The 216278-nt window shown below is 46.8% G+C and carries 154 protein-coding genes and 1 pseudogene (1 of these 155 cut by a window edge); 53 read left to right on the top strand and 102 right to left on the bottom strand.

Features of this window, described 5'->3' with window-relative positions:
* Positions 1-268: 268 nt before the first annotated feature.
* A complete protein-coding gene (locus C943_RS06730) occupies positions 269-1192 on the bottom strand; it encodes an aspartate carbamoyltransferase catalytic subunit (protein WP_008625720.1) in 924 nt (307 codons plus the stop codon).
* Positions 1193-1197: 5 nt separating this feature from the next.
* Positions 1198-1743, bottom strand: coding sequence for a bifunctional pyr operon transcriptional regulator/uracil phosphoribosyltransferase PyrR (pyrR, locus tag C943_RS06725; RefSeq protein WP_040479419.1), 546 nt, complete (start codon positions 1741-1743; stop codon positions 1198-1200).
* A 220-nt stretch (positions 1744-1963) separates the two neighbouring features.
* Between pyrR and C943_RS06720 the strand changes: the two genes are divergently transcribed.
* The gene (locus C943_RS06720) at positions 1964-3373 is read left to right on the top strand and encodes a sugar porter family MFS transporter (RefSeq protein WP_008625717.1); all 1410 of its coding nucleotides are present in this window, start codon (positions 1964-1966) and stop codon (positions 3371-3373) included.
* A 559-nt stretch (positions 3374-3932) separates the two neighbouring features.
* Here C943_RS06720 and C943_RS06710 read toward each other — a convergent pair.
* Genes C943_RS06710 through C943_RS06700 form a run of 3 tightly spaced genes read right to left on the bottom strand, consistent with a single transcriptional unit; the run spans position 3933 to position 6600 of the window.
* A complete protein-coding gene (locus C943_RS06710) occupies positions 3933-4493 on the bottom strand; it encodes a LutC/YkgG family protein (protein WP_008625710.1) in 561 nt (186 codons plus the stop codon).
* Entirely contained in the window at positions 4490-5848 is a 1359-nt protein-coding gene (locus C943_RS06705) for a lactate utilization protein B (protein WP_008625709.1), read from the bottom strand. The genes C943_RS06710 and C943_RS06705 overlap by 4 nt, the downstream gene beginning before the upstream one ends.
* A complete protein-coding gene (locus tag C943_RS06700; protein ID WP_040479350.1) occupies positions 5845-6600 on the bottom strand; it encodes a (Fe-S)-binding protein in 756 nt (251 codons plus the stop codon). The genes C943_RS06705 and C943_RS06700 overlap by 4 nt, the downstream gene beginning before the upstream one ends.
* A 443-nt stretch (positions 6601-7043) precedes the next feature.
* Between C943_RS06700 and C943_RS06690 the strand changes: the two genes are divergently transcribed.
* From C943_RS06690 to C943_RS06680, 6 genes are all read left to right on the top strand, one after another.
* Complete coding sequence (locus C943_RS06690) at positions 7044-8609, top strand: cysteine peptidase family C39 domain-containing protein (protein ID WP_081610454.1); 1566 nt, start codon at positions 7044-7046, stop codon at positions 8607-8609.
* A gap of 107 nt (positions 8610-8716) precedes the next feature.
* Positions 8717-8974, top strand: coding sequence for a hypothetical protein (locus C943_RS21690; RefSeq protein ID WP_081610453.1), 258 nt, complete (start codon positions 8717-8719; stop codon positions 8972-8974).
* 87 nt (positions 8975-9061) lie between these two features.
* Entirely contained in the window at positions 9062-10237 is a 1176-nt protein-coding gene (locus C943_RS06685) for a hypothetical protein (protein WP_008625699.1), read from the top strand.
* 64 nt (positions 10238-10301) lie between these two features.
* A complete protein-coding gene (locus tag C943_RS21980) occupies positions 10302-10475 on the top strand; it encodes a hypothetical protein (RefSeq protein WP_008625693.1) in 174 nt (57 codons plus the stop codon).
* Positions 10472-10696, top strand: a complete 225-nt coding sequence (locus C943_RS21685) for a TIGR04149 family rSAM-modified RiPP (protein WP_008625691.1) — start codon at positions 10472-10474, stop codon at positions 10694-10696. The genes C943_RS21980 and C943_RS21685 overlap by 4 nt, the downstream gene beginning before the upstream one ends.
* Positions 10697-10772: 76 nt before the next feature.
* Entirely contained in the window at positions 10773-11837 is a 1065-nt protein-coding gene (locus C943_RS06680) for a 6-bladed beta-propeller (protein ID WP_157198455.1), read from the top strand.
* Between the two features lie 440 nt (positions 11838-12277).
* Here the strand turns inward: C943_RS06680 and C943_RS06675 are convergent, their stop codons facing one another.
* The 3 genes from C943_RS06675 to C943_RS06665 form a co-directional block, all read right to left on the bottom strand.
* On the bottom strand, positions 12278-13606 hold the full coding sequence (locus tag C943_RS06675; protein WP_008625685.1) for an FGGY-family carbohydrate kinase: 1329 nt from the start codon (positions 13604-13606) through the stop codon (positions 12278-12280).
* 1 nt (position 13607) lies between these two features.
* Positions 13608-14885, bottom strand: coding sequence for a sugar isomerase (locus tag C943_RS06670; RefSeq protein ID WP_008625684.1), 1278 nt, complete (start codon positions 14883-14885; stop codon positions 13608-13610).
* A 472-nt stretch (positions 14886-15357) separates the two neighbouring features.
* Positions 15358-17457 (bottom strand): bifunctional rhamnulose-1-phosphate aldolase/short-chain dehydrogenase, encoded by a 2100-nt coding sequence (locus tag C943_RS06665; protein WP_008625682.1) that lies wholly within the window; start codon positions 17455-17457, stop codon positions 15358-15360.
* A 163-nt stretch (positions 17458-17620) separates the two neighbouring features.
* Here C943_RS06665 and C943_RS06660 point away from each other — a divergent pair, with 163 nt between their 5' ends.
* Positions 17621-18652, top strand: coding sequence for a GntR family transcriptional regulator (locus tag C943_RS06660; RefSeq protein ID WP_008625675.1), 1032 nt, complete (start codon positions 17621-17623; stop codon positions 18650-18652).
* A gap of 143 nt (positions 18653-18795) precedes the next feature.
* On the opposite strand, the gene C943_RS06655 is transcribed toward C943_RS06660, so the two are convergent.
* The gene (locus tag C943_RS06655) at positions 18796-19938 is read right to left on the bottom strand and encodes an ATP-binding protein (RefSeq protein ID WP_008625673.1); all 1143 of its coding nucleotides are present in this window, start codon (positions 19936-19938) and stop codon (positions 18796-18798) included.
* A 235-nt stretch (positions 19939-20173) separates the two neighbouring features.
* Here C943_RS06655 and C943_RS06650 point away from each other — a divergent pair, with 235 nt between their 5' ends.
* Both C943_RS06650 and C943_RS21975 read left to right on the top strand, forming a co-directional pair.
* The gene (locus C943_RS06650; RefSeq protein WP_008625670.1) at positions 20174-21574 is read left to right on the top strand and encodes a purine-cytosine permease family protein; all 1401 of its coding nucleotides are present in this window, start codon (positions 20174-20176) and stop codon (positions 21572-21574) included.
* On the top strand, positions 21571-21741 hold the full coding sequence (locus C943_RS21975; RefSeq protein WP_008625669.1) for a hypothetical protein: 171 nt from the start codon (positions 21571-21573) through the stop codon (positions 21739-21741). The genes C943_RS06650 and C943_RS21975 overlap by 4 nt, the downstream gene beginning before the upstream one ends.
* A gap of 115 nt (positions 21742-21856) precedes the next feature.
* On the opposite strand, the gene C943_RS21300 is transcribed toward C943_RS21975, so the two are convergent.
* On the bottom strand, positions 21857-22588 hold the full coding sequence (locus C943_RS21300; RefSeq protein WP_008625668.1) for a 4'-phosphopantetheinyl transferase family protein: 732 nt from the start codon (positions 22586-22588) through the stop codon (positions 21857-21859).
* On the bottom strand, positions 22585-36834 hold the full coding sequence (locus C943_RS06640) for a non-ribosomal peptide synthetase (protein WP_008625666.1): 14250 nt from the start codon (positions 36832-36834) through the stop codon (positions 22585-22587). Before C943_RS06640 ends, C943_RS21300 begins: the two co-directional genes overlap by 4 nt.
* 193 nt (positions 36835-37027) lie before the next feature.
* Here C943_RS06640 and C943_RS06635 point away from each other — a divergent pair, with 193 nt between their 5' ends.
* Positions 37028-37633, top strand: a complete 606-nt coding sequence (locus tag C943_RS06635; protein WP_008625664.1) for a DUF2911 domain-containing protein — start codon at positions 37028-37030, stop codon at positions 37631-37633.
* Between the two features lie 86 nt (positions 37634-37719).
* On the opposite strand, the gene C943_RS06630 is transcribed toward C943_RS06635, so the two are convergent.
* The 8 genes from C943_RS06630 to C943_RS06595 form a co-directional block, all read right to left on the bottom strand.
* Positions 37720-38880, bottom strand: coding sequence for a Gfo/Idh/MocA family protein (locus C943_RS06630; protein WP_008625662.1), 1161 nt, complete (start codon positions 38878-38880; stop codon positions 37720-37722).
* 129 nt (positions 38881-39009) lie between these two features.
* Positions 39010-40035: a sugar phosphate isomerase/epimerase family protein gene (locus tag C943_RS06625; protein ID WP_008625660.1), complete on the bottom strand. Its 1026-nt coding sequence runs from the start codon at positions 40033-40035 to the stop codon at positions 39010-39012.
* A gap of 265 nt (positions 40036-40300) precedes the next feature.
* Entirely contained in the window at positions 40301-41506 is a 1206-nt protein-coding gene (locus C943_RS06620; RefSeq protein WP_040479344.1) for a cupin domain-containing protein, read from the bottom strand.
* 69 nt (positions 41507-41575) lie between these two features.
* Positions 41576-42640 carry an aldose 1-epimerase family protein gene (locus C943_RS06615; RefSeq protein ID WP_008625656.1) on the bottom strand — a complete coding sequence of 355 codons (1065 nt, stop codon included), beginning with the start codon at positions 42638-42640 and terminating at the stop codon, positions 41576-41578.
* Between the two features lie 3 nt (positions 42641-42643).
* Entirely contained in the window at positions 42644-43429 is a 786-nt protein-coding gene (locus C943_RS06610) for a 3-keto-disaccharide hydrolase (RefSeq protein WP_008625654.1), read from the bottom strand.
* Positions 43430-43434: 5 nt separating this feature from the next.
* Positions 43435-46089 (bottom strand): c-type cytochrome, encoded by a 2655-nt coding sequence (locus tag C943_RS06605; protein ID WP_008625652.1) that lies wholly within the window; start codon positions 46087-46089, stop codon positions 43435-43437.
* A gap of 137 nt (positions 46090-46226) precedes the next feature.
* The gene (locus tag C943_RS06600) at positions 46227-47657 is read right to left on the bottom strand and encodes a DUF1501 domain-containing protein (RefSeq protein ID WP_008625650.1); all 1431 of its coding nucleotides are present in this window, start codon (positions 47655-47657) and stop codon (positions 46227-46229) included.
* 18 nt (positions 47658-47675) lie between these two features.
* A complete protein-coding gene (locus C943_RS06595; protein WP_008625648.1) occupies positions 47676-50045 on the bottom strand; it encodes a DUF1549 domain-containing protein in 2370 nt (789 codons plus the stop codon).
* A 316-nt stretch (positions 50046-50361) separates the two neighbouring features.
* Here C943_RS06595 and C943_RS06585 point away from each other — a divergent pair, with 316 nt between their 5' ends.
* Positions 50362-53529 (top strand): PVC-type heme-binding CxxCH protein, encoded by a 3168-nt coding sequence (locus tag C943_RS06585; protein ID WP_008625644.1) that lies wholly within the window; start codon positions 50362-50364, stop codon positions 53527-53529.
* Between the two features lie 1290 nt (positions 53530-54819).
* On the opposite strand, the gene C943_RS06570 is transcribed toward C943_RS06585, so the two are convergent.
* The 7 genes from C943_RS06570 to C943_RS06540 all read right to left on the bottom strand — a co-directional run bounded on the left by C943_RS06570 (position 54820) and on the right by C943_RS06540 (position 61225).
* On the bottom strand, positions 54820-55497 hold the full coding sequence (locus C943_RS06570) for a hypothetical protein (RefSeq protein ID WP_040479326.1): 678 nt from the start codon (positions 55495-55497) through the stop codon (positions 54820-54822).
* A gap of 588 nt (positions 55498-56085) precedes the next feature.
* Positions 56086-56448, bottom strand: coding sequence for a type II toxin-antitoxin system VapC family toxin (locus C943_RS06565; protein WP_040479323.1), 363 nt, complete (start codon positions 56446-56448; stop codon positions 56086-56088).
* Positions 56448-56681, bottom strand: coding sequence for a hypothetical protein (locus tag C943_RS06560; RefSeq protein ID WP_008625634.1), 234 nt, complete (start codon positions 56679-56681; stop codon positions 56448-56450). Before C943_RS06560 ends, C943_RS06565 begins: the two co-directional genes overlap by 1 nt.
* A gap of 130 nt (positions 56682-56811) precedes the next feature.
* Positions 56812-58218, bottom strand: coding sequence for an HMG-box domain-containing protein (locus tag C943_RS06555; protein WP_169334605.1), 1407 nt, complete (start codon positions 58216-58218; stop codon positions 56812-56814).
* A gap of 142 nt (positions 58219-58360) precedes the next feature.
* On the bottom strand, positions 58361-59212 hold the full coding sequence (locus C943_RS06550; protein ID WP_008625632.1) for a sugar phosphate isomerase/epimerase family protein: 852 nt from the start codon (positions 59210-59212) through the stop codon (positions 58361-58363).
* 392 nt (positions 59213-59604) lie between these two features.
* Positions 59605-59904, bottom strand: a complete 300-nt coding sequence (locus tag C943_RS06545; RefSeq protein ID WP_008625630.1) for a GIY-YIG nuclease family protein — start codon at positions 59902-59904, stop codon at positions 59605-59607.
* A 283-nt stretch (positions 59905-60187) separates the two neighbouring features.
* On the bottom strand, positions 60188-61225 hold the full coding sequence (locus C943_RS06540; protein WP_008625629.1) for a ThuA domain-containing protein: 1038 nt from the start codon (positions 61223-61225) through the stop codon (positions 60188-60190).
* Positions 61226-61380: 155 nt separating this feature from the next.
* Between C943_RS06540 and C943_RS06535 the strand changes: the two genes are divergently transcribed.
* Positions 61381-62793 (top strand): nucleoside hydrolase-like domain-containing protein, encoded by a 1413-nt coding sequence (locus C943_RS06535; RefSeq protein WP_008625628.1) that lies wholly within the window; start codon positions 61381-61383, stop codon positions 62791-62793.
* Here C943_RS06535 and C943_RS22615 read toward each other — a convergent pair.
* Positions 62790-63188 carry a PIN domain-containing protein gene (locus tag C943_RS22615; protein WP_040479320.1) on the bottom strand — a complete coding sequence of 133 codons (399 nt, stop codon included), beginning with the start codon at positions 63186-63188 and terminating at the stop codon, positions 62790-62792. The two genes, C943_RS06535 and C943_RS22615, sit on opposite strands and share 4 nt — an antisense overlap.
* Entirely contained in the window at positions 63188-63382 is a 195-nt protein-coding gene (locus tag C943_RS06525; RefSeq protein WP_008625624.1) for a type II toxin-antitoxin system VapB family antitoxin, read from the bottom strand. Before C943_RS06525 ends, C943_RS22615 begins: the two co-directional genes overlap by 1 nt.
* Positions 63383-63738: 356 nt before the next feature.
* Between C943_RS06525 and C943_RS06520 the strand changes: the two genes are divergently transcribed.
* From C943_RS06520 to C943_RS06495, 5 genes are all read left to right on the top strand, one after another.
* Positions 63739-64632: an alpha/beta hydrolase gene (locus C943_RS06520; protein WP_008625622.1), complete on the top strand. Its 894-nt coding sequence runs from the start codon at positions 63739-63741 to the stop codon at positions 64630-64632.
* 110 nt (positions 64633-64742) lie between these two features.
* Positions 64743-67997, top strand: coding sequence for a S41 family peptidase (locus C943_RS06515; protein ID WP_008625616.1), 3255 nt, complete (start codon positions 64743-64745; stop codon positions 67995-67997).
* 137 nt (positions 67998-68134) lie between these two features.
* A complete protein-coding gene (locus C943_RS06510) occupies positions 68135-68749 on the top strand; it encodes a DUF4230 domain-containing protein (protein ID WP_040479412.1) in 615 nt (204 codons plus the stop codon).
* A 376-nt stretch (positions 68750-69125) separates the two neighbouring features.
* Positions 69126-70331 (top strand): heparan-alpha-glucosaminide N-acetyltransferase domain-containing protein, encoded by a 1206-nt coding sequence (locus tag C943_RS06500; protein ID WP_008625609.1) that lies wholly within the window; start codon positions 69126-69128, stop codon positions 70329-70331.
* A 16-nt stretch (positions 70332-70347) separates the two neighbouring features.
* The gene (locus C943_RS06495) at positions 70348-71484 is read left to right on the top strand and encodes a family 20 glycosylhydrolase (RefSeq protein WP_008625608.1); all 1137 of its coding nucleotides are present in this window, start codon (positions 70348-70350) and stop codon (positions 71482-71484) included.
* Between the two features lie 338 nt (positions 71485-71822).
* On the opposite strand, the gene C943_RS06490 is transcribed toward C943_RS06495, so the two are convergent.
* A complete protein-coding gene (locus tag C943_RS06490; RefSeq protein WP_157198454.1) occupies positions 71823-78011 on the bottom strand; it encodes a S8 family serine peptidase in 6189 nt (2062 codons plus the stop codon).
* Between the two features lie 409 nt (positions 78012-78420).
* On the opposite strand from C943_RS06490, the gene C943_RS06485 reads away from it, so the two are divergent.
* Positions 78421-79875, top strand: coding sequence for an arylsulfatase (locus tag C943_RS06485; RefSeq protein ID WP_008625604.1), 1455 nt, complete (start codon positions 78421-78423; stop codon positions 79873-79875).
* Between the two features lie 99 nt (positions 79876-79974).
* Here C943_RS06485 and tsf read toward each other — a convergent pair whose 3' ends face one another.
* From tsf to C943_RS06445, 8 genes are all read right to left on the bottom strand, one after another.
* The gene (gene tsf / locus C943_RS06480) at positions 79975-80805 is read right to left on the bottom strand and encodes a translation elongation factor Ts (RefSeq protein ID WP_008625602.1); all 831 of its coding nucleotides are present in this window, start codon (positions 80803-80805) and stop codon (positions 79975-79977) included.
* A 192-nt stretch (positions 80806-80997) separates the two neighbouring features.
* On the bottom strand, positions 80998-81759 hold the full coding sequence (rpsB, locus tag C943_RS06475) for a 30S ribosomal protein S2 (protein ID WP_008625601.1): 762 nt from the start codon (positions 81757-81759) through the stop codon (positions 80998-81000).
* Between the two features lie 41 nt (positions 81760-81800).
* Positions 81801-82187 carry a 30S ribosomal protein S9 gene (gene rpsI / locus C943_RS06470; RefSeq protein ID WP_040479313.1) on the bottom strand — a complete coding sequence of 129 codons (387 nt, stop codon included), beginning with the start codon at positions 82185-82187 and terminating at the stop codon, positions 81801-81803.
* 11 nt (positions 82188-82198) lie between these two features.
* Positions 82199-82642 (bottom strand): 50S ribosomal protein L13, encoded by a 444-nt coding sequence (rplM, locus tag C943_RS06465; protein WP_008625597.1) that lies wholly within the window; start codon positions 82640-82642, stop codon positions 82199-82201.
* Between the two features lie 121 nt (positions 82643-82763).
* Entirely contained in the window at positions 82764-83474 is a 711-nt protein-coding gene (locus tag C943_RS06460) for an RluA family pseudouridine synthase (protein ID WP_008625596.1), read from the bottom strand.
* A gap of 166 nt (positions 83475-83640) precedes the next feature.
* Entirely contained in the window at positions 83641-84717 is a 1077-nt protein-coding gene (locus C943_RS06455; protein WP_008625578.1) for a sensor histidine kinase, read from the bottom strand.
* Between the two features lie 4 nt (positions 84718-84721).
* Positions 84722-85411, bottom strand: a complete 690-nt coding sequence (locus C943_RS06450; protein WP_008625577.1) for a response regulator transcription factor — start codon at positions 85409-85411, stop codon at positions 84722-84724.
* A gap of 150 nt (positions 85412-85561) precedes the next feature.
* On the bottom strand, positions 85562-86350 hold the full coding sequence (locus C943_RS06445) for a DUF3108 domain-containing protein (protein ID WP_008625571.1): 789 nt from the start codon (positions 86348-86350) through the stop codon (positions 85562-85564).
* 178 nt (positions 86351-86528) lie between these two features.
* On the opposite strand from C943_RS06445, the gene recA reads away from it, so the two are divergent.
* Positions 86529-87557, top strand: a complete 1029-nt coding sequence (recA, locus tag C943_RS06440; RefSeq protein ID WP_008625559.1) for a recombinase RecA — start codon at positions 86529-86531, stop codon at positions 87555-87557.
* 56 nt (positions 87558-87613) lie between these two features.
* Here the strand turns inward: recA and C943_RS06435 are convergent, their stop codons facing one another.
* Complete coding sequence (locus C943_RS06435; protein ID WP_008625557.1) at positions 87614-88858, bottom strand: ABC transporter permease; 1245 nt, start codon at positions 88856-88858, stop codon at positions 87614-87616.
* Between the two features lie 125 nt (positions 88859-88983).
* Here C943_RS06435 and queA point away from each other — a divergent pair, with 125 nt between their 5' ends.
* The 5 genes from queA (at position 88984) to C943_RS06410 (ending at position 93513) form a co-directional block, all read left to right on the top strand.
* Positions 88984-90033 carry a tRNA preQ1(34) S-adenosylmethionine ribosyltransferase-isomerase QueA gene (gene queA / locus C943_RS06430; protein ID WP_040479309.1) on the top strand — a complete coding sequence of 350 codons (1050 nt, stop codon included), beginning with the start codon at positions 88984-88986 and terminating at the stop codon, positions 90031-90033.
* A 107-nt stretch (positions 90034-90140) separates the two neighbouring features.
* Positions 90141-90821: a 2-C-methyl-D-erythritol 4-phosphate cytidylyltransferase gene (locus tag C943_RS06425; protein WP_008625544.1), complete on the top strand. Its 681-nt coding sequence runs from the start codon at positions 90141-90143 to the stop codon at positions 90819-90821.
* Between the two features lie 129 nt (positions 90822-90950).
* Positions 90951-91736, top strand: a complete 786-nt coding sequence (locus C943_RS06420; RefSeq protein WP_008625543.1) for a LiaF transmembrane domain-containing protein — start codon at positions 90951-90953, stop codon at positions 91734-91736.
* 3 nt (positions 91737-91739) lie between these two features.
* Complete coding sequence (locus C943_RS06415) at positions 91740-92804, top strand: sensor histidine kinase (protein ID WP_008625542.1); 1065 nt, start codon at positions 91740-91742, stop codon at positions 92802-92804.
* Positions 92779-93513: a LytR/AlgR family response regulator transcription factor gene (locus tag C943_RS06410; RefSeq protein ID WP_008625541.1), complete on the top strand. Its 735-nt coding sequence runs from the start codon at positions 92779-92781 to the stop codon at positions 93511-93513. The genes C943_RS06415 and C943_RS06410 overlap by 26 nt, the downstream gene beginning before the upstream one ends.
* A 38-nt stretch (positions 93514-93551) precedes the next feature.
* On the opposite strand, the gene C943_RS06405 is transcribed toward C943_RS06410, so the two are convergent.
* Positions 93552-93773 carry a DUF2795 domain-containing protein gene (locus tag C943_RS06405; RefSeq protein WP_008625540.1) on the bottom strand — a complete coding sequence of 74 codons (222 nt, stop codon included), beginning with the start codon at positions 93771-93773 and terminating at the stop codon, positions 93552-93554.
* Between the two features lie 73 nt (positions 93774-93846).
* The gene (locus C943_RS06400; RefSeq protein ID WP_008625539.1) at positions 93847-95097 is read right to left on the bottom strand and encodes a DUF349 domain-containing protein; all 1251 of its coding nucleotides are present in this window, start codon (positions 95095-95097) and stop codon (positions 93847-93849) included.
* Between the two features lie 132 nt (positions 95098-95229).
* On the opposite strand from C943_RS06400, the gene ettA reads away from it, so the two are divergent.
* The 5 genes from ettA to C943_RS06375 all read left to right on the top strand — a co-directional run bounded on the left by ettA (position 95230) and on the right by C943_RS06375 (position 105358).
* Positions 95230-96909 (top strand): energy-dependent translational throttle protein EttA, encoded by a 1680-nt coding sequence (ettA, locus tag C943_RS06395; RefSeq protein ID WP_008625537.1) that lies wholly within the window; start codon positions 95230-95232, stop codon positions 96907-96909.
* 198 nt (positions 96910-97107) lie between these two features.
* Positions 97108-98775, top strand: a complete 1668-nt coding sequence (locus C943_RS06390; protein ID WP_008625536.1) for a carboxylesterase/lipase family protein — start codon at positions 97108-97110, stop codon at positions 98773-98775.
* Positions 98776-99173: 398 nt separating this feature from the next.
* Positions 99174-101528 carry an ABC transporter permease gene (locus tag C943_RS06385; protein ID WP_008625534.1) on the top strand — a complete coding sequence of 785 codons (2355 nt, stop codon included), beginning with the start codon at positions 99174-99176 and terminating at the stop codon, positions 101526-101528.
* 157 nt (positions 101529-101685) lie between these two features.
* The gene (locus C943_RS06380; protein WP_008625532.1) at positions 101686-104097 is read left to right on the top strand and encodes an ABC transporter permease; all 2412 of its coding nucleotides are present in this window, start codon (positions 101686-101688) and stop codon (positions 104095-104097) included.
* Between the two features lie 124 nt (positions 104098-104221).
* Positions 104222-105358: an amidohydrolase family protein gene (locus C943_RS06375; protein WP_211208867.1), complete on the top strand. Its 1137-nt coding sequence runs from the start codon at positions 104222-104224 to the stop codon at positions 105356-105358.
* An 89-nt stretch (positions 105359-105447) separates the two neighbouring features.
* On the opposite strand, the gene C943_RS06370 is transcribed toward C943_RS06375, so the two are convergent.
* From C943_RS06370 to C943_RS06295, 16 genes and pseudogenes are all read right to left on the bottom strand, one after another.
* On the bottom strand, positions 105448-106116 hold the full coding sequence (locus C943_RS06370; RefSeq protein WP_008625526.1) for an energy transducer TonB: 669 nt from the start codon (positions 106114-106116) through the stop codon (positions 105448-105450).
* A 120-nt stretch (positions 106117-106236) separates the two neighbouring features.
* Positions 106237-106911 carry an energy transducer TonB gene (locus tag C943_RS06365; RefSeq protein WP_040479306.1) on the bottom strand — a complete coding sequence of 225 codons (675 nt, stop codon included), beginning with the start codon at positions 106909-106911 and terminating at the stop codon, positions 106237-106239.
* 226 nt (positions 106912-107137) lie between these two features.
* Positions 107138-107515, bottom strand: coding sequence for a glycine cleavage system protein GcvH (gene gcvH / locus C943_RS06360; protein WP_008625506.1), 378 nt, complete (start codon positions 107513-107515; stop codon positions 107138-107140).
* 55 nt (positions 107516-107570) lie between these two features.
* Positions 107571-114716, bottom strand: a complete 7146-nt coding sequence (gene sov / locus C943_RS06355) for a T9SS outer membrane translocon Sov/SprA (RefSeq protein ID WP_040479400.1) — start codon at positions 114714-114716, stop codon at positions 107571-107573.
* A gap of 52 nt (positions 114717-114768) precedes the next feature.
* A complete protein-coding gene (gene ruvA / locus C943_RS06350) occupies positions 114769-115368 on the bottom strand; it encodes a Holliday junction branch migration protein RuvA (protein WP_008625487.1) in 600 nt (199 codons plus the stop codon).
* Positions 115365-117634, bottom strand: a pseudogene (locus C943_RS06345) (NADP-dependent malic enzyme). The gene ruvA and the pseudogene C943_RS06345 overlap by 4 nt, the downstream one beginning before the upstream one ends.
* A gap of 26 nt (positions 117635-117660) precedes the next feature.
* The gene (locus C943_RS06340) at positions 117661-118770 is read right to left on the bottom strand and encodes a DUF4837 family protein (RefSeq protein ID WP_008625486.1); all 1110 of its coding nucleotides are present in this window, start codon (positions 118768-118770) and stop codon (positions 117661-117663) included.
* A 67-nt stretch (positions 118771-118837) separates the two neighbouring features.
* Positions 118838-120268 (bottom strand): lytic transglycosylase domain-containing protein, encoded by a 1431-nt coding sequence (locus C943_RS06335; protein WP_008625485.1) that lies wholly within the window; start codon positions 120266-120268, stop codon positions 118838-118840.
* A 16-nt stretch (positions 120269-120284) separates the two neighbouring features.
* Positions 120285-121715, bottom strand: coding sequence for an Asp-tRNA(Asn)/Glu-tRNA(Gln) amidotransferase subunit GatA (gene gatA / locus C943_RS06330; protein ID WP_008625484.1), 1431 nt, complete (start codon positions 121713-121715; stop codon positions 120285-120287).
* Between the two features lie 22 nt (positions 121716-121737).
* Positions 121738-121941, bottom strand: a complete 204-nt coding sequence (gene tatA, locus C943_RS06325) for a twin-arginine translocase TatA/TatE family subunit (protein WP_008625483.1) — start codon at positions 121939-121941, stop codon at positions 121738-121740.
* Between the two features lie 111 nt (positions 121942-122052).
* Positions 122053-123297, bottom strand: coding sequence for a murein hydrolase activator EnvC family protein (locus C943_RS06320; protein WP_040479303.1), 1245 nt, complete (start codon positions 123295-123297; stop codon positions 122053-122055).
* Position 123298: 1 nt separating this feature from the next.
* A complete protein-coding gene (gene lolB1, locus C943_RS06315; RefSeq protein ID WP_008625481.1) occupies positions 123299-124033 on the bottom strand; it encodes a lipoprotein insertase outer membrane protein LolB1 in 735 nt (244 codons plus the stop codon).
* Positions 124026-125753 (bottom strand): tetratricopeptide repeat protein, encoded by a 1728-nt coding sequence (locus C943_RS06310; RefSeq protein ID WP_008625480.1) that lies wholly within the window; start codon positions 125751-125753, stop codon positions 124026-124028. The genes lolB1 and C943_RS06310 overlap by 8 nt, the downstream gene beginning before the upstream one ends.
* Before the next feature lie 125 nt (positions 125754-125878).
* Positions 125879-126313, bottom strand: a complete 435-nt coding sequence (gene dut, locus C943_RS06305; protein WP_008625479.1) for a dUTP diphosphatase — start codon at positions 126311-126313, stop codon at positions 125879-125881.
* Positions 126310-127833, bottom strand: coding sequence for a lipopolysaccharide biosynthesis protein (locus C943_RS06300; protein WP_008625478.1), 1524 nt, complete (start codon positions 127831-127833; stop codon positions 126310-126312). The genes dut and C943_RS06300 overlap by 4 nt, the downstream gene beginning before the upstream one ends.
* A 24-nt stretch (positions 127834-127857) precedes the next feature.
* Complete coding sequence (locus C943_RS06295) at positions 127858-128643, bottom strand: enoyl-CoA hydratase/isomerase family protein (RefSeq protein WP_008625477.1); 786 nt, start codon at positions 128641-128643, stop codon at positions 127858-127860.
* 213 nt (positions 128644-128856) lie between these two features.
* On the opposite strand from C943_RS06295, the gene C943_RS06290 reads away from it, so the two are divergent.
* Both C943_RS06290 and C943_RS06285 read left to right on the top strand, forming a co-directional pair.
* Entirely contained in the window at positions 128857-130311 is a 1455-nt protein-coding gene (locus C943_RS06290; protein WP_008625476.1) for an NADP-dependent isocitrate dehydrogenase, read from the top strand.
* A 287-nt stretch (positions 130312-130598) separates the two neighbouring features.
* Positions 130599-131807, top strand: a complete 1209-nt coding sequence (locus C943_RS06285) for an ATP-binding protein (RefSeq protein WP_008625475.1) — start codon at positions 130599-130601, stop codon at positions 131805-131807.
* 140 nt (positions 131808-131947) lie between these two features.
* Here C943_RS06285 and typA read toward each other — a convergent pair whose 3' ends face one another.
* Entirely contained in the window at positions 131948-133753 is a 1806-nt protein-coding gene (typA, locus tag C943_RS06280; RefSeq protein WP_008625474.1) for a translational GTPase TypA, read from the bottom strand.
* A gap of 294 nt (positions 133754-134047) precedes the next feature.
* Between typA and C943_RS06275 the strand changes: the two genes are divergently transcribed.
* Positions 134048-135085 carry a hypothetical protein gene (locus tag C943_RS06275; RefSeq protein ID WP_008625470.1) on the top strand — a complete coding sequence of 346 codons (1038 nt, stop codon included), beginning with the start codon at positions 134048-134050 and terminating at the stop codon, positions 135083-135085.
* Between the two features lie 39 nt (positions 135086-135124).
* Here the strand turns inward: C943_RS06275 and C943_RS06270 are convergent, their stop codons facing one another.
* The 10 genes from C943_RS06270 to C943_RS06220 all read right to left on the bottom strand — a co-directional run bounded on the left by C943_RS06270 (position 135125) and on the right by C943_RS06220 (position 145654).
* Entirely contained in the window at positions 135125-135742 is a 618-nt protein-coding gene (locus tag C943_RS06270; protein ID WP_051069519.1) for a response regulator, read from the bottom strand.
* Positions 135743-135893: 151 nt separating this feature from the next.
* Positions 135894-137816, bottom strand: a complete 1923-nt coding sequence (locus C943_RS06265; RefSeq protein WP_008625464.1) for an ATP-binding protein — start codon at positions 137814-137816, stop codon at positions 135894-135896.
* A gap of 268 nt (positions 137817-138084) precedes the next feature.
* On the bottom strand, positions 138085-138789 hold the full coding sequence (locus C943_RS06260; protein WP_008625459.1) for a hypothetical protein: 705 nt from the start codon (positions 138787-138789) through the stop codon (positions 138085-138087).
* Positions 138786-139409, bottom strand: a complete 624-nt coding sequence (locus C943_RS06255; protein WP_008625457.1) for an HAD family hydrolase — start codon at positions 139407-139409, stop codon at positions 138786-138788. The genes C943_RS06260 and C943_RS06255 overlap by 4 nt, the downstream gene beginning before the upstream one ends.
* Entirely contained in the window at positions 139406-140092 is a 687-nt protein-coding gene (locus tag C943_RS06250; protein WP_008625451.1) for a hypothetical protein, read from the bottom strand. The genes C943_RS06255 and C943_RS06250 overlap by 4 nt, the downstream gene beginning before the upstream one ends.
* 52 nt (positions 140093-140144) lie before the next feature.
* Positions 140145-140489 carry a PadR family transcriptional regulator gene (locus C943_RS06245; protein WP_040479298.1) on the bottom strand — a complete coding sequence of 115 codons (345 nt, stop codon included), beginning with the start codon at positions 140487-140489 and terminating at the stop codon, positions 140145-140147.
* A 387-nt stretch (positions 140490-140876) separates the two neighbouring features.
* A complete protein-coding gene (locus C943_RS06235; protein WP_008625448.1) occupies positions 140877-143267 on the bottom strand; it encodes an OmpA family protein in 2391 nt (796 codons plus the stop codon).
* A 3-nt stretch (positions 143268-143270) separates the two neighbouring features.
* Positions 143271-144440, bottom strand: a complete 1170-nt coding sequence (locus tag C943_RS06230; RefSeq protein WP_008625447.1) for a hypothetical protein — start codon at positions 144438-144440, stop codon at positions 143271-143273.
* A gap of 150 nt (positions 144441-144590) precedes the next feature.
* A complete protein-coding gene (locus tag C943_RS06225) occupies positions 144591-144878 on the bottom strand; it encodes a thiamine-binding protein (protein WP_008625446.1) in 288 nt (95 codons plus the stop codon).
* A gap of 95 nt (positions 144879-144973) precedes the next feature.
* Positions 144974-145654, bottom strand: a complete 681-nt coding sequence (locus C943_RS06220; RefSeq protein ID WP_008625445.1) for a GDSL-type esterase/lipase family protein — start codon at positions 145652-145654, stop codon at positions 144974-144976.
* 242 nt (positions 145655-145896) lie between these two features.
* Here C943_RS06220 and C943_RS06210 point away from each other — a divergent pair, with 242 nt between their 5' ends.
* Positions 145897-146937 carry a DUF4407 domain-containing protein gene (locus C943_RS06210; RefSeq protein ID WP_008625441.1) on the top strand — a complete coding sequence of 347 codons (1041 nt, stop codon included), beginning with the start codon at positions 145897-145899 and terminating at the stop codon, positions 146935-146937.
* On the opposite strand, the gene C943_RS06205 is transcribed toward C943_RS06210, so the two are convergent.
* The 3 genes from C943_RS06205 to C943_RS06195 are packed head-to-tail and all read right to left on the bottom strand — an operon-like array spanning position 146918 to position 149575.
* Positions 146918-147688, bottom strand: coding sequence for a DUF5995 family protein (locus C943_RS06205; RefSeq protein WP_008625439.1), 771 nt, complete (start codon positions 147686-147688; stop codon positions 146918-146920). The two genes, C943_RS06210 and C943_RS06205, sit on opposite strands and share 20 nt — an antisense overlap.
* A complete protein-coding gene (locus tag C943_RS06200; RefSeq protein WP_008625436.1) occupies positions 147688-148413 on the bottom strand; it encodes a VIT1/CCC1 transporter family protein in 726 nt (241 codons plus the stop codon). The genes C943_RS06205 and C943_RS06200 overlap by 1 nt, the downstream gene beginning before the upstream one ends.
* 1 nt (position 148414) lies before the next feature.
* Entirely contained in the window at positions 148415-149575 is a 1161-nt protein-coding gene (locus C943_RS06195) for a dipeptidase (RefSeq protein WP_008625435.1), read from the bottom strand.
* A gap of 217 nt (positions 149576-149792) precedes the next feature.
* Between C943_RS06195 and C943_RS06190 the strand changes: the two genes are divergently transcribed.
* A complete protein-coding gene (locus C943_RS06190; protein ID WP_008625434.1) occupies positions 149793-150446 on the top strand; it encodes an MCP four helix bundle domain-containing protein in 654 nt (217 codons plus the stop codon).
* A 57-nt stretch (positions 150447-150503) separates the two neighbouring features.
* On the opposite strand, the gene C943_RS06185 is transcribed toward C943_RS06190, so the two are convergent.
* The 5 genes from C943_RS06185 to C943_RS06165 all read right to left on the bottom strand — a co-directional run bounded on the left by C943_RS06185 (position 150504) and on the right by C943_RS06165 (position 155925).
* Positions 150504-151403: a sugar phosphate isomerase/epimerase family protein gene (locus tag C943_RS06185; RefSeq protein ID WP_040479291.1), complete on the bottom strand. Its 900-nt coding sequence runs from the start codon at positions 151401-151403 to the stop codon at positions 150504-150506.
* Between the two features lie 114 nt (positions 151404-151517).
* Positions 151518-152075, bottom strand: coding sequence for a gluconate 2-dehydrogenase subunit 3 family protein (locus C943_RS06180; RefSeq protein WP_008625432.1), 558 nt, complete (start codon positions 152073-152075; stop codon positions 151518-151520).
* A gap of 18 nt (positions 152076-152093) precedes the next feature.
* Complete coding sequence (locus C943_RS06175; RefSeq protein WP_008625431.1) at positions 152094-153773, bottom strand: GMC oxidoreductase; 1680 nt, start codon at positions 153771-153773, stop codon at positions 152094-152096.
* 26 nt (positions 153774-153799) lie between these two features.
* The gene (locus tag C943_RS06170; RefSeq protein WP_008625430.1) at positions 153800-154678 is read right to left on the bottom strand and encodes a hydroxypyruvate isomerase family protein; all 879 of its coding nucleotides are present in this window, start codon (positions 154676-154678) and stop codon (positions 153800-153802) included.
* Positions 154679-154692: 14 nt separating this feature from the next.
* Positions 154693-155925, bottom strand: a complete 1233-nt coding sequence (locus tag C943_RS06165) for a nucleoside permease (protein ID WP_040479288.1) — start codon at positions 155923-155925, stop codon at positions 154693-154695.
* A 268-nt stretch (positions 155926-156193) separates the two neighbouring features.
* Here C943_RS06165 and C943_RS06160 point away from each other — a divergent pair, with 268 nt between their 5' ends.
* The 9 genes from C943_RS06160 to C943_RS06115 all read left to right on the top strand — a co-directional run bounded on the left by C943_RS06160 (position 156194) and on the right by C943_RS06115 (position 164782).
* Complete coding sequence (locus tag C943_RS06160) at positions 156194-157363, top strand: Gfo/Idh/MocA family protein (RefSeq protein ID WP_040479285.1); 1170 nt, start codon at positions 156194-156196, stop codon at positions 157361-157363.
* 180 nt (positions 157364-157543) lie between these two features.
* A complete protein-coding gene (locus tag C943_RS06155) occupies positions 157544-158596 on the top strand; it encodes a sugar phosphate isomerase/epimerase family protein (RefSeq protein ID WP_008625424.1) in 1053 nt (350 codons plus the stop codon).
* 21 nt (positions 158597-158617) lie between these two features.
* Entirely contained in the window at positions 158618-159043 is a 426-nt protein-coding gene (locus C943_RS06150; protein WP_008625423.1) for a c-type cytochrome, read from the top strand.
* Positions 159043-159777 carry a 3-keto-disaccharide hydrolase gene (locus C943_RS06145; RefSeq protein WP_008625422.1) on the top strand — a complete coding sequence of 245 codons (735 nt, stop codon included), beginning with the start codon at positions 159043-159045 and terminating at the stop codon, positions 159775-159777. Before C943_RS06150 ends, C943_RS06145 begins: the two co-directional genes overlap by 1 nt.
* 143 nt (positions 159778-159920) lie before the next feature.
* Positions 159921-160769, top strand: a complete 849-nt coding sequence (locus C943_RS06140; RefSeq protein ID WP_008625421.1) for a hypothetical protein — start codon at positions 159921-159923, stop codon at positions 160767-160769.
* Positions 160766-161170, top strand: a complete 405-nt coding sequence (locus C943_RS06135) for a hypothetical protein (RefSeq protein ID WP_008625419.1) — start codon at positions 160766-160768, stop codon at positions 161168-161170. The genes C943_RS06140 and C943_RS06135 overlap by 4 nt, the downstream gene beginning before the upstream one ends.
* A gap of 201 nt (positions 161171-161371) precedes the next feature.
* Entirely contained in the window at positions 161372-161923 is a 552-nt protein-coding gene (locus C943_RS06125; protein WP_008625415.1) for a gluconate 2-dehydrogenase subunit 3 family protein, read from the top strand.
* Between the two features lie 11 nt (positions 161924-161934).
* The gene (locus C943_RS06120; RefSeq protein WP_008625413.1) at positions 161935-163629 is read left to right on the top strand and encodes a GMC oxidoreductase; all 1695 of its coding nucleotides are present in this window, start codon (positions 161935-161937) and stop codon (positions 163627-163629) included.
* 145 nt (positions 163630-163774) lie between these two features.
* Positions 163775-164782 carry a hypothetical protein gene (locus C943_RS06115; protein WP_008625411.1) on the top strand — a complete coding sequence of 336 codons (1008 nt, stop codon included), beginning with the start codon at positions 163775-163777 and terminating at the stop codon, positions 164780-164782.
* A gap of 485 nt (positions 164783-165267) precedes the next feature.
* On the opposite strand, the gene C943_RS06110 is transcribed toward C943_RS06115, so the two are convergent.
* Together C943_RS06110 and C943_RS06105 are read right to left on the bottom strand one after the other, a co-directional pair.
* Positions 165268-165675 carry a hypothetical protein gene (locus C943_RS06110; protein ID WP_008625409.1) on the bottom strand — a complete coding sequence of 136 codons (408 nt, stop codon included), beginning with the start codon at positions 165673-165675 and terminating at the stop codon, positions 165268-165270.
* A gap of 200 nt (positions 165676-165875) precedes the next feature.
* Entirely contained in the window at positions 165876-166295 is a 420-nt protein-coding gene (locus tag C943_RS06105) for a rhodanese-like domain-containing protein (RefSeq protein ID WP_040479278.1), read from the bottom strand.
* A gap of 172 nt (positions 166296-166467) precedes the next feature.
* Between C943_RS06105 and C943_RS06100 the strand changes: the two genes are divergently transcribed.
* On the top strand, positions 166468-167838 hold the full coding sequence (locus tag C943_RS06100; protein ID WP_157198453.1) for a transglutaminase-like domain-containing protein: 1371 nt from the start codon (positions 166468-166470) through the stop codon (positions 167836-167838).
* A gap of 48 nt (positions 167839-167886) precedes the next feature.
* Here C943_RS06100 and C943_RS06095 read toward each other — a convergent pair whose 3' ends face one another.
* The 4 genes from C943_RS06095 to C943_RS06080 form a co-directional block, all read right to left on the bottom strand.
* Positions 167887-168111 (bottom strand): hypothetical protein, encoded by a 225-nt coding sequence (locus C943_RS06095; protein ID WP_008625406.1) that lies wholly within the window; start codon positions 168109-168111, stop codon positions 167887-167889.
* A 73-nt stretch (positions 168112-168184) separates the two neighbouring features.
* A complete protein-coding gene (locus tag C943_RS06090) occupies positions 168185-169048 on the bottom strand; it encodes a phytanoyl-CoA dioxygenase family protein (protein ID WP_008625405.1) in 864 nt (287 codons plus the stop codon).
* 102 nt (positions 169049-169150) lie between these two features.
* Positions 169151-170386: a M48 family metallopeptidase gene (locus C943_RS06085; protein WP_008625401.1), complete on the bottom strand. Its 1236-nt coding sequence runs from the start codon at positions 170384-170386 to the stop codon at positions 169151-169153.
* A 2-nt stretch (positions 170387-170388) separates the two neighbouring features.
* Positions 170389-171435 (bottom strand): PorP/SprF family type IX secretion system membrane protein, encoded by a 1047-nt coding sequence (locus C943_RS06080; protein WP_008625399.1) that lies wholly within the window; start codon positions 171433-171435, stop codon positions 170389-170391.
* A gap of 151 nt (positions 171436-171586) precedes the next feature.
* On the opposite strand from C943_RS06080, the gene C943_RS06075 reads away from it, so the two are divergent.
* From C943_RS06075 to C943_RS06050, 6 genes are all read left to right on the top strand, one after another.
* Positions 171587-177013 (top strand): T9SS type B sorting domain-containing protein, encoded by a 5427-nt coding sequence (locus tag C943_RS06075; protein ID WP_008625398.1) that lies wholly within the window; start codon positions 171587-171589, stop codon positions 177011-177013.
* A 3-nt stretch (positions 177014-177016) separates the two neighbouring features.
* The gene (gene yaaA / locus C943_RS06070; protein ID WP_040479274.1) at positions 177017-177766 is read left to right on the top strand and encodes a peroxide stress protein YaaA; all 750 of its coding nucleotides are present in this window, start codon (positions 177017-177019) and stop codon (positions 177764-177766) included.
* Positions 177767-178068: 302 nt separating this feature from the next.
* On the top strand, positions 178069-181539 hold the full coding sequence (locus C943_RS06065; protein WP_008625395.1) for a T9SS type B sorting domain-containing protein: 3471 nt from the start codon (positions 178069-178071) through the stop codon (positions 181537-181539).
* Between the two features lie 335 nt (positions 181540-181874).
* Entirely contained in the window at positions 181875-184481 is a 2607-nt protein-coding gene (locus C943_RS06060; protein ID WP_008625393.1) for a hypothetical protein, read from the top strand.
* Positions 184482-184627: 146 nt separating this feature from the next.
* The gene (locus C943_RS06055) at positions 184628-185851 is read left to right on the top strand and encodes an MFS transporter (protein WP_008625392.1); all 1224 of its coding nucleotides are present in this window, start codon (positions 184628-184630) and stop codon (positions 185849-185851) included.
* Between the two features lie 60 nt (positions 185852-185911).
* Positions 185912-187276, top strand: a complete 1365-nt coding sequence (locus C943_RS06050) for a glycoside hydrolase family 140 protein (RefSeq protein ID WP_040479391.1) — start codon at positions 185912-185914, stop codon at positions 187274-187276.
* Positions 187277-187302: 26 nt separating this feature from the next.
* Here the strand turns inward: C943_RS06050 and C943_RS06045 are convergent, their stop codons facing one another.
* From C943_RS06045 to rocF, 9 genes are all read right to left on the bottom strand, one after another.
* A complete protein-coding gene (locus C943_RS06045) occupies positions 187303-187881 on the bottom strand; it encodes a hypothetical protein (RefSeq protein ID WP_008625390.1) in 579 nt (192 codons plus the stop codon).
* Positions 187878-188276, bottom strand: coding sequence for a VOC family protein (locus C943_RS06040; protein WP_008625388.1), 399 nt, complete (start codon positions 188274-188276; stop codon positions 187878-187880). The genes C943_RS06045 and C943_RS06040 overlap by 4 nt, the downstream gene beginning before the upstream one ends.
* 159 nt (positions 188277-188435) lie before the next feature.
* Positions 188436-189161: an SGNH/GDSL hydrolase family protein gene (locus C943_RS06035; protein WP_008625387.1), complete on the bottom strand. Its 726-nt coding sequence runs from the start codon at positions 189159-189161 to the stop codon at positions 188436-188438.
* A gap of 75 nt (positions 189162-189236) precedes the next feature.
* Positions 189237-189593, bottom strand: a complete 357-nt coding sequence (locus tag C943_RS06030) for a translation initiation factor (RefSeq protein WP_008625386.1) — start codon at positions 189591-189593, stop codon at positions 189237-189239.
* Position 189594: 1 nt separating this feature from the next.
* Positions 189595-190446, bottom strand: a complete 852-nt coding sequence (locus C943_RS06025) for a universal stress protein (RefSeq protein ID WP_008625385.1) — start codon at positions 190444-190446, stop codon at positions 189595-189597.
* Positions 190447-190518: 72 nt separating this feature from the next.
* Complete coding sequence (locus C943_RS06020) at positions 190519-191430, bottom strand: 1,4-dihydroxy-2-naphthoate polyprenyltransferase (protein ID WP_040479269.1); 912 nt, start codon at positions 191428-191430, stop codon at positions 190519-190521.
* Between the two features lie 77 nt (positions 191431-191507).
* Positions 191508-192089: a glutathione peroxidase gene (locus C943_RS06015; RefSeq protein WP_008625381.1), complete on the bottom strand. Its 582-nt coding sequence runs from the start codon at positions 192087-192089 to the stop codon at positions 191508-191510.
* A 2-nt stretch (positions 192090-192091) separates the two neighbouring features.
* Positions 192092-193882: an arginine--tRNA ligase gene (gene argS, locus C943_RS06010; RefSeq protein WP_008625380.1), complete on the bottom strand. Its 1791-nt coding sequence runs from the start codon at positions 193880-193882 to the stop codon at positions 192092-192094.
* Between the two features lie 134 nt (positions 193883-194016).
* Entirely contained in the window at positions 194017-194967 is a 951-nt protein-coding gene (gene rocF, locus C943_RS06005; RefSeq protein WP_008625379.1) for an arginase, read from the bottom strand.
* A gap of 370 nt (positions 194968-195337) precedes the next feature.
* Here rocF and C943_RS06000 point away from each other — a divergent pair, with 370 nt between their 5' ends.
* Positions 195338-196621, top strand: a complete 1284-nt coding sequence (locus tag C943_RS06000) for an APC family permease (RefSeq protein ID WP_008625377.1) — start codon at positions 195338-195340, stop codon at positions 196619-196621.
* Between the two features lie 3 nt (positions 196622-196624).
* A complete protein-coding gene (locus C943_RS05995) occupies positions 196625-197782 on the top strand; it encodes a methionine aminotransferase (protein ID WP_008625367.1) in 1158 nt (385 codons plus the stop codon).
* Positions 197783-197839: 57 nt separating this feature from the next.
* Here C943_RS05995 and C943_RS05990 read toward each other — a convergent pair whose 3' ends face one another.
* From C943_RS05990 to C943_RS05935, 12 genes are all read right to left on the bottom strand, one after another.
* Positions 197840-198640, bottom strand: coding sequence for a sterol desaturase family protein (locus C943_RS05990; protein WP_008625366.1), 801 nt, complete (start codon positions 198638-198640; stop codon positions 197840-197842).
* A 190-nt stretch (positions 198641-198830) separates the two neighbouring features.
* The gene (locus tag C943_RS05985) at positions 198831-206270 is read right to left on the bottom strand and encodes a S8 family serine peptidase (protein ID WP_081610451.1); all 7440 of its coding nucleotides are present in this window, start codon (positions 206268-206270) and stop codon (positions 198831-198833) included.
* 80 nt (positions 206271-206350) lie between these two features.
* Positions 206351-206506 carry a hypothetical protein gene (locus C943_RS05980; protein WP_008625361.1) on the bottom strand — a complete coding sequence of 52 codons (156 nt, stop codon included), beginning with the start codon at positions 206504-206506 and terminating at the stop codon, positions 206351-206353.
* Positions 206507-206736: 230 nt separating this feature from the next.
* Positions 206737-208353, bottom strand: coding sequence for a tetratricopeptide repeat protein (locus tag C943_RS05975; protein WP_040479260.1), 1617 nt, complete (start codon positions 208351-208353; stop codon positions 206737-206739).
* Between the two features lie 170 nt (positions 208354-208523).
* Positions 208524-209213 (bottom strand): protein-L-isoaspartate(D-aspartate) O-methyltransferase, encoded by a 690-nt coding sequence (locus C943_RS05970; protein ID WP_008625356.1) that lies wholly within the window; start codon positions 209211-209213, stop codon positions 208524-208526.
* 201 nt (positions 209214-209414) lie between these two features.
* A complete protein-coding gene (locus C943_RS05965) occupies positions 209415-210182 on the bottom strand; it encodes an ABC transporter permease subunit (RefSeq protein ID WP_008625351.1) in 768 nt (255 codons plus the stop codon).
* Positions 210175-210918 (bottom strand): ABC transporter ATP-binding protein, encoded by a 744-nt coding sequence (locus C943_RS05960; protein ID WP_008625349.1) that lies wholly within the window; start codon positions 210916-210918, stop codon positions 210175-210177. The genes C943_RS05965 and C943_RS05960 overlap by 8 nt, the downstream gene beginning before the upstream one ends.
* Complete coding sequence (locus tag C943_RS05955) at positions 210893-212140, bottom strand: nitrous oxide reductase family maturation protein NosD (RefSeq protein ID WP_008625347.1); 1248 nt, start codon at positions 212138-212140, stop codon at positions 210893-210895. Before C943_RS05955 ends, C943_RS05960 begins: the two co-directional genes overlap by 26 nt.
* A gap of 8 nt (positions 212141-212148) precedes the next feature.
* On the bottom strand, positions 212149-212583 hold the full coding sequence (locus C943_RS05950) for a nitrous oxide reductase accessory protein NosL (RefSeq protein WP_040479257.1): 435 nt from the start codon (positions 212581-212583) through the stop codon (positions 212149-212151).
* 45 nt (positions 212584-212628) lie between these two features.
* Complete coding sequence (locus C943_RS05945) at positions 212629-213198, bottom strand: hypothetical protein (RefSeq protein ID WP_040479254.1); 570 nt, start codon at positions 213196-213198, stop codon at positions 212629-212631.
* 60 nt (positions 213199-213258) lie between these two features.
* Positions 213259-215223: a Sec-dependent nitrous-oxide reductase gene (gene nosZ, locus C943_RS05940; protein WP_008625345.1), complete on the bottom strand. Its 1965-nt coding sequence runs from the start codon at positions 215221-215223 to the stop codon at positions 213259-213261.
* 24 nt (positions 215224-215247) lie between these two features.
* A protein-coding gene (locus C943_RS05935) for a c-type cytochrome (RefSeq protein WP_008625343.1) crosses the window boundary here: on the bottom strand, positions 215248-216278 show its 3' portion. Its footprint extends 781 nt past the window's final position; 1031 of the gene's 1812 nt are visible here — the last part of the coding sequence; the start codon falls outside the window, past its right edge; it ends in the stop codon at positions 215248-215250.

Below are 216278 nucleotides of genomic sequence, written 5' to 3'. Positions count from 1 at the left end.
CGCACCCGGGAGAGTAGGCCGCCGCCACACCATCCAAAGCCAGCAATCTCTGCTGGCTTTTTTATTTTTTAGCATTTTGGTATCAGGCCAAGAAATGAAATCCCTGCAAAAAACAGCAAATGCGAAAAAGCTTTGTCTCTGGAGGGCTTGGACATGAAGCCTGTTTTTAATAATTATCTAAAGAAAAAAATTCCCCTTATCCATCCGGGTTAGACTTTTTTGTTTGTCAAAAAGAATGTTCCTATTGAAATTCGAAAAGTTTCAATTATTATTTCACCCCAGCCAAGAGATAGAGAACCGCCATTCTTATAGCTACCCCATTCTCAACTTGTTGCAGAATAATGGAATGCTCACTGTCTGCAACGTCAGAATTCAATTCGACTCCTCTGTTAATCGGGCCGGGATGCATGATGACAATTTCTTTGTCAAGTTTATTCAATTTCTCTCGGTTGATACCAAAATATAGTGAATACTCCCTCAGTGATGGAAAATATTTGATTTGTTGCCTTTCCAGTTGGATTCGAAGCACGTTGGCCACATCACACCATTGCAGGGCCTTTTCTACGTCATGCTCGATCTTCACGCCCAACTGCCCGATATATCTTGGCAATAGGGTGGTAGGCCCACAGACCATCACTTCTGCCCCAAGTTTTTGGAGACAAAAGATATTTGATAGTGCTACCCGAGAATGTAGAATGTCTCCAATGATGGCAACTTTTTTTCCAGCGACATCTCCCAATTTTTCACGAATTGAAAAGGCATCCAAAAGTGCCTGTGTGGGGTGTTCATGTGTTCCATCCCCTGCATTGACTATATTGGCTTTGATGTTTTTCGACAAAAAATGAGGTGCGCCGGGACTGCTGTGCCGCATCACGACCATGTCCACCTTCATCGACAAGATGTTGTTCACCGTGTCGATGAGGGTCTCTCCCTTTTTTACCGAACTATTGCTCGAAGAGAAATTAAGTACATCTGCCGACAAACGCTTTTCCGCCAACTCAAAAGAAAGCCGTGTTCTTGTAGAGTTTTCGAAGAAAATATTGGCGATAGTAATGTCACGCAGCGACGGAACTTTTTTAATCGGCCGATTGAGCACTTCTTTGAAATTGTCAGCAGTCTCGAAAATCAACTGGATATCGTCGGCATTGATGTCCTTGATTCCCAATAAATGACGCGTGCTGAGTTGTGACATATCGTTTAGGCTGATTTTTCTGTTATCCAAATGGCATCTTGTTCAAATCCTTTCTCGGCCCACTCCACCGACACATACTGGCTTTCGAGGGTATTGACCTTCACGCCACAGTAATCTGGCATAATCGGATAGTCACGGGTGTATTTTCGGTCAACAAGGATCATCAATTCCACTTTTTGGGGCCGTCCAAAGGCAATCATGGCATCCAATGCCGCCCTCACTGACCTTCCTTTATAGAGCACATCATCGATTAGGACAACCTTTTTTCCTTCAATCAAAAAATCGATTTTCGTCTCGTTTGCTTTGAGAGGGAAATCCCTCCTGCGAAAATCATCCCGATGAAATGTCGCGTCTAGATATCCGAACGGTACCTTGACACCGGAGATGTCCTCCAAAAGCTTAACCAATTTTCCCAAAACAATCGGACCTCTGGGCTGCAAACCCAACAGGACGGTATTTTCAAAATTATCGTGGTTTTCAATCAGCTGATGGCAGAATCTCTTCAGGATGATGCTGATCTGATTTTGGTCCAAAACGAGTCGTTTCTGCATGGCGAAGCTTTGGCTGCAAATATAGGAAGAAAAGGGAAAGTTGAGTTGTTGAGCGATTCCAGAAATTGATGGATACAACACAGATTTCGAAATGATTTGGAAATTGTTTTTTGGTATATTGAAAATGGTAACACAGCCTGTTCATTGGATTGCTACATCGCTTGTTTCTTCCGAAACAGGCAGTCGTTTATGATTCCGTTCTTTTCAATTTTCCCATTATATGGAACAAATGATTCAATTTGACAAAAAATACATTTGGATGATTAGCCTGACGGCCGCTTTGGGTGGATTTCTCTTTGGATACGATTGGGTGGTTGTTGGTGGGGCGAAGCCTTTTTATGAGCCGTTTTTTAATCTGACATCACCGAGCGAACAAGGGTGGGGCACAAGTTCCGCCTTGGTCGGATGCATGGTAGGCGCTATTGCTTGTATCTTCTTAAGTGATCAGTTTGGAAGGAAAAAACTTTTGATCATTGCTGGGCTTCTGTTTTCGATTTCCGCCATTGGAACTGCTTTGGCTCCAACATTTTGGTGGTTTAATTTTTACAGGATCGTCGGTGGCATCGCAATGGGCATCGCACTGAACCTTTCACCACTTTACATAGCCGAAATTTCCCCTGCGCACAAGCGGGGAACTTTGGTGACGATCAATCAACTTTTGATCATGATTGGTGTTCTGTTAGCCCAGCTCATCAATTGGAGGATTTCTTTGCTCGACATTGAATTGCCGGAGGATGCTGGCTTTCAAATGATCGCAGCAAGTTGGTCAGGTACCTTTGGTTGGAGATGGATGTTCGGGGTTGAGGCTATTCCGGCGTTTGTGTTCTTCCTATCCATGTTTTGGGTACCGGAAAGTCCACGTTGGTTAGTCAAGGCCGATAGAATGGATGAAGCAAAAAAAATCTTGGGAAAAATCGGAGGTCCGCAATATACCGAATCTGCCCTGGCGGAAATTCAGCAAAATCTGACCCTAGAAGATCCAAACAATTCGGGGATTGGAGTATGGTTAAAGGCGCCGATATTGAAGGTTGTCGCGATTGGTATTTTTCTGTCATTTCTGCAGCAATGGAGCGGCGTGAATGTCATTATCTACTACGCTGCCGATATTTTCCAAGCCGCGGGTTTCAATCTGAAGCAGATGATGCTCAATATAGTGGTTATTGGGGGGGTGATGGTGCTTTCAGTTTTTATCACGATTTATACGGTTGATAGATTTGGGAGAAAGGTTCTTCTGTTGATCGGCACATCGTCCATGGCTATTCTATACCTGTTGATCGGCTATTCTTTTTTTGCCGAGCAGGACGGTGCGAGCTTAGTTGTTCTCGTTCTCGTCAATGTAGGCGTGTATTCATTCACCTTGGCACCCTTGCTGTGGGTGGTTTTGTCGGAGATTTTTCCGATCAAGATCCGGGGCGCGGCCATGTCCATCGCTGCCTTGGCACATTGGGTGGGAAATTTTACCCTGACATATTTTTTTCCTGTAATCAAGGAAAACCTCGGTTGGGCCAATAATTTCTGGCTTTATGGAGCTATTTGCGCATTTGGATTCTTTGTGATTTTATTTGTCCTGCCGGAAACCAAGGGGAAGAGTTTGGAGCAGATAGAGCTTGATTTTGCGAGGAAAAAGTAGAATCGTTGTCGTTTTAGCTGTCTCGCTATTCCCGCCGTTTTTGTCAACCGAATCGAATCGATGGTTTTTTTGACTTCCTGATGAAAGCTTATTCCCAATCCCGGCAATTTGGAATTATACCATTTGATGCCGTCCTGAATATCGATTTTGGCGGCGGAATTGATCTTTACCTTGAATTCATTCATTTGAAATCAAAGTCATCTTTAACTTCATCCCAATCAAGAAGGTCCTCGGGATGAAGGTCTGCTTCCTTGACACGTTCTATCACGATTGCTTTGTATTCCTCTGGAATCTCGAATTCGAGATTCGTTTCAATTCCCAATTGCTCGAAGAGCTAAATGAAAAGCTCGAATCTTTCCTCGGGTATCTTAACGGTGACTTCTCTCATGACATTGATCGTTAATCGAAACCAAGTTGAGGGAAAATCGGGATTTTTGGGGTTTGGTTAAACATTCAATTATCGATCATGTGGAAAAAGTCCAAGTCTTACGGATTCAGACATTGGATTGAACGATTGGTTAAACAGATTCTCTTGATTATTGCATATTGACTGTTTTGTCTAATCCAACACCACCCGCAAACTCTTCGCCCCATGCGCGCCGATCACTAGCGACTGCTCGATATCGGCCGTCTTGGATGGGCCGGCGATGAAAAGTCCGAATCCTGAATGCTGCTCTCCAATCCTCTTGTAGGCCTCGTGCATATTTGAAACCAAGGAGGCCTCAGACAGCACGATCACAAGATGCTCGGTGATAAACGGCAATGCACGCAAGCCCAAATCTGCATCTGTCAGCCAAATGGATCCGTTTTCGGCAACGCCAAATTGACCTTGGATGATCGCTACCTCCAAGTCCGCCAATTCGTGGGGATTTTCCGGCAAAGTCCTCGTAGAGAGCTGCTCAAGTCCCTTGGCCAAGCTGATGATTTTGGAAAAGCCATTGGATTTCAAAAAGACTTCCAAACCCGCCACATCGATGACCTCTCCTTTGTTACCTTGAATGGACTTCACGAAACGCTCTTTGATTTCCCCGGAAAATTCGAAATCTGGAATATCCGGAAGCGGGCTATCCGCCTTTGCAACGCGCTTTATTTTCCCTAATATCTGCTCCCGACTGCTCATTTTCTGTTTTTCTTGTACCAATCCTTAAAACTCTCTTTCGGCACTTCGGGCAAATCCCGCTGCTTTCCCCATGTATTCAAGCCGGAATAGGTGATGGCTTCCGGCAGGATTTTCAATGCGCCGCGCAGCATTTCACCGCTGATTTTGTAGGCAAAAGGCGTGGAAAAAATGCCATTGGCAATTTTCATGGAAATGCTCTTTGCATTTGAACCTTGCGCTTTGGTGATTTCCTGCCTCCATTCGTAGAGTTGCTCGTGGATGTTGATTTTCACGGGACACACATCCGAACAGGAGCCACACAGCGTCGATGCGAAGGGTAGGGAGCTGTATTTTTTCAGATCGAGCCCGGGTGAAAGGATCGAGCCAATCGGCCCCGGCACTACGCTACCATAACTAAAGCCCCCACTGCGTCGATAGATCGGACAGGTATTCATGCAGGCCCCGCAGCGGATGCATTTCAATGAGTTTTTGAATTTTTCGCGGGCAAGCTGGTCCGTACGGCCGTTGTCCACAAGGATAATGTGTATCTCCTTACCGGGTGCGGGAGAGCGGAAATGTGAATTGTAATTGGTCACGGGCTGACCCGTAGCCGAGCGGGCAAGGATACGGAGGAAAACTCCCAAATTCTTACGGCGCGGGATGATCTTTTCGATACCCATACAGGCAATGTGCACATCTGCCAGGTGCACACCCATATCGGCATTTCCTTCATTGGTACACACGACAAACTCACCCGTCTCAGCAATGCCAAAGTTGACGCCGGTAATGGCGACTTTTGCAGAGAGAAATTTCTCGCGCAGGTGAACCCTCGCTGCCTGGGTCAGGTAGGTTGGATCTTCGTTTCCTTTTTCAGTTTGGAGTTTTTCGTGGAAAATTTCAGAAATGTCCCGTTTTTTCAAATGGATCGCGGGCAAGACGATATGGCTGGGTGGCTGATTGAGGAACTGCACGATGCGCTCGCCCAAATCAGTATCGACTACCTCGACCCCGTTTTTTTCCAAAAAGGGATTCAAGTGGCATTCCTCTGTGAGGATGGATTTGCTTTTGACAATGGCCTTGCAGTCATGCTGCCGAAGAATGCCGAGGACGATTTGGTTGTGTTCTTCGGAATCGACAGCCCAATGAACGTGGATATTGTTTGCCTTGGCTTTTTGCTCAAATTCTACCAGGTAGCTATCCAGATTGGCCAAGACATTGTCCTTGATTTGGGAAGCCAAGTCCCGCAATTGCTCCCACTCGGGGATGGTCTTGGTGATGGCATCCCGCTTGTCCCGCACAAACCACAAGGTCTCATCATGCCATTTGGCTTTGGCAGGATCGCTCAAAAATTCCTGGGCTTTGATGGGATGGCTCATCGGATGGCTTCGTTGAGGATTTGGGCAATGTGTTTGAACTGGACTGGCTGTTGGCTGCGGCGGGCAATTCCTTCCAGGTGCATCAGGCAGGACATATCGCCTCCGGTAATGATCTCTACGCCCTGATTAATATGGTCCGCCAACCGGTCTTGACCCATTTGGATGGAGAGTGCCTCTTCCGTGACGGCAAAGGTCCCACCAAATCCGCAGCATTCGTCCTTTCTGCCCAATTCAACCCATTCGAGTCCCCTGATGTTTTGGAGCAGATATTTGGCCTTGTTGAAGGGAGCATCATGGCGCTCCGAACTCGTGCCCAGTCGAAGCCCGCGCAATCCATGGCAGGAGGCGTGGAAGCCTACCCGATGGGGATATTCCCCCTCAGGCTGCTGGATTTTCAAGATGTCCGTCAGGAATTCAGTCAATTCAAAAACTCTCCCGTGCATTTGTTCTTGCTCCGACTCCATGCCGGGGATGCGCGGCATGTGCTCTTTCACATGCAGCACGCAACTTCCTGAAGGTGCCACGATATAGTCATATCCAGCGAAAGTTCGGAGAAAATGCCTACCAGTTTCCACCGTATCCCGTTCATAACCCGCATTGGCCATGGGCTGTCCGCAACAAGTCTGCGCCATGGGATAGCTGACCTGACAGCCCAGCTTTTCCAGTAGTTCCAGGCTTGCGATCCCCACCTGGGGATAAAACTGATCGACATAGCAGGGGATAAACAGGGCTATATGGGGAGGATTTGGCATGGGATGAAAATACGTCAATTTGGGGATATTTCTGCTTTTTTTGGATGAACTGGGGCGCAATTAACTCAAATTCATTTCTAACCAAGATCAATAATTGTCAGTTTTCCAGCATCCTGTCGCATGGGTTTGGGATGGGAGTATTTTTGGAAAGCAACAATCACCTATATCTTCAATTGTACTGCAAAAATTTTCCCGATAGCGAGAAAAAAGTTTTTAATTCTGCGAAAGCTATATTCTACTTACATAATAGTTTAAAGGGGGGGTGTATGAGAAGGACTTAGAAGATTGTTTGGTTTTTCGGTCTTAGAAAAGTTATATTTTTAGTTTTATCATAAATGGATGCAGGTGCCAGATTTGGACGGAATCGCTTAAGTTCATAGATTCACAGAGGATGTTTTCTTCATAGTTCGATTCTTTTTTCGGTTGACTCATTGAATTTTGGTATGACTGACTCATTTTCAAGCACTAAGCGGATACTAAAGCTACTAGGGATACCCCATTCAAAGGGCTTCCTTAAGAATGAGATCGGCAGTCATCCCGAACCTGAGAGCCTATTGGCGATTGCTGATACGCTGGCCAAATACAGGGTCGAGACCGTGGCGGTGCGTATCGGTGAAGACAGATTGTCCCAAATTCCCCTGCCCTGCATCGTCCAATTGACTGAAAACGGGGTACCCTACTTCGGTGCCTTGGAAGCTGTCGCGGACGATAGGATGACGCATTCTGACCTGAACGGAAGGATACAGCATACGCCCAAGAAAGATTTTTTTGCCAAGTGGACAGGAATCACCTTGCTGCTTGAAAGTAGTCCCGAGTCTGCCGAGCCAGGATACAAAGCGCGAAAGACCGAAAAAAACATCTTCCTAATTCTTGGCATTTTGCTAGTCCTGCTTGCAACCGCTTTGGTGTTGGATGCTGCTTTCAGGTACGATTGGTCTTCGCCCTTGCGCCTTGGAGCATTGCTTATTGCAATTTTGAAGCTGATGGGATTGACTGTTTCGGCAGTTTTGCTTTGGGCGGAAGTGAACAAAGGGAATACTGCGATCAAAGAGTTTTGTGGTGGTGGCAAGAACCTTGATTGTGATACAGTAACCAATGCCTTTTCACTGGGGGGAGTCCTCAGTCTGGCCAATCTGTCATTCGCCTATTTTCTGGCTGGATTGATCCTAACCTTTTTGTCGACTTCTTCTGGTATGCACTTGCTGCATTACCTTGCCTTTTGCACACTTTTGATTGTGCCGACATCGCTCTATTTCCAAGGCATCAGACTCAAAAGCTGGTGCAAGCTTTGCCTTCTTGTGCTGCTTGTACTCACGCTGGAACTCATTGTATTTCGTATATTTTTTCCGCTGACCGATCTTCCCGCACTATCGGAAATCAGTCTATTCGGGTTGATTTTCCTGGGCAGCATCTTGGCCTGGCTGGGTCTGAAGCCCTACCTGTTGACCGCACAGGAACTGCCTAAAGCCAAAAGTAAACTCGCCCGCATCTTGTCGAATCAGGAAATATTCGACAGTCTGCTTTCCGGTTCCCGCACCATAAAGAACAGTCCCGAAGGACTGGGTATCTTCCTTCAGGGAAAACAAGCACAATACCACATCCTTAAAGTCTGCAACCCATATTGCGGGCCATGTGCCAAGACGCATCCTATCTTGGAACAGCTTTTTGACACCGGGAAAATCGACCTACAGATCATATTCCTTTCCGGTGGGAATGAGGAAACAAGGCTGGATACGGTCAGACACCTGATGGCGCTGGCAGCACAGGGAGATATGACGCAGACCAGGCAGGCACTGGATACCTGGTATGGACAGGAACAAAAGGACTATGCAGCCTTTGCTGCAAGGTACCCCCTGAATGGGGAACTGAAGCAGCAGGAACAAAAAATCCAATCCATGCGGTCTTGGTGTGAACTGGAGAACATCAGCTATACTCCTACCCTCTTTGTCAACGGGTACGAACTACCCAAAGCCTATACTGTAGATGACCTTAAATACCTGCTGGTATAGAAAAACACGATCCAGCAGGTTAAAAATATTCTTCGCGACGAATGGCCACATTTCCCGGGTGGTCCAAATGACCGGGACATTCCATCAAATCAAAATCCAAAAAAACAATGAAAAAGATCAGTTTGGAAATGCTCAGACTCAGTTCCGATGAGGTATTGGAAAGAAGTCAGATGAAGAAGATTACGGGAGGGTATGGGGGTGGAATCCTAATCGGCCCTGGCACCTGCGGGTGGAGAGATCGTGACGGCTACCCTGTATGTAATATTTCAAGTGGTTCGGCACAAATGTTAAACAGATTGTATCCAGGTGGAAATTGGTGTTGTGAAAGCTGTCAAAGTAGGGGTGGCTCAGCAGGCTACTGTTGAAGCTCGTTAAAAGGGGGGAAGGCCCCCTTTTTGGTCCCATCATTCAAATTAAACAAGCGAAGAAATCCATTAACCTACGAAATAACCATGTATACCAATCCGTCGCAGGTATTTGCCTTCTTTTTGCTCGTCGTCACCGCCTGCCGATCGGGGGAGCAAAAAGACTTGATTGTAGGTGGTGCTAGTTCCAAAGAGACAACCGTACTCGAGAAACTCGATAGCATCCGCATCGACTATTTGGGAAACCCTACGGTCCACGACCTCGATCCGGTCAATCGGAGGATTATCTTTATGGATCACCGGGAGTTCTCGGAAGATATCCACATTGCGGACTTCGACGGAAATATCCTCCAATCATTTTCAAAGTTTGGGGACAAACCCGATTCCTACGGAGGCCTTATGGGAACCCTGAAACTGACCGATCCCAATCGATTTTTGGTGTATGGATACCGCGGATTCCTCACCTTCGACATGGAAGGAACGCTTGAATCACTGGTCAAATACAATGACTTTCATGTCCCCAGCCAAAGCAGACGAGGAATGGGATATGGTATGGAAAATCTGGGGCAGCAATATCTGTTTATTCATCAGGGACCGCCTCCGCAAGACTTGAAGGAGTATCACGCCTTCAGGCTATTCACCTTGCTTGACCCACAGCAAGGTACCCGTGAGCCCATCATTGGATTTCCTGAGGAAAGTAGATTCCTGAACGGAAACCATTTTTTCTTCCCCTGTTGGTTCCCTGTATTCACTGTTGATCAAGGAAGAATCTATGCCGCGTTTGGAGTAGAGCCTGTGATCTACGTCTACGAGACTTCCTATCCTTTTGCCTTGGTGGATCGCATTCCGCTGGATTTACCCAACTACAGTGGATACAAAGGCTCGGAGGATCCGAGCGACATCAGGGTATTGGGAATGTGCTTTATATCCGGGAAGATTGAAAACATCAAAAAAATGGGGAACATGTTGTTGATAGGATATTTTCCCGGCTACGACGAAAAGGATATTGCAACAAACTTCGAAAACAAAACACAGGAAGAAACCGAATACTTTCAGGCAAGTATGCGGAGGAAATACCTTTCGAGAATTGCGGTGGTCGACTCATTGGGCAATGTGCTGAATGACTTTGTACCTGATGGCCTAGATCCAAGTAGTATGCTGCTGAGGGATGGTCAGCTTTGGATGATGGAAAAACGCAAAGAAGACCAGGAGCAGGATTATTTCCGCTTGTTTCGGGTGGGGCTAAAGGTCGAAAAGAATTAGGAACCACATTCGATACTCCGCGTGACAGCATCCATCCCTTTTCGTGCTAGTGTCTCCCAAAACCATGAAAACCACCTTCCCCTACTACACACAACCCAATGCCAAGGACTACGGACCGACCTGTCTGCCGATTGTCAATAGGCAACAAAATGATATTCTTCGCGACGAATGGCCACATTTTCCGGGTGGTCCAAATGACCGGAAAATTCTTTCAAATACAAAATTCAAAAAACAATGAAAAAGATCAGCTTGGAAATGCTCAGACTTACTCCCGATGAGGTATTGGAAAGGAGTCAGATGAAACAAATTACCGGCGGACGGGCATGGAGATGCACATGCGGAAACAATCCCCCAATAACTGTTTGGGATGAAGACCTTTCTGGATCTGGGGAAGGCCCAACCCAGATTTGTAGGGAAGTTTATGGTACCGGGGGGCATTGTACAGCAGCGACCCCCTAAGCTTATTCTTTTTAAAATGGAGCTTCATTTGAAGCTCCATTCATCTCTTTGTTGTTCAGGTTTCCGACACAAAAATATGACAAAAACATTTGGAATTTGGTTTTTATTAATTGTTTTCCTTCAGGGCTGCAAGCAAAAACCACTGGGTGACCTATCTGTTATCTCCGTACCAAGGGAAGCCAATGATGCTATTCCATTGTCTATAATCGGAAGTGTTGAGCAGGAAATCCAATTGGAAACCAAAGAAGATGCATTTCTTCGTTTCATATTCGATGTTAAATCTTACCGAGATAGGGTATTTGTTTCCGACGGTAGGAAGATTTCTATTTTTGACCTTAATGGAAACTATGTCCAAAATCTAGGAAATCACGGAGATGGGCCAGGTGAGTTTAGGAGTGTTTCCTCGATGGATATCGACGAAGCAACAGGAAAAATCTACGTTTCGGCGGGGTACAAGTTGATGGTCTATGATTCGGCATTTCAACTTATCGACGAAAGGAAGTTGGACTATCGCCTCAATTTTCTAAAGGTGATTGAAGGAAAGCTTTGGATAGTTTCCGAGGAAATTGCCGTAAAACTGGGTGATGGTGGGATTGCCAATCAGACCAATATATATAGACTGGATAAGGATTATGAGAATCCTGATACTGTACCTTTTAGGGCTATAAATATGGATCAAGAACGTGTAGGAGGGTATCCATTTAGGCATTGGATATCTGATTTAGATGGGGAAAATTTCATGTTCATGCCAGTCCTAACACCTGAAAACCTACTACGCGATACCTTGTATCGTATCGAGGGTAATACCATCAAACCTGCGGTGAGGTTTCAATTTGAAAGGCCTCAGTCTCTCGACGAAAATGACTATCAAACGCTGCTGCTCTATAACATCGTCAACAGTAAGTCTTACTATCTACTTGAATATGATCAAGACTGGAAGAGATTCATGTTTTTGTATGATAAAAAAGCGCAAAAAGGCTACAACCTCTCTGAAGGATTGATAGATCAGGCCGGCGACGCGGTATTCTTGAGGCCACTTGACCTAAATCAAGACCTGTTTTATTATATCAAAAAGGTGGAATTTGAAGATAAATCAATAGAGGAACAGAATCCGCTGATCGGAATCGTGAAGTTGAAATAGGAAAAATACCGAAATGGCGAAAACGACGCTGAATAATCTATGGAACCCAGAAAACTCCTTTAATCTTGAAGCCTTTCCCTTTCTACACGCAACCCGATGCCAAGGACTGCGGACCGAGCTGTCTGCGGATCGTTAATGGGCAACAAAAAGATATTCTTCGCAACCAATGGCCACATTTTCCGGGTGGTCCAAATGACCGGGAAATTCGATCAAATCAAAATCCAAAAAAAATGAAAAAGATCAGCTTGGAAATGCTCAGACTCAGTTCCGATGAGGTATTGGAAAGGAGTCAGATGAAACAAATTGAGAACCGGGGAAATCTTATTCAAGTCTCCCTTCTTTTTTTGGCCAGTCTTCCTTGTATATTAGCTTTTTCCAACATCAAATTGGATTTCCGCCATCCTGCGACGTTGGATGCGAAAATTGGTGGAGCTGTGATTTCAAAAATATTTCGTTCTAGCCATCGCCGCCCCCATGGCGGTACCGAGCGCGTAGTCTTTTGTCTCAATGGCGATCCCGGGAAGTTTGCTGCGGAGCATCTCCACGAATATCGGATTGGTGCTAAAGCCACCGTCGATATAGAGTTTGTTGATTGTGGTTTCATTCAGCACAAGGCTCAGCGATAGGATTTGGACCTCTGTCAGCTCGTGGATAAGGCAATGGTAGGCTTCGGCGAAGTTTTGAAAATTGTTCTTGTCTGTTTCCAAAGCTGCCTCCGCACCGAATACGGCTGGATTCAGAAATTCAAATTTGAAGCGTTTGCTTCGGTTTGACTTCAGCTTTTCGAAAAGTGCCGGATCAAATGCCAGTTGCTTATAGGCCTCCTGTGAAACATCGAAATGGGTTTGCAGAAGTTCGGCCTGTACCCGGTGCTCCTCCCCGACAAAAAGGCGGCTGATTTTGATCGGTCTGCCGTCCCGGCTGAGAAAATGCAGGCAATCCTGCCGCAGCTCTTCCGTGGTTAGCGGCTGGGCATTGAAGGGATTGATGCTGATAGACCAAGTCCCGGTGGAGAGCAGGGCAAATGGCTCTGCGTTGCTCTGAAGGTAAGGCAAAAGTGCTGCGGAAGAATCATGGATGCCCACACCGATTTCGAGCGACTGATCCCCGATTTTTCCTTCAAACGAAGTATGTGTAGGCACGATTGGGGGCAGGAGAGGGGCGATACCTTCCCTGTACACCCACGCATGGTAATCGGCTTTCCCAAAATCCCAAAGTCCCGTATGGCATCCGATGCTGGTATACTCGCTGACGGCCTTTCCTGTAAAAAGGAAGGAAAGGTATTGGGGAAGGTGTAGGCTTTGGTGGATTTTTTGGAAGATGGCCGGCTTGGCATATTTGAGCCAATAGAGCTGAAGGCCGGAATTCAGCATGCCCAAAGCGGGAGACGACGTCTGTTGGCTGAATTTTTCCACCGGGCCGTACTGCGCATAAAACTCCCCCAAAACATCCTCGGGATACTTTTTCAAATAATTGTACAAGGGTGCGATGGGGCGTCCGTCGGCACCGATATGGACAAATGAAGCCCCGTAGCTGGTAAAGTTGAGCCGCGTGATGCGAAACTGCGACATGGCCATTGCCTCATCCAGCGTTGCCTTCATCCATTCGGTCAAGGCCTCCAAGGATTCGCAGGGCTCGCCGTCTTCATCGGGGATGGTGGCCAAGGTTTGATTGGTTTGGAAAACTGGATGGAGATTTTGGTCAAACAAGAAGAATTTCTTGTTGGTCTTTCCGATGTCAAAAATTGCAGTGACGGCTATTGCTTCCATATTACAAGCCGCTGGATTTGCTGTCTTTTCCCCGTTCGCGGATCAAGGTTTCCCGCACCTTCAGTTCACGGTAGGTTCCTATAGGCGAAATTGCTCCACCGCTTTGCCGTAAAGATTCCTGCAGGAGTGGACGCAAGTCAGTTCTGAATGCGTCCTGAAGCAGGCCCTGTGCCATGGCCAGGTCTTGGGTTTCCTGGGCGTAAGCCAAGGCCTTTCTGTCCACAATCAAGGCTTGCGCATACGCCAATTTGATGGCTTCCACCGATTGGAGCAAGTCTTCCAATGGATCCTTCAGGTTGTGGCTGGCATCGATCATCCAGGCAGGTTTTGGATTTTTTGTTTCCGAAAATCCTGCCACCAATTCGTTGAAAATCAAGAACAATTGGTAGGGTTTGATACTGCCGACGGTCAGGTCGTCGTCTCCGTATTTGGAATCATTGAAATGAAATCCGCCGAGCTTGCCCTCCGTCATCAGCGTCGCGACGATCTGCTCGATATTGGTATTGGGCAGGTGATGACCGAGGTCCACGAGTGTACGTGCTTTTTCCCCCAACTTATTGGCCAAAAGGAACGAAGTCCCCCAATCAGGAATGACCGTGCTGTAGAAGTACGGCTCGTAAGGTTTGTATTCGATCAGCATTTGCCAGTCCGAGGGAAGCCGCTGATAGATTTTTTGGAGGGATTCAAAGGTATGCTGCAGGGATTTCCTGAAACTCTGTTGGCCGGGGAAGGAACTCCCGTCCGCAAGCCACACGGTGAGGGCTTTGGAACCCAGTTTTTTCCCAATCTCGATGACTTCGATATTGTGGGCGATTGCCAATTCCCGTGCACCTTCGTCCGAGTTTGCCAACGAGCCGAATTTGTACGAGTGCTTTTGCTGGGCTTGGTCCTGAAAGGTATTGGAATTGACTGCGTCGAAGCCGATTTCAACGGCTGCGGCAGCTTGGCCGATTTGATCGTAGTCCTCGGGAATATCCCAAGGTATGTGCAAGGAAATGGCGTTGCTGGAGCGGTTGAGGGCATGGAGTAGGCCTACGTCCTGGATCTTTTGGATCAAGGTCGCAGGTTCACCGCCGCCGGAAAACCTTCCAAACCTAGTTCCCCCTGTTCCCAATGCCCAGGAAGGAATGGCAATTTGCAGTTCTTGCAGCTGTCGGATAAGTAAATCGACATTCAGTCCCTTTTTGTCCAAGTCTTCCGCAAGGAAATTGAATGCCCGGGCATGGGCGATTTCCTGGGGTTTATTGCTGGATTGGATATGTTCGGCATTGATGATCATGATTTCTTTCGTAATAAATGCGCGCAAAGACGGCGAAGACGCCAAGAACAGTTAGCAGTGGGAGTTGGCAGTGGTATATCCGTGCGCTTTTAGTTAGAGGACCTCTCGCAAAGACGGCGAAGACGCCAAGAACGCCAAGTGTCTGTAAATGTCGCCATTCTTCCTCTACTTTGGGCTCCTAAGGGAAGCCTACGAGCCAGTTTATCTTTCCTAATTCAGCGATTGCCTTTACCAAATTATCCAATCTCCTTGTTCTTGTATTTTTTTGGCGTCTCAGCGTCTTCGCGTGGAATTTCCAATAATCACACGCTACGCAGATACCCCAAATATGTTGAATAGACCCCTACTCCGTCGTGGTGACAAAGGAAAGTTTTTGGTGAAAGCCAACCTACACTTCCCATCCTGTGTGTCTTGGTAATTTCGTTGGTGTCACTCTTTGCGTCTCAGCGTCTTTGCGTGAAACCATTCTAGTTTACCTTACAAAAGCAGCAGCTACGCCACCATCGACGTTTAGGATATTGCCGGTGGATTTTCCTAGGAGGCCGCCCACGAAAGCAAACACCCCGTTGGCAATATCCTTGGTGGAGATGATTTCATTCAAAAGCGTCCGCTTGGCATAGTAGGCCGGAAGTTCCTCTACAGTCACGCCATAAGCTTTTGCCCGGCCCTCTGCCCATTTGCCTTCCCAAATCTTGGAACCTTCGATCACGGCATCAGGATTGACGACGTTGACGCGGATTTTGTCGGGGCCGAGTTCGGCAGCAAGCAAGCGGGACATATGGATTTGGGCAGCTTTGGCCGTACCGTACCCCACATTGTTGGGACCGGAAACCAGTGCATTTTTCGAAACAATATTTACAATATCGCCCCCCAATCCCTGTGTACGGAGGATCGAGACTCCGGCTTGGCTGACCTTGAACTGTCCCTTGACCAGTACATCGTTGAGCAAATCCCAATCGGCCTCCGTGGTTTCCGACAAAGGTTTGCTGATCGCCAATCCAGCACAGTTGACAATGATGTCTACCCCGCCAAAGGCCAGACAGGCAGCTTTGTAGGCTTGCCCAATCGTGTCGTTGTCGAGCACGTCCAGCTTCACTGCGATGGCAGCATCTTTGCCAAAATCCTTCCTTGCATTTGCCAAGCGCTCTCCATCAATATCCGTCAGCACCACGCAGGCACCTTCTTCGGCCAATTTGTCGGCAATTGCTTTTCCAATCCCTCCTGCGCTTCCCGTGATCAAAGCCACTTTTCTCGAAAGCGGTTTTTCCTTGGGCATACGCTGCAGCTTGGCTTCCTCAAGGAGCCAATACTCGATATCAAATGCTTCCTGCAAAGGCAGCGAAACGTACTCCGAAACGGCTTCTGCACCGCGCATCACGTTGATGGCGTTGATGTAGAATTCGGAGGCGACGCGGGAAGTCTGTTTGTCCTTGGCATAGGAAAACATCCCGACGCCTGGCCACAGGATCACAACCGGGTTCGGGTCACGCATGGCAGGGCTGTTGTGGCGCTTGTGCGTTTCGTAATATTTTTTGTAGCCGTCCCGGTAGTCCGCGAAAAGCTTCTCAATATGGCTTTTCACCGCACCAAGGTCGCTGAGGTCTTGGCTTGCCGGAATGTCCAACACCAATGGGGCGATTTTGGTCCTCAGGAAGTGGTCCGGGCAGGAAGTACCCATTGGCGCCAGTTTGGACAGGTCATGGGAATTGATGAACTGCAAAACGGTATCGGAATCGTTGAACGTCCCAACCATTCTGGAATAACTCGAGGCGAGTCCGCGCAAGAGCGGGGCGATTTGGGCAGCCTGTTCCTTGCGTTGGGATCCATCCAAGGATTTTATTTTTTCTCCCCCGAAGATTGGTCTTTTCTTTCCATAGTTGTCGGCGAGAAATGCGGAAGCTTTTTCGATCACTTCGAGGCTGTTGATGTAGCATTCGTAGGCCGTATCTCCCCAGGTAAAGAGGCCATGGCCTCCCAGCATGATGCCGCGGATGCCCGGATTTGCATCCAAGGCATTTCTCAATTGCAGTCCCAAATCGAATCCAGGCCGCTGCCAAGGAACCCAAGCAATCTGGCCCTCAAATAGCTCAGCGGTGATTTTTTCTCCATCCTTAGATGCCGCGATTGCTATTGCCGCATCCGGATGCAGGTGGTCGATGTGCTTGAATGGCAAAAAGGAATGCAGCGGTGTATCGATCGATGGTGCCTTGGAATCCAAGTCGTAAATACAGTGGTTGAATAATCCCACCATTTCATCCTCGTGCGCTATCCCGCGGTAAATGCCCTCCAAGGCACGAAGTTTGTCGACATAGAGTGCCGCGAGGCCCGATTTGGTCAATGTGCCGATGTCACCCCCAGAACCTTTGACCCACATGACTTCTACTTCCTTGCCTGTCAGCGGGTCCTTTTCTATTGTCTTGCAGGAAGTATTGCCGCCTCCGTAGTTGGTGATGCGGAGGTCGGCACCAAGGATATTGGATCGGTATATCAGCAGCGCGACTTGGTCATCGCCCAGGGATTTTGCTTTTTGCTCGTCCCAAAGGTAGGAGACGTATTGGAAGGTCTTATTCATCGTTTTGAATGTTTCGCTTGATGGAAAAATTTTGTACGAAAATAATTCCCAAAGCCAGTCGTTGTGTCCTGTACTATACTGAAATCAGGGATTTGGCCCTTGTGAAAAGAGTTGTATTTAAAACCATTTTGCAGTAACCTTGCGCCGCACGAGCCCAATAGCCATGAGTTTGGATCTTAAGATCGACCAACAATCCAGAGTCCCGAAATACATCCAGGTGGTCAAGTCCATCAAATCGCTCATCCATACCGGTGAGCTGCGATTTGGGGATAAGATTCCTTCGATCAACAGCCTAAGCGAGGATTATTACCTGTCCAGGGATACGGTGGAAAAGGCATACACGCTGCTTCGCCAACAAGGGATTATCGAGTCGGTGCGTGGCAAGGGCTTTTACATCTCCCACCATTCGGAGTTGCGGAAGTACAGGATTCTGCTACTTTTTAACAAACTAAGTGCTTATAAAAAGGAGATTTACAATGCGCTGGTGCTAGGGCTGGAAGACCGGGCGGAGGTGGCGTTTCATGTATACCACTGTGAAGTATCACTTTTCAAAAAGCTGCTCGAACAGCAGAAGGGTGATTTTGACTTCTACATCGTGATGCCGCATTTCAAAAAGGAGGGGGAAAATGCAGCCTGGAAATTGATCCAAGGTATCCCCAACAAGAAGCTGATCTTGCTGGATAAGCTCGTGCCTGGTGTGGAGTCAGCATTTGGGGCGGTCTATCAGGATTTCAAGGAAGACATCTATGGGGCGCTGTCAATGCTGCTGCCTCGCTTGCAGAAGTACCGTAAGTTAAGGCTGGTGTTCCCCTTAGATTCGGCATATCCTTATCCAAGTGGGATTGTAGAGGGTTTTCGGAAATTTGCGGTAGAGCAAGGTTTTGATTTTGATATCCTTTCTGAGGTTCATGGCGAATTGTCACTCTCTGCTGGAGAGGCGTATATTGTCATTGAAGAAAACGACTTGGTCCGCTTGATCAAAATGGCCCGGGAAAACTCCGACCTTGAAATAGGGAAGAATTTTGGAATCCTATCTTACAACGAAACGCCGCTGAAGGAAGTCTTGCAGCGAGGGATTACGGTCATGACCACCGATTTTGCCAAGATGGGTGAAATCGCAGCCGAAATGGTCCTGAACAACCAAGGCCGCTGGGTTAAGAATGAGTTTCGGGTGATTGTGCGGGAGTCGCTGTAGACAGAGTGAGAGTGGAATAGGGAAATGTCTTTTGAACTAGATGCAAGACCCAAGACTCATGATATAAGATTCGAGACGCTATTGTGTATTTATGAACGGGAATCTATTTTGATCCGGTATAGAGATTTTTGAGAATGGGCATCTCAGCGATTTAGGGTGAACTCCTCGAAGTTTCCTGAATTCACAACCTTTAAAGCAGCATATGGATAGGCATCCCTAAATGTGGAGGGAAAAAAGGTCTTCGTTTTTGGATTCCATTTGCATTCAAATGCTTTGATATTGCCCTCTGATTCTTCTATGAAATCTATCTCCTGTTGGGCGGTTGTTCTCCAAAAATAGAACTCTGCGTCTTGGTTGTTTGCGGCAAGGAACTTCATTCGCTCGACAAGGAAGAAGTTTTCCCAAAGGGCTCCTACATCCAGTCTAGAACTCAATGGATTGAAATTTTTCAAAATGGCGTTTCTGATGCCACAATCGTAGAAGTAGATTTTTTTTCCTTTTTTCAGTTCGCTGCGTACGTTTCTGTTGAAGGCAGGTACACGAAAGATGACAAACGCTTTTTCCAGTAAGTCGATGTATTTCTCTACTGTATTTTTATCTGCACCAACGATCTGACCAAGTTCATTGTAGTTTACTTCACTCCCAAGTTGCATCGCAAGGGCTTTTAACAGTTTTTCCAAAATCAAGGGTTTTTTGATTCCTTCCAGCATCAGTAGGTCTTTGTAGAGATAGCTGCCAGCGAGTAAATTCAGCAATTCTTTTTCCTGGTTTGCATGCGTGACGATTTCGGGGTAGTAACCATAGAGCATTCTGTGTTCCAAATGGCGTTTTTCTTCCAAAAATCCATGATGTTTGACCATTTCGCTGAAGCTGAGTGGATAAAGAAAAAACTCGTACTTCCGTCCTGTCAGCGGCTCGTTGGATAAGTTGGCGAGGTCAAAGGAAGAGGAGCCGGTGGCGATTACTTGGACGTCCGGCAATTGGTCAACAATTATTTTCAAACAGAGGCCAATATTCGGAATTCTTTGGGCTTCATCGATCAGAATGATTTTTTGGTCTCCAATCAGGTTTCGCAGCATTGTGCCATTTGCCTGCGCGAATGCCTCTCTGATGTCAGCGTCGTCACCATAGAAAATGGTGTATGGTAGATCAGTCTTTCTGAGGATTTCCATACACAGGGTAGTTTTTCCGACCTGTCTTGGGCCAAAAACCAGAATAGCTTTTTTTCCAAAAAGTCGACCTTGGATTTTTGCTTCCAATAATCGCGGGATCGGTTGTCTTTCCATTACGTGTGTTTTCGACTTATTTCACAAAAATAGTATTAAAAAAGTGAATTGATTCACAAAAATAATATTAAAAAAGTGAATCAATTCACAAAAGTTGGCATTTTGACCACTTGCGGTGATTGAAAAGATGCGGGGCAGACTGCCGTGAATCGGTTGCAATCATCCAACAGGACAATGCAGGACAGGAAATACCCTGGCTTTTTTGTATTTTCAATCCTCAACCCAAAATCAACCTATGGAGGAAGTTACTGCTCAGGAGTCGATTCAAACAAGTGGTGAATTTGAACGGCAGCCTGTTCCGACCTCGCAGCTAAAGGACTGGAGGAAGTTTCTTGGCATGTATGCGGGCGAGCATGCGGCTGGGACGGAGTTTGTGATTGGGCCACTTTTTTTGACTGCTGGCGTGTCGGCTTTTGATTTGATCGTGGGGCTTTTGGTGGGCAATTTTTTGGCGGTATTGACTTGGCGCTACATCACGACGCCTATCGCCACCTCCGAAAGGCTGACGCTTTACTACAAGCTCGAGAAAATCTCAGGACGGAAGCTTGTAACCGGCTATAACTTGGCCAATGGCTTGCTTTTCTGCTTTTTGGCAGGGGCGATGATCACCGTTTCGGCGACGGCTGTTGGGATTCCTTTTGATATGCCGATGCCTGCCTTGACGGATAGGATGCCTACGAGCATTTCCTGGGTTTTGGTAGTCCTGGGCGTCGGAGCGGTGATTTCGATTGTCGCTGCCAAGGGCTATGATGCGGTTTCCAAGTTTTCCAACATCGCGGCACCCTGGATGGTACTGGTATTTTTGATTGCGGGAATCGTCGCTGCCAAGCGTCTCGGCGTGAGCAGTTTGGATGATCTTTGGGCGGTTTGGGGCTCAGGTTCGGAGCCTTTTCCCGGTCAGATCAAGTTTACGTTTTGGCATGTGACGGCATTTGCATGGTTTTGCAATGCGGCGATGCATTTGGGTATGTCGGATCTATCGGTGTTGCGCTATGCTGATCGTAATTCTGTGGGTTGGACAAGTGCGGCGGGCATGTATGTCGGCCACTATATGGCTTGGATATCCGCCTGCCTGATGTTTGCGCTGTATTTGAAAAGTCCTGAGGCAGAGGCCATCTTGGCAGGTGGGGGCGTGCCGCCTGTGGCACCGGGGCCTTTGTCCTATGAAGTCGTTGGGATATCAGGACTGGTCTGCGTCTTGGTAGCTGGCTGGACGACTGCCAATCCTACGATTTATCGGGCTGGGCTGGCTTTTCAGGCCATTTTTCCAAAAAGCTTCACGACCAAAGTTACTTTGGCAACAGGTGCAATTGCGACGATAGCAGGGCTGTTTCCGGCGTTTGCGATGAAGTTGCTGGACTTTGTGGCAGTGTATGGCTTTATCTTGGCGCCGATTGGGGCGGTGATATTCTTTGAGCATTACTTTGCCGAGCGGCTTGGTATGGTCAGGAATTATGCAGCAGCCAAAGGTATCGGGTTCAATATGGCCGTATTGGCGGCTTGGTTGATTAGCATGGGTGTGTTTTATACGATTTCGGTCCAGCAGGGAGTTTTCCTTTCCTTTTTCACGTTGCCCGCCTGGATCGCATGCGGTGTTTTGTATTTGGTATTTAGCAAAATCCTCCAGAAAAAATGAGCAAGTTTTGGTTTCCCGTGTTGATCCTGTCAGCCATGCTGTTGATTACGGTTTTGTTTTATGCTGATATGCTGGGACAAAAAGATTTGAACAACGGGCTATTTGCCTGCACGGTAGTATGGTTTGGGGGATTGGCGGCGGTGGATTATTGGAAAAAGAAAGCCTGAAAACAGTTTCATTTGATCGGTCCCAAGAATCGGTGACCTGCGCAATGATCATCGGTTGGCATCGAATTGTTTCTTTTTACACTTTTAAAATGAAGAAACGAAAACCGCCACACTTTTATGAAGGAAAGTCAAAGCTGCCAGCAAATTCGAAGTACTTGAATTCCTTAGGATGGTCCTTAACACAGGTGCTCAAATAGTAATCATCTCCGACCGAAAAAGTCTGCACATGCCAGTCAGGGTCAGACATTTTTTGTGTTGATGTCAAGTCCCATTGATTGAGGTCATCGATAAGGCCGGTGCCTTGGGCCTTGAGCAGGGATTCCTTAATGGTCCACAGCTTGAAAAATGCCCTGTTCCTGTCAGGTTGCCCATTGATCCAATCGATCTCCCTTGGATGGAATACAGATGGCATCATTCCTTCGAAATCAAAGTCCGGCTTGATCTTTTCGATATCAATGCCACAAGGCGATGAGGAGAAAAGAAAAACCACCCAATCTCCGGAATGGCTGATGTTGAAGTGGAAGTTGGGATCACCTGAGACATACGGTTTTTTATGTTCAGTGAATAAAAAGTTGGTTTCTGCAGGTGAAATTTTCAGATAAAGTCCGCACAAAACCCTTTTCATAACTTGACTGGTCAGAAAAATATTCTTGTCGCTTTGCTTGAAAATTCTGGCATGCTTATCTATTTCTTCATTTTTGAGCAGTCTAAGTTGTGCTTCTATCTCATGTATATTTCTTGAAACGCATACCCTGATAACATGGGATTTACCGTAAAGTGGCTCAAAATGGAAATTTTCCCAGGTTGGGGAAGTATCGAAAAGGGCGATGGACAGGTTTTGGGTCATTTTCCGGGACGTTCATCAAGGACCATTTGGATCTTAGAGGCCATTTCTTTGAGGATTTCTGGCTTCTTGAAAATATTGTCATGATGGCCGGATACATTCACTATATGGACCCTTTCTACCAAAGGACCCCAACCGTAATACTTGGTGTCCTCTACATAGAAAGGCCTGTGTCTGGCCTTAAATAAATATAGGTCACCGGCGTAATTTTCCAACTTGTAATTTCTTAGAATTCTCACATTGTTACTTGCAAGGACCTTTATGATACTTCCTAGGTCTTTCAGGGTTTCCGGCCTGGCCTTTAGATTTAATTTGATCAAAACTTGGTCCTTCTTTCTTTCAAAAGACCTTCTTTTTTGTTCGTAGAATCCTTCTGGTTCCTGAAATGCGAAACCCAGATTTACTATCCTTTTACCCAGTTGGAGTTTTAATTTTTTCAACCAAGAGAGTTTTGCTTCATCTTCATACGCAGATGTGTCAAAGAGAATTAGCTTGAATACTTCTCTGCCCATTGCTTTAAGTTGACGAGCCATTTCGTAGGCTACATATCCTCCAAATGAATAACCGGCAATACAATACGGGCCAGAAGGATATTGTTTGATCATGAGAGAAATATAATACGCAGCCATCTCTTCAACAGAATTGTTTGGCACTTCAATTCCGTCCAAACCTTTTGGTTGAAAGCCAAATATCGGTTGGTCGTTATCAATGTATTTCGCCAACGTGTAATAAATGGAAACCGTCGAGCCGACACCGTGAATAATGAAAAGTGGTGGCTTAGTTCCGGATGGTTTTATCGGAACTAAGGAGTTCCAACTTTTCTGATTCTCATGTCTGTTTTCGATAGCTTTTGCTAATGAAGAAATGCTTGGATATTTGAATATCAGGTTTATGGAAAGCTTTAATCCTAATTCTTTTTCCATTGCGGAAATTACCTTTACAGCAAGAATCGAATGTCCGCCAATTTCAAAGAAATCATCTTCAATACTTACCCTGTCCAAACCAAGGATTCTTTGCCAAAGTGCGGCAATTTGTTTCTCCAGACCCTTTCTTGGTTCGACATAACTTGAGGTAACTATTTCTTTATTTTCCACGTTTGGCAGAGCCTTCCTGTCAATTTTTCCATTGCTGGTCAACGGGATACTAGACAACCTCACAAAATAGTTGGGAACCATGTAGCTGGGAAGCAAATCCTTAACGTGATTTTTAAGATCTTTGGCTGTAGCGTCGCCAGTTGTATAGGCGATCAGTTCCTTGTCTTTGGTATTTCTTAATGCTCTTGCTATTACTACACATTGTCCAGATTTTGGGTGCCTTGCCAACGCTTTCTCGATCTCGCCTAGCTCTATCCGATGCCCTCTGATTTTGATTTGATCATCAATTCTGCCCAAATACTCTAGATCCCCATCTTCTCTCAATCTGCCCAAATCGCCGGTTCGATATATGCGTTCTCCTGCCTTAAAAGGATTCTCAATGAATTTTTCTCTGGTCAGGTCGGGTCGATTTAAGTAACCCCTGGCAAGACCTACGCCACCAATGCATATTTCACCTATGCTTCCAATTGGCACCAAATTTAGGTCATGGTTTAGGATGTAAATCGATTCATTGCCGAGCGGTTTTCCCAACAATACTTTTTTTGCGCCTGTTAATAGAAAAGCCGTACTCCAAATGGTAGCTTCGGTAGGCCCATAGACATTAAACACGGTGTTTTGAGGCAGATAATCTTTGATAAATGAAAAGACCTTTTCACCCATCGCTTCTCCCCCTATTAGCAATACACCCAATGACGGTAATATGGTCTTGGCTTTTTCGTCCAAAATAAGTTCCTCAAAATAGGAGGGCGTAATTTGCAGGACTCCATGGGGATTGGCGGCAATAGAGCTGAGAAGATATTCTGTGTTTCCAATAGGATTGAGATTTATTGTGAAGCCCATAGCTAGTGAGCCCAGAATTTCGAAAACGGAAATATCGAAGGTGTAATTTGTTACAGCATACCAATTTGTATGCATTGAGTTCTCAATACTTTTGAAAAAGTATTCTTTGTTGAACATAACATATGATGATAACTGCTTATGCTCAATAGTTACGGCTTTGGGGTTGCCCGTTGAACCGGAGGTGTAAATGCAATAGACTAAATTGTCTGCAGTGATCGGAGCGGGGAGATTGCTTTTAACACAGTCTTTCCACTCTTTTTTGAAATCAAGGAGAGTGTCAATGTTGAGGCAAAATAAAATACCGCTGTCTTGTTTTATAAACTCTTTTCGTGCTAAAGGATAATTTGGGTCGATTGGAACATAGGCGCCTCCCGCTTTTATAATAGCTAAAATACTTATCACCATCCATTCATTGCGTTCCAACTCAATACCCACTAAAACATCAGGCTCTATATCATAACGGCTAAGGAGGTAGTGAGCAAGTTGATTGGATGTCTCGTTAAGTTCCCTGTAGGTGAGAGCAGTTCCATCATACTTTAAGGCTATATCTTCAGGGGTTTTATCGACTTGTTCTTGTATTAATTCAACAATTGTTTTTTCCAAAGGTGACAAAACTCTTGAACCATTCAGTGATTCAAACAGATGGGTCTTTTCTTCTTCGGGCAGAATTTCCAAATGGTTAACCGGGATAGTTGCATCATTTGTTATTTCCATTAGCAATTGCTTCCACTGTCTCTCTAATCGCTTAATTGATCCCTCACTGTATCTTGCCCTATTAAATTTCATTCGAAAGAACAACCTATCCTCCAAAGCCGCCATCAAAGTGAAATCATAGGTCATCTGCTCAAACAATTCTACAGTCTCACTAATAATTTTAACCTCTTCTTTATTTTTTGATTGTGAAGGCGCGATAGCATCCTCTGGCTGACCGGATATTGGATAATTCTCAAAAATCAAAAGCTGATCAATCAAATTTGACCCCAAGTCACTTTGACGCTGAATTTCCGCTAAACTCAAATAATGGTGGGGTTCACCTGCGATAAAGGATTGATGTATTGATTGTAATAGATCTTTGAAAGTGGTTTGTCCAGAGTAACTCACCCGCTGAGGTACAGTGTTGATGAAAATCCCAATCATCTCCTGAATGTCCTTGAGCTGCGATGGACGCCCTGAAACTACAGAGCCAAAGACTACATCTTGGGTATTGTTATATCTGCTAAGTAATACCCCCCAGGCACTCTGGATAATCGTATTTAATGTCGTTTTTTCTTTTGAAGCAAGGTCGGTTAATTTTTCTGTGAGCTCCTTGTCCAGCCAAAATTCATAATCACTTGCTAAATACGTTGTATCGGTCGACATCCCGTCACTGTCAAAGGGCAGAAAGGCTTTGGTTTCATATCCGCTCAAGTAGTTCTTCCAGTAGGAAATACTGGTTTCACGATCCACCTGGTCCAACCACGCTATGTAATGACTAAAAGGCTCAGGTGTATTTAGTATGGTTTGATTATTCCCTATGAGAGATTTGTAATATTGATCAAACTCATATAGTACTCGATTGGTACTCCAGCCATCGATAATCAAATGATGGGTGCTCCATATTTGAAAAAAGGTGTCTTCGGATAGTTGAAGAACAGTCAACCTCACCAAGGGACCTACACTCAAATCAAAACCCTCGGCGATATCTGCCTCTTTTGCCTGTTTGAGATAGTCTTTTTGTGCTGTTTTTTCCTTTTCTCTGATATCTTCATACCTAAAGTCTATATTATTATCCTTTAATACTACCTGCAACGGATCATCTCCCAAATCTCTTCTGAAAATGGTCCGTAACACAGCGTGCCTTTTTATTGTCTTACTAAACGCATCCTTTAGCTTATCTATATCCAAAAATCCACTAAGGCCATAAGCTAGTTGAATAAAGTATGCGTGACTTTCAGGTTCTGACAAGGCGTGGAAATATATGCCTTGCTGCATTGGGCTCAATTGGTAAACGTCCTCAATGGTCCCATATTCCTGCGTTAGCTTTTCTACCTGTTGCATGGTTAAGCCCTTATAGGTAAAGCTGCTTGGTAATTGGACCGGTTTTTCGTAGGTGCTTAAGCTTTCACTGATTTTGAGCAAATGTGTTTTATAACTCACAGCGAGTAGTTGCATCAACTCTTCGCCCATACGCTCGGAACTGTACTGAATACTCATTTCCAAGCAGCCATCTTGACTTTGTCCACTTACCTCTAATTCAGTCTCACGTTCTATGTCTGGGTGGACATCAGCACCGTGTCCATATTTAGAGTAATTGAGAATCGCCTTAGCACTATTTCTACGGTTCGAGGAGGGTGATGCTAACGTTGGGTTCTCTTCTTTTCCCGCTAGCTTGCTAAAATCCCCAAAGAAATTAAAACTCACGTCGGCGTCTTCCAGCTCGGGCAGTCGGTGCTTGTGCAGGTAACGCAATATACCATAACCTACTCCTTTATCAGGAACGTTATTTAGCGTGTCTTGGAGCATTAAAACTGACTCCACACTTTCATCCCCGGTGATCAAAACAAACGGGTATATACTTGTAAACCAACCTACGGTTCGGCTTATGTCAGTTTTCTCCAGATATCCCTCTCTTCCATGGCCCTCGAGTAATACCCTTACTACATTTGTGCCAAACACATCCTTCAATGCTCTTGATAATGCCGCCAACAATAAGGTATTGATCTCCACCTTGTTCAGGCCATTCATCCCTTGATAGACTTGCGCCGTTTGTTCCCTACTTAAAGTAAAACCAACACGCTTACTTACACCAAATAGATTTCTTCCTTCTGGGTTTTCGGCAGCAATTTTGTCAACTTTCCTTTTAATTTGCTGGTCCCAGAACGGTCGCTGGCGCTCGACCAGGTGTCCATTCGCATAGTCTGCGTTACGTTCCATCCAATAGCGATAACTATCGGTTTTTTCAGGCAACGCTAAGTCTTCTCCGTTTCGGTATTGATTCAGTAGAATATCAATATCTTCAAACAAAATACGCCATGATACCAGATCTATCACCATATGATGTATGCAGAGCAGCAAGTGGCTTTCATTGTTTTCAACATCGTGGTATAATCCGACGCCAATAAGAGGGCCTTTTCTAAAGCTAACACGCTGCTTTAGGCGAGTACCATGCTCCTCAAAGAATCGGCTTTGACTACTTTTGAAATCGTCTCTGTCGTTAGGTAGTGTTGTTTCTTCAAGTATATAATAGTCCCCTATAAGCCCTTCGTTGTATTGTTTCCACACACCTTCTTCCGACTTCTGGTATCGCATACGTAATGCGTCGTGGTGTGCGACTATCTTTTCCATAACAGCCCTAACTTCTAGTTCAGTTACACCACCTGGTAAACAAAACATGAAGCTTTGATGAAAAAGGTCTTTGATTTCTTCGGTTCCCTTTGCAAAACTATTTTCCAGAAAACCACACTGTATCGGACTCAACATAACCTCACCTTCTACAGGTGCTTGATCTATCACTCTTGTCAAAGTACGCAGTTTGGAGGCCATGTCTACCAACCTGCTACTACTCATCACATCCGATATCTTTAACTCATATCCTCCGGTTCGTAGCCTGGCTACAATCTGTATTGCCTTTATACTATCTCCGCCTAAAGCGAAGAAGTCAGTCGCCAATCCGATCCCCGATTCTTTCACCCGCAATACTTCTGACCATTTTTTTGCTAGAAATCTCTCTTCGTCTGTTATTGGAGCTATATATTCTACACCCTGCATCCCTGTGTCGTCAGGGTCGGGAAGACTTTTTCTATTTACCTTCCCATTACTTGTCAAGGGTAAACTGGCCAATTTCACAAAGTGGCCGGGGACCATATAGTTTGGCAGCTTTTCTTTCAGATACGATCTTAGTTCTTCTGCGGTGGCTTCGCCTGTCGTATAAGCTATTAGTGCAATGTCTTTTCTTTTGCCCAATGATCTTGCAATCACTATACATTGCTCGACCTTTCCATGGCTGTACAATGCTTGTTCGACTTCTCCTAATTCTATCCTGTATCCCCTGATTTTCACTTGGTCATCAATTCTACCCAAATACTCGATGTTGCCATCGGGAAGCCAACTCGCGAGGTCGCCAGTCCTGTACATCTTTTCATCACCAGATAAGCTAAATGGATTTTTGACAAACTTTTCCATCGTAAGTTCAGGGTTGTTCAAGTAGCCTCTTGCCACACCTTTTCCTGAAATACATAACTCCCCGGGGACATTGACTGGGTTGAGCTGATTGTCTTTGTTGACAATGAATATTTTCGTGTGATCTATCGGTTTTCCGATTGTGACTTTTTCTTCTGGCGAATGAATCTGGGCCACAGAAGCCCAAACGGTTCCTTCAGTTGGACCATATTCATTGAATAAATTCACATTTTTGGTTTTGTCGAAATGCAGCTTCACAAGAGATTGGTCCAGATTTTCCCCGGCAAGAATGACATTCACCAATTTGGAATCTGAAAGCAATTCCTCTTCCTGCAAGAACCTGTAGTAAGATGGGACACAAAGTAGAGTTTCAGTGTCCTTCAGCAATTTTTGGATATGATGGGGGCTTTTAATGAATTCACTTTTGCAAAGGATCAGTTGGCTGCCGGTGGTCAAAGCTCCAAAAATCACTGCAACAGATGAATCAAATGCGAATGATGGTATCAACAAGACTGAACCCGTATTGCCATAATAAGAATGCCTTGCCAGAGTAGACGCAACTAATCCCCCGTGCTCAATTTGGACACCTTTTGGTTTTCCGGTTGACCCTGAGGTATAAATCACATATGCAAGGTTGTTTTTACTAATTTCCCTATCATTCAGATGATTTGATTCAAATTCTAATTCGCTGTCAAACTTGTCGAGACAAATGATTTCAAAGGGACCAGGAATTTTTTCAGTCCGGTCGGAGGTGGTCAAAACAACTTTGGCACCTGAGTCATTGAGCATAAAACTGATCCTGTCTTCTGGGTAGGTTGGATCTATTGGTACGTATGCTCCGCCTGCCTTTAAAACACCCAAAATCCCGATGATCATTTCGAACGATCTGTCAAGGCAAATAGGAACCAGCTCTTCATTCTTAATTCCTTTGGTGATCAAATAACTGGCCAGCTGATTTGACTTCTTGTCAAGATCGAAGTAGCTAAGTTTCGTGCCTTCAAAAGCAACCGCTACCGCTTCAGGGTTTTTCTTGACTTCACTTTCGAAGAGGTCAAGAATCGTGATATTTTCCTGAATTGGGTTGTGGGTTTTGTTAAAGGATTCAAGAATTTGTCTCTCTTCATGATCTTGCAGGATCTTCAATGATCCGATATTTTCGGTCGGATTATCACATATTGACCGTAAGAGCTTCATGTAGTGAGACACAAAGCTGGTGATGGTTTCTTTTTTAAAAAGATCGGTGCAAAATTCCAGCGCCCCCCGGATTCCATCTTTGGTCTCAGTAAGTTCAAAAGTCATATCGAACTTAGAAGTGAAGTGCTCAAACCCTTTCTCGGACACTTCTGCCCCAGCTATTTCGAATTTGGAATCCGGGACGTTTTGCAAAACAAAAAGAACCTGGAAAATCGGGTTTCTACTCAGGTCTCGCTCCTGGCCTAATTCGCCAACAATCATCTCAAAAGGAACTTCCTGGGCTTCAAAAGCTTCCATAGTAGATGTTTTGACTTGGGTTAAAAAATCAGCGAATCTCAAGGAGTTTTTCACTTCCGTTCGAAGAGCAAGTGTATTCACAAAGAAGCCTATCAAATCTTCAGTTTCCTTGTTTTCTCTTCCTGCAATGGGTGTACCGACACATATATCTTCTTGACCGCTATACCGATAAAGCAGGACTTTATATGCTGCTAACAGGGTCATGAATAGCGTTGATTTCTGATTTTTTGCTAAATTTTTGAGTTGCAGGACTAACTCAGAATCAATTGAAAATCGATGAACATCGCCCTTAGTGCTAAGAACCGAAGGCCTGGTGAAGTCGGTAGGAAGTTGGAGTGGGGTAGTATCCCGAAGTCTTTTTTTCCAATAGTCTAATTTTGATTTGAAAGCATCCTTGGCAATAATATTTCTCTGCCATAATGCATAATCTGAGTATTGGTGGGGGAGCTCGGGTAAATCTGGTCTAAATCCATTTGAAAAAGCTCGGTATAGTTCCTTAAGCTCCCTTTTTAGGATAGAAGACGACCATCCATCCGAGGCGATATGGTGCATGGTAATGACCAAACAGTATTCGTCCGTTCCCAATGTAATTAGACATGCCCTGACCATATGGTCTTTTTCCAGATGAAATGGCATTCTGATCAGCTTGGTTATTTCCTGATCTAGTTCTTTCCTATTTGCTGCTTTTTTATCAAGTTGAAATTGATTCTTTTTCAGGATTCTTTGATAGGCAATGCCATCCCTTTCCGAGATTACTGTACGTAATATTTCATGTCTGTTTACGATTTCCACTAGGGCATTGTCTAATGACCTGGTGTCAATTTTACCTCTGATATCGAAGATGATAGGTATGTGGTACTGGATACTCCCTTCTAATTGATGAATAAACCAAATACTCAACTGATTGTGGGAAAGTGGAAGTATTTCAGGTCTTTCGTCAGGAACCATAACCCTAAAATTTCCGTCACCGATTTCCTTTGCAGCGAGGATATCTGTCAGCATTTTCAGAGTGGGATTGGCAAAAAGATCACTGATAGAGAGCAAAAGTCCAGTTTCCTGTCTTAGAGCTGCTACTGCCCTCATTGCCATAAGGGAGTGGCCCCCAAGTTCGAAAAAATCATCATTGAGCCCCACTTTCTCCACACCCAATATTCGTCTCCAAATTCCAGATACCTTTTTTTGTAGTTCTGTTTTGGGTGCTTCGTATTTTGTGGTTTCGATGAATTCCGTTGCAGGCTCCGGAAGTGCTTTCCTATTAATTTTACCGTTGAAAGTTAAAGGGAAAGCATCCAGTTCCATCCAAATATTGGGGACCATGTAATCGGGTAATTTTCCTTTGAGGAAAGAGATCACCCCATCCTTATCAAAAGGATGTCTGCAGATTACATATCCGATTAGTCTATTAATACCAAAGTTGTCTTGCTTCACCGCGACAACAGCCTGTTTGATCCCCTCGTGCTGCTGAAGTACCGTTTCGATTTCACCAAGTTCAATTCGGTGACCTCTGATTTTGATCTGATCATCTATTCTTCCGAGGTATTCTATGTTGCCATCAGGGAGCCATTTGGCTAAGTCTCCTGTTCGGTAGAATCTTGCATTTTTATTTCCACTAAAAGGATCGGGGACAAACTTTTCGGATGTAAGCTCAGGTCTGTTGAGGTAACCCCTACCCACACCATCCCCGCCAATACAGAGTTCTCCAGGAATCCCTATCGGATTGGGCTGGTCTCCCGAACCAAGTATATAAATTGAAGTATTTGCAATAGGCTTTCCAATATTTACCTTTTTGGAGGATTCCATTTTGTTGAATGTCGACCAAATGGTAGTTTCAGTTGGGCCATATAAATTCCAGAGCGTACCCAGCGACGACAAAGCATTTTTCGTTTCCTCTTTCAGCGCTTCTCCACCTACAAGCATTTTCAAGCCCGTTGGATTATTCCAACCACTTTCGAGAAGTACTTGCCAACCTGATGGGGTAGCCTGCATGTGGCTAGGGGCTTTTTCTTCAATTTCCTTCGCAAGCCGATAACCGTCAAGCGAAGTTTCTTTATCTGCTAAAAAAACACAACCTCCCTGATACAGAGGAAGAAATAATTCGAGATAGAAGATATCAAAACTATAAGTGGTAACTGATAAAACACTTGATGAAGGATTAAAGTCAACATCTTTGGTCATACTAAAAAGAAAATTGACCAGGTTTCTGTGTTCGACCATCACACCTTTAGGCTTACCTGTGGAACCAGAGGTATAGATGATATCAAAGAGATTTTCAGGATTGGGTGATGTAAGTGGATTGATGGAGGACATTGAGTTAATTTCCTCACTTTCTTGGTCAAAAATCAGTTTTTTATGATTTGCGACTTTATGGGAAGTGCTGGAATTGCAGATAACAAAATCCGCCCCAGTGTCTTCCAACATGTAGTCAATCCTTTCAACAGGCAGCGAAGGGTCAACCGGCACTAATGCTCCTCCCGCCTTTAGAATTCCCAGAATTCCTATGACCATATCGATGGACCGGTCTACACAAAGAGGTACTGGATTTTCTGATTTTACTCCCTTTAAAATCAGGTAGTTGGCAAATTTATTGGCTCTTTGGTCAAGTTCATTATAGTTTATACTTTGACCACCAGCAACGACCGCAAGGTTATTTGGAAATTGTTTTGCGGTTTTCTCAAATAGACTAACGACTGTTTCGTTTTTTGGATAATCGGATTTTGTGTTGTTGAATTGTTTTAAAATCAGGATTTCTTCCTCACTACCCATCATTTTCAATTTGTCAATCCTCTCCGTCGGATTTTCAGTAATTGAAACCAACAGGGTTTTGTAATGGTCAACCATCCTCTCTATTGTCTCCTTTGCAAAGAGATCAGTGCTGAATTCTACCATTCCGCCAAGCCCTTTTCTTGTTTCTGTCAATTCAAAAGCAAAGTCAAATCTTGACGTGGATTGATTGTAGTTGATCGCGGTCCATTTGGTGTTTTCAGTTTGAAAACTATTTTCGGATTCACTGTGGAGTACAAACAGCACCTGAAACAAAGGATTTCTGCTAAGATCTCTTTTGATCTCAAGTGATTCAACAATCAGTTCGAAGGGGATCTGTCCATTGTCGAATGCATCGATGGTTTTCGAGCGCACCTTATTCAAGAGATCGTTGAAGCTAACGTTGCCGGCCAATTTAGTCCTTATCGGAATGCTGTTTACGAAAAACCCAATCATTTCCTCAAATTCCTGCATCTCTCTCCCTGACACCGGCGTACCGACACAAATATCCTCTTGTTGGGAATGCCTGTGGAGCAATACCTTGAACGCGGTCAAAAGCGTCATGAAGAGGGTTGCATTTTGCCGCTGACCGATGGCATATACGTTGTTAATTATTTCTTGACCAATCGTAAAGCGGACTATATCTCCTTTTGAGGAAATTACCGCAGGCCTGATGAAATCCGTTGGCACCTGGATTGGGGTGGTTCCTTGTAGACTATACTTCCAGTGCTCTAATTTTGACTGATAGGAGCTACTGCCGATGATTTTTCTCTGCCAGACAGCGTAGTCTACGTATTGATGCTTTGGAGATGGTAGGTTTGGGGAACTACCTTTTGAAAAGGCTTTATAATTCTCCCATAATTCTGTTTTGAAAATGCTTGTCGATGTCCCATCAAATGCGATATGGTGTAAAATAATAACCAAGATCTGCGTCTCATCTCCATGACTCAGCAGCCAAGCGCGGATCATATGGTCACAAGTCAGATCAAAAGGGGATTTGACAATTTCCGCAATTTCTTTTGCCAATTCCTCCTTGGGGACTTCTTTGGACTTAAGTTCAAAGAGATTTTTTTCCAATATTTTTTGAAATACATCGCCGTCCTTTTCCGAGACTACCGTGCGAAGGATTTCATGTCTGTTTACGATTTCAACAAGGGCTTTTTGCAGGGCCTTTTTGCTCAAATCTCCTTCAATTCTAAAAACAATTGGAATATGGTATTGAATACTACCTGATAATTGATCAATAAACCACAGACTTTGCTGGTTATAGGACAGTGGGATTAACTCGTGTCTTTCTGTAGTTTCAAGTTGGATTATTCCATATTTGCCAATATTTCTTGGCTCCAGGATATCAATCTGTTGTGAAATTGTTGGATAGTTAAACATCTCCCCGATAGAAAGTTCTAATCCTATCTCATGCCGGATTGTTGCAATCACCTTCATCGCGAGCAGGGAGTGTCCCCCGAGGGCAAAGAAATCGTCTCGGATGCCTACCCTTTCCAATCCTAAGACGCTTTTCCAGATATTGGCCAGTTTGTTTTCTAAGTCAGTTTTTGGAGGTGAATAATCGGAGTTTTGAATATCAGGACCAGTTACATCGGGCAGTGCTTTTTTGTCGATTTTTCCGCTAAAGTTGATAGGGAGTTTCTCTAGCTGAAGCCAAAGTGTGGGCACCATGTATTCAGGAAGTTTTGACTTGAGGAAGGTAATTGCGGATTCTTTTTCGAAATCACCTTCGCAGACCACATATCCGATGAGCTTTTTGTCACCATGTCCGTTTTCCCTTGCCAAGACTACTGACTGCTTCACTCCAGGGTATAAAAGAACGACGGATTCAATTTCACCAAGCTCAATGCGGTATCCCCTGATCTTGACCTGGTCATCCATTCTCCCCAAGTATTCGATATTTCCGTCGGGAAGCCACCTCGCAAGGTCACCTGTGCGATACATTTTGTCTCCCCGGATATTGCCGAAAGGATTTGGGACGAATTTTTGGGAGGTTAGTTCAGGTCTGTTGAGGTAGCCTCTCCCGACGCCATCCCCTCCAATACACAGTTCTCCAGGAATACCGATAGGGTTTAGGCTTCCGCCTGCTGAAAGGATATACACGGAGGTATTGTCAATGGGCTTACCGATGGTTACCTTGTCACCCACCTCCATTTTTTTGAATGTTGAGGTTATCGTTGTCTCGGTTGGTCCATAGAGGTTCCAAAGGGTTCCAGTCTGGGCTAGAAGATTTTTAGTTTCTTCCATAAGAGCCTCTCCGCCTGTGGTCATTATAATTCCCTCCTTATTTTTCCAACCGGAACCGAGGAGTACTTGCCAGCCGGACGGGGTGGCCTGCATGTGTGTAGGTCGCACTTCTGCAATTTTTCGGGCCAGACTAAACCCGTCCATGGCGATTTCTTTTTTTACCAAAAAAACAGCTCCTCCGTTTATTAGGGGTACAAACAGTTCCAAACAAAATGCGTCAAATATGAAAGTAGTGACCGATAATTGACGTGTAGAAGAATCATACCCAACAATTTTCGTTAAGCTAATCGAAAAGTTTATGAGGTTGCGATGGTCTACTATCGCACCTTTTGGTTTTCCTGTGGAACCTGAGGTATAGATTATGTAAGCCAAATTTTCAGGCGAGAGCAAAAATGAAGGTTTTGTTGAAGGAATTTTGAGAAAAGCTCCCATTTCCTTATCCATGATGACTAGTTTTGCCTTACCTGTGAAATTGGGTGCCGTTTCTGATGAACAAATGACAAAATTGGCTTTTATGTCTTCAATCATATAATCGATCCTATCTTTTGGAAAAGAAGGGTCTATGGGGACATATGCCCCACCAGATTTGAGGATGCCGAAAATCCCAATAATCATCTCCAACGAGCGATCAATACAAATCGGAACAGGCCTTTCAGGTTTGAGCCCGTTGTTGATTAAAAAATTTGCTAGCTGGTTTGATTTGGCATCCAATTGCCGGTAAGAAAGCTGATTTCCTTCAAATTCAACCGCCAGCGCATCTGGGTTCGTACCGACCTGTTGTTCAAATAAATCCAAAATAGTTTTTCCGTCTGGTAATGGAGATTCAGTATCGTTGAAGGACTTCATTAGTAAATCCTTCTCTTCTAGAGGGATAATATTTAGAAGACCTAAGCTTACCCTCGGATTGGATTGAACAGATTCGAGAAGCGTTAAAAAATGGGAGGACATCCTCTTTATCGATTCCAGGCAATAAAATTCAGTGTCAAACGTGATTGTGGCTTCAATTTTATCTGCATGTTCCGCAAAGCCGAACCACAAAACAGAATTGAATTTTTCAAGGTCGATTTTTGATAATTGGCTTGACACATCCAGTTCAACATTCTCCTGATAATCGAAGACGACCGGAAAAAGAATTCGTAAATCTTTTTCGTTTTTCTTACCTAAATAAGAAATCAAATGATCAACAGAGATTTGACTGTGGGATTTGGCTTCCTCCAAATCTTCCCCTATTGTTTGTATAAACTCGCCAAATTGTCCGTTGCCATCTAATTTGGCGCGAATTGGCAGGATATTCAAATAATCGTTATTTATTCTCTCTCCATTTGAATGGAAAAAATTTGACCTTTTGATTGTGGTACCGATACAAAAATCATCTTGGCCACTGTATCGATTAAGCAAAATTCTCAATGCTCCGAAAAGGATTATTACCGGGGACTTAGTATTGTGGTTGAAGTTGTCTGAAATAGCTTCGAGCAAATCCTTTTTCAGAAAAAAACTCAGTACGTTTTCATCTTTTCTTTCTGTTGAAGACTTTAAAGGATCCTTTGGGAGCTGTAATTCTTCAATTCCTGTGAACTTGTTGACCCAATAATCATTGACTAATTGCGAAAATGCTGTCGCTGATTGGTTATTTGGCGATTTGGAGAATGCCATACCTAAGTTATTTTGGGGTTAAAAAATCGTTTTTCGACTTTCTGAAAAGCGGTTATTTGAGAGTTAAGTTAATAACCTTTTTTTGAGATCAAATAATTGAACATGAAAAATTGATAGATATTTAGAAACCATTCAGTTAACTTCAAAGCCGATTTTACCTTCCAAATTCTAATTTAAAAAACCCAATAAAAAAATGAAAACCATTAAAAATCTCCTCATTGCCAGCACCATTTTGTTGATGGCTGCATTGCCGCTTACTTCTTTTGCCCAAATGCAGACACCGGCAGCCAGCCCGGCAGCTTCTGTTTCACAAAATGTCGGTTTTACAAAAATCAGCATTGACTATTCCTCTCCTGCGGTGAAAGGGAGAAAGATCTTTGGCGAGATCGAAAAATACGGCGTCACTTGGAGGGCAGGTGCCAATGCTGCAACAATCATCGAATTCAGCACGGGCGTAAGCGTGGGTGGCAAAAACCTCCGTCCCGGCAAATACTCCATTTTCATCACGCCACAGGCATCAGGTGAGTGGACCGTGCATTTGAACAGCAAAGCCAGTTCTGTTTTTGCTTACATGAAAGACGGAAAAATCGATGAAGAAGCGCTCGCAAAAGACGATGCAGTCGCTATCAAAGTTGCTCCTGTCATGTCCAACGAAGTGCAAGAGAGACTTCAGTACAGCATTTCCGCAGGCAACAACAAGGTGGCGAAAGTAACCATGTCATTCGAAAAAGTGAAGATATCCTTCGATGTAGATACCCAAGTAGACCAAAAAATGGAAGGTTTCAAAGCAGCATTCTAATTTCAAAGTTTAAAAAATAAACCTGCCGGGTTTGACCTTCGTGTCCGAATAAAGGATTAGAGGTCAGTCACCCGGCAGGTTTTTTTTTACCCTTCCCACTTCACCCCAGTGTCCTTCCAGCTGCGGTCATGGGCCGAATCCAACACGGCCTGACATACCTTTTGGGTTTCCAAGGCATCTTGGAAGGTCGGATGGCAAGGTTTTCCGGTTTGCAGGGAATGGAAGAAATCAGCGGCTTGGTGGATAAATGAATGCTCATAGCCAATCGAAGTGCCCGGAATCCACCAACGCTTCATATACGGCTGCTCGCCTTCCGTAATGTGAATTCTTCTCCAGCCCCTTACTTGGGACTCATCTTTGTGGTCGAAGTATTCCAGCCAGTTCATATCATGGAGGTCCCAGCGAATCGATGCATGCTCCCCGTTGATTTCGAAGGTGTAGAGCGCTTTGTGGCCGCGTGCATAGCGGGTCGCCTCAAATAGCCCAAGCGAGCCATTGGCAAAATGGCAGTGGAAGATACATGCGTCATCGATTCCTACTTTTTGAACTTTGCCGGAACCTTGGTGTACACGTTCCTTGACAAATGTCTCAGTCATGGCTGACACATCGACGATGCCGCCATTGATCCACATCGCAGTATCGATGCAGTGGGCGAGTAGGTCACCTGTCACACCGGAACCAGCGGCGTCCACGTCGAGGCGCCAGAGCGCATCACCTCCTTGTGGCAAGTCGGGATTGATGGTCCAATCTTGTAGGAAGTTGGCGCGGTAATGGAATATCTTGCCAAGTTTCCCGGAGTCGACAATTTGCTTTGCCAAGGTCACGGCGGGAATTCGACGGTAATTGTACCAAACGGTATTTTTCACACCGGCCTTTTCGACTGCCTCGACCATGGCTTGGCCTTGCTCCACCGTTTTCGCAAGTGGTTTTTCGCAGAGGATCATTTTCCCGGCCTTTGCCGCAGCAATGGCAATTTCGGCATGGGAGTCGTTGGGCGTACAGATGTCCACGGCATCGATGTCCTCGCGTGCGATGAGTTTACGCCAGTCTGTTTCGTAGGATGCATAGCCCCATTGGGCCGCAAAAGCCTTCACTTTTTCCTCCCGACGGGCGCAGGCGGCTTGGAGTACAGGTTGGTATTCAAACTCTGAAAAGAAATCAGGAATTCTTTTATAGGCATTGGTGTGGATTCTTCCCATCAGGCCGGTGCCTATCAGGCCGATGCGGATTTGTTTTTTATTGCTCATTTTTAAAGATTTTAGACGTGAGACATGAGAAGCGAGATGTGAGACGAAAGGATTCTTGGTTCTAAGATCTCAATTCTCGTCACTGGCTTCTCGCTTCTACCTTCATACTTCTGATTTCGTACTTCCAACTTATCCCTTCCATCCGTGGGCTTCACGGACTTTGATCAGGGCGGCAAGGATATCGTTCCAGGTTTGTTGTTTTTCCATTACGGCGTTGGGGAACATGCATCCGTCCCAGCAGATATGTTGGAAGGCTTTTGTCAGGTTTCCCTTTTCGTCCCGCAGCCAATAGCCAGCGTCGTTGGCGATGTCCAAAAGTCCGTTAGGGTCCGTGGCTTGGCAGTGGCGACCGGTCTTGTCATGCGATCCAGACCCGAATACGGTGCCATCGTTTTGGGCCACGTGAAAGTCGATTGTCCATGGTCGCAGCGCGGCGGTTACAGTCTTCAGAGCAGATTTGATCGCCTCTCGGTCGGATTTATCAAAATCCACGGGAAGGATTCTATGCTCGGGTGCGTTGTAACCCATCGTGTAAAGGAAAGTATGGGACATATCGGCCTGGAAACCGATGTTCTTACGATCTACCATCTGCAGCAGCTCGACCATGTGCTTCCAACTGTGCATCCCACCCCAGCAGATTTCTCCCTCGGCAGCGAGTTTTTCACCAAAGTCAGCCGCGACATCGCAGGCTTCGCGAAATGTCTGTGCAATCAGCTTGGTGTTTCCCGCTGGATCCTTTGCCCAATCGGAAACGCCTGCGGCTGAATCGATGCGAACAATGCCATAGTGTCGCACGCCGAGTTCCTTCAGGCGCTTGCCAATGGCGCAGGATTTCTTGACCATTTCCACGAAGGTTTTACGCTGATCCGGGGTGCCCATAGCTGAACCCGCCCAAATCGGTGCGACGAGCGAGCCAATGTTGAGGTGATATCCGGAAACCTTGTCCGCTAGGCGCTTGATATCGTCGTCGGACATGTCGATGTTAAGGTGTGGATCGAGGAGGCCGAGGTCCACTCCGTCAAACTTGACCCCGTTGACTTCCGCCGCCGCGGTCATTTCCAAGAGTTTGTCGAATGGGATCACAGGCTCAGAATCAGGGCCTTTTCCCACGATTCCCGGCCAGGTGGCATTGTGTAGTTTTGGATAATTGTTCATGGTTATTGAGTTAATGGTTAATAGACCATAGTCGATAGATTGAGGTCTTGTGTTTTGTTGCTTGGTATTGAGTTATTGGTTATTAAGTTAATTGTTGATAGACCATAGATTACTCGTTGTCTTTGGTATTGGTTATTGAGTTATTTGTTAATGGTCGATATGTCATGGACCATAGATTGTTCCATGTCTTGCTTTTTGCATCTTATGTCTTGAGTCTTAAGTCTTGTGTCTTGAGTCTTAAGTCTCACATCTCCTATCTCCAAGTTCAAATCTTCAAATCCGGATTGTCCGGTCCGAAGTGCTTGAGCATGACCAAAGGATCGGTTTTGGAGAGGTTGGTGATTTTGACACCTTCGTTGGCTGCTTTTTCCGACACGAAATATTCATCATGCGTCAATTGCCCAAACCTGATCAGCGCTGGAGTCTCCACGTCCCAAACGCCCATTTTTCCGTGCCCTTGCATCATGATCAGACCGTAGGCAGCAGAATCCTTGATGGTGACTGTTTGTCCGGGGAAAACGGTAAGTTCCTTGGCGCTGAAGTCTCTGGACAGATAGCAGATCCAGTTTTCCTCAAATCCATGCGCATGCATCCAGTGCCGTTCGTAGACGTTTTTGGGAAGCATCTGCCTTGTTTCCAAAATGTTGGGGTTGATGTTGAGTTCCCAGTCAAGGCTTTCGACCAAAAAGTCAAAATCCCCGATTCTATCTTTAGGTGTACCGTTCCACAGCAATTCGTCAGGGATAATTGCTTCGTTCACCAATGATTGGTACATCGCGAATATATCTGAGGCCTTTTGCGGCTCGTAGGTACACATGCTGCCCGGCGCGTGCAGCATCCCCGGAGGTACGTCCCAGCCTGTCCCGGGCTCCAACCTGAACGCTTGGGAATAATTGGTAATCTTGTTATCCCCTTTGTTGAAATTCATCAGACAAGTTTTGATTTGGTCCTTTGTCGTACCTGGCGAGATACCAAAGAAGGTGTAGGGAAAATCCCCGCCATGGTTGTTCAATTGGGGAGGGAAATAGTAGGCCTCTGGTTTGCCGACCTGTCCAGTCAATGCTGATATCTTATCATCATAATGGACGTGGTGGGGAAGTGGGCCCATATTGTCAAAAAACTTGGAGTACATGGGCCAGCTCTTGTACTTGTCCCAAATGCGGCTGCCGATGATTTCCCCTTTCAGTTCATCAATGACATCTTTCAGCAAAAAAAGCTTCAGTTCCTGCCCATCATGGAAGACAACGTGGCTGAGTCCTTCATTCTTGCTGGTCAATGGCCCATTTTGGGCTGGTGTAGTCGATGAAAGCCATCGCTCGTCGATGCCGCCTCGTGCGCCTCCCAGCATGTAGTAATCGTCAGGATGCAATTTGATTCTCCGTCCCGGAACACAAAATGAACGTGGTACCCAAGTAGGACTTAGCCTGAGGATGCCTTCTCCTTGTTCCAATGCTTTTTCTGCCAAGCTCATAATTTGATGGTTATAGGTTTATTGTGAATTGGTTATGTATGTAATGGTTATTCGGTTACTGATTATTGGTTATTTGTTATTGATTGCAAGGAGGTTGGAAATGGATTTGGGAGTATTGAGCACCTTGAATTCAAGATCGTACCCTCGTTTTTCTCCAGGTTCCAGGAAAATCAGGCTCCCATCCTTTCTCGCTTTGGCTTGGCCGATCGGCGGGTGCGTCGCAGGTTCCAAAGCGGTTACATATTCCCCTTTTCCCCAATGCTGCCAATTGATCAACCAAGGGAGTTGGTGTTTGGAAAATTTGATCTCCAATCCAATCCCCAAGTTCTGATTGACAAAACCGCATCGGACCATGCCATTTTCCTCTTCGTAAGGGCGGATAAATGCGACGGACTCGCCGAATCCTGCATGGCTGTCCAATGGAGCGGGACATTTTTTGAAATCATTGTTGGGGGTGAAAATCGGGTTTCCTGTATGCTTGTCGAAAGTTTCAAAGCTACCGTTCCATACGATATCAGTTCCGGCATCGATCAGCGGCCAGCCACAATTGATATGGTAAAGCAGCATATGCGGGGCGGGGGTATTTCCTAGATTTTGAACCTCGTCCCGAATCCGAATGCTGTTTTCCCCCAATTTGCAGGAAATGGTTCGTTTCCATTCGAGCGTCGGGCCAAAGACGCTTGTCTCTATCATCGTCCCCGAGATGCTCATTTCCAGATCGCCGGTCCGGAAATCAGGTTGCTTGATCGATGATATCGTGGCCGGGATGTTGGAGATATTCCCATGAAGTCCCCTTTGCCCAAATTCGTCAGTATCCGGTACGCCCGCGTGGGAAAGCCCACAAGTTGTCAGCAATCCTCCCCCAAATGTCCGCAGCCAATCGATGCCTTGGTTGGAAAATGGTTGGGGTGCCGCGGTACCGAGGTGGCTGATCCAAGCAAGGCTGTGCTCTTGGAAAAAGGCATCCATGATGTCCATTCCTCGATCCAATACGACCTTGAATCGCAACTTCCCGGTATTGAACCATGCGATCCGCACACCCTTCCCGGCACCGTTGTCAAGTACGGAAGTTTCTATCCCGCCGAGTTGGGAATGGTGGGAGATTTTGTCTTGCCAAGTGGGATTTGGGGCCATGGGCTACAGGCGTTTCAGATATATATTGCGGTATTGGACTTTCATGGGCGGACCAACGTGCACTTGGAAGCCAAGGTGACCCTTTGCCACGTAGTTCACAGCATCCATGTCGGTGACATCACTCATCAAAGTTCCATTTACAAAATGCTGAAGCCTGTTCCCTTTGACCACCAAGTGGATTTCGTTCCAGTCCTCATGTTTGATCAATGCCTTTAAGGCATCACGGTTCCCGATTTCTTCCTTGAGCAAGAGTCCTTTCCAGGCGTTTCTTTCCACATAGTCCCCGATTTGTCCGGGGGGATTTTGGCTTTGTATTTCGGTTTTTTGGCCTCTATAGGCCAAAGTCGTCCTTTTCCTTTCCTCGTAATTTTGGCCCGTATAGGTGTTTTTTCCGTCAATATCCGCTTGGTAGCCACGCATCGCAAATGCAGGTTCTTGGAGCATCTCACTGCGGTAATTGATCCCGGAGTTTCCCGAATCGGTGATCTTGAACGCCGCCTTTAACTCAAAATCGCCCAGTTCCCCGCCTTCCCAAATCAGGAAGGTGTTGGATTGGATTTGTTTGTCGCGGACGAGTTCACCGACAATGCTGCCATCCTCGACCCGCCATACGGATGGGTCACCTTTCCAGCCGGCCAAGGTTTTGCCATCGAAAATCGCCTCAAAATCTGCAGAAGATGAGGTCTCCGGTCTCTCGGTTTTGGATACTTCCCCCTTCTTTTGGCAAGAAAGTAAAACCGCCCCCAGGCAAACGAGGCCAGTCAGTACTAATCGAAACCTGTTTTTCATCGCCTTCATTTTTTAAATACTTCATGCTCAGGATTGCCGCCAGCCATCAGATAGGCCATCAGATCCTTCAATTCTTCCTCATTGAGCCGATTGATCATGCCGGGCATCATGATGGAGATTTCGGATAACTTTTTGCTTTTGACGTCTTTTTTGGGGATTTCCCGAAGGGTGTTTGGATCGAACGGATTCTGGGAGACGATGTACTTGTCAGATTCCTCATTGGCCAATTTGCCCATGATCGAGCTGCCGTCATGGAGGTAGAAAATGGTCGCTGCGTATTGGTCACTGATGACGGCGTTGGGGTTGATGGTCGCATCGAGTATATCCTTGGCCGAGAACCTGGTTCCCAATTGGGTCAAATCAGGCCCCACGGCTCCACCTTCTCCCCGCATCGTGTGGCAGGAAAGACAGAGGGAAGCGGCATACATGGCCTTTCCTTTGACAAAGTCCCGTCCCGCAAGGTTTTCCATCATTGGCAAGGCCTCCTCGACGGTCCACCTTCTTCCTGGACCCTCGGGCTGGATATCAGAAACGCGCAAGTCATTGCCGCTGCCAGTCAGCAGAGATGCACCCGACAGTTCATTGTATTTGTCAAAATCACTTTTTGGCACATGGCTGAGGGCCATTTTTCTGGCCCGGTCGATAAAGCCGACGTAGCTTCGACCGCCTTTGTATTCGAATGCTTTTCTGATCCAAGTGAAATATTCATCACGCAGTTCTGGTGTCCAACCAGCCTTTGCCCCTCCCAAAACTGTCGCGAAATAGGATTGTTGTGCCGGAGGTACGCTGGAAAGCATTTCGGCGATATCCAATCCATACTGTGAATTTCGGAAAACCAAATCCGACGATGCAGTAAAGGTCTTTTGGTAATCGGGATCGTCTTGTGCAGTCTGAAGAAGTGCAATCATTTTTTGGGTCGCGGAAGGATCTTCGAGGCTTGCCAAAACCTTGCTCAGACTGCGGTCCAGCAGGTTATCCTTGGAGGGGAATTGTGGCCCCAGGTATTGGGTTAACTGGGTTTTGAGCTCCGCGGCTGGATTTCCAAATCTGAAAAGATTGATTTCAACCGCCCTCGTCAGGTTTCTTTTTTGCGTGATATCCAATCCTGCAAAATCCAAAGCCATCAATGCCCGCAGGATCTGGGGTTGTAATTTAGCGTCACCTTGTCGGGTGAGGGCGATCATGGCCTGGATCAAGACAGTTGGGTCTTTTTCGGCAAAGGCCTTTTCTTGCCATTGCGCCATCGGTTGGTGCTCTATCGCAATTCGTGCCGCATATTGGATAAACCGGTCCGGGTGGTTGAGGTAAGGCCAAGCTGTTTCAATCGCTGCCGGATTCGGGCCTCCTGTGTGGAAAGCTTCCAGTTTTTTCCTGGTTTGGCTTTCTTCAGACGCTGTCATGCTTGAGATTTGATCTGTTTTTTCATCACCCTGGTAGTAGACACGGTACAGGTCAGATTCCAAACGCCTTCCGCCGGTCATAAAATAAATTGCACCATCAGGGCCAATAATGCCGTCCGTGAGTGGAAGTGGTGAGCCTGAAATAAATTCCTCGGCAGTCGCTGAATACGTTGCGCCCTGCTGCTGCAAATGAATCGCATAGATAATCCCAAAGCTCCAGTCGAAAGCAAAAAGCGCTTTCTGGTATTTCCCAGGAAACTTTGCCCCGGTACCAAACATGACATTGGTCGGTGAACCTTGACCGATATTGAGGGTGGCAGGCAGGTTGTCGGGGTATTCCGGTGACCATTTCTGGTTGCCGGTGCGCCAGCCAAATTCACTCCCGCTCGTCACGTGGCAGATACGGGTCGGACGGTACCAAGGCATCCCAAAGTCCCATTCCATGTCCGAATCGTAGGTAAAAAGATCGCCCGCCTCGTTGAATGCGATGTCATAGGCGTTTCTGTAGCCTGCGCTGTACAATTCCCAATTGCTGCCATCAGGATCAAATGAAGCAACCCATCCTCCCGGCGCTGTCCTATCAGTCGCATGTCCTCTTGGGTCTTTGATGACAGGGAAAAGGTTGTCCTCCTGCCACACTTTTGGCAATCGGTAAGCATCCAAATCGGGCAGATCCACGTGATTGCCAGCCATAAAGAATATGGATTTTTTGTCGGGAGAAAGAATCATGCTGTGCGGTCCATGTTCTCCGGGGTGCCCCGTCAATGCCTTGATCAACGTGATGCTTTCATACTGGTCGTCCCCATCCAAATCCTGTAAGCGATAAACACCCATTCCCTTGTCGAATTCCTCGTTGGCATTGTGGTTTACAGTGACATACAGACTGTTGAAGGCGAAAAGCACCCCTTGGCAAAAGCCCATACCTATCTTTTCGTCAGGGCCCGTTCCAAACTTCAGTTTTTCAACTTTTGGCGCAAGTGAATCCGAACCGATGGCGGGGATTTCAAGCCGGTAAATGGCTCCGTATTGATCCGTTGCGATCAGTCTCCCTTTGTCATCAAAGGTCATTCCGACCCAAGAACCCTGCTCGTGTTCACCTGGGCTGTAGATATGCTCCGCGACAAATCCATCTGGAAGTTTGAGTTTTGCGACCTTTGGATGGAGGGGTTTGCTTTCTTCGGCTTTTTTGCCGCAGGAAAACAAAATCCCGACGCAAAGCAAGATGCTGAAGGACTTAAAAGTAAGATTGGAGTATGACATGGTTTTTGGGTTTTTGATCGTGTTGTTGGGGTACTTTTTTGAAAATTTAAATTTGGCTCAATTCCTTTTCAATTTAGTAGATATTGTCTTTTTAGGAAAACCGTTCATGGATATCGTTTTCAGTTTCCTTAATCGTTTTAGCCCTTTAGCAAATCCATTTCTACTTTGCCATGTCCGTCGGGTGTGGTGTAGAAGGGTCTTTGCTCAATGACATAATTTGTGTCGGGCGCAATACCCAAAGCATGGTAAATGGTTTGGTGGATACTGTCGATTTTGATGGGCTTTTCGATGGTCTTGCAGGGCCGTTCGTCCGCGGTTTTTCCAAAGACGTGGCCGCGTTTGATGCCTCCGCCAAACATCAAAATCGAACAGCCATCCGTGAAATGCCGATGCATGCCGTAGTTTTTCATGTCTTCAATGATCTCCGGAACCTCCACTTGGTCCAAGACCTTCAAGTCCGGCCTTCCCTCAGTCAGCATATCCCTACTGAATTCACTCGCTACAATCACCATCGTGCGTTCCAACCGGCCGCTTTCATCCAAGTCCCGGATCAATTGGGCAATCGGTGCATCGATCAGTTTCTTCATATCCTTTAATCGGGTATGGCCATTGTCATGGGTATCCCAACCGAAGAAAGGCTCATATTCCGTGGTGACGCTGATAAACCGCGCCCCTTGGTCTACCAACCTTTTTGCCATCAGGCATCCCAAACCAAATTTTCCGGTATTGTACCGATCATAGCTTTCTTTGGGTTCCTGACTGAGATCGAAAGCCTTCGCTTCCGGGGAGTTCAGCAACATGTAGGCTTGCTCCATGGACCTTTTCAGCGATTCTTTTTGATAGTCGCTGCCAAATTCGCCCATGGCCCTTTCCTGCACCAGTTTTTCGTAGAGTTGGTTTCTCGCTTCAAAGCGTTTTGTGGACATGCCAACGGGGGGCCGTACCGCATCCAAACCCGAAGTCGGGTCCGTTATTAGGAAAGGCCCAAACTCACTTCCCAAAAACCCTGCGCTGTGAAAGGCTTTCAATTCCTCGCCTTCCCCAACTGTAAAGCGTTGTCCGATATTGATAAAGGCGGGGATGACGGGATTGAGTGGCCCGAGTTCCTTGGCAATCCAGGAACCGATATGCGGCACGACCACCGATTGCGGCGGTTCGTAGCAGGTATGCCAGTGGTATTGGTGTCGGGTGTGGAGGATATGCCCCAGGTCCGCAGCGACATAGGACCGGATCAAAGTCCCCTTGTCCATGATTTTTCCGATGGATTCCAGTCCTTCGGAAAAATGAATCCCATCCAAGGCAGTCGGTACTGAAGGAAAGGTACTCAGCACCTCGCTGGAATGCATTCCTTTTCGGAAAGCCGTGTGCTTCTTCGGATCAAAAGTCTCCGTATGGGCCATCCCTCCCGCCATGAAAAGCAAAATGACCGAATCGGCGCTTGCGGGTATGGATTTTCTTGAATTGCAGGAAGAAATCAAGCTGGTAAAAGGAGTACCCATCGCCATCGTGGCAATGGCCGCCGCGCTGGTTTTCTTCAAAAAATCCCTTCTGTGCAGGTAATACTTCATGATATCCTTTTTCCTTTTCTAATAGACAAATTGAAACTCCGGCAACAGTACGACTGCCCAAAAGAAATCCTGCAATTGCGCTGTGTCGGGATCTTTCCCTAAAGCAGCCAATGCGATTTCACTTTCCTTTTTGCTGGGCTTGCGAAGCAGTGCTTTGGAATAGACTTCGGCAATGATGGCGGGGCCTTCCCGGTAATTCTCCTTCCATTTTTCAGCTGCTTTTTGCAAAACAGAATTCAACTTCTCCCCATTTGTCAACTCCAATGCCTGTAAAAGACTCGCCTGCGAATCCCGGCTCGTGGAAACGATTTCCCGATTTGGACGGCCAAGTGCGGTGAGGAAAGCATTATTCGCCACCAGGGAAGCCCGTGCATAAGGTATCCTGTTCTTTTGCTCAGGAATAAGTTGGTTGGGATTGTACTTTAAATCTTTTCCCTCAAAAACAGGATTGAAAACCTGGCTGACCGCGTCTGAAAACTGCTCAGCAGTCATCCTGCGCCTGACCATTCCTTCAAAAACAAAATCATCGGCCAAGAGAAGATCCTGACTTTTATAGCCTACCGCCGGAGATTGGTAAATCTTGGAGGTTCCGATCAGAAAGATCAATTCCTTGAGATCGTAGCCTTTTTCCACAAAATCGACCGCCAGCCAGTCCAACAAATCTTGGCTCCAAGGTTCATTGTCCATTTCATCGACCGGCTCGACAATCCCGCGGCCCATCATTTGCTTCCATACTCTGTTGACGACCGTACGGTACATCCGACCATTTGCAGGCTGGACGAGGTATTCCGAGAGCTGGCGGAGTTTTTCCGTGCGCGCAGCTGTACTGTCGATTGCCCCCAATTCCTCCCAAAGGATTTTGGTGCTTGCGAGTTTCCCGATCGGTTTCTCACAGCGGCTGACTTCCAGCGTGGTATCCGCAAAAATATTGGCAAAGGCATAAGCCTGCTCCAATTTCCAATCGCTGATAAAGCTGTCGTGACAGGAGGCGCATTTGAGATTCAGGCCCAAAATCACCTGCCCCACGTTTTGGGCGGCCTGCATTTCGGTGCGTTGGCTGGCATTGACGGTGCCCCGCCAGCGGATACCCTCGATAAATCCCTTGGAGGCATCATTCGGATTGAGGAGCTCCTTCACAAAAGCATCATAGGGCTTATTGGATTGCAGGGATTTGTACAGCCAATCGGTGATATTGTAGCGGCCGTTGGTGATGTAGCCGGTCCCTGTGTAGTCATTGCGCAGCGCGTCATTCCAAAACGTGAGCCAGTGCGTGGCGTAATCGGCGTTTCGATCCAGTAGTCTTCGCAGCCAAATGGCTCTCTTATCCGGATCGGGATCATTGGCAAAAGCCTCCAAATCTTCGGGACTTGGAATCAGCCCAACTACATCCAAATAGATCCGGCGGAGAAAGGTACGGTCATCGACTACGGGCTGCCAGGAAATACCGTTTTCTTCGAAATAGCTATTGACCCAAAGATCCACGGGATTTTCAAGCCCTGGGATGGATTGCGGCAAAGCGGGCTTTCTGGGCGCCAGTTCTGCTACCCGGTACACACTTTTTTGCGCCGCTCCGTCTGGCCATGGTGCACCCTTTGCGATCCAAAAGCCGATCAGATCGATTTCTTCCTGACTTAGGTGCTTGCCTTTGGAAGGCATGACATCCTTGTGGTTTTTGGGGAGGCTGATCCGGCGGATGATTTCGCTTGCGTCGGGATTTCCGGGGACAAGAATCGCTCCTGATTCACCCCCTTTGAAGACAAATTCCTTTTCGTCCAGGCGAAGTTCCCCTTCGATTTTCGCGCCGCTGTGGCATTTGTAGCAGTTGTGGGCGAGTACCGTCCGCACTTCCCCGATCAGTTGCATTTCCTGCTCGGGGTTCAGTTCTGCGCTTCCATAGGAAGCGAGGTTGAAGTTGTTTTCAGTCTTGCCAAGGTTGTCGCTCCAGGGGAAGGTCTCACTCAGGAAGTTTTCCCCATGTGTCATCGAAGCCCCAAAGTGGCCCGAAACCCCAACGCCAATTGCAGTCAAAAAGAGTGCTGCGCGGTAGGCTTTGATGCTTTTGGTTTGGTTTTTCTTCCAGACTTGGTTCAACAAAAAAAGTACCGCCAAACTCAGGACAGCGGCCGTAATCCCGGAAATTCTGTGCAAATCCAATAATTCCCCTTCCACCCCTTCATGGGCAGCCAGCAAAAAGCCGAACGCTGCGGATATCAGCACCGAAACAGCTCCGGCCAAAACCAGCAGGTTGATGCCGGGGCGGAGCTTAGAATGGAATTTGCCGATGGTAGCCAGTTCGAGGAAGGCCCCAAAAATCAGCAAGGCGATCGGGAAATGCACCACCATTGGGTGCAGCCTACCCATCAACTGCCAAAGCCAAAATCCTTCCATAACCATTTGAAAATTTACCTGAATTGGGTGAATAAAGAAACCCAGCCTTTAAATTTCCTTTCTTTTGCGATGGATGCATCCTGTACTTTCAGGCTCATTGCTGAGGGTATTTGCCCAAATCACCTTTTTTCCGTCTGGCCTTACTTGCTTGATGTTTGAATTGTCTGTGGCTACCTTAAGATCGGTTCACTGGCTGTATCAACAAACCACAGGACAAGACAGGACAGAAAACCATGGAATAACAAAGATTTTGTTCTTCAAATATTGACCCCTTACGAAAATTACCTTTCGCAATCCTATTAAAGGAAAAGAAGCTATGATAAACCCATTCAAAAACCGCGGTAACAGCATTCCGGGAATGATCCTGATGCTGCTTGTTCCGATCCTTTTTTTCCAATGCAGCAAGTCCCCTTCACTCGAGTTCCAACGCGGGTCCCACATCATGCTCATTGGCGGCAACCTCGCCTCGAGGATGATGGAGTACGGCACCTTTGAAACCGAGCTTCATGTGAGGTATCCTGATAGTATGCTGTACATCAGAAATATGGCTGACGGTGGGGATACGCCGGGATTCAGGCCCCATCCGGGCAGGAATACCCCTTGGGCTTTTCCGGGTGCGGAGGCATTCCAAACGGAATACGCCAATCCTTCAGGTCCGGAGGGATTTTTTGAGTACCCCGACCAGTGGCTGACCCGGCATCAAGCGGATGTCATTCTGGCTTTTTTTGGTTTCAGTGAATCCTTTCAGGGAGAGGCTGGCTTGCAGAATTTCAAGGATGAATTGGATGCATTTGTCGTCCATACACTTGCACAGAAATACAACGGCAAGACCGCGCCCATGCTGGTCCTCGTTTCGCCCATTGCCATGGAGGATTTGTCGGACATCAAGGATTTGCCCGATGGCAAAACTGAAAACCAAAACCTGGAGATGTACACGGCCGCAATCTCGGAAGTAGCCAAAAAGCGTCAAGTACTGTTTTTGGATGCCTTTCATCCATCCTTGGAATGGTATGCTGCTTCCGAAGAGCCTTTGACCATCGACGGGTCCCAACTCAATGCCTCGGGCTATGCGAAGTTTGCGGGACTACTGGCAGATGGGATTTTCGGAAAAGCGAAGCCGCAGGCTGAGGCCAACAGGGAATTGATCCATGAGATGGTGATGGAAAAAAACTGGATGTGGCAAAACGACTACAAAATCCCCAACGGTGTCCACGTCTTCGGCCGTCGCTACAATCCTTTTGGTACAGACAATTATCCGATGGAACTGGAGAAAATCCGGCAAATGACCGCCATCAGGGATACAGCCATTTGGGAAGCAGCCAAGGGAATCCGGAAGGATTTGTCTGCAGCCGACAAGAATACCCGCTCACTGCCGCCCGTAGAGACCAATTTCAATCCAGAGCAAAACGGCAGCCTTGAATACCTGTATGGTGAAGATGCGCTGAAGTCCCTTGCCGTTCCCCAAGGATACAAAATCGACCTTTTTGCCTCAGAAGTAGAGTTTCCCGATTTGGCCAATCCGGTGCAGATGAGTTTCGACAACAAGGGTAGGCTATGGGTGGCCACTTGTCCTTCCTATCCGCACTACCGTCCCGGTGACGCCAAACCCAACGATAAGATCATCATTCTCGAAGATACCGACAACGACGGCAAGGCCGACAAGCAGATCCTATTTGCCGACAAGCTGCACCTGCCGATGGGGTTTGAAATAGCCCCCGAGGGCGTGTATGTATCGCAGGGTACACACCTGAAAATCCTGATCGATGAAAACGGCGACGATCGCGCCGACAGGGTGGAGGTTTTGCTGAGTGGCTTTGACGACCATGATACCCACCATGTGATTTCGGCTTTTGCCGCAGATCCTTCCGGAGCGATTTATATGGCCGAGGGTGTTTTTCTCCATACCAATGTGGAGACTTCCTACGGCACCGTGCGCGGTACGAATGGTGGATTTTACCGCTACAATCCCAGCCGCCACCATTTGGAGCGGACGGCGCAGTTGTCCATTCCCAACCCTTGGGGCATCGCATTCGATGACTGGGGGCAAAACTTCTTTGCCGAAACCTCCGGCCCGGATGTGATGTGGATGATGCCGGGAAGTGTCTTGCCCCGTTACGGTGAGGCGACCCACAAGTCCTTCAACCTGATCGAGGACGCCCATCGGGTCCGGCCGACTTCAGGTTTGGAGTTTGTATCCAGCAGGCATTTTCCGGACGAGGTACAGGGAGATTTGCTGATCAACAATACGATCGGTTTTCTCGGCATGAAACAGCATCGCGTGATGGAGGATAGCACAGGATTTAAGACCCAGTGGCGGCAGGATTTGGTAAAGGGTAGCGACCGCAATTTCCGCCCGGTGGATATGGAGTTTGCGCCGGATGGATCGCTGTACTTTATCGATTGGCACAATGTCCTCATCGGACACATGCAGCACAATGCCCGCGATCCGCTGCGTGACCACGTGCATGGTCGCGTATACCGGATTACCTATCCCGGCAGACCGTTGGTCACCCCGGCCAAAATCGATGGAGCTACGATTCCCGAACTTTTGGAAAATCTGAAAGAACCCGAGTTCCGCACCCGGTACCGTACCCGCCGGGAACTGCGCGGCCGGGATGTCAAGGAGGTAACTGAGGCGGTGAAAAAGTGGGTTACAGGGCTTGATTCCCAAGACCCGAACTACGAACACCACTTACTGGAAGGGCTTTGGGTGACTTGGGGGATGAATCAGGTGGATGCCGACTTGCTCAAAAAAGTCCTGCAGGCAAAAGATTACAAGGCACGCGCGGCGGCTGTGAGGGTATTGCGGTACACAGGCCACCAGGTCATGGACCAAGACCAACTCTTGCTTGCTGCCAGTAAAGATCCGCATGGACGAGTAAGGCTCGAAGCAATCGTGGCCGCATCTTGGCTACCAAAGGAAAAAGGGCTACCCATTTTGGAAGAGGCTGCGAAAAAGCCTTTGGACAAATGGATGGTACATGCCCATGAGGCCGCCGTGGCCCACATCAACGGGCTATCGGTCAGGGAGAAAAAAGAGGAAGATGTCCTTTCGACCTTGGCAGGAGGGGATCTGGAACTGTATAAAATTGGTAAGGAAATCTACGCCCGCGATGGCTATTGTGCCACCTGTCATCAGCCCGACGGCAGGGGCTTGTCGGCATCACTATTTCCGCCATTGGTTGGGACCCAGTGGGTGCTCGGCAACGAAGAGCGGCTGATCAAACTTGTCCTGAAGGGCTTGATGGGTCCGATTGTCGTCAACGGCAGGGAGTATCCAGGACAAGTGCCGATGACGCCTTATGAGGGTATGCTGAATGACAACGAGGTGGCCGCCGTGCTGACCTATGTCCGTAATTCCTTTGGCAATCAAGCATCACCGATACGGCCTGAAAAAGTGAAAGAAGTACGTGCAAAAATCGCCGACAAGAAGGGCTTCTACAATCCCGCGGATTTGCTCAAGGAGCATCCGATGGAGAAGTAAGGCGTGAGAAGCGAGAGGCGAGATGCGAGAAGCTAGAGGCGAGAGGCAAGAGACAAGAAACAAGAGGCGAAAAGAGGGAAACGAGAAGCGAGAGACGAGAAGCGAAAAGAGAGAAGCGAGAGACAAGAGGCGAGAAACCTTTGAGGTTTTGAAAACCTCGAAGGTTATTAATTGTCGCCACGAAAGAAAATCAACACATAGTTCGGATTCCGCCTATTTCATTGGGGAGTGACCGCATTGTGTAAATGAAAACTTCGTTACATATACCAATAGGTTTGTATCGTGCAAATCCTGGTTGCACGGATGTGGATTTTTTTCTTCGGGTTTTGGGGCTCTGTAATCAAAATAGAGTTTTTTACCAACCAATGAGTCTAATGGTAGGTTAGGCAAATTTGGAGAAGGGGTAGCTGTTAGGACGTTGCGTACAATGTCATTTCCGGTATCCATATAGGAATCGATATCCTTATTTGTGACCTTGATTATGATCCCACTACAGGAAATCCCATATAGCTCACCCTCATATGGCAAGCAATTTTCCGGCAAACTATTGTCCTCACAGCTAAATGCGAAAAGACCTATAGGCAAAAACATCAAGGCGATCCTCTTGATAAGCCATGTATGTTGGGTAAGCATACGTTGGCACCCGGTGATTGCCCGCTTTGTCATTGGTCGGAGCTTGGGTATTTTGTTCATGATTACGTGGTTTTGGTTTGTCTTATAAAGACGGCGGCCATAACTAATTCGCTACAATGAGAGACAATCAAAATAAAGGAATAGTCGTAAGTAGCCTGACAGCCAGAGAATTAAAATTTTAGAAGATATTGGATGGCCGGGGGAAGTAGGGAGTGAGAAGCGAGAAGCGAGAGACAAGAAGCAAGAGGCAAGAGACAAGAAACAAAAGGCGAGAGCGGAGAAACCTTTGAGGTTTTGAAAACCTCGAAGGTTTTTTTGAAACGGATAGCTCGAAGAAATTTGAATCGGCAATAAATCCTAGTTCTTCCTTGTTAATTTAAAGGGATAGGCCATATAGTTTGGGATCAGGTGAATTTCAAATTCACCGAAATAGGAAGGCGTAATTGCAAATTACGCCCAGCGCCTACACCACATTTCACCCAGGATGGGGCCGTTTAGCTTCCATTCATAGTTAAAGGATATTTTCTCACCGTACCAAAACGGGTTGCTTCCATAGTGAACGAAGTGAACTGTCAGTGCTGGCGGCGGCTGTGTCTGGGTGAATGCATTCGAAAAGATTCCAAAAGCGAACAAAAGCAATAAGCATTTTTTCATGGTTTAGAATTTATAGGTGACCAATAATTGATGAAAAGGATTTATTTTGGAATCTATGCGGGTACTGCCAAAGTGTCCGTTTCTCCCGCTCATCGGGGTACCGTCATCGAAATAGAAAAAGACATCCTCCTGATACCTGTAATACCTGTGGGAGAGGGAAACTGAGGATTCCAATGAAATCCGAAGGTTCTGGGTCAAACTGTAGGAATATCCAATCACCCCATGCAAGCCGATAATCCGTTGCTGAACGGTCTCAAAACCTGTGATATTGGGTAGGTCCCATAGAGTCTCAACGAAATCCCGATTAAACGAAACATCGGCTCCGGCATATAGGCTGGAACGGTCAAAGACCGAAAACTCTCTTTGGTATCCCACCAAGGCCATAAAGGCAAACTCGCGACTGTCATGGTCATGGGAGTTGCCCCTGGTCACCGTGTCGAGGTAGCTGTGAAAATTGTAGCCGATCCTTGCCCTAAAGTGCGACTTTTTGTTCCCGTCCGGGTTGAGCAGGTACCTGCCAAACAGGGAATAGGGGGCAAAGGTGTTTTTTTCAAATAGGGACAGCGCGTCCACGCCGATTTCCCACCGACCTCGGGTAGGGTTTGTCTGGGCTTGGGCCCATCCGCTTGTTGCGAGGAGCAGGCAAGCCAGGAGGAGCAAGGGGGGTTTTGTGGGTAACATAATGAAGGGTTTAGGATGAGTAATGCCCGAAGAAAGGGGATCGCCAGCAAAGAAAAAAATGAAAAATAAAGAAATAGTCGTAAGTAGCCTGAAAGTCAGACAATTAAAATTTTAGAAGATATTGGATGACCGGGGGAAGTAGGGAGTGAGAAGCGAGAAGCGAGAGACAAGAAGCGAGAGCGGAGAAACCTTTGAGGCTTTGAAAACCTCGAAGGTTTCTTTGAGACGGATAGCTCGAAAAAATTTGAATCGGCAATAAATCCTAGTTCTTCCTTGTTAATTTAAAGGGATAGGCCATATAGTTTGGGATCAGGTGAATTACATCCCGACAGTCGTACAGGATCACTTCATAGGAAGGCGTAATTGCAAATTACGCCCAGCGCCTACACCACATTTCACCCAGGATGGGCATTACAGGCTGTTAAGTTAAAAACTCAGCTTCACAGTAGCCAGGGGATTGGAGACATGGGGCGTGGTGCCGTGGAGGTAGCCGGTGGCGGGAATGCGCTTGTTGACCAGGTAGTTTCCAGGTGTCAGGTCGAGGGATATGTCACCACAGGTTTAAAGTATCTATAAAGAAGTAGTTGTTTAGAGCGGATTGGTCACTTTCAAGCCAAAGATTCCCTCAAAGTCTTTGCTATTGGCCGTTACTAATTCCGCTTCAATATCCAAGGCAGTTGCAGCTATAAGTGAATCTCCAAGCGTCACTCGCTTGATTTGTTTTATTTGGATGGCTTTTTCTATGATAGAAGGAGAAATAGGGACTAGAGGGATTGTACTAAAAAGATTTTCGAAATCAAGTTTTTCCTTTGGAGAAAGCAAGTGGTAACCAAGAACCTCCACTTTCGTGATTACCGAACAGCAAAATGGATTACCCGAGAGGAAGTCCCTAAGCTTCTGATGTGTGGGCAGAATAGAGTAAATGACAATGTTACTATCGAGAAGAAGCATCAGTTTCTGAACGGTAGAGCGCGATCTTTTCGTGTTTCCTTTTGCCAAGTAACTGGATCACTGATTGCGTTTGATCCTCCAGATTCCGCAATCTGGTTCATCAAATTCACTGCACGTTCAGATATAGAAAAAGTATCGAGGGTCACTTTCAAACCTTGCACGTCTTTGATAAGTAGTCGGATTTGCTCAATCAAGGCCAAATCGTCAGTTTCAATTGTGATTCTGTTTTTCATTCTTCACCTATTGTAAATTAACCAAATATACAATACCTACATGAAAATTCTCGGTTTGGTTCATTTGCCTAGGGTTACGCCGTATTCGCAACTGATAAGATCACCGAGGCGAGGTCACCATGTCAACTTCCTAGAAACTCAACCTCACAGTAGCCAGGGGATTGGAGACATGGGGCGTGGTACCGTGGAGGTAGCCGGTGGCGGGAATGCGCTTGTTGACCAGGTAGTTTCCAGGTGTAAGGTCAAAGGAGAGGCGGTAAGGAAGGTCTCGGTCTTTGCCAAGGGAAAGGTTTCGGGACAGGTTTTCCTTTTTGAACCTACTGAAAATGATCTGTTGGGTCGCCAAGGCCATCGCTGAGGGCAGACCTATCCAGACCGCCGGGGCATCTGACTGGATCAACGCCGCAAATCCGATCCCGACCAATCCGGCCCCAAGTGCGGAAAACGCAATCGTGCTTCCTTGTCTATTGGTAAGGTAGACGCCTTTGACAGATTTTTGGCCTGCGAGCGTACCCAAAACCGTCCCCGCGGCGGGAATGAGGATGATGGCATTGGAAAAGTCATCGGCGATGGTTTCCGCTGCCACGGCAAAGCCTAAGCCTGTGGTCGCCAAGGATAGTGTGGAGATGTTTTCCACATCACCCCGTGTATAGTTGTATTTTTTAGCCTGCCGATTTGCGAAAAGCAAACCTCCAACTCCACCAGCCAAGACTGACCCTGCAACCACCCGCGTATCATCTGCACCCAGCGCACCCGCCAGAGATAGACCAAGCCATGGACCCACGATTCCATAATGCCTGAACATCTCGATATGACCCTCTGGTAGCATTTTCCTTTTCTGCATTTGAAACCCAAGTTCACCCAAGGCGATACTGCCCAAAGAAGAGAACAAAAAGGCTCCACGGTCATTGTTGTCACCCCCACCATAGAAGGTGTAGCCCAATGCGCCGCCATAGATCAGTCCGAGGAACTTGCCTGTATTGCTTGCACGAATCACCGTGCGGTCGATGTTTTGATACTTTTTGGGATTGACAAAAGGGCCCAAAACCCAAAGGCCGCCAGTAATCAGGGGAATACCCACCGCTGCCGCACCGTCTGGCTCGAACAAAGCCACCAGAGATGCACCATAGTAGACTCCATAAAAGACATTGATCGCTCTGTCCCGGCCCCGCCAATCGAAATCCTTTTGTAGGGGTTCGCTGGCGATAGGCCCTAATAGTTCCCTGTTCCAAGTATCCAGCATGTTTTCATAGAGCTCCTTTTCCTCATCCGACATGCGTTCCCAATAATTCTTGAGGTAATTCTCAAAATCTGCGAGGTAAGATTTTTCATCGTTGGTCAACAGTTCTCTGTTGGCTTCTTTGGTTTTGATTTTTCGGTAGGTTTCTTTGGTACTTTCCTCCCAATAGCCCCTTGCCGTGTAGAGTCCCTGGGCGGAAGCGTTGTGGACGAAGGAAAGCATCACAAGTAAAAATCCTGATAGGATCAGGCTGACGTTGGAAAATTTCATGGCGTGGATTTTCGAGACTGTACGCATGCAATATGTCCTAAGTTTTTGGAATGGGAAAGATTTTCTGGAATGCTCATTTGGCTTATGGTGTGGAAATAATTCAACCAATGTTTTTTTCAGGCTGATTTGGATAGAATTCGCTTGATTTTCAGTGATAATCCGAGGTAGGTCAAAGTCCATGCTTTTCTCCCATTTCCTTGATAAATCGGTACCCGTTTTCCGCCATCTCCCAAGGTTCCGAAAATTGCCGCCACACGCCGATGGCATTGGCAAAGTCAGGGTCGTTCCGGGTAAAGCCCTCGATCGTTAGCCAGCCTTTGTAGCCGATCGCGGCCAAGGTGGAAAAAGTTTCGTCCCAGGGCACATGTCCCGAACCTGGCGTGCCGCGGTCATTTTCGCTGATATGGAAATGGGCCAAGCGCGGCGCGATTTGGCGGATCGCCCCACCCAGTTTTTTTTCCTCCATATTGGCATGGTGGGTGTCAAACATGGCCTTGACGTTGGGATGATTCACTTTGTCCAACAAATGCCCCAATTGGTCCATGGTATTACAGAGGTAGCACTCGAAGCGGTTGAGGGCCTCGGGAGTCAATAGAATCCCTGCCTGCGCGGCGTAGTCTCCGGCTTGGTGGAGGATTTCGGCGCTGCGTTCGTATTCTATTTCCTGCGGCGCAGCTTTGGAAAAAGTGGCGAATGCCGAGTGGAAAGGTCCACACAGCACCTGTGAACCCAAATCATGGGATCGGTCGATGATGAACTTGATACGTTCGAGACCTGCAGTTCGGACTGTCGGATCGGCATCGATGATGTTTTCCGCAGGGCTCAGGACCGTCACCGTGGTCACTTCCAATCCGATCGAGCGGCAGAAATCACCGATACCGCGGCAAGCGGCTTCGTTGGTATCGCCGACGAAAAATTCGGCCCCGTCGTAGCCGATGCTTTTAAGTCTTTCCAGGATGGGTTTCAAATCGTCGGAGATTGCCGCCGACCAAGCCAAGACATTGAATCCGATTTTGTTCATGGGGAAGTTGTTGGGTTGAGATTGTTGTTTGATGGTAAGTTTGAGGTCTCGATTCCGTCATCCCGAGGAACGAGGGATCTCTTTTGTGCGATTGACGAGATGAATCTTCTTCAAAATTCAACTGCCTTTTTGTTCCTTGGGGATGCCTCCTTCGTCGGCATGACGGTCTGCGTTATCCCGTGTTTTTAAAATTTGGCATTGACAGTTGCGTTCCGTAATGCTGAACCGTAGCTTGCGGAGGTAAAGCATCTCCTTTGTTGTATCGATTTTTGAATCTATGGTAATTACATATACTTATTTTTTCATGTATCTAGCCTGGTGATGCCGTCACGGAGAATCCAAGGGAATAACTTCAAATTGGAAATATGGTGCTCGATCTTCGTTTGGAGGTTCTACCAATTCATTATTTCTTCTGTTAAATCAATCCATTTTGCATTCAATTTGGCAATCAGGTCATCTTTTTTCTTCCTCGACCACCCTTTCAATTGCTTTTCTCTATCAATCGCTTCTTGAATTGAATGGAAGGCCTCGTAATAAATGAGTTTATTCAAATTGTATTTGGCAACAAAGGAACTAGGGTACAGTCCGTTTTGATGCTCATAGAGCCTTTTTTGGAGATTGCTGGTGACTCCAATATAGACAGTTGTGTTCGTTTTGTTTGTAAGAATATAGATTGCTCCACCTTTCTCCATTACAATATGTTTTCAAGTTTTTCATTAGAAATTCATTGTTTGGAAGTAGCCGTCATCCCGAGGGACGAGGGATCTCGTTATAGGCTATTCTCGAGATGTTTCTCCTTCAAGATTACTCCCTTTTCGTTCCTGCGGGATGCCTCCTACGTCGGCATGACGGTCTGCGTCATCCAGACGGACGAGGGGTCTCTTTTGCACTTTTGGCGAGATGAATCTCCTTCAAAATTTAACTGCCTTTTTTTTTCCTTGGAGATGCCTCCTTCGTCGGCATGACGACATGCCGCTACCTAAAATCCCCCACCTTCATGCCTTTGCGGTAGGTGCCAAAGCCAAACATGGAGGGTTCATAGCTGCCGACGATTTCCACATTGAGATCGGGCTTGACTTGGTCACCCATGCCGAGGGACCAATAAACGGCGTTTACGTACATCCTGCGGAGGTCTTCGCTGACCAAATCGATCGATGCACCCATGGTACTGACAAAGGCTTTCCCTGCTTTGCCCCCTTCGATTTGGTAGTTTTTCGTCCAAGCGACGGGCATCGCAGATTTTTCCCACATCAGCGGTGCGGCGGCTGTCATGCCTTGGGTGGATTGGCCGTGGATCAATACTTGTGCTTCGGCAGGGAGGTTTTTGATGGAATATACGTCCGAGGGAACCCAGATATCCCTTACCCCGCGCAGGATAGGATGGTCATTCAGTTGCTGTACCCCGTCCGGCAGGCCGCGCGCGCCTTCTTTGCCATGCTCGCCGTGGTGGGCTACCCATGTTTCACCAAATATTTTCTGCCCAAATCCGCCTTTCCAGGGACCCTCTGGATTTTGCCAATGGTACTTGAAGTAGGGGCTTGTCTTGTTTTTACCATAATGGAAAGCATGCGTCGCAGTTCGGATCCCGATGATGGGTTTACCTGCGAGCAGGTATTCTTCGAAATATTTGGTCTGCTCATCCGGCAACTCACGAAACCGGGTGAACAAAATCATCAGATCCGCCTTGCGCAGATGCTCCAGCCCCGGGATATTGTTTTGGTAATCGGGCTTGATATGGCCCGTTTCGGGCTCAATGGCAAACAGCACCGTGCAGGTAAATCCATGGTGTTGTGAAAGGATCTTGGCCATCATCGGAAGGGCTTCCTCCGAGCGGTATTCGTCGTCACCCGACACCAGGACGATGTGCTTGCCTTTGCCTGGACCGGATTTACCTTCAAACCGGAGCCAAGAAATTCCCTCTTGTGCTTGGGCGCCAAAAGAAATCAAACAAAAAAACAACGAGAAAATCAGCAGGGTAAAATTACTTTTTTGAATATGCGCGTACATGTTCATGGTCTATTCTGGTTTGGAACCAAGATAGATAAAAAGTCTATACCGTGTAAATTGAATTTTGTTTTATACCTGATTTGGAGGACAAGCTTTCAGGTTTTGTAAAAATAGAATCCTAAATTGTAGCGAATCGGAGTTTCACCAAACATCTTGTCTTTATGAAGCTTTTTCTCCAACTGCTGCTTTTCTTGATGCCATTTTCCGCCATTTCGCAGACGCCCTTGCAGTTCCATGAACCCGTAAAACAGCGCGTGTTTGTGCTTACGGATATCACCAATGAACCCGACGACCAAGAGTCGCTCGTGCGGTTTTTGGTCTATGCCAACGAATACGACATTGAAGGGATCGTGGCGACCACATCCACCCACCTCCGTAACATGACCCGAAGGGATAAGATCGAACAACTCGTGAAGGATTATGGCAAGGTGAAACCGAATCTGGACAAGCATGCTGCTGGCTTCCCTTCCATGGAATATCTACTAAGCGTGACAACATCACATTTGCCAGCCTTTGGAATGGATGGTGTAGGCGAGGGCAAGGATTCTCCCGGTTCCGAACTTCTGATCAAAGCAGTCGACAAAGCAGATGATCGTCCACTTTGGGTATCGGTCTGGGGCGGTGCCAATTGTCTTGCACAGGCGTTGTGGAAAGTCAAGAATAACCGCTCTTCGGCTGACCTCGAGAAGTTTGTGGCAAAACTCCGCGTGTATGCGATTTCCGATCAGGATTTTTCCGGTCCATGGATTCGACACACTTTTCCCGGGATTTTCTTCATCGTCGATCCGAGCGCCGGAGACAGTTGGAAGGAATATTATCGTGCTACCTGGACGGGAATCGGTGGCGACCGTTGGTACAAGAATGGGCCCAAGTATGCATTTGAATTGGTGGACAATCCTTGGCTGAAAGAAAATGTTAGGGAAAACCATGGCCCACTTGGCGCCAACTACCTACCGCTCGAGTATATCATGGAAGGGGATACGCCTTCGTTTTTTGGCTTGATCCAAAACGGTCTCGCTTGGTATCATTCTCCCGCCTGGGGCGGCTGGGGCGGCCGCTATGAACTCTTCCAAGCTTATGGTGAAAAGGCAAAAATCTGGACATCTACTGTTACAACCCAGGATGAAGTCGAGTTATCCGACGGCCGTGTTTTTGCCTCCAATCAGGCGACGATTTGGAGGTACAGGAAGGAATACCAGCATGATTTTGCGGCGAGGATGGATTGGAATGTGGCGGATGACTTTTCCAAAGCCAACCACAATCCGGTCGCTGCACTCAATGGCAATAAGGGAAAATCTTGGGCCAAAGGGCAAGTGCCTGCCGGCGAAAAGGTCTTCCTGAGTGCCAAAGGAAGTTCAGATCCTGACGGTGACCAGATCAGGTACCACTGGTGGGTTTACAGGGAAGCCGGGAATTTTACGGGAAACCTCGATATTTTCAATCCTCAAGGAGAGTCGATAGAATTCGTCATGCCCCGGTTACCGGACGGACAGGAGCTTCATATCATCTTGCAAGTGGCGGATTCAGGCAGCCCAAGTTTGACAAGCTATCGGAGGGTGGTGCTTTGGAATTAGAAAAATCGACTTGAAATCAATTCAAATTCTAAGTGACCTTTCATAAGGGAAAAATGCTTATCAAACGTAAAAAGTGATATTTTCTCATCGATCGTTTGCTGCAATATGATTAAGTCTGGGATTCCAACTTTATTTACTCCATTCAAAATGTTCAAATATTGAACGTGTTGGATACCCTGCCAATTTATCCTCAATGGGATTCGTTCTAAAGATCTTAAACTTACGATAATGTCATTTCTTTTCTGATGGGTCAGGCTTGGCACCAATTCGGTGAGAATAAGATCGTTTGTGCATACCAAATCTTCCGTCAATAAGAAGTCAAGCATTGGGATGTTTCCAAGCTTGAAGTACTCGATCCAAACCGAGCTGTCAACCAAGACCTTGTACCGAGACATTATTTGCGGTCTCTTAAAATGTCCAGGTCAATCCCAAGGTCAATTGTTCCTTTCATGGTGATCAATTGCTTCCTTCTAATACTTTTGATTTTTTCCTCTAAAGCTTCTTGGATCAATTGATTTTTCGTTTTTGCGCCAGTGAGAAGCATAGCTTCCTCGATGAGCTCTTTCGGTATATCAATGGTCGTTCTCATAATTTTTGATGCATTTACTCATCTGATTTGATGCAATTTAAAGTAATTTCAGCTTTTAATGAAAGCTTGACCGAAACAATTTTGTTAATACCAATATCCTAGAAGCTGTCAGTTAATCCTCGACTTGCAAATGGCCTCGACTTCGCTCGGCCACCGCTTTCGATAAAACGGGAGAGTGGTGTCAAAGGGGCGTCGAAGCAGTCCTTTGACACCTCCCATGTTAAATCAGATCCCGGACACCGAGTCTGTCTGGGGCAGACAGACGAAGTCGAGGTGTATCCGATGAAAATTACACTACTGGCAATAATGCGGATATCCACGTTTGCTAACTTTCATTTGTTACAATAGACCATGTCATGACCAAATTTGCCCCATTTCTTGTCTTTTTGCTGCTCCCATTCTTGGTAATTTCCCAAACAGAACTCCCACTCTACGATGGCCCGGTGCCCAATTCCAAGGATGTGCCCAACGAGGAGACCAGCGAGGTTCGACCGGATGGTATATTGGTCATTAGCAAGGTCAGCGTGCCAACCTTGACGGTTTACCAAGCCGAAAAACCAAATGGAAAGGCTATTATCATTTGCCCGGGAGGAGGATATTGGATATTGGCGGCAGGGCATGAGGGGCACGATGTGGCCAAGGAATTTGCGAAGCGGGGGGTGACGGCTTTTGTACTGAAGTACCGTCTGCCCAATGGTGCGACAATGGTCGACAAGAGTATCGGGCCGCTCCAAGATGCGCAACGCGCGATCCAAATGGTAAGGGAGAATGCAGAAAAATGGAACGTCGATCCAAACCAAATCGGGATCATGGGCTTTTCGGCGGGAGGCCATTTGGCATCCACGGCAGGGACGCAGTTCCACCGGGAGGTCATCGACAATCCCAACAAGACCAGCCTTCGTCCTGATTTTTTGGTTCTGATTTATCCCGTCATCACGTTTGACCCCGTCGTGGGCCATAGCGGTTCGTCCAAAAACCTGATCGGGGAACGACCCTCGCAGGGTATGATCAACTTGTATTCCAATGACAAACAAGTCAGCGCCGAGACGCCTCCGAGCTACCTTGTACATTCCAAAGACGATCCGGTGAAGATCGAGAACACTTTCCTTTTTGTAGAAGCACTGAAGCAGCATGGTGTCCCCTACGGCACTACGATCTACGCGTCGGGTGGCCACGGCTATGGCATGGTCAACAAAACCAGCGAGGTCCGATGGATGGACGAGTTGGAGAAGTGGATGGGGGCCTTGTAGAGGCCCTTTTTTTTGTATTCCGTCCCAATATCCTCTGTTTTCAAAACACAGTTTTGAAATATCTGCATTTTAATCCCTAACTTTTTGAAAAATACTAAACCCTAACTATTATGAAAAAACTATTGACCGTTCTCTTTTTCGTTGGATCTGTCTTGCCCTCCCTGGGGCAGATCAATGCCAAGCTGATGCGCTACATGGATGTTTCGGATTCCCAAATCGCCTTCGTGTATGGCGGGGATATTTGGTTGGTTGCCAAAGAGGGTGGCATGGCGACCCAATTGACCAATTCCCCGGGCGAGGAATCCTGGCCAAGGTTTTCCCCTGATGGCAAATCCATTGCGTTTTCTGCAAGCTACAATGGCAATTTGGATGTCTACACCATGCCTGTCACCGGTGGTGTGCCCACACGCGTGACGTATAAATCTTTTCCAGACAGAATGATCGACTGGCACCCGGACGGGAAGCGGCTGTTGATTGGGTCGACTGGAGAACTCGGAGGTCGCAGGTTGCTCAACCAGTTTTTCCTCGTCGGCAAAGAAGGAGGTTTTCCGGAAAAACTTCCCTTGCCCTATGGGGAATTGGCGAGCTTCTCTCCGGATGGTAAACAATTGGCCTATATCACGAAGATCACTGAGAATTACCCTTTCAAGCGGATCAGAAGTGGCAATAACTCCGACATCTTGATATATGATGTCGCTTCCAACAAGGTAGAAAACATTACCAACCGGATCGCCATCGACGGCAAGCCGGCTTGGTCGGGGAATACGGTTTATTTCCTTTCAGACGAAAATCCAGATATGCGTCTCAATGTCTGGGCCTACGATACCAAGACTAAGGCCATGTCGCAGTTGACCAACTTCAAGGATTTTGATGTTTCTTTTCTTTCTGCCAGTGAAAAGGATTTGGTGTTTGAAATGGGCGGCGATCTTTATTTGATGGATTTGGCAAGCAGGAATTACAAAAAGATCGATGTCCGCGTGATTTCTGACCTTTCCGTGGAGATTCCCCAACTCAAGGATGTCAGCAAGAGTGTCGCCAACATGACTGTTTCACCGGATGGCAAAAGGGTGGTCCTGCAAGCCAGGGGCGAGCTTTTCAATGTCCCTGCCAAAGAAGGTTTTACCATGAACATGACCCAAAGCAGCGGTGCCTTGGACCACAGCCCGGCTTGGTCGCCCGACGGCAAGACGGTGGCCTATTGGTCAGACCAGTCCGGGGAGTATGAGATTTACCTTCAAGCTTCGCAGGGAAGCCAAGAACCCAAAAAGTTGACGAATAGGAAATCCGGATTTGGCTACACGCTGCATTGGTCGCCGGACAGCAAAAAAATCGCCTTCTTGGATGAGAAATATGACATTTCGATTGTAGATGTTGCCTCCGGGCAAATCAAAAAAGCAGGGAATACTTATTGGATCGTAGGCCACGGTGGTGCACCTAGTTTCCCGATCAACTGGTCGCCTGATTCCAAATACCTCGCCTTTACGATCGGCCAGGAAAACGCAAACCAAGCGATTCATATCTATGATACTGCTTCCGAAAAACTGACCAAGGCGACTTCCGGGTTCTACGAGGATTTGTCTCCCGTATTCAGCAAAGACGGTAAATACCTTTTTTTTCAGACCAACCGCAATATGGAATCGATCTACTCCGACTTGGGCGACGGGACTTGGGTATATTCAAATACCACACAGCTTGGGGCAATTAGTTTGACAAAAGCAACTGCGTCCATACTACCTCCCAAAAACGATACGATCTCAATCGCAAGTGACAAGAAGCCGGAGGAAAAAAAAGCAAACGGCGTGCAGGTAAATATTGACTTTGACGGTTTGGAATCGCGGATTGTGCTGCTTCCCGCCAAGCCAGGGAATTTTGGAAAAATGGCCGCGATTGAAGATAAGTTGATTTACATGCGGTATCCGAGAACCGGGTCGGGTGAGACGGGTGGCACCTTGGTTTTTTATGATATCAAAGAACGGGAGGAAAAAACCATCCTCGACAAGGTCAACAATTATACTGTGACAGCGGATGGCAAATCCATATTGGTGTCGAGCAACGGTCAGTATGCAGTGATAGCAGCCAATGCAGGACAAAAGATGGAGAAAACAGTGCCGACCAACGGACTGGTCATGAATTGGGTGGCGCGGGAAGAGTGGAATCAAATATTCAATGATACTTGGCGCCGATACAGGGATTTCTTCTATGATCCCAACATGCAGGGAGTAGATTGGGAGGATATGAGGAAAAGATACGGTGCGCTCATCAAAGACGCCCGTACACGCTGGGATATCACCAATATCCAATCCAATATGCAGGCTGAGTTGGCCGCAGGACATACCTATACCAATGGCGGAGATACCGAGTCCGTTACGCCAATCTTAACGGGATTTCTTGGGATCAAGTGGGCCAAAGAAGGGGATCGGTATAAGATCGGGCGAATTGTCAAGCCGGCTTCATGGAACACGGAGGTACGGTCTCCCTTTGATCGGCCAGGCGTGGAGGTGAAGGAAGGCGATTATATCATCGCAGTCAATGGCATCAAACTCGATCCGAACAAAGATCCTTACGCGGCCTTTGAAGGTTTGAGCGGAAAAACCGTGTCCTTGACAATCGGGCAGAAAAGTGGCAATTCGGAAGTTTCGAAGGATATTGTTATCACCTGCCTGACACCTGCGGAGGAAAGTAATTTGATCTATCTCGAATGGATAGAAAACAACCGCAAAATGGTCGAGAAACTCTCGGACGGACAATTGGGCTACATCTACATGTCCAATACAGCGGGAGACGGACAGCGTGAACTCATTACGATGTACTATGGACAATTGGACAAAAAGGGATTCATCATCGACGAGCGGTTCAACGGCGGCGGACAATTGGCAGACAGGTTTATGGAATTGCTGCTTCGTCCTGTTGTTTACAACCTGCATTGGAGAAACGGCCGCGACCATACCAACCCGATCAAGGCGAATACCGGCCCTATGGGCATGCTGATCAATGGCTGGGCTGGATCGGGCGGTGACGGATTGCCTTGGGCATTCAAAGTCTTGAAAGCTGGACCTGTTGTTGGGGAAAATACACTCGGAATATTGGTAGGTCCGGCCACCGGCCATCAACTGATCGATGGGGGAGGAATCACTGTGCCCGATGCGAGGCTTTATGACAATGCCGGACATTGGTTTTGGGAAGGAGAGGGTGTGAGTCCTGATATCGTAGTCTGGGATGATCCAAACGTAATCATGCAGGGCCGTGATCCACAAATGGAGCGCGTCGTGCAGGAAGTGGTGAAGCTGATTCCTTCAAAGCCTTCCAAAATGACCCCAGCTCCTGCCTATGAGGATAGGACCGCAAAGGGGATGAAGAAGAAGTGAGACAAGCAATCAACCGTCAAAAAGCTGGTCAATGGAAATTGACCGGCTTTTTTGTTTCCCATACGCCACATCAACTTGTGCGGGCCTTTGCGACACGGTATTTTTTCTCCAAATTTCGAATTCATCCATTGGGCATCATGAACAGATTTGTATTCGGGTTTTTGGCTGCGGCCATAATATTTGTCGGGATTTGGTTTTGGTCAAATAGTAGGGAGTCCAAGGACGAAATCCTTGAAAATTCAGCGCTGATCCAGCAGCAAATCGAGCAAGTCGGCAAGCTGATCGTGACGGAGGGATATTTTTCGCAGGTTTTTACCTTTAAGAATTCGAGGGATTTGTTCATGAATATTTGGACCTCTGACAAAAAAGCCCTTGTCATCGCCAATGCCAAAGTCACTGTGGAGTATGATCTCAGGGCTTTGGAGACCGAAATCGACCCGGAAACCAAGACCGTGATCCTCAAGAAAATTCCGGATCCCGTTGTCAATATCTATCCCGAGATTGAGTACTACGATGTGACCCAGGACTATTTCAACCAATTTGGAGCAGCCGACTACAACAAGATCAAAAATACCGTCAGCAAGCGCATCCGGGAAAAAGTAGATAAGTCCAATTTGCTGGACAATTCCAGGGAAAGGTTGATGAGCGAGTTGGTCAATATTTATATTCTCACGAAGTCGCTTGGATGGACACTCCAATACAATGAAACCGTGATCGAGGGTCAGGACCAATTGAAGAACTTGGAGCGTTGACTGAAGGGCTGTTTCCCTCATTGAATTTTTCTTAAAGATCGGTCCATTTCTTTTTGACTTTGATTGAAGGTGGATCCCAACCCACAGCTAATAGGACGATTTGCCCCGAGATTTCTTGAAAAATATAGCTTGGGGAAAACCATAAAACTTGGCCATTGGCCTTCGGGCTTTTTCGGCTTTGCCCAGTCTTCGTCTTTTGCTTTGCCTCGCTTTTTTCTGCCACGTTGATGACCACCTGTGTAATTGAAACCAAACAAATGGTAAAGGATAGTCTTTTCTGTTTATTTTTATTTTGCCCCGATCTCAATGCAACCCGGATTTTTGAATCGGATATTGAAAGTGGGGCAAGGAACAGAAATACTGTGGAAAAATCCAAATGAACCCGATACCAGAAAACGCCAACCCGCGTCGGGTCTATTCGATCGACGTGTTTCGGGCGATCACCATGATGCTGATGATTTTTGTGAATGACCTTTGGACTTTGGAGGGAATTCCCGCTTGGTTGGGCCATGTGGATGCCAAGGAAGATGGGATGGGATTGGCCGATGTGGTATTTCCTGCATTCTTGGTAATCGTGGGTTTGTCTATTCCCTTTGCGCTTTCGAAGCGAATCGAAAAAGGGGAGCGTCTTGCTGGGACTCTCAAACATATTTTTTTCCGGACTTTGGCATTGTTGACCATGGGGGTGTTCCATGTCAATCTCGAGAATTACAATGGCAATGCAGCTTTGATTCCCAAAGCTATCTGGCAGATTTTGATCACAGCGGCTTTCTTTATGATTTGGTTGGATTATGGAAAAACCAAGGATAGCAGACAGCGGAAGGGATTTCAGATAGGCGGTGTGGTGCTCTTGGGTATTTTGGCTTTGATCTACAAAGGTGGGAGCGCCGAGGCACCGACTTGGATGGGTTTTCACTGGTGGGGAATACTGGGGCTGATTGGATGGGCCTACCTGATTGCGTCCTTGGTTTACCTCGCATTCAGGGAAAACTTGGGGGTTTACCTTATGTTTTTCCTGTTTTTTCTGTTTTTCAATTCCGCCGCAAAGCTTGGATGGTTGGGTATCCTGGAGGGAATCAAGCCCTATATCTGGATTTCGGGAGATGGCTCCAATCCGGCATTTGCGATGGCAGGAGTGGTTGCCGGCGTGTATTACAAAAACTATTTTACCAAGGGAAAAGGTTGGAGTTATACGCTGATTCTAGGCCTGTCGGCAGTGGTGCTGTTGGTGTTTGGATTTTGGACGCGACCCCTGTGGGGAATTCACAAGATCGGTGCATCTCCCTCTTGGGTGGCGATTTGCAGCGGGCTGAGTTTCTTGGCTTTTGCCACGATGATTTGGTTGGTGGACAAAAGGGGAAAAGCGGCTTGGTTTGATGTCATCAAGCCGGCAGGGACCAGTACCCTGACTTGTTACTTGCTGCCTTATATCCACTATGCGGTTTATACCATGGTCGGTATCAGTCTGCCTTTGGTCTTGAGGACAGGTTTGGTCGGCATCGCCAAATGTCTCCTCTACGCTCTTTTGATCATCCTGATCACTGGTTTTTTGGAGAAAAGAAGAATCAGGCTGAAAATCTAAAATCAATTATTGAAATATGAAAAAGAACATCCTCGCAGTCTTCGTCTTGTTGGCGGTATGCTGCTTTCAACAAAATTTGTCAGCCCATGTGGACTGGGTAGACGAACTCCCCGTCCGGGGATTTGCCATCGCTGCGCCTAAATCCGGAGAATTGGATAGGTTTCTAAAGTTCATGGATGAGGAGTTGGGACCTCGAAAGGTCAATGCGCTGATTCTGCGGGTAGATTTCAACTACCAATTTGAAAGCCATCCTGAGCTCAGGGAGGAAGGTGCCCTTACCAAGGCCGAAGTAAAAAAGATTGTAGCCATGGCCAAGAAACATCAGATCCAACTGATTCCCCAAATCAACCTGCTGGGCCATCAATCCTGGGCGAGCACCTTGGGCAACCTGCTGAAGGTCTATCCTGAGTTTGACGAAACTCCCCATGTCATACTGCCCGAAAAGTACCAGTGGCCGAATGCAGATGGTTTGTACTGCAAAAGCTATTGCCCGCTGCATCCCGAAGTACATGGGGTGGTATTTGCACTGATCGACGAGATCGTCGAGGTGTTTGAAACGGATGCATTCCATGCGGGAATGGACGAGGTGTTTTATATAGGTGATGATAAGTGTCCCCGCTGCCAAGGTCGGGACAAGGCTGAGTTGTTTGCGGGCGAAGTCACCAAGATCAGGAACCATTTGGCTGCCACTGATAAGAAGCTCTGGATATGGGGCGATCGGCTGATTGACGGCAAAACGACAGGGATTGGTCTATGGGAAGGAAGCTTCAACAACACGCACCGAGCTATTGACCTGATCCCAAAGGACGTGGTAATCAACGACTGGCACTACGAAAAGCCGGTGCAAACCCCAGTTTATTTTGCGATGAAAGGATTTCAGGTGATGAGTTGTTCGTGGAGAAGACCTGAGGTGGGGGTTGCCCATGTGGAGGATATGTTTCAGTTCAGGAGACACAATACAGCGGAAATGCAGGATAGATTTGCCGGCGTGATCTTGACCGTCTGGTCCGGAGTGACTCCATTTCTAGACGGCTTTTATGATTACAAATCGTTTCCTAACAAAGTGCGGGAGGAAAAGGACCTCATCCAGCCTTGGGTCACCTTTGTAAAGATGTTTGAGCGGTATGGGAGTTTGGCCCAAATGGAGGAATGATACTTGATAGGGCTTCCTTACGGATAGCAAGAAGCTTCCGGGTTGTTTTGTTGTCTTCCCGGCAATCTCCAATGTAAAGCCCGTCATGACGGATTGGCTGCGGCAATTGCATCCCAGGATCAAGCTAGAAACAATTACATGAATCAGGGAATACGCCGGATTCAATTGCCAAAACTAATGCCTGCCAAAATTCCGTTGTTGGCAACTTTAACAATAGGCGATCGCAGTAGGGTACCAGTATGTATTTCCCGACATGAAGTTCTGATTTGATCCCATTCTTTTCCAAAAAAAAAGCCAGCCCAATCTCAGAGCTGGCTTTTTCTTTTCATTCAGCCTGTCTAACGCGATCTCTTGATCACCCGTACGGTTTGCAGGCCTTTGTCAGTCCTAAGTGAGATGACGTACAGACCATCGGCGACTCCCGAGAAGTCAAGCTCTAAGCGTCCTTCCTGCTGATACCAATTGGTGCCGATGGAGTGTTGCCTTCCTACCGCATCAATCACGGTCAGATCCCGTTGTGCGGAAAAATCGGAAACCAATCCACTCATTTGGATTTGGAGTCTGTCTATGACTGGGTTTGGATAGGCGATGAGCTTGCTAGCCGGATTGTCAATCTTAGCGCCTTGGGCTTCTGACGACTCAGTGTTTGTCGACAAGATTTCCGAAGCAGCTGTACCCTGTATCCTGGCGTTTTGTGTTCCGACAGGGATGGATTTTGGACGGATAACAATGGCTTGTGCCACCCAATTCTCACTAATTGAAGCCCTACCGATTAGGTTTCCGGTCGCTCCAGGATCCGTTTTGATAAGGAATGCCATCATGTTCGAAGTCAAGCCTTGTTGGTTATTCGGGTCATCATATACCTCGGTGAAACCAGAAGGTGCCGTCCAGGTTGCATCTTTCTTATTAGTAAAGAAGGTCATTACCATACTATTGCAGGCACTGGTATTTATGGTTGGAATGGTGGCCGTCAAAGATGGTGATCCTGAAGCACCGACCGAAGCCTCGATTGGGCCGTTAGGATGTGCAATGTCCGCCCCGGTTACCCTGGTAATGCCTATTGTCCATTTTGGACTTTGGCTGATGCTGAATCCATACGACGCAGGTTCATTGTTGCTTGTGATGACTTTGTAGTAAGTGACCATTGCCACCTGATTACCTTGGTTGACCCTTCTAATCAGCTTCCAGGAATTGTCTGGAGGTGTCACAGAAGGCGCTTGACCTTTTTCGAACATCAATCCTACTATGAGCAAATCGCCGATTTGGGTGTTCGCTGGTCTTTGGACGGTGGCAGGTCTAGCCGTACTTCCTGCACCTTTGGCTGTGGCAAAGCTTCCAATAGCTGGTGCGGCATTCACGCAGCCTATGATAGTCAAAGAGGTATATACGGAATTTGCAGTTGTGTAATTCACGTCACCCGCATAATGTGCAATTGCGAGGTAGTTTCCAGGCATTGATGGAGGGCTGAGCGTCAGACCATAAGATGTCCCATTCGTCCCTTCATATTGAATTGTAAGTAAATCCGAGTTGAGTAGATCGCTTGAACCTCCAACACCAAATACCTTTGCCGTAGCTGGTTTCGGATTACCATCAAATTCAAATGTTCCACCAGTAATTTGGACAGTTGGAGTCGCCTTTCCGACGGCAAGCATACCCTTGGTAACATTACCCAAGACGTAATTCGAAGGCTCGACCAGTGTGATCTCTGGTTTTACCAAATAGTTTCCAGCTGCGATGGTGCCTGTTGATGGGAATTCTGATCCATCTGAATCTAGTTTATAGGCTATGTTCTCGACCACAGTTTCCTCATTGTCTTCCAAGACCACCTCTTCGTTTTGTGGATTGCGAAACTTAGTACTGAAAACAAATCCTTCAAATTGACTGCTATATACAGGGTTTGGATTTCCGAAGGTGATCTGATTAGGGTTCGCTTCGGTTGTTACATTGAGAGTGGCAGGTGTGATTTCTAAGCCGCCAGGCAAATAGGATGTCCTGAAGTTTCTGGAATCAAAGGTTCCCGGGATGATGAAATGGTTTCCAACATCCGAACCGGTGACCATACTGATTGAGAAGAACTCCAGATTGAAGTCATCCTCTTCCCCTTCTATTTCCGCTCCAAAGTCGTAGAATTTGCCTAAGACCGCATTTTCACCTTCCACTGCCAAGTCTAGGTCTTTTTCACCAAAGACCACCAAACTGTTGTTAGTGGTTTCAGTTTCGCCATTCTCAGTACTATTAAGGATTGTTCTGGCATTGATGATTGTTCTGCCGTTCAGGATTGTCCTCGCATTGATTATGCTGCGTCCGTTTAGAATCGTTCTGCCATTGACAATGGTTCGGGCGTTGAGGATTGTCCTTGCGTTAATCATCGATCTTCCGTTAATAGCAACCGGCTTGAGGACTTGATCCTCTTCGTTGTCCAGGTAATCCACAAATGCTTCCGCAGGGACATCAAATGCAGAGTTGATGATTGTTCGGGCGTTGATGATTGTTCGGGCATTGATCATTGTCCTCGCACTAACCATGAAGCTTTTGTTCACGAGGGTCTCTTCATTGAGGATCGTTCGTCCATTGAATATTCCAAGTGGAAGGCTGGTATCTCCAGCTTGTTTGGCAAAAGAAAGGTCTGTGAGATACTGCTCTATCACTTTGTCTTTGATCACTTGGGGGTCGGTGATGAGAACTTTCTCTCCATCCTGTATTAATTCCGCTGGAATAATTACCTCAAATTCAAGATTGTCGGATATCGATTCGCCGAACGTGATGGATAGATCTTTGGGTTGGATCGTAATCGCTAGTGGATCAACTCTGTACGTAGCCGAAGTATACTGAATCAAACCAGCCTCCAACGTACCTGCGTAATTGTAGAAATCCGAAAATGCGAAGCCTGTCCTAGGGTGGGATGCCCTAATGATATATGTTCCCACCTCAGCCAACTCTCCTCCAAGGTCAAAAATAGGGCTCGACAATGAAAGAAGTCTCAGCGCGCTATTGGGGTCATTTGGATCTGTGGTTAACCCAATCTCAGCCAAAGTCAATGCGCTAGGCACCCAAGTATTGCCCTCGGCTAGCTCTACGATACTGAAAGTGAGTGGATTAAGTACCTGTCCGTATTTTTTGTTTTGGTTGTCAAGTTTAATCGCTACTGTTTTTTTGATCACGTCGAAGAAGAAGACAGGACCAGCTGTACCTCCATCGGTTTGGGTCTCAGAAATCGGATTATTGACTACGGTAATGTCCGGATTACCTTCAAAAGTGGGTACAGTGACCACCAAGTTTCCAGTGTTTTCATCAAATGTTGATGGAAGTTTCTCGTCACGCAAAAAGACCTCTGAGGATTCATTGAAGTTTTTCCCTGTAATTGTCAGTTGGAATTCAACCTCACCCAAGCCAGTGTTCTGATCATATACCAGCGCAATGATTTCGGGATTTGGGTTTGCCAAAGTTAGTAGGGCGCGATCAGCTCTAACCATACCCGACCCAGATTTGAAATCAACTCCCGCTTCATGCATGTCCTGTGAAGTACTCGACATCACCCGTCTGATGTCCGCTGGAAGGCTTACCCCTGGACCACCAATCCATCCGGGAGGATTGGTGGTCGGATAATATTTCACCCTTGCCTGCTTAATCAATGCCGCCACTGCAGCTGCATGAGGCGCAGCTGCGGAGGTTCCAAAGAAATTAGGGAAATCATCGTTTTCAAGATTTGGCGCGCCAAGATCGACTGTTGTATTTATTCCGTTTGGTCCCACAAAGTCCGGTTTGTTCCTTATCTCGTTTTCGGAAGTTGTTCCCCCACGTGAGGAGAATGTTGCTACGGTAAATGGAGGAGTGCCAGCAGGCACGAGGCTTGGGTCAAAATTAAATACCGAAGTATTGGCATAAAGAACAGCACCTACGGTCAAAGCCCCCTCAGAATTTGCATGTCCTACGATCGTAGAAGAGTTGATGCCATTGGGATCGTTGGGGTCAAGTTCCCCGCGGAACACGACATATTTGAATTTGATCCCTCGATTGGAATCCAAATCGCCGCAGCTGCCGCATTCCCTCGCTAGAAGCAATTCAACGGTAGTCTCCTCGGTCACTGTAAATGAGAGAATTTCAATTGGATCACCGTTTTGGTTGTTTCTATTAAACCCAAAAAGTGGTACACCTTGGAAGTTTTTGAGATAAATATCCAAGTCATACTGACTGCCTTGTTGCTCAATTGAAAACAAAGGGTCATCCCATTGAAGGGCAATCATATAAACCGCGGGGCCATTTTGACCTGGGAATACCTTGATGGATTGGGTATTTCTACCATTGGCAAACTGGTGAACCCGCCCTTCTGGCCAAATACCTCCGTTCAACGGTAAGCTGACCGTGTTGTCAACCACAGGATTGAATGTTCCTTCGAACGACTTGCTGCCAAAATTGCCCGCTGAGGTAAAATAGGAGACTCCGTCAGACGTCACTTGATTGACTGCCCTGCTTACCCGTCCATCCCTGAAGAATGGTTCGGTGATGTAGGTAATGTCGTCGACGATAATGTCGCTGCCGGCTTCGGCCAATTCCAAAATACCTTTCGCAAAATCCCCGGCAGTTACTACGCCATACCTGAAGCCCAACTGTGCACCAGGAGCTACATCGTGTATGATTTGTATCATTGCACGGCCTTCATCAGTCCCCTTTCCGTATCTGCTAGGCAAATCTTTGGAGAAATAAAGTTCAGATGGCAAGTCTCCATTTGCAATGTCAACTGCAAGTGGGTTTACGCCCTCATCAGTCCTGGTCGCATAGCTGTCTGACAGCACGCCGATTTTCACACCGGTGCCATTTATGGTGGGGTCACCTTCAAAATGGGAATAACCAAACTTGACCAAGTCAGAGCGCATCACTTTATCCCCTTGTGTAGTGGTGATACCCTTATTGGTGACCGGAGGAAATGCCGGCCGAATCTCCTGAATATAAAGTACTTCTTGGTTGATTTGCTCCAACAAACCGATTGGTAAGAAACCGGCGATGATGAAATCGTCTTCAAATTCCTCGATGTCGATCAGATCAGAGGTAAATTCAAATTGGTATTGAGATTCCAACAATCCGATCAGGGCTGGCAAGTTCGACTTGTCCTTGAAAATAATCTCAACGAGCACTTTTGCTCCCTCAATGTAATATACCTCATTCGTTTCGACCGGATTTTCTGGATCGAATAAATTGTATAGCATTGTGAGTTCGGATCCGATCAGGTCATAAACCTTTCCTGCGAAAGGTGCACAAACTCCAAATGTCTGTCGTTGAGCAACGGTAATTGAAAAAGTCGCAGGTTCCTCTGCACATGCTCCGACTGATTGGGGTTCAACCTGAATCACATCTCCAGAGGTGGCAATGTAGTTTGATGGATCTTGGATTTCGATTGTGCTTTGATCTTGGAGAATTTTTCTGAACACCAAGTTGCCCTGGTCGGTAGTTGCGTAATCATTCAAATCGATTACAGCGGTACTACCGCCGAGTTCGTCACTACATACCAAAGCATCTTCGATAGTCAAATTGGCTGGAGTTGAAAGTTCAACGGATTTGGAACAAGACACTGGGCCGCAAGAGGATTGGCTGGTAATTTCTACCGAGACTGTGCCCGCGCCTGTCCAATTGACCGAAATTGAATTGGATCCTTGACCTCCCATTATTTGACCTTCCCCAGTAATTGACCAGAGGTAGTTTTCTGCACCCTCGGGCACTGAATAGGTCGCTAGATTCCCGGCGCAGACCGCGGATGGTCCTTGTATTTCACATTCCCCGTCCAGATCCACAGATGTGGAGGCTGCCTGCACTGACCTGTCTTGGCTACCGACAGATTTTCCATTCAATGAAACAACCCGGGTATGATAAGGTGAGCCATTGATGCTTGAAGCAGAATTACCTTCACCCCAATCGGCGGCGCTCGCGATATGCCCACCCCATGCGATGACCACAGTGTTATTGTTGCCGCTAAGGTTGCCAGTCGCTCTAAATGCTATTCTCAATCTTGTAATTGCTGTTGTTGAACTAGGGTTCTGCTGAATAACATAGCTGATTGCTCCAAATGTACCGCCGTGGATTGCCAGTCTGCGTTCTTCGGAGGGTATGTTATTGAAACTCTCCCGTGGCATCCCCGTGCTTCCACCAGGTGCGGGAATATTAGCGTAGGCATAAGCCGATGAACCGAATGGGAAACCCGGAACCGGCTCTACGACCTCGCAAATCCTGTCAAACCCTGTGATGTAGTCAACGGCACTTTTCCCATTGCTTCTGGTATCCCACTCAATTTCAATAACGCCTTGAAAGCCAGATCTCAATTTTGAAATTGTAAGCCTGTAGGGGATCGATTGTCCCTCAAAAAAGTGACTGTTGCTTTCATTGGAATTTCCTGTTGCCCAGTTGACTGGACTTACTGCAGGTTTATTGATGCCTCCGTTTTGGCCTTGTTCCAGCCTTACAGTTTGGCCATCCACCTCAGTTATTGCGATCAGAAAAAGGAAAAGCAACTTCAGCTTTGACAAGATATTTTTCATGATGAGTTGGGTTGTGTTGAAATTCTCAAAAGTTACAGTCGAAGGGTTCATTCGATAACTGATTTATTTCATTGGGTTGTAAAGCACTTTTAAAAACATCCATGTTTGGCTTAGAATGAAATACAGTTTTCATTACTCAAAATAGACTTTAAAAGGTACGAAAAAAACATAACCCCACAAGCAAATAAAAATTTAATTGTTAGGTAATAAAGATTTAGGTTGGTATTTTATTGATTTTTTTCAATAATGGCATCAAGGAAAGAATTATTCGATTATTGGATTGAATTATGTAAAGAATTTACCTGAGAGTTTTTTGGGAAGTTCTAAGCGTATTGCGATTGTCACCATGAAAGGGCCATTTTTCAATATTTTTGATTGAAAAGAAGGTATTTATCTATAGATTCCTAGTATGAAGAATTCACATTTCATTCAGCTTGTTTTTTTTCTGACCATTTGTTGGGATGTCTACCCAATTACTACAGACCGGCAGATCAACAAATCCGTCAAGCCAAATATCATCTTCATTCTGGCCGACGATTTGGGTTATGGCGATTTGGGAGTTACGGGGCAAACCAAGATCGAGACACCCAATTTGGACAAGTTGGCACGAGAGGGGATGCTTTTCACCAATCATTACTCCGGCGCGACCGTGTGCGCCCCATCAAGGGCTGCGCTGATGACGGGTTTGCATACAGGCCACACGCCAATCAGGGGAAACAAGGAAATACAACCCGAGGGACAGCATCCCATGCCTGATTCTGTACTTACTTTACCCAAAATGATGAAAAGGGCTGGTTATGCCACCGGGGCGTTCGGAAAATGGGGCTTGGGATTTGTCGGTACTTCGGGTGATCCCATCAATCAGGGGTTCGACCAGTTTTTTGGCTACAATTGCCAGCGATATGCCCATCGGTATTTTCCAGAATACCTTTGGCTGAATTCAGAGAAAGTCTTCCTGCCTGGAAATGACTGGACAAACAAAGCCACTTTTGCGCCGGATGTGATCCAAAAAGCCGCTTTGGAATTTATTGAGGCAAATAGCGGCAATCCTTTTTTTATGTATGTACCGATGGTTATCCCGCATGCGGAATTGGCTGCGGATGAGGAGAGTCCGATTTTCAAGAAATATCGGGAGAGGTTTGGCGACGAAAGGGAGTTTGTGGCGCCAGCTGGGTGGGACTATGGACCCGGCATCAATATCCCTGGCTACCAATCCGTCAAACATCCCAGGGCGACCTATGCCACGATGGTCGAAAAACTTGATGCCCATGTCGGTGAAATCATTGCGAAGCTAGAAGTACTTGGTATCCGGGAGAATACAATCATCGTCTTTGCCTCTGATAACGGACCCCACCAAGAAGGTGGCAATGATCCAGACTTTTTTGACAGCAATGGGATTTACAGAGGATACAAGCGGGATTTGTACGAAGGGGGAATCAAAACTTCATTGATCGCCAACTGGCCAAGAAAAATAAAAGCAGGTTCGGTTTCAGACCATGTTTCCGCATTTTGGGATTTGATGCCGACTTTTGCCGAATTGGCGGGAGTGTCCATTGACGCGGAGTTGGATGGGATATCGATGGTCCCCACGCTACTGGGAGAGGGGAGGCAAGTTCAACACGAGTATTTATACTGGGAGTTTGTGGAGCAAGGGGGGAAGCAGGCCATTCGGATGGGTGACTGGAAAGCCGTGAGACTGAATGTGAAAAACAATCCGAATCCAACGATGGAGATTTTCAATCTTCGCGACGATCCTTCCGAAACAAAAAACCTGGCGGATCAATACCCTGATTTGGTCTCGGAGTTCAATAGACGTTTCGCGGAAGCCCATCGTCCGAATGCCGTTTTTCCGCTTTTTGAATAAGGGACGCGTAAAGGTTTTTCCGAACTTGTTATTTGCCCATACAAAAACAAAAAAACCTCCGGGTTTTCGGAGGTTCTTTTGCTATTCGGGTATTTGGAATTAACCGATGGAGATCCGCTTGAAAGCAGATACTGTCAGGCCTTTGCTGACGCCGTCCAAGTACTGTGCGATGGATTTGGTGTTGTCCTTTACAAAGGCTTGGCTCAGCAAAGTGCTCTCTTTGTAGAACTTCTGCAATTTGCCAAGGGCGATTTTTTCGAGCATTTCCTCAGGCTTGCCTTCTTGTCTCGCTTGGTCTTTGCCGATTTCGATTTCTCTTTCTACAATCGAAGCATCTACGCCGTCTTTGTCAACAGCAACTGGGTTCATGGCAGCAATCTGCATAGCCACGTCTTTGCCAGCCTCTTCCACAGCTGCACCGTTTACGTTTTTCAACGCAACCAATACGCCCAATTTGCCATTGGAGTGGATGTAAGGAACTACAGCTTCACCCTTCACGACTTCGAAGTGGGAGATTTCGATTTTCTCACCGATTTTACCGGTAAGCTCGATGATTTTCTCGCCGATGGTGATGCCTTCGAATGGAATCGCCAAAACGTCCGCAGCTGTAGCTGCATTGTTTGCGATCGCCAAATCCAAGGCAGTATTTGCGAAAGCCACGAATTCTTCGTTTTTGGCCACGAAGTCTGTTTCGCAGGTCAATGAAAGCAAGGTTCCGGTGGTACCGTTTGCACTCGTCTTGATGACGATTGTACCTTCTTTGGTTTCGCGGTCGGCTCTGGAAGCAGATACCTTTTGACCTTTTTTCCTCAAGATGTCGATTGCTTTTTCGAAATCACCCTCTGCTTCTGTAAGGGCTTTTTTACAATCCATCATGCCGGCACCGGTCATTTGCCTCAATTTGTTTACTTCTTGTGCAGTAATTGCCATTGTTTTAGTCAATTTATGAGATTAAACTTTTTGTCTGTTTGATCAACCAGCAGGTCCAAAGACCTTCGAGGTTGGAAATTTCCTGAAAAGCCTTTGTAGTGATAAAAACCTCAAAGGTCTGTTAGAAACAAAAAATTGAACACAGGCCGGGGCCACATGTTCAATCTTTTGAATAAATGAAATCAAAGTGGATTATTCTTGTGTCTCGGCGTCGACAGCTCTTTTAGCTTCTTCCTCTTCGGTCAGCTTCGCATCTTCTTTGTCTCTTTTACGCTCGGAGAGACCTTCTTCGATGGCTGCACCAAATGCTTTGACGAGCAAGGATATTGATTTGTAAGCATCGTCATTGGCTGGGATAGGGAAATCCACCTCGTTGGGGTTGGAGTTTGTATCTACCAATGCGAAAACAGGGATACCAAGCTTTTGTGCTTCTGAGATCGCGATGTGCTCTCTCTTGATGTCAACGACAAACAAAGCAGCAGGAAGTCTGGTCAAGTCGGAGATACCGCCCAACACATTTTCCAATTTCTCGCGCTGTCTGCTGACCATGAGTCTTTCTTTTTTCGCCAGGTTCTTGTAGGAATCTTCCTTCATCATCTTGTCGATGGAAGACATCTTCTTCAAGGATTTGCGGATGGTGGCGAAGTTGGTCAACATACCGCCGAGCCATCTTTCGGTCACGAAAGGCATGTTGAGTCTTTTTGCTTCGTCGGCCACCAAGTCTTTCGCCTGCTTTTTGGTAGCGACGAACATGACTTTTTTGCCTGAGCGAACGATCTGCTTGATTGCGTTGGATGCTTCTTCGAGGCAAACAAGCGTTTTGTTGAGGTCAATGATATGGATTCCGTTCTTCTCCATGAAGATGTACGGCGCCATTCTTGGATCCCACTTTCTCGTCAAGTGTCCAAAATGAACACCAGCATCCAGTAAGTCTTTATATTCTAATTGTGCCATTAATAGATAAATATGAAAGTAAAGGGTATATAAAGTCCCAATTAACGTTTGGAGAACTGGAATCTTCTTCTGGCTTTTCTGCGTCCTGGCTTCTTACGCTCGACCATTCTTGGGTCACGGGTAAGGAATCCTTCTTTTTTCAAGGCTGGCCTGTGGGCGATATCGAATTCGCAAAGCGCTCTGGAGATAGCCATTCTGGCTGCCTCTGCTTGTCCTTTGATCCCTCCGCCGTCCAGGTTGATCTTGATGTCATAGGTGCCATCCACGCCCGCAAGCACCAGTGGTTGCTTGACAATGATCTGGTGCAGCTCAAACGGAAAATAAGTCTCGATCGATCTGTCGTTGATCGTGATCTCGCCTTTTCCGGGTTTCATGTAGATTCTTGCGACAGATGTCTTTCTTCTACCGATTGTGTTGATGATTTCCATGAACTGCTAGATTAAAATTTGACTTCTTTTGGTTGCTGTGCGGCATGTGGATGCTCAGGACCGTTGTACACAAACAGGTTTCTGTACAAATCCCTTCCCAATCTGTTTTTGGGAAGCATTCCCCTTACGGCTTTTTCTACCAAGATGGAAGCTGATTTTTCTTTCAACATCCTTGGGGTAGAGATCCGCTGTCCGCCTGGATAACCGGTATGACGTACATAGACTTTCTCGTCCATCTTTCTGCCGGTCAGCCTTACCTTGTCTGCATTGATGACAATCACGTTGTCTCCGCAGTCCACATGAGGGGTGAAATAAGGCTTGTGCTTGCCCCTCAGGATTCTAGCAACCTCACTGGCAAATCTACCTAGCACTGCAGAATGGGCGTCCACTACGATCCATTTTTTCTCTACAGTCTGTGCATTCGCTGATTTGGTTTTGTAGCTTAATGTATCCACTGTGTAAATGTTTGTTTATTAGCTTGTTATGTATACTTCACCCTCAAAAAGGGACACAAAGATAGAAGTATTTTCTTTTTCAAACAAAAGAAAGCACATTATTGCCCACATTTTCTTTGGGTTAGCGATTTTTCTCCAACTGTTTGACCAGGACATCAAAGTCTTTGGGGTAGGGAGCTTCTACTTCTATCCGCTCTCCTTTCAATCCTTCGAATCCAATCCCAAACGCATGGAGCGCCACCCGCTGCATGATGGGCAATTCCTCTGTATCTTTTTTAAGGTTAAACCGCCGCTTCAAGGCAGATAAATAAAGTGGTTTGCCGCCGTAGGTCTCATCTCCACAGATAGGCGTCTTCAGATGGGCCAAATGCACCCTTATCTGGTGTAGCCTTCCCGTCACGGGCCTGCAGGCAATCAGGGAATGCCCGTAATAAGTCCGCAGCGTGGTGAAGTAGGTCTGTGCCGGCTTGCCTTCCTTGGTTATCTTGGCGATGCCTTTGTTGGTCGCGTGGATATTGCGGTCTACGAGCAAGTTGTCGTACTCGTGAATGCCTTCCACGACTGCATGATAGACTTTGTCCACTTTTCTGTCCTCAAACTGAATCGCGATATTCCTGTAGGCTTCGGGGTGCTTGGCAATGACCAAGCATCCTGAAGTTTCTTTGTCCAGCCGGTGACACACCTGGGCATCAGGGGTGTATTGTCTGGCCAAGTCCAGGATATTCTGCGCTTCGTGACGGTCGTCCAATGTCGATACATAGGGAAGCTTATTGATGACAAGGTAATCCTCGTTTTCAAACAGAATCAGTTCCTGAAAGTCAATCTTCTTCATGCAGCCTACGCGCCCAATAAGCGCGCAAAGGTATTGAAATCGGGGAGGAAAAAAAACAGATTGGAAAACTGATAGCGAAAAACCCGGGGCAGGAGGCTGTAGAGATATGCCTACTTCCAATGAAAAAAAACTACATGGCTTCGAACAAGTGAAAAAATCAAAGAAACTATACGGTTGAAGGGGCTTTGGGCGGAACTTCCATGGCCGCTTTGTCCAATGGCAACTCAAAGCTGAAAATGGAGCCCTTGCCGACTGTGCTGCTGACGGATATCTTGGTCTTGTGGCCCTCAAGGATATGCTTCACGATCGCTAGACCGAGGCCGGTGCCACCCATTTCGCGGGAGCGGCTTTTTTCTACCCTGTAAAACCGCTCAAATATCCTTTTGATATCCTCGGGCGGGATGCCTTTGCCGTTGTCCTTGACTTCGACGGTGATGTGGTTTTTGTGGGGCTTGAGGTGGACTTCGACCTCGCCTCCGTCATTGTTGTACTTGATGGCGTTGGAGATGAGGTTTTGGCAGACCCGAAAGATCTTGTCCTTGTCGGCATGGGTGATGAAGGTTTTTTCCTTGTCATAGAAAAAGCGGATCAGCACCTGTCGTTTAGAGGCTTTGTGTTCCATGTCTTCGATGACCTCGTGGATCATTTCCCGCAGGTCAAATTTTTCGAAATTGAACTTGATCTCCCCGCTTTCCATTTGGTTGAGCGTGAGGAGGTCGTGGACAAGTTTGTCGAGCGAATTTAGGCTTTTCGCAGCGCGCTTGAGGAACTTCAGCCGGACGGATTTGTCATCCACAGCACCATCGAGGAGCGTATGGATATACCCTTGCGCTGCAAAAATCGGAGTCTTGAGTTCGTGGGAGATATCGGCGATAAATTCCCTTCGGAATTCGGCGTTTTTCTGAAGGGTTTCGATCTCCTTGTTTTTTGCCTGTGCGTAGGTGTTGATTGTTTTGTTGATCTTTTTGAGCGGGGAAATCGACAGGCTGTCGGACTTGTCCGTGACGGCGGAGTAGTCCTTTTTTTGGATTTTCTCCAAGACGCTGTAGATATTGGCTATTTCCTTGAAAATGAGGAACTCGAGCGTCACATTGATCAGAATATACGAGACGGAGAAAGAGATTCCACCTGCAACGACCAAAAGGGTAGGGGTCGCATCCTCCATCAAAAAAAGAAAAGCCACTGTCAAGGCTGATATAGCCAAGGCCAACACCAAAGAAATCCCCCTTGAAGTGGTAAACATGCAGTTAGTTCAGATCGAATTTATACCCTACTCCTTTGACAGTAGTGATATAATCTTCGCCGATTTTTTCCCTGACTTTGCGGATATGCACATCAACCGTCCTAGCTAGGACAAAGACATCCGCTCCCCAGATATTCTGCAAAAGATCATCCCTACTGAAAACCATATTCGGGTTTTTTGCCAGAAAATACAACAGTTCGAATTCTTTTTTGGGAAGGGTGATCGTTTTGCCGCTTTTGTCGATCGTGTAGCTCGTGCGGTCTATGATCAGATCTTTGATCTTGATCTGCGTAAGTTCCTGCTCTTTTTTGGATTCCCGCCTGAACAAGGCCGCGATTCGACTCATCAAAGCCCGGGGCTTGATCGGCTTGGTAATGTAATCGTCCGCTCCGACGTCGAACGCAGCAATTTCGGAGTACTCCTCCGCCCGGGCCGTCAGGAAAATGATAAAGGTGCCTTTCAGCTCAGGTATCTCCCTCAGTTGGCGGCAGGTCTCCACACCGTCTTGGATGGGCATCATGATATCAAGCAGAATCACGTCGGGCTGGAATTTGCCTGCGATCTTCACTGCCTTCACGCCATCTTCCGCGGATTCCACCTCGTAACCTTCTTTTTTGAGGTTGTAAGTAAGTAGGTCCACGATATCCGGTTCGTCGTCGACGACCAATACCTTGACTTTTTGCTTGTCACCCATGGGTAGATTGTGGTTTTTATTAGGCTAATATGATGCTAATTTAAAGAACGGCAAAACAAGATGGTGTCTGAGGGAGGCTGACATGGCCAAATACAACAGAAAATTTTTTTTGGGAGGGGTAATATTATTCCATTGTTAACAAATGATGAATCAATTGTTTCTCAGGCCTTTTGCATCCATGATTTCCATATCGAGGGAACCCACAACCAGTTTGGCTTTGATCTTCAAGGGGATCTTATTCATGTCGTCAGACACCCAAACGGTGACTGGTTGTTCCCCCCGGAAAAGCTTGTTTTTAGGAATAATCGGTGACAAAACATAAGCTTCGAAAGTGCCGATATTGGTCTCGATTTTTTCCTTCCTTTTGTATTGCATCTTGATCGTGTAGACTTCCTTGTCAAAAAAGCCGGTCAAGGTGATCAAATCCCCCTTTTTGAATTTTTTCATATCCATCGTGCGGAGATGGTAAAACCCACTGACGATATCCTGCACGTTGGCAGGGATTGGAAACTGCTTCGTTTCTACCACTTCCTTGTCATCCCGGTCAAAAAGCTTCACCACGGCCTGTTTATTTTGATGGTCGAAGGTGACCCTTTCATTCTTCTTATACCGTCCCTCTTCGATAAATCGGTACGAATGATGGGGAATGATATAAGCGGTATCTACATAACTTCCCCAATTGTCATTGACATAGAAAAGCTTGAAAATCCCCAAGGTCTGGCCGTACACATCTATTTTATAAGAGGGCTTGTCGTTAAACGGCACAATTTTCTTTTGCACAACCATTCTCGCCTCTGCAGCATCAAAAAAACCATAGGATACCTTGAACAATAATTCCTCTCCTTCCCTGAACGAATTGTTTTTCTGCGCCTGGCAGACGTGCAGGTAGCCTAAAAAAATAATTACGACAATTGCTGACTTTTTCAGGTAGTTTTTCATTAAATTAAAACTTCTGTCGAAAGCATCTCAAATCTTCTTACAATATTAGCAACGGATTAAGGTAGCCAATTTATTGCTTCCAACAACAAAATACGAAGCACTGACAGCATGGGTTGGTATCCCAAGTATCCGTCTTTAATTTTAATTATTCAAATCATCGAAACGTTAAATTAATAATATGAACGCAAATACAGAAAAGCTAAAAGCGCTGCAGCTTACCATCGACAAACTCGAGAAAACCTACGGGAAAGGTACCGTCATGAAACTCAGTGACAATACTGTGCAGGATGTACCTGCGATCTCTACGGGTTCCTTGGGTTTGGATATGGCATTGGGAGTGGGCGGTATACCAAGGGGAAGGGTAATCGAAATCTATGGTCCAGAATCATCCGGTAAGACAACCTTGACCATGCACTGCATTGCCGAGGCACAGAAAGCTGGCGGACTTGCGGCCTTTATTGATGCCGAGCACGCGTTTGACAAAACCTATGCAGAGAAATTGGGTATCGATACCGAAAATCTGCTGATCTCACAGCCGGATAACGGCGAACAGGCATTGGAAATTGCCGAGCACCTGATTCGTTCAGGGGCTATCGACATCATCGTCATCGACTCCGTGGCGGCATTGGTGCCCAAAGGCGAACTTGAAGGTGAAATGGGCGAAAGCAAGATGGGACTGCAAGCTAGGTTGATGTCCCAAGCGCTCAGAAAACTTACCGGGGCGATCAACAAGACCGGCTGTGCCTGTATTTTTATCAACCAGCTGCGTGACAAAATAGGCGTGATGTTCGGTAACCCAGAGACTACCACGGGCGGTAATGCCTTGAAATTCTATGCATCTGTCCGATTGGATATCCGAAGAATCGGTCAAATTAAGGAAGGTGCGGACAACGTGGTTGGTAACCGAACTAAGGTGAAGGTCGTGAAAAACAAAGTTGCGCCGCCTTTCAAAGTCGTGGAGTTTGACATCATGTATGGAGAAGGCATATCCAAAGTAGGTGAAATCATCGACCTCGGTGTCGAGTTTGAGATAATCAAGAAGGCAGGTTCTTGGTTTTCCTACGATGGCAACAAGCTTGGCCAAGGCCGTGATGCCGTCAAGGAACTATTGCTTGACAATCCTGAGTTGGCGGAAGAATTGGAAAGAAGAATCAAGGAAAAGGCAGGACTGGGTGCAAAATTAAAGGAAGAAAAGGGCGAAGATTGATTCTTTTACCTCGATATTAGAAACCAAAAAGGCTCCAAATCGGAGCCTTTTTCTTTCTAGGTCGCGCGGATCGCCTCGACAGGGTCAAGTCTTGCTGCCACTATTGCTGGAACCAAACCGGAAACGAGTCCAATCACGGATGCAATCCCGATTCCCAAGACGATGTTTTTGAGTGAGAGTATCAGCTCGAGCGAGCCAAGTTGAATAAATGTCAATGCATATACGATCAGTAGACCTGCAAAACCTCCAATAAGGCTTAGGAAAATCGCTTCAAACAGGAACTGGAACAGGATGAAGTAGTTTTTTGCGCCGAGTGATTTTTGGATACCTATGATATTGGTCCTTTCTCTCACGGAGACAAACATGATGTTGGCGATCCCGAAGCCACCCACGAGGATCGAAAATCCACCAATCACCCAGCCCGCACCCGAGATTACGTCAAATACCGAACCGATAGTATCCATCAAAAACTCGGATTTGTTGAGCGAGAAATTGTCTTCTTCGGCAGGCTTTAAGCCCCTTTTGGCCCGCATTAGCCCGACCAATTCATTTTCCAAGGAAACAAGGCCGATGTCAGATTCCAAGCCCTTGACCGCGATACTCGGTTCGATGCCATTCTTTCCGACAAAGAAGAGCTTCGTGAAACTAAAATAAGGTATCATGATCGCTTGGTCCTTGGATGCGATTTCGAAAAGGCCCTCGCCCTCTTCCTCAAAAATACCAACGACGACAAACTTCCTGCCCTTGATCTTGATTTCTTTTCCAAGCGCATCAGTACCTGGGAAAAGCGTACTTGCGATCTTGGTCCCAATCAGCGCCACATTCCGCGCAGAGCTTATTTCGGACTCAGTGAAAAACCGTCCGGACTGCAGAGGAAGATCGTATACATCTTGGTAAGTATATGTGATTCCTGTAAGGTCGGCACCTTGGAAGGCATTGCTGGCTTGCTGCACAGTAGTATTGGCAGAGGCTGAAAAGGAAACCGCTTCACTGTTTTTGAGATTTTCCCTCAAAAAAAGGTATTCGGAATAGGTATTATACGGCCTTCGGATAAACTTCCACCATGGATAATCCGGTCCACCGACAAAAAAGAATCGGTTGACAGTGACGACATTCGTTCCCAGAAAGGTGAAGCTGGATTTGATGTTTTTCTCCAAGGAATCCACCAAGGTGAATACTGCGATGATCGCAAAAATCCCGACTGTAACCCCGAGCAGGGATAGCACGGTGCGGGTGAGGTTTGATTTGAGGGCCTGCATCGCGAAGCGGATACTTTCCCACACGAGGTTGATAAATTGCACGTAGTTGGTTTGTTTAAAAACTAATCAGCAATATAAGTAGAATTGGGGATTTTTATTTTTAACTTTGCACTTTTTAAATATTAAAGAAAGATTAATCAACATAGCATACCCTACTCATTCACCATATGAAGTTATCCGACTTTAAATTAGACATCCCCAGAAAACTCATCTCCCTTTACCCAACACCCAACAGAGACGAATCCCGTTTGATGGTAGTCCACAAAAAAACCGGGCAAATTGAGCATCGGGTTTTCAAGGATATCATTGAATACTTCGGAGACGGCGACGTGTTCGTGATCAACGATACGAAGGTATTTCCTGCGAGGTTGTATGGAAATAAGGAAAAGACAGGCGCGAAGATAGAGGTGTTCCTGTTGAGGGAACTCAATCAAGACTTGAGGCTTTGGGATGTATTGGTGGATCCTGCACGGAAAATCAGGGTTGGCAATAAGCTGTATTTCGGTGACTCCGACTTGGTGGCTGAAGTAATCGACAATACAACCTCCAGAGGAAGAACCATAAGGTTTCTCTTTGATGGTTCGGATGAAGAATTTTATAAGACTATCGACAGCCTAGGCGAGACTCCTTTGTTGAAAGAATATATCGAAAGGAAAATCGAAGCAGAAGACAGGGATAGGTATCAGACAATTTTTGCGAAGCACGTCGGTGCTGTCGCGGCCCCAACAGCAGGCATGCACTTTACGCCGCATTTGCTGAAGCGCTTGGAGCTGAGGGGAGTGGACGTCACGCCTATTACATTGCATGTGGGCTTGGGGACATTTAGGCAGGTAGATGTGGAAGATCTGACCAAGCACAAGATGGATTCTGAAAATTACGATATCCCACAGAAGACCGTCGACTTGGTCAACGAAGCCTTGGATAATAAAAAGCGAGTAGTTGCCGTCGGTACGACTTCCTTGAAGACCCTGGAATCTTCCGTAACCGCGAATGCCAGACTAAAAATCAGCAAAGGCTGGACCGATAAATTTATCATCCCTCCCTATGATTTCAAGATTGCAAACGCCTTGATTTCCAACTTCCACCTTTCTGAATCTACGTTGCTGATGACAGTGGCTGCCTTTGGCGGATACGATTTGGTGATGAAGGCCTACAAAGAAGCAATCAAGGAAAAATACAGGTTCTTCTCCTACGGGGACGCGATGTTGATCCTCTAAAAAATGAAGGGCTCGAAAGGGCCCTTTTTTATTGTTCACAATTCGATCATTTTTGGATAAAATAAGGCGAGATGTAAAAAGATAGCTTTGCGCCAAAAAGAACAAGTATGAAGAAATTTGCACTGATAGTCGCCGGTGGCAGCGGAAAAAGAATGGGGGCGCCCATTTCCAAGCAGTACCTTCCTGTAGCGGGGAAGCCCATTTTGATGCATACCCTAGAGCGGTTCCGGGATGCGGTTCCCGATGTGGAATTAATTTTGGTAATTCCGCCTGCTGATTTTGACTTTTGGGAATCATTAATATTGGATTACAAATTCACCATTCCGCATCGTTTGGTCGGGGGCGGAAAAAGTCGTTTTCAATCAGTTAAAAATGGCCTTGACGCGATCAATTCAGAAGTAGGGCTGGTGGCAATTCATGACGGCGTACGCCCATTTGTTAGGCATGAGGTGATTCGGGAGAGTTTTGAAGTTGCAGAAAAGACAGGGTCGGCGATTGCGGTAGTCCCGTTGAAGGATTCGATCCGGAGGCTTTCCGATGACGGGAAGTCATTTTTTCAAGAAAGGCAATACTTCCGCTTGGTCCAAACCCCACAGACTTTTCACTTGGCAAAAATAAAAAAGGCTTTTCAGGTGCCGGAGTTGGTGCATTTCACCGATGATGCCACGGTGTATGAGCATCAGGGATGGCAGGTGACTTTGATTTCGGGAAATGCCGAAAACATCAAAATTACAACGCCGGAGGACATGGATTTCGCCGAGTACTTGGCAAGTAAGACCGGACACTGATTTTTTTACCGATTAAATCGTGGTGTTCACCGAGTTTTGGTCGGTGATTGCCTAATCCCACTCAGATTTCGGAGGCGATCGGCCTAGTTTTGACACATCATCTGAAACAAAAACCTAATTTTAAAGACCATGTCAAAACGTAAATTCAATTCCGGAAACAACGACATCACGGCAGGTATCGTGATTCTCATCATCGGTGGTGTGCTTTTGCTCAAAGCCCTCGGTATTTGGTTCCCATCTTGGGTATTCACCTGGCCAATGATCCTTATCGCCATTGGTGTGGTAAGCTTGGTAAAAAACAAGTACCAAAGCGGATTCGGAGTGTTCATGATTCTTTTTGGTTCATTCTTCTTGGTAAAAAAGAATTTCGGTTTCCCGGTTGAATTCGAACCATTTTTGATTCCAGCGGGCTTGATACTCTTGGGCCTTTACCTGATTGCCAAAAAGCAACGCAATGACAAGATGTTCAACGAGGATTTTTTCAAGTCCTACCAAAAAAATGTCAGCAATCCATCCGACCCAAATGCAGGAGGTGAAGGAACCAGTACTTTCCGAAATGGGACTTTTGTTGAAACGGGAGATGTCTTGAATGCGCAGGCACTCTTTACGGGGATACAAAAGCGGGTACTATCCAAAAACTTCAGGGGAGGCAAGACCTCCGCAATATTCGGTGGCACCGAGATTGACCTTTCGCAGGCGGATATCGCTGACGGCGCCATTCTCAATGTGGAAGTAGCTTTCGGTGGGGTGAAATTGGTGGTGCCACCACATTGGGACCTGCAGATCAACGTGTCCAATATCTTCGCAGGGATCGAGGACAAGCGCATGTACAACCCCAACGTGGCGGATTCTACCAAGGTGTTGAAAATCTACGGCTCGATCATCTTCGGAGGCCTTGAAATCAAATCCTTCTAAACAGTGATCCGGGACATCATTTTTGCGAAGAGTCTGATTTGGCTAAAGGCCTTGGCTGTCATCCTCCTTGGGATGACGGCCATAGTTTTTCTCCTGCAGCACTACGGCTATCCAATTTCATTGGCATTGACAGATAGCGCGGTTGTTATCGTCCTTTTGCTCATAGGTTTGACGATGCTGGAGAATGTCTTTCGGTTTTATGTACCGAAGAGCTCTGAGTGGTGGCTTGTCGTTTTGCTGTCAGTCATGCTGTCAGTGGTGCTGACATTTTTAGGCAGCTATCTGATGCAGTGGCTGATGGCAAATAATTCAGGGTACCTTGAAATGGTGGCGTTTTCGTATCCTATTCGGCTGATGTTCTTTATCCTCATCAGTCTGGCTTGGTCGACGATCTTGGTTTTTTATGGAAAAGTTGACGATCAAATAAAAACCAAGGAGCGCCAGGAGAAAATTGCCCAGATGGCAAAGGAGGCTGAGCTTTTCCATTTGCGCCAGCAACTTCAGCCGCATTTCCTTTTTAACAGCCTCAATTCCATCAGTGCGCTTGTCAAAAGCCAACCCGACAAAGCCCGGGAAATGGTCTTGCAATTGGCGGATTTCCTCCGGGGAACGATCAAGAAGGACGACCGAAAATGGTTGTCCGTGGAAGAAGAAAGGAATTACCTCGAGTTGTACCTTGATATCGAGAAAGTCAGATTTGGACATCGTCTTTCGGTCGTTTTCAAAGTAGATGAAAATAGCCTCTCGATGAAACTCCCGCCGCTGATGGTGCAGCCACTTCTGGAGAATGCCATCAAGCACGGACTATACGGTATCACGGGGGAGGTGCAAATCAGCCTCGCCTTTGCCAAGATTGGAAACGATCTGCAGGTGCGCGTTTCCAATCCATTCGATCCGTCCATGGGAGGAAAGCCGACTGGCGAGGGATTTGGTTTGGAATCAGTGAAACGACGCTTGTACCTCCTGTTTGGCAGAGCGGATTTGCTGTCGACCCAAACCCATCAAAACGAGTTTTTGGTAACTTTAAAAATACCCCAATACTATGTTCAAAGTACTCATAGTGGATGATGAGCCTTTGGCTACAGAAATCGTCAAAGAATACTTGGCGGATTATCCCCAATTTGAAATCATCAAAGTTTGCCATGATGGCTTTGAAGGGCTCAAGGCATTGCAGACCTCGAAGCCCGACCTGATGTTTTTGGATGTGCAGATGCCGAAACTGAATGGTTTCGAATTGCTCGAATTGGTGGAAGATGCGCCGGCTGTAATTTTCACGACCGCATTTGACCAATATGCCCTCAAGGCCTTTGATACCCATGCAGTGGATTATCTGCTCAAGCCTTTTTCCAAAGCACGATTTGCAAAATCCATTGAGAAATTTCTACAGTTGGAGCAAACAGTGGCGCTGAAAGAGATGCTTGAATCCGAGGAGCGAACCCATCAAGAGGCTGCGCAGCGGGTCGTTCTCAAGGTGAAAAACGAGATTAAGATCATCCCGGTACCCGAAATCAAATACCTCGAGGCCAATGACGATTACGTCAATATTTTCACCAAAGAGGGGAAATTCCTGAAAAACAAGACACTTTCCTATTTTGAAAAATCCCTGCCGCCCGATTCATTCGTGAGGGTTCATCGGTCCTACATGGTCAATATCGGCGAAATCACAAAAATTGAGCCGTATGAAAAGGAAGGGTATATGTTGAAGTTGAGAGGGGGGGAAACGGTGCCCGTTAGCAAGACAGGCTATCCTAAGTTGAAGTCTGTTCTGGGATTGTAAACCTGTCAAAAAAAGGAAAAGCCCGAAGTCGGGCTTTTTTAATATTCATCCTCGTTGAAGAAGAAGTCGTCTTTCGTCGGATAATCCGGCCAAATCTCTTCAATGTTTTCGTACGGTTCGCCGTCATCCTCTAGTTCTTGGAGGTTTTCTACAACTTCCAAAGGAGCACCGGAACGGATTGCGTAGTCGATCAACTCGTCTTTTGTCGCGGGCCATGGCGCATCTTCCAGGTAAGACGCAAGTTCTAATGTCCAATACATAGTGTCAGTTTTTAATGTTTACTGCCTCAGCGGCAACAAAAATAGAAATTGTTTTAAATTTTCAATTGTTAACTTAATATTTGTTCGAAAGTTCCTTCAGGATGAAATTTTTTACATCGACCTTTCTTTTCAGGGTGCTCAGTTTCTTTTTCATCATGATTTCAAAATCTGGTTCAGGGCTCCGGAAATTCTCCGTATTGTCCCGCACCGTTGCCAGTTCGCTCTCGTCGCGGTAGATCAAATCCTTGAGAATAGCCATTTTCAGTTTCTTTTGCTCGGCACGGTCCTTTTGGTCAAAATCGGGATATTTTCCTGTTACGAGCTTCTCAAGAAAGAGTTTCTCAAAAACGATCTCCGAGAAAAACTGAAACGAGCGGTTGACGAGATTGGCTTCTTTTGGTTTACGCTGTGGGAGTTTTTTCCAATCGGCCTGTAGCGTTTTGGCGGAGGAAATGATGTTCGGAGAAGTCGGCGCATAGGCCAGCTTTTTCATCTCGTCTGTCATGGACTCCATTTTTTTGAGCAGTTCCCAAGGTTTCATTTGGGGTTCGGTCTGCATCGTGCGCTTAAATCGGCTGAATATTCTATTGTTCAACTTGGAAAACTCATCCCAGAGCGGTTTGCGCCTTTCGATCGGAACTTTGCCGGCAGCTTTCCATTCTTTTTGGATTTTTTTCGAAATCTCAAAAGAAGCCTTTGCGTCTTGCATGTCAAATGCATCGCGGGCCTGCTGTACCAAGTATTCGTAGATCTTGATGTTTTCTTCTGCCTGTAGGGCCAAGGCTTCAAAGAATTCCTTCCTTCTCTCAAAAAAGCCTTCGACAATGTCGTTGAAGCTGGATTCGATTTCCTCCTCAAATTCCTTGTCCACTGGGCCGGTTTTAATCCAGCGCATTTTGAGGTTTTTGAAGTCTTCGGCAGTCTTTTTCCAATCCGTGCTGTCTTTGATAGCTTCTGCCTCCAAGATTAGGCCGCGCTTTATTTCGAGGTTCCGTTCCCTGTTTTTTTGGATGATTTCATCAAGAAATGCTTGCAACTGGCTGAGTTCTTCGATCAAAGGAGGAAAGTCACCCAAGGCATCATAGGCATACAATGATTCCTTGAGGTGCACCAGCTTCATGAGGAAGGAGCCTTTGTTTTGGTTTTCCTCAATATCCTTTTTTAAGTTGTTGATTTTCTCGAGTAAGGCCGTGTAGCGATCTTCAAAATACTTGATCGTGGAGGCCTCGTCTTCCTTTACTTCTCCAATCACCCTGTCCGGCTGATTCAAAAATCCCTTGAGATAAACCTTGTTATCTTTAATGTACCCGTATGGATGCTCCATTGCGATTTAATAGGTTGTAGGTGGTGGGTTTATATTTTCCGCAAATTAATTAATTCAAAAGCATTATTCCTAAAGTACTCCGTTTTTTGCCATCTTTGTCGTTCTCCAAAATAAAATCCCTATTTATTTATCATGAGTGCAGAAAAAATCATCTTTTCCATGGCGGGAGTGAGTAAAATCTATCCTCCGCAGAAGAAAGTTTTGAAAGATATTTACCTCTCATTTTTCTATGGCGCCAAGATCGGCGTGCTTGGTCTCAATGGTTCTGGTAAGAGCTCCTTGCTCCGCATCATTGCTGGCGTGGACAAGGATTTTATCGGGGAAGTAGTGTGGTCTCCGGGATATACGGTGGGCATGCTCGAGCAGGAACCCAAACTTGACCCGACCAAAACCGTCAAGGAAATCGTCGAGGAGGCTGTTGCTGGTACCGTCGCGCTGCTGAAAGAGTTTGAGGAAATCAACGAGAAATTCATGGATCCCGCGCTGATGGACGATCCAGATGCGATGGACAAACTGATCCAAAAACAAGGCGAAGTGCAGGAAAAACTCGACGCTGCCAACGCTTGGGAACTCGACGTGATGCTGGACAAAGCCATGGACGCCCTGAGGCTTCCTCCGAGCGATGCGATGGTCGGCAATCTCTCCGGTGGTGAAAAAAGAAGGGTGGCGCTTTGCCGTCTCTTGCTTCAGGAACCGGACGTGCTTTTGCTCGACGAACCGACCAACCACCTCGACGCCGAGTCCGTTCTTTGGCTCGAGCAGCATCTGCAGCAATACAAAGGCACCGTCATCGCCGTGACCCACGACCGTTATTTTCTGGACAATGTCGCCGGCTGGATTCTGGAATTGGATAGGGGAGAGGGAATTCCATGGAAAGGAAACTACTCTTCCTGGCTGGAGCAAAAGCAAAACCGTCTGAAGCAGGAAGAAAAGACGGAATCCAAACGCCAAAAGACCCTAGAGCGGGAATTGGAGTGGATCCGCATGGCTCCCAAAGCCCGTCAAGCCAAGGGAAAAGCCCGTCTCAACGCCTACGACAAGTTGGTGGGCGAGGACGCCAAAGAGAAAGAGGCCAAACTCGAATTGTTTATACCGCCAGGCCCAAGATTGGGGGCCAAAGTGATCGAAGCCAACAAGGTTTCCAAAGCCTATGGCGACAAGTTGCTGTTTGAGGATTTGAGCTTTTCGCTCCCGCAAGGCGGCATCGTAGGTATCATCGGGCCAAACGGTGCCGGAAAAACCACGCTTTTCAAATTGATCACGGGACAGGAAAAACCCGATTCGGGCAATTTTGAAGTGGGTGAGACCGTGAAACTGGCCTATGTGGACCAAGAACACGATCGCTTGGATCCCAACAAAACGGTATTCCAGACGATCTCAGAAGGCAACGAATTGATGAAACTGGGCAACAAAGAAGTCAACTCGAGGGCATACGTTTCGAAGTTCAACTTTGCAGGCTCTGACCAGGAAAAGAAGGTAGGCATACTGTCAGGAGGCGAACGCAATCGGGTCCACCTGGCGCTGACGCTCAAGGAAGGCGGCAACCTGCTGCTTTTGGATGAACCTACCAACGACTTGGATGTCAATACGCTCCGTGCGCTGGAGGAAGCTTTGGAAAACTTCGGCGGCTGTGCGGTGATCATTTCCCACGACAGGTGGTTTTTGGACAGGATTTGTACACACATCTTGGCCTTTGAGGGCGATTCCCAGGTGTATTGGTTTGAAGGCAACTTCTCCGATTACGAGGAAAACAAGAAGAAAAGGCTGGGTGATGTGACGCCGAAGCGGATCAAATACAAGAAGCTGAGATAGTCGAGTAAGCATTTGCTGATAATATTCCAAAGAACCCCCGCAGGTAGATAATTGCTGGGGTTTCTTTTTGTCTGGCATTTTCTCCATCAAGCGAAACATAGGCTAATGACCCGAAAAATGATGAACGGTTAGGAATTGTATTTCTATATACTCAATTTGAGACAATAGAAACAATAACCACACAAATACACCGGTCACATGAAAACCAACAGAAGGGAATTTTTGGCCAAAGTCGGCCTCGGAACCGCCGGAATGGCCGCAGTGCCATTTGGCATACAAGCAGCTACTACAGGCACAACCAACCATCAAGCCTCTGATGACGAACAATTTTTGTTTATCGGCGATGACATCGCGATCGCCAATACCGCCTTTGGAAAAGTCCGTGGATACCAACTGAATGGAATTTATACCTTTCTCGGCGTACCTTACGGAGAAAACACCACAGGGAAAAACCGCTTTATGCCGCCCCAAAAACCACAAAAATGGGAAGGCATCAAGGATACCATTTGGTGGGGAAATACCGCGCCCCAAATTATGGACAATCGCTACGCAAATGTCCATTATTCCTTTGCCGACCATTGGAACTACGATGATGTGAGTGAGGATTGCCTGAAGCTGAATGTCTGGACACCGGCGATCGGCGATGGGAAAAAACGTCCCGTGATGGTTTGGCTGCACGGCGGTGGATTCACCAACGGCAACGCCATCGAGCAGGATGGCTACCATGGAGAGAACCTCTCCCGAAAAGGCGATCTCGTGTTCGTCTCCATCAACCACCGCTTAGGGCCCATTGGTTTTACTGATTTCTCAGGTGTGGGTGGAGCGAAGTATGCCAATTCCGGAAATGTGGGCATGCTGGATATCATCGCAGCCTTGCATTGGGTGCGTGACAATATCGCCAATTTCGGCGGCGACCCCGGCAATGTTACCATCATGGGGCAATCCGGCGGCGGCGCAAAAGTCACTGCTACCATGGCCATGCCCGCTTCCAAAGGTTTGGTGCACAAAGGCGTGGCGCTGAGTGGGTCCATGTTGACGGCCAATGACCAGGAGTACAGCAGGAAGTTGGGCCAATATGTGATGGAAGCGGCGGGATTGACACCGGATACTTTGGACAAAATCCAGGAGCTCACTTGGCGGGAATACCTCGATGTGGCTTACAAAGCCATGGACAGGATGCGTAAGGAATTTCCGCAGCCGGGGTTCAGAGGCGGTTTCGCCCCGGTGGCCGATGGTGTCAATATCCCTAAGGGCGAGTTTTTCTCCAATCCAAACGGACATGAATCAGAAGTCCCACTCATGATTTGCACCACTTTCCACGAATGGAGTGCCACCCGCACCAATCCCCAACTCGAAGCGGCGGATACAAATGGTGCCATCGAGGCGCTCAAGCCTAGATTTGGCGAGAAGGTAGGGGAGGTCTTCAAGGCTTACCAAACGAATTTCCCGGATAAAAAACCAGCCGAAATCATGGCCTTGGCTGCGTCCAACAGGCAAAATGCAGTAGCCTGCGGAAATGCGAAAGCCAAGCAGAAAGCACCAGTCTACATGGCTTGGTTTGGTTGGGAGCCTAACCTGTATAATGGAAGAATGCGTGCTTTCCACTGCATCGATATCTGTTTTTGGTTTGACAATACGGACAGGATGTACACGCATACTGGAGGAGGAAAGCGTCCGCGCGAACTTTCCGAAAAGATGTCAAGCGCTTTGATCGCCTTTATGAAAACCGGGAACCCCAATGCAGGGACCTTGCCCAATTGGCCGAAATTCACTGTGGCGAATGGTGAGACGATGGTACTCAACGACAAGAGTGAGGTAAAAAACGATCCCGACCGCGCCGCAAGAATGGCATTGCCAAGAGCCTAAACATGTCACCAAGGCAAACAACCAACAAGCCTTCGCCAAACAAAGATTTCGGCGAGGGCTTTTTTTTTGAACTTTCATCTTGGCAGTCGGGAAATTTGATTTGTCCGTAAGCGAACAATTTTGTTCGTGAAATTCCGGAAAATCACTCCAAAACGGCCTAAATTGTCATTTTTAGCGACTTTTATCTGGCACAAGGATGGCTTTTTTGATGGGTGAATTGAGATTTGAGAATCAAGACACAAGAAGCAGGAAACAAGAGCCGCGACCGTGGACTATGGACGCCCTTCGACATCGCTTAGGGACCGTCCTTCGACTTCGCTCGGCAACCCAATAACTCAATAACCATTAACCAATAACTCAATAACTCAGTAACCAATAACCACTAACCAATCTCTCCCGTGTTCAAAAACTACCTCACCATCGCTTGGCGAAACCTCTGGAAGAATAAGGGGTTTTCTTTAATCAATATCTCCGGCTTGACTGTTGGGATGGCCGGTGCGATCATGATTTTGATGTGGATACATTTTGAGACTAGTTTCGACCAGTTTCACAGCAAAAGAGATCGACTTTTTGAGGTCTGGAACCAGGCGGAATTCAATGGACAATTGAACACTTGGAGCTATACTCCCAAGCCGCTTGGGCCGATATTGGGTAGCGAATATCCAGAAGTTGCAGCCTTCAGCCGATACCAATTCCCCTATGGAATGTTGGTGGCTTATGGCGATAAGAGACTGATGCAGGAATTGACCGTGGTAGATCCCGGGTTTTTTACCATGTTCGATTTTCCATTGAAAAAAGGAGATCCTGCGACGGTTTTCTCCAATCCAGAATCCGTGGTTATGACAGAAGATGCTGCAAGGCGGCTTTTTGGCGAGGAAGATCCAATTGGAAAAGAAGTATTGTTTGACAACCAAGTGTCGCTTTTGGTATCCGGTGTTTTGGCAGATTTGCCGGCAAATACAGATTTCAAATTTGACGTGGCGGTACCTTGGGCGCTCTACAAGCAGCTTGGCTACGAAGATGAATTTTGGGGCAACAACAGCGTCAAGACCTACATCGAACTGCATCCGGAAGTCAGTCTCGAGACCGCCGCAGCGAATATCCGTGGCGTGACCAAGAAGTATTCGGATGAGGAAAATGACCTGATTCTGCATCCTGTTACCAAAATGCACCTTTACAATCATTATGAAAACGGTGTCTTGGCCGAAGGAAAAATGCAATTGGTGAAACAGTTTTTTTGGATCGCGATCCTCATTTTACTGATCGCTTGCATCAATTTCATGAACCTCAGTACTGCACGAAGTGAAAAACGGGCCAAGGAAGTGGGTATTCGAAAGTTATCAGGCGCGGGCAGGGAAAAGTTGATCTTCCAGTTTATCGGGGAGTCGATGGTGGTGGCCGTCATTGCGGCGGCTTTCGCGCTCGTAATTGTCGAAATATTGATACCCTATTTCAATAGCCTCATGGGGACTTCGCTCGCATTGCCATTTGCGAACCCGGGCTTTTGGATTTTGTTGTTTGGATTTGTGATCTTGACTGGATTGACTGCAGGTTCCTATCCGGCGTTTTTTCTCTCTGCCTTTGTCCCGGCAAAGGTGCTAAAGGGCAAAGCAACTTCGCCCAGATCAGCTTTTTCCCTAAGAAAAGTGTTGGTCGTGACCCAGTTTGCCTTTGCGGTTATTCTGATTGCCGCAACTTTGGTAATCAAATCCCAGATTGATTATGGTCAAAACCGCAATGCAGGGTACGATCGGGACCAATTGGTGTACCATATCTTAACGGAAGACCTGTCCAGGAATTATGAGACTTTCCGAAATGAGTTGCTAAGCTCTGGTGCGGCCATATCCGTTTCCCGCACGATGTCTCCGATGTCTTCTACTTGGAGCAATACCTGGGGTATGTCTTGGCCCGGCAAGGATCCCAACCAAACAATTACCATCGAACGCTTCAGTTCCGATGCGGATTTGGTCAAGACAGCGGGCCTTAGCTTAGTTTCTGGACGTGACATCGACATTTTCCAACATGCTTCGGATTCAAACGCAGTCCTCCTCAACCAAACCGCAGTTGAAGTTATGGGTTTTGAAGAACCATTGGGCCAGGTAATTCAGGACAATGGGTCTGACTGGCTTGTCGTCGGTGTTGTTGAAGATTTTATCTTGAATTCACCTTTTGATAAAGTAAATCCCTTGGTGATTTTTGGCCCGGGCAGCTGGTACAATGTACTGCATGTGCGTCTAAATCCCGCCAACGCCGTCTCGGACAACCTGACAACGATGGAGGGTTTGTTTGGAAAGTTCAATCCAAATTTCCCATTTCAATACACTTTTGTTGATCAGGAATATGCCGCAAAATTCCGGACCGAGGAGCGGGTGGGAGCATTGACGCTTTGGTTTTCCGGTTTGGCAATCTTCATTTCGTGTCTTGGATTGTTCGGATTGGCAGCATTTATGGCCGAGCAGCGGATGAAGGAAATCAGCGTCAGGAAGGTTTTGGGGGCTTCTTCTTCTCGGGTAGTGGCATTATTGACGTCCGATTTTGTAAAGCTCGTGCTTATTGCCCTGCTGATCGCAATCCCGATTTCTTGGTATTTCATGAGTGAATGGCTCAAGGACTTCAACTATCGTATCGAATTGGATGTTTGGATATTCCTCCTTGTTGCAGTTATAACCTTGCTCATAGCCATACTGACTGTGAGTTCACAAGCGCTGAAAGCAGCCTGGTCCAATCCGGTGGATGCGTTGAAGGGGGAGTAAACGAAAGATACGAGACAGAAAATTTGAAATATGAGGCACTAGAAATCAGATCCAAGATACAAGAGCCTCAGCCATGGACTATCACCCCCGTCGACTTCGCTTAGTGATGAAATAACCCAATAACATAATTACCATTAACTAACAATCTTTCCCTCCCATGTTCAAAAACTATTTCCTTGTCGCCTGGCGGAACATGCTCCGCAACAAACTCCGGATGGCGATCCATTTATTGGGATTGGCCATGGGCCTTTCCATCTGCTTTTTGATCTTCAACGTCGTCTGGTTTGCAAACAGCTTTGACAAATTCCACCCTGATTCGGAGCGGATTTTCCGTATCAACACCTTGACCGCTTATGAAGGAGGCGAATCCTATCCCAACTCCGGTACTCCGGGGCCTTTGGGGGAGACGATCCAAGATGAGATTCCCGGGATTGAAACGAAAGGTAGGCTGTATACGCTTTGGGGGACATTGGTCGTCGACCCTTCCGAAAACAAAGTGTTTGGGAGGAGCAATGAAGTTACCTTTTCGGATGGGGGCTATTTTGAAATTTTTCCAAGGAAATGGCTGGCGGGCAATCCCAAAACAGCCTTGGAAAATCCCTCTGCTGCGGTGATCTCACAGGCAAGTTTGGAGAAATATTTTCCGGGGACGCGTCCACAGGATGTCCTTGGCAAAGAACTGATGTGGGTGGATGCAGACACCGTCACTGCCCAAATCACAGGCGTAGTGGAGGATTTTTCGGAAAACACCGACTTCATCTTTACCGATTTCATTTCCTTTTCCACGATCAAGCACCTGCAAAAAGAGAACTGGTACGGCTTGGACAGTTGGGGAAATGTGAATTCAAGTAGCCAGCTTTTTGTAAAGGCAGTACCCGGTAAATCCGCCAAGGACTTTGATTCCGAATTTGAATCTTTGGTCAAAAAATACTATGAAAACAATGAAGGCAACAGTACCAATTTCTCCGCGGAGCCCTTGGCCGAGTTTCATTTCAACCAAAACTACAACGATACGACGGTTTCTAAGGTCTATCTCAAAGGCCTCATATACATCGCCGGTTTGATTTTGCTCCTAGCTTGCCTCAATTTTATCAACCTTGAAACCGCCCAAGCCATCAGTAGGGCTAAGGAAGTGGGCATTCGGAAGACCTTGGGAGGCAATCGCGGCCAATTGATTTTCCAGTTCTTGGCAGAGACCTTCTTGATCGTCTTGATGGCCGCGGTGCTCTCGGTATTCTTGGCAGAATTGGTCGCTAAACTGTTCATGGACTACTTGCCGACTGGTTTTGTCCTGAAGCTGTTTAACTGGCCAAATCTGCTCTTTTTTGTGGTCATCGTAATGGTCTTGACTGTTGTGTCTGGACTTTATCCGGGATTTATCCTTGCCAATTATCAGCCACAGCGGGCGTTGAAGGGAGAAAAAATTTCCAACAGAGGTTTTTCGATGGGGGTATTTTTGAGAAAAAACCTGACCGTACTGCAGTTTACAGCTTCCATTGCCTTCATCATACTGGTCGGGGTGTTGGGTGCCCAAATGAAATATATCAGCAATCAACCCCTCGGTTTTGAAAAGGATGCGGTCATGTATGCAAACCTCCCTTTTATGTCTGGCGAGGACAAGATGAACTTGCTTAGGGATAGGCTTGCACAGGAGAGTTTTGTGGTGGGCGTAAGCCTTTCGGGCAGTTTGGTGTCGTCGACAAGCCTGTGGACCTCCGATGTGAGGGTTCCCAAAGACACGACCCAAATGGAGTTCTTCACCCAAGTTATGAATGCGGATTCAGCATTTACGGGTGTAAATGGCGTCAAGCTCTTGGCAGGACGCCGACCTTCGAATCAGGTAGACGAGATCCTTGTCAACAAAAGGTTCCTTAGGGATGCCGGTGTAGATACTCCGGATGAAATATTGGGAGTAGTTGCCACTTTTGGCAGAGAGCCACGTACCATCGTGGGTGTGGTGGATGACTTCCATTCCCGCTCGTTCAGGGAGGAAATCCGTCCGCTCCTGATAACCTATAATCCCGCATATTTTCAAAGCATCAATGTGAAGGTGCAGGGAGGCCAAAACCTCTCCTTTGCCAAATCTAAGTTGGAGGAAGCTTACAGGAGTATTTACCCCTACGAGACCGAGGAGTTTCATTTCTTGGAAGCAGAAATAGAGAAATTTTACCAAGATGACCTCAAGATTCAACGTGTTCTTTCCTTTGCCTCGGCCATGGCGGTTCTTATCTCCATGTTGGGATTGTTTGGGCTTTCGTCATTTACCATCGCCCAAAAACTCAAGGAAATCAGCATCAGAAAGGTGCTGGGCGCAAGCATCGCCCAGATCCTCGGTATGATTTCCAAGGAATACCTGGTACTTGTAGGAGTTTCATTTGTCCTTGCCTGCATTCCTGCCTACTATTTTGGCAGGGATTGGTTGAACGATTTCCAGTACCGCATCGCGATGCCCTACAGTCAGTTTGTATTTGCAGGTGGAATCGTGCTGCTCATTTGCCTGATGGTAGTGGGCCTGCACAGCTATGCGGCGGCAACAACCAACCCAGCTAAGATATTGAAGGATGAGTGACAGAGGGGAGTTGTGATCGTGGAAATTTTATAAGCGGACGAGGGAATTTGGTTTTATTTTCCAAATTTTCTCCTCGGCTTGGAAGCTGTTTCCAGCTTAATTGTGATAAAATTCCTTTCAAAACATGCAGTCACCTCCTTTCCACCTTCGTGCAAAATCCCTTTTATTCGGCCTACTGCTTTGTATGCAGGGTTTTTTCCTCCAGGCCCAAGAGATGAGTTTTGAGGAGTACAATCCGCCATCCACCTTGGTGGTACCTCAAAATCCTATGAAACGGGCCAAGTTTCCCTTTATTGATATCCACAGCCACCAATGGAACGTGTCCCAAGAAACAGTCAACCGCTTGGTTCGGGAAATGGACGAGATCAATATGGCTGTCATGGTTAACCTCAGCGGAAGGGGAAGAGGAGCAACTGGTGATATTGACGGGCAGGAATATATGTTCTCGATGATCCGGCGCTTCAATGGCGTGGCGCCTGGAAGATTCATCGTCTTTACCAACCTTTCTTTTAGGGAATTTGGTTCAGCAGGCTGGATCGAAAAGGCAGTTGCGGATTTGGAGAAAGACGTGCAAAATGGTGCCAATGGATTGAAAATCTACAAGAGTCTGGGACTTTCCACCAAGGATATTCACGGAAATAGGGTGCCTATCGACCATCCCGATTTGGATCCTGTTTGGAAAAAGTGCGGAGAATTGGGTATACCAGTGATCATCCATGCTGCGGATCCAGCACCTTTTTGGCAACCTATGGATGCCAACAATGAGCGTTGGCTGGAATTGAAACTCAATCCCGGACGGAAGCGAAGTGATACCGACCCTGCTCCCTTTTCCCAGATTATCGCAGAACAGCATCATGTGTTCCGAAAACACCCAAAGACCACCTTCATCAACGCACATATGGGTTGGATGGCCAACGACTTAGACAAGGCAAGCGCCCATTTGGACCAATATCCAAACGTCTACTTTGGCATCGGTGCAGTTATTGCAGAGTTTGGTAGGCAACCCAAGCGAGCTAGGAAATTTTTCATCGACTATCAAGACAGGATCCTTTTTGCCAAAGATGCCTACGTAAAGGAGGAGTTCTATACTTACTTTCGGGTCCTCGAAACTGAGGACGAGTATTTTCCATATTATAAAAAATACCACGCGTTTTGGGCCATGTATGGTCTTGGGTTACCCGATGACGTCCTTAAAAAAGTCTATTACAAAAATGCGATCAAAATCATTCCCAATATTGATAGGAGCAGATTTCCGGATTGAAAATTGGGTCCCCATTATCGTAAAAAATTTGGCCAAGTTTTGGAAAATGAGTTTACCGGAACTTGGCCAAATTTCTTTTATAAGACAAACTATTGCAACTTAAACCTTATCGGCACACGCATCCGCACCTTGACGGGTCGGCCGCGTTGGTAGCCCGGCTTCCAGATCGGCGCATTTTCTATCACCCGGATTGCTTCCTCGTCACAGCCGCCACCGATTCCCCGGAGCAATTGTACATTGGATATCTCACCGGATTTTTCGACCACGAAGGATACATATACCGTTCCCTCAATGCCCATTCTTCTTGCCGTAGAGGGGTACTTCAGATTTTTGGATAGGTAATCGTTCCATTCGCTCATTCCACCCACCGGTTCGGGCATCACCTCCGAAAAATCGACCACTTCTTCAGCAATTTCGATAACTGGCGGACCCTCTAGGATAGTTGGTTCTGGAAGGTCTTCTACCTCGGGCTGGAAAATTACCTCTGGCAACTTGTCCACCAAAACATCGTCTTCAATGGGCGTGATGATGGGAGCAATGATCTTAGGTGGAGGTGGATCTTGGATAGTGATCGGGATGTCAATGGGGATTTCGTCCCAACCAGGAATGTCACCTATTGTTAGATGGTTTTCGCTACCTCTGGCTTGCTTCCATTCGAATGCAAGGAGTACCATTGCTACGCTAAGCATCAAGCTGAAATTGAAAAAAAAGCCGCGCCTTTTTTCCAGATCAAGTCCGGGATTTTTTTTGGTTTCCATGGCTGTATTTATTTCGGTAGAAAAAATTAGGTAATTTAAACTAACAAAACAACCAGTAGACGAAAAAATTAGAATATTTTAACAAAAAGAAAGGGGAGAAAAAATCTCCCCTTTGTACGGTTAACCGAGTTTGAATCGGATTGGCAATCTCATACGAACCCTTACAGGTCTACCTCTTTGTTTACCAGGAGTCCATTTGGGTGCTCCGGACACAACCCTGAGTGCTTCCTCGTCGCAGCCTCCTCCGATACCTCTAAGGAGTTCTACGTCTTGGATAGAACCGTCAGTGTTCACAACGAATACCACGTAAACGGTTCCTTCTACACCCATCCTTCTCGCTTGGGTTGGATATTTGAGGTTTTTCCTCAAGTACTCGTTCCAAGCTTCCATTCCACCTGGGAATTCGGGAGAGTTTTCAACCACGTCAAAGATTTCATCCGCTTTTTCAACTACAGGCGCGTCAGCGATAATAACCTCTTTGATCACAGTCTCTTCCTTCACGTCCACGTCAAAATTTACTTCGATTTTTTCCTCGAGCTCGACTTCATCCGGAATTTCTTGGATTACAGGTTGTTCAATTGGTGGTGGTGGCGGTGGTGGTTGTTCGGTAATTGGAATATCCAATAGTTCTTCGAAGTCATCGGCAACTTGACCCAAGTCTTTCAGACTACCATCATCGTATGATTTGTATTCGAAAGCAGCAAGGGTTAATCCGACGCTGATGGCTAAACCGAGGTTCAGAAACATCCCAGATTTCTTGGACAAATCTGCACTTGGCGTCTTTTTAGCTTCCATGGTTGATTGTTTATTAGGTTAATTTTTCTTTTCGACTCTATACAGGATAACAATTATAACCAAGTATTTTATTTATTACAAGAACAGAATCACTCTTGTATAAATTTAACAATAAGATTGGCCAAATAACTGTACCGTTGGCAACCGTAATGTGATTATTAACGATTAACCCCAACTAACGGACCACTATTTCTTGATTTTTTTGAGTGCGATCGTTGAGGTTAGATCAGGCACCCACTAACTCCCCGTACGACTCTGCATCGAGCAAATCAGCTGGTAGGTCACCGGCCACTTTAACCTTGATCATCCAACCTTTCTCGTAGGGGGATTCATTTACCAATTCGGGAGAGGATTCCAACTCGTCGTTGAACTCGATGATTTCACCCGTCAGTGGCATAAACAAATCAGACACGGTCTTAACAGCCTCTACCGTGCCAAATACTTCTCCAGCTTCGATTGTTTCTCCCACCGTTTCTACCTCTACATATACAATATCTCCCAATTCCCGCTGTGCAAATTCGGTAATTCCGATGGTGGCGGTATCGCCTTCTATCCTTACCCATTCATGGTCTTTGGTATACTTAAGTTCTTTTGGGAAATCCATAGTTGATTTTAAATTAAGGTGGTCAAAAATACAAGGATTAAGCAAATGTAAAAACCTATTGTGCTAAATTAAATCGAAGTTGTCCACCAAAGGCAGTCGAACTCCGTCTGAAGGCTGTGGTGACCCTTGGGTCGTTGATGATTCGGTCAAAATAGAAGGTAATGTTTAGGCTTTTGCTGATGATGTAGCCAATCGTCGGCCTGATTGAGATATTGAGGTTACCGTTGGTCACAGTGCTTTCCCCTTCAATCTTCCGTTGTATTTGCCGTGTATCCACCACGCGGGTATTGATCCTGATTTGAAGGTCATTTTCGAGTATTTCCTGCCTCCCTTGGATTTTGAAAGGAATTTTTACGCCAGCTTTGGTATAACCTAGGTCAAATCCGAAATCCCTGCTCGTTTGTTCCGTGACTTGTGCATTGGAGAAATTGAGGCCGATGTTTCGCTCAGAATTGTATTCCATGACAATGTTGAGCCTGTCTTTGGTCAGCATGTCCACTCTTACCAATGGGGCAAACCGCTCTGACAGTACGACCTGGTTGAGCACAAATACAGGAATGTACTGCCCAAATTCGTTGACAAGGCCTGCCTGGGGAAGATTTTGTATCCGGTTGTACAACTCCAACCCAGTCTGATAAAGCAAGGAATTTGAGAAATTGCTTACATCATAGGTGGAGGTGTAGCCATGGGTGATGTTGATACTGGAGAAATATTCCTTCAGGGCAGGAATTTGGCTGAGGCCCTTGTAGTCCAAACGCCAGTTAGGAAGCGGGATCTTTGGAAAAGGATTGAGTGAAATGGTATTGGGGTCCCTGCCGCCATAGGCCGACAAAAACGACAGTGTCAAAACGTCTTGGCCGTTGAGCGCATATTCGCCTCCGGGGTTTTGCGCATTGAGGCGATCCTGGATAATGCTTCGATTTTGCTCAAAATCCGTGAATAACGGAGAATTGTTGTTTTGGTCGTTTCTTGCCAATGTGGTACGGATCATCGAATATGTGATACTGTATCCACTCATCCTATTGGGGCTCAGCGGCCTAAACTCCCCTGGATTGGAACTTGAGTTTCTGAATATCTCGGTATAGTCCCCTGTTTCCCTTTTCTTCGCCTCAAAGGTTATTCTGAAATCACGAAACGGTTCTACCAAGCTGTTGATTTGCAGGTTTCGGGTCGAGTTTTGGCGGAAAAGTTGGGTAAGCTCGCTGCTCGGTGCCATCAAGCCTTGATTTGCCAAGTCAAATCGGATATTGGGGTCTTGGCTACCGAAGATGAATCCAAATCCAGGATTCATGAAGCTCCGGTCAAGGCCCAATATCCCCGTTTCGGCCATATAGCCTGGCAAAAACGTCCCTTCCACAACCGAATAACGGAAATTCACATCTTTGATCATGGTCAGGAGCTTGACGATATTCCTTGTGAAAGGCGTGCCAATGGTATCCTCTGCGGAAACGGAAGTCCTGCCGGGAATCGTTGGTCTTTTCGGAGCATTCAGAGCGCGGTATTTTGCATTCTTGTTGTAGAGCTTGACGAAATCAAGTTTACCGACGAAGGATTGGTCGCGTGTATTTTGGATGACGTTACCCAAAGTATCCCGTTGCCCAATCGCTCCAGTTAGCCAACCGTAGGTTGCCGAATACCGATAATCCACCCCAATCCAATCAAAGGCAGCGACTTTGTCGAGCGGGATCTTATAGTTGAGGTTGGCGTTATGGCTGTAGTTGGTGGTACGGCCAAAACTTCTGATGTTATTGCGGAGGGAATCCCGCTTGGATTCAGTATCGATGTCTCCCTCGGGTTCGTCTACCACCGCCATCACTCTTGCCGCATAGTCCACACGGAGGTTTTTGGTCAAATCCCAGTTGAGGTTATAGGTCCGATTGATAAAGAAGCTTTTTTGGAAGAAAGGGTCCACACCATCCGTCGTCAGTTGGTCGTTGCGGTATTGGGTCCTAATAAATCGCCTGTCCACATCGACCCTTGCAGAGAAGCTGGTGGGCACAAAATTGAAATTGATGTCGTTGATCAGTTTGAATTTTTCCCCTCCGAGCCAAGAAACGTTCTTAAATGGTTCTAATACCATAGGCTTCGGTTGGTACACGTAGGCGATGTTACCAAGATAAGTATCGAACCGATAGCTTTCCGTATTGATATTGCTCTGTCGGACCGTACCATGTGCATAGGAAAACGAGAAATTACTCAGGTCGTAGACCTTGTTCTTGTCATTATTGGGGTTCTTGTTTTTCCTTACGTTGGTGAAGCCGATGTTCCTGCGCCGCATTTGATCGACCACTTGGCTGCGATAGAAATCCCGATCATTTTCGTTGGCGAATTTCCGCAAGGTTTCAGAGAAAAGTACATCGGGATTCAGCGGATCGTATTGGGGGTTGATAGTCGCATTTTCGAAGCTGATGTACATCGGGATAGTCATGTTCAAGCCCTCGGGAAGGATCTTGTGGACATTGACATTGGCGGAGACATCATATTGCGTCGCCGACGAAAGTGTCCTTTGGGAAAGCCTTGTCTCCAGTCCACCAAATCCAAAAGAATTGTGCCTGACCGAAGTGGATACGGTCGCGACGTCCGCGATCTGTGCATTGAATCTGGCATTGGCAGCCCATCCGGTCGACTCCTTGAAACCTGTGACCCGCAATTCGTTTGCCCAAATGCAGATCGATTTGGCGGCGGCATTTGCGACAGCGGGATTCCGCACGCCTATTAACATTGCCTGCACGAGGTTCAATTCAGGACGACCCACTACTGTCACTTTGTACTGTCTGATATTTTGTGAAAAAGCAAGGTTCAGGGGCACTCGTTGCATATCCCGCTCAACTTTTACCCCGACGATTTCTTGGATGGCGATGTCGATTTCATTTTCCTGTGGCCAAATCTGAAGCGGATCCCTTGTGCCTTTCGGGGTGATTTTCAGTGGTACTTCAATCTCGTAATAGTTGTCTGTGTAGTCCGTGCCAAGTCTTAAGAATGCTGTCAATTCTCCGTCCTGCGCATCTTCGCTATCGGCATGTAGGAACATTCTGATGCGTTCATACTGTACAAGATCTAGTGAATTGGCATTTTTGAAAACACCTCTTGCATCAAGTGCTTGCAAGTCCTCAACGCAGAGACGGATGGACTGTTCGTTGAGTTGGCGCTCGATGGAAGCCAAGTTGTCGCGGTCCCTGACGATGCCTGGAGGGAGTACATAGGGACTTTGGGTAGCACTTCCCTGGCCGTTTTCCTCGATATTGACGACATCGACACTGAAGTTGGAGTTGTCCGGTTCTGGAATTTCAAAAAGTCCACGTCCGAAAAGTGATTCTTGGAAGATACGCCACTGGCTCGATACCAACCTGAAGTGAGCCATCCGTAATACAACGGGCTGCTCAAAATCAGTCAGGTAGGCACGCATAAACCGGATTGACTTAAATCCATTGATTTCACCCTGAACCCTATTTGGAGTCCTGACCGGAATCCTGAAGAGGTACCAATCCACTTGGTCACCGCTTTGGCTCGTCGTGACTTTGTCGACGATGTAGTTTTTCCCGACTTCCATCTGACCCGGTCTCAGGTCAATCTCATACTCGTAGTAGGCTTCCAGTTCATTCAGGGTATTGTCATTGTTGAGGTCCTCGTTGTCGGGCAGGTTGGTACTTGCAGGGGTGAAGTTTAGGTTGGTATTGTTAGTGATTGGCGTATTGCCGTCCATGCCGTTGAACTTCTTGTAGCGTTCGAGGATTTTGACGTCGTTGTTGTCAAAGTTCTCATCGAGGTAGTATTGGAAGTTATCGGCAGAGGGGTCTGCAATAATGTTTTGCAAAGCCGGTGGACTCACATTAAGCCGATCTATAAAACGCTGCTGGAAGAATTCGGCTTCATTGTCGTTGCGAAGACCATCCATCCCCACATCTTGGTTTACCCGCGATTCGGGAGAATTATCAAAAGCGGGAATCAAGAACTGTTGCCGTGTGATACGCCCCCATTCGGTGGTATTTGTCTCAGCGGGATCTCCATTGGCAGGAAGGCCATTTTCAAACCCATGGCGTCCATCCTTGATTACATCCTCGGAAATCTCGCCGAGGTTGAAAAATAGCTTACCACCAGTTATATTGTTTTGGTTGAAAATACCGTCCAACACACGGCCATTCTCCCCTTGGATAAATGGATCCAAAAGCCAAAACTCCATGTATTCGATATTTGTCCGGTCAAAGTCCACCTCGGTCGTGATCGGTCTCGTTACAGCACCGAAATTTACGCGAGGATCGGGCAATAGACCGCTGGTGGTCAGATTGGTGTTGTAGTTGTACATTCCCCGTTCGCTTGGGAAATAGGCAAGTTCAAATAGTGGTTCTGGGACCACGATGACATCCCGTTCACGGCGTTGGAAAATTTCCTGTGGCAATACCCTTCTAACGTAGTGGTTCAGTCGGTCCTGCTGTGTGATGTTGGTGGGAACGCCAGTGCCTCCGTCCCGGTAGAACACGTTGTCTATATTGTACCAAGCAATCCTCGCGCGGCGGTAGGCATTTCCAAGATTGTCTCCCGTAAGTCCGCTCAGGTCAAATCGATTGTTGTCGGTTTTTGGGGTAGCACCGAGGTACCAACTCTGGGCTGCAGCTCCGCCCAAATAGTAGGGTGTGATGGCCGTTTCAAAGTCGTCGAGGTAAACCGTGGGGTCTCCCGTTACCCGCACCGATGTGCCCGGAAGCAGTTGGGCAAATTCACCGCTGACTTGGACGAGGGATTTTTCCTTGGTACTTGTAAACGGCAAGGCGTCAGCAAGTTTGGTCAAGAACCGGGACTCGTCATTGAAATTTGCATCCAAGCCCCACATACTGTTGCGCAATGTCTCATTTCCAACCGCGATACGGGTGATATTGGGCCTTTCGTTGAGATAAAGGAAGGTACCGCCCACGTTGAATTTGTCGTTGAGGATGTAGTCGAGCCTTGTTCCCAACATACTTCGTGTCTGAAAGGAAACAAGGTCTGCTTTTTCAAAACTGATGGAAATCCTTTTGCCAGATTGGAGGATCCCTTCGTTGATGATATTTACTCGACCAAAGTTGTAATCAACAGTGAAGTCAACACCCTCTGTTAACGGGATATTTCCTGCCATCACGATTACCGATCCCGGAGAAACGTTCAAGCCAGGAAGCATAATCTCGGAGGCTGACCCCGCGGTCAAGCGTCCTTTGATAAAGAACTTGTCGTAACGCGTCACCAATTCGGCATCTGCAAGTGTAGTCCGGTAAAGGGTATCAAAAACGTATTTATTTGCGAGGTTGACTTCGTTGGGAAGAAACAAATCTCTCAGTGTCTTTCCAAAAGGCTCCAGCACGGGAAATACCAATAACCCGCGCTCGGGGAAAATGGTGATTCCAGGGATATAATCGAAGTTGCCATCAGGTGCCGGGTCATTTTGTGGGTTGAGGTTGTCCAGACCCGTCAAACGAATCAACGGCCTGTTCGCCACGTTTTCGCCTTCCAAAAGAGCAGGATTATCCAATCCCGTTCGGTCATCCCGATAGATCACCTGCAACTGGAAACCGTCCCGCTGGATTTGGCTGGCGTTCAGGTTGTAGACGTTTTTCATCATCAGGTCCCATGTTGGGATACGGATGTTGATACGGGCTGGCCTGAGCATCTTGAGAAAGATCATATCGCTCAGCGGGTTGTTTTGGTAGTCTTCGGAAAGTTCACCAACCTTATAAACCTGTCCGTTGTAGGTGTATTCGAACGATACAGCCAAGACCTCGTCGTTTTGCAGCCTTCTTGACAAAGAGAGATATCCGAGTTCGCGATTGAATGTGTATTCTGTTGGAGCGAGTCTTCGCGCTCCATTCACTTGTTCATAATCGATCCCTTTGGATAGCCCCAGATTGGCCTCTATAGCGCTAGATCCTGTATCAAATGGTCTGAATGCGGGGTTTGCGATTAGATTTTTGAACAAAAGGTTGGCGTCATTGCCGGCTGGAGCTCCTGGCGTTCCTGACCCGATGTTTGGATTTTCTGGACGATAAATCCGATTTCCCTCTCCCAAGTCCATAAAGGCCACGAGGTTACGGAGTGTCTCGGTATTCTGGGCGCGGTTCATGATGTAAACTTCCACCCGCGTGATATTCACACCAGAAAGGATTTGTGGCAAACCCCGAAGCCAGCGTTCGTAATTTTCCCTGAAGAAGTGTGAGAGGAAAAAGTGTCTGTTTTCGTCGTAGGCCGATCCTTGGACTTCAAACTGCCGTCCCTGGCCTCCAGCCTCTATGACCAATTCATCCCTGCGGCCCCGTTGCGTAGAAGCTACCGCAGTGACAAAAAGCTTCCCGAATTGCAGTTGGGTTTTTACACCAAACAAGTTTTGGGCACCTTGGATCAGGCTGTTTTGTACAGGCATGCTGACGTTTCCAAGCTCGATCGACTTGATGATGTCTTCTTTGAATCCGGTGTATTCTGCCTTCAATTGGTTTTGAAAGTCAAAGGAATTGTTGGAGTCAAAGTTGGCCCCAATCTTCAGTTTTTGACCCAAAGTACCATTGACGGACATTTGGATTTGCTGGTTGAAGTTGAAGTTGCCATTTTGCTGTTGACGAATCGGGATCGAGGGATTATCGATCCTGCGGAAGATCGCACCAAGGTCAAGGTTTACAAAACCAGTCGGGGTGATGTTGATTTCATTCCCTCCAAAGATTCGGTCCAAACTCGGGCTTGTCGTGATTGGCGGTATGAGCGAGCGGCTACTGACGGGGCTTTCTCCGTCGAGGCCCCGAGATCGATTGCGCCAATATTCTTGCCTAATACGGTATTCTTGGATTTTGGAGAAATCATCGAAATCATACAACATCCCCGGATCGATTTCCGTGGAGTCCATTTGTTCCTGCACCCGATATTTGAGTACCGAGTCCATTTCCACTCGGATGTTGGACTGTAGTGGGGTTGGACTGTAGAAGGGAGAGTAACTCGGAATGTAGGGGTTTTGCCGTGGATAGAGCGGATTGGTATTGAGGTCACCCCAAAGCAAGAAGGAAGGGAGAGCCCTACGCTTATTCAGGGAGTCAATGGGAGAAACCTTGGTGGTGTCTGATGCTACCTTGACAGTATCTATCGCCGCCCTTACGGAGTCTCTGCCAGTTTGTTGAGCCTGTAATTTTGGAGATGAAAAAGCAAAAAGGAGGCATACCAGAATACCAAGAGTATTCCAAAAGCATCTCATGTCATTTTTTCTGGAAAAATGCAGGTACAAAAGTAAAATTGGTTTGTAATGATTAAGGGTTCTTTAAAGATGCTTTAATTAATTCTTCCAAGGAAATATCCGGACCGGTTTTTTTCAGCACTGTGGCTATGTTTTTTTCGGCCACAGGCCTTTGGAAACCCAATGTCAGCAAGGCTTGTAACGCCTCCTCTTTGATTTTATTGTTAGGCGAAGCAAAGGCAGGAATCTGCGCCCCGACCTCACCGAAGGATTCTTTTTTGATTTTGTCTTTCAATTCCAGGATGATCCTTTGGGCGGTTTTTGCACCCACACCCTTTACATTCTGGATAAGCCGGGCGTCTTCGTGAAGGATGGCTGTTTCCAATTCAGCCGAACTAAGCGACGAAAGGATCAGCAGCGCCGTATTGGGCCCCACACCGGATATGGAAATCAGGTGGAGGAATAGTTTTTTTTCATTTTCTTCCTTGAATCCATACAAGGTATGTGCATCCTCCTTGATATGTAAATAAGTGAGGAGCATGATTAGCTCCTCATCTTTGATTTGTGAATATGTCTGAAGGGAAATTTTGACCTGATACCCAACTCCCGCTATATCGATAATGACGAATGTTGGGTCTTTATGGGCTAATTTTCCTTTAAGGTAAGCGATCATGTCCTATTCTTGGTTTGCGCGTCTACTACAGCTATAGCCACCATGTTGATGATTTCGCGGATCGAGCTGCCAAGTTGTAATATATGCACAGGTTTATTCATTCCCAAGAGGACCGGCCCAATGGCTTCCGCATTTCCCAGTTCGGACAAGAGTTTGTAAGCGATGTTGCCGGAGCTCAGGTCAGGGAAAATTAAAGTGTTTGCTTTGTTTCCAATTAGCGAACTGAATGGGTAAGTTTCCTTTTGCAGCTCCTCGTTGACAGCAACGTTGGCCTGCATTTCACCTTCGATGACCATGTTGGGGAATCGCTGCTTTGCCAAAGCAGTGGCTTTGGCGGTTTTGGAGGCGATTTCGCCCTTGGCCGATCCAAAGTTGGAGTAGGAGAGCATAGCAACTTTTGGTTCGATGTCAAAGAATCTTACGCCGTCTGCGGTTAGGCCGACGATTTCCACCAATTCCTCTGCTGTTGGATTTACATTGACAGTGGTGTCCGAAAAGAAGAAAGGACCTTTTGCGGTATTCATGATGTACATACCGGCACACGGTTGACATCTGGACGAACTCCGATGACGTGAAGGGCAGGGAGGATCGTTTTTGGATAATCCTTGGTCAAACCCGAGATCAATGCATCTGCTTGCCCCAATTCTACCATCATCGCACCATAGTAGTTTCGGTCCTTCATGAGTCGGATACATTCACTTTGGGTTAGGCCCTTACGTTTTCTTTTTTCATATAGGATATTCCCAAAGTGTTCGAGTTTGGCCTCGTCTTCATAGGGGTCAATGATCATCACTCCAGATAGATCTAGGTTATGTTCTTCGATCAATTGGTCGATTTTCTCCTTGTTTCCGAGCAAAATGGGGACGGCGACTTTTTCGCCCCAAAGCAATTGGGCTGCCTTTAGGATTTTGGAATTGTCCGCTTCAGCAAAAACCACCCGTTTCGGATCTTTTTTGGCGCGGCTTACGACACGGAGCATTAGCCGTTGGTCGATTCCAATTCGCTGCTGGAGTTCAAGGTTGTAGGCTTCCCAATCAGTGATTACAGTTTTGGCAACTCCCGATTCCATAGCAGCCTTTGCGACAGCTGGCGCGATCGTGGTGATCAATCTTGGATCCAATGGCTTTGGGATCAAATAGGTTTTGCCGAAGGTGATCTTATTGTCACCGTAGGCCCGGTTGACAATGTCCGGAACGGTTTCTTTTGCCAATGCCGCAATTGCTTTGGCGGCGGCCATTTTCATTTCTTCATTGATGCTGGTCGCACGTACATCCAAGGCGCCGCGAAATATGTAGGGAAATCCCAAAACGTTGTTGACCTGGTTGGGATAGTCAGATCGTCCTGTTGCCATGATCAAGTCCTCCCTCGTCGACATGGCGAGGTCGTAGGCGATTTCGGGGTCTGGATTTGCCAGTGCAAATACTATTGGGTTCTCCGCCATACTGAGAATTTGCTCTGGCGTCACAATATTTCCCGAGGACAAGCCCAAAAACACATCTGCTCCCACAAATGCCTCAGTCAGTGTATGGAGGTCTTGGTCTGTTGCAAATTCTTCCTTGATGGGATCCAGTTTTTCACGGTCTTTCCTGATGACACCTTCCCTGTCGCACATGACGATATTTTTTGGGTTCACACCGAGGCTGATATAGAACCTCGTACAGGAAACAGCAGATGCGCCCGCACCATTGACCAAGAGCTTGATATCGCCGATATTCTTTCCGACGACCTCCAATGCATTGATCAAAGCCGCACCGGAAATGATCGCCGTGCCGTGCTGGTCGTCATGCATGATGGGGATTTTCATTTCCCGTTTGAGCGTCTGTTCGATTTCGAAGCATTCGGGGGCTTTGATGTCCTCGAGATTCACCCCGCCAAAAGTAGGCTCGAGTGATTTGATGATATGGATGAGTTTTTTGGGGTCATCTTCCGCGATTTCGATATCGAATACATCAATACCCGCAAACTTTTTAAACAAAACGCCTTTACCTTCCATCACGGGCTTGGATGCCTCTGGTCCGATATTCCCCAAACCCAAAACAGCCGTTCCGTTTGAGATTACGGCTACCAGGTTTCCCTTGGAAGTGTATTTGTAGACATTCTCTTTGTCAGCTTCGATTTCCTTGCAGGGCTCGGCTACACCCGGGGAATAGGCCAAAGCCAAATCAAGTTGGCTTGACAAAGGTTTGGTGGGTACAACTTCGATCTTTCCAGGACTGCCTTGGGTATGGTAGTTCAGGGCGTCTTGTCTTCTGATTTTGATAGCCATATTGGGTTTTTGTTTTCTCTTACTGATTATTGTGCCTTTGTCTCAGGGGCGACAAGCTGGGTGGCGAGTAATATGGTCTCTATCTCACGGATGGATTCCCGGTGGGCTTCATTTGGATAGTATACAAATCCTTCCATGTAGTACAACTTTCCTTTTTCGGCATCTACCATGATATAGGCGAGGAATGAGCCACCCATACTTAGGTTGTTGGTTTTCCACCCACCCCTGATTTCGACGGCGAAATTATCATTAATCCTGAAATTCGTGAACACCGGCGAAGGATCAAGTCGCTCGGTAATCAAAAAAGAATTCCTGTTGTCAGGATTACCGTAAATGTGTTGTCTCGTGATTCGCTCCCTTAGCGCAATGATGGAATCCGGAAAGGTCTGAAGTTCAGAAGTATAATCGGTACTGTAAAAGAACAGGCTAATATCGGGCCGAGCGGTACTAATGGTAGGCTGTCTGAGCCATAAAAAATTATCAGCGGATTTTGCGATTTGGTAGGAGGCTGGCACGCTAAGCTGCAGGCCTAGCTGTTGTCCTGCCATATTGGCTTCAGAGCTTTTTCTTGCCAGAATCACCTTTTGCATCCTGTTTCTCTCCCGAACCTGAAAGAGGTTTTGGAGCTGTCTTTTGTTTTCTTTTAAATTTTGAATAAGCTCGGCCTCGTTGTTTCCAAAAAGGTATATCACCTCTTGGTCTAGCGCAAATTCGTCGGAATTTCTCAACATAAAAAGGCTTGGGTCCGCTGCGGCTTTTTCCTTTGATTCCTTGGTAAACATTGCATTGATTACCTGACTACCGCCCTTTTTATCGTCGAACGTGGTGACATAGATGATATTAGTGGACATTTTGAGGACTTTGTTCATGGCGCGCGGATCTACCTTTCGCAGGTCATAGAAATTCTCATCCCGAATCAGTCCAGGAATACTACCTTCGAAAACATCCCTAACCGCCTGTCCCACGGGACCCTGCCATTTGATAGAATCGACCGCGACAACAATTTCGCCGATCGCACCCCTTGATTTTGGCTTGTTGGATGAAGTGCCAAAGCCTCCTTCTGCGTCACATCCATACAACAGAACAAGGGCCAAAATGAGAGACCAAAGAGGGGAAATAATGCTACTATTTTTCATGGTTAACTTATTTCCCCACAAGTTAGGAATTCTGGACAGGTAGAAAAAATTTTTCCTAACAAAATAGTTAACTTATTTTTAATTTCTGCCCTGGTTTGATTTGATCGGACTGGAGATTGTTCAATTTCTTTAGTTGGTCAACGGTAACCCCATTTAGTTTCTTGGAGATTAGCCACAAAGTATCCCCGGGTTGTACGGTATAGGATTCGGGTGCTGGACCAGCATTGCCTGAATTCTGCGCCAGGGTATTTTCGAAATTCGCTTGGTTTTTATAAATAACAAGTTTTTGTCCCACCCGGATATTGTTGCTTCTCAGGTTATTCCAAGTCTTTAACTTAGTGACAGTGGTACCATTTCGAGTCGCGATAGTCCCTAATACATCCCCTGATTTCACAGTGTAAATCACCTTTTGCTGCTGTCCCGCACTGCTGTTCGTGGTACTTGATGCGACGGCAACGGACTTAATAGGCGTTGCAGTTGAATTACTTGCTCTCAATGCATCTGAACGTTCGCTAGTCAATTTGACCGCCTCTGCATATTGCTCTTTATTTGCAGCAATCAGTTCCGCTTTTTCCTTTGGCACACGAATGGCCATATGCAGATTTGTGGCAGGTACCAGCCTGTTTTGTATGGAGGGGTTCAAGAATTCGAGATCTTCTACGCATACGCCTGCAACTGTGGCCAATTGTTCCAGATCAAGTTCTTGGTTGAATTTTATTTTTTCAAAAGCAATAGGGTAGGTTGGCTGTTCCAAGAAAAGGTTATGGTCTTCGGTATGTCGCAGCACGTACATCATGGCTTGGAATTGGGGGACATAGCTTCGCGTTTCTTTTGGCAAATAGTCATAGACACCCCAAAAAGTCTTTTTACCTCCGGATCGTTTGATCGCCTTACGGACATTGCCCGGTCCGCAATTGTATGCCGCCAGGGCCAATTCCCAATCACCAAACATCCTATAGAGCGATTTGAGATAACGGGCAGCCCCTTCTGTAGCCAGTTCCGGATCCATTCGGTCATCAACGTCCCGATTTAGGTTCATGCTGTACATCCTTCCTGTTGCAGGCATAAACTGCCACAAACCCATGGCGCCGACCCTTGATTTGGCCTTTGGATTGAGGCCCGATTCGATGATTGCGAGAAACTTGATGTCTTCGGGCATCTCGTGATCTGTGAGGGTCTCTTCAAAGAGCGGAAAATAGAGATTCTGTCTTTGGAGCACCATTTTGGTGTATTCCCGATTCCGCACGGTGAAATAGTTAATGAACGCAAAGATTTTTTCATTGAGTTCAAAAGGCATGTCCGTTTCCATTGCCTTGATTTTTGCCGCCACTTCCTGGTAAGTGAAATCAGGGATGTACTCGAATTGATAATTCGGCACGATCATTTGCTCCTCAATCTTTGCGTTGCTAAGCCTGTCAAAATCTTGGGCTTTTACGGAAGTTGAAAATAAGAAGCTGAAAAAGAGGGCGGTGATTAAGAGGTGAGATAGATTTTTCATAGCCTAAAATTTAGGATTAATTTGAATTTAACTCCATCAGATAATTGCCGAAAGCATAGAGTTCGGCTTCTTTGAAAGAATTGGCCATGACCTGAATACCGATTGGAAGTCCTTGATTATCAGTCCCGTTTGGCAGTGAAAGGGCGGGCACTCCTGACACTGAAGCTTGGACTGTGAAGAGGTCTTCCAAATACATGGCGACCGGGTCATTGCTATGCTCTCCGAACTTAAACGCTGTGGAGGGCGTAGTTGGCATCAAAATGTAATCAAATTTATTCAATAATTCCTCAGTAAATTCTTTAATTAATCTTCTGACCCTCTGAGCTTTGGTAAAATAGGCATCGTGGTAGCTCGCACTGAGCACAAAAGTCCCCAACATAATCCGCCTTTTCACTTCTTCGCCGAATCCTTCCGTACGTGTCTTTTTGTACATGCTTTCCAGATTATGGGCATTGGGGCTCCTATATCCGTACTTGACGCCATCGTACCTGGAGAGGTTTGAACTTGCTTCCGCTGTTGTTAAAATGTAGTAGGTTGGCAATACATATTTCAACAAAGGAAAATGCACTTCTTCCACCTGGTGTCCCTCTTGTTTCAGCTTGTCGATAACCGCGAGGGTGTTGGCTTTGATTTCAGGTTGGAGTGCCGCCGACTCGATGGTTTCGGTTAGGTAAGCCACTTTTGCCCTTTTCCCAAAATGCAGGAGTTCGGAATAATGGGGCACGGGTTTCCTGGAAGCGGTGCTGTCAAAATTGTCGGGACCTGCAATGACTTCCATTACGAGTGCACTATCCCGAACATTTCTAGAAAATATGCCGATCGTGTCAAATGAAGACGCGTATGCGATCAATCCCCACCTCGATACGCGGGAATAGGTAGGCTTAGTTCCAACCAACCCCGTAAACGCAGCTGGTTGCCTAACCGAACCTCCGGTGTCCGTACCTAGAGATACGGTGCACATATTCGCCTGAACGGCGACCGCAGATCCTCCCGAGGAGCCGCCTGGTACACGTGATTCGTCGGCGGCGTTTAGAACCCTTCCGTGACAAGTGTTTTCATTGGAACTACCCATTCCAAACTCATCACAGTTCAGGCGCCCGATGATGATGGCGTCTTCGTCGATGAGTCTTTGGATGGCTGTTGCGGTGAATTGGGATTTGAAGCCTTTGAGGATGTTGCTGGATGCGTTGAACTCATGGTCTTTGTAGACCAAAACATCTTTGATGCCGACGACCATTCCTGCGAGCTTGCCGGCCTTGCCGGAGCTGATTTTCTCGTCTACTTTGGCGGCTTGATCCAAAGCGGAATCCCTATAAACTTCAACGAAGGCGTTGAGGTGCGCCTTCGTCTGAATCTTTTGGAGGTAATAATTGACTATCGCCTTACAATCGGTTTCCCCATTTTCCAGCGACTTTTTTATGTCGTCAAATGAAAGGTATTTTTCCAAAATTATTGAACCTTATTGGTACTCAAACTTTCTTCTTTTTGTCCTTCAGGCCTTCCTCGAGATCATCCTGAATCTCTTTGGTAGCATCTTTGAATTCTCTGATGCCTCTGCCCAATCCTCTGGCCAGTTCAGGGATTCTTTTGGCTCCGAAAAGCAGAAGAATCACGACGATGATCAGAAGGATCGATCCTCCGCCCATGTTTTGCAAGAAACCCAATGTTGTCATGATGGTATTGTTTAAATGGTATACTGTTACAAAGATAAAACTGTCAGCATCTAACACAAAGGAAAGATGCCCGGCTGTACTCTTTTTTTATAAAGATACGAATTATTTGTTTTAGCGTCCTGCTAGCCAGAATGATGGGTCCAAAGGTTGCAGTCCTTTCCAGGTTTCGAAGTGGACTTCGGCTATTCCATCCTTGTTGGTGTACACTTGGCCAAGGACTTGTTTTGCCTTTACTTTGTCGCCTGTCTTCACGGAAATCACCTTTAGTTTGCTGTAGAGTGTGTAATACTCTCCGTGTTTTACCAAGATCGTGCCTCCATATCCGGGCAATGTTCCGATCTTGGTGACCTCACCATCGAACACGGCCCTGACATTGGCGTTTGGAGTGGTTTGGATGTCGACTCCGTCGTTGTCTTCGACAACCCCCTTTACGGTCGGATGCGGGTGCGTACCAAATCGCTTGCTGATAAATCCACTTTCGACCGGCCATGGGAGTTTACCCTTGTTTCCTGCAAATGAACTGGAAAGCGCAGCCGCTTCGGGTGTGAGCGGAATACTGCTTCCTGATGCACGACTGGCATTGGAATTGGCTTTTTTGGCGTCGGCTTCAGCTTTGCGGATTTCCTCCTCGATGATTCGTTTGATCATTGCGTTGAGGTTTTCCTGCTGTTTTTTCGCGGCGGCAATTTTTTTGCGGATTTCCGATTCTTGCTTTGAAAGCTGGTTGACGATCTGCTGTTGTTCCTGCTTGGACTTGTCGAGTTTTTGCTTCTGCTCCTGCTCCTGCGCGAGGACTTCTTGTTTTTGGTTCTTCTTGTCCTCGAGCATTTTCTTTTGTTCAGCCAACTCCATACTGGTGCTGTTGATCAGTTCTACCTGCTTTTTGCGTGCGTCAGAATATTGTTTCAAATATTTTAGCCGCATGTAAAACTGCTTGAACGTGGCCGAACTGAAGATAAATGCTGTGATCGAAAGGTTTGCATTCAGCTTGGAAGCTGTGTAAACCATCCCGCTGTATTCCTTTTTGAGTGTCTGGAGGTCATTTTCAAGCTGGGTAATATTGGCTTCAATTTCCTTGATTTCCTTGTTGATCAGGGTAACTTCTCTGCTGAGTGTCCGAATAAATGAAACGCGACTCTGCAGCTGTTTATTGACCGCATTCAGCTGCCCGATGGACACTTTCTTCGTTTCAGCGGTTTTTTTCAAAATTTGGTCAAATTCCGACAGCCGTTTCTGGACCTCATTTTTTTCCTTTTCAAGCTGTGCCCTGGTTTTCTGTGTTTGGGCAAAGACTTCCCCTCCAAGTCCAAAACTCAGCGCCGTAATCAGAAATATGACGAACAATCTTGCTCTCATTTCAATAATGGAACGGGAAGGAAATCGGCGTGGAAGAAGTCTCTATTTTGCTGAAATCAATATGAATGATCGTATTTTGTTCACCGTCTTTATTTTTGATGGCAAGTTTCATCAGCATTTTGTTGGGGAAAGGCTGTCCATCGACATCCTCAAAAACCGGATAGCTAAACTCCAGGTTGCCCCGGTCGTCCAGGCTGTTGGTGCTGAGTTCTGATACCTTGGCGATATTGGTACTTACCCGCGAATGGTACCTGACTCCCTCCCTGACTTGGGTGAGTTCAAAGTACTTCCCAATCCTGATAAGTCTATCCCGGTAGGAAAACTCCTCAGGAATGTTGGCATAGACCATGTTTTGGATCAGCGGGAGTGTAAGGCTGAGTCCATGCAGGTCTTTGATTTCCGAGAAACTCATATTCACATCATCCCCATTCATCCGGTCACGTATTTGGACCTTTTCGGCAGTGACCAATCCACGGATCGCTTCCAATCCAAGCCCGGGCGTGATGCTGAACCAAAGCGCACTGTCCTTTTTTGCCCTTAGCGTGATTGTTCCTTTTGTGATCTTTCCGCTGGGTTCTTCCAAGACTATCCTTCCTTTTGCCTGTAGATATTTGAATTCAAAATAGGCAGGATGGAATTCCTCCATGATTTCATCTGAAGTATACAGGTTGGGTTGCTTGGCGCAACCAACTATGAAAACAAAAACCAGTATGAAAAAAGGTGTATTCCTAATCATAATACTTTCTATCCTTGATTTTTTGACTTAACAGCTCGGATACGTCATCTCCTCCTTCGGCTTTTTTCCAATAGGTAACTGCCTCGTTTCTCTGGCCCAAATGGTACAGAATGTCACCGTAATGCTCCCACATCACACCGCTTGGCTTTTCTTCATTTTCCAGAGCGCGCTCCATATACACTTTCGCATTGGAGTAATCTTTCAGTTGGAACAATACCCATGCATGTGTATCGAGATAGGTTGAGTTTTTTGGAAATCTTTTGACCAAACCTTCTGACATCGTCTTGGCTTTTTCGAGATTTTCCTTCGCGAGGGAAAGGTAGTAGGCGTAATTGTTCAATACATGTTCGTCGGTTGGGTTTTTCGAAAGGACTTCTTCATAAGCCTTGAAGGCGTCCTCTTTTCTTCCTACCAGATGATAGGCATCCCCGATTTGTCCGTTGACCAATAAAGTGATCTGTTGGTTTTTGTTTGCATTGACTTCCAGCGCTTTCTCAAGAGAAGCTACGGATTCTGGGCCTTTTTTCTGGGCAAGTTTTGCGGTCCCATCAAAGAACCAAAATTCGGCTCTATCAGGAAATTCATCCACGGCTGTGGAAGTGAAAGTCTCAATCTCCGAAAAATCCTTGCCCAACTCAAACATCGTAGTGATGACTCCTTGCATCACCTGTGGATTGGAAGGATCCAGGCGGACGGACTTCTGATAAAGCTCGAGCGCTTGTTCTTTTTTCCCCTCAAAAAGCCTTTTGTCGCCCACGGCCGTCAACACCCCCGCGTCGTTGGGATGGTGTTCCAACATGGAGGTTTCGAGTGTTTCGAGGAGAGCGTCCCGTCTAGCGCTTTTGGTTTCTTGGAGTATATCCGCGAAGGCCTGTGCCTTTACTTTCGGGTCCAAATCCGGACTCGAAAAGGCCTCTTTGATAAGTGATTCAGCCCGATCTACGTTTCCTTTTTCCTTGTAAAGGGCGTAGGCTGCCATTTGAAGCTCTGGTTGGTTGGGGTATGAAGCCAGCGAGTTTTCCACCAAAGCAATTGCTTCGTCGGTTCTGCCGTTGTTGAACAGGATTTCAACGAGGTTGAGGACATACTCGGAGTTGCCTGGATAGGCATCGACCAGTTTTTGTCCTTCGGCGATGGCCGCTGCAAGGTTGTTTTTTCTGAGATAAATCCGTTGTTTTTGGAGTGTAAGTGGCGCCACCGTTCCATAATATTCCTCTGCACGGTCAAGTGCGCTCAAAGCCTTGTCAAACTCACCCGCCGCCAAATACAACTGCGCCAAATCCAATATGTAGTTTTGGTTTTCATCAGTGTTGGACATCAGATTCTCCAAAATCTCGGCCGCTTTCATCGGTTGGTTTTGCTTGGAATAGACCTCCGCCATTACCAAGTTGTAGTACTTGTTGTCGGGGTCAATTTCCACTGCCTTCATTCCAAACTCAAGTGCCTGGTCTACGCGGTTGGCACGCAGCAGTATTTCGGCTATCTTAAAATTGATAGCAGCTTCGTCGGGACTTTTCTCCCGTGCTTTCTGAAAATAAAAATAAGCCCTGTCATAATCTTCCAGCATCAAAAAACGCTGTCCGTCGATGAATAGTCGAGAAGCCATGGCCTCATCTTGTTGGCGCTTTCGATTCTTTTTGGATTGTTTTTCCTGGGGAAATGCATCCAAACTTGTCAATAAGAAGAGAATTAAAAGGGCTGATTTAAGGATTAATCTCACAGAAATAAGTTATTGAAGACGAATTTGGCACTGATCGGTACCCCGATTTGCCGGTGATTTGGTTGCAAGGGTAAGCCATCAACGAACATTCAGGCTTGGAATATATTCCCTTATGTTTTTTAAATTTAAGCTTTGCCGGTACTTCCATAGCCGCCAGCACCCCGTTCGGTGTCGGATAGAACCTCTGTAGTTTCCCAATGAATTTGCTCATGCTTGGCCACGACCATTTGGGCAATGCGCTCGCCATCTTGGACGACGAATTCTTCGGAAGAAAGGTTCACGAGCAATACTTTGATTTCCCCCCTATAATCGGCATCGATAGTCCCAGGGGTATTCAAAACGGTAAGCCCATGCTTGAATGCTAATCCACTTCGGGGCCTAATCTGGGCCTCAAAGCCCGCCGGGAGCTCTATGAAAAGGCCCGTTCCGACCAATTTCCTTTCCAAGGGCTTAATGGCAACCGGTTCGCTGATATTAGCCCGAAGATCTAGACCCGCCGAAAGGGGTGTTTGGTATTCGGGTAGTGGATGCTTGGATTGGTTGATAACTTTCAGAATCATTTTTTTCTGGATTTCAGATAAAATTCGAGCTGCTTGATGCTGTCCTTTTCCAGCCACAAAACTACAAGAACGAAAACAATGACAAGGCTGTTTCGGACAATAAATTGTACCATTCCGATTTCCAAATCCAAATAAAAACCAAAATAACTCAACAGAAAGGACAAAAGGATCAACGCAATATCCTTCTTGGTTTGATAGGGAATAGGAAAATATTTCTGGCCCAACATGTAGCAAACCACGGACATTATTGCATAGCAAAACAAGGTACTCAGTGCCGCCCCCAAGTAGCCCCAAATCGGCACCAAGAAGAAGATTACAAGGACCGTCACGATCGCGCCAAGGAGCGTGAGGTAGAAGCTATATTTTGTCTTGTCCGTCAGCTTGAACCAAATACTCAAATTGAAATAAATTCCCAAAAACAAATAACCCAACAGTAAAGCCGGCACGACGAAAAGTCCCTCTAAGTATCCCGGGGATCTTAGAAACAGCGGGCCAATCCAATCAAGATTGACCGATATCGCAACCATCAGGATCGTGCAAAAAATGACAAACGCATGCATGACTTTGGCAAACAATTCGGGGCTGTTTTTGTCCGTGGACTGGTTGAAAAAGAAAGGCTCTGCAGCGTATTTGAAGGCTTGGATCACCAGGTTCATCAGGATCGCCAGCCGAAAGTTTGCGCCGAAGACACCTCCTGCTTCGCGGGAACTGAGCCCCTCGTAGAAGTTTTTCGGGAGCACATACTCGAATAATCCCCTGGAAAACACCTCATTGGTCACGCCCGCCAAGCCCATAAACAACAAGGGAATGGAATAATGCCACATCGGCGCAAGGAACTCGCGGTCTATTTGGAAGCGGAATTTGCCCGCCAATTTGAAAACGATCGGAACCATAGCAGCGTTCGCCAGCAGGTTTGCCAGCAGGATATAGTCTACGCCCCAATCAGGGCGGTAGATTCCATCCAGCAGAGGCTTCAGATCCGAAAGTATATCTCCATTCCAGACGTGAAAGCAGAATACGATGAAGAAGACATTGAATCCGACATTCAAAAGAATGTTTCCAAGTTTGGTAAAGGCAAACTGAAAGGCCTTATTTTCTTTTCGCAGCTTGGCGTAGGGAATTGCCATCACCGCATCAATCGCCAGAATCCATGCAGTCCAGCGAAAAAGATGCTCTCGGCCGGCATATCCTAACCAATCCGCAATCGGCTCCGCAGAAAAGTAGAGCAGGGCACCTAGGCTGAGTGAACTTGTGATCAGAAGGGATTGGATTTGGGAATAGACTTTTTCTGGGTCCAGTCCTTTTCCGGTGGCATACCTAAAATAAGTGGTTTCCATCCCATAGGTAAAGACTATATTCAAGAACGCGATAAAGGCGTATATCGCGGTGAAGGAACCCAAGGCCGCTTTGTCCAAATAGGCAGTATAGATGGGTAGGAGCAGAAAATTGATCGTTTTGCCAAGGATGCTGCTGATACCATAGACAGCGGTTTGGCTAGCGAGTTTTTTGAGTTGGCTCATGGGCAAAAAATAAAAAAAGGGGCCTTATTCCCCTTTGAATACCGGTTTTCTTTTTTCAAGGAACGCCGAAGTCCCCTCTTTGTAGTCTCCCGATTTGACACAGCGGGCAAAGCTGTTGGCCTCTGTTTGGTAGCCGTCCTCGTCGGATACAAATACTGCATTGACGCAATCGATGACCATGCCTATCGCAAGCGGCGCTTTGCTCATGATCTTGCGGATGATTTCCTCGGCTTTTGCCATGGCATCTTCTTTTGTCGGCAACACATGGTTGACGAGACCAAACGACCTGGCTTCTTCTGCGCCGATCATATCCCCGGTCATCATCAGTTCGTTGGCTTTGCCACGACCGATCAGATACGTCAATCGCTGCGTGCCGCCATACCCTGGGATGATCCCAAGATTCACTTCCGGCTGTCCAAATTTCGCCTGTGCCACCGCAATACGCATGTGGCATGCCATCGCCAATTCGCAACCGCCTCCAAGTGCAAAGCCATTCACGACGGCGATGACGGGCTTGTGGCAGTTTTCGATCATCGAGAATATCTCCTGTCCGTTTTCCGCGAATTTTCTGGCGTTCAGCTCGTTGAGTTCGGCAATTTCAGAGATATCCGCGCCGGCGATAAATGCCTTATCTCCTGAGCCTGTGATGATCACCGCCTTGATCTCTCTGTTGTCGGAGACTTCGTCAAAGATTTCCCGAAGTTCTGTTAGGGTTGCAAAATTGAGTGCATTCAGTTTGGATTCTCTGTTTATCGTAAGGTAAAGAATCCCTTGCTTGACTTCCGAAAGGATGTTTTTGCTATCAGCCATGGGCTCAGGTGAATGATGGGCTCCAAATATACATGGGACGGCAAGCAATCACAAAGTATTTCTTAGAAAAATACAATAACGAATAGGTTTGTGCTTGATCACATCAAGTTTTTTAATCATCCGGATTGCTGGAATTAATCCAACATAGGGAGCCTATTCGGGGTATTTTTTCTATTTTTGCGCCACGAAATTTTCATCTAAAACCTTCTTCCCATGTCATCCAAAAGAAAAATAACGGTCGCCTATGGCGATGGAATCGGACCAGAAATCATGAAGGCTACCATTGACATCATGGAAGCTGCAGGTGCCCAACTGGAATACGATGTGATCGAAATCGGCGAACAGGTATATCTGAAGGGCATTACATCGGGAATGGAGCCCAAGGCCATTGATTCCTTGCGTGAAACGAAGGTTTTTCTGAAATCCCCGATCACCACGCCCCAAGGCGGTGGCTTTAAGAGCTTGAACGTGACGACAAGAAAGTCATTTGGGCTTTTTGCCAATGTCAGGCCCTGCAAGGCATTTTCACCTTTTGTGAAGACGCATTTTCCAAAGACAGACCTCGTGATCATCCGCGAAAATGAGGAGGACCTCTATGCAGGCATTGAGCATAGGCAGACAGAGGAGGTTTACCAATGTTTGAAGATTATTTCAAAGCCCGGTACCGAGAAAATCATCCGCTACGCATTTGAATACGCCAGAAAATACGGTCGCAAAAAAGTGACCTGTATGACCAAGGACAATATTATGAAGCTGGCCGACGGTCTTTTCCACAAGACTTTCGACGAAATCGCCAAAGAATATCCCGATATCCAAACCGACCACAAGATCATCGACATCGGTACGGCGCTCATCGCGGATCGGCCAGAGATTTTTGACGTGATCGTAACGCTCAATCTGTATGGAGACATTATTTCCGACGTGGCTGCCCAAGTCACTGGATCGGTAGGCCTCGGCGGTTCGGCCAACGTCGGTGAGGAAGTGGCGATGTTTGAGGCAATTCACGGCTCGGCACCGGATATCGCCGGCATGGGCATCGCCAATCCGTCTGGATTGCTCAACGGTGCCATTATGATGCTCGTGCATATCGGTCAGCCGGAGGTTGCGGAGAAAATCGCCAATGCCTGGATGAAAACCCTCGAGGATGGAATCCATACCGGGGATATTTATCAAGAAGGGATTTCGGCCAAAAAAGTCGGAACCGATGAATTTGCCAAGGCCGTCATCGCACGATTGGGTCAAAAGCCGGCCAATATGGTGCCTGCCGCCTTTGACAAATCTTCCACTGCACCTATCGAAATCAAACTCAGGCCAGCCAAAAAGTCCAAAAAAGAACTGATCGGCGTGGATGTTTTTATCGATTGGGATGCAGATGGCAGAAACCCCAATACGATCGGGGATACGCTGAGACGCGCCAGTGCCAATGGCCTCGTGCTCTTGCTGATCACCAACCGTGGGATCAAGGTATATCCGGGCGGTATGAAGGAAACCTTCTGCACTGACCATTGGAGATGCAGGTTCCAGAAACCGGATCAGTCTCCCGTCAGCCATGCTGAGATCCTTGACCTCCTAGCCCAAATCAAGGACTTGGGATTTGACTTCATCAAGACGGAAAACCTTTACGCATTTGACGGCGTGCGGGCATACAGCTTGGCGCAGGGAGAGTAGGGGAATTGGAAGATTCGAAAATTGCAAGATTTGAAAATTCGGTTTGAAGGTTAAGGAGTTAGAAAGTCGCAAGGTTGGAAAGTTGGGTTGAAATAGGATGTAGGCGTTCTTTTCATAGTAGTTGCTTGAGTTCACTTCGAGTCGAAAAACCCTAATAGAACCGAACTCAGTATAGATTGATACCAAAAAACCGGGCAGTGATGTCCGGTTTTTTTATTGTTGTTTGGTAAACAACAATAATATTGTTTACTAAACAACAATATTGTATTTTTACAAAAAACACTATTATGCTTTCGCAGATAATCCTTCAGCAAACATTGGCTTCCCAAAAATTTGACCTTCAAAAAAAGGATATAGGTTTGGAGCGGTTTGAAGTGAATGAATTGCCTGTCCTCAGCAGTCATGCCTTGATAGTATCAGGAATTCGGCGATGCGGGAAAAGTACTTTTTTGTTACAGATGCTAAGCAAAAGATTTCCTGATGCCATTTATCTGAACTTTGAAGACCCGAGGCTATATGGGTTTGATTTGTCTGATTTTCAAAAATTGGATCTGCTCATATCGGAACACAAAGGGAAAGTGCTCTTTTTCGATGAAATCCAGGTCATAAAGAGTTGGGAAATTTTTGTGAGGCAAAAATTAGATCAAGGATTCCAGATAATAATCACAGGATCGAACGCATCGCTATTGAGTCAAGAATTGGGGACCAAATTGACTGGAAGACACATTACAAAAGAACTTTTCCCATTTTCATTTCAGGAGTTTTGCGAGTTCAGGAATCTGCCCATAAGTAGCGAAAGTGTAAGTCAATATGTAGAACTTGGCGGGTTTCCGGAATTTTTGAAATCCGAAAGACAGGAAATCTTAAACCAGCTTTTGGATGACCTCTTGGTGAGGGATATTGCCCAACGGTACGGAGTAAGGGATTTAAAATCTCTTCAACAACTGACTGTGTATCTCATCACAAATGTCGGTAAGCCTGTATCTGGTAACCAACTGAAAAAAGCCCTGGAGATCGGGGCAACAAGTACCGTTTTGGAATATTTCTCTTATTTGGAAGCTTGTTGGCTGTTTTTCTTTATCCCCAAGTTCAGCTATTCTCAAAAAAAGCAACTCATCAATCCAAAGAAAGTGTATTCCATTGATACAGGAATGGTTACAGCAAATTCCCGTTCTTTTTCCCAAGATTTGGGTAGGAGGTTTGAAAATCTTGTATTTCTCACATTGCGAAGGAAACACCATGAGATCTATTACTTTTCTGAAAAAAAGGAATGCGATTTTGTGGTTTTCGATAGAAGAGGATTGTTGGCAGTGGTTCAGGTTTGTTTTAAACTTTCCTCTGAAAATATGGACCGGGAATTAGAAGGGCTTTGGGGAGCAATGTCTTTTTTTAGTCTAAAAAAAGGTTATTTGGTCACATTAGACCAAAAGGATTATTTTGAAAAAGACGACAATAGGATAGAAGTTGTTCCCTTTCACGAATTTGAAATCCCATAAAAAAAGTCCCCCAAGCTTCCGCTCGGGGGATTTTCATTTTCAGTACCTTTTACTTTTCACCTTAGTACTTTCAGAGATTCTTCACCTCCGCAAGCTGCGGTTCAGAATGACGGAATCTTCGTACTTCCACTTCATTTTTATTAAGAATCCTTCTTCGACATCCTCGTTCTCTCGTTTTCGTCCAAATAGATTTTTCTCATTCGGATCGACTTTGGTGTGATTTCGAGGTATTCGTCTTTTTGGATGTATTCCATCGCTTCTTCGAGTGAAAATCGCTTTGGAGGAGCGATACGTACGTTGTCGTCGGAACCGGAGGCACGCATGTTGGTCAGTTTTTTGCCTTTTTGCACATTGACCACCAGGTCGTTGTCACGGGAGTGCTCACCGATTACCTGTCCGCCGTAGAGTTCGTCGCCGGGCTCGATGAAGAAAAAGCCCCTATCCTGAAGCTTGTCGATCGCATAGGCAGTACACTGTCCGCCTTCCATGGAAATCAGTGAACCGTTGATACGGCCTGGGATTGGGCCTTTGTAAGGTTCGAAGGCCATGAAGCGGTGGTTCATGATCGCCTCACCTTGGGTAGCTGTCAAGACGTTGTTCCGCAATCCAATCAAGCCCCTTGAGGGGATTTTGAATTCGAGGTGCTGCAGGTCGCCTTTTGGTTCCATGACCAAAAGTTCGCCTTTTCGCTGAGTAGCCAATTCAATGACTTTTCCAGCAGTTTCCTGCGGTACGTCCACCACGAGGGTTTCGATGGGCTCGCATTGCACGCCGTCAATTTCCTTGAAAATCACCTGCGGCTGACCAACTTGAAGTTCATAGCCTTCCCTTCGCATCGTCTCGATAAGGACTGACAAGTGGAGGATTCCACGGCCATACACCAAGAATTTGTCTTCGTTGTCTGTCGTTTCCACCTTGAGCGCAAGGTTCTTTTCGGTCTCCTTAAAGAGTCTGTCCCTGAGGTGTCTCGATGTCACGAATTTGCCTTCCTTGCCAAAGAACGGGGAGTTGTTGATCGTAAAGAGCATATTCATCGTAGGCTCGTCGATCGAAATTCGCTTCAGAGGCTCGGGATTTTCGATATCGGCAATCGTGTCACCTATCTCAAAGTCTTCGATCCCTGTCACAGCGCATATGTCGCCGGCTTGGACTTCAGTGACTTTGTTTTTCCCCAATCCTTCAAAAACGTGTAATTCCTTGATTCTTGCTTTTTTGATCACCCCGTCCGCCTTGCAAAGTGATACCTGCGCACCTTCTTTGACAACCCCTCTGTGTACCCGCCCGATGGCGATTCGGCCTACGAAAGATGAATAATCCAAAGAAGTAATCTGCATTTGCAAGCTACCTTCTTCTGTTTTTGGTGCAGGGATATGGTCTATGATAGCATCGAGCAATGGCAGAATGGAATCGGTTGGGTTTTTCCAATCAGGGCCCATCCAGTTTTGCTTGGCCGAACCATAGAGCGTCTCGAAATTCAACTGCTCCTCGGTGGCGTCCAAGTTGAACATCAGGTCAAACACAGCCTCATGAACTTCGTCAGGACGGCAGTTGGGTTTGTCGACTTTGTTGACAACGACGATGGGAGTCAAGCCGAGGTTCAGGGCTTTGCCCAATACAAACCTAGTCTGTGGCATAGGTCCTTCGAAGGCATCCACGAGGAGGATGACGCCGTCGGCCATTTTCAGTACGCGCTCCACTTCCCCACCAAAGTCGGCGTGGCCCGGCGTATCGATGATGTTGATTTTGTGGTCTCTATATCTGACGGACACGTTTTTGGAGAGGATGGTGATGCCACGTTCCCGTTCCAAGTCGTTGTTGTCCAGGATCAAGTCGTCAAACTGTTGGTTTTCACGGAAGATTTTGGAGGCATGGATGATTTTGTCCACCAGGGTAGTCTTGCCGTGGTCAACGTGCGCGATGATCGCGATATTCCGAATATTCTGCATGGTATTTTGAAATCAGGGTGCAAAGGTAGGAAGAATATTTGGTTTCAGTTTGAGCCATTTGGAAAGTCCTTAATATTTAACGATTTGCTGATGTATAGGCGATTCAGCTTTTCTGTGCAAGGTGTATGCGCGCAAGGGTATTAACAGCCACGTTGCCGTTAGATTTTCTTTAGTCTTGGATATTGTTATCCGTACCAGTGGGTATATGAAAATGCCCAATCAAGGGTATTTCCCAGTATTTGGACTTTCAGGAATTTTACCCACAGAAAATATTAATCACCAAAACAAATCATTATGAAAAAGACATTGATAGCTGTTGTATTCTGCCTTTTTGGTACATCCATGGTATTGGGACAAGAACTCTTTACTGGTATCGGTGCGAAAGGAAGCTACAACAAGGTGGTCAAGGGCTCAAAGACGTTTTTTGTACCCCATTTTCAAATTGGTTTTGACACGTACATGGAAACTTCACAAGTAGTGCAAGAGGGAAAGCTCAGCAAGCTTCAGAACGTGTTTGAAGCCAACAGCAAAGGCGGCCAATACGCTGGACAGAAAAGCGGGTCTGCCCGCGTCACCACGATCCTCAGTGCCGGTATGCAATTGGAGGACTTTCAGGAGTTGGCGAATGATTTCCAATCAATTTTGGATCGAGAAATCGAAAATGCCGGGTTCGGAGTAATTAGAATGAATGAAGTTGACAAGTACCCGAGCTTTGAGAAAGTACGTGAAAAATATGGAGAGAAAACCGATAAAAAGCAGGGAAAAACGTCTGAAGAAGAAATCGGAAATGGAACAGTCAAAGTAATGCCTGCCAATACATTGTTCATGTTTGACGAGAAATCAACGATGAGGGGCGGCGGACCGGCATTTTATACGATGGTCAAAAAAGTCCATTCGGAGACCGAGGCGACGATGATTCTCCAAAACATCAATATCGACTTCACGACGGTGGAATTGGACGTGCAGTTGGATGCGGGCCAAAAGGGCAAGACCACGACCGCGGAGATGAAAGTGCATCCCAAAATGCGTGTTTCTTACAATACATTCGACTTTTTGGGGTCAGATGGTAGCCCCAGTTCAGCGCCGGCCGCTTTACAATCAGAATTTGTAGCAAGTAAGGCCTACAATGCAAAAATCTATACAGACAAAGCAAAAGCAGAGAGTCTTTTCAATCAAATGTTTTCCTTGAAAAGTAAGCCCGATGTGAGCTTCGACCCGAGGATTGTTGAAATGTCTAAGGAAGATTACAAAGCAGCAGCAAGGGAATTGTTCACGGAATACAGCCGTGAATTTGCGAAAACGTTGGCAAGTGTGGCCAATGGGGGTAAGTGACCAAGTGCAACAGCCGGGAGATCGCTCCCGGCTTTTTTTTTAAAGCAAATTGTTGTCGTAGGCAAACTTTATCAACCCAACCAAGGAAGAGGCCTTGGTTTTTCTAAAGATGTTTTTTCGGTGGGTTTCCACGGTCCTTTCCGAAATATACAAATGCTCGGCAATCTGTCGGTTGGAAAACTCCTTCGCAATCAATTTCAGGATTTCTCTTTCACGCTCAGTGAGCAGTTTGTTTTCTTCTGGAGCATGTAGACTATCAATGATGATTCGATTGATGTCATTGCTCAGATAGATTTTTCCTTCACTGACGGCTTGGACGGCAAGGAGAAGCTCTTTGTGGGAGTCGTTTTTGAGCACGTAGCCATCTACCCCTTCCTTGAGAATATCCTTGACCAAATGGGATTCATCGTGCATACTCAAGACAATGATTTTTGTCTGGGGAGAAGTTTTTTTCACCAGCCTGAGTAGACTGAGCCCATCCATACCAGGCAAATTGAAATCGGTGATCAGCAAATCGATTTCTTTGGATTGGAGGGAATCAAGGGCATGCTCGGCAGAGTAGGCCTCGCCAACGATTTCCATCGATGGCAATTGGCGCAGTAAGCTCTTGATCCCTTCCAACAGAATCGCATGATCGTCTACTAGAAATACTCTCATTGTCGTCAATTCATCCCAAAATTGGGTATATATGGAAACCTATTCGGCGGGTGCTTCTACCGCGAAAGCATCAAATCTTCATTTTTCGAATCCTAGACGATTTCAGTGGATGCATACATTTTTTCACCTTGCTCATGCGATCCATTTAAAATTAGGCTGGATCCTTTGACCATTGCTCCACATTTTGGTTTTGCAAGCGTTTTGAAATGGGCCTGAAGATGAGGATAAGGATTGTGCCAGTGGCTCCAGGATTGGAGTCAATATCGAGCTCCCCTTTGATTAACTTTACCCGAGATTGAATGTTTTTCCAACCGTGCCCCTGTCCATGGGCCAATACTTTGGTGTCAAATCCCTTTCCATTGTCTTCGATAGTCATTCTCAGCTCGTCGGTATCATTCACGATTTGAATTTCGATTTTGTTGGCACCACTGTATTTGAGGACATTGTTGCACCATTCTTGGACAATGCGGTACAGGGAAATTTCCTGGATTTCGACAAGTCTCCCATCGAAATCAAACGACTGTACTTCTACCTGTACCTTACCATTGACGCTGAGGCGGTGTGCAAATTCCTTTAAAGCTGGTAAAAGCCCATTTTGCACGAGAGTCTCAGGCATCAGGTCGAAGGCGATTTGCCGGATTTCTTTGTGCATTTCAGAAAGGATGTTTTCCGCCTGTTCAAAAAGTGCAATCTTGTTTTCGATCCTTTTTTCATCGCCAAGTCCCGAAATATTCATCCTTAGGGCTGTGATCAATTGACCGAAACCGTCGTGTAAATCCTTCGCAAACCGCTTTTTTTCTTGCTCTTGGGAAGCAAGGGCGGACTTGATGGCAGTTTCCCTGACCTGGATTTCCCTTTCTTTCTCAAGGATTTGCTGTTTTTTCTTAAACCTGTTCTGATTGAGAAAATGTATGACCACCAGAAGTCCGATGATTACAACCAGTAGAACTGCTATCAGAACGACGCGATTGAATTTGGCTTTATTTGCGGCGAGTTCGTTGGCTTTCTCCTGTATTTCCCGGTCTTTGAGCGCTGTTTGGTATTTCGTTTCCAGATCTTTGGCAAACATGGCACGGTCCGCTTCAAATAGTGAATCCTTGATAGCGAGCAGTTTTACCAAACTATTCATCGCCTCAGGATACTTGCCCATGGATTTGTAGATCTTGTACTGTTCATCGTAGATCCACTTGTACATTTCGGCATATTCGGATTTTTGGGTATAAATCAGCCCAGAATCCAGATAGGCCAAGGCGCCCAGATAGTTTTTGGCCGTATTTTCGGTCATTGCCGAATTGATGTAGACCACCCCTTTGGCATAGTCGTTATTTGTTTTTTTGTAAATATTCAGCCCCAACCTGTTGAAGTATCTGGACCGCTCGATATCGCCCTTGAGTAGGTAGGCATAGCCAATATTGACAATCGTGGGCGCCACTGTGAGCGAGTCCGTCAAGGGGGTCAAAGCCAAGATCTTTTCGTAGTAGACCAAGGTACTGTCAGGGAGATTCATTTCACTGAATGCGGCGCCGGTGATGTTCAATCCTGAAATCTGATAACTGAGATATTGATCGCCACCCTTTTTCGCTACTTCAAATGATTTCTTGCCGTATTCTACTGCTTTTGCGTAATCATGGAAGAGTCGGTGATTCTGTGACAATGACTTAAAGATTTCACTTTCCAGCCCAATATCCTGCAGTTTTTCAGCCACCTTCAAGGCGTCCAGGAAATACTTTATCGCTTGGTCGTAGAGTCCCGTGACCTCGTAGAAGTAGCCTATGCGTTGGAACGTTTTGACCAACTCTACCTCGTATCCTTCGGAATCAATCAATGGGAGCAAATCCCGCTCAATATGCAGCATTGAATCCCGGTTGTTCAGACCGCTGAAATGGATATGCCGGGCGATCTGATACCTGATTTGATCATCTTCGGATAGGATTAGGTTTTTTGCTCTTTGAAAGAATATATCACTTTTTGTCGGATGGGCAATCGCGCTATCCAATAACTGAATCAGGTCTTGACCAAAACTGGCAGAAATCAGAAAAACAAAAATGATGGGTGATAAAACTAGGTGACGCATCAACTGACATTTGCTTCCAAAATAGCGATTTGAGGGAAAAAATGAAATTCCAGCCTTTAATAATGGGCGATTTGAAAGTCTTCATGTTTCAAATGCCAAAAACTCAAATTTGAAGACAAAGTAGCGATTTCTCTTTGTTCGTGGGTGCTATCGATATTTTGCTACCCGACAGTGCCCAGGAAGCGATCAAGAATCTCTAGCCATTTTGGGGTCCAATGGTATCCATATCGAATCGCAGGATGGAAAATCTATATCTAGGCCTGATGGCTTAATTTTCCCCATACATCTGCTCGAGGGCCTGGGTAACACGAAGCGTTCGATTAAACAGGCTTGGTAGCACGGACAGCACTACAAATCCTGCGAAAACCAGCAGCACTATTATTATTTGCCATAGTCTCAAGTTTGCCGGATCCAACAGATTGATGTTGCCAAAATACTTGTAGCCCTGCGCCATCACTTGCATGGGAATGTAGGTAAACATCAAGATACCCTGGTTTCCGCGCCAAGAGGCATAGTTTTGGTATTTTTTGAAATCCTTGCCAAAGGTGAAATACCACCAAAAGGCCATAAAGATCAGGAAACCGAAACCCACCAAGGCCAATCCACCTTCTTGGAATCCGAAGATTTTTTCCAACAAATAGCTGCTTTGAAAGAAAACAACTGTCAATCCCAAAGGCAGGAGTATCTTGGCGCTTGCTGCCAAGGATCTTACTTCTTCCCAAAAATATCCCCGGAGTCGCTTCTCGATCATTTTTTTGTAGGATTCCTCTAAGCTGCTGAATCCAAATACACCAAACTCCGCATGGACTTTTTGGAAGGCGGATTCGAGGGAAAGCTTGGGATTTTCTTCCAGCAGTTTTTCGATTCTGCAGGCCACATGGTCCAATATCTCGTACTGCACGTCGATTTCAGGATATCCCTTTTTGGAAATCCAGGATTTCAGTTGATCGATTTGGGATTTGGAGAGTTTCATTTTGAAGCAAATTTGATTTTTTCATAGGTTTTGTTGACCAACCTGATGCAGATCATCAACTGACCGACAAGCAAGCCCATAAAGAGCGGCATGAAAATGTGTACCGGAATTACAGAAAGGCCAAGCAAAATGTCAAAGCCGAAAGACATTGGGAAATAAAGCAGCAGCGAGCTATTGATCGCTGACAGGAACTCGCTTTGGCGAAGCAATCTTTTGTCGAAAATGCCATAAAAAAATGGCGCGGTGTAAGTGGTGATCATCAAAATGCTGAATGAAGCATAGGTTTGTCCAGGGTCGATTGAGCCTATATGGACCAAGAAATATGTTAATAAAGTAACGAACAAGGCCAAGCCCGCATGGGTAGCATCCAGCCACCCCGCAAACAATTTTTTGAAAGTCGCTAGATGCCTGTTAATCAATATAGCTCGTTGGAACCTGTCTGGATTGAAGGCGTCGAGTTGGTTGGTAACAGCCTTCTCAAAAGGGATGGATGCCAATTCCATTTCTTGTTCTACTGCCGAGGCCAAATGGTCCACCAATTCTTCGCGGATATCCCAATAGTAGATACTTGGAGATATCCTTTGGGAAATGGAGTCGATTTGGGATTTGGAGAGTTTCATGCAGGCAGGGATTTGGATTTGATTTTCCACACTTCAAAAAGCGAAATTCCATAGAGCAGCAGTGCCATTGTCAGGACTAGGCTGATTTGAGGAAGAAGTGCAAAGGATAGGTCATGGGTAGCCAGAAAAGTCTTGGGAATCATGATTATTGCATTTAGGCTCAGTACTGGCAGGATTATCTTTAAAACCATGATTTCTGTCGTGACGGATTTGATGCTATCCTTTTGTTCGATAAAGATATCTTTTGCGATTTTGAGGTTTTTGCGCCATTTCAGCAATACGAACAACGAAAACCCTACCAGTAAGCTAAGCGGAACATAGACCATTATCAAGTATTGCTCATCAGACTTGAGATTCATCGAAACGGTCACAAGAATGGACAATAGCCCAAGGCTGTAAATCAGTCTGGAAAAGCAGAAATAGCTCCTGACGACCTTCCATTGGTTACGGGAGATTTCAGCCTTAAACGATTTCTGCAGATTTGCCTGCAGTGCGTGGCAATATCCATAGGTGAATTTTTCTTCCAAGGCAGCCAGCTCAGCATCAAATTCTTCCGCTTTATATTCCTGTAAATGGCTCACATAGTGGTCGTAGACTTCCAGGAGGATTTCAGCAGCTTGGAGTCCTTTTGCTGAGATCGCATGGCGAACATGCTGTAGTTCTATTTCTGAAAGTTGACGCATTTGGCAATTTTTTGATAGAGATGTGATTCTTGAAGTGATTTGCTCTAATCGTTTACACCAAACCCGGCTTCCACTCCGGGTCAAGGATCCGCTGTAGGTTGCTGACAAAATTCTGCAACTCCGACATCTTCGCACGCACTTCTTTTTTACCTTCCTTGGTCAGGCTGTAATATTTCCTGACCCGATTGTCCACCTGCTCTAGTTCGGTCGTTAGTAGCCCCTCCGCCTCCAGCTTGTGGAGGGCAGGGTAGAGGGCACCTTCGGTGATTTTGAGCTCACCGGCTGTCAGTTCCTTCACTTTTTGGGTAATCTCATACCCATACATGCGATCATTTTCCTCCAGGAGCTTGAGGATGATCGTCTGTAGGCTTCCCTTGAGTAGGTTGTTGTTGGACATTTTCTCGAAATCAATGTTCAAATATATCAAATTCTTATATACATAAGAAAATTATGTATTAGATAATACTTTCCAACCAGAGAAGCAATATGGGAAACTGTCAACGGGTGAATCCTTCATCATTTACATTCATTGAGAATTGTAATGGCACCGCGATGCCAGTATTGATTTTGCCCATGTTTTGGGTCAAAGGTCAGGCCTTCAAGAAAAAGGAGCTACAAGAAGGCGTAGGTAAGGGTTACTGCGTGAAGGGAGCAGTGGCGACGGACCGTATCTCTCGGGAAAAGCTGTTTTCGGTTTTGTTTTGCTGTTTTTTAGAGAAAACAAATTCAGCATTGTTATTCAGCCAAACAACGCGATTCCAAACATAGATCGACATTGAAAACATTAATCCTCGTCTTCTTCCAATACGATCAAGCTCACCTCTACTTTCCGATCTTGCGGACTATTGGCCTTTTGCGTACCTCGCAGCACTTTTCCGCCCGATTGGTAACGGATAAGCTCCTTGGAAATCCCGTATTCGTCTTCCAATGCTTCGGCGACGTTGACCATCCGGTCTTCTGCAAGTTTGAGATTATAGTTTAGGCTGCCTGTATTGTCCGTATAGCCGGTCAGCATGAGTCCATAGCCTTCATGTGTGCGGACAAATTCCGCCAATTCCTTCAGTTTGTCGGTTTCTGATTTGGCAGGGACCCTTTGGTTGCTGTCAAAATAAATTGTCTCGATCGGCTGGAAGTAATTTGCAGGAAGGGCTCTTTTGCGTTCGGTGGGAGTGTCGGGCAGATTTTCCTCTTCCATTTTAAGATCGGTTTTTCTAGTGCCCTGTGGCATATAGGCACCTTTGGTCATCGCGGCAAAAGCCAAGGAAAGCGCCTCCTTTTGCGATGCTGTCGGTGTGATTGGTTCGATGGCCCCCTGATTGTTGTCGGCTGCTTCTTCGTTATCCCCATTCTGGGACAATACTGCCACGGTGCCCGCGACGGCGCCTGCAGCTGCGAGTCTTCTCCTTCGTTGTCGCCTTGTCTCGTTTTCCTCTGCGGATTCTTCCCGGATAACCACCTCATCCTTGCGTTTTTTGTTCTTGATCTTGGGCGGTTTTTCGCGTTTCTGTTTGCCTTTGGATTCGTTTGCGACGGATTCAGCCAATAAGCGGTCACGCTCCAATTGTAGATACCTGTTTTGAGCTTCTAGGTCTTGGATCCGTTCTTTCTCTTCTTGGGTCAATGCGCCCTGAGTTGTCGTCGCAGCCTTGATTTCTGAGGTTTCAGAGATGGTGGTAGATTCTACCGTTCGGTTTTCTTCGTCGGAAGATTTTTCCGCTCCCGCCGTCGCTGGAACCACTGTTTCAGCCATGCGATAATTTGTAGTGTCGGCATAGACGACCATCACGGTAGGGATTAATCGGTGGTCTTGCTTTAGACGGGAAATGCTATCGATCTCCAGCTTGAGTTCTCTCTCTTTCCTTCTAAGGCTATCGAGGCTGTACCTGACGTTGAACCTGCTTTGATCTGTGTTTCGAAGAAAAGTTTCCTTATCGCTGGCAGAGAGGACATTGTCGTCGAGAATGGTTTGGTATTGTCGCTCGAGCTGCGTCTGAACGTTGATGAGATCGCTTTCCTTCACTTTCCCTGCGGTCGTGAGGTTTTCTCTTTTTTGGATCTCTTGGTTCCAAGCAAGGATTTGGTTTTCATATTTGATCGTGTCCAGTTTTTGGATTTTTTGCCAGACAAGGAATTGGTCTGCGTTGATTGTCCTTTCCCCAACAAATCTCGTGGCGGTGGTTTGGGGTATTTCCTCTTCAATGACTAGCGCGCTACGGGGCATTTGTCCAGATACTTGTACGAATCCCGCAGAAACCCTAGGTCCTTTGAAGGACCTTTTACTTGCCCCAAAATTGTATTTGAGACCGATTCCATGATAGAATATTATGTCAGAACGGCCATTGGGGTTGCCACGATACGGCTTTTCTGGATCCACGATATTGAACCCCGGTTTGGAAGCGTACTCCTGAAAACTGCTGGAAAACTCCTCTCGGTACCTACCACTGACATCGTCCAAAAAGTCTGAGAAGGTGAAAATAAAGTCTGATTGGGCAAATGCTTCCAGATTTCTGGTCAGTCTAAATCGTATGCCCAATCCGAGTGTCGTCGTCAGAGTCACCTGTCCATAGCCTCCGTTCAGCTCCGTTTCCCACTCTGGAAGCGAGGTTTCGTAGCCCCCGTCATGGATGATACTCGGTATTGTGTTGTCATATTTTTCTCCATTTTCGTCCAACAAATCACTCCAGACATCAAAATGCATTACTCCCATTCCGAGGGAGAAGTATGGGGCTACCAGTGATCTAGCCGGAAGTAGGATATCGTTGTCTGAACGAAAGACCATCGCCAGCCCGATTTCTTTGGTTCTGTTGGTAAAGTTCAGGCTGCGTGGGAAGTTTGGGTTTTCAAGGTAAAGGTTGCCATTTCGGTCAACATACCTGTCACTCATCCCGAAATAATACTGGCCAAAGTGTAAGGACAAGCCGGTGGATGGGGATAGCTGCTTTTCGAGTGTTGCTTTGAATGAGGACTGGGTCGAATAGTTTTTGTTATAACTGAAAATATGGTGGAAACGACTTTGATTCTTCGCTCCGGGTACTGGTTTGGGAATCAGGTCTCCCATATAAGTGGCATAGCCTCCGCTGAATCCGATTCTCCATTGGAATTCCTTCTGCTGGGCTTGGGTACCGAAGGCGGAAAAAAGTGTCAATAAACAGATGACAAGGATTCGATTTTTCATGGATTACCTTTTGTCGCTAAACCCAATCCACAATTTGAATTCCAAGCTCAGGCCCACGAAAGGCTGCAACAAGACCGGGCCAACGTCGCCATTCAAATCTTCAATTTGAAGAGTCGTGGCTCCGGCGTTGATCCTGAAGACGCGAAACATCTTGTAGCCAACTCCAGCGTAAAATGGAAGTCTGATAAACGTCCCTTCTATCTTTTCCCCGGTGCTTGCTTCGAAATTCTTGAGGAAGACTCCCGTGGAAAAAGAGGCGTTTCCGAGGACCTTGGTAAACTTGCTATTTCCCAAGGGTATTGAAATCCCGGCGTATGGACCGTGGAGGTACTCCCTGTTTTCAAGCGTCCTTTTGATTGGGATCGAGGCATAGCCAAAGTTCAATGGCAGAGTGCCAGGCTTTTTCTCCGTTGGAAAATTTGCCAGATGGCGTGATTCCACAAGCGTCAGGAGGCCATTGTCAAGGTATTGATTGGCTTCATTTTTTACAGCCAGAATAAGTTCGTCGACGTACTGCGCAGCGTACACTGCCTTGGCATTGTCTTCCCTGTTGCGACCGGTAATGTTGAATCTCGCTTTTTTGAGGTTCAGGCGGTCTTTTTGTTCCAATTTCAACCTGACCACATCACTGAATCCTTCGAACTCGCGCCCCAAAATATGACGGTAGTCTTCGAGTGCATCTTTTACGATTTGATTCATTTGGCTGATCATGACCAAGTCGGAGTTGAAACTCTTGATGCCTGATCCACTTACTTGAAAATTGGACCGAATGTATGAATCAAGGCTGTTGCCAATACTGGCCTTAACTGCTTCGATTTGGGACTTTTCTGCTTTTTTGAAAAATGAGAAAACGAGGTTGTATTCGGTATTGCTTCGGATAGGCTGGGATACAAAGATCTCAAACTGGGGTACATTGAAATCAAAGGCTTTTCTCCAGGCGAATTCCTCAGAATACCTCATGCGATTGCCGGATCGGCCCACCTTCATGGTTACCATCAGGATTTCCTTTGGCAGGGGCCCGCGGACAAAAAACACCTCTTCTGATGGTAAGGGGTTGTTTCCGTTTATTTCATTTTTGAAGATGTCATAGCTCACTGTCTTGATCTGCGCATGGGCCAGCGTAACCGAAATCCCAAACAAAAAGAGGACGAATAGTTTTCTTAAAATCGGCATCGAAGGTTAGTTAAAAACCAATCGGAAATTTATTGAATTGATTTCAATTGGGGTCGGGCGTTTGTCAAGGAATCGGCCAACATTAGTTGAAAAAATGCCTGTTAAATTGCCTGGAACCGTGATTTTTCAGGGTATGGGGGTCAGATGATTTTAATATTTCCCGATTTTATCCTCGATACTGACGTCGCTGTTTTTCCGAATTTGCATGCGGTAGTAGACCAAAACTTCCTCGGCACCTGCGGCGAGGACTGCTTCCTGTACCCGTCTGGCAATTTCCATCAATTCCTCCTGTGGACCTTCCATCACGGTTTCGAAAGGAGTCACGATATGTTTGATACCTGATTGCTGGATGACTTCAATGGCTTTGTCGACAAGCGCGTAACTATCTAGGGTTTTGCTTTTGGGAACAATCTGGATTCCGAGGTTGATGATGGGCATGGGGAGTATAGTTGATAGTTATTGAGTCATTAGTTGTTGGGAAAGTTTGTCATCGGAAGTCTTAAGTCTTGGATCTTGAGAAAATGGCACATTCCTTATAGAAAACCCTTCACACTTTTCCTCCAGATTTTATAGCCCTTTTCATTCAAGTGAAGTCGGTCTTCGACAAAGAGCGTTTCATTGGGCTGTCCTTTTTTGTCCAGCATTTTATCCCACACAGAGATGTAGTACACATTGTCTTTGCTAAGCGCCATGGTATTCAATTCTGCATTAAAGGCCTGCATTTGACCGCTCTTTTCCCAACGACTTGGGCTTGGCTTGGTTCCGATGAAGTACAATTCCACATCCGGGAGTTCTGCCTGAAGGCGGTCAATGATGAGGCTGATTTCTGTCATGGTCTGGCGGACAGATTTGCCGGCGTTGATGTCGTTTTCGCCGATGTAGATAAATACTTTCTTCGGTGCGTAGCGTATGACCAAAGGCTCCAGGTAATGCAGCAACTCGTGCGCCTGTGATCCTCCAAATCCCGTATTGATGGTGTTGGTTTTCGGGAAATCTTCGGCGAGTGTTTTCCAAAATCGGATACTGGAGCTGCCCGTGAAGACAACACCGCCCTTTTCCCAGCCTTGTTGGTCAAGTTTTTCCACCAAGCCGGCCACCTCTTCCTTGAATCCGATTTCCTGGGAATTTGCTGTTTGGCCAATGATTAGGATCGTACAGAAAAACAGGAATTGGATGAGCGCGTATCGATTATAGCGGTTGCGAATGGATTTCATAAGTGTGCATTTATGGACAAAAGTTGACCGTTTTTTTCGATTGTACCAATAATGGACAGGAGGAAATCAAGGATTCTTGGCATTGGAGGAAAAAAAGTCCTCCGACTAGGCACGGCGTCCGGCACAAATTTCGAGGATTTCGTCCCTTTTGCATGATTGGTAAAAGGGAATACAACAATTTTGAATCCTATTGCCCGTTTTTTGTTCAAAGATAGCCAAACCATTCAATCCCATTTTCCTTCATGAAGAAACTCACGCGCTTTTTCTGGTTCTGTTCCGGTGCCTATGCTCCGCTTTTGGAAAAGTCACCTACGGAGACCCACAAGTATGTGGGTATCGGCGGCACCGTTTTTTTCACAGGGTTATTGGCGGCGATTTCCGCGGGGTATGCGCTGTTCACAGTTTTTCAGTCTGTCTGGTATGCAATCGGATTTGGCCTGGTCTGGGGCTTGATGATTTTCAATTTGGACCGGTTTATCGTATCCAGCATGAGGAAACGGAACAATGCCTGGGCAGAGTGGAGGATGGCGATCCCAAGGTTGGTTTTTGCGGTGCTTTTGGCCATTGTCATTTCCAAGCCATTGGAAATCAAGATTTTTGAGCGTGAAATCAACCGAAAACTGGACGAAAAGAAAACGGAAATGATCGCGCAAAGTAAGGAGCGACTGAAATTGGGATTTGCTGAAATCAACGATCTTGAAGCCAAAAAGGACAGTCTCCGTGCCGAAGTGGAGGCTGCGACGGTATTCCGGGATAAACTTCAGAAAGAATATGATTTTGAGCGCTTTGGTACCAAATCGGATGGAACTTCGGGAATCGTCGGGATCGGAACCAACGCGAAGAAAAAGGAGCAGCAACTCGATGCCGCCCAAAATGATCTGAACAACCTGAAAGCTGCCCATCAAGTCAGAATCGATACTTTGGATGCACAAATCCAGCGCCTGACGGCACTTCGTCAAGCTGAATTTGACAAGATACAGCCGAATATCGATGGATTCGACGGATTGGCGGCCCGACTTGACGGATTGCAAGTGTTGACTGAGGAGAGCAATGCAATGGCCATGGCCAATATTTTTATCATGCTATTGTTCGTGGCCGTCGAGACAGCCCCGATTTTTGTGAAGCTGATTTCCCCGAGAGGTCCATATGATGATCTTTTGGATTTGGCGGAGCACCGGGTGAAATCCTACACCAAGGAGCAGACCGTGAAAGTAGATGGCAGCAGCGACAAGAGGCTTCGGGATTTTCGGACAAGCTTGGATATCAGGCCCGAGCCTTTGTAATCTGTGCTTCTGCAATTTTGCCGAGTTGGTCCATGATCTCGGGCACGGATTTCCATTCGGAGAGACCCGCGATCCAAATCAATAACCTCAGCTTGAGGCCGGGCCTGATGAGTCCTTTGGCGAGCAGGCTAATGACTTTGTCACGTTTTCCGATCGCTTCTGACTCGTCCTCGGCGGCTGCAAACCGCTTGGCAAATTTCCAAGCGCCTTCCCGTGCCAGTTTGATGCTAAAGTTGACCAGGATTTCCTCCTTGCCTTTTGAAAAACGGATCAATCGGGAGAACGTGGGGGAAATCGTGCCGATGTTGAGCTTGACATCATCTACCAAATCGCCCAATACCTGATTGATCTTGTTGAAATCACCTTCGATATCTTCGAGGTTTTTCCCTTTCATGGTCTCTACAGCGGCGATTCCCAAATCAAGGTTGATATGCGCATTCATCCCAAGTAACAGGTGCTGTAGCACCAGGTGGTTTGTCGACACGGCCGCATCAAACGCCAATTTCCAGCTTTCGGTAATCTGCTGTCCGGTTTGGTAGGCGTGGTAGGCATCGATAAAGCGCTTGGCGAAGAGGATATCCAACTTCTCCATCCGTGGATTGTCTTCAAACTCACCCGCCAGAATCCCATCCCTCACGCGAATCGTAACCATCCGGTACAACACGGCAAAAAAGCCTATTCGGCTGCTCTTGTCGCGGCAAGATTGGACGATCTTGTCCATTTCGGCGATGACTTCATTGATTGTTTCCATCAAGAGTTGATTAGTATGCTATCCAAAACATCACCCACTAAATAGGCGACAAATGCGGCAACGACGCCCAAGGCAAGAGTTTCCCAGACACTTTTCAAAACCGGCGTTTGGTTGACGTAACTTTTCAACCAGCCCACGACCACAAAAGCGACACTTGTGCCAATACTCGTCCACAGGAACAGTGAAATGCCTGACTCGAATACAAAATCATAGACATAGAAGGCCAAGGGAATAAATCCAACCAAAACAAATGAAATCAAGGTAGCAAGTCCGATGTTGAATGGGCTTTTGGAATCTTCGATCATATCTAGCTCGTTTTTCATCATTTCATCGACCCATCTATCGCGGTCCGCGGTGATGACATCCACGACCTTTTCCAGCAATTCGCCCTCAAATCCCTTGGCTTTGTAGATTTGAAGGACTTCTTCTCTTTCCATTTCGGGGATGTTGTCCACTTCCCAATATTCAATGGCGCGGTGTTTTTGGTAATTTTCCTTTTCTGATTTGGCTGAAAGGTAAGCACCCACGGACATTGAAAACCCGTCTGCCAACAAGTTTGCAAACCCAAGAATCAGGATAATTGAGGTGTCGAGATTGGCTCCGACTGCTCCTGCGACAACCGCGAACGTAGTCACCGCCCCGTCTATTCCACCATACACAAATTCCCTCAGGTAGTGCTGAAACCTACCAAAAAATGAAACCTGTCGGTGCATTTGGCTTTCCATACTAGAGATTCGCCAAAAGGAAATTTTTCACGTTTTCGCCCATGATGGCTCGGATTTCATCTTCCGCAAAACCCTCGTTCAAAAGTGCATCCACGATCAAGGGCAAGCCCGTAATGTCAAACGGTGCGGCAACGCTGCCGTCGTAATCGCTGCCCAAAGCGATATGTTCTACTCCGACGAGGTTTTTGACACGCTTCATACTCGCGACAATTCCCCGAAGTTCGTCCGGTCCCTGAACCATATCGAAAAACGCGATGCCGATGATTCCCTCTTTGGCGGCGATCTTACGGATCTGCTCATCGGATAGGTTTCTTGGTGAATTCAGCACAGACCTGATGCCGGTATGCGAAACCATCACCGGCTTGCTGGACATCTCCAAGATGTCGTCGATCATTTTTGGTGAGGCATGGGCGAGGTCGATGATCATACTTAGCTCGTTCATGCGCCGGATGACTTTTTTTCCAAAATCCGTCAATCCTTCTCCGCTCGCTCCATGGGCCGAGCCACCCATCTCATTATCAAAGAAATGCATTGGCCCGATCAGCCTCACGCCAGCCTCATAGGCCTTATCAAGGTTTTCTATCTTTCCCTCCAATGCATGGGCCCCTTCGATTCCCAAAAGACCGCCAATGACATGCTTATCTGCTTTCCTTTTCTCAACCAGTTCCAGTACATCTTCTGGATTTTTTACAATGATGAACTCATCGTGAAATTCTGCTGCAAATTCCTCCAATTGTGCAGATTGGTAGAGGGTTCGTTTCATCAGGCTAAACCAATTGGATATCGGTCTCCCCTGCACGATGTTTAGCAGGGTGATGTTGTCCTGCGTGTCGGCACTGTTGGATTCCATGTTTTGCCCCTTGGGGGATTTAGAAACAACAGTGAAGACCTGCAGGGCGATATTACCCTCCTGCATCCGCGGAAAATCCACGTGTCCGCGCTTGCCACGCTTCGTCAGGTCACGTCCCCATAACAATGCATCGCAGTGAAGATCTGCCACAAAATCCAGTGAAGCATATAGCTCTGAAGCTTCTTCTGATACGGAGTAGGGAGGTAGCTGCTTGACAGGGTTGTTGCCTTTTTCGATGATTCCCGGAACGATAAGCGTCGCAAGCCAATACAACAGAATCAAGCTGACAAGCGCAATTAGGATTTTTTTCATTTAGAATCGGTTGCGCTTTGAATATAAACAAAAACTTATATCTCCGATACCCAAATTACAGATGAGCCTATGGTTATGGTTTGAGAATTCAAAAAAATCGGGAAACTTTAGGTTATGTCACCGCAAAAAATTTAATTGGGTGCCAATTTAAGGCCTTGACCTTAGTAGGACTTAATTTGGCTGGCCAGAATATCATACACCCATAGTATACCCGATCATGTCTAGAACCCAACTTCAAAAAAGAAAACTGAAAGTAGCTACCATTCTTACAGTCCTTATCATCATGATCTTTGGGAAAAATATTCTGGAACGTAGGAATTTCAATGACCTGGGCAATTCATTCGTTTCCTTTTATGATGATAGGCTCGTTGTGGAGAGTTATATATTTTCCATTTCGGAGGAACTTTTTAGGATCAAGCTTCTGGTAAACCACTGCGCTTTTGAGAGTGATTATTCCAACGCCGTCGGGGAAATCACCAAACGCGAAAACGATATATTGAAGATTGTGGAGGAGTTTGAGGACACAGACTTGACGATCGCAGAAGCAGGGTATTTGACCGATTTCAAGAAGATTATCCAGGAAAACCTGAGGATTGCTGACTATGCGCTACTCTATAGCGACACCCAAGGCATCAATACCCAGAAAGTTAAGGAATACAACAGTTCAATAGAGCGTGCTTTGGTGGATTTGGAAAAACTCTCCCAAATCCAATTGGAGGAAGGCCAGAAAATCGCCAAAAAGGCAGAGAAGACGGTCAATAAATCAAAGATATGGGCACAATTTGAAGTTGCCGCATTGGTGATACTGATTGTGATTATCTATTTGCTGATCTATACTTCCCGGTCCATCAGGTCGGAATTTGTGAATTAAAAAAAAGCCTACCCGAAAAAGGTAGGCTTTCGCATTTCTTAGTGGGTTTTAACGGTTTCAAAAAACCAAGTTTTTCATGTAGGCAGCGTTTTTTTCAGCCGCGTCCATGGGGTTGGTTCCTTCAAACCGCTCTTGCTCTACGATAAAATATTTCATCCCGTTGTCCATTCCTGCCCTTAGGATACTCGGAAAATCCATGATTCCCGTTCCGACGATCGTTGATCCATTTGCTTCTGAGAACGGCAGATCACCGGATTTGTCCTTTACGTGGCCCAGGGTAAATCTTCCCGGATACTTTTTGATGTACTCGATGGGATCTTTTCCGGCGGTATACACCCAATAAGTGTCCATTTCAAAATCTACCAAGCCTGGGTCGGTATTCTCCATCAGGTAGTCTTGTGGGATTTGACCGTCAAGCGTATCAAACGTGTAGCCGTGATTGTGATAGGCGAATTTCACGCCATGCTTTTTGCAGATTTCCCCTTGTTTGTTGAAATCGTCCGCAAGCCTTTTGAAATCATCCATGGATTTCTGTGGACCGACCCAGGGACAGATCAGGTATTGCATGCCGATAGAACCGGCTTGTTCTGCTTGTTGCTCGAGGTTTTCGAAGGTATTGGCGTGCGATGCGATAAACTTCACTCCCAAATCATCCATCAATTTCTTGAAGTCCGTGGGGCTCATGCCCCAGAAAATACCTTTTCCTCCGTCAAATCCTTCCAATTGGGTATATCCAAATCCTGCGACGGATTTGATTGTAGCAACAGGGTCTTCAGCCATATTTTCTTTGACCGAGTAAAGCTGGAGGCCAAAGTCATCAAGGATACCCTTAGCCGCATCCAATATCGCATCGGTAGTGGATTCTTCCTTTTTGGCAGGACTGCAAAACTGGAGGGGCAATAATGCACCGACGCTTAGCGCGGAGCTGATTTGGATAAATTTTCTTCTGTTTGTCATGCGGGTTGCTGGGTTTTGGTTCAAAATTAATTTCCCACGGTGACAGCCCTTTCAGTTTTACCGATTGAAAGAGCGTACCGTGGGAATACTCGATATTAATGTACAAATCTCAAATTAGATCGCATAGGCTTTGTCACCGGGTTTGTAATCGATACAGGGCTCATATCTTCCTGGGACCTCATAATAGCGAAGTTGCTGGGTAGCTCCAATTTCGGAGGTGAAATATCCCAAGACCGTGAGATCTTGAAGCATTTTGACCACTGCGGCGTTTTTGCCTTCTGGATTTTCAGCTTTGGCTTTTAATCCGTTAAGGTAGGAGGTTCTTTCTTCTACCGTTGCCTCCATGAAGTCTTTGCCTTGGCTAGCTTTGAAATCCTTGATAATGAAATTCAATCCATCTGTAAAGGCCTGTTGCTGTTCGGCGGCATAGGTATCTTTCACCATCATGACCATAAACTCACCGATTTTGGTGGCTTTGGCTCCGGGCGTATCTGTGGTCGGGATGATAGCTTCGCCGATTTCGTCCAGGAATGCGATATCATCGGGACTGAATTCCAGTCCAATGATTTGGTGTTCGGGTTTGCAGCCGGTCAGGATGGCATTGGCACCTACCATAGCCCCGCCCATCATGATGACAAAGCTTTTGATTGCGTCACGTCTATTGATTGCCATGATTCAGTTCTTTTGAGATTAAAGATTTCTTTTCTTGAGTTCTTCGACCGCGAAATTCGCAGCCCGGGCTGTCATCGCCATGTAGGTCAATGAAGGGTTTTGTGCCGCCGCCGAAGTCATGCAGGCACCATCGGTGACAAACACGTTCTTGGCATCCCATACCTGGTTATTGCCGTTGAGGACGGAGGTTTTCGGATCACGTCCCATCCTAGCTGTTCCCATTTCGTGGATGCCTTGGCCCATCGTGTAGCCTGCGTCAAAGGTTTTGACGTTTTTCAGACCTGCTGCTTCCAGCATTTCAGCGGCGTCATTCATCATGTCCACCCGCATTTTTTTCTCGTTTTCCTTGATCTCGGCATCCATTTCAAGTACGGCAATACCCCATTTGTCCTTGACATCCTTGCTGAGCTTGATGGTGTTTTCGTGATAAGGAAGTATCTCGCCAAATGCCGTGATGCCCATCGACCATGGTCCTGGTTCGGAAAGCGCTTCTTTCAAAGGGGCCCCGAAATTGATCTCGGCTACATTTCGGCTCCAGCCTGATCTTGAGGCTGCACCTTGATAGCCAAAGCCCCTGAGGTAATCACGTTTGTCGTCACCGACATTTCTGAACCTTGGAATGTAGACGCCGGTCGGCCTTCTTCCGAAATAGTACTTGTCTTCGTAACCCTCTGCGGTACCATTGGCACCCAAGCGGAAATGGTGGTCCATCACGTTGTGGCCCAATTCGCCCGAGCTGCTTCCCAAGCCTTCCGGCCATATATCCGTCGCGGTACGCATCAGGATGGAGGTAGAATTAAAGGCGGAGGCGCAAAGGAAAATAATCTTGGCATTGAACTCATAGGTTTGGTTGGTTTCGCCGTCCACGATTTCTACCCCGGTTGCTTTTTGGCTGTCTTTATCATAGATCAGTCGGGTCACGATTGACCAAGGCCTCAAAGTGAGATTTCCCGTAGCCATTGCAGCCGGAAGGGTAGAGGATTGGGTGCTGAAGTAGCCTCCAAAAGGACAGCCAAGCGAACATTTGTTCCTGTACTGGCACTTGGTCCTGCCGGGTAGGTCTTGGGTAGCATTGGCGACCCGTCCGATTGTGACGAGTCTTTTTCCACCCCATTTTTCTTTCACCCGTGCAGCTACATCTTTTTCGACACAATTGAGCGGCATGGGTGGCTGAAGGTCGCCGTCAGGAAGGATTTCGTATCCGTCCCTACTGCCTGAAATACCGGCAAATTTTTCCACATAACTGTACCAGGGCGCCAAATCCTTGTACCGGATCGGCCAGTCAATGGCAATCCCCTCCTTCAGATTTGCTTCGAAATCAATATCTCCCAAACGGTAGCTTTGCCTTCCCCAAAGCAGGGATCGACCACCTACCTGATAGCCTCTGAACCAAGTAAAGGGTTTTTTCTCGATGTAGGGGGAATCAGATTCGTGTGCCCACCAGTCGAGGTTGAGTTCATTTAAAACATAATCCCGCTTGAGATTGGGGTGGTTTTCCAGCATCTCTGTAGTCCTGCGACCGCGGTGTGGAACTTCCCAAGGTGCGAGTGTGGCTGTCTTGTAGTCTGCCACGTGCTTCACGTCCGGTCCCCTTTCGAGCAAGAGCACTTTTAGCCCTTTTTCTGTCAATTCTTTCGCAGCCCAGCCTCCGCTAACTCCCGAACCGACTACGATTGCATCATATGAATTGTCTGCCATAATAAATTGGTATTGTTAATTGTTTTTTAAAGGTCGCATAAGAGGACGGCTTTTTCCAACGAAGCCATCTTGTCCGGGTTTTTGGGGACAAATTCCTGACAAAAATATCCCTTGTAGCCGGTATCCAAAATCGCCCGCACGATCGCCGGGTAATTCAATTCCTGTGTTTCGTCGATTTCATTCCGGCCTGGATTACCGGCGGTATGGTAATGTCCGAAATATTGGTGGTCCCGTTTGATAGTCCGGATGATATCCCCCTCCATGATTTGCATGTGGTAGATGTCGTACAGGAGCTTGAAGTTGGGCGAACCAACCATCTTCACCAATTCTATTCCCCAGGCACTGTTGTCACACATATAGTCTTTGTGGTCTACTTTGCTGTTCAGCAGTTCCATGATGATCATCACATTGTGTTTTTCGGCCAATGCCATGATTTTTTTCAAACCCTCCGCACAATTCTTCAAGCCCGTCTCTTCATCCATTCCTTTGCGATTGCCGCTAAATGCGATCAGGTTCTTGTAACCGTTTTTCGCGACCAAAGGAATCACCTCGGTATAGCCCTTAATCAATTGTTCGTGATATTGTTTGTCGTTGAATCCCTGTACAATACCCATATCTGCGCCGTTGCACATCGAACATTCCACGCCATTGGCCTGCAAAATCTTCCAGTTGTTGGGGCCGATCAGGTCAATGGCATTGAATCCGATTTTCTTGATTCCTACACATAGTTGCTCAATCGTCATGGGGTTGAATGGCCAATGGCAAACGGCATGGTTGACGTTTCCTTTGAGCGGGGTTGCAGCTTTCATTTCTTCGATTGCAGTAGCGCTAAGCGGAAGCGTTCCGGCTGCCATGCCAGAAAGCAGTATTTTTTTGAGGCTGTTTCTACGGCTAAGTTGGGTCATATGAAGAGAGGGTTTTAATTGAATTTTTTTGAAACGGACTCGTTTTTGAAGAACACCAAAAACACGATGACCACCAAGATCGCGATGCCGGATGGAATCATCCAAATCGATTTCCAATCATGGCTACCCGCCTCGGTGAGGAAAATGTCTGTGACTTGTCCAGCGATCGCGAAACCAATCAGCATGCCGATTCCATAGGTAGCAAGGGTAATCAGCCCTTGGGCAGAGGATTGGAATCGTTCACCAGCCTTTGAATCGGTATAGATTTGTCCGGAGACAAAAAAGAAATCATAACAGATGCCATGAAGCGCAATGCCTACCAGGAGCAACCAGAGTCCACCGTCGGCGTCTCCAAATGCAAAAAGGAAATACCGCAATGACCAAGCAAGCATCCCAACGAGAATGGTCACCTTGAATCCAAATCTTTTAAAGAACAAAGGAAGTAACAGCAGGAAAAGCACCTCGGATACTTGCCCGATGGTCATCTTTCCGGTTGGATCGGATACGCCGATTTCGGCTAGGAATGGGTTGGCGTTTTGATAATAGAAGGCGAGTGGGATACAAATCAGGATCGAAGAGAGGAAGAATACCGCATAGTTTCTGTCCTTCAATAAGCCCAAAGCATCCAATCCGATTAAATCGGAAATTTTGACCTTGTCGCTGCTCCTGCCTTTGGGTGGGGTTTTTGGTAAGGTGAAACTGAAAATCCCCAAGATGACGGAGGCAATTGAGGCCATCAGGAAGGTATTGCGAAGCGAGCCATCTGCGAGGCTTGCGGCAGAATCCCAAAAGAACACATAGCTGATCGTGAGGCCAGATGCAATCCAGCCGATTGTTCCCCATACCCGGATCGGGGAAAACTCTTTTTCAGGGTCTTTCATTTGCCTGAAGGAAACCGAATTGGCAAGAGCCAATGTCGGCATGTACAAAACCATATAGGCAAAGATGAAAGGATAAAAATCCGAGAAGCTTTGGGCTTGGTAACACGCATACAACAAGACTGCACCAACCAAGTGTAAAAAGCCCAGAATTCTTTCCGCATTGAAATATCTGTCCGCCACCAGCCCAATGATAAATGGTGCAATGATGGCCCCAAATGACTGGGTGGAAAATGCCGCCGATACCTGAGTGCCCGTTGCGTTGAGGTTAAGGCCGAGGAAGGTCCCCATGGTCACATACCAAGACCCCCAGACGAAAAAATTCAAAAACATCATGAGTGACAGCCTCAGTTTTGTTCCAAAAGGCATAGCGTATTCTATTTGGATTGATGAAAGGGGAAGGTAAAGTATCAATTTTTGGGGACAAATTCAGGTTTTTCCTTTATTTTTAACTGCTCCCAAAACCAGTTTCCAAATAAGTAATAATGAAATTGAGTTCTTGACCACTCATAACAACTTACTGCAATTGGTCATTTTAATGTGTTTCGTTGGGAGTGGAGACAAAATCATAATTTATCTTTCAGAAAAATTCTACCCAAAATAAATCACTTTTAAACACCATTAATCAGAATCCATAATGGCAGCTCAAAAGAAACTCAAAATGGGAATGGTCGGCGGCGGGCCGGGTGCATTCATCGGTGCGATTCATCGAAACGCCGCATTGATGGACGGACTAATCGAACTGACCGCGGGTGCATTCAGCAGCAATCCTGATAAATCCCGGCAGGCGGGCGAAGAATTGATGTTGGATCCTTCTCGGGTGTATGTTTCCTACGACGAAATGATCGAAAAGGAACTCGCCCTTCCTGAATCCGAACGGATTGACATCATCAGCATCGTCACGCCGAACAACGTGCATTTTGACCCCACCAAAAAGGCACTCGAGAATGGATTCCATGTTGTGTTGGACAAGCCCATGACTTTGACCTATGACGAAGCAAAGGCGCTTTACAAGGTCATCAAAGGCTCCGACAAGCTCTTTTGCCTGACCCATACCTACACCGGCTATCCTATGGTGAAGCAAATGAAGCAGATGATCGCCAATGGTGAAATCGGAACCATCAAAAAAGTCTACGTGGAATACCCCCAGGGCTGGCTTTACAAATTGTTGGAGCACGAAAACAACAAACAGGCAGAATGGCGTACCGACCCCGCAAGAAACGGAAAGGCAGGCTGTTTTGGTGATATCGGAACTCATGCATTCAACCTTATCGAGTATGTCACAGGGATGAAGGTGGCCAAAATCTGCGCTGACTTGGATATCAAGGTTCCGGGTAGGCCAATTGATGACGACGGGGCCGTTTTGTTGAGATTCGAAAACAATGCTTCCGGTATCTTGACCGCTTCCCAAATCGACTGTGGTGCCGAGAACAACCTGAAGGTACGTGTTTATGGAGATAAGGGCGGCCTAGAGTGGCAGCAGGAAGACAACAACAGCTTGATAGCAAGATGGCCCGGGAGACCTGCCGAGATCTACCGCGCCGGAACAGGCTACTTGGGTTCATTGGCCAATGAAAACACCCGTACTCCCGCCGGACACCCGGAAGGATACATCGAGGCATTCGCAAATATCTATCGCAACTTCGCGAGATGCATCTATGCCCTTAGAAAAGGAGAACAACCAAAGGCGGAATGGTGGGATTTCCCCGGTGCAGAGGATGGTATCCGCGGTATGGCCTTCATTGAGTTGGTGCTGAAAAGTACCGCTTCTGAACAAAAATGGACACCGTTTGTAGTGGAGTATTGAGATGGATAATTTATGATTTGCGAAATAGGTACCAAGTACGAAGTACGATGTACCAAGTTTCGAGAACGAATAACTCAATAACCAATAACTCACTAACCAATAACCAATAATTCGCCAACTCACTCATCCAATTTTCCAATTTCCTAATTTTGCAATCTTTCAATCCCAATCAATAAACCTATGAAAACCATCAAAGGACCGGCGATATTCTTGGCACAGTTTGCCGATGACAAAGCGCCTTTCAACAACCTCAAAAACATCTGCCAGTGGATGTCAAAGGCAGGCTATAAAGGTGTACAGATCCCTTCTTGGGACGCGCGGATGATTGACCTGCAGAAAGCTGCGGAAAGCAAAACCTATGCAGATGAAATCAAGGGCATCGTCAATGAAACAGGAATGGAGATTTCCGAGCTATCGACACACCTTCAGGGGCAATTGGTCGCGACGCATCCTGCTTACAACGAACTTTTTGACGCATTTGCACCCGCCAGTCTTGCGGGGGATTTGAAAGGGAAGTCGGAGTGGGCTACCCAGCAACTGAAATTTGCAGCGAAGGCTTCCGCCAATTTGGGTCTGAATGCCCATGCGACATTTTCGGGAGCATTGATGTGGCATACCGTTTACCCTTGGCCGCAGAGACCTGCCGGCTTGGTCAATACGGGATTCACGGAGTTGGCCAAAAGATGGACGCCTATCCTGGACACCTTCGATCAATACGGCGTCGATGTTTGTTACGAACTGCACCCAGGAGAAGACCTGCACGACGGGATTACTTTCGAGATGTTTTTGGAAAAAGTCAACAACCACAAGCGCGCCAATATCCTCTACGATCCGAGCCATTTTGTACTGCAATGTTTGGACTATTTGCAGTTCATAGATTTCTACCACGACAGGATCAAAATGTTCCACGTCAAGGATGCCGAGTTCAATCCTACCGGAAAGCAAGGTGTCTACGGAGGCTTCCAAGGCTGGGTTGACAGGGCAGGAAGGTTCCGCTCGCTGGGCGATGGGCAAGTAGATTTCAGCGGTATCTTCAGCAAATTGGCGCAGTACAATTACGATGGCTGGGCGGTATTGGAGTGGGAATGCGCCATCAAGCATCCAGAACAGGGCGCGTTGGAAGGTGCACCATTTATCCAAGACCACATCATTCGTGTGACAGAAAAAGCATTCGATGACTTCGCTTCTGCCGGTGCAGACGAAGCATTCAACAAGAAAATCCTAGGCATTTAATTATTACCAATTCAAATATTTATGAAACTTTCAAAATCAATTTCTTTTGGCCTGATGGCCGTATCGCTCTTAACATACGCCTGCGGTGGTGGGGGTTCCAGTACTTCTACAACTACCGAGACGGTAGCCACGCCTCCGCCTGCGGCCGCGCCAGTAAGCCTTGAAGACAAATACAAAGATGACCCTGTGTTCATTGCGGGTTCTGCCAAAACCAAGGAAGCCGGCTGTACGGCCTGCCATATGGTCGAAAGGAAAATCGTAGGCCCATCCTATGCCGACGTAGCCGCCAAATATGAAAGCACGCCAGAAAACATTGAGCTTCTCACCAGCCATGTGATCAATGGACATGTGGGTACTTGGGGAGAAATCCAAATGCCTGCCCATCCGCAGTTGGCGAAGGAAGATGTAGAAACCATGGTCAAATACGTCCTTTTACTGAAGAAATAATGAAAAGAACTTATCTCTACCTGATTGCTGCCGGTTTCCTTGCTTTCGCCTGTGGGGGTAAACCTACCGAAACGACCACGGAGGTCGAGGAGGTAACTGTACAGGAGCCAGAATGGATTTCCTTGTTCGATGGTCAAAGCTTCAATGGTTGGTCCAAGTATGGCGGTGGGGAAGTAGGCAAAGCCTGGAAAATCCAGGATGGTGCGATTTACCTCGATGCCAAAAACAAAGCCAACTGGCAAGAAGGGGATGGAGGCGATATCGTGACCAATGAGGAATTTGAAAACTACCATTTGCAGGTGGAATGGAAAATTGCGCCAAACGGTAATTCCGGTATCATTTTCTTTGTACATGAAGCCCCTGAGTTTGGATATCCTTGGATGACCGGACCCGAAATGCAGGTCTTGGACAATGACGGACACCCAGATGCCAAGATCGTCAGCCACAGGGCTGGTGATTTGTACGACCTGATCGTTAGTGCTGAGGAGACTGTGAAGCCGGTGGGTGAATGGAACCTCGCTGAAATCATCGCCAAGGAAGGAAACCTGGAACTTCACCTCAATGGGGTCATGGTAGTATCTACCACCATGTGGACGCCTGAGTGGGAAGCCTTGGTTGCCAAGTCCAAGTTCAAGGATATGCCTGGTTTTGGGAAGTACAAGAAAGGCAAAATCGCCCTCCAGGATCATGGAGACGAAGTTTGGTTCAGGAATATTCGGATCAAGAAGCTTTAAGGGCGCAACACCGATCTGTCAAAAAGCCTTTGGGAAAACTTTCTGAAGGTTTTTTGCTTTCTAGGGAATTTGGGGTATATTTTATCCTCGCTGTCGATATTATCGACCGACGTTTTGGTTAGATTTTATTTTTTTGGTAAAAAATGGGAAAAAGAAAGATCGGAATTTTAGGCTTGATTTGGATGATGCTGGCCATGGCTTCCTGCACCAATCTGAGGCATGTGAGCGATTTTTCTGGCTCGGCAAAGAAAGGATTGGCGAGTTTCGAATCCTTGGGTTATGGATTTGAAAAAAGCTGCTTGGACAAGTGCTTCGAACAAAGTAGCCAAAAACTCGAACTCAATCCCACTTGCCCTTGCCAACAAGAAGCCAAGGCCGATTCTGCGACTTTTGTGATCTATCAGGCTCTATCAGCCTATTTGGATGGACTCAATCGCCTTTCAGCCAATGAGACTGCCAGGTACAATACCAAGGCCTTAACCGACCAGGTGGCCTCTGGCTCCTTTGGCGGCATTACGTTCAGTCCCGAGCAAGCTACGGCTTATATCAACATCGGCAATATCATCGGAAATGCCATCAGCAACGGCTATCGAAAAAACAAGGTCCGCCAATACGTGACCGAGGCGGATCCGTCCTTTCAGGAATTGATCCGGTTTTTGGAATTCACCCTGTCAAGAAATCTGAAGGGGATTTTGCGCAATGAAACCAGCATGTCCCAAGTCACCTATTTTCAGTTGTACCGGGACCCGAGTCTTTCAACATTTGAGAAACGACAGGTCGCCAATGAGTATTTTGCCAGAAAACGTACCCTCGAACAGTACGGGAAGGAGATTGACATTTACGTGCAAATGTTGGCTAAGATCGGTGTAGGGCATCGTGAACTCGCGGAGAACATCGATCAATGGAGCCTTGCGGACCTGAAGTCGCAACTTTCAATCTTGAGTGGGGATTTGGAGGAATTGTACGGCTACTATAAAAAATTACAACCATGAGCACATTATCTGCCGAACAAGCCACGGAACTGGGCGACCAATTTTCCAAAATGGGCGATGAGATCAGAGATTATTATCTTGGGAATTTTGATGCTTTGAGTCATGAAGAGCGGGATACAATGTCGAAGCAAATGATGGAAATGTGGTCCATGTCCAGCAGCATGTACACGCTTTCGGCCGTGTTGGTTTTGGATGACTTGGATGCCAGTCTTCAGCAAATTCGGGGAATCCAAGCCGAGATAGGCTCGACCTTGAAGAACTTGGCCAATGTCCAGAAAGCCATCGACATTACCGGTGCTGCTGTTGCCTTGGCTGCTGCTTTGCTCAGCAAAGACCCCAAAGCAATCGGAACGTCCATGGAGGGATTGGCGGGAAAAATTGCTGACGCGAAGACTGCCTGAGCAAATCATCTGTTTTCTTGGCTTCTTCATCCTTTTTTCGAAATCGATCAAAAGGTTCTATTTGACGGCGTTTGCCAAAGTAAATCAGGTATCCATCCACCAATCCCATCCATTTTCCATTGATACTTTTTGGGCAGGTATCTCAGGTGTTTTGTCCTTCAAAGCCCTATATTAGAACTGGTTAATAACCCAAATAACCCTATGGACAGACGTAAATCCCTCAAAATCCTAGGAGGAACAGCCGCCGGTATTGCTGGACTGGTATTGGCGGACTGGAAGTGGCAACTTGTGGACCAAATGACCCACAAGGGCTTTTTCACTTTCAAGGAGGAGAAATTGATCACGGCCATTGCCGATACCATCATTCCCGCCGGCTTGCCTCCGAAAGTCCCTACTCCAGATGCAAAGCCTATCGGTGCGCTCAGTACAGGTACGGATAAGTTTTTGTACCGCCTCTTTGAGCATTGCTATGCAAAGGAAGACCAGGATTTGATCAAAAACCAACTGGCCGCTTTGGAGCAGAAATCCAAGGAAACAACAGGAAAGTCCTTTGCCAAGAACAGCCAGGCCGAAAGGGAAAAGTTGCTGATGGCGCTTGGAAACTCCGAAGACGAATCTGAAAAGAAGTTTTTTGACCTGATGAAATCCCAGACGATCATGGGCTTCACTACCGTGAAGGAAGTAATGGCCGACTATCGAGGCTATAAAGTCGCCCCTGGTTTATTCAATGGATGTGTGGAAGTGAACGCTTAACCTGAAACGAGATGCTACAAGATTCTAAAGACAAGAGGACCTACGATGCTATAGTAATTGGATCGGGAGCGAGTGGGGGATGGGCTGCCAAAGAGCTTTGTGAGAAAGGGCTCAAAACCCTTGTGTTGGAACGGGGACGCATGGTCCGCCATATCGATGATTATCCGACGGCTTCAAAAGCCCCTTGGGAATTTGAGTTTCGAGGAGTCGTACCAGTCGAAAAACGCTCCGGGATCGGCGCGGCCCGATGGGCAAGAGAGGAGACCATCCACTGGGCGTTGGCAGAGGACGAGCAGCCGATTATCGAAGAAAAGCCCTTCCGATGGTTCCGTGGCTACCATGTCGGAGGTAAGTCTTTGCTATGGGCGCGGGCTACACAGCGCTGGTCGGACTATGATTTTGAAGGTCCCGCGCGGGATGGGTTTGCCGTAGATTGGCCTGTTCGGTATAAAGATTTAGAGCCTTGGTTGGACTATGTGGAGACCTTTGCGGGAATTGCGGGAGGCAGGGATGGATTGGCGGAGCTGCCGGACTCGATTGTTCAGCCTGGATTTGAATTGAGCTGTATTGAAAATTATTATAAGGAGCAGTTGAAGAAAAACTACGGCAGCCGCCATTTGATCCAGGGACGTTGTGCGCACCTTACCGATCCGCAGGAAATCCACCTCAAGCAGGGACGCTACAAGTGCCAGAACCAAGGGATGTGCAACCGAGGCTGTGTGTATGGCGGATATTTCTCGGCCAATGCATCCACGCTACCCTGGGCTGAAAAGACCGGGAACCTGACCATCAGACCTGATTCGGTTGTTGAGTCCATCATTTATGATGAAGCAAAGGGCAAGGCCGTTGGCGTGCGCATCATCGACCGCGAGACCAAGGACGCGATCGACTTTTATGCCAAGATCATATTTGTCAATGCTTCGACCATTGCTTCCAATGCCATTTTGCTCAATTCCAAATCATCCCGCTTTCCCAATGGAATCGGCAACGACAATGGATTGATGGGGAAATTCTTGGCCTGCCATAACTATCGAGGCAAAGGTAGCGCAACTTTCGAGGGCTTTTTTGACAAAGCTACCGAGGGGCGTCATGCAGGACATGCGTATGTGCCAAGGTTCAGAAATGTTTTCAAACAAGAAACAGATTTCCTCCGTGGCTATTCCATTGGGATGGCAGGCGGTAGGGGACTGGGGTCCGATACCAGTATGATCGGGCATGAATTAAGGGATAATCTATTGAACCAAAAATACGGCAACTGGCACATGTCTGCTTGGATGCAGGGGGAAACCGTCCCGATTGAATCCAACCATATGCGTCTCAGCACTGACCAAACTGATAAATACGGGATACCAAAAATCATCCTTTCAGTAGAGTGGACAGACAACGACGACAAGATGACCGCTGACTTTATCCAACAGCAAACCGAGATGTATGAGAAGGCGGGCTTTACCAATATCAAGGTCGAAGACTCAGGGGCACCTCCAGGATCAGATATCCATGAAATGGGCGGCGTCAGAATGGGCAGAGACCCGAAAACGTCCTTGTTGAATGAATGGAACCAATTGCATGCCTGCAAGAATGTATTTGTTTCGGATGGGGCAAGTTTTACAAGTACAAGCACCCAAAATCCCACGTTGATGTTTATGGCCTTTACAGCCCGCGCTGCTAACCATGCGGTGGAGGAACTTAATCGGATGAATCTTTGAGGGATGCACCCAGCCACCACCGAAGGTCTATACTACGCTTAGATGGGGCCATTGGGAAAAAATGACTTTGCTTGTTTTTTTATGGAGCAGGGTTGTAGTTGTGGGTGCTGCTCCTACATACTGACTTGAATAGAATTTCAATGGCATGAAAATGGACGAAGAGCTTCAGGTAAGGCGTGAACGCCGATTAGGCATCCTTTCGGGGGTTGTAGAAGTCAGCGGGTACTTGACTATGTGGCCGTTGTTTTGGTTTCTTTTTGGGGACTCTGAGCCGTTTGTTCGAGCGATTGGTAAAGTGTTCGGGTCTTTAACTCCGATTATACTATTAGTTATTACCGTAACACCGACATATACGGGCTTATTCGTCAGCCGTCAGTTGAAAGATAGACGGAATGCCTTGCGTTCGGATCGTGCGCGAAAAGCAGCCATCGCAGACGTTAGAGCACCGTTCGTCTTTCTCCGGCCTTTTTCAGAGGGTGCTCTGACGTCAGAACCAGCACGGCACTACGGACGCCATAGTACTGAGATTCACGGGCTCTCCTATGCACATGCGATTGCAGCAGCACTGCCAAAAGATAGCCGAATGTTGGCCATCGGCTCGGCGGCCGATATCCGAAACTACTACGAAAAGTCCGATGTGATGTTCATCCAGTCCGAAGAGGCGACCTGGCTCGAAATGTTTTCGATGGCTGTATCAGCTGCGCGTGGCGTGATTGTGATTCCCGGTACAAGTGTCGGTCTCATGCATGAAATCCAAGTGATTCGAGAGCGTGACCTGTGGTATAAGGTCGTATGCTTCATGCCGCCGCTCCCTAATCCAAGCCGCCCCTTCAGATTCCTAGATCGGTTTGTCGACGAACAAGCCGCTGCGAAGCAATGGAAAAGAGTGTGCGTTGTATGGAACGACCTAGGGTTTGAGTTACCGGCATACGATCCCAAAGGCCAAATTTTCACTTGCAGCCAAGATTTCCGCCTAAAAGCAAGCGTGTCACTTGAGTATGACATGGGCAAATTGCCGGCCGCATTTGCAACGCTACTACCTACACTTGCGGGGAGCGGCACACCTCTTTGCGATGTATTACCAGCGTTGCTACAGCACGAAGCACCGAGGAGACGGCCACATTGGTTTACACGGTTTTACGCACCAGGCTGACGGAATAGGGTCGAAGTTCGGCACGCTTCTAATTGAACGCAGTTGACGAGGCGCGACGGCACTCGTGCTTTCAACTCCCGCCTTTCGAATCGCAACTGAGCTTCGTTCTTTCTAATGTATCAAATTCATCTTCATTTGAAGGTAATTTGGCATAACTTCAGTCTGTAAAAAAAATTCCTTGCTGCTTTTTGGAATACAACTTTATCAGCGACTTTAACATCAATAAATTTAGTTGTAATTGGTTTCAGAGTCTTCAATAGAAAAGAAAGTATCCTTCAATCGTAAGACAAAAAATAAGCGTTCGCTAGTTGGAGACGAAAATGTTTTCATCAGGGTGGAACAAACAAATAACCGATAGAATTGATTGTTTTTTTGCTATTTGTCACCAAAAAAAGAAACCCCCACCTTGGAGTGGAACCAAGAAGAGCTTTTGCTGATCTTTTTCGCCAAGTTATACTCAACCAAAAGAAACTCCAAATTTCCAATTAGTTGAATCCCTGTTCAAGAAATTCCTTGTACCTCCGGTGGAATCTCTTTTCGCCAACTCTTTTGAATTCTTGATAATCCGTCAAAACTCGAGTGTTTTGATAAGGGTTCAAGTTGGATTCGTTTATATGGAGGTCACCTCTTTTATCGTGGATCAATGATTCGTTTTGATGGGTATCGTCTTTAAAATTGATGATATACAAACTATCTATTCGACTCCATTCAAAATCAAATTTTGATCGCAAGCTCCCTCCCCAATCATAAAGTTTCCCAGTCCCATCATCAAAAAATATCAAAAAATCGGCATGACGGTAACCTTTTGAAACAAAAAAACAATCTTCCGATTCTGTTTTAATTGGCAAGTCTTTCGGGAAGCTTAACCAAAGAAAGATGGCTAAAATCATCATTTAACTACTGCTTTTTTAAGTTTTTTTCGAAGTCATGAATTTCAGACTTTCGCTGGTAGATAATTTAAGTCTCCCAACACTTAAACGAAATCTACCATCTATTCCCTTTAATCACAAATTCCACTAATGAAAAAGGAGTAGATGACACCTACTCCTGAAACCTTCAAAATTTTGCTCTAAAGCGAGACTGATCGGTGAATCTACCTCACCACCTCAAATCCGTTTCTCTGCCAAGCCACGATGCCGCCGTCGAGGTTATAGACTTTTGCGAAGCCTTGTTTGGAAAGGATGTCGGCAGCTTGTTGGCTGCGGGCACCCACGGTACAATACACCAAAATCTCCCGGTCCTTGGGCAGTTGCTGGACCTTGGCCATAAAGTCCGAACCATAAATGTCAATGTTGACCGCATTGGGGAGATGCCCTTCCGCAACTTCCGCAGCCGTTCGCACATCCAAAACCAAGGCATTGGGCGATTCGGTCAATTTCTTGAACTGAGCGGCATCTACTTGCTCGATGCTTCCCGTGGCTTGAGTCGTTTGGGTACTGCCGCTCTCGGAGGGACTCTTGCCACAGGCACTCAGGAGGCTCAGGGCAACTAGAAATGTCACAAATGTTTTCATGGTGTGGGGGAAAATGGATTTGGGGCAAAGGTCGCGATTTTACTTTTTTGAATTGGTGATTTTTGATACCGAAGTAGGCGGATGTTTGCGCCGAGAGTTGTCGACAATGCCATGGACGGTGATACGGTTTGTGAAATATCGCTTAAATTCGAAGCTTCCGAACCTACACATCATGAAATCATTGCCCAATAGATCACTAGCGCTGTGGATTCCGGCATTCTGCTTTTTTGTAGTCTTGCAAGTCCTCATCGCCTGCGGACAAAAGCCTGCCCAAGAGATCGTCCAAACAGAAAGCAAGCCAGAGAGAGTCTCTATTGCGGAGATTGAGGAAGGCATTAAGGCTTATATTGAGCGGGAAAAGGAGGCAAACGGAGGCTATTTTCTAGTCAATGACGAGAAGAGGCAGCTTCGTCTCAAGTTGGTGAGGGTACACACGGAGTACCTTTCCAACCTCGGACCGAGCAAGCACTTTGCCTGCGTGGATTTGGCGGATGAAAAGGGGGACGTCTATGATGTTGATTTTTTTATGGAAGGGGAACCGGGGGCAATGCAGGTCACGGAGACTTCGCTCCACAAGCTCAACGGAAAGCCATTCTATTCCTGGAAGCAAATGGTCGACAAGACTTGGCGCCGGGTACCCGTGGAGACTTCCACATCTGACTTGCTGGGAGTCAGGGAAGGTTCCGACAACTTTACATTTTTCTACACCGCCAAAATCCCAAAATTGACCAAACCAGCAAAGGCTTGGATTCCCATCGCCCAATCGGACGATTTTCAGGATGTGCAACTTGTCTCGATGAAAGTGCCCGGCAAAAAGCAGATAATAGAGGAAAAACAAAACGGTAACTCCATCCTTTTTTTGGAATTGTCGCCCGCGGATAGCGACAAGGAACTCGAAATCACCTATCAGGTGCAAAGAGTCGAAAAGGCCCCCTATGAGGCCGAATTGCCGGCTACCCATCCTTACCTCGAGCCAAACCTGTTGATGCCGATTGGCGGGAGGTTTGAGGAAATCGCCAAGGAAGCGATCAAGGGAAAAGAAAACGATGGGCACTTGGTGCATGCGCGGGCCTTGTATGATTACATCATCGACAACATGCGCTACATGAAGTTTGGGAAGTACGGACGTGGGGATTCCAACTATGCCTGCGATTCCAAGACCGGAAATTGCACCGAGTTCCATTCCTTTTTCATCTCTCTCGCGAGGTCCATCGGTATTCCTGCAAGATTTGCAATTGGCGCTTCGATCCCATCCGACCGCAACGAGGGGGGAATAGACGGATACCATTGTTGGGCGGAATTCTACGCCGAGGGCAAGTGGTGGCCTGTCGATATCAGCGAGGGCAACAAGTACACGGCGCTTGCCACCTATTATTTTGGAAGGCACCCGGCCAACAGGATCGAACTCAGCAGGGGAAGGGATTTGGAGGTTCAGCCTTTGCCTGCATCCGGACCGATCAACTTTTTGGCTTACCCCTTGGTGGAAATGGACGGAGAACAGATTTTCCCCCTGACGACATTCAGTTTTGAGCGAAAAAATTAATGGCGGCAACGGTTGGACCGTGCCGCCATTTGAAAGGGTCAAATGATCTTAACCGTTTGCTTCTTTCGCAGTAGTGTCTGCTGCAGGATGCTCGCCACCTTCGGTTGGGTGTTCTCCACCTTCAGTAGGGTGCTCTGCTTCAGCAGGAGCATCAGTACTTTCAGTCTGCTCAGTAGCTTCTTCTTTTTTGCCACCGCAAGATGTCAGGGAAACGGATACTAGGAAAAAGCAAGCCATAGCTGCTGCTCCGAATAATTTCATTTTTTTCAACATGATTTTGAATGTTTTGGTTGAATAAGGTTGGTAAATCACATCGAAGGTACGGAAATTTCTTTCGCAATGTCAATCAGTTGAGCAAAGGAAAGAACTGCCCTTCCATTTTATGCCCTTTTGGTATCACAGGGACGCCTTTCAGAAGTTCATCGTCGGAATTGGAAATCGTGCCATCGGCAAACACGTTGAGCACAAAGGCCCTACGGCTTCTTGGCGAGCGGTTTTCATAGCTTCCATGGACGAGTAGTGGATGATGGAAAGTGCCATATCCAGCTTTCAACTCGATCGCGACGGGTTTAAAAGCCGCCTTTTGTTCCTCGGTCAAAAACTCCATCAACCCGTCCATTTGGCCTGCAAGGGCAGGTTTTTCCAAAAGTCCCCATCTGTGGCTTCCCGGCACGTAGTACAGACAGCCGTTTTCGGTCGTGGCATAGTCCAATCCGCACCAGCAGGTAAGGTGCTGCATTTTGATTGTCCGAGTCCAATAGGAATAGTCTTGATGCCAAGCCACCACACCGCCGTGATGGGCAGGTTTGCAGAAAAGCTGGTCGTGCCAGAAACGTACCTTTCGATCGCCCAGCAACTGAGATGCTGCCATGACAAATGCGGGATTCCAGATCACATCGTGGAATGCCTTCGAAATCCGCCAATGTCCCAGGGAGTGGAAAAGCACCGTATTGGGATCCGCAGATTCGTTGCTGTGGAACTCATGGAACAGGTGGTGAAGCGGATGCTTGGGATCTGCTACCTCGTCCAGTTCCTTTTTAAGGACTTCAATCTGACCTTCGTTGAGTAGCTTGATCCCACTCAAGTAGCCGAATTCTTCAAAGAAGTCCAGTTGTTCCTGGCTGAGGCGGTAGGGTTCCCAGTCTTTTGCCGTCTTTGGAAAAGGGAACAAATCGGTTATGGGTTGGTGAAAATGAGAGAGGTCCTGCATGGTTGGAGGGATTTTGGGTTAATCTCCACCAATTTAATCCGAAAAATGAATTTGGGAAATGATTATTTATTTAGGCATAAAGTCCAAATCAAAGATATCCCATCAAGATGCCTCCAACCTTTCCAATCGCTGTAAAAGCGGGGGATGCGAATAGTGCACGAATACATACAAAGGATGCGGATTGATATTGCTCAGGGTATTGACCGAGAGGGTTTTCAAAGCTTCGGCAAGTGGGATGCCGTCAAAAGTCGTCTTGGCATAGGCATCCGCCTCAAATTCGTTTTTCCGACTGATCATGTTCATACCGATGCCCAACACCGTGGAAATAGGCGAAAACAATATGGTAAAGCCAATGATGTTGAGGTGGATTGCCATGTGGCTGCCACCAAGAGCGAGGCTCATGTTTTCGCTGAAAATAAACTCCGAAAGAATGAAAAGCAGTAGGCCGACTTGCGCCACGGAAAGGAGCATCCCGGAAAGAATGTGCTTTTTCTTGTAATGGCCGATTTCATGAGCCAAAACCGCAACTAGTTCCTGTGGTGTATGCTGCTCGATCAGGGTATCGAATAGCACGACTTTCTTTCTTTTACCAAAGCCTGAGAAGAAGGCATTGGCCTTGGAAGAGCGCTTGCTGCCGTCGAGTACGAAGATATTTTCCAGCGGGAAATCCACCGATTTGGCATAGCGGATGATCATTTCCTTCAATTCCCCGTTTTCGAGTGGGGTCAGTTTATTGAAGATCGGCAGGATCCAAGAGGTGTAGAAAAGGTTGACCAAAACCATGAAAATGGCTGAAATCAGCCAAAACTGCCACCAGAAATCCTTCCCGATCTGATGGATCAGAAACAGTAGGAGGGCCAGCAATCCACCTCCGACAATGATGGACAGCACGTAGCCTTTGATTTTATCAAGGAAATAAGTTTTTCGGGTGGTTTTGTTGAATCCGTATTTTTCCTCTATCACGAAGGTTTGGTAGTAGTCAAACGGGATCGACAGTATATCGCTCCCGATGAAGACGATTCCAAAAAAGAAGATGGAAAGCAACATTGGATTCTCGATGTATTGTGATAGCCAAAGGTCCAAAACCCCAAACGCACCGGAGAAGATTAGCAGAAAAGTGAGAAAGAAAGCGACTGCACCGGTCACCAAGCCGAATCGGTAATTGATCCATTGGTATTCTTTGGCTTTTTCAAGTTTTTCGGGATTGACGTACTCTTCCAAAGTTTTCGGCACGCGGGGAACCGGGCGCTTGATATTGAGGTAATCCAATACCTTATCAGCAAAAAATCCCAGGCTTAAAATGCCCAGGATCAGGTATTTGATTTCCAATGGCTGCATGTTTAGAATTTGGGACAGGGTAGGATTGTCTCTCTTTTGTTGGTTTTTGACCTGTTTTTATCTGCAAGTAGAAACGCAATGCTGACCTCATGGGCGCCGCCCGATTGGATACCAAGTTGGGAAACGGTATAGTCAAAGCTGTAGCCCATGCTCATGCCAGTCGGAAGGTTCAAGCCAATCATCATGACGATGGCGTCCCGGTTGTTTTGGTTTTCCACAGGTCTGTATGGCACTCCCCGATACCAAAGGCCAAAATTGATCGGCTCTAGGTGAATATACGCGCCCAAGTCCAACTGTTCGAATGGCCCCTGGCGCTTGTAATTCAGGGTTGGCAAAAGGTATCTATCTTTTCTGTAATGGGTAAAATCCCTCCGATAAGTGCCAGTCCCCAATGAAATCCTATAACCAGTATGGATGGAGTATTTTGCAGGCAATGGGCTCACCCCTTCCAAAAACGATTGGTTGGGTTCATTGACATGGTGAGCAGAGATGCCAAACCAAAACTTGTCTGTAAAGAATAAGCCCCCGAATGAAAGAGAAAGAAGGTTTACCGGATCTCCGGAGCCGTCGAGTCCATTGCTCGGAAGTAGGGGCCCGAATGGATCGCCCGGATTGATTTGGTTCGCAAAAACCAGGTTTTCATAATAGCCGATATCGCGCCGCATGTAGGCGGCTTGGAAACCAGGGCGGAAATAGGCGTTGTCACTGATGCGAAGTTCGTAGGAATATTGCCCCGCGAAGGTGAAAGACCTCAGTTTGGCACCGCCCTCGACATCGTTCATCACGTAGAAGCCGAGGCCGGAATTGTAATTATCTAAGTAGGTATCGAAGTATGCCGAAAATGTCGTAAACTGCGCTTCTAAGCCAGGCCATTGGTTTCGATAGTTGGCGCCGATACGCGGCAACAATTCGGATCCGGCAAATGCAGGGTTTAGGTACAGAGGCGCTGCGTAATACTGGCTAAACTGTGGATCCTGCGCCAAAGCTTTCCCTGAGCCCAACAGGATAAGGCCCATAAAAAAAAGACGGTAGAAAAAAGACCTTCGCAAGTTGTTATTCGTTATGTTAGTGTTCAAACCCACCATAGCAACGTTGAATGCGTTTGGTTGTTTTAGTCGCAAGGTGTAAATTATGAAAAGCCCTATTATTTCCATAAAAATTATCTTTTTTTTTGTTGGAGTAACGCTTCTGAACTTTTGGATGAATCCGACAATTGTTTTTGGTCAAGGATTCAACAACAATGAATGGGTGTTTGGTGACTGTGGCACCGGTCAAAACAATTATTTATCTTTTGGTAAAGGGGGTGATCCGATTGTAAGGACTTTACCGTCAGGGGTGATAGTTGGACAAAATAACAACGCTGTCGCCATTGATCCAATATCTGGCAACATTATTTTTTATTCAAACGGTGTCTTGGTCTACGATGCCAATAACCAAATCCTAGAAGGAGTCGCTCCCGGGATCAACGGTGATATCAATGGTCAACAGCAGGTGGGTATTGGGATTTTGTCATATGAACCTCAGGGAGATAGGTTATATTATATATTTTATGTCAGTCCCGCGGGCGACCTACAATATGCCCTGATCGACATGAATGCACCGGGTCAGGCCGTTGGTAATGAGCCGCCCTTGGGTGAAATCATTGAGAAAGACCAGGTGGTCGTCGGCGCGGTCAATGGTCCAATCCTCGTTGTCAAAACCCCTCAATCCCCTTCTTATCTTATCAGCATCGAAGGAGGTTCGATAGTTTCCAGAAGGATCGGAGCCAATCCAGGGGAATTTACTCTCATTTCAAATGCAGCGGTTCCATTCACACCAAAGTTTATGGTGTTTGATGAGGCATCCCAAAGAGTCATTCTGATCCCTGATGATCCCAACCAAAACATTGTTGTCTTGGGTTTTGACACGGCAAGCGGGACTTTCGGAAGTCAGGAGCCTATTTCCCAGTCTTCAAACGGTCAGGCATACGGCGGAGCGAGCTTTTCCCCAGATGGGGCATTTATTTACTTCTCAAGGGGTAACCAGCTTTTCAGAATTCCATCAAACAATTTGACCGCATCTCCGGAGGCGATTCCGTTGGATAATCCAGTTCATGCAATTTACGATGTGAAAGTCGGGCCGGACGGGCGGCTCTATTATATCTATGAGGAAGTGCTTGGCGGCCCACAGTTGATCGGGCGGGTCAATAATCCGAATGAGCCGGTTTTGGATGACTTGGTGTTGGCTGAGGATCCCTTTAATGGCACTGATTTCTGTGGACGTATTTTCCCCAAGTTTGCACCAAACGCCACCATATCGCCCACGGTTGACTTTACTTGGGAGCCTGACCAACCCTGTAGCAACAATCCTGTGCAGTTGACCAGTCTCATTACACCAGAGAACTATAGACCGGTTAGCTTTGAGTGGACATTCAATCCTCCCTTGGTGGATGAGGACGGGCAGCCGGTGGACATTGATTTCACCCAAGAGCATTTGTTGATTCCGGAAGATGCGACTGCCAATCAAAGTATTGACGTTACCTTGACTGTGACTTTTGCTGATGGTTCGACCCAAACGGTCAACAAGACCATTTCTTTGTTGGAAAATGATCTTCAGGTGCAATTTAGCTCGCAAGACACCACAGTCTGCGAAGGAGCCTGCGTGGACATTGGCTCGATGCTCGAAGTGCAGCAGGGCGGTGGGCAAGGAGGGGGCCAAGGTGGCGGCCAAGGCAATTACGAGTATTTCTGGTCCAATATCCGCGAGTGGCGTTCCAGCAAAGACAACTGCGTGGATTTGCCGGGCTTGTATTGGGTTTTGGTCAGGGAACCGGGTTCATCCTGCTATGCCTACGGAAGCGTAAGGGTGCGGATTTGGGATCTTTTGGATCAAAGTAACAACGTTTGGTACTTTGGCGATGGAGCAGGACTTGACTTCAATCCCGATCCGAACAATCCAAATGCGCCTTTGCCGAGACCGGTAGGACACAACCAGAATATTCCCGCAGGGACCACCACCATTTCGGATGGAACGGGACAAGTCTTGTTTTTCACGGATGGAGAAACAGTTTGGGACCTCAACGGCAACATCATGGAAAACGGTGATTCCATCGGGGGAAGCAACCTTTCCTCGCAAAGTGTCATAGCTGTCCCGGTCCCCACGGATGAGACCATTTTCTATCTTTTTACGACCCAACTGGCCCAAGATGGCAGTAATCAAGTCAAGTTCTCCGTGGTCGATATCAAAGCCGAAAACCAAAATGGGGTAGGCAACGTGGTCTCCAAGGATAATTTCCTATTCAGTCCTTCGACAGAGCATTCAGCCGCCTTGGCGGCAGGGGATACGACTTGGGTACTTTTCCATGAGTTGGGCAACAATACATTCCGCGCCTATCCCGTCTCGATCCATGGAATAGGACAACCTGTGCTTTCCTCGGTTGGATCTTCCCATGGATTCAACAGTGGCGTCGGAAGCATGAAATTCAGTCCAGATGGCACCAAGGTGGCCGTGACGATTTCGGACGGTGCATGTAGCCGCTTGGAGATATTTGATTTCGACCAAAACACGGGCGAAATGACCGAATATGCCCTATTGGATTTGGGTTGCAACAATGATCAAGTATATGGTTTGGAATTTTCAAACGACGGCAGCCGCGTCTATGTATCCTATCGGGGAGGCAACGGGAAAATCGACGAGTTTTTGATCCAGGCCCCTGAACAGACGGGAAATAACCCAATTCCTTGTGCAACTTGCTTCAGCAGCGCCACCACAAGGCCACAGCGTGAGGCATGTATTTTGAATTCCCCGGTTAGAAATACCCTGACAACTTCTGGACCTTTTGGTGCTTTGCAGATCGGTCCAGACGGTCAGATTTACGTTGCCCGACCAGGCCAAAATGTATTGGGAACGATCAATGCGGGACAAGACTGCAACCGAAGCGCCTACAATGAAAACGGTACATCGACTTTACTTGGTACCTCCAATCTTGGATTGCCTTCTTTTGTGCAACAGTCAGGCAGCAGTATTCCGGAACCGGCGCTGGCTGGGACTCCCTTCCTATGCATCGATCCGCAAAACGGAGCCTTGGGAGAGTTCGAAGGGGGCGGAGAGCCGGACATTGACAGCTATTTCTGGACAATTGTCCATGAGGACGGTACTTCAATTCTCAATAATTATGGAGGACCGGGCGAAAATTTCCAAGTTTTGGAACAGCCATTTACCAGGCCGGGTACCTACACGGTAAGTCTTCGGGTAGACAGGTGCGGCGATCCTGATTTCTATGAAGCATCTTTGGAGGTAGAAGTGATAGCTCCTCCTACGTTGACATTGCCAGGCGAAGCGACGCTATGTTCAGGAAACCCTGTTTCTTTGACCGCTATAGACGGATATGATCCTGCCGATGGATTGTATGATTTTGAGTGGAGAAATGCCCAAGGGACGCTTTTTGGCGACAGCAATTCCAACACGATTTTCGTAAATGAGGAAAGCATTTTTACCGTCACTGTGTCGCACAGAAGACCTGATGATATTCCTGCCGAATTCTTCAATCCTTGTCCCGCCACTGCATCGGTATTTGTAGGCCCTCCGTTTGATTTTGACCTTACCCAAACTGCTGACCAAGTTTGCTTTGATGAGAGTTTGGTGGTGTTTGCGCCCAATACCCCAATAGTTGGCGAATGGTTTTACCAGGTTCAAGGGACCAACAACCGGGTTTCTCTTGGTGACTTCTTTGAATTGGAATTGGTGGCAAATACCCTACCCGGACCTGGAATCTACGATATCATTTTTGTGGCCGAAGATCCGATTGTCCCAGGTTGCTTGGTTGAGAAGGTGGTGGAATTGATCGTTTGGCCGCTTCCAGCCGTGGAGGCGGTCGTTTTGACCGATGCAGATGCTTGTGGCCAGCCTACGGGAAGTTTTGAGATTACCGCGTTAACTGCGGCTGATGAGATCATCGTAGTTGAAACTGGTCAACGATTCACCAATGTAAATGCTGGAGACGTCCTACCAATTGTCTCCAATTTGGAGCCGGGAGTGTACACCGTCAGGGCTACAAATGATACAGGCTGCGAGTTTTCGCTTCCAGTTCAAATCAGAAATCTGAATCCGCCTACAGGGATTGAAGACTTCATCGTACAAGCAAGCCCAGAGGTCTGCGGCCCGGTTGGTGTGGAAAACGGGGAATTGTTGGTGGTTTTCCCTGCGGGACCACAGACCGGTACCTATAGGGCAATTCGTGTAGAAAATGGGTTGGAGACTACCGGAGCCTTCACGAACGAAGATTCGGTCAGGATTTCGGTGGAGGCAGGAACCTATACGATCGAAATTATCGATCAATTCAATTGCTCGGTTCCTGATCCAGGTCAATACATTGTGGATGAAAGGGAACAGGCGGAATTTTCAATTCCAAATGATTTGTCTATTTGTCAGGAGTTTACCTTTACCCCGGTTTCGCAACAAAATCTTGTCTATACCCTAGTAGGGCCCAACAATCAACCTATCACTCCAAATCAAGATGGCTCTTACACGATTTCCGTAACCGGCCAATACACGATGACGGGCACAGATCCGAATGGGCTTCTTTGTCCTGCGCAAAGGCAAATCACGATCCTCAACAATATTTTCGTCGATTTTGCTGTGAGCTTTGCCCAGGTGGATTGTGCGCTCGGACAGTATTTTGACGCGATTTTAAACAATACAAATCCTGGGAACGTCAATTTCTTCTGGAGAAATGAAGCTGGAGATATCGTTGGACGTGATCAGCGGTTTTTCCCTCCGGCTCCGGGCACCTATTCATTGGAAGTCCAGCCTAGGTCGGGTGCGCTTTGCCCGCCGAGAATCATCACATTTACCGCACCACCTTACGCTTTGAGTGTGGATGCCGCATTGGAAGTGATTCCATTCTGCGTGGAAGATGCCTTTACAGTGGTTTCGCTGGAGGCTGACCAGACTTTTGTGGAGCGGATCGACTGGTTATTTGTGGTGAACAACAATCCTGTAGCGCTGCCGCAATATGAGAATTTGACTTCGATCAACGTTTCGGACGAAGGAATCTATCAAGTTGTTCTGACAAGCGTTGATGGATGCGAGTTGGCAAGGGAGCAAATCCAAGTAATCCGATCGACCATCGTGCCTCCGGTGATTGACCCGGTGTACATAATATGTGCGGTAGAGGGAGTGACTGCGACGATTACCCCTGGAACTTATTCAACTTACAGATGGCTACTGAACGGCGTCGAAATAAGTACAGCACCTGAGTTGACCCCGACAGAAGCAGGAAGTTACCTATTGACGGTCGGTGACGATTTGGGGTGTTCCTATACGGTTTCGTTTACTGTCAATGAAGACTGTGCACTGCGGGTGATCTTCCCTGATGCCATGACGCCGAGCAATCCAAGCAAACGCTTTGAAGTGTACACTAATGATTTTGTCTCTGACCTTGAGGTATTTATATTCAATCGGTGGGGAGAATTGATTTTTTATTGCCAACAGTCGAACATCAACGGCGAGATCAATGTTTGCCAATGGGACGGGACTGTCGATGGCAAATACGTACCCATTGGAGTTTATCCAGTGGTTGTCAAGTACAGGAGCCAAAGGCAAAACGTCACCAATTCAATAACCAAATCCATTATCGTCATCGAGTAAAACATGCTTACCCTTATTTCACCCGCCAAGACGCTTGACTGGTCTGATCCGTCTATTGAATTCCATACATTGCCGGATTTCCAAAAGGAAACATTCGAATTGGTCTCCGTGATGAAGAAGAAGTCCGTGGACGATATCAAGGAATTGATGGATATTTCGGATAATCTAGCAGTATTGAATAAAAGGCGGTATCTGGATTTCCAGAAGAGCTTTGACTTCAGCACATCGAAGCAGGCCTTGTTGGCATTCCATGGGGATGTGTATACCCAAATCGAAGTGCAGTCCTATTCAAAGGATGATTTTGAATTTGCCCAAGCCCATTTGAGGATACTGTCCGGACTGTATGGCCTGCTTCGTCCGATGGACCTGATCCAACCTTATCGATTGGAAATGGGCGTGCGGCTCGAAAACAAAAAGGGGAAGAATCTGTATGAGTTTTGGGGTTCTCGAATTGCGAAAGCCATCAATCAAGCAGCCGATAAGCAGCCAATTGTCAATCTTGCATCCCAAGAGTATTTCAAGGCAGTTGATACCAAAAAGTTGAAATCTTCGGTAGTGACACCGATTTTTCTAGAATACCGAAATGGGAAATACGAGACGATTGGACTTTTTGCCAAAAAAGCGAGAGGCATGATGGTCAACCATATCATCAAAAACCGTATTGAGGACCCTGAGCAACTGAAGGCTTTCCAAGAGGCGAACTATGAGTTTGCTGGAGAAGGTGCAGAAGGCATTTGGAGATTTGTGAGGTGATCATGCTGTTACAATTCCTTGGCTTTTGACTTTTACGGATTGTGTCCTTTTCAATTTTTCGCCGACTGATACGCTGATTGGCATTCGCCAAATAGTCGGATTGGGATAATCACATCTTTTTGAAGAAAGCTTGGTGGTTATTTTTTTGATGAAATACATTTGTTATGATATTTTTTGCGTAAATATTTATTATAAATTTTTTAAAACATAAAAAATGTATTTTAAATACATTAAAAATTTGTTCAAATATTTTTTTATACTAGCTTTGAGCCAAGAACCAGCGTCTAAAGGTCCTATCTCGCATGTATCAGAAGGTTTTGTTTTTTCGTTTTATTGCGTTGTACGCATTCCTTTTTGTCCGATTTGCTTCGGCCAATGCACCAGCGTTTGCACCAAATCTGAACGATAGTGACACGATCGATCCCACAGAGATGCTTCAATGGGGTATTGCTGGACCGGATGAACTTTGTCTTTATTATGGCAGTGTTATCGGGGATTTTTTTGGTGGAGGAGATATGACAGACGTCTTTCGCTGGAAGGTACTGAAAGAAGACGGAACGGTTTTGGTAGACAGGGAAGGTGGTTTCCAGACTTTCAGCCATACTTTTTCCGAAATCGGGGTCTACACCATTGAATTGGAAGTGAGACGGGGGGTTGATCCTGTCTTTTCGGATAAAAAGACAGTTAAGATAAATCCTGGGGCTGATTTGGTAATCCAAAACAGCTATCTGCTCTGTGAAGCGGGTACAGCAACACTAAGTTTGGTCGATCCGAGTTCCGCACAAAAGGACAAACTTAAGATCCAATGGCAGGATCAAAGTGGAAAAACTATCGGAAATTCCAATGAAATCACAGTTTCGAAAGAAGGTAGATACACCGTGATTTTTGCCTTGCTTGATGAATTTGGCAACGAGACTTGCCCCTTTAGCATCAATACTTTTGTTTACATCCCCAAAGATTTTAAGGTAAGTATCAACACGCAAAATGTTTGTGAGGGACAAGCGCAAATTCGCCTCAATGCGGGTTCGGGTGTTTTTGGTACTTGGTATGCTCAACTGGAAGGGTCCGAGGATAAGCGTCTAATCGGGGAAGGTAGTAGGATCGACTTTTTGAGCAATTCAATGGGCGGACCTGGAAGTTACAAGATCATTTTTGAAGTCGACAATTCCGAGAAGCGCTATTGCAAGCTTTCAGAATCCGTGGCCTTGAATGTGTTCGAGACTGGCGATGTTGCCATGCGTTTGGAAAAGCCTGCGGATGCCTGTGATGCTAGAAATGGGGAGTTGGTTTTGGAGGCATTGACTGACTTGACTTTGCTGCGCCTGAGAAGGGACAACACGGAGATCGCGCGATTTGAAAATGTCAAAAAAGGGGAGACTTTCAAGGTTTCGGGCTTGGCGCCGGGTTTGTACAGGGCATCAGGAAGCCTCGGTTCCTGCGGAAGAACCCGTGTCCTTGTCGTTCCCCTGCAAAATCCGCCGGCTGAAATGCAGTTCCAAGTCGCCGAAGTGGTTGACGAAACCTGTAATGAAAGTGGCAAGGTGGACGGAAAGATCAGAATTCGCATGACGCAGGGCGGATTCAAAGGTTCTTTCAGGCTACTCAGCTCTACGGGCACTGTGATCCGTTCGGGCCAGCTTGACAATACCCAGGATTTCGAAATCAATGCACCCGCTGGAACTTACTTTCTCGAAATAGCGAATCCAACCGGCTGCGTTTTTCCGGCGGCCAATCGGATAGTCATTCGGACCAAGGGCCAGGTCAATTTCTCCGTGCCAGACCGTTTCACCGTTTGCAGCTACTACGATTTTGTTCCCAACACCAGCCAAAACCTTTTTTTCCGCTTGACTTATCCCGACAACCAGGTAGTGACCAAGTCGAAAGGGGAATCCTTCCGGCTCGATCAGGAAGGAGAATACACCATCCTTGGTTTGGACGAAAACACCGTAGATGGATTGTGTCCTCGGGAATTGAGCTTTTTTGTGCGATTGACCAATCCCATTGAATATGAGCCAGAGTTGGTGTCTACGGATTGTTTTGGTAACAAACAATACCGAGTCAATCTCTTTGGTGCGGACCCCAGCAAGGTCAATATCCGCTGGTTCAATGAGAAAAACGAGGTCGTGGGCACGGAGCAGTTTCTATTCCCGACTTCTTTTGGAGAATTCAAACTCGATGTTCAGCCAAAGGACTCTGAGGTTTGTCCAGTGCCACCCAAGCCATTTATGATTGAAAGGTCCGTTTTGGAGGTCGCTGCGGAATTGAAATCAGGGGTACTGTGTCCAGGCACCCAGACAACGCTCGAGCTTACGACGGATTTTGACATTGTGAAAAAGATCGTCTGGTTGTACATCGACCAAAGCGGGCGTCAGGAATCGCTTGAGAATTACCTCGATTTGCGGGAAATCAGCGTCAGCAAGCCTGGAACCTATGAGGCAGTCATGTACAATGAACAGGGTTGTGAAGTTGGGCGGGAATTTTTGACTGTATCGACAAGCCAAGATTTGGCTGATTTTGAGATTCCGGAATCCATGGTGATTTGCGATTTCTTTGAAATTGAGCCGATTTCCAGTCTTCCGATCCGATTTGAAGTGAAAGATCCAGATGGCGGGTTGTTGTTGATGGATCTAGGTCAAAGGCTCAGAATAGAAAAGCCTGGAACCTATACATTGACCGCAAGCAGTGCTGACCCAGACCGTTTTCTTTGCCCCTTGACAAAAGAGATTGTTGTTTCAAGATTTGAGCCCTTCCCATTTGATCCGATCGTTGTCGAACAGAAATGTGACGGCAAGATCACCTATGGGGCAGACCTTTTTGGAAAGGATCCGGCAACAGTTGATTTCTACTGGTACAATGAAAAAGGCGAACTCGTCGGCAGGGGGGCAACAGTCACTCCGGAGAGTTTTGGAATATTCGGTTTGGAAGTGAGGCCTTTGGGCAGTCTGGCCTGCCCGCTGCCCAACGCCAAGGAATTTGAAGTTTTCGAGCCGGTTACCTCACTCGATGTCAGGCTGGATGCCACACCACTGTGTCCGAATGGGGACTTTGTCACGGTAACGATTGCGACAGAGGCCGAACTTGTTGGAAGCATTGTTTGGTTTTTCGAGGATTTTGCGGGCAATCGTTCAGAATTGGCTGCCTTCAAAAATCAATTTGAAATCGAGACGTCAAAAGAAGGCACTTATGAGGCACAGGTCTTCAACAAACTCGGATGCTTGGTGGGTTCCGATTTGTTAATGGTCATGCGCAGTACCGACGAGGTGAGGCCGGAAGTTGAACCTGTTTATAACATTTGTGTCAAATTTGGTGAAACGACTGAAATCAACCCCGGCAGTTTCCAGGCCTATCAGTGGATTCTGGGGGACCGAGTGGTAAGCGAGGAAGCGGTGTTTTCACCTCGGGAGCTTGGGGTTTATACCATCAGGGTGACCTCATGGGAAGGCTGTGTTTTCGAAAAGGAATTCAGGGTGGTAGAGGATTGCGAAATGAAAGTCACGCATACGACGGGTATGAGGCTCGGTGATTCCCAAAGGACATTCAGGATTTATCAAAATCCCTTGGTGGACAAACTGGAAGTTTGGATTTACAATAATTGGGGGCAGCTCGTATTTTTCGGAACGAATGTAGATGCCAAACAAAACGTGATCGAATGGTCCGGGATCTTCAATGGCGCTTATGTCCAACCCGGATCATATGCAGTAAAAATTAGGTACAAAAATAATGTCGAAGACGACGAAAAATCGATTTGGTCTTCGCTGACGGTGTTGGAATGATGCCTGAGAGTTTGAAACGGGATACTTGGAGTTGAAAGATAGGATTTTGTTATTGGTCTATTTATTAAACTAATTCACTAAAATTAATCGCAAAATCCTGTTTTTCAGTATATTAATTGTCTTGGTTTAGTCGAAAAATTTTTCACTTTTTAGGATTGCTGGTATCTTTTTTGTTTGTTTATTTGGGTTGAAAGTAGTAGCTATCTCGCAAAACTGTCACCCCTTTTGTTACCATGTCGGTTTTTAACAAGTACCTTTTGAAGGTCTTTTTTCTGTTTTTCGTTTGCTTTTGGGCTTCGCAAAGAGCCGTACAAGCAAATGAACTCACATTTCCCATGACCGGTGAATACTTCAATCAGCCCGAGTTGATCGGCCCAGACAACTTGTGTATCATTTTCGGTTCCGCGATGGCTGAGTTTTCAGGCGCAGGTAATCCTGTCACGGACGTTTATACTTGGTCGATCACCCATCCCAATGGCAGTGAGCATTTCGCCAGAAGTGGAGGGGCAACCTTTCAGAATATTTCGGTCACGTTTTCTGAATTGGGAGTTTATGTAGTCAATTTGAGTGTGCGTCGTGGAAATGACATCATTTTTACGGGGAGTAAAAACCTTTCGGTCATCCAAGGCCCTACAATCACAATCAAGCCGGATTACCTTTTGTGCGGAGACACTCCCACGACCGTAACCGCGGTCGATCCAAATATGCCCAATCTTTCCCAATATACCTTCGAATGGACCAATTCGGCGGGCGACATTGTCGGAAACCAAAACGAGTTGGTTGTTTCTGTCGAGGGCTATTATTACGTCACGCTCTATCTAACAAATCAATCCGGAGGCAGGGAATGCACGGTTAATGGAGGTACCTTCGTCGGACAGCCACAGGATTTCAGACTTTCGGTCTCGGATGATTCGGTTTGTATGGGAGGCAATTTGACGGTTTCTTTGGATACGCCGCTCGAGGGAGAATGGGAGATCCAAAAAGTAGGCGTTCCCAACTGGTCCTACATCCTACCGGGATTTGGTCTCGATATTGACACGGAGGATGATTTGGACGGCCCGGGCCAGTACAGGGTCATTTTTAGGTCACAATCACCTCAATTTCCAAACTGTGTTTCCCAAAGGGATATTTACTTCACGGTGACGGAGCGGCCGGATTTTGCGGTCAGTACCCCGACGCCTTCGACGGATTGTATCACACCGAATGGGAGTTTTTCTTTCACTGCTATTTCCGCATTGGATGAATTGCGTATTCCGGAACTGGCTTTGGTTGCAGGTAATCTAGCAGCAGGCGAGGTCAGGAACTTCTCAGGCTTATATCCTGGCATTTATACGATTGAAACGAGGGTAGGGGGCTGTGCACGTAACGAGGTGGTGATCGTTCCAAATTCCAACCCTCCCACTGGCATGCAGTTTACTGTCGATTTGATCGGTGAGAGCTGTTCACCGGCAGCAAGGGTAAATGGGATGATTCGTGTGACCTTTCTCAATGGTCCATTTACAGGTTCATTTAGACTTGTGGACAATGTCGGGACGCAGATTGCCACGGGTAATATCAATAACCAGACTGTTTGGGAAATTCCGACCTCGGCCGGCGATTATGCCTTGGAATTTATTGCACCGAATGGCTGCAAAAATCCAGCCCCAAGCCTCTTGACGATTCCTCCAGCCAACAACGTTTCCTTTTCTGTTCCCGACGTACTGAGGATTTGTGGTCCAACACCTTTTACCCCAGCAACAACCGATAACCTCAGCTTTACTTTGACTGAACCGAATGGTGTTGAATCCACGCGAAATACCGGGGACTCATTTCAGATATCTATTCCTGGTACGTATACCTTGACCGGTAGAAGCCTGGACAATCCGGCATCGGGCTGTACTGCTTCCAGGACATTTACGGTGGTAAATATGGATGCGCCGGAATTTGAGCCGATTTTGGAAAGTGAGGATTGTTTTGGCAATAAAGTCTACCGCGCGGAGTTGTTTGGTGCCAATGTGGATGATGTTTCGATACGCTGGTACGATGAAAACTTCAATATCGTCGGCAGGGGAGAAACATGGTTCCCTGTTGCCTACGCCAACTTCTACTTGGATGTGCAGCCTCGTGGTTCTGTGGCTTGTGACTTCAATCCTAAACCATTTACGGTTCGTGCGCCGGTTTTTGAGGTACCTGTGACGCTGACCGCGGGCTTTATTTGTCCGGGGCAAGCAGCTACCGTGACACTTGAAACGGATTTCGACGAAGTGGAAAGGATCGAATGGATTTATATTGATCCCAACAACAATCAGGTGTTTTTGACCCAGTTTGAAAATGAGCGTGCAATTGCCGCTGATTTGGAAGGCACTTATGAAGTGGCTGTTTTCAATCGTGCGGGATGTGAAATCGGCCGAAACATGCTTTTGGTTTTGGAAAGTCAGGACGAAGCGAGGCCGGAAGTCCTACCGGCCTATTCAATCTGTACAGAATCGGGATATGGTGAAATCGTTCGGCCCGGAACCTTTGTGTCCTATGAGTGGTACCGCGACGGTGATCTTGTATCAACTGATGCTGAGTATAATTTGAGATCAGCAGGCAATTATACCCTGATCGTCACCAACGCCGACGGATGTTCATTTGAAGCTGAATTTTCCACTTTTGAGGATTGCACTTTCCAGTTTGTTGCTACCAACGCGATGGAATTGCGCAATCCCAACAAGCAATTTGAAGTTTATGTCAATGATGCCGTGGAGCAAGCCGAAATCTGGATTCACAACAGGAATGGGCAGCTTGTTCATTATTGCCAAGGCCAAAACGTGCAATCCAGGGTGGTTTTTTGCCCTTGGGATGGAACTGTAAATGGGAAGTTCGTTCCCCTTGGCTCTTATACTGCGACATTCGTCATCAAAAGCAACAGGTTTGGATTGGAGAAAAAGTTTGTCCAGAAGCTCGTGATTTTGGATTGATTGGTTCGGAATAAAAAAAGCTGGATGAGAGTTTTTTAAAATTTTTTTAAAGGTCAAAGGCAATTATGTAGATTTTTTTATCTTGACAGGAAAATTTGCAAAATCATCCTTTAAATAAGTCAATTCAACCTTTAAACCCGACGAATATGAACGAAAACATCAATCGAAGTGCCCTGTTCAATGCAAGCTGTTTTGCGCTGATTACCACCGCTTTCACTTTTGCGATCAGGGCAGGTATCCTTCCCCAACTGGGTGAACAATTTGGCCTTTCCGCCGAGCAACTGGGCTTTATCAACTCCATGTGGTTCTTGGGCTTCCCGATTTCCATGATTTTGGGTGGCCTGCTTTATCACTCCATTGGCCCCAAAGTGATCATGCAGGTGGCTTTTGTAGCCCATACACTGGGTATCGTTTTGACGATCTATGCAGGCGGCTACACTGGATTACTGATTTCCACCTTGTTTATTGGCTTCGGAAACGGATGTACAGAAGCTGCCTGTAACCCGATGATCGCCGACATGTATTCCGGTGACAAGCTGAATAAAATGCTCAACCGCTTCCACATGTGGTTCCCTGGCGGCATCGTCTTGGGCAGCTTGATTTCTAAGTTTATGACAGATGGCGGCTTTAGCTGGCAGGCTCAAATGTGGGTTTTGATGATCCCTACGGTGATTTACGCAGGTATTTTCTTTGGAAAGGCATTTCCTAAGCCAACTGTCGAGGGTGTTACATCTGTAGCCAGCAATATCAAAGCGATGTTCTCGCCAGTATTCATCTTCTTGTTCTTTGCCATGGCGCTTACTGCCATCACCGAGTTTGGACCGCAACAGTGGGCAAATATCGTATTGAGCAGCACGGGCGCCAGCGGAATGTTGATTTTGGCATTGACCACTGGTGTGATGGCTGTTGGAAGATTTTTCGCAGGTCCGGTCGTGAAGGCATTGGGCCAAACTGGTGTTTTGCTGGGCGGTGCAATTTTCGCTTCAATAGGCGTATACCTGTTTTCAGTCGTCCAAGGTGAGATGGCTTATTTGGCGGCGATCTTCTTTGCTATTGGTGTCTGCTATTTCTGGCCTGTGATGGTGGGTGCGGTTGCGCAGAGAGTGCCATTGAGTGGCGCCTTAGGTATGTCGATCATCGGTGGTGTGGGAATGTTCTCCACCGCGATATTCCAGCCGATCATTGGTCGTTGGATTGATACTTCAAGATTGGAACAAGAAGCTGCAGGCTTGACTGGAGATGCGCTCGAGCTAGCTGCAGGTCAGGCAACACTTTTGAAGATGGTGTCTTTCCCAGCGATTTTGATAGTCCTGTTCATCATCTTCTTTATCTGGCAGAAGAACGCGAAAGTTGCGGCTGCCGCGCACTAGAAGGACCTGAATCCCATGAAAGGCGGCCAATCGGCCGCCTTTTTTTATATATTTAGCCTCATGAAAAAGCTTCTCATCATTCTTTGCCTTTGGGCGGTAGTGCCCTTTGCTTCAGGACAGGTCAACGGTCCCATCAAGATTTCAGACAACAAGCGTTTTTTGGCCCAAGCGGATGACACTCCTTTTTTTTGGATGGCCGATACGGCTTGGGAACTCTTCCATCGGACCACTCGGGAAGAGGCTGATATGTACCTCAGCATGCGTGCAGAGCAGGGATTCAATGTGGTTCATGCAGTTGCCCTGGCCGAGTTGGATGGGGTAAATGGTCCAAATTCCTATGGTGAAGTCCCTTTTGAAAACTTTGACCGGATGCGCATGAACGAGAAGTATTGGCGCTACGTCGACGAAGTGATAGACATGGCGGCTGCAAAAGGGATCCATGTCGCATTGTTGCCGACTTGGGGCGACAAGCTTTTTAAGGATAATTGGGGAGTTGGACCGGAGATATTCAATGAGAAAAATGCGTATGAATACGGCAAATGGATTGGGGCAAGGTATGCAGAAAAGAAAAACCTGATTTGGGTGATTGGTGGTGATCGTAATCCACGCAAAGGATCGAAGGATGAACAAGTCTGGACAGAAATGGCAAAGGGAATAGAGGCGTCTGCCAATAAACGAAACCCAATCCTACGGACCTTCCATCCACAGCCGACGTCCCCGGGAGGTTCGTCCAACTGGTTTCACAAGCAGGATTGGCTGGATTTTAACATGCACCAAACCGGACATTGTCCCAATCAGCCTACCTACCGAAAGATCCAGCACGACTATAAGCTGAACCCGGCCAAGCCTACCATCGACGGAGAGCCGCTGTACGAGGAGCATCCCAACTGTTTCAATGCCAAGGAGCTTGGATACTCCGTGGCGGATGATATCCGCAGGATTATGTACTGGAACGTTTTTGCCGGCGCCGCAGGTCAAAGCTATGGTTGTCATGCGGTTTGGCAGATGTTTACTCTGGATAGGCAACCGATAAATGGGCCGCTGCGGCCCTGGCAGGTTTCTCTCGATCTTCCGATGGCCAATCAAGTGAAGCATTTAAAGAACCTAATGCTTTCAAGAGCCTATTTTTCACGTATTCCAGATTGGGATATAGTAGCAAGTCCGCAGGAAGATGACGAACATTTTGTGATAGCGACCAGAGAGGCTAAGGGTGCTTATGCGATGGTGTATTTTCCGATGGGTGATACTACCGAATTGGATTTTTCATCCCTGAAGGGCCGCAAGCTAAAGGCGGCTTGGTTTGACCCGCGTACAGGTGTAAGCTTTCCTTATACTGGTCCGCAGTTGGTAAAAGGGAAAAATTCAGTCGCGCCGCCATCGTCTGGAAAGGGAAATGACTGGGTGCTGATTGTGGAAAAGCGGTAAAAGGTGTCGTCTGGTCTGTTGACCTATCATATCCCGACCGCTAGCAATCCAAACACCGTACCAAATACCGATCCGATAGCGATTTCATGCAGGGAATGCCGGCCAAGTCTCCACCGAGACCAGGCAATGGCCAAGCTAAAAAAGGTGATGCCGATTCCAGGAAATATTCCGAGGGTGAAGCAATTCACAGTGATAAAAAGCGCGATAGCGGCATGCAGTGAAGCTTTGATTTTTCTGTTTACAAGCGCCATCAAACCTACCATGCCAAGCACCAAAAGGGTATGGTAGATGACTTCCTTGGGGACATCCATCAGCCAAAGGACAAGTATCAATGCCAAAAAAAGCCCGATTGCAACGGGATAGAATCCTTTCCGTTGGTTTTGGTCTGATACGTCGAAATTGGCATAGGCGCCCGATTTCAACTTTCGCCAATTATGGACCGTGATGGGCAAGGTCAGCGTGAGGACAACCGCAAGTGTTATACACCAAGCTTGGCTTCTCGGTAAATTCAAAAAGCTCATCCAAGCCACATATGCCGTACCCAAAATGAGCGGGTGGCCCAAAAAGCTAATTCCTTTCGCCAAGAAAATGCTTCGGGATTTCATGAAAGGGGCTGGATCAAGTCCCAGAGATTTCCATACAAATCCGCAAAAACGGCCACTTTCCCATATGCTTCCTCCGATTTGGGGCGGACGATATGCACGCCATGGTCAATCAGGTTTTGGTAGTCCCGCTCAAAATCGTCGGTGTGGAGGAAAAGGAAAACCCGTCCACCAGTTTGGTTGCCGATCGCTTGGTTTTGTTCAGGTCCGACAGCTTTGGCAAGCAAAATTTCACAATTCTCCCCACCCGATCCCGGCGGGCAAATCCTCACCCAGCGCTTGGTTTCCGACATCGGCGTATCTTCAAGCAAGGTGAATTTCAGCTTACGGGTGTAAAAATCAATGGCTTCATCGTAGTCCTTTACGACAAGCGCAATCTTGGCCAGGTACTGCCTCATAATTTTTTCGGTTTTTTCACTTCTTCAATTGTCTAGTCAGTTCGTTGCATTCGCAGATGTTTCCAAACAATACAATCATCTATCAGTGCGAGTCCGCAAGACCGTTTTTATGTGGTCGTTTTTTCGTGTTTGGGGCGGCTTTGTAGGGAGCTGCCTTTCTTATGCATGCACGTGGATCCTTCGGGCGATTTCGGTTGCCATCTTCTCATAGCCAAAATCTGAAGGATGTATGCCATCTTCCGCAAAGAACTCGGCAGCGTAATTTCCATTCAATTCGATGAGGTCTATTTCGGGATGTGCACCTGCCAATTTCCGCATTTCATGTATCAATATCCGACGATGCCAGCCGAGGAAAAAACGCATGATCTTAGGGATCGCGGGGAATTGCTGGACAGGAGGGATCATGGGAAGAATGATGTGCTTCACCTGTTTTTTGTTGGTCAGAAGTTTGCACATTTTTTCAATTTCCAGCCGGAATTTCCAAGGTGGGTAAAACTTGAAACAGTCATTGGCTCCAATCATCAAGACTGCGACTTCAAAATGGTTTGGATTATCAGGTTTCCCGTGGGCAAGCAGCCTAGGTAATCTGGAAGCCGTAAGGCCGTTTTTCCCGAGCTTGTACACGTGAAATTTGCCATAGAGAAATGAGGCCGTTTTTGCTGCCAAAGTCGTTTCTTTTGCGCTAGCGCCCACGCCTGCTGCTGTCGATTCCCCAATAATGAGCAGGTTTTTTGTCGCTGATTTTTCGCTCGGTAAGTGGAGGAACTCACTTCTCGGGGGCATTTTCTTGATGCGCTTTCTGAGCTCCTTCCCTTTGTACACCAGAAAGGGAAAAAGTGGAATCAGGAGCAAGAGTTCCAGGATATATTTGAGCCAGTTGAGCATGGGTTTATGAATTAAAAAACACCAAGCGCTTTGGGAGGCTTGGTGTCTTGAATCAGTTTGGTGTTGGAAATCAAATCAGCCACCGCTTTTTTTGGCCTTGTAGCCCGCCTGCAGCAGGATTTGAAGTACTTTGTCACGGTGATCCCCTTGGATGAGGATTTCACCGTCTTTGGCACTACCGCCGACGCCACATTTTGTTTTGAGCATTTTGCCCAAAATCTGTAGGTCGTCGTCAGCACCCACAAAGCCCTCGATCAAGGTGACTTGCTTTCCGCCCCGGGATTTTTTGTCCAGCATCACTTTCAATTGCTGCTGCTGTGGAGGGAGTGTTTCCTGCTCCTCATTTCCTTCCAATTGGAACGCGAAGTCTTGGTTGGTAGAATAGACTACTCCTTCCCGTCGTTTCCAATCGTTTCCTTTGTTTTTGGTCATTCTACTTTTTGATTTTCATTGTCCATACGGGCTTGTGGGCCGCATTGACTACGTCTTCTGCAATACTGCCACTCAGCAGGTGAAGGAACCCAGTCCTTCCATGGGTTGCCATCGCAATCAGGTCACCTCCCATATCGTCGGCGTATTCAAGGATGCCGTCTTCTTCAGAGGTGCTGTTATATACTTGGTAGGATGCGGCGTCAATTTCAAAATCCTCTATAAAATCCTTGATTTTTTTGATGGAGGCCCTGCTGGTTTCAAACATGCTTGGCGTGATTACCTTCACCAAGTGCAGTTCGGCCCCGATGGCATCGATAGCGGCTTTTAGGCGCTCGATTACTTCACCCGGCACGTCGGTAAAGTCACTAGCAAAGACTACTTTCTTAATGTCTCCCGCCTTTACTGGTCCTTTGATGGTCAATACGGGACAGGTTGCATGACGCACTACTTTTTCGGTATTGCTGCCTATCAGAACTTCTTCCAAACCGCTTGAGCCCTTGCTTCCCATCACCACGATATCTGCTCTGGTGTCTGCAATCTCTTTCGAAATACCCGCAAATGGGTTCCCAAAGACCATCTTTGTTTGGAACACAAAGCCTTGGTCTTTGTATTCGGCTTCAAATTCAGCCATTTGTTTCTTCCTTTTTTCGACCAGCTCGATCATGAAAATCTGGGAGGTTTCACTACTGAATGCACCTGCTTCACCAAAACTGCTGAAAGTCTGTGGAACCGGAAGTTCGATCACGTGGAATAGTTCGAGTTTGTTTTGAGTTTTCTTTGCCATCCCGATGGCAAAATCCAGCGCATATTGCGCCTCTTTCGAAAAATCGTAGGGTACGAGAATAGTCTTCATTTTGAATGGGTGTTTGTGATGCTGGAAAATACAAAAAATACCCAAGTCCAAGCGTATTCTTGGGCGGTGTTTCTAAAAAAATAATACGCCCGCACCAAAAGCCAATACCCAAAGAAGGGTAGAAATGGCCATTTTTTTAAGGAAGGGATCGAGATCTCTCGGATTGGTTTTTGAGGAGACCGAACGTCCCACATTCACCATTAAGGGTAAAAGGACCAATGCCAACAGACATCCCCATTCTTGTTTGGAAAAAACAAAAACCAGCAGCAAGGCATTGCCTAGAATTATCAGCGCCCAATTGTAGATGACGGCATTTTTCCGGCCGATCCGGACGGGGATGGATTTCTTTCCGGCTTTGGTATCCGATGCAATGTCGCGGATGTTGTTGATGTTGAGGACAGCGGTACTGAACATGCCTAACGAAGCAGCGGGCAGGAGGACAAGCGGTTCTAAACTTAGCGTATGTAGAAAGTAGGTACCGCACACGCCCAAAAGTCCAAAAAACAGGAACACCGATATATCTCCTAATCCTGCGTAACCGTAAGGTTTTTTCCCCGAGGTATAGGTGATTGCCGCCACGATCGCCGCTACACCCAAGCCAAGAAAGGTCAAAAACAACCTCAGGTTATCAAATGAGATGTACAAAAGCGTCAGACCGGAAAGGAGCGATAAAATTACCAACAAGACCATCGCCCGCTTCATTTCCGGCAATGCGATCAGCCCAGATTGGACTGCGCGAACGGGACCCTCCCTGTGTGCTGAGTCTGCACCGTGTACCGAGTCGCCATAATCATTGGAAAGATTCGATAATATCTGGAGAAAAATGGTGGTCAATGCTGCCAACGTCATTACCTCCCAACGGAAGCTGCCAGCCAAGACCGCCAAAAAAGATCCCATCAAAATGCTTGAAAGGGCTAGTGGCAAGGTTCTCAATCTGATGGCGTGGAGCCAGGCTTGTTTTTTGTTGGTCAGCGTTACTTCCATTTTCCAATGATACTAAAAAACATCAAAAAGACCTGTTTTTGGTTAGAAAACAGGTCTTTTATTGTAAATGGGACTTATTAAGCTTCGATCAATGCAAGGATGTCCTTATCCATTGGCTTCACTGAAGATGGGAAAAATTTCACCAGTTCACCTTTTTCGTTGATGAAGTATTTGCAGAAGTTCCAAGAAGGCTCTTTATCGTTCCAGCCGTTCATGTCTTTGTCAGAAAGCCATCTGTACAAAGGGGCTTTGTCTGCGCCTTTTACGGATACCTTGTCCATCATTTTAAAGGTTACTCCAAATTTTGTGGAGCAGAATTCCTTGATCTCCTCATTGGTACCGGGCTCCTGTCCTCCAAAGTTGTTGGCTGGAAAGCCGATTACGGTCACTTTTTCCCCGTATTGTTCGTGCAGTTTTTGCAGATCCTCGTACTGTGGGGTGTAGCCACATTTTGATGCGACGTTTACCAAAAGGAGCTTCTTGCCTTTGAACTGAGAGAAATCAACTTCTTGGCCGTTGATATCCTTCATTTTGAAATCGTAGATGGATTTTTCCATAATCAATTGTTCCAATGTCGTGATAGTTTCAGGATTTTGTTTTTGGATACTGGCGGTGCAGGCTATGCCTATCACGGCCAACATGAGGATCATTTTTTTCATAATTACATTCTGTCTGGGACCTTTATACCTAGTAACTGCATGCCTTTGCGGATTGTTTTGGCTGTCATGGCGGAGAGCGCAATTCGCAAAGACTGGATTTTCGGGTTTGACTCGTTGAAAATGGGTAGCTCGGCATAGAATCTATTGTATTCCTTTGCCAGTTCAAAGAGATATTGAGCCAATACGGAGGGTGAATATTCCTCCCCGGCTTGGACCAGTTTTTTCTCAAAATCACTGAGTACCACAATCAGGTCGCGCTCGTTGGGCTCCAACTGCTCCAATCCAGCAAAGCCACTCAGGCTGTAATCGACTCCTATTTGGTCTGCCTTTCGCAGTATTGACGCAATCCGTGCATGCGAATACTGGATAAATGGACCGGTATTTCCTTGGAACTCGATGGATTCCTGCGGATTGAAAAGCATGCGCTTTTTTGGATCAACTTTCAATAGAAAATATTTCAATGCGCCCATACCCAGGATCTGATACAGTTCTCGGGCTTGCTCCGGAGAAAATCCTTCGATTTTCCCCAATTCTTTGGTATGTGATTCCGCAGTTTGGATCATTTCCTCCATCAAGTCGTCTGCATCCACGACGGTACCTTCCCTGGATTTCATCTTGCCTGTGGGCAAGTCCACCATCCCATAGGAAAGGTGATAAAGACCATTTCCGTAGGGTCTGCCTAGCTTTCGCATGATTTTGAACAGCACGTCAAAATGGTAATCCTGCTCGTTGCCGACGACATAGACGGATTTGTCGATGTTGAAATCATGGTATTTCAAGTCGCAGGTACCCATATCTTGGGTGATATACACCGAGGTACCGTCTGCACGTAGCACCAGTTTTTCGTCCAATCCCTCGGCAGATAAATCCACCCAAACGGAGCCATTTGGTTTTTTGAAGAAAACCCCTTTTGTCAGTCCTTCGTCGACGATGTTTTTGCCCAAAAGATAAGTGTCTGATTCGTAGTAGAATTTATCAAAATCGACTCCCATTTTTTTGTAGGTCGCATCGAAACCCGCGTACACCCAAGTGTTCATGGTTTTCCATAAGCCCACTACATCTGCATCGCCAGCTTCCCAAAGGCGCAGCATTTCCTGTGCCTCCAGCATCCAAGGGGCATTTTTCTTGGCTTCTTCTTCGGATTGGCCCTGGTCCATGAGCTCCCCGATCTGCTTTTTGTATTCCTTATCGAAAAGCACATAGTACTTACCGGCCAAATGGTCACCTTTTAGTCCGCTCGATTCGGGAGTCTCTCCGTTTGCGAGGTGCTTGTAGGCGACCATGGACTTGCAGATGTGAATGCCACGGTCATTGACGAGGTTGGCTTTGATGACCTCGTACCCGTTTGCTTTGAGGATTTCGGCCACGGCGTAGCCAAGAAAATTGTTGCGCAGGTGGCCCAAGTGCAAAGGTTTGTTGGTATTGGGGCTGCTGTATTCGACCATGACTTTTTGCCCATTTGCTGGAAGTTGGCCGACGGCTTGATTTTGATAGAGGTTGGAGAAGATACCCAACCAAGACTGTTCGTTGACGGAGATGTTGAGGAATCCTTTGACTACGTTGAAGCCCTTCACTTCGGGGCAGTGGCTTTGTAGAAATTCTCCAATTTTGTTGGCAGATGCTTCGGGATTGAGCTTGGTGATTTTGAGAAAAGGGAAAACCACGAATGTGAACGTTCCCTCAAATTCCTTGCGGGTTGGTTGCAAGTCAATTTCGCCTGCCGCTGTTTGATGCCCGAAAAGTTGGAGGAATGCCTCTTGGATTTGGGCAATTATTTTTTCTTGTAAGTTCATGGATTCGGTTTGAGCCCTCGGCTCCCAAGTGTGACGCAAAGAAAATAATTTCGGACGGCAAGTCCATTATCCTTTTCGATAAGGAGACGAGAAAATCATCGTATTTCCCGTCAATTAACTCATATTTTGCCGGATTAGAAATGCTCTACGAGTGAAGTGGTGGTCGCTTCGAGAATATCGAAGGCATTTTCTGCCATGGTGTTTTCGGTATCCAATGTCGGGTTCACTTCGACGATTTCCCAACAGCAAACCCGCTTGTCTTTGATCAATTCGGCATTCAATTCCAAGGCTTCCTTGACTGTCAAACCATTCGGGACCGGGGTTCCTGTTCCGACTGAGATTGAAGAATCCAAGCTGTCCACATCGAATGAGATGTAGAGTTGGTCGCATTTGCCGAGTATCTCAAGTGCTTTCTCAGCCACTTTGGAAATCCCCAAGGACCTTACTTCATCTGTCGTGAAATTCTTGATTCCATGTTTCCTGATAAGATGATCCTCTGGGGTTTCGGTATCCCGGACGGAGATAAAGACGATATCTTCTGCAAGTATCTTTGGGGAGACACCGCCAATTTTCTTGATTTTCTCCCAATAGTTGATGGTTTCTGGAATCGGATTGTTCACTTGGCAATCCTTGTTGTCGGTTTGGATGCACATCGCGAGTGGCATTCCATGCATATTTCCCGAGGGAGTTGTGTATGGCGTATGCAAATCTGCATGGGCATCAATCCAAATAACACCCAATCGCTTATCCGGGTCCGCAGCCTTGATGCCCATGATGGTTCCCGCTGCGGTCGAATGGTCCCCAGCCAAAACGATTGGGAAAATCTTTTCGAGTCGGAGGGATTCGATCGTGCTGTAGACGTTTTTGAGCACTTGGTAGACGCCGTCAATGTATTTGGCGTGTGGGTGCTTGTTGCCTTTCCACAGGAAATTGTTGGCGTCAGGAACATTGATCGGGTCGAAGCGTGTAAAAAAATCAGAGGTTTTGTCCAAGCTTGCTATTTTCAACGCATCGATTCCAAGACTTGCGCCGCGGGTACCTGCAGCAATTTCCGAGCGTACCTCGACCAACTTGATATTTCTCATAAAGTGCGGTATTTGGGTTTCTTTCTTTTTCGAAAGTGCTGCAAATCTAGTCAAAAATGCTTGAAAAATGGTTGTTGGGCACAGAAGAGGGGTTTATGTGCGGACTCAATGTTTTCTGTGAATAAATCTCTGAACCACAGATGACGCGGATTTTCACAGATTGGATTCTGATGAATAATTTTCTCAATTCAGTCCATCGGAACAACTTTCTTCCAGCCCATTATCTGCGTTCATCTGTGTCATCTGTGGTTAAATCTTCGAACCACAGATGTGCCATTTTGCTTTTTTCCTCTGTTATACGGAGGCAATTTTTGACGATCCCGAGTTGCGATACGAAAAATCAAGCTATTTTTCTCCCTGATTATTCGAAATGGGACAAATCAACAAAATCGGATGGAAGACAGCCGCCAGTTTGGTGATCGCCAACATGGTCGGCACGGGCGTCTTTACCAGTCTGGGCTTTCAGGTTTTAGATAGCCAGAATACTTGGAGTATACTTTTGCTGTGGTTGATAGGTGGGGTATTGGCATTGGTGGGCGCATTTGTGTATGCGGAGTTGGGAACCCATTTCAAGCAGTCCGGTGGGGATTACGTCTTTCTGTCAAAAACACTTCACCAATCCTTAGGCTACTTGTACGCCTGGATTTCGTTGACAGTGGGATTTTCTGCGCCTATCGCAATTGCAGCGATGGCGATGATCCAATATTGGTCGCCGCTGATAGGGGAGGACAGCAGCTTGGTAATGGGAATTGCGGCCATTTTGCTGATGGGTACTTTTCACTCCTTTTCGGTCAGACAATCGGGCACCGTTCAAAATGTACTCACTGGAATCAAAATGGCCTTTGTGTTTGCTTTGATCGGATTGGGGATGCTGCTTGCTTCGGCGGTACCCGATGTTGGTTTGGATTTTTCCTCCAATTGGCAAAAAGAAATACTTCAGCCCGGCTTTGCCGTTTCGCTTGTATATGTTTTCTACGCCTATACGGGCTGGAATTCGGCGGCTTACATCGTGGAGGAAATCGAGCAACCGAGCAAAAACCTGCCTAAGGCGCTCATTTCAGGGACCGTTTTGGTCATGGTGCTGTACCTCTTGTTGCAGTTGGTCTTTCTCAAACATGCATCCATAGCGCAGCTTTCCGGGCAGGTGCAGGTAGCGACGATATCATTTGGGAATCTGTTTGGCAGTATGGGCGTGTTTTGGGTCAGCTTGTTTATTGGCATCCAGTTGGTGGCTACCATCAGCGGCTACACCTGGGTTGGGCCGAGGATTACCAATGCCATGGCGAAGGATTTCCGTCTTTGGAGACCGCTTGCCAAAACCAACCAAAAGGGAATCCCCGTACGCGCAATTTGGTTCAATACGGCGATCGCTTTGGCCCTGATGTTTTCCGGTTCGTTCGAAACAGTGCTCTTGTACGCAGGGTTTGTATTGCAACTTATGGGCACACTCACCATCGCAGCTTCACTTCGCCTTCCCAAACATTCGGGATTCCGGAGTCCTTGGAAGCCTTGGCCACAGGTGATTTACATCCTGTTCAGTCTTTGGGTAATGGCATTTATGTTGTATGACCGCCCGAAGGAAAGTCTTTTGGGTTTGGGAATAATCTTGCTAGGTTACATCGTGTATTTGTTTGATAGGAAAACCATAAAGTAAACCATGTTACCCTCCAAGTTGCCGCAGGTTGGCACGACCATTTTCACTGTAATGTCCAAGATGGCTTCGGACCACGGTGCCATCAACCTGTCCCAAGGCTTTCCGAGTTTCAATTGCTATCCGTTTTTGATGGACCTCGTCAACCAATACATGCGGGATGGCTATAATCAGTATGCGCCCATGAGTGGGGTGCCGATTTTGAAACAAAGGATTGCAGAAAAGACGCTCATCTCATTTGGACTTTCGATCGACCCGGAAAAGGAAGTGACGGTCGTATCCGGTGCTACAGAGGCGATTTTTTCTGCGGTGACGGCAGTGGTGTGCCCAGGGGATGAGGTGATTTTGCTGGAGCCATCCTACGATAGCTATGCCCCGGCGGTGGAGTTGAGTGGGGGTATTCCGGTCTATGTGCCGTTGAGCTTGCCGGATTTTTCTGTGGATTGGGATCGTGTGTCTGCCGCGATTACGGAGAAGACACGTCTGATTATGGTCAATACGCCCCACAATCCCTGTGGCTATGTTTGGACAAAAGAAGACCTTGACAATCTTGCTTCCCTGATCCAGGACCGGGATATCTATGTCGTCAGCGATGAGGTATACGAGTATATCACTTTTGATGGGAGGCCCCATTTGCCCCTGATGAGTCACCCTTTGCTGCGGGAAAGGACATTTACCTGTGGATCATTTGGGAAGACTTTCCATGTGACAGGCTGGAAAATCGGGTATTGTATCGCGCCTCCTGTACTGACTGAAGCCTTCCGTAAAATCCACCAATTCGTGACATTCAGTACCGCCACGCCGCTGCAATATGCCCTTGCGGAGTTTTTGATGGAACCCAGCCGCTACGAAAGTCTTTCTGATTTTTACCAACAGAAGCGGGATTTGTTTTGTGGGGGATTAAAAAAGACAGCTTTTGAATTTACCCCTGCGCAGGGAAGTTTCTTCCAACTCGTGTCCTACGGGCATTTAAGCCAGGCTTCGGATTATGCACTTTCGGTGAAAATGTGCCAAGAAGTGGGTGTCGCCTGTATACCGGTTTCGGTTTTTTACCATGACAAGCAGGACCACAAACTCCTCAGGTTTTGCTTTGCCAAAGACGATGAGCTATTGGAAAAGGCTTTGGGATTGCTGCAAGGATTGGATTGGTCCAGGCTGGGTTAGAGCGTTTCAGATTTAAAATTTGGGAATTGAAATTGTCCTATCCCCTACAGGGATGTGTCAGGTTTTTTGGCTGTGTTCTTTAAAGCGTTGCTCAAAACCCTTGTCTTCGGTATTCATCCAGACGTCCCAAAAAGTAAAATAAAGACCATAGTTGCAGCGGTATTTCAAGTGGTGCATGTCATGGTGCGTTGCCCCGACCATCCATCTAGCCCAGGATGAATTGAATGCGGAGGCCGGGTAGACTTCGACACCCGCATGGTTGATCACGGCGGTGATGGACATGGTCACTAGCAGTGCCAGCAGCACAAAAATGTGCATCGGCATCAAGAGAACCAGAATCGGTAGGAAGATTGCTTGGAGAAAGGCTTCAATCGGGTGAAACGAAAACGAAGTAAATGAACTCGTGTAGAGGCTGTTGTGGTGGATATGGTGAAAATGGCGCAGCACCTTCGGCTTGTGCATCCAGCGATGTAGCCAATAGTAATAGGTTTCGTGGACAAACATAGCTATGAAAAAACTTAGCGGTACCCAAATGAAATCCAGGAGCGTCAGTTCGGTGTACAATTTGGTCCAACCTCGCTGCCAAAAAATGATCATCAACGTACCCGAAACAGCGAAAATGATCGCGCCCAAAAAGGAATACCAAATTTCCGTCCTGACCTGCTTCAATTTGATTTGCTGATGGAGCCTTCGGTAGGGCATCATATCTCCCAGTTTTTTGTAAACCAGGTTGTGGTAAAGCCAGGCCAACAGGATATACCGGACAAAAATCCCAAGCAGCAACAAGGAAAACAAAGCCAGAAAATTTTCCGGAACAAGGTAATCCGGGCCCAAGAGCCATTCTATGTCAAAATCCATACTGTCAAGATATCGCATCGAAAATAACAAAAAACGAGATCGGAAGGTTATTTCGGGCGGCGGAACCCTGCTTTTCCAACATACAAAAAAGCCCCCGATCACTCGGAGGCCTTTTCGCACTTTTGAACTTAAACCCAGTTCATGAGAACTGACGCGATTGGGTGGGTTCGCAACCTTTACGCATTTTGACTTAATCCTTTACAATTCTCCTCATGCTCTTTCCGCGCATGTCGGTTACCTCCATGAGATAAACTCCCTTTGGAAGCGATCTAAGATCGATCACCGCTTCTTCCCTTGAGCTGACCTCGTCTTTCCTGATCATCGTTACGCCTTGCATCGTGATCACTCGGAGGGAGTAGCTATTACCAATTTCCCCCTTGATGCGGACACGTACATAATCAGCGGTCGGGTTAGGGTACACCGTGAGGCTAAAGAGCTGGTCCAAATCCTCCAATCCGTTGATCAAATCGACTTTAGCGGCTATTTCTACGGTTTTTGATGCGCCATGCTTATCGGTCACTTTGAAGGTGATCGTCGCATTTCCTTCGTTGGCAGTCCTGATGATAAAGCTGGAAGCTGAAGCAAACACGGTCAAGATGGACTCATTGCTGCTGCTGACAGTGTAGGTGAACTCGTCACCGTCAGGATCGGCGAAGTAATCGGAAAGATTGTGTTCGGTTAGGTTACCCGGCTTCAGGAATCCGAATACCTCGGCATCTGCAATAAACCCAGGAGCCCTATTGGTATGTAACACCTCTATGGGGAGTTCCAATTCGCGGGAAGCACCGTATTCATCCGTTGCTGTCAGTCTGTACATGAATACGCCCTTGTCTCCAAAATCAGGCTTGAGCACCATTCTGATGGTATCCGAGGCAAAGCTAAAGTCGATGAAGTCTTTGGTTTGTGCGGCCGTAACCTCTACAGTGTTGGATTCCGGATCGGAAACCTTAAACTTCACGACCAATGTGTCTGCCTCAGCCACTGCGATCGTGGACGGTGCGCCCACAAAGTTTGGTGCTTCGTTGAGGTGAAGGGTTACCGGAACACGTACGATTGTATTTGCTGGATCATTGGATGAGAAAACAATATTGGCTGACTGGTTGCCTGGATTTCCAAACCCACCGTCGATTTCCAGGGAAACGATACCAGCTTCCCCTTTGGCAAGGGTACCTGTCTGACCTTCTGTGATGCGCAACCAGCTGAAGTTTCCAGCTTCCATTTCTGCGGCCATCATCAGCCAGCCTGCGTTGGCAAACTGGCCTTCTTGAACTTCATACCACTCTCCTTCGACATAGTAGGCAAACCTTCCGGGCACATTTGCAATGCCGGTGACTGTACCTTGTGGGAACTGGATTCCAAGCGGATAAGTCACTATGATGTAGAAGTTTTCATTTGGATAGATTCCCACTGTTTTGTCCAGTGCGACTTGATGCCATGCTCCGCTCTCGTCGCTACCGTCTCCGCTTACTGCCAGTTCACCTGTTGCCACCACCGCGGCGTTTGCCACGGAGCTTCCTCCTGCCCTGATTTCCACTTCAATCACAGCAGCAGTCAAATTCTCCATTCGGAAGAAAGTCTCGATATGTGAAAGGTTGAAACCCTCAGGTCCGGCATTAAATTGGGTACTGAGCGTGAAAGGTGCCAAGCCTCCCGTTCCGATAAAGGTATCTGGTACCTTTTTGTCAGTATGCGATAGTGTTCGATTGTAAGTTGCCGAAACCTTCGAATCAGCAGCGCTTGCTACTTGAGTTGACGATAGGCTTATACCAGCAGCACTGGTTTTTGCCAGTCTTTCGGTTCTAGCTGTACCCAACGGCCTCAAGTAATCGACAGTCGCGGTATAGTTTAGGTCTGATTTGCCGTTTTCATTGTCCAGAGCAATGGTTCGTGTCACTGGCCTTGGTGATGGCATGGATACATAGATCGGTTCTGTTGCGACCCTGATGCTGGCAGGTTCGAATGCCGTTCCTTTCAATACGAGTCGTTTTTCTCCAACGCTGGTTTGGAAAACCACTTCATCCATGAATTCCCCTTCTTGGGATGGGAAGAAAATTGCCCTGGCGACCAGTTTGTCGCCCGGTCTGACCGTAAATGTTGGCCAGAACCAGATGTTGTCGATGCGGGTCCATTCTGGCCCCCAGAATCCTGGTATCTCCATCATCATGTGAAGCGGGCCTGTGCCATCGGCCATGGCTGCAGATGTAATGTCGAAGGCAGCGGCACCTGTGTTTTCAATGATTACATCGAACGTATTGGTCGTTGGCTCAGAACCTCCGACGGATACCAATTTGGCACCAAAGTCCACTGTGTCGGCCATCGCAATAACTGGATCTCCTGTGACGGTCAACTCGACCGGCTTTTCCAGGATTTCTTGATTAGGCACATTGTTGAAGAACTTCAAAGGCTTATTGTAGGTGCCTCCAAAGATGTTGGTGGCGTCCAGGACAACGTTTCCAGTGAGAGAAGCGCCCGGAGCGATCGTGTACCTTCTTGACGGCACGATGATGTACGCCAGGCCTTTTCCATGATCAAGCGGCTGGTAGGCAGAGATTGATAGGCCGTCGGTACTGTTACGTTGGAGACCGATCGTCGAGAAACCGGAGGTCAAGTCTGCGCCGCCCTCTTCGGGCCTATACTGGAACTTCATCGTTCCATTTTTGTAGAAGATGACTTGGGCGGAAATGGGGTCTCCCATGCCTCCAAGATTGTTGATGAAAATGCTCCACGTGATGATGATTTTATCATCCTCAAACTGGTAGAATATTCCAATGTCCTCCTTTTTGTGGAAGTAATCCGAGAAGGTACTGAAGGTCCAATACGGCATGATCGCTCTACCTTGGGTCGCTGTGGGTATGTAGTCCGTAAAGAACTCGGCCTGAGGATCGTCTTCAAAGGAGATGATACCATTATCACCAACTTTGATTTTGCTGTATTTCTGGCCATAGAACTCGATCGGGAAGGGTAGTTCCAAGTCCCTCCAATAGGTGCCTTGGAAGTCTTCATAATCCACGAATTCCATTTGGGTACCTGTCTTGCGGATTTCTACCCACTGATAGAACTCATTGTTGTTGTACTTCTCAAACGTATACCCAAAGTCAGGCACGATGCTGCTTGGAAGGACGTCCGTCTCGAAAGAAAGCCAGTTACCGCCGGATGGCGCTACCTGAAGTGGTGCCAGTCCGGTGTTTTCTATGGTGATTGGATGTGATGCTTTTTCGCCAAATGCCAATGTGTCGGACAGCATGCCCAAGTCAATGCTAATGGCTGGAGCGTCGATGACCTTGCCTGTCACATAGATCGTATCTCGGGTGCCGTCTTGGTAATTGATGAATAACCAATCTTCAAGATCTGCATTCTTATCCGTAGGAATGTGAATGGCATATTTTGCAAACAGTCCCGGCGCAATCGTCGTAGTGCTCTCTCCAGAAAGTGAAAAGAAGTTGTTTGCAAATACAATTGAACCGATACCAAGTGCGGCAGTTCCTGGGTTTTTGATCGTAAACGGATAGTTCCGGATCGTTCCTTGGAATAACTCCCCGAACCTTACTGTATCAGCGGAAACAACAGGCAAGGCAACGCCACCTTTATTGATTTCAAGCTGGATCAGGGCGTTTTTCTGTTTGCTGTCCGGGTCATTGTTGACGATGTTGATGTAACGTTTGATCAAGCCTTCGGAAAGGCTACTGGTTGACAAGGTGATTTCCATTTCCCGCGAAGCCCCCGGCATGACCACTCCGGAACCATTTTTGACTTCAGTGATGATGTTTGGACCAGGGAAATCAAATCCCAACGCCAATCCTGTGTACAGGTCGGACGTGTTTTGCCAGTCACTGATCAATATCCCATCCTGTTGGCCCAAGTCTTCGATCAAAACCGTCAAGTTTTGTTTGTTGTAGTCGGCAATATTGAGGTTCTCGTAATAGAACCTAATGTCGCCGTTGGCATGGTAGACGATTTGTGCAGTCATGCTTTCACCGAAACTCCAACCATCCCAAACATTGTCATACTGCACAATCACCCGATCAGGCTCGACTTGGTAGTAGACTTCGCCTTGTGTCAAATAGCTTAGGAAAGATCCCAAGATGGAGACGTATCCTTTCGGACTCCATTCTCCCCCATTCAGCCTCGGTACGTTGACCGAGCGCACGCTGTTGTCAAAGGTGGTGAAGCCTTTGCTCGCGATGTAGAGGGTTTTGACCCTGTCACCATAGTACGGGAATTCAAATCCCATATCGACCGCATGGTAGCTTCCAAGGTCAATAATGGATCGGGTAATGTTGGTGCCCGTCCCGGAAATATCCTTGAATTCATATGGAATCGGATTGGCTTCGTCAGGTCTGTTAGAACGCACGTTGTAGCCATAGGAGTGATAGTCACTCGGCCAATTCTCGGAAATGCCATTGTTGTCGTGGCCAGGCACAAAGTATTTCAACGGGAACGCACCTTTGTTGTCCACCGTTACTTTGGCCGTAACCATATCGCCGATCGCCAAATCCTTGAATTCTTGGATTTCGGGAGCAATGCTGATTTTTGATGTTTCGGCACCCACTCCGAATAGCGCGATCTCATAAGTTTGCTCTCCATTGGTGATGGTGAGTTTGCCGTTGGTATTGCCTGGGGCGGTCGGCTTGAAGGTCACCCTTACCACTGCTTGCGCTCTCGCCTTGATTTGCCATGGCAAGTTTTGATCAACTACGAAAGAGCCATTGTCGGAAGTGATGCTTGGATTGTTGAAGTTGCCGTAACCGGTGTTTTCGACCACCAACTCAAGCGTTTTTTCGTCGCCCATAAATACTGCACCATAGTCAGCAATTGCTACATGCTGCAAGGACGGAGTGTGGCCACTGACGTTAAGGTTTACTGGAACCCTCATCTGTCGATTGGCGGCATCGTTTGATTCGATGATCAAGTATGCGCTGTAGTCTCCATTGATCAGGTTGGCGCCATCAGCAGTCAATGTCGTGGTGGCTTGCTCAAAACCATTGATATCCCCTGACCCGGGCTCCAGCTTCAGGTATGTGCCCAAGTGTTGGTTGTTGCTGCTTGCCGTTATCGCCCAAGCAAAATCCTCACTGCCAAGTAACGTTTCCAACTGCGTCCAGGTAGCACCCATGTCAAAAGACATAAAGCAATTGTCAGAGTAGGATGGATCCGCCTCAAAACCAATACCTAATGGGAATTTGTTGCCAGCTGGGACGTGGAATACCGCCCAGAACGTAGTCCCTGGTTCAAAATAGAGTTGCTCATCAAGCGTGATATAGGCGAAGGCTTCCATACTTGCCCAATGGTTGTATTCCTGCGCATAGATCAGGTTCTTCTTGATTGGGCTGTCACCCTCATAGATCTCGACAATGACCGGGCCTTTTGCAGGGTCATGCTTGAGGTACATGGATAGATTGGTTAGGTTGAAACCCTCGGTTTCTGTGACAAAAAACTTCGCAGCCGCTGAGTTGGTCAATGTGAGGTCTGTATCTCCGATGATATTGGTAGGCCAGGCAGCATATTGTTTATTGATCGGTGTGAATGAGGCCGTGGCAACTCCATTTTTCTTCAGTTGGTTGTTGCCGTTTGCCACGCTTTGCATCCCCAAATTTACTTCCTTGGCTAATCTGCTCCCTGAGGTTGCGGGGTAGTTCAGTTTCGCTGAAAAGGATAGCATTGTGTTTCGATGGCGCGTCAGGTGGTTCCATCTCAATATGCCGGCAGCTTGGTTAGAAATTGTGATCTCATGGGTGGCGGTGTTTGCCGTGTTGACATCGATCGCCAGCGCTATTTCTTGGCTGTTTTCGTCCAATACGATTTTTGGTCCCTCATTGGTCGTTGCAGTGATGACGGGAGACAATGCTGCAGTATTTCCCCAACGGTCTACAGAGGTAATTCCGAAGTAATACTTGGTCAATCCCAACAGTTCCGTTACCTCATAAGTCATCAAGCTATCGGCAAGAAGGGTGTTTTTGATCACGATCTTTTCAGCAGCGTTGATATTCTCAGCTGTAATGCTGTCCGTATGGACGAACAAATGAAATGCCGTGGGTTGGTCGTCATCAGCATCTGCTGGCACGGTCCAAGTGAGTGCGGCGAATTCCTGTGCGATACCGGTGACGCTGAGGTCCGTGATTTTGTTTGGAGCGATTCCCAAATCATTTCTAATAGCTAGTTCCGCGTCAATGGCGCCTGTTCCCAAAAGACCCACGTGATCGGGGTTAAATACGTCAATGTTGACTACACCAGTGAGGAGTTTGTTTTTGAGCTCTGTATTGGTGAGTTGTTTGTTCCTGTTGGCCAAAGCCAAGGCCGCGATGCCGGAGACATGCGGGCAAGCCATAGAGGTACCGTCGAGAAAAGCATATTTGTTTCCTGGGATAGTACTGAGAACGCCATTTCCCGGGCCCAACTCGGTGTCACCTCCCGGGGCGGCGATCTCTGTCCAAGCTCCGAAATTGGAATAGCTTGCTTTTTTCCAGTTGGGACCAATGGAGGTGACCGCGAGCGTGTTTTCGTGATAGGCTGGATACCACCTATCGTCAAGGTTGTAGTTTCCTGCTGCGAAAATGACGATTCCGCCTTTCATAGGGCTTCCGGGAAAATCCCCAGCTTCAGCCACAAAGTAATCAATGGCATCCAAAACGGACTGGTCATAAGCGCCCGGACTGGTGAATCCCCAGCTGTTTTGGGAGATTACTGCCCCGTTGTCAGCAGCATAAATATAGGAGCGCTCAATGGAGCCACCCCCCATTATTTGCAGGGACATGATTCTGACACCATTTCCGGAACCATCTCCACCAGCGACTCCAGCAACGCCAAGACCATTGTTATTGACCGCAGCTACGGTTCCAGCCACGTGCGTACCGTGGTATTGGGCGTCGATTTTTCCTGTGTTTTTGGAAAAGTTGTACCCGTTGATATCATCAATGTACCCGTTTCCGTCGTCGTCAATACCAGGCTTTCCATTAAGTTCGGCAGTATTGACCCACATGTTGGCTTTGAGGTCCTCGTGGTTTACATCGACACCTTCGTCATGCACGGCTACGATGATATTGCTGGCACCCGTAGTACGCTGCCAAGCCTCAAACAAGTTGACATCCGCATCACCCAAACCTGTTTGAAAGGTATTTTTATAATGCCATTGATCCTTGAGCAAAGGATCATTGTAGGGCAGGGTAGAAAAAGGACTGGGTCCGGAAACGTGTTCCTTTACCGCATAAGGCGCGAGGATTTTTTCATGCTCAACCTCTGCGATTGCCACTTCCTGCAATTCCTTCAATTGAACCGCGGCGACTTTTGGGTCTACGCTTTCCTCGATTTCCACCACATACCAAAGGTGAAGCCCGTGTTTGCGTAGCTTATGCTCGTTTTTTTCATCATAGGGGAACAACCTGTACATGGAATGGGCATTTACTGCCCTCGCCTTGGTGTCGAAGGCAGTCATTCCGGTGGTGAGTTGGTTGTTGCGTGCATTGACTCTAGCCTGTGGAAGCGAGGAAGTCATAGCAGGTGTGAATTTTACCTTTACCATGCCTTTGCGCACGCCATCTGCAAATAAATTTTGTGCGATTGCATGCATCGAACAAAATACCAACATTGTGGCGACCAGCAGGCTTCTCATGATATTGGGTAGAGAATGGTTCATAGTACTGGGGTTAGAATGATAATCTTTGATTGATTTGAATTTGTGGATATGGGGCGGATTGGTGCCCGGGCTACTTTTGGTCAGTTTTTCTTACGTTCGCTGGGCCGCGGTTTTTCGCTGGCTTCGGCAGGCGTGCCTCCCATCGCGTTAAGTAGCTTTGTGAAAGCATCGTTTTCCTGCTTTCTTTTTTCGATAAGCTTATAGATCAGTTCCTCGTTTTTGTTTTTTTCGTCCATGGCCTGCTCCGATTGTGTTTCGAGGACTAAAACAACGGTAAATAAAACTAACCTGAAAAAAATCAGCCTTTGAATAACCACTACTTTGGAAAAAATGACCTTAGAATAATTGCTAGCAGGTGGAAAAACACCATAACATCACCTTAACATATATTTTAATAAATTGTATATCAGTGGTTTATAAAAAATGGCTTACAAATTTTTTTCCCATGCCCCAAGCCACAAAAAAGCTAGATATTGGCTAGGTGGGTTACCAGATTGGAGTTGGTGTTGGTAAGGTTGAGCTTTTTTCGAAGGCGTGCTCGTGCTACTTCTACACTTTTGATGCTCTGTTGGGTGACAGCAGCGATCTCCTTCGAATTCATATTGAGGCGAAGGAATGCACAAAGTTTCTCCTCAGTTGGGGAAAGATCAGGATAAAGCTTTCGCAGATTTGTGTAAAATTCACTGTGCACCTGGTTGAACCGCAATTCAAATTCCTTCCAAGTGTCATTGTCACCTTCCCGCTGCAGATCCAGGATGATTTCCTGAATGATCTTCTGGTTTTCAGGAAGCAGGTTCCGCTGTATTTTCAGAAGGCGCTCTGCGACATTGTTGATCAGCTCGTTTTTTCTGATCAGGTACATCACGTTGGTCGTCAATTCCTTGTTTTTGATTTCAACGTCTTGTGCAAGGTTCTTCTGACTCAACTCAGTTTGCCGGGCTTTGGACCTGATCACCAATGTGATCAACACGGCCAAAATCAGTCCGATAGACAATGCGGCAATCGTGCTGAGGTACTTGAACCTCGATTGCTTTGCTTCTTCCTCTCGTAGTTTTTCTGCCTTTTCGAAATCATATTGAAGTTGTAGGCGGGTGATTTCGCTGGTAGCTTGTTGGTTGAGGATGCTGTCGCTGTAGGTTTTGAAGTTTTTGAAATTGGACAAGGCAGCGGAATAGTTGCCGCGTTTTTCCTCGATTTCTGACAACCCCAGGAAAGCGGCACGCTTGATGTCCATTGAGCCGATTTTATTGCCTATTTCCAGGGCACGTTTCGAGTATTCCTCACTTTTCGCAAGATCCTTTTGGTTGAGGTGGAAGTTGCTGAGGATAATGAGTGAGCGCGCGATCTCGCCCAAATCGCCGATCTTTTCCCGAAATTCCAATCCTTTCATCAGGTAATCCAATGCTTTGTCAGGTTCATTGAGTTCGTTCGCGTATAGCTTTCCGATATTATTGTAGGCAATACCTTGGGCTTTGTGGTTGGGTACTTCCAAGGCGAGTTTTAGCGCTTTTTCGTAGTACGCGAGTGCGGATTTCGGATCACCTTTGGTCTGATAGATGTTGGCGATATTGTTGTAAACGGTGGGCAGGACTACCTTTTTTCTTTCTGTCAGGTTGGAAGCATTCATGAGCTCTTGGGCAGTGAAATAGCATTCCAAGGCTTTATCATATTCACCCATACGATCGTAGGAAGCGCCGAGATTGTTGTTCATCGAGATGATTCCTGAAGTATCCTTCAGTTCCTCATACTCTTTGAGACTGTTGAAAAACAAAGTCGCCGCTTGCTTGTAGTCCCCCTGCGCTATCGCCACATTGCCCATTTGTGTAAGCGCAGTGAGTTCATGCTTTTTGAGGTCTTTTGCGGTTGCCAAATCCTTGGCTTGAATGGCATATTCCATGGATTTGACATAATCGGTCGAAAAATATAAGTGCGAAAGGTCTATGAGTGCTCTGAAACGGGCCGTATCGGTTTTTGCCTGTTTCACTACCAGTTGCAGACTGTCCAACTTGATGATATCCTGAGCGCTGGCTTGAAAGACCGTCAACGCCAAAATCGGTATCAGCAAAATTCGGTTAAGAGGCATATGACCTAGCTGTGGGATTTACGCAATATTCTGCTTCGCAACTTAGTGTAAATCGCTCAAAAATCAATGAAATTGAAGTTGTTAAGGTTTTGGGTGAAATGCCAAACTGACTCGCTTGAAAAAAATTTCGGGTTTAATGCAGATATGTAAGGCAAATTACAGCTCAGGACTTATTCTTTCACCGAATCCCTCGTGAATGGCACAAAACGAACCCCCATTAATGAACTGGTACGGATTTTTCCTTTCCTTTTTTCCAAAAGCCTCAGCTCTTGGGCGTTAGCGTGCGGCCCTACGGGAATTATCATTTTTCCGCCCTCTTTCAATTGGTCGATAAGCGGTTGGGGGACTTTGTCGGGGGCGGCGGTGACGATGATTGCATCAAATGGCGCCTCTTCCGGCCAACCTTGGTAACCGTCGCCCACACGTACATGGACATTCTTGTAGCCCAAGTCAGCAAGGTCCCTTTGCGCTTTTTTGCCAAGGGGTTCGACGATCTCGATGGTGTAAACTTCCCCGACGATTTCTCCCAACACTGCCGCTTGGTATCCCGAACCAGTTCCGATTTCCAATACTTTCATCCCTGGCTTTGGATCGATTGCCTCCGTCATGAAAGCCACGATGTAGGGTTGGGAAATGGTTTGCCCATTCCCAATCGGCAGCGGACCATCTTCATAGGCAAGATGGCGGACATTTCCCGGGACGAGTTGGTGTCGGGGTACTTTGCGCATAGCATCTAGGACGAGCGCATTGCGGATGCCACGGGCTTCCAATTGTGTCCTTACCATATCGTTGCGTAGGGTTTGGTAATGGTCGGTTTGAAAAACAGATAACAGCATGAGGATGTAGAGCAATCGGTTCATGGGGAATGGGGCTGTGCCGATGACTACCTGAATTTAAGGAAATTGGGGGAAAAATCCTTGAAAATAAATGCCTGTTCGGTATTTGAAAACGAATCACCGGGTCATTCGGATTTTCAATCCTAAGCTGGCGGAAGCGATTGGAAATCTGCATGATCCGACCTTGAGCTTGTATTCCAAAAGATTTCGGAATCCGAGGAGCGGTTAGAAATCCTTTTTCCGAAACACCCGCAGCGCAAAATACGAAGGCCACAGCATCCAAAGAAGCAATACGCCTGAGGAAATCAGGATTCCCTGGAAGCTGCCGAAGAAATTTTGGAAGAACGCGCCAGTGTAGCCCATCAAGGCTGAAATGTCCAGTTGCATCAGCATAATGATGCGTCCCAAGTCCACGGGATTGAGGAAAACGAGTCCCAAGGTGGTTTTTTCCAAAGGATAATCCGCCAAGCTGTAGATCAGGTAAAGCACAAATCCATCATATACCAAGGAAAAATAGATCCAAAATGACAGACTTATGCCGATGGCTTTGGCCTTGTCACGTGTCATCACTGAAGCAAGAAATGCCAATCCCGCAAATATCACGCTAAGACCGATCCCAATTCCCAAGAGTGTCAGAATCGTCACATCTGCTCCCCAAATCAGCATTGGGACCCCAAATCCAACAATCAAAGCCATGCTGAGGACAAATGCTACAGCCAAAAACTGGCTCAGGAACACATCCCTGCGCTTCACCGGCTGGGCCAGCATCAGTTCGGTAAATTCAAGGTTGTTGAAAAAGTGGGTACTCGCAAATACGGCGGCGATCAAAGGCACGATCATCAGCATGATGTTCAGCAGGCTGAGCGATACTTTGCCCATGTCCTCGGAAACTTGGTAGATTGAAATGGCCACCAGAACGAGGAATAGCGTGTACAACAAGGCAAACCGGGATTTGACAATGTCATAGAGGGAATATTTCAATAGCTTATACATGGGCCAATTCAGTTTTTTTCGTGTTTTTTTTTAAACTCCACTCCATCAATCGCGCAATGGCTGTGGAAAATTTATTTTCACCGGTGATGTCTTTGAGGCTTTCGACCGAGTCGTTGAAGAACACTTCGCCCTCAAAAATGTAGATGGCCTGATTGGTCAATTCCTCCAGTTCGCTGAGAATATGCGAAGTGATTAGGATGAGTTTTCCGGCCTCCCTTTCTCTCTTGATCTTGTTTTTCAATACTTCGACCGCGATCGGATCCAATCCCGCCGTGGGTTCGTCGAGTATCAGGATGGCCGGGCGAAACATAAACGCCAAGGCCGCACTCACCTTTTGCCGGGTACCGCCACTGAGCGTATGCATGGGTTTGTCGAGCATGGTGTCAAGACCGAAGGCTTTTACCAAATCCATGTCGTAGTCTTTGATTTCTGGCCTGATGTCCTGCATCATCGAGAAAAGCTGCCCAATACGCATATTGTCAGGATATCGACCAATTTGAGGCATGTAGCCGATTTGGGAGCGATAGGCGGTATTGCCTTTGATGGATTGTCCATTGACAAGCACATCGCCAGAATTGGGGAGGACCATCGCGAGTATGATCTTAATCAAGGTGGTCTTACCCGAGCCATTGGGCCCCATCAGGGCATAGCTGTTGCCCGCTTGGAATTCCAATTCGAAATCCTTCAGGACATCGAGTTTGCCGAATTTTTTATGAATGTGCCGTACCGAGATCATAGGGTTTCATTTTTGGGGAGTTGTCGATCATGTTTTCGGGAGTGATGGAAGGGATCACCTTTTCCATCCTGTCTAGCAGCGTCACCAGGAAGCTTCGCCATAGGATGACTGCCGCGGGTATTTTCTCCACGATCATGCTGAAAAGATTGATGGGCCGGTAGGGGACATCCCCGAGGCGGTCTTTGTCAAGGTCGTATCCTTCGTATTTGTCCCAATAATTTTGGTTAAGTGTATTGAGAACCACGCTGCCGTTGGTGCTTATGTCAAATGTATTGCCAAGGAAATTGTTGGCTTCGATGGTGTTGCGGTCACAGGAGGCCATCAGCTTAAATGCCCATCCGTTTTGCTGGAAACTGTTGTTTTGAAAGGTATTGCGACTGCTTCCCTCCATGTAAATGCCGATAGTGTTTTTCCGGAAAATGTTGTTGATGACTTGGCTGTCGGTAATGTCCTTGAGCAAGATCCCATAGGAGGATGCACCCCAGTTTTCTTCGAATAGGTTTTCCTGCATCAGCACGTTGTGCGTGTACATTACAGCCACGCCAGCGCCATTTCTGCGAAATGTATTTTGGAGATAACTGTTGTCATGAGAAAACATGAAGTGTAGGCCGTAGCGCTTGTTGCCTTCGATCGTGTTTTGCCTACTGACCGTGTTGGTGACAAATTCGAGGTAAATGCCATCCCTGTGTCCCATGACGGTATTATTTTCAATCGTCGAGTTTTTGCACTTCCAAAGGTGGATACCGTTGCCGGTTTGGTATTCTTTTTCAGCAGAGGAAAAGAGCCTGTTGTTGCTGACGGTTATTTCTTCTGAATTGGAAAAATGGAGGGCAAAATAGGTTTCCTCCAGTAGGTTGTCGGAGACGGTACAGGATTTTGAGTCAAAAAACTTGATGCCGGCGGAGTCTTCCATGGTGGATTTCCCGGAGTTGATGATGTGAAGTCCTTTGAAATGGACATTTTCTGCAGCCACCAAAAAGATATTGCCTTTGTGCATCCCGTCCACGACGGGGTATGATTCGCCCCATATCGTCAAGGGCTTCCGGATGGTCAGGTCATGGCCCTCGTACCTACCTGCCGCAAGCAAAATCGTATCGCCAGGCTGGGCGTTGTCAATGGCCATTTGGATGTTTCCTCCGGAAGTTAGCTTAATTACCGTGCCACTTGCCAAGTTTGGCAGGAAGCAGGAAATCGCGAACAGGAGGACAATTAGGGTTTTCATGGCTGTTTTTATTTGAATTGGGTGACAAGTTCGCCCCATGCGAGGTACACGCCGCCATTCCTTTTCTTGTATTGGTTCATTACCTCGTAGTCGGAAAATGCCACAATTTGGCTGGCCATCGGGGTTTTGAACTGATCTGACTTGAGGTAAAAGCTGGTAGTGGCGTCGACCAGTTTTTCTGGGTTTTCGTAGTCTATGACCAGCACGTGTTTGATATCCTCCTGTGCCACTTCGCCGGTTTCCATAAATGCCATCAGGCAATTGATATCGTCGAAAATGTAGATTTTTCCTTTTTTAGTGACGATTTCGGCGCCATAGTGGGGGTCCATCAGCTTCATTTTGCACCAGTGGCAGACATCTTGGCCAAACTGAATTGGACGTGGGTCCGTGCTGCATCCGAGCAAAAAGAGCGCAAGTAGTAGGGTTATGGGGAGAGTTTTCATGGTTTGATCGATTGGTTATTCAGTATTGGGGAATGGTGTTGATGTTTATTTTGCTCTAAACTCTCTGAAAGAGGCGAGCCCAGCAAGGAGCACTGATGCCCCTAAGATCCAACCACCTGTATCAGGACCTGAATACGCCAAGAAATTGAGTAATTCCTTGTAGCCGATCAGTGGAGGCTGATAGGCCATCCCAGGAACCTTGATGGCAGCTGAAGGGTCGAGATTGTGGCCGTAGTCATATCCCCACAGGTACATGTCCACGAGTACACCGAGGCCGAGGATCAATAGAAGCAATAAGTAGGTATAAAGCGCCCATCTCTTGGCCAATATCGCTGCCAATACACCAAAGGCGATTATCGCACCAAAAACGTAAACCAAGTATTGCAGCTCGGGGAACATCTCTTGGCCGATATGCTTCATGCCAATGTAGTGGTTGACACCGTTGATGATATCCACGTCTCCGCTGAGGCGGTCGATCCAGATTTTCATGTTCAGACCCTCGGGGTATTGGGGTGCCCAAAGGCTGATTTGCCAAAGTGGTGTGAAGTAGGCCGAAACCATCAGCAAGGCTGAGACAAAAATTAGAATTCTCGAAAGTGAACTGGTAGTTTTCATGACTAAGGGTTTTAAATACCGCCAACCAAACGGTTGGCGGTATTCTTGGGAATTAAGCAACTATTCTACTGAGCCAGTTGAATACTTGAGTGGTACATTGCTGCCGGCAGGTGATACCCGCAGGTAGCCTTGCATTTCTTGGTGCAGTGCAGAACAGAAGTCTGTACAATAGAATGGGAATACGCCGACCCGGTCAGGCACCCATTTCAATGTCTGTGTCTCGCCCGGCATTACCAGCAGTTCGGCGGTATTGGCGCCCTTGATTGCAAATCCGTGCGGTACATCCCAGTCTTGCTCCAAGTTGGTCACGTGGAAGTACACCTCGTCACCCAATTTGACACCTTCGATGTTGTCAGGCCTGAAGTTGGAGCGGATGGTGGTCATGTAGACATGGACTTGGTTGCCATTTCGTTCCACCCGTGCGTCGTTGATACCTTTTAGGACTGCTGGGTGGGAGTTGGTCTCCAAGGGGAAGAATTTGACTTGCTTGTCTTTGACCAAAGTGGCTGGGAATGCTTCCGCATAGTGCGGTTCACCGATGGTTGGGAAGTCCAAAAGCAGCTGCATCTTATCACCGGAAATGTCATAAAGCTGTGCTGAGTGCGCCAACTCAGGTCCGGTAGGCAGGTATCTGTCTTTGGTGATCTTGTTGTAGGCCACCATGTATTTGCCGTGGGGCTTTCCTGTTGGGCCGCCAGGGATCATCAAGTGGCCCACGGAGTAGTAGGTGGGTACGCGGTCCAAAACCTGCAAAGTCTCGATATTCCATTTGACGACTTCGGATGAGACAAACATGGAAGTGTAGGCATTTCCTTTTCCGTCAAACTCGGTGTGCAATGGGCCAAGACCTGGCTTTTCTACTTCGCCATGGAGCACTGACTCATATTTCAACACAGGCATGCCGTCAACACTTCCTTCAAAATCCTGCTTTTCGATCGCTGCCAGCATTTTGGTGAAAGAGAAAACGGGAATGACCGCGGCCAATTTTCCGGAACCGATGATGTACTCGCCGCTTGGGTCGGTATCACATCCGTGTGGGGATTTTGGACAAGGGATAAAGTAAACGATGTCTTTCAACTCCCTGGGATCCAATGACAGTACCTCGTTCATCATCGTGGAGGTGCCGGTGTGGGAGTTTTCATCCCATTTGTTATGCGCATATTTGGCAGGGACTTTCTTGCCCTTGCCCTGGGCAATGTATTCTTCTGCTTTCTTCCAGTTGACGGCCATGATGAAGTCCTTGTCTTTTTGGGATGCGTTCACTTCCAAAAGCGTATGGGCCATCTCGGTGTTGTAGGTAGAGAAGAAGAACCATCCATGTGATTTTTTCTTACCAGCCCTTGCCAAATCAAAGTTGAACGGTGGAGCTTCCAATTGGAAAGCCAAGTTCATGTCTCCGTGGTCTTTGTCTACAGAAATGAAGGAAATCGTTCCGCGGAAATTATCCTTGTAGGTATCGATCGGCACATCCCTGTTTTGATCGCTGCCAGTCGGTACAGAAAACCTGGTTCCAGCTACTACGTACTCGGTGTTTTCAGTAATAAAAGGAGAGGAGTGGTTACCACCGGAATTTGGCAGCTCTAGGATTTCCACGGTTTTGAAAGTGGTCAAATCCACCCGCGCAATACGTGGCGTATTGTTCGCATTGCCAAAAGCCCACCTTGCGTCATGCTCGGCATTGGTTGTTGAAATGGCAATATGGTGCAAATCATCCCAAGGAACGAAGCCGTGCGAGGTGTTCAACATCGGTTTTGTTTCTTCCGTAAAACCCCAGCCATTTTCAGGATGGACTGAGAATACGGGGAGGATTTTCAATACTCTTCCTGATGGAAGGCCGACGACGGACATTTGCCCGTTGAAACCGCCAGAGATGATGTTGTAAAACTCATCATGCTGGCCGGGCGCTACATATACCTTGCTTGCCGCATCACCCGAGATGGCCGTTTGGGCTCCTTTGGGTTTACAGCCATAGGTAAGGGTCATGGCGACTGCAGCACCTGCTACTAACCATAATTTTGTTTTCATTGTATTGGGGGTTTGGTTGATTTATTAGAGGGCTCCGTCTTTGGAACCGGCTTTTTCTAGGTCATTTTTTCTGAAAAACTCCAGGATATCCCGGGCATCACCCACGGATATGTTTTGGTTTGGCATACGGGTGAGACATTCCTCAAGGAGGGCTTGGGCCGTTGGGTCTTGGTCCAGCATCACGTCCACGTTGGTAATCATGTTCATGATCCATTCCGGTTTCCTTCTGTTGGTCACACCTTGAAAGCCCGGCCCAACCAAACGCTTGTCGTTGAGTTGGTGGCAAGCGGTACACTTCATATCCACGATTGCTTTCCCCTTATTGGCAAGCGCTTCGTCGATTCCCTCACCGATTTCCACGGATTTGATTTCACCGATACCCTTTGGATCTGCTACTTTTTCTGCCGCAGGTGCTGCACTTGGAGGCGTGTAAGTGCCTTGGTTGCTGCCTCCTCCACAACTCGTCCATAGGAATGCTGCGATTCCTATGGACAGGATTACTGAACTTTTCATAGATTGATTTTTGGTTTGGATGTTGAAATTTGATTTGGATTGTATGGGAGTAATTGTTTCGCCTAATGGGCTACGAAATGCGGCATATAGCAAGACTGCCAAGGAGAAAGGAAAGAGGACGGAGGCCGAGAAGACGATGAGGTGATATTGGGGCAGGTATCCGGCTTCGATCCAAAGCAGCAGGCCCTGAATGAAAAGGAGGGTTTCTGTGAGGACAAAAGCCCATATCAACAGCGTCCAGCCTTTCTTGGAAAGTTTGTCAATTGGCAACCAGCCTTTGCGTACCATCACTGCCCCAATTCCGAGGGACACGGTCCCAAGCATCACGAGGTGGATAAAGCCAATTACAAACAATCGGATTGTTATCGAGATATGGGCTACGGAGGGCACGGCGAGCAGTGCCATTACCAATGCCTTGGCGATCAGACTCAGCACTCCGAGATACATCAGCCGATCCACCCAATGGGAAGGGAAGCCGAGTCCAGGAAAAAGTGCCGAGATAAGTGGCCTCAAAATCCAGAAATAAGCCAAACTCTGCATCA

It is taken from the genome of Mariniradius saccharolyticus AK6 (assembly GCF_000330725.2).
Classification (GTDB): domain Bacteria; phylum Bacteroidota; class Bacteroidia; order Cytophagales; family Cyclobacteriaceae; genus Mariniradius; species Mariniradius saccharolyticus.
The sequence above is the reverse complement of the archived record's forward strand: the minus strand, read 5'-3'. Positions and strand labels throughout refer to the sequence as shown.

What these genes read in the sequence shown, in the direction of transcription:
- C943_RS06000 (WP_008625377.1), top strand. Translation starts at nt 195,338, where the DNA reads ATGGGACAAATCAACAAAATCGGATGGAAGACAGCCGCCAGTTTGGTG.
- C943_RS06340 (WP_008625486.1), bottom strand. Translation starts at nt 118,770, where the DNA reads ATGAAAAATAGTAGCATTATTTCCCCTCTTTGGTCTCTCATTTTGGCC.
- typA (WP_008625474.1), bottom strand. Translation starts at nt 133,753, where the DNA reads ATGCAGAATATTCGGAATATCGCGATCATCGCGCACGTTGACCACGGC.
- C943_RS06455 (WP_008625578.1), bottom strand. Translation starts at nt 84,717, where the DNA reads ATGTTTACCACTTCAAGGGGGATTTCTTTGGTGTTGGCCTTGGCTATA.
- C943_RS06115 (WP_008625411.1), top strand. Translation starts at nt 163,775, where the DNA reads ATGAAAATGGACGAAGAGCTTCAGGTAAGGCGTGAACGCCGATTAGGC.
- C943_RS06495 (WP_008625608.1), top strand. Translation starts at nt 70,348, where the DNA reads ATGAAAAAGAACATCCTCGCAGTCTTCGTCTTGTTGGCGGTATGCTGC.
- C943_RS06510 (WP_040479412.1), top strand. Translation starts at nt 68,135, where the DNA reads ATGAACAGATTTGTATTCGGGTTTTTGGCTGCGGCCATAATATTTGTC.
- C943_RS06190 (WP_008625434.1), top strand. Translation starts at nt 149,793, where the DNA reads ATGTCTAGAACCCAACTTCAAAAAAGAAAACTGAAAGTAGCTACCATT.
- rocF (WP_008625379.1), bottom strand. Translation starts at nt 194,967, where the DNA reads ATGAGAAATATCAAGTTGGTCGAGGTACGCTCGGAAATTGCTGCAGGT.
- C943_RS06425 (WP_008625544.1), top strand. Translation starts at nt 90,141, where the DNA reads ATGAAGAAATTTGCACTGATAGTCGCCGGTGGCAGCGGAAAAAGAATG.
- C943_RS21685 (WP_008625691.1), top strand. Translation starts at nt 10,472, where the DNA reads ATGAAAAAGATCAGCTTGGAAATGCTCAGACTTACTCCCGATGAGGTA.
- C943_RS06640 (WP_008625666.1), bottom strand. Translation starts at nt 36,834, where the DNA reads ATGGCATTCTCCAAATCGCCAAATAACCAATCAGCGACAGCATTTTCG.
- pyrR (WP_040479419.1), bottom strand. Translation starts at nt 1,743, where the DNA reads ATGCAGAAACGACTCGTTTTGGACCAAAATCAGATCAGCATCATCCTG.
- C943_RS06515 (WP_008625616.1), top strand. Translation starts at nt 64,743, where the DNA reads ATGAAAAAACTATTGACCGTTCTCTTTTTCGTTGGATCTGTCTTGCCC.
- C943_RS21980 (WP_008625693.1), top strand. Translation starts at nt 10,302, where the DNA reads ATGAAAACCACCTTCCCCTACTACACACAACCCAATGCCAAGGACTAC.
- C943_RS06050 (WP_040479391.1), top strand. Translation starts at nt 185,912, where the DNA reads ATGAAAAAGCTTCTCATCATTCTTTGCCTTTGGGCGGTAGTGCCCTTT.
- C943_RS06065 (WP_008625395.1), top strand. Translation starts at nt 178,069, where the DNA reads ATGTATCAGAAGGTTTTGTTTTTTCGTTTTATTGCGTTGTACGCATTC.
- nosZ (WP_008625345.1), bottom strand. Translation starts at nt 215,223, where the DNA reads ATGAAAACAAAATTATGGTTAGTAGCAGGTGCTGCAGTCGCCATGACC.
- C943_RS06490 (WP_157198454.1), bottom strand. Translation starts at nt 78,011, where the DNA reads ATGAAAAATATCTTGTCAAAGCTGAAGTTGCTTTTCCTTTTTCTGATC.
- C943_RS06245 (WP_040479298.1), bottom strand. Translation starts at nt 140,489, where the DNA reads ATGTCCAACAACAACCTACTCAAGGGAAGCCTACAGACGATCATCCTC.
- C943_RS06670 (WP_008625684.1), bottom strand. Translation starts at nt 14,885, where the DNA reads ATGATCATCAATGCCGAACATATCCAATCCAGCAATAAACCCCAGGAA.
- C943_RS06025 (WP_008625385.1), bottom strand. Translation starts at nt 190,446, where the DNA reads ATGAAGACTATTCTCGTACCCTACGATTTTTCGAAAGAGGCGCAATAT.
- gcvH (WP_008625506.1), bottom strand. Translation starts at nt 107,515, where the DNA reads ATGGATTTCCCAAAAGAACTTAAGTATACCAAAGACCATGAATGGGTA.
- C943_RS06685 (WP_008625699.1), top strand. Translation starts at nt 9,062, where the DNA reads ATGTATACCAATCCGTCGCAGGTATTTGCCTTCTTTTTGCTCGTCGTC.
- C943_RS06195 (WP_008625435.1), bottom strand. Translation starts at nt 149,575, where the DNA reads ATGAAAAAAATCCTAATTGCGCTTGTCAGCTTGATTCTGTTGTATTGG.
- C943_RS06460 (WP_008625596.1), bottom strand. Translation starts at nt 83,474, where the DNA reads ATGAAGAAGATTGACTTTCAGGAACTGATTCTGTTTGAAAACGAGGAT.
- C943_RS06545 (WP_008625630.1), bottom strand. Translation starts at nt 59,904, where the DNA reads ATGGAGAAAGGTGGAGCAATCTATATTCTTACAAACAAAACGAACACA.
- C943_RS05950 (WP_040479257.1), bottom strand. Translation starts at nt 212,583, where the DNA reads ATGAAAACTCTCCCCATAACCCTACTACTTGCGCTCTTTTTGCTCGGA.
- C943_RS06015 (WP_008625381.1), bottom strand. Translation starts at nt 192,089, where the DNA reads ATGAAAAAAATGATCCTCATGTTGGCCGTGATAGGCATAGCCTGCACC.
- C943_RS06140 (WP_008625421.1), top strand. Translation starts at nt 159,921, where the DNA reads ATGGGAAAAAGAAAGATCGGAATTTTAGGCTTGATTTGGATGATGCTG.
- C943_RS06095 (WP_008625406.1), bottom strand. Translation starts at nt 168,111, where the DNA reads ATGTTGAAAAAAATGAAATTATTCGGAGCAGCAGCTATGGCTTGCTTT.
- ruvA (WP_008625487.1), bottom strand. Translation starts at nt 115,368, where the DNA reads ATGATCGCTTACCTTAAAGGAAAATTAGCCCATAAAGACCCAACATTC.
- C943_RS06175 (WP_008625431.1), bottom strand. Translation starts at nt 153,773, where the DNA reads ATGGCAGACAATTCATATGATGCAATCGTAGTCGGTTCGGGAGTTAGC.
- C943_RS05995 (WP_008625367.1), top strand. Translation starts at nt 196,625, where the DNA reads ATGTTACCCTCCAAGTTGCCGCAGGTTGGCACGACCATTTTCACTGTA.
- C943_RS06105 (WP_040479278.1), bottom strand. Translation starts at nt 166,295, where the DNA reads ATGAAAACATTTGTGACATTTCTAGTTGCCCTGAGCCTCCTGAGTGCC.
- C943_RS06625 (WP_008625660.1), bottom strand. Translation starts at nt 40,035, where the DNA reads ATGAACAATTATCCAAAACTACACAATGCCACCTGGCCGGGAATCGTG.
- C943_RS06375 (WP_211208867.1), top strand. Translation starts at nt 104,222, where the DNA reads ATGCAGTCACCTCCTTTCCACCTTCGTGCAAAATCCCTTTTATTCGGC.
- C943_RS06045 (WP_008625390.1), bottom strand. Translation starts at nt 187,881, where the DNA reads ATGAAATCCCGAAGCATTTTCTTGGCGAAAGGAATTAGCTTTTTGGGC.
- queA (WP_040479309.1), top strand. Translation starts at nt 88,984, where the DNA reads ATGAAGTTATCCGACTTTAAATTAGACATCCCCAGAAAACTCATCTCC.
- C943_RS06445 (WP_008625571.1), bottom strand. Translation starts at nt 86,350, where the DNA reads ATGAAAAACTACCTGAAAAAGTCAGCAATTGTCGTAATTATTTTTTTA.
- C943_RS06365 (WP_040479306.1), bottom strand. Translation starts at nt 106,911, where the DNA reads ATGGAAGCTAAAAAGACGCCAAGTGCAGATTTGTCCAAGAAATCTGGG.
- C943_RS06485 (WP_008625604.1), top strand. Translation starts at nt 78,421, where the DNA reads ATGAAGAATTCACATTTCATTCAGCTTGTTTTTTTTCTGACCATTTGT.
- C943_RS06410 (WP_008625541.1), top strand. Translation starts at nt 92,779, where the DNA reads ATGTTCAAAGTACTCATAGTGGATGATGAGCCTTTGGCTACAGAAATC.
- rpsB (WP_008625601.1), bottom strand. Translation starts at nt 81,759, where the DNA reads ATGGCACAATTAGAATATAAAGACTTACTGGATGCTGGTGTTCATTTT.
- C943_RS06605 (WP_008625652.1), bottom strand. Translation starts at nt 46,089, where the DNA reads ATGTCATACTCCAATCTTACTTTTAAGTCCTTCAGCATCTTGCTTTGC.
- C943_RS06655 (WP_008625673.1), bottom strand. Translation starts at nt 19,938, where the DNA reads ATGGAAAGACAACCGATCCCGCGATTATTGGAAGCAAAAATCCAAGGT.
- C943_RS06600 (WP_008625650.1), bottom strand. Translation starts at nt 47,657, where the DNA reads ATGAAGTATTACCTGCACAGAAGGGATTTTTTGAAGAAAACCAGCGCG.
- C943_RS06135 (WP_008625419.1), top strand. Translation starts at nt 160,766, where the DNA reads ATGAGCACATTATCTGCCGAACAAGCCACGGAACTGGGCGACCAATTT.
- C943_RS06320 (WP_040479303.1), bottom strand. Translation starts at nt 123,297, where the DNA reads ATGAGAGCAAGATTGTTCGTCATATTTCTGATTACGGCGCTGAGTTTT.
- C943_RS06700 (WP_040479350.1), bottom strand. Translation starts at nt 6,600, where the DNA reads ATGCCAAATCCTCCCCATATAGCCCTGTTTATCCCCTGCTATGTCGAT.
- yaaA (WP_040479274.1), top strand. Translation starts at nt 177,017, where the DNA reads ATGCTTACCCTTATTTCACCCGCCAAGACGCTTGACTGGTCTGATCCG.
- C943_RS06630 (WP_008625662.1), bottom strand. Translation starts at nt 38,880, where the DNA reads ATGAGCAATAAAAAACAAATCCGCATCGGCCTGATAGGCACCGGCCTG.
- C943_RS06615 (WP_008625656.1), bottom strand. Translation starts at nt 42,640, where the DNA reads ATGGCCCCAAATCCCACTTGGCAAGACAAAATCTCCCACCATTCCCAA.
- C943_RS06155 (WP_008625424.1), top strand. Translation starts at nt 157,544, where the DNA reads ATGAAAACCATCAAAGGACCGGCGATATTCTTGGCACAGTTTGCCGAT.
- C943_RS06675 (WP_008625685.1), bottom strand. Translation starts at nt 13,606, where the DNA reads ATGGAAGCAATAGCCGTCACTGCAATTTTTGACATCGGAAAGACCAAC.
- C943_RS06550 (WP_008625632.1), bottom strand. Translation starts at nt 59,212, where the DNA reads ATGAACAAAATCGGATTCAATGTCTTGGCTTGGTCGGCGGCAATCTCC.
- C943_RS06075 (WP_008625398.1), top strand. Translation starts at nt 171,587, where the DNA reads ATGAATCCGACAATTGTTTTTGGTCAAGGATTCAACAACAATGAATGG.
- C943_RS06100 (WP_157198453.1), top strand. Translation starts at nt 166,468, where the DNA reads ATGAAATCATTGCCCAATAGATCACTAGCGCTGTGGATTCCGGCATTC.
- C943_RS22615 (WP_040479320.1), bottom strand. Translation starts at nt 63,188, where the DNA reads ATGTCTCGGTACAAGGTCTTGGTTGACAGCTCGGTTTGGATCGAGTAC.
- C943_RS21975 (WP_008625669.1), top strand. Translation starts at nt 21,571, where the DNA reads ATGAGCAAGTTTTGGTTTCCCGTGTTGATCCTGTCAGCCATGCTGTTG.
- C943_RS06560 (WP_008625634.1), bottom strand. Translation starts at nt 56,681, where the DNA reads ATGAAAAACAGAATCACAATTGAAACTGACGATTTGGCCTTGATTGAG.
- C943_RS21690 (WP_081610453.1), top strand. Translation starts at nt 8,717, where the DNA reads ATGAAAAAGATCAGTTTGGAAATGCTCAGACTCAGTTCCGATGAGGTA.
- C943_RS06260 (WP_008625459.1), bottom strand. Translation starts at nt 138,789, where the DNA reads ATGAAACTCTCCAAATCCCAAATCGATCAACTGAAATCCTGGATTTCC.
- C943_RS06180 (WP_008625432.1), bottom strand. Translation starts at nt 152,075, where the DNA reads ATGGCAATCAATAGACGTGACGCAATCAAAAGCTTTGTCATCATGATG.
- C943_RS06110 (WP_008625409.1), bottom strand. Translation starts at nt 165,675, where the DNA reads ATGATGATTTTAGCCATCTTTCTTTGGTTAAGCTTCCCGAAAGACTTG.
- C943_RS06235 (WP_008625448.1), bottom strand. Translation starts at nt 143,267, where the DNA reads ATGAAAAATCGAATCCTTGTCATCTGTTTATTGACACTTTTTTCCGCC.
- C943_RS06420 (WP_008625543.1), top strand. Translation starts at nt 90,951, where the DNA reads ATGTCAAAACGTAAATTCAATTCCGGAAACAACGACATCACGGCAGGT.
- C943_RS06035 (WP_008625387.1), bottom strand. Translation starts at nt 189,161, where the DNA reads ATGCTCAACTGGCTCAAATATATCCTGGAACTCTTGCTCCTGATTCCA.
- recA (WP_008625559.1), top strand. Translation starts at nt 86,529, where the DNA reads ATGAACGCAAATACAGAAAAGCTAAAAGCGCTGCAGCTTACCATCGAC.
- dut (WP_008625479.1), bottom strand. Translation starts at nt 126,313, where the DNA reads ATGATTCTGAAAGTTATCAACCAATCCAAGCATCCACTACCCGAATAC.
- C943_RS06060 (WP_008625393.1), top strand. Translation starts at nt 181,875, where the DNA reads ATGACCGGTGAATACTTCAATCAGCCCGAGTTGATCGGCCCAGACAAC.
- C943_RS06185 (WP_040479291.1), bottom strand. Translation starts at nt 151,403, where the DNA reads ATGACAAACAGAAGAAAATTTATCCAAATCAGCTCCGCGCTAAGCGTC.
- C943_RS06295 (WP_008625477.1), bottom strand. Translation starts at nt 128,643, where the DNA reads ATGGCTGATAGCAAAAACATCCTTTCGGAAGTCAAGCAAGGGATTCTT.
- C943_RS06120 (WP_008625413.1), top strand. Translation starts at nt 161,935, where the DNA reads ATGCTACAAGATTCTAAAGACAAGAGGACCTACGATGCTATAGTAATT.
- C943_RS06150 (WP_008625423.1), top strand. Translation starts at nt 158,618, where the DNA reads ATGAAACTTTCAAAATCAATTTCTTTTGGCCTGATGGCCGTATCGCTC.
- C943_RS06250 (WP_008625451.1), bottom strand. Translation starts at nt 140,092, where the DNA reads ATGCGTCAACTTTCAGAAATAGAACTACAGCATGTTCGCCATGCGATC.
- C943_RS06210 (WP_008625441.1), top strand. Translation starts at nt 145,897, where the DNA reads ATGAAGAAACTCACGCGCTTTTTCTGGTTCTGTTCCGGTGCCTATGCT.
- C943_RS06040 (WP_008625388.1), bottom strand. Translation starts at nt 188,276, where the DNA reads ATGAGGCAGTACCTGGCCAAGATTGCGCTTGTCGTAAAGGACTACGAT.
- C943_RS06610 (WP_008625654.1), bottom strand. Translation starts at nt 43,429, where the DNA reads ATGAAAAACAGGTTTCGATTAGTACTGACTGGCCTCGTTTGCCTGGGG.
- C943_RS05945 (WP_040479254.1), bottom strand. Translation starts at nt 213,198, where the DNA reads ATGAAAACTACCAGTTCACTTTCGAGAATTCTAATTTTTGTCTCAGCC.
- C943_RS06370 (WP_008625526.1), bottom strand. Translation starts at nt 106,116, where the DNA reads ATGGAAACCAAAAAAAATCCCGGACTTGATCTGGAAAAAAGGCGCGGC.
- C943_RS06620 (WP_040479344.1), bottom strand. Translation starts at nt 41,506, where the DNA reads ATGAGCTTGGCAGAAAAAGCATTGGAACAAGGAGAAGGCATCCTCAGG.
- C943_RS06225 (WP_008625446.1), bottom strand. Translation starts at nt 144,878, where the DNA reads ATGCCCATCATCAACCTCGGAATCCAGATTGTTCCCAAAAGCAAAACC.
- C943_RS06300 (WP_008625478.1), bottom strand. Translation starts at nt 127,833, where the DNA reads ATGAGCCAACTCAAAAAACTCGCTAGCCAAACCGCTGTCTATGGTATC.
- C943_RS05955 (WP_008625347.1), bottom strand. Translation starts at nt 212,140, where the DNA reads ATGAAAACCCTAATTGTCCTCCTGTTCGCGATTTCCTGCTTCCTGCCA.
- C943_RS06030 (WP_008625386.1), bottom strand. Translation starts at nt 189,593, where the DNA reads ATGACCAAAAACAAAGGAAACGATTGGAAACGACGGGAAGGAGTAGTC.
- C943_RS06160 (WP_040479285.1), top strand. Translation starts at nt 156,194, where the DNA reads ATGGCAGCTCAAAAGAAACTCAAAATGGGAATGGTCGGCGGCGGGCCG.
- C943_RS06165 (WP_040479288.1), bottom strand. Translation starts at nt 155,925, where the DNA reads ATGCCTTTTGGAACAAAACTGAGGCTGTCACTCATGATGTTTTTGAAT.
- C943_RS06090 (WP_008625405.1), bottom strand. Translation starts at nt 169,048, where the DNA reads ATGCAGGACCTCTCTCATTTTCACCAACCCATAACCGATTTGTTCCCT.
- C943_RS06390 (WP_008625536.1), top strand. Translation starts at nt 97,108, where the DNA reads ATGAAAACCAACAGAAGGGAATTTTTGGCCAAAGTCGGCCTCGGAACC.
- C943_RS06500 (WP_008625609.1), top strand. Translation starts at nt 69,126, where the DNA reads ATGAACCCGATACCAGAAAACGCCAACCCGCGTCGGGTCTATTCGATC.
- sov (WP_040479400.1), bottom strand. Translation starts at nt 114,716, where the DNA reads ATGAGATGCTTTTGGAATACTCTTGGTATTCTGGTATGCCTCCTTTTT.
- C943_RS06595 (WP_008625648.1), bottom strand. Translation starts at nt 50,045, where the DNA reads ATGGAAGGATTTTGGCTTTGGCAGTTGATGGGTAGGCTGCACCCAATG.
- C943_RS06200 (WP_008625436.1), bottom strand. Translation starts at nt 148,413, where the DNA reads ATGGAAAGCCAAATGCACCGACAGGTTTCATTTTTTGGTAGGTTTCAG.
- lolB1 (WP_008625481.1), bottom strand. Translation starts at nt 124,033, where the DNA reads ATGATTAGGAATACACCTTTTTTCATACTGGTTTTTGTTTTCATAGTT.
- C943_RS06690 (WP_081610454.1), top strand. Translation starts at nt 7,044, where the DNA reads ATGACTGACTCATTTTCAAGCACTAAGCGGATACTAAAGCTACTAGGG.
- C943_RS06275 (WP_008625470.1), top strand. Translation starts at nt 134,048, where the DNA reads ATGAAAAAGACATTGATAGCTGTTGTATTCTGCCTTTTTGGTACATCC.
- C943_RS06555 (WP_169334605.1), bottom strand. Translation starts at nt 58,218, where the DNA reads ATGCGTACAGTCTCGAAAATCCACGCCATGAAATTTTCCAACGTCAGC.
- C943_RS06520 (WP_008625622.1), top strand. Translation starts at nt 63,739, where the DNA reads ATGACCAAATTTGCCCCATTTCTTGTCTTTTTGCTGCTCCCATTCTTG.
- tsf (WP_008625602.1), bottom strand. Translation starts at nt 80,805, where the DNA reads ATGGCAATTACTGCACAAGAAGTAAACAAATTGAGGCAAATGACCGGT.
- C943_RS06290 (WP_008625476.1), top strand. Translation starts at nt 128,857, where the DNA reads ATGTCATCCAAAAGAAAAATAACGGTCGCCTATGGCGATGGAATCGGA.
- C943_RS05960 (WP_008625349.1), bottom strand. Translation starts at nt 210,918, where the DNA reads ATGATCTCGGTACGGCACATTCATAAAAAATTCGGCAAACTCGATGTC.
- C943_RS06720 (WP_008625717.1), top strand. Translation starts at nt 1,964, where the DNA reads ATGGAACAAATGATTCAATTTGACAAAAAATACATTTGGATGATTAGC.
- C943_RS05985 (WP_081610451.1), bottom strand. Translation starts at nt 206,270, where the DNA reads ATGAACCATTCTCTACCCAATATCATGAGAAGCCTGCTGGTCGCCACA.
- C943_RS06565 (WP_040479323.1), bottom strand. Translation starts at nt 56,448, where the DNA reads ATGCTTCTTCTCGATAGTAACATTGTCATTTACTCTATTCTGCCCACA.
- C943_RS06665 (WP_008625682.1), bottom strand. Translation starts at nt 17,457, where the DNA reads ATGAATAAGACCTTCCAATACGTCTCCTACCTTTGGGACGAGCAAAAA.
- C943_RS05980 (WP_008625361.1), bottom strand. Translation starts at nt 206,506, where the DNA reads ATGGACGAAAAAAACAAAAACGAGGAACTGATCTATAAGCTTATCGAA.
- C943_RS06125 (WP_008625415.1), top strand. Translation starts at nt 161,372, where the DNA reads ATGGACAGACGTAAATCCCTCAAAATCCTAGGAGGAACAGCCGCCGGT.
- C943_RS06525 (WP_008625624.1), bottom strand. Translation starts at nt 63,382, where the DNA reads ATGAGAACGACCATTGATATACCGAAAGAGCTCATCGAGGAAGCTATG.
- C943_RS06265 (WP_008625464.1), bottom strand. Translation starts at nt 137,816, where the DNA reads ATGCGTCACCTAGTTTTATCACCCATCATTTTTGTTTTTCTGATTTCT.
- C943_RS06585 (WP_008625644.1), top strand. Translation starts at nt 50,362, where the DNA reads ATGATAAACCCATTCAAAAACCGCGGTAACAGCATTCCGGGAATGATC.
- C943_RS06650 (WP_008625670.1), top strand. Translation starts at nt 20,174, where the DNA reads ATGGAGGAAGTTACTGCTCAGGAGTCGATTCAAACAAGTGGTGAATTT.
- C943_RS06540 (WP_008625629.1), bottom strand. Translation starts at nt 61,225, where the DNA reads ATGAACATGTACGCGCATATTCAAAAAAGTAATTTTACCCTGCTGATT.
- C943_RS05970 (WP_008625356.1), bottom strand. Translation starts at nt 209,213, where the DNA reads ATGAACCGATTGCTCTACATCCTCATGCTGTTATCTGTTTTTCAAACC.
- C943_RS06220 (WP_008625445.1), bottom strand. Translation starts at nt 145,654, where the DNA reads ATGAAATCCATTCGCAACCGCTATAATCGATACGCGCTCATCCAATTC.
- C943_RS06635 (WP_008625664.1), top strand. Translation starts at nt 37,028, where the DNA reads ATGAAAACCATTAAAAATCTCCTCATTGCCAGCACCATTTTGTTGATG.
- C943_RS05990 (WP_008625366.1), bottom strand. Translation starts at nt 198,640, where the DNA reads ATGGATTTTGACATAGAATGGCTCTTGGGCCCGGATTACCTTGTTCCG.
- C943_RS06660 (WP_008625675.1), top strand. Translation starts at nt 17,621, where the DNA reads ATGAGTTTGGATCTTAAGATCGACCAACAATCCAGAGTCCCGAAATAC.
- C943_RS06170 (WP_008625430.1), bottom strand. Translation starts at nt 154,678, where the DNA reads ATGACCCAACTTAGCCGTAGAAACAGCCTCAAAAAAATACTGCTTTCT.
- C943_RS06730 (WP_008625720.1), bottom strand. Translation starts at nt 1,192, where the DNA reads ATGTCACAACTCAGCACGCGTCATTTATTGGGAATCAAGGACATCAAT.
- ettA (WP_008625537.1), top strand. Translation starts at nt 95,230, where the DNA reads ATGAGTGCAGAAAAAATCATCTTTTCCATGGCGGGAGTGAGTAAAATC.
- C943_RS06380 (WP_008625532.1), top strand. Translation starts at nt 101,686, where the DNA reads ATGTTCAAAAACTATTTCCTTGTCGCCTGGCGGAACATGCTCCGCAAC.
- C943_RS06270 (WP_051069519.1), bottom strand. Translation starts at nt 135,742, where the DNA reads ATGAGAGTATTTCTAGTAGACGATCATGCGATTCTGTTGGAAGGGATC.
- C943_RS06085 (WP_008625401.1), bottom strand. Translation starts at nt 170,386, where the DNA reads ATGCAGCCATTGGAAATCAAATACCTGATCCTGGGCATTTTAAGCCTG.
- C943_RS06255 (WP_008625457.1), bottom strand. Translation starts at nt 139,409, where the DNA reads ATGAAACTCTCCAAATCCCAAATCGACTCCATTTCCCAAAGGATATCT.
- C943_RS06405 (WP_008625540.1), bottom strand. Translation starts at nt 93,773, where the DNA reads ATGTATTGGACATTAGAACTTGCGTCTTACCTGGAAGATGCGCCATGG.
- C943_RS06285 (WP_008625475.1), top strand. Translation starts at nt 130,599, where the DNA reads ATGCTTTCGCAGATAATCCTTCAGCAAACATTGGCTTCCCAAAAATTT.
- C943_RS06450 (WP_008625577.1), bottom strand. Translation starts at nt 85,411, where the DNA reads ATGGGTGACAAGCAAAAAGTCAAGGTATTGGTCGTCGACGACGAACCG.
- C943_RS06205 (WP_008625439.1), bottom strand. Translation starts at nt 147,688, where the DNA reads ATGGAAACAATCAATGAAGTCATCGCCGAAATGGACAAGATCGTCCAA.
- C943_RS06680 (WP_157198455.1), top strand. Translation starts at nt 10,773, where the DNA reads ATGACAAAAACATTTGGAATTTGGTTTTTATTAATTGTTTTCCTTCAG.
- C943_RS06400 (WP_008625539.1), bottom strand. Translation starts at nt 95,097, where the DNA reads ATGGAGCATCCATACGGGTACATTAAAGATAACAAGGTTTATCTCAAG.
- C943_RS06230 (WP_008625447.1), bottom strand. Translation starts at nt 144,440, where the DNA reads ATGCCGATTTTAAGAAAACTATTCGTCCTCTTTTTGTTTGGGATTTCG.
- C943_RS06570 (WP_040479326.1), bottom strand. Translation starts at nt 55,497, where the DNA reads ATGTTACCCACAAAACCCCCCTTGCTCCTCCTGGCTTGCCTGCTCCTC.
- C943_RS06535 (WP_008625628.1), top strand. Translation starts at nt 61,381, where the DNA reads ATGAAGCTTTTTCTCCAACTGCTGCTTTTCTTGATGCCATTTTCCGCC.
- rpsI (WP_040479313.1), bottom strand. Translation starts at nt 82,187, where the DNA reads ATGGAAATCATCAACACAATCGGTAGAAGAAAGACATCTGTCGCAAGA.
- C943_RS06145 (WP_008625422.1), top strand. Translation starts at nt 159,043, where the DNA reads ATGAAAAGAACTTATCTCTACCTGATTGCTGCCGGTTTCCTTGCTTTC.
- C943_RS06055 (WP_008625392.1), top strand. Translation starts at nt 184,628, where the DNA reads ATGAACGAAAACATCAATCGAAGTGCCCTGTTCAATGCAAGCTGTTTT.
- C943_RS05975 (WP_040479260.1), bottom strand. Translation starts at nt 208,353, where the DNA reads ATGCCTCTTAACCGAATTTTGCTGATACCGATTTTGGCGTTGACGGTC.
- C943_RS06710 (WP_008625710.1), bottom strand. Translation starts at nt 4,493, where the DNA reads ATGAGCAGTCGGGAGCAGATATTAGGGAAAATAAAGCGCGTTGCAAAG.
- C943_RS21300 (WP_008625668.1), bottom strand. Translation starts at nt 22,588, where the DNA reads ATGACCCAAAACCTGTCCATCGCCCTTTTCGATACTTCCCCAACCTGG.
- C943_RS06020 (WP_040479269.1), bottom strand. Translation starts at nt 191,430, where the DNA reads ATGGAAGTAACGCTGACCAACAAAAAACAAGCCTGGCTCCACGCCATC.
- tatA (WP_008625483.1), bottom strand. Translation starts at nt 121,941, where the DNA reads ATGACAACATTGGGTTTCTTGCAAAACATGGGCGGAGGATCGATCCTT.
- C943_RS05965 (WP_008625351.1), bottom strand. Translation starts at nt 210,182, where the DNA reads ATGTATAAGCTATTGAAATATTCCCTCTATGACATTGTCAAATCCCGG.
- C943_RS06335 (WP_008625485.1), bottom strand. Translation starts at nt 120,268, where the DNA reads ATGAAAAATCTATCTCACCTCTTAATCACCGCCCTCTTTTTCAGCTTC.
- argS (WP_008625380.1), bottom strand. Translation starts at nt 193,882, where the DNA reads ATGAACTTACAAGAAAAAATAATTGCCCAAATCCAAGAGGCATTCCTC.
- C943_RS06705 (WP_008625709.1), bottom strand. Translation starts at nt 5,848, where the DNA reads ATGAGCCATCCCATCAAAGCCCAGGAATTTTTGAGCGATCCTGCCAAA.